The organism is Kaistia hirudinis (assembly GCF_014196455.1).
GTDB lineage: Bacteria > Pseudomonadota > Alphaproteobacteria > Rhizobiales > Kaistiaceae > Kaistia > Kaistia hirudinis.
This window is the reverse complement of sequence record NZ_JACIDS010000003.1, coordinates 1-226,738: the sequence shown is the minus strand read 5'-3', so window position 1 is coordinate 226,738 and position 226,738 is coordinate 1. Positions and strand designations below refer to the sequence as shown.

Here is a 226,738-nt window from a genome sequence, read left to right as displayed (position 1 = left end):
CCCCGCCGCCCCGGCCACGCCCGTGACCATCTCGCCCTCGCACCGATCCTGAGGACCCCAACGCATGCATATCGACGCCAACGGTCTCGACGATTTCCCCGGCACGCTCGACAAGGGCGGACCGCGCGTCGGGCTGCGCGAGAGGATGCTCGCCGGTCTCGCCAGGCGGATCACGGCGGGCACGCTGACGGTGGTGACGCCGACGGGCCGGCGCATCACGGCGCGCGGAACGACGCCGGGCCCCGAGGCGACGCTGGTCCTGCATCGCTGGCGCGCGCTGCGCCGTCTCGCCACGGGCGGCGGCGTCGCGTTCTCCGATGCCTATATCGCGGGCGACTGGTCGAGTCCGGACCTGCCCGCCTTCATCGAGCTCGCGGCGCGCAACCTGCCTTCCCTCTCGGCGCGGATCGCTGCTCTGCCGCCGATCCGGCTGTGGAATCGGCTGCGCCATGCGCTCAGAACCAACTCCAAGGCGGGCAGCCGGCGCAACATCGCCTTCCACTATGATCTCGGCAATGATTTCTACCGCGCCTGGCTCGACGAGAGCATGTCCTATTCATCCGCCATCTATTCCCGTCCCGCCATGACGCTGGAGGCGGCGCAGCAGGAGAAGCTCGCGCGCATCGCCGCAATGCTGGATGCGACGGAAGGGGACCGCGTGCTTGAGATCGGCTGCGGCTGGGGCGCGCTCGCCGCCTCGCTCGGCCGGCGCGGTCTGGACGTGACGGGGATCACCCTCTCCAAAGAGCAGCTCGCCTATGCGCAGGCGATGATCGGCGCGGAGCCGGCACTGGCGGAGCGCGTCGATCTTCGCCTCCAGGATTATCGCGACGTCAACGAGCGCTACGATCGCGTCGTCTCGATCGAGATGCTGGAAGCCGTGGGCGAAGCCTATTGGCCGACCTATTTCGAGCGGCTCCGCGCCAGCCTCAGGGAAGGCGGCACGGCCGTGCTCCAGGTGATCACCATCGCCGACGACCGCTTCGAGCACTACCGGCGCCACACCGACTTCATCCAGCGCCACATCTTTCCCGGCGGCATGCTGCCGACCAAGGCGCATATCACCGATCACGCCAGCCGCGCGGGTCTCAAACTGGTCGAACGCCAATGCTTCGGCCTGGGCTATGCCCACACCCTCGCCGCATGGCGCGAACGCTTCGTCGCCGCCGAAGCTCAGATGGAGAAGCTCGGCTTCGACGCGAATTTCCGACGGCTCTGGACGTATTATCTCAGCTATTGCGAAGGCGGCTTCCGCGCCGGCGCAATCGACGTCGGGCTCTACAAGCTTCAGGGCTGACGAAGCGCTGTTCGAGCGCCCTCTGCTCAGTCGGTCGCGCCACCGCTATCGGCGGGGACAGCGCCGGCGTCGACCCGATCTCGCGTCCAGTATCGATCGCGAATGGGGTTAGTCGTAGCTGGTCCGTGGGCCTACCCCTCAAGGAAGTGGCCGAGCGGGTTGAGGGGCTTGATGCCGTCGCAGACGATCTTGGTGATGGCGAGCATCGGGACCGCCAGAATGGCGCCCGGGACGCCCCACATCCAGAACCAGAAGATCAGGGAGATGATCACCAGCACGGGATTAAGGGTGAACCGCCGCGCCAGCAGGATCGGAGTGACCATTTCGCCTTCGATGAGGTGGATCAGGAAATAGAGTCCGGCGGGCAAGAGCGCCTGCCAGAGCTGATCCATCGTCAACAGCCCGGCCAGCAGGAAGAGACCGACGCCGGCGAAGGGGCCCATGATGGGCACGTAGTTCAGAAGAAATGCGACACCGCCCCAGAGGATCGGATCGCCAAGCCCGCAGGCCCACATGGCTAGGCCGGTCGCGACGCCAACCCCGGCATTCATCAGCGTGATGGTGACCAGATAGGCGGAGACATTCTCCTCGACCTGCTGCGACAGCTCCACCACGCGGCGCTTGTCGCGGAAGCTCGGGACGATCTCGACCATCCGGCGCAGGAACGTGTCGCCCGAGATCAGCAGAAAGAAGAGGATCAGCAGCATCTCGAAGAAGCCGCTCGCGAAATGCTGCGTTCCCTTGAGCAGCAGTTCCGACGTGGTCGGCCCCGCGGCGGCGACCGCGGCGCCGTCGCCATCGAATTGATGTAGGAATGTCTGCAGCGTCTGGATCGGGCGGCTGAGAAAGCGAAGCCGCTCCTCGAGCTTGGCGATGCCACCCGGCAGCTTGGCTGCCCAGGCCGCCGCGGGCCCCGACATGGCGGCGCCCACCGCCACGATGACGGCGAAGATCGAGATGATCAGCAGCAGCGCCGAGAGGCTGCGCGGGATGCGGAGCTTTTCGAGGAACCGCATGCCCGGCTGCAGCAAGAGCTTCAGCACGAGGGCCAGCACGATCGGGAGAATGATGTCGGCAGCCAGATAGGCGACGACCAGGACTGCGATGACGAGAAGGCAGACCAGCACGAGCAGCTTCAGATCCGACGTCAGCGGCCCCCTTTCCCCGGCGAGATCAGGCGGTTCCAGAGGGACCGTTTCGGCGGCAGGGACTTCAAACTTGATGAGCGGATCTGACATCTCAGCCTGCAGGCAAGGCGCGTCCGGCGGGAGCCATGCGCACGACGACGCTTCTCAACGACGAACGCAGCATTTCGATCCGCATGATCGCAGAATCTTCGTTTCCGCCACACCGCTCGTCGGATGCGAAAGACTCATTGTGCACTGCAGCAACGAAAGGGGCGACCATGCGTTTAACCGGCAGCATCGGCGCATCCGCCGTTGGCACAAGGAGACGTCATGCGGAAGCTCTCGGACACCCTCGCGCGGCTTTCCGCTTTGCGGTCGGTCCATCATCAGGCGGCAGCGCCGGGAATTGTCGATCGCCTCGCCGATCTGACCGGTTTCGGAACCAATCCCGGCGCCCTGCGCGCCCGGACCTATGTGCCGCCTCAGCTGCCACGTCATGCGCCGCTGGTCGTCGTGCTGCATGGCTGCACGCAGTCCGCCGCCGCCTATGACCATGGCTCCGGCTGGTCGACGCTGGCCGACGCGCAGGGCTTCGCCCTGCTGTTCCCCGAACAGACGCGGTCCAACAACACCAATCTCTGCTTCAACTGGTTCGAGCCGGCGGATACGGGGCGCGGATCGGGCGAGGCGCTGTCGATCCGGCAGATGATCGCGAGAATGGTCGAAGATCACGGCATCGACGAGGAGCGGATCTTTATCACCGGCCTCTCCGCTGGCGGCGCCATGACATCGGTGATGCTCGCGACCTATCCCGAACTCTTTGCCGGCGGCGCCATCATCGCCGGTTTGCCCTATGACGTCGCGGCGACCGTGCCGGAGGCGTTCGACCGCATGCGCGGTCATGGCGGTCCTTCGGGCCCAGAGCTCGCGCAGCGGGTGCTGGACGCCTCAGATCATGCCGGTCCGTGGCCGACGGTCTCCGTCTGGCATGGCAATGCCGACCAGACCGTGAGCGTCGCCAATGCCGATGCGATCCTGGAGCAGTGGCGCGGCGTGCACGGTTTGCCGGCTCATTCGAGCGAGACGAGCTTGGTGGATGGCCATATGCGGCGACGCTGGGGCGATCGGCTGGAGCTCTACCTCATCAGCGGCATGGGCCATGGCACGCCGCTGCAGACGAGGGGCGGCGACGGGCTCGGTCATGCCGGACCCTTCATGCTGGATCAGGGGATTTCCTCGACGCGGCACATCGCCCGGTCCTGGTCCATCGTGGCCGCTTCCGATACGGCCGTTGCGCGCGCCAATGACGATCGCCCGCTCGAAGCGAGCGAGTTCGTGCATTCGACGGAAATGCCGCCGGCCGCCGAGCGGTTCGAACCGCGGCCGCAGCGCCCGGCGACACCGTCCGGCGCCAGCACCGATCCGATCCGGTCCGTGATCGAGACAGCGCTGCGGCAGGCCGGTCTGATGAAGTAGCTCATGAGCCGGCGCGCACTTGGGGGTGGAACCAATCCCCGACCACCCGGTTGACTGGCACGAGGGCGCGCCATCGACACATGTCGGCCGCTATAGACCCTGACCCCCATTGAAGGAAGAAATCCATGGCTGACAAAGACCTGAAGGCTTTGCTCGTGCACACGATCAAGGATGTCTATTTCGCCGAGCACGCCATCCTGAAGGCATTGCCCAAGATGGCTGCCGCCGCGACCTCGCCCAAGCTCAAGGCCGCGTTCGAAACCCATCTCACCCAGACCGAAGGCCAGGTGAAGCGGCTCGACGCCGTGTTCAAGTCTCTGGGCGTCAAGGCGGAATCGGTTCCGTGCGAAGCGATCAAGGGCATTCTGAAGGAAGGCGACGAGGTCGCGGCGGAATTCAAGGGCAACAGCGCCCTCGATGCCGGGCTCGTGGCGGCGGCGCAGGCCGTGGAGCACTATGAGATCGCCCGCTATGGCGCCTTGCAGGCCTGGGCCAACGAACTCGGCCTCAACGACGTCGCGAAGCTCCTCGGCGAGACGCTCGACGAGGAAGAGAAGACCGATCGTCTCCTGACGGATCTCGCGCTGGCTTCCGTGAACGAAGCTGCTGCCTGACATCGGGCGTGCGTCCGTCGTTCCACGCGAACGGCGGATGCTCCATGCCGGCTTCCCGCGGGCTTGCCTCGCCGGGCTCTTCCCTGGCCGCGGGATGCGGCGATCCAGATCGAACCTCCGGGAGTTTCACCATGGCTGATCGCAAGGACAAGGCACCGGGGCGCGAGGGACCGGACGCAGCGGCGCTGCGCGGGAATGGCGGGGAACTGCATCAGACCGAGGCAGCGCCCGAGCGGCGGCTGACGACCAATCACGGCGTTCCCATCGGCGACAACCAGAACTCGCTCAAGGGCGGCGCGCGCGGACCGAGCCTCCTGGAGGATTTCATCCTCCGCGAGAAGATCCAGCATTTCGATCACGAGCGGATCCCGGAGCGCATCGTTCATGCGCGGGGATCGGCGGCGCACGGCTTCTTCGAGCTGACGCAGTCGCTCGACGGGTTCACACGCGCCAAAATCCTCACCGAGGTCGGCGAAAAGACGGAGGTCTTCGTCCGCTTTTCGACCGTCGCCGGCGGCGCCGGATCCGTCGATACGCCGCGGGACGTGCGCGGCTTCGCGGTCAAGTTCTATACGAAGGAGGGCAATTGGGACCTCGTCGGCAACGACATCCCGGTGTTCTTCATCCAGGATGCGATCAAGTTTCCCGATCTCATTCACGCCGTGAAGATGGAGGCCGACCGCGGCTATCCGCAGGCGGCGAGCGCACATGACACGTTCTGGGATCTCATCGGCCTGATGCCGGAATCGACCCACATGGTTATGTGGGCGATGTCGGATCGCGGCATTCCGCGCTCCCTGCGCATGATCGAAGGCTTCGGCGTCAATACGTTCCGCCTGCTGAACGACCGCGACGAGGCCGTCTTCGTCAAGTTCCACTGGCGGCCGAAGCTCGGCCTCCAATCGACCTGCTGGGACGAGGCGGTGAAGATCGCCGGAGCCGATCCGGACTATCATCGCCGCGACCTGTATGAGGCCATCGCGGCGGGCGATTTTCCCGAATGGGAATTCGGCGTCCAGATCGTGACGGCCGAAGAGGCCGACGCGCTGCCGTTCGATATTCTCGATGCGACCAAGCTGATCCCGGAAGAGCTGGTCCCGATCCGCTTCATCGGGCGCCTGGTGCTCGACCGCAACCCGGACAATTTCTTCGCCGAGACAGAACAGGTCGCCTTCCTGCCGACCAACATGCCGCCGGGCATCGACGTGTCCGAAGATCCCCTGCTGCAGGGCAGGCTGTTCTCCTATCAGGACACGCAGCTCTCGCGGCTCGGCACCGTGAATTTCCATCAGCTTCCGATCAACCGGGCCAAGGGCTGCCCATTCCAGAACTTCCAGCGCGACGGCCACATGCAGACTGCGGTTCCGACCGGCCGCGCCAATTACGAGCCCAACAGCCTGGCGAGCGAGGGCGAGATCGGCGGACCGCGCGAGGATCCGGCTGGCGGCTTCCGCACCTTCGGGCTGGCGCTGGACGGCCCCAAGACGCGGCTGCGGCCGGAGAGCTTCGCCGATCATTATTCGCAGGCGCGGATGTTCTATCGGTCGCAGACCGCGATCGAACAGGCGCATATCGCCAGCGCCATCGTCTTTGAACTGTCGAAGGTGACGCTCGCTGCGGTGCGGCTGCGGATGATCGCCAATCTGCGCAATGTCGACGAGGATCTGGCGACACGGGTCGCCAAGGGGCTGAATGTCGAGCTCCCTGAGGCGTCGGAACCTGCCGCTCCGCCGCAGGATATGGCGCCCTCGCCGGCGCTGCGCATCATCGGCAAATACCCGCCCTCGCTGAAGGGGAGGACTGTGGCGATCCTGGTGACCGATGGTGCCGACGGCGCCATTGTCGAGGAGGTCCGCCACGCCGTCGAATCGGCCGGCGGTTCCGTGAAGATCGTCGCGCCCCGGATCGGCGGCGTCACGCTCGCAAATGGCGCGCTGCTGCCCGCCGATGGCCAGCTCGCGGGCTCGCCCTCGGTCCTCTTCGACGCGGTCGCACTGATCGTCTCGGAGAGCGGCTGCGCCGAACTCGTAAAGGACAGCGCGGCGGTCGATTTCGTGCAGGACGCCTTCGTGCATCTCAAGGCGATCGGCCATGTTCCCGCGGCAGCCGCGCTGCTCGACAAGGCCGGCGTCACTGCGGACGAGCTGATCCTCGATGTGACGAAATCCGGCAAGGACTTCGCCACGGCAGCAGCGACCCGGCAATGGGACCGCGAACCTCAGGTGCGCAGTCTGGCCTGAGACGTTCCCTGATCGCGGATACCCGGCCGCGATCGGGATCTTCCGGATGCGCGACGGCCGCGGCGGTCTGCGCACACCCGGCTTCGGTAGCACGAGGCGCCTAGGGGATCAGGCCGTCGCTGCGCAGTTGCGCGAAAAGGTCGGTGAACGAGAGCTCGGTCGTCTGGAAGACCGTGAACCCCGCGCGCCGGCTCTTGCTCATGTCGGTCATGACCTCGAGCGGGCGGGAGAGGTCGAGATCCGTGTGCCAGGGCGAGGCGAGACGGTCGAAGCGGAATTCCTTGAGCTTGTGGCGCGCCGCGATTCGCTCCCAGATCTCCGCGCCGTCGGCGAGTTCCGCCTCGAGCGGATGGATTTCGCCGTCGAAGCCCGCCCACTCGACGCCGAACCAAGCGGCGAGGCGCGGCCAGAGCCAGCTCCAGCGGAAATAGTCGCCATTGACGACGTTGAAGGCCTCGTTCTGCGCCGCGATCGAACCGGTGGCCCAGACCAGATGTTTGGCGAGGACGCGGGCGTCGGTGACGTCGCTCAGCCCCTCCCATTGCGCCCGCGATCCGGGCCAGCGGAACGGCCGGCCTGTCTCCCTGCAGATCGAGGCATAGACCGCGAGCGTCGTTCCCATGTTCATCGCATTGCCGACCGCCTTGCCGATGACCGTATGGGGGCGCTGGATCGTCCAGGTGAAGCCGTCACGCGCGGCTGCGGCGAACACGGCGTCCTCCTGGGCATAGTAGAAATTGGGGAGATCGAGGCGCGGCTGCTCCTCGCGCAGCGGCGTCTCCGGCTTGAGACCTGAACTCACATAGGCGTCGAACGGCCCGAGATAGTGCTTCAGGCCGGTTACGAGATCGACGTGGCGAACGCTGCGCTTGGGCGCCAGCGCATCGAGCACGTGGCGCACCATCGCGCTGTTCGCGGCGATGTTCTCCGCCTCCGTGGCACGGCGCGTCCATGTCGTGAAGAAGACATGGGTCGGCGCGATCGTCTCCAGCGCAGCTTCGACGCTGGTGGCGTCCAGAAGGTTCGCCCCTACGGGGATGACGCCATCGCCCATGTCCGCCGCGCTCCGGGACAGGCCATAGACCTGCCAGCCGCCGCGAATCAGCTCGCGCGCCGTGTGGCCGCCCGTGATCCCGCTGGCACCGACGACAAGTGCTCGTCCCTGCATGTCTTCCTCCATCCCGCCGTTCGCATGAGAAGCACAGGTTATCGACTGCGACGCCCCGGCTGCGAATGCAGCATAGGCGAGGCGGACGGCCCGGCGAGGCCGCGGCTTGACCAGAATGAGAATTCTTCGCCGGCAATCGCGACGGGAGAAATGTCCATCCTGAAAATTCTACCGATTGCCTGCGAGCCATCGCACCCGGACACTCGGGTGGCGGAGCCGCATCGTCGAGGGGTGCCGGCTGCCGCACCATCCAGACACAGTGCTTTCGGATGGCAGACGTCGGGAGGAGACAGGCATTGAACAAGATCGAATTGCTGGCGGCCTATTGGACGATCGCCGGCGACCGCATTCCCATGGGCCCCACGGAAGTCAGTCCGTTCTCGCTGCGCGAACGCGCCGAGGCCGCGGCGGAGGCCGGATATAAGGGGCTGGGCCTCGTCTATCAGGACATTGAGGCCAACAAGGCCCTGATGGGCCTCGACGGCATCCGCCAGATCCTCGACGACAACGGCCTGCCCCATGTGGAAGTCGAGTTCCTGGGCGACTGGTTCGAGGCTGGCGAGAAGAAACGCGCATCCGACAAGGTCCGCGGCGATCTGCTCGAGGCGGCCGCGGTCCTCGGCGCGCGCGACGTGAAGATCGCACCACAGATGTGGTCGGAGACCATCGACATTGCGCACTATGCCGCGGCGTTCGCGGATGTCTGCGACGCGGCCGCCGCGATCGGCACCAATGTGGCGATCGAGGTCCTGCCCTTCACCAATATACGCGACCTGAAGACGGCGCGGGCCGTCGTGGAAGGCGCAGGACGCGCCAATGGCGGCTTGTGCATCGACATCTGGCATATGGAGCGCGGCGGCATCGACTTCGGCGAAGTCGCCGCTCTGCCGGTGGGCTATCTGAAGTCGGTCGAGCTGAACGATGCCAGGGCGGAGATCGTGCCGGGCGGCCTCTGGGAGGACACGATCAACGAACGGGTCCTGTGCGGCGAGGGTTCCTTCGACGTGCGCGGCTTCATCAAGGCGATCCAGGCCACCGGCTTCGACGATTTCTGGTCGGTCGAGCTGCTCGGGCGCGAGCATCGCCTGCTGCCACTGCGCGAGCAGGCCAAGCGGTCGTTCGATACGACCATGGCGATGTTCGAGCCGGCTGCCTAAAGACAATTCAACGAGGGAGGACAAGATGGAAACAGGACTGGCCGGCAAGACGGTCGTCATCACCGGCTCGGCGATGGGGATCGGGCGCGCGACGGCGCTTGCCTTTGCGCGTGAGGGCGCCCGCGTGGCGTTGGTCGATCGCGACGGCGACGCCTGCGAGGGTGTCGCCGGAGAGATCCGGAGCCTCGGCAGCGAGGCGAGCATCGGGCTTGGCGACCTCAGCACCGATGCGGGTGTCAGGACGGCGATCACCGCCGCGCTCAAGCCCTTCGGCGGCGCGCCGGACGTACTGGTCAACAATGTCGGATCGGGCGCCGTTCGTACCTTCGACGAGCTGACCGACGAGGACTGGGACAAGACGCTCCAGCTCAATTTCATGAGCTATGTCCGCGCCACCCGCCTGCTGCTGCCGGCGATGCGCGAGCGCGGCGGGGCGATCATCAACAATGCGTCCGACCTCGCGCGCCAGCCCGAACCGGTTCCCGTCGACTACAGCGCGTCGAAGGCGGCGGTTCTCGCACTCACCAAGGGTCTGGCCCGGGCCGAGGCGCCCAAGATCCGCGTCAACGCGGTCGCGCCAGGACCGATCTGGACGCCCTTCTGGTCGAAGCCGGGCGGCTTCGCGGAGACGATGGGCAAGTTCCACAAGATGCCGCCCAAGGAGGCGGTGGAGCATGAGATGAGCCTTCGGCAACTGCCGCTCGCACGCCTCGGCGAGCCGGAGGAGGTGGCGAATGTCGTCGTCTTCCTCGCCTCCGATCGGGCATCCTTCGTCACGGCAGCCGTCTGGGGCGTGGACGGCGGCTCGATCCGCAGCATCATCTGAACCAGCGGCCACAACCGCTGATGGACCCGCCGCTTCGTCAGGCGGCGGGCCTTTCTTCGGGACAGCCATTCAGAGCGCCCGGCGAGGCGCAAAGTCTCATATTGAGCATCATGCGCGTTGAATGAGGGGCGCAGGACCGAAAAACTCTGCCCATCGGCGCATGAGGAAAGACGCCGGTAAGGGAGGAACATCATGAAGAAGCTCTCGGGCATCTCGGCCCGTCATATCGCCATGGCTGCCTGCGCGGCTACCATGCTCGCCTCGGGCGGCGCCCTCGCCGCCGATGCGCCGAAGCTCGGCTATTCCGCGCCCTTCCTGACCGATCCCTTCCAGGCGATCATGGCCAACCAGACACTGGCCGCGGCCAAGGCAGCCGGTATGGAGACGCTTCCGGCGACCAACGCCAATGGCGATGCCGCCAAGCAAGCCTCCGACGTGCGCAACCTCATTTCCGCCGGCGCCAACGTCCTCATCATCAACCCCACCGACAGCCAGGCCATCGCGCCCGTCCTCGCGCTCGCCGAGGAGAAGAAGGTACCGGCCGTGCTCATCGACATCGCGCCCGCCAAGGGCAAGGCGGCGATGATCGTCCGGGCCGACAACAAGGGCATCGGCGCGAAGGCCTGCGAGGCCGTCGGCGCGGCCATCGGCGGCAAGGGCAAGGTGCTGTCGCTGATGGGCGACCAAGCGACGACCAATGGGCGCGACCGCACGACCGGCTTCAACGAATGCATGAAGGCCAAATTCCCCGCGGTCGAGATCATCGAGAAGCCGACGAACTGGAAGGCCGACCGGGCCACATCCGCCGCGCAGACCGTCGTCACGACGACCCCCGACCTCGCCGCGATCTACATGCAGAGCGACTCTGTGATGCTCGCCGGCGTGCTCAATGTCCTGAAGTCATCCGGCAAGCTGACCAAGGTCGGCGAGCCGAACCACATCTTCCTCGCCACGGTCGATGGAACGCCCTACGCGCTCGAGCAGATTCGCGATGGCCTGCTCGACGTGGCCGTCGCGCAGCCGCTCGACCTCTACGCCCGTTACGGCACCGCCTATGCCAAGGCCGCGCTGGAGGGCAAGACCTTCTCGGCCGGCCCGACGGACCATGGTAGCGAGATCGTGACGGTCGGCGACAACCTGATGGACTATCTGCCGGCGACGGTCGTGACCAAGGACAATGCCAGCGATCCGAACCTCTGGGGCAACCAGGCCGCGAAATAGGCCCGGCGCGGAGGGGCCGACGGCCCCTCCTAACCACCGACCCGAATAGCCAGGTATCGCCATGACAGCCATCGCCCCCGGTTTTGCCGCCGAGGCCCACGGCGTCGTGAAGCGCTTCGGACCGATCGAGGTGCTGCACGGCGTCGATATCGCCATCCCCGTGGGGGATGCGCGCGCCATCGTCGGCCGCAACGGCGCCGGCAAGTCGACCCTGGTCAGTCTGCTGACCGGAATTCACAGTCCGAACGCGGGCGAGATTCGCCTCGCCGGCCAGCCTGCGCCGGCGCAGGGCGATCGCCGCGCCTGGCGCGAGCGCGTCGCTTGCGTGTATCAGCGCTGGATGGTGATCCCCCATCTGACCGTCGCGGAAAACCTGCTGCTCAACAACCAGCCCGCACGGGCCGGCCTGGTCAGCTGGCGCAGCGTTCGCGACCGCGCCATGGCGGCGCTGGCGGATTGGGAGCTCGATGTTTCACCCGATCTCGAAGCCTGGCGGCTGACCGTCGAGCAGCGCCAGATCGTCGAGATCGCGCGTGCCCTGCTCCAGGGCAGCCGGTTCATCATCCTTGACGAACCGACCGCCGAGCTCGAGCGCAAGGAAGTCAACCGCCTGTTCGATCGCATCCGCGCCCTGCAGGATGCCGGCGTCACCTTCCTCTACATCTCCCATCATCTCGAAGAGATCTACGAGATCTGCCGCACCGTCACGGTGATGCGCGACGGCGATGTGGTCGCCGATGCGCCGCTGGACGAGCTGCCGCGTGACGCGCTCGTCGCCGCGATGGTCGGGCCCGGCGTCGCGACCGGCCGTCGCCAGTCCCGTCCCGTATCCGACGCGCCCGTGAAGACAGGCCTGGAGATCCGCGACCTCGCCCTCGGCGACGACATCGAGGGGTTCAACCTCTCGGTTGCGGCCGGCGAATGTGTCGGGCTTGCCGGCCTCGCCGGTTCGGGCAAGGACCGCATCGCCGAAGCGGTTGCCGGCCTCGCGGTCCCGAAAGCCGGAACGATCTCGATCTTCGGCCAGCCGGCCCCGCTCGGCAGCGTTGCCGCGATGCGTGCGGCCGGCGTCGGCTATGTCGCGCGGGATCGCCATGTCCGCGGCCTGTTTCCGCAAATGTCCGTCGGCGAGAACCTTGTGACGACGATCCTGGAGCGGCTCGGCCGGCTCGGGCTGATCTCGTCGGCGAAGCAGGCCGCTACGGTCAACGACCAGATACGCACCCTCGGCATCGTCGCGACCTCGGGAGAGCAGCGGATCAGCGAGCTTTCGGGCGGCAACCAGCAGAAGGCGATGGTCGGACGGGCACTCGCCTCGAGCCCGCGCGTCCTGGTGCTCGACGCACCGACGCAAGGCGTCGACGTCGCCTCCAAGGAAGCGCTCTACGGCATCATAGACGCTGCGAAGGCGCGCGGCATGGCGGTCCTGCTCGTCTCTGACGATCTCGACGAATTGTCGATCTGCGACCGCGTCGCCGTCATCTTCCGCGGTCGCATCACACGAAGCTTCGCAAGAGACTGGAAGGAACACGACATGGTCGCGGCCATTGAGGGATTGTACTGAACATGTCCAGCGTCTCCCAGAACACCGCCCCCATGCGCCGTTCGTCCTTTGCTTCGCGGATGAAGCTGCGCGATCTCGTTCTGATCCCGGTCATCGGCCTGGTGATGATCATCGGCAGCTTCGTGAGCCCGTCCTTCCTGTTGCCGGAGAACCTGCTCAACGTTCTCCAGCAATCGTCCGAGCTCTCGATCCTGGTCATCGCGCAGTCGCTGATCCTCATCTGCGGCAAGTTCGACCTGTCGCTCGAATCGACCGTCGGCCTCGCGCCCATGCTCGCCGCCTGGCTGATGATCTCGGACACGTCGATCGGCGGCTCGGGCATCGGCATCAACGGCTATGCCGGCATCGGCGTGGCGCTGCTGACCGGCCTCGTAGTCGGCCTGATCAACGGGCTCCTCGTCGTCAAGCTGCGCCTCAACGCCTTCATCACCACGCTGGCGATGCTCATCCTGCTGCGCGGCATGACGCTGGGCATCACCAATGGCCAGACGCTGTTCGACCTGCCGGAGCCGTTCCTCTATCTCGGCACGGCCAAGTGGGCGGGCGTCCCGGCGTCGATCTGGATCGCCGGCGTCCTGTTCCTGCTGTTCGGTCTCTTCATGCGCTACCACCGCACCGGCCGCGCGATCTATGCGATCGGCGGCAATGCCGAGGCGGCGCGCGTAGCCGGCATCCCAGTCGAGCGGATCACGATCGGCGTCTTCGTGGTCGGCAGCCTGCTCGCCGCGCTGGCCGGACTCCTCCTGACGGGGCGGATCGCGTCCGTCATGGCCGGCCAGGGCCAGAACATGATCTTCTACGTCTTCGCGGCGGCGGTCATCGGCGGGATCAGCCTCAATGGCGGCCAGGGCCGCATGATCGGGGCGCTCACCGGCGTGCTGCTGCTCGGCCTGCTGCAGAACGTCCTGACGCTCTCCTCGGTCGCGGCGTTCTGGATCGACGCCTGCTATGGCGCGATCATCCTGCTCGCCCTCATCGTGACGCGCCTCACCGGCGACGCGCCGCAGAACTGAGCGGCCTCGCAGACAAGCCATCGAGAAGGAACCCTCCATGTCCACGACACCGACCTTCGCGCTCACGCTGCCCCGCACCGTCGTGGTGACGGGCGCCGCATCGGGCCTCGGTCATGAGCTGTGCCGGATCCTGCTCGCATGCGGCGTCGAGACCATCGGCGTCGACCGCGCCCCGGCGCTCGAAGAGCTGCGCCAGGACAATCGCTACGCCCACGTCACCGGCAGCGTCTCCGACCCGGCAACCTGGGAGGAGGTCAACGCGCTGATCGATCGCTCGGGTTCGCAATCAATCGGCCTCGTCACGGCGGCCGCCATCCTCGACGTCGGCTCGATCCTCGAAACGAGCAGCGAGATGCTCATGCGCACGCTCGAGGTGAACGTCGTCGGCACCGCCCTGGCGATCAAGTCGCTGCTCCCGCGAATGATCGACAATGGCGGCGGCCCGATCGTCGCCATCGGCTCCGTCTCCGGCTCTTTCGGTGAACAGCAGCTCGCGGCCTATTCGTCGTCCAAGGCGGCAGTGCGGGGCCTCGCCCGGACGATCGCGATGGACCATGCGCGCCAGGGCATCCGCGTCAACGTGCTGAGCCCCGGCCCCATGATGGCCGGCCTCTTCAAGCGGCATCTCGAATCCGCCGCCGACAGCGCCAAGTTCCTCGCGACGCGAGCGAATCGCCAGCCGGCCGGCCATATCCTCGATCCGGCGGAGGTCGCGCAGGCTGCGGTCTTCCTGCTATCGGGACAGTCGAGCGCGTTCATCGGCGCCGATCTGATGGCGGATGGCGGGCTCTCCACGAGCTTCGACTTCCGTACCGGCGCCGAAGGCACCTCCATCGGCTGAACCGGCCGGCCGAAGGCACATAAGAAAAGGGCCCGACGCTGTCGGGCCCTTTTTTCATTGATGGCGGGAGGGATGGCCGCCGGCGGTCAGTCCTCGAGGCCGGCCAGCTCGGCGAGTTCCCTCACCAGGACGAAGAAGTCGCGCTCGCCATGGCCGCGGAGATAGGCGGCTTCGAATTGCTGGCGGATCTGCGCGGTCAGGGGCAGCGGCGCATGGTGCGCCCGGCCGACATCGAGTGCGATGTCGAAATCCTTCATCATCTGCGACAGCTCGAAGGCGGGATCGTAGCGGCCCTCAAGGATCATGGCGCGCTTGTACTCGATCAGCGGCGACGTCACCGCGCTCTTGCCAAACACATCGAGGGCGTCGGCAAGGCTGATACCGCCTCGCCGCGACAGGGTGAGCGCCTCGGCGAGCAGCGCCGACGTGGCGCCGACCATGGCGTTGAGCGCCAGCTTCATGAAGCGGGCCTGCTCGTCGGCCCCGAGATAGAACCGCGTCCGCGTGAAGGCCTCGAACAAGGGCAGCAGCCGATCGTACGTATCCCGCGGTCCCGACACCATGACGGTGAGCGCGCCCGCTGCCGCCGTTGCCGTGGAACCTGATACCGGCGCGCGCAGATAGGAGACGCCGCCCGCCGCCATCTGCTCGGCGACACGCGCGGAGGCCTCGGGGGAGACGGTGCTGGTGTCGATATAGACCTGCCCCGCCCGAACGTGGCGGGCGAGCCCGGCTTCCCCCAGCACCGTCTGAAGCAGCGCTGGGTCGTCTGGAATGGCGGAGATGATCACGTCGCTCGCCGCCGCCAACGCCGCCATGTCCCCGACATGCGCGTATCCGGCCGCCTCGGCGCGCGCGGCACCAGCGCTGTGCCTGGCAAGGACGGTCACACTGTTCCCTGCCTCCGCGATCCGCTTCGACATCGGAAGGCCCATCTTGCCCAGCCCGATCCATCCGATTCTCATGGTCTCTCCTTCATCGACAGGCGGCCGCCGTCAGATGTTGATTGCCTCGCCATAGGCGTCGAGCACGCTCTCCTTCATCATTTCCGACAGTGTCGGATGCGGGAAGATCGTGTGCATCAGTTCCTGTTCCGTCGTCTCGAGGTTCATGGCGACGACGAAGCCGTTAATCAGCTCTGTGACTTCCGCACCGACCAGATGCGCCCCGAGCAGCTTGCCCGTGCCGGCGTCGAACACCGTCTTGACGAAACCCTGGTCCTCCCCGAGCGCAATCGCCTTGCCGTTGCCGGCAAACGGAAAGCGGCCGACGCGCACCGCATGTCCGGCCTCGCGCGCCCTGGCCTCGGTGAGACCGACCGATGCGACCTGCGGTGCGCCATAGGTGCAGCCGGGGATCTGCGTGCGGTCCAGCGGCTCGATAGCCGCCTTACCGGCGATGGCTTCGACGCAGAGCACACCCTCGTGCTCCGCCTTGTGAGCGAGCATCGGCGCGCCGGCGACGTCGCCGATCGCATAGATCCCGGCGACATTCGTGCGGCCGAAGCCATCCACCGTGATCGTGCCGCGCTCGACCGCGACGCCAAGCGCCTCGAGCCCCAGCCCTTCGACATTGCCGGTGACGCCGACCGCCGAGATCACCCGCTCGGCCGTGATGCGCTCCATCGTGCCATCGCCGCGTTCGACATCCGCGGTGACACCCTCGGGTCCGCGTTCGATGCGCACGACCTTCGCGCCGAGACGAAAGCGGATGCCGCGCTTCTCGAATTGTTTTTGCGCGAATGCGGCGACGTCCGCGTCCTCGACCGGCAGGATCCGGGGCAGAACCTCGACGACGGTCACCTCCGTCCCCAGGGAGCGATAGAAACTTGCGAACTCGATTCCGATCGCGCCCGAGCCGATGACGAGCAGTGACTTGGGCAGGCTCGGCGGAACCATCGCCTCGAAATAGCTCCAGACGCGATCACCATCGACCTCGATACCCGGCAGGCTGCGCGGCCGGGCGCCCGTCGCGACGATGATGTGCTTCGCCTGGTAGCGGCCGGGACCAAGTGCACCCTGGGGCAGCGGCGCCTGCGGCTGCCGCGCGGGGCGTGCGGACGCAACGACGGCGATCTCGCCCGGCCGATCGGCGGTCGGCGCACGCACCAGACTACCCTCGCCCCAGATGACATCGACCTTGTTCTTGCGCAGGAGAAAGCCAACGCCGCTGTTCATCCGCTCGGCGATCCGCCGCGAACGCGCGACCATGGCCGCGAGATCGGGCGCCGCCGGTCCGGGCAGCGCGACGCCGAAGGTCTCGGCATGGCCGATGAAATCCATCAGCTCGGCTGAGCGCAGCAGGGCCTTGGTCGGGATGCAGCCCCAGTTGGAGCAGATGCCGGCAAGATGCTCCCGCTCGACGACGGCCGTGCGGAGGCCGAGCTGCGCGGCGCGGATGGCCGCGACATAGCCGCCCGGCCCGCTGCCGATGATGACGATATCGTACATGGACGCTCCGGACGGACGCTAGGTGGTCTGTGCCTGCGGATCGATCGGCTTGTTGCGGCGGGCCCGTTCCCGTGCGGCGAAGGTACGGGAGCCGACACGCTCCAGCAGCTCGATCATCTCCTTGAGCTCGTCGCCAGTGACGCCCTGCGTGATGAACACGATCTTCGTGCGGCGATCCTCGTCGGGCCAGCGATCGAGCCAGACCATGGTGTGCAGGAGATGCTGAGCGCCCTGGATGACGGCCGGCTGGCCCGGCTCCTCGGCGATATTGACCAGCCCCTTCACCCGCAGCAGACCCGGCCCGAGATTCTGGCTGATGCCGTCGAGGAGGAACTGGAGTTCGTCCCGCGACAGCGGCTTCTCGCGCATCAGCACGAAGCTCTCGATGCCGCGCCGCTCCAGATGGAAATGCGGGGGATGATCGTGATCCTCGTCATGATCATGATCGTGGTGGTGGTGGTGGTGGTGGTGGTGGTGGTGATCATGATCATGATGCTCACCGTGTTCGCGGCTCTCCGCCGCGAGACGCTGATAGGCAGGGAGTTTCAGCCATGGCCGCGGGTCTGCCGCCGTGTCACCGGCATCGAACCCTTTGGCCGTCAGCAGTTCCGCGACTCGTTTCGGCGTCGGCATCGGGTCAGCGACGGCCACCTCTGTCGCCGGATTGAGCTTTGCGATGTCGCGCCGAATCGCCGCCTCGGCATCGGGCTCCGTCGAGAGGTCGAGCTTGGTGATGAGCACATGGTCGGCGAAAGCCACCTGGCGCACCGCCTCATCATGCTTCTCGACCGTCGAACGCCAATTGACGGCGTCGACCAGCGTCACCACCGAGGCGACGCGGTAGAGGCCGTCGAGCGTCGGCTCCGACAGGAAGGCCTGCAGGACCGGCCCCGGCTCCGCGAGCCCGGAGCTCTCGATCACGACATGGCCGAAGTCGGGTATCCGGCCAGCCGCCCGATCATGATAGAGCCCGTTGAGGGTTCCCACGAGATCGCTGCGGACCGTGCAGCACAGACAGCCATTCTCGAGCACCAGCACCTGATCGCTGCTCGACGTCACGAGCTGGTGGTCGAGGCCTACCTCGCCGAACTCGTTCACCACCACGACCGTTCGCGCCATCTCCGGGGCGCGCAGCGCCGCGTTGATCAACGTCGTCTTGCCGCTGCCCAGGAATCCGGTGACGAACGTCACCGGAATCCGTCCGGCGTCGCGGCGCCGGGCGGGCCGCCTCGCTGCTGTCGCCATGGGGCGCTCCGTCTGGTTCTGGCGCATCACGGGATGCGCCGGCCGGCGTCAGAAGACCTCGCAGCCGGGAAGGCCGCAGGAGATCAGGCGATCCGATGGGAAGTTGGTGATGATCTCGCAGCCGTCCTTGGTGACGACCACCTCTTCCTCGATGCGCGCCGCGCCGGTGCCGTCCTCGGCGCCCTTCCAGGTTTCGAGCGCGAAGACCATGCCCTCGCGCAGCGGCGTATTCTGGCCGCGGAAGCGCTTGGAGAAGATCGGGCGCTCCCAGAGCGACAGGCCGACGCCATGCCCGTACTGGAGCAGGAACGCCTCGGCCTCGTCGCGATAGCCGAACTCCTGCGCATCGGGCCAGACCGCGGCCACTTCATCGGGCGTAATGCCCGGTCGGATCATGTCGATCGAGGCGCTGATCCATTTCGACGCCGTCTCATAGGCGTCGATCTGGTGCTTGTTCGGTTCGCCGCAGATGAAGGTCCGATAATAGCAGGTCCGGTAGCCATTGTAGGAATGCATAATGTCCAGGAAGATCATGTCGCCCGGCTGGATCATCCGGTCGGAAAACGTGTGCGAATGGGGCCGGCCGCGCTGGCCCGAGACCGAGTTCACGCACTCGACGCGCTCCGATCCCATGCGAAACAGCCGGTCATTGGCGATGGCGACCAGCTCGTTCTCCTTGGTGCCCGGGCGGATCGCCCGCGCAATGTCGACATAGGTGGCATCGACCATCGCCGCCGCCATCTTGAGCAGCTCGATCTCGTCCAGCGTCTTGATCTCGCGCGCATCGAGCAGAGCCTGCTGACCGTCGACCACCTCGATGCCCTCGGCCTCGAGCGCGCGCAGCATGCCGAGCTCCATCAGGTCGATGCCGAGCGGCTCTTTTTCGATGCCGTAGTGCACCAGCGCCTTCTTGATCTGGCGTGCGAAGTCCCGCTGCACGTTCATATGCGGCGGAATGGCGCCCTGCATCGTGGTGATCGGCGCCGCGACGTTATCGGCGATCCAGGGCGACGAAATGCGCTTTGCCGGCGGTGCCGGATCCCACAGGAACGGCGAGCCTTCGACCGGACAAAGCGCATAGCGCATGAACTTGTCGCGCGCCCACTCGCCGATATGCGTCGCCGTGACATAGCGGATATTGTCGAAGTTGAAGCACAGCACGGCGCCGAGACCGGCATGGCGGATCGCCTGCTGCGCCCGCGCGAGCCGCTCTTTCGACAGACGACTGTAATCGACGCCCTGTTCCCAGTCTTTTGCCATCTGGCCCCAGGCGGCCGTGGAATGGGGACTATTGTACTTCATGAACTGCGGCTCCTCGACCGTTTCCTCGTCTCGGGATTTGTTCGTTATTGCGCCTCAGGCGAATTCAGCAGCCCAGTCACGCTGCTCGATGATCGCCTTGAAGCGGGAAAGGAAAGCGGCCGAATAGCCGCCGTCGAAGGCGCGGTGATCGAAGCTCTGTCCCACCATGCCGATCAGGCGCGGCGCGATGAACGGGCCTTCCTTCGTCTCCACGACGGCCGGACGCAGGCGGATCGCATCGGCCGACAGGATCGCCACCTGCGGCGCATTGATGATCGGCGCGGTGAAGCTCGTTCCGAACGCACCATTGTTTGTGATCGAATAGGTGCCCCCGGTGAAATCCTCGCCGGTCAGCTTCCCGGCCCTCGCCTTTTCGATCTGGCGGCCGATCGCCCTCGCGAGACCCGGCAGCGTCAGATCCCCCGCGCCCCGCACGACGGGCACCACGAGCCCGTTATGTGCGAGATCGACCGCGATGCCGAGATTGACCTCGGCCGACAATACAAGGTGCTCGCCGCCGAACTGGGCGTTGATCTGCGGAAACTCCTTGAGCGCGATGCAGCTCGCCCGCGCAATGAACGGCAGATAAGTCAGCGCGAAGCCGCTCTCCGCCTTGAACGCGGCCTTACGCACGGCCCTCACCGCCTCGACGGCCGTGAAATCCACGTCGATCGCCTGGAAGACATGCGGAATGCTCTGCCAGTTCTGGGCGAGGCGCTCGCCGGTGCGGCGGCGGATGGTGTTCAGCGTGAAGATCTCGCCGACGAGCGTCGGTGCGGGAGGCGCGGGGGGCCGCTGCGGCGCGGAGACCGGCGCCGCGGGCGGAGGATTGTCGGCGCGCCGCGGGGCGGCAAGCGCATCGCGCACGTCACGTTCCGAGATGCGCGCCCCGCCACGTGCCGCGACGACCCGCGCGATCGCCTCGGCATCGAGGCCGTTCTGCGCGATCAGGCGACGCGCAAGCGGCGTGGCCCGGAGGCCGAGCGGTGCCTCGGCTCGGCCATAGGATTCGGTCGGCGTCGCGACCTCCTCGAAGGGCGACCGCGGCGCAGCGCCATTCGGCAAGGCCTTGTCCGCGCGCACAGCGGGCGCGGATGGGGCAACCTTCGCGGCCCCGCCGATCACTGCGACCACGGCGCCCACCTTGGCGACATCGCCGGCCTTGACGCGGACGTCGCCGAGTCGGCCCGCCGCGATGGCCTGGACCTCCATCGTGACCTTGTCGGTCTCGACCTCGAACAGGCTGTCACCCTCGCGGACTTCGTCGCCCTCGTTCTTGAACCAGCTCAGAATCTTGCCCTCGGCGACCGTCTCGCCGAGTTGCGGCATCAGGACGTCAGTGCTCATCGCCGCGCCCCGTTCATGACCCGGGCGATCCGCTCGACGATGCGCGGCGCGCTCGGCAGGGCCAGATCTTCGAGATGATCGGCGGCCGGGAGCGGAATGTGCGGCGTGGTGATGCGCACGATCGGCCCGTCGAGATCCCAGAAAGCCTCGTCGGCCACGATCGAGGCGATCTCGGCGCCCCAGCCGCACAGCCGCGGATTCTCCTCGACGGTGAACAGGCGGCCTGTCCGCGCCACCGAATTCAGGATTGTCTGGGTGTCGAGCGGCACGAGCGAGCGTACGTCGATCACTTCGCAATCGATTCCGTGCTCGCTGGCCAGCGTCTCCGCCGCTGCAAGCGCGCGTGGAACCATCAGAGCTAGCGCTAGGATCGTGGCGTCCCGTCCAGGTCGGAGGATCTTCGCCGTTCCCAGCGTGTCGACGATCTCCCCGTCCGGGACCTCGCTCTTGGTCGCGTAGAGCGACTTGTGCTCGTGGAAGATCACCGGGTTGTCGTCGCGCACGGCGGCGGCCATGAGGCCGACCACGTCGACGGGCGACGACGGCGCCACGACCTTGAGACCGGGGATCATCATCGTCCAGTTCTCGATCGACTGCGAATGCTGCGCACCGAAGCGCGCCCCGCCGCCGTTGCCGGTCCGCACCACGAGGGGACAGCCGAGCTGGCCGTTCGTCATGTAGCGCAGCTTCGGGAACTCATTGGCGATGTAGTCGAAGCAGACCGCTGCGAAATCAGCGAACATGATCTCGGCGATCGGCCGGAGCCCCGTCATCGCGGCGCCCATGGCCGCGCCGAGGATGGCCTGTTCCGAGATCGGCGTGTCGCGGACGCGCAGCGGACCGAAACGATCCACGAGGCCGACGGTTGCCTTGAACACGCCGCCCGCGCGGGCGACGTCCTCGCCCAGGAACACGACATTGCTGTCGCGCTCCATCTCCTGCGCGATCCCTCGGGCAACGGCGTCGCGATAGGTCAGTTCCGCCATGCCCATCCTCCATCGGCGTATACGTCGGTCGTCAGCAGTTCGGCCGGCGCGGGCGGGGAGGCCTTGCAGACCTCGGTTGCCTCATCGACCTTGCGCTTGCTCTCCTCCTCGATCGCCCTGATCCGGGCCTCCGGCACGCCGAACTCGGCAAGCCGCGTGCGATAGATCTTGATCGGATCCTTCTCCAGCCAGCGCTCGAGCTCGCCCGGCGGCCTGTATTTCGCCGGGTCGGCGCGCGAATGGCCGGAATGACGGTAGGTCATGCATTCGATCATGCTCGGACCGCCGCCGCTGCGCGCCTTGGCGAAGGCCGCCTGGGCCGTTCGATAGACGACGTCCGCGTCGTTGCCGTCGATGACGATCCGCTCCAGGCCATAGGCCGAGGCCCGGTCAGCGGCGGGATGCTCGACGGCGGTGATCTCCGACGTCAGCGTGTACTCCATGTAGAGGTTGTTCTCGCAGACGAAGACGACCGGCAGCTTCCAGATCGCGGCGAAATTCAGCGCCTCGTGGAACGCGCCGATATTGGTGGTGCCGTCGCCGAAGAAGCAGACCGACACATCATCCTGGCCGAGGTACTGAGCCCGCCAGGCTGCACCGCAGGCGATCGGCAGATGCGCGCCGATGATGGCATAGGACCCCATCACGCCGTGCTCGACGGAGGTCAGATGCATCGAGCCACCCTTGCCGCGCATCAGACCGTTGTCGCGTAGCATCAGCTCGCCGAGAACCTTCTCCATCGGCACGCCGCGCGCCAGGGTGTGGGCATGACCGCGATAGGTGCAGAAGGATTTGTCCCCCGGCTGCATAGCCATCGCCATGCCCGCCGCAATCGCCTCCTGGCCCAGCGAAAGATGGCTGGTGCCCTTGATCATGTTCTGAAAAAACAGATCGTTCGCTCTCTTCTCGCAATCACGGATTTCTACCTGAAGACGGAAGAGTTCCTGCCGGATATCGGGGCTGATATCATCGTTCTTTAGAGCGGTCTCACCGTCTCTATCTTTCTTGCTGGTCATTTGTGCGTGTCCATCCCTCAGGACGGAACCATGCCAAATGGGCTTTGGCCGCACACATGCCAATTTTCTCAGAATGATCAACTTCGCCCGGACGCAACCGCCTTCGCGCACGGCCGGAACGGATGCAGTGGGAGGCCATCGGCCTTCCTGTGTGCCTCACGGCATTCTCATATTGATAATTTCCTGGATTCTGACACCTTGCCCGCGATGCTAGTTTTGCCACGCGATGGGGAGGAACATCGCGCTCCCGCCGGCTGTTGCGCCGGTGGATGTCGTCGTGCTGTTGGAGGAGCAGCAGGGTGGCAAGTGCGCGTGAAATGTGGTCCGGTTCGCCCGGCGCCATCCCATCATTTTCAGGCTTGTTGACAGCGACGGAGTGATTCCGGCGCCTCCGCCTATCTTCGTGCGCTCGAAACCCGATCGGTACCGCGTTCAATGGCTCCGTTTCAGAGGGCCAGAGGGAGGAAGCCATGAAAGACCGAATGAGGATAGCGCTAGCCCGGCTTCAGTCGGCCCTGCCGTTCCGATCTCACCCGGTGGTCGGCGATCTGCGCCGCCGCATGCAGGCGGACGCCAAGCGCTGAGACTCTGTTCGATCGGATGACCGGCGGCACTCGCCGGCCCAGACCGCCAAGTCCTGGGAGGAAGACAACGTGCTGGACCTTCGAGCGGCGGATCATGCCACGGACCGCATGACCGACTACGAGTTGCTCCGGATCATCAATTTCCTGGAGCGCATTCGGACACCCTATGACGAGCGCCTCGGGAGCGCCGACCCGGACCCGATCTGGAACATCGTTCTCTATCTGATGAAGTGCCACCTGCGCGGCGATCCCGTCACGATGTCGTCGCTCGCCTCGATCTCGCAGATCCCCTTCGCCAGCGCCATGCGCCGGATCCATCGTCTGATCGACGATGGCGACATCGAGCAGTACCAGCGCAGCGCCGGCGCCAAGGCGTTCTATCTCGCGCCGAGCCGGCGGCTGAAGTCCGACTTCGTTGCCTATGCGATGAAGGTCAAGGTCCTGCTCGCGGAGACCTTCGGCCTAGGCTCGGGCAGCGCCAATGCCGACGACTATTATTTCGGCGGCGCCTATATGGCCGATCAGGTCATCCCGCCGCTCAAGATCATGGAAACGCGGCTTTCACCCTCGCAGGATCTCCGGTTCCTGCTCAATGAGGACAATTATTTCGAATCCATGCGGAACATGTGGTCCGACTTCCGCAGCAAGCTGGCCTCGCGCAAGAACTTCCACCTCCTCTCGCTGCCGGACCTGCACGAGGAGCTGATCCGCAATGCCAAGCGCAAGGAGAGCGAATACGACGTTCTCTGCGTCAACATCCCCTGGCTCGGCGAGATGGTCGAACGCGGCATCGTCCAGCCGCTCGACGGCTATCTGGCCGACAGCGGGATCAACCCGCTCGACTTCCATCCCAATATCTGGTCGACCGGCCATTGGGGCTGCAGCCAGTATGGCGTGCCGATCTACAGCACGATCGAAACGCTCGCGATCCGCAAGGACCTCTTCCAGGCGCACGATCTTCACGCGCCGACGTCCTTCGACAAGGTGATCGACGCCGCGCGGCAGCTGCACAACCCTCGCCGCGGCATGCAGGGCATCGTCTGGAACGCCGCCAAGGGCATGCCGATCGCCCATTCCTTCATGTTCTTCATGGGCAGTTGCGGCGCGCCGGTGCTGAACGTCCCGATGTTCCGCGTCTCGTTCGACTACAGCAAGATGTCGGGCGAGATGTACCGGCCACTGGTGATGAGCGAGCAGGGCCTGCAGACGCTCGACTATATGCGCCGCCTGCTGACGGTTTCGCCGCCCGACATCCTCGTCATGGACTGGAACCGGGCCCTCGACTGCTTCATGCTCGGCCGCTCCGCCATGATCTATTGCTGGACCATGCGCGCGTCGCGCTTCGAGTACGACATCAAGTCGGTCGTGAAGCGCAAGGTCGAGTATCTGCCCCATCCGCACGGCCCGGGCGGTCCCTCGATCGGGCCGATCGGCGGCTTCCTGCTCGCCATACCGGCAGGCCTTTCGCCGGAACGCTCGAAACTCGCCTTCGAGGCGATCTCGTGGATGGCCTCGCCGGCAGCGATGAAGGAGCACGTGAAGAACGGCATCCCGGTCGCGCCGCGCTTCAGCGTCACGGCCGACCCGGAGGCGGCGGCCACCACGCCGATCGTCCGCTTCGTCGATCGCCTCGCCAAGCAGAACCGGCTGCATGGCTGGCATCGGCCACCGATCCCGGAATACGCGCTGGTCGAGCACATATTGGGCGAGGAGATATTCGCCGCGCTCAATGGAGAGCTCACTGACCGGGAAGCGCTGGAGCGCAGCCAGAACCGGATCGACAAGGTGATGCGTGCAGCCGGCCGCTACTGACCCCGCGACGCGCAATCCCATGGCGGTGCCGGCAGACGTCGGCGTCGCGGATCTGTTTCAGGCGCTCAGCCGGCGATCCCGCCGATACAGACATATTTGGTATCGAGGTAGTCCTCGATGCCCTGCCGACCGCCTTCGCGGCCGAGGCCGGATTGCTTCATCCCGCCGAACGGCGCCTCGACCGTCGTCACGAGCCCTTCATTGACTCCGACGATGCCGCATTTCAGCCCCTCCATCACGCGGACGGCCCGACCGAGGTCACTCGTGTAGAAATAGCTCGCCAGGCCGAACTCGGTCGCATTGGCAAGCGCGATCGCCTCGGCCTCCGTCTCGAACCGGTAGACGGGCGCCAACGGCCCGAAGATCTCCTCATCGGTGAAACGCATAGCCGGCGTAGCACCTTTGATCACCGTCGGCTCGAAGAAGCAGCCGCCCAGCGCATGGCGCCGGCCGCCCGAGACCACCTCGGCGCCCTTGGCGACGGCGTCTGCGATCAGCGCCTCGACCTTGACGACCGCCGCCTCGTCGATCAACGGACCCTGCTGGGTGCCAGCTTCGAGGCCCGATCCGACGCGGAGGACGGCGACCGCCGCGGCAAGCCGCTCGACGAAGCGATCGTGGATGCCCGACTGGACGAGGAAGCGATTGGTGCAGACGCAGGTCTGTCCGGAATTGCGGAACTTCGATGCGATCGCGCCTTCGACTGCGCGGTCGAGATCGGCATCGTCAAAAACGATGAACGGCGCATTGCCACCAAGCTCCATCGACACCTTCTTGACGCTCGGCGCCGCCTTCGCGATGAGCAGCCGGCCGATTTCCGTCGAGCCGGTGAAGGTGATCTTGCTGACGAGCGGATTGGCGCAAATCTCGTCGCCGATCTCCGCCGCCGACCCCGTCACGATGTTGACGACGCCCGGCGGCAGGCCGACATCCTGGCAGAGCACGCCCCAGGCGAGCCCGGAATAGGGCGTCTGCGAGGCCGGCTTCACCACCGTCGTGCAGCCGGCGGCCAGCGCGGGACCGAGCTTGCGCGCCAGCATGGACGAGGGGAAATTCCACGGCGTGATGGCCGCGACGACGCCGACCGGCTCGCGCGTCACCAGGATACGGCGCGACGCCCAGGGCGAGGGAACGATATCGCCATAGGCGCGCCGCCCCTCTTCCGCGAACCAGAGGATATAGCTCGCGGACATGCCGATCTCGCCGCGTGCCTCGGCGAGCGACTTGCCCTGCTCGATCGTCAGCAGTTCGGCCAGCGATTCCCGATTGTCCATGATCGCGTCGTGCAGGGCGCGCAGCAGCGCATGGCGATCGAGGGCGGATGTGGCGCGCCAGGCCGGGAAGGCGGCGTGGGCTGCCTCGATCGCCCGCCGCGTCTCGGCCATGCCCGATCGCGGCACGGTGCCGATCACCGCGCCTGTCGCCGGATTGGTGACGTCGATGGTGCCGCCGTGGTCGGCGCCGACCCATTCGCCACCGATCAGGTTGGCTTGGCGCATGAAATGGCTGATGTCGTGCAGCATGTCCTGATCCCGCTTTGTCGGCTGGTGAGGGTGGCGCGGGGCCGGCGGCCCGGCTCCGCGATCGCTCCCGATGCGGGGACAATGGCAAAGCGCCGCGCGGGCGCGCGGCGCGAACATTCTCAAAATGGCAGTGCGATCAGGTCGCGAAGGCGTCCGGCAAGCCAAGCGCCTCGACGATCCGCCGGCCAGACGACGCGAGATCCTCTCGAATGCACGGGGCGTCGTCGCGGAGGAGCCTGCCATCCCGTTTCAAGAAGCGGCCGCCGATGAGGACGCTTTCCACATTGCCGATCCCGGCCTGCATGATCACCGTCGAATAGGGATCATGCACCGGCCACATGTTCCAGGCCGTGGCATCGAGGATCGTGATGTCGGCCTGCTTGCGCGGGGTCAACGAGCCGATGCGGTCGTCGAGGCCGAGCATGCGTGCGCCTTCGATCGTGATCCAGCGCAGCGCGTCGCGCGTGGTCACGCTGGGGGACTGCGGTATCGAGCCGGTCGCCAAACGGCTCGCCGCATTGTCCAATCCGCGCTGGCAGCCGATCGCCATCCGGCCGACGGTGAACATGTCGGCCGACACCAGGGATTCGATGTCGACGCCGAATGTCGGCTGCCCGCCTGCCGCGATCACGCGGCCGGTGATCGGCCAGCCATGGCCCTGCGTCAGCTCATTCTCGGGCGCGACCGTAAACGAAACCCCCGCCGCAACGAAGCGCGCGATCTGCTCGTCGGAGAGATCATTGCCATGCACGATGTTGAGGCCAGGCCCCACGAGGCCGCGCGCCTCGAGGATCTCCCAGCCGCCCGGCGTCTTCGGGGCGCCGCCGCCCTGGTGCATCGAGGCGACCAAGCCGAACTCCCGCGCCAGGCGGAAATCGGCGTCCGCAACGTCGAGAGTCGAATAGTGCGGGCCGAGGATGGCGAGCCCGAGCGTGACGAGTTGGCCGCGGCTTGTGAAGCGGGTCGCGAGGAGCCGCTCGATCTCGTGGCGCGGATGCGGAACTTCCGAAAAATGCGGCTGGCCAGGCTTGGGATCGGGCTTGGGCGAGCCATGCAGGAACACCGAACGGATGCCGCTCTCGAAAAGGGCCGAAACCGCGGCGTCGGTGTGGTCCGGCGTCGGGTTGTTGTGACACCAGTCGCCGAGCGTGGTCGTGCCGGCATTGATCTGGCCGAGCGCTCCGGCGAGTGTCGCGATGTGAATGTCCTCCGGCGTGAACGCCGTCGCGAGCCCGCGATGCACCCAGCGAAAATATTCGAGCAGCGTCATGTTCGACGTCAGCCCGCGCAATCCCGTCTGCCATGTATGCATGTGGACGTTGACGAGGCCGGGAATGACGATGCGGCCGCGGCCGTCGACGATCTCGGCGTCGTCGACCACGAGGCCCGGACCGACATCGGCGATCCGATCGCCGACGATCAGGACGTCGGCATCGCGGAATGCGCCGATGCGGTCGTCCATTGTGAGAACGATCGCATTCCGGATCAGGATTCGCCGCGTCGCGGTCATGGCGCGTCGACGCCGGCGGCCGTCAGCGTGAAATCGAAGTCTAGGCGACGATCGGGGCGACGGTCGAGGGGCGCCGGAAGCTCCTCGTCATCACGCACCGGATCAATGTCGCGGACCAGCGATTGCCGGGTGCCGAAGACGGCGTCGCTGTCGACCAGCGGATCGTGCGCGAAGAAGATCTCCGTCACGATCGGCTGGTAGCCTTCGGCCCTGACGATGAAATGGAAATGGCCGGGGCGCCACGGCGTGCGTTCCGCCAGCCGCACGACGGCTCCGACCGGTCCATCCATCGGGATCGTATAGGCGGCCGGCTCGACCGTCGTGAAGGCATAGCGGCCTGCCGCGTCGCAAAGTTGCTTGCAGCGCAGATTGGCGTCGTCCTGGTCGGGATCCTGCGTCGCATAGGCGCCCGTCGCATTGGTCTGCCACATGTCGATGACGGCGCCGGGGATCGGCCCCCCTGCCGTGTCGCGCACCACACCGGTGACGAGCACGACGTCGCCCGCATTGTCCTTCACGAGGTCCGCGCCGAACGGGACATAGGGGCTGTCGTCCGAATAGAAGGGGCCGAGCACGGAGCCGACCGTCGCGCCGGGGATGGCGTTTCGCAGATCGACCAGCGAAGTCACCCCGAACACATCCGACAGCAGCGCGAACTCGTTGCGCTGGCTGTCGCTGATCTGGCCGCACCGCCAGAGAAAATCGACCGCCGCGAGCCACTCGGCATGGGTGGGATGGACGTCGTCGATGAAGGCGTGCAGGTGATGCGTGAGGCGTTGCAGGACTTGGCGCGCACGGGCGTCGGGCGCATTCGCCCAGGACGCCATGACGGCCTGCGTGATCGTGTCGGCGGTGATGTCGCGCATGGTTCCTCCCTACGGTCTCAGGATGCGCGCGGCACGGCGGCCGAGTCCTCGGCGACGATCGGGTTGCGCAGGATGCCGATCCGCTCGATCTCGACCTCGACGTCGTCGCCCGGCCGCATCCAGAGCGGCGGATTGCGTGCATGGCCGACGCCCTGTGGCGTGCCCATGGCGATCATGTCGCCAGGCTCCAGCGTCATGAACTCGGAAATGATCGCGATCGCGCGCGGCACGGAAACCAGCATGTCGGCGGTATTCGCGTCCTGAACGGTGGTGCCGTTCAACCGACAGCGTATGGCAAGACCCGAGGCGCCCGCAGGAAGCTCATCCGCCGTCACCACCACTGGCCCGATCGCGCCGGTGCCGTCGAAATTCTTGCCGGGCGTCCATTGATGCGTCTTGCGCTGGAAGTCGCGGATGGAAGCATCGTTGAAGCAGGCATATCCGAAGACATGGCGCAGCGCGTCGGCTTCGGCGATGCGGCGGCCGCCCTGCCCGACGATGACCAGCAGCTCCGCCTCGAAGTCGAGCTTCTCCGACACAGCGGGCGCCACGATCGGCGCGCCGGCGGCCAGCAGCGACGTCGCCGTGCGCAGGAACAGCGCCGGGTAATCCGGCACGGCATAGCCGCCTTCGAGGGCGTGATCGCGATAATTGAGCCCGAGGCAGACGATCTTGCCCGGCCGCGCGAAGGGCTGCGCGAACCGCGCCGATTCAAGGGGCCGCCAGTCCGCCTCGGCGAGGCTCACGCGGCGACGCATCGCCTCCTCGGCGCCGGGGGACACAAGGACCGCACGAAGATCGGCGAAGTCGGGACCGAGGATCGCGAAGCGGCCGCCATCCACCACCGCGAGGCGCCGTTCGCCCTCCTCCAGCACCACCGAATAGCGCATACACCTTCTCCCGATGGCGTCGGCGGAGATCGCCCAAGCGCCGCAGACCGAAAATATCGATATTTCATATCCTCACAATCGATCCTCGATCTTTTCTCAGTCTGGGAAAATCCAAGCCGGGAAGCGCCGTGCCGTCCCCTACTCTCCGCGTGAAACAAGCCCGTCATTGGCGGGCCGGCGCATGGACGGCGCCGCCAGGATCGGGAGGACTTCGCCATGCTGTTCGCAATCCATGCCCTTGACGGCACCGAAGGCCTCGCGCGGCGCAAGACCGCCCAGCAGCCTCACTCGGAACATCTGAAGAAGGCCGGAGACTATGGGGTTCGCATGGTCATGGCCGGCCCACTGGTCGAGGACGACGGGACGACGATGAAGGGAAGCCTGCTGATCGTCGACGCCGACGATCGCGGCGCCGTCGAAGCCTTCAACCGTGATGATCCCTATCACGCGGCCGGCGTCTGGGAGGTCGTGACGATCACGGCGTTCCAGAAGCGGCAGGGCTGAATCCGGCGTGATCCGAAGGAGAACGGCGATGCGCGTTGCAGTGGCGGGCCTCGGCTGGTGGGGCAAGCAGATCATCGGCGCACTGGCGAAGAGCCGGTCTTTCGACGTCGTCTGGGGTATCGATCCGGCCCCGGCGCCGGACGCGATGGCCTTCCTGGCCGGGCTCGGCATTCCGCACGCCTTCGAACTCGGCGTGGTGCTCGCAGATCCGACTGTCGACGGCGTCATCCTCGCCACGCCGCACAGGCTGCATGAAGAGCAATGCCTCGCCGTTCTCGCCGCCGGCAAGGAGCTGTTCTGCGAGAAGCCGCTCACCATGACGGCAGCCGGCGCGACGCGGGTGCTGGACGCCTGCGCCTGCGCCGGGAAGGTGCTCGGCGTCGGTCATGAGCGGCGCTACGAGCCGGCCTACGAGATGATGAAGCAACTCCTCGATGACGGAGCGCTGGGGACGCCGCTGCTCTTCGAGGCGAACATCAGCCACGACCTCTTCCGTTCGATCGACCCGGCGAACTGGCGGCTCGATCCCCGCCATGCGCCGGCCGGCATGATGACGGCGACCGGAATCCACCAGACGGACCTCTGCGTCGCGCTGCTCGGCTCGCCGGTGGAGGTCCGCGCGCAGACAGCGAGCCTCGTGTTCGCGCCGCCGGCGACGGACTTCGTCTCGGCGGCGCTCGCCTTCCGCTCCGGTGCACGGGCGAATATCACCCTGCTGTCCAGCGTGCCCTATTACGGCCGGACAACGCTCTTCGGCGACCGGGCCTGGGTCGAGGTGGTCAGCGAAGGCAATGTAGACCAAGGCAAGCCGACCATCGTCACACTCTGCCGGGGAACGGGCCGGCCGCGCGAGGTGGGGGTGTTCGAGCCGACCGACACGGTCACGGCCAATTTCGAGGCCTGGGCCGACGCCGTTACCGGCAGGAGACCCTATCGCTTCACACCGGACGAACTGCTCGGCAACATCCAGATCTTCGAGGCGATCGTCGCATCGGCGGCCGAGGGAGGTCGGCCGATCGGCCTCGCGTGATCCGGGGAGCCGATGCTGGGTTCCGACGAATCAACCCGTCCGGAACTCGGTCGGACGGCCATGCGGCGTGGGGCGCTCCGCGTCGCATCGGGACGAAATATCGATTGTATTCGCTTGAACTCCCGATCAACGAAAATATAACGTGGTCAGCCCCGGCATGCCGGCCGGGTTGCCACCGACGGAACTGTGTTGACCGACACATCCCTCTCCGATGCCCCGTCCAGTCCGCCCGCCCGAAGCACGCTGGCCAGCACGGTCTACTGGCAGCTTCGCGACGATCTGCTGCACGGTGCGCTCGAACCCAACAGCAAGGTTCGGGTCGAATGGGCCGTGGCGCATTACGGCGCCGGTGCCTCGCCCGTGCGCGAGGCGATGAACCGTCTCGCCTCGGAAGGACTGCTCGAACGCCACGACCAGCGCGGCTTTTTCGTCATGCCCGTCTCGGCCGACGAGCTGATGGAGCTGACGCGCACGCGGTGCTGGCTCGAGGAGAAAGCGCTGCGCGAATCGATCGCCAATCGCACGCGTCGCTGGGAGGAGGAGATCGTCGTCGCGCTCCACTGGCTGTCGCGCACGCAGCGCTATCTCGCGGCCGGACAGGCCAATCCCGAATGGGAGCGGCTGCATCGCGTTTTTCATGGCGCGCTGATCGCCGCCTGCCGGTCGCGATGGCTGATCGGCTTCTGCGAGCAACTCGCCGACCAGGCACGGCGCTATCGCCATATCGCGCGGGCGGGCGGGCGGAGCGACCGGGACGAACTCGCCGAGCACCGCGACATCGCCACCAAGGCACTGGAGGGCGACGCGGACGGTGCCGTCGATGCGCTCCTCCGCCACTATCGCCTGACCAGCGAATTGTCGCTGCAGGCGCTCCGCTCACGGGAAATGCCGGACGCACGGCCGCGACGCAACCGCGGTCCGGCCTGAACGCCGCCTGGCGCCGCTCAGCCGGCGGTGCTGCCGCCGTCGACGAACAGGATCTGCCCGGTGACGAAATCCGAAGCCCGGCCGGCGAGATAGATCGCGGTGCCGACCAATTCCTCGGGCTCCGCAGGCCGGTTGAACGGGATGCGCGACATGAAGAGATCGCGCACCTCCGGGTTCTTGAGGATGAAATCGGCGAGCGGCGTACGGATGACCGACGGCGCGATGCAATTGACGTTGATGCGGTGCTGAGCCCATTCGGTGGCGAGTTGCCGGGTCAGCAGGTGCACGGCGCCTTTGCTGGTGCCGTAGCTCACATAGCCGAGCGGGTGACCGACCAGGCCGCGCACCGAGCCGATCGTGATGATCTTGCCACCGCCACCGCGGGCGATCATGTCGCGCGCAACCGCCTGGGCCGGCAGGAAGGTACCCTTCACATTGATCGCCATGATGCGATCGAACTCCTCCGGATCGAGATCGACCGCCGCCGTGCGGCGTGCAAAACCCGCGGCGGTGAAGAGGATATCGATCTTGCCGAGGGAACGGATCGCCGCGGCGACCGCCTCGCCGACGCTGCCCGCATCGGTCACGTCCGCCGGGACGCCGATGACCGTTCCCTTGCCGGCAAGGCGCTGAACGGCGGCGTCGACCCGCCAGGCGTCGATGTCCGAAATGGCGACCGCAGCGCCGGCGGCCAGATAGGCCTCGGCCACCGCCGCACCGAGCCCGCCGCCGCCACCGGTGATGAAGGCCGTCTTGCCGCTCAAGTCGAACTGCGCCGCGATATTCATTCCGGTAATCCTCCATCCGGCATCCTGGCTTTTAGCGATCATAATTGCGGCATGGTCGTTCTATCGATATTTTATGTTCATATTGGCTCTTCGCCGGTCGAGGCGCCTGACGGGCCTCGCGCAGCGGACCATCCCGGATGAATCGCGCCCTCTCCCTCGCCGAGCTTCTGCAGGGCGTCGCGGACCGCGGGCGCCGCATGATCGGCCGCGTCCGTGGCGGCGACGGGATCGCCGCCGGGCTGACGATGCAGCAGCTGTGTGAAAGGCTGGTCTCGAGCCGCGGCGAGGTGTCCGGCGTTGCCTATGCCGGCGCGATCATCACGCGCTGGCGCCAGTCCGACGCGGCGGCGCGGCTCGCATTTCTGGACATGCTGCTCGCGCGGTTCGGCAGCGATCATGCACAGGTCGCGGCGGCGATCGATGCCTATGCGCGCGATCCGAGCGACATGTCGGCTTCCCTGCTGCACGCGGCGACCGAGCCGGCGCGCCAGGACCTCTTTCGCCGGATCAATCTCGCGCCGGGCGGCGTCGAGACGTTGGTGCGGATGCGCGAGGACCTGCTCCCACGGCTGGCGCTGCGCCCCGATCTCGCCGTGGTCGACCGCGACTTCATCCACCTGCTGTCGTCCTGGTTCAATCGCGGCTTCCTGACGCTGCGCCGCATCGACTGGAGCACGCCGGCCAGCATTCTCGAGAAGATCATCCGCGACGAGGCGGTGCACGAGATCCACAACTGGGATGATCTGAGACGGCGCCTGCAACCGGAGGACCGCTGTTGCTACGCCTTCTTCCACCCGCAACTGCCCGAAGAGCCGCTGATCTTCGTCGAAGTAGCGCTGACGCGCGGCATTCCCTCCACGATCGCGGAACTCCTGCGCGAAGAGCGGCCGGTGCTTCCGGCCGAGGAGGCGACGACCGCGGTCTTCTATTCGATATCGAACTGCCAGCGCGGTCTCAGGGGGATCTCCTTCGGCAATTTCCTGATCAAGCAGGTCGTCGAGGATCTGCACCGGGATCTTCCAGGCCTCGTCGATTTCATGACCCTTTCGCCCGTGCCCGGCTTCGCCGCGTGGGTCGGCGGCGATAGCGCGGACGTCGAGGGCGCGAAGGAGGCGCGGGCTATCGCCACCACGCCCGGCTGGATCGACGACGAGGCGGCCTGTGCGCGCATGGAGGCGCTCATGCCCGCTCTCGCGGCACGGTATTTCCTTCTCGCGCGGGACGATGGCGGGCGCGTGATCGATCCCGTCGCCCGCTTCCACCTCGGCAATGGCGCGCAGCTCGAGCGCATCAATCCGCTCGGCGACCGCTCGCCCCGGGGGATCGGCACGGCGCTCGGCCTGATGGTCAATTACCGCTATCGGCCCGAAGATATCGAGACGAACCACGAGCGCTATTTCGCCAGTCATGAGGTGGTCGCCGTACCATCGATCCGCAGCCTTCTGCCGCGGACGGGCGCAAAGCGGCCACGGCTGCCATCGGCAAGGCGCGGCGCAAAGTCCGAGCACAAAGAATAAAGCGGAGGAACATCGTCATGGGCAATCACCTGTTCGACGCCATACGCGCGCGCAGTCCGGCGCCCGAACGCCTGCTCATGGAGACCGACGACGGCCGCCGCATCAGCTATGGCGCGGCATTCGATAGCGCCGCCCGCATCGCGGCGACGCTGGTCGCGCTCGGCGTGGAGCTCGGCGATCGCGTCGCGGTTCAGGTCGAGAAGGGCCCTGAGGCGATCCTGCTCTATCTCGCCTGCATCCGGACCGGCGCGGTGTTCCTGCCGCTCAACACCGCCTATACGACGGCCGAGCTCGACTATTTCTTCACCGATGCGGAGCCGCGCCTCGTCATTGTCGATCCCGCGCGCGCCGAAGCCATCGAGCCCCTTGCGCGCAAGGTCGGCGCGCGTCTCGAAACGCTCGGCGCCGACGGCGATGGAAGCCTGCTCGCCAAGGCGGGGACGCAGACGGGCGAGGTGGCTGTCGCCCCGCGCGGGGCCGATGATCTCGCAGCGATCCTCTACACCTCGGGCACGACGGGCCGCTCGAAAGGCGCCATGCTCACGCATGGCAATCTCGTCTCCAACGCACTGGCCCTCGTCGAAGCCTGGCGCTTCACCGCCGACGACGTGCTAATTCACGCGCTGCCGATTTTCCACACGCATGGCCTCTTCGTCGCGACGCATGTCGTGCTGTTCTCTGGCGGCTCGATGCTGTTCGAACGCAAGTTCGATCCGAAGCGCATCATCGCCGCGCTGCCGCGCGCGACCGCGCTGATGGGCGTGCCGACCTTCTATGTCCGCCTGCTGCAGCATCCCGAACTCGATCGGGAGCGGGCGCGGTCGATCCGTCTCTTTGTGTCCGGGTCGGCACCGCTGCTCGCGGAGACCCACGCCGTCTGGCGCGAGCGGACGGGCCACGCCATCCTCGAACGCTACGGCATGACCGAGACCAACATGAATACCTCCAACCCCTATGACGGCGAGCGGCGCGCCGGCACGGTCGGCTTCGCGCTGCCCGGGACCGAGGTCCGGATCACTGAGCCAGAGGGCGGGCGTCCACTCGGTCCGGGCAAGATCGGGATGATCGAGGTGCGCGGGCCGAACGTGTTCAGCGGCTATTGGCGCATGCCGGAGAAGACGGCGGCGGAGTTCCGGCCGGACGGCTTCTTCATCACCGGCGATCTCGGCCTGATCGATGCCGACGGCTATGTGCAGATCGTCGGCCGCGGCAAGGATCTCATCATCGCCGGCGGCTACAACATCTATCCCAAGGAGATCGAGAGCGAGATCGACGCGCTGCCCGGCGTCGTCGAGAGTGCCGTCATCGGCGTGCCGCATCCCGATCTCGGCGAGGGCGTGGTCGCCGTGGTGGTGCGCGACGGCCGGAACGATGTCTCGGCCGAAGCGATCCTTGGGGCGCTGACGGAGCGGCTCGCCCGCTTCAAGCTGCCGCGCCATATCGACTTCGTCGACGAACTGCCGCGCAACACCATGGGCAAGGTGCAGAAGAACGTGCTGCGCGACCGTTACCGGTCCGTGTTCGCCAATCCCGCCGGATAGGGCCGGCGACTGGGTCGGCAGCCCGGCCGCTCAGGCGGCGGGCTTCTGCCGGCCGGGGAAGAGCCACGGGCGGGTGGAGGGATGGCAGGGCATGGTGCGCGGCGCATAAGGCGCCTCGGCGCCCAGTTCCTCCGCGGCATGCCAGGCGAAGCGCGGGTCCCACATGGCGCCGCGCGCCATGCAGACGAGATCGGCCCGTCCGTCCGCGATGATCGCCTCGGCCTGCTGTGCCGTCCCGATGAGCCCCACCGCCATCGTCGCGATGCCCGCCTCGTTTCGGATCTTCTCGGCGAAAGGAACCTGGTAGCCGGCGGCGATCGGGATCTGCTGGCGCGGATCGAGCGCCGCGCTGGACGCATCGACATAGTCGCAACCGAGCGCCTTCAGTTCGCGAGCGAAGACAACCGACTCCTCGGGCGTCCAGCCACCCTCGACCCAGTCGGTGGCGGAGATGCGGACGCCCATCGGCTTCTCGTCCGGCCAGACGGCGCGCACGGCCGAGAAGATCTCCAGCGGCAGGCGCATGCGGTTCTCGAGACTGCCGCCATAGCGGTCCGTGCGCACATTGGACAACGGGGACAGGAACTGGTGCAGCAGATAGCCGTGCCCCGCATGGAGCTCGACGAGATCATAGCCGATCCGATCCGCCCGCTCGGCCGCAGCCACATAGGACCGCGTTAGCGCCTCGATCTCGTCGAGATCCAGCGCATGCGGCACGTGCCAGCCATCGCCGAAAGGCAGTGCCGACGGCGCGACGGTCTGCCAGGCGCCCTCCTCCGCCTTCAGCGGGCGCCCGCCGAGCGCCGGCGGCAAGGTCGATCCCTTGCGGCCGGCATGGCTCAGCTGGATGCCATGACGGGCGACACCATACTGGCGGCAGAACTCGATGACGCGCTTCATCGCCGCCTCGTTGGCGTCGCTGCACATCGTCGCGCATTTGAGCGTGATGCGCCCTTCCGGCGTGACATGCGTCGCCTCGGTCATGACGAGACCGCCGGAGCCGCCGAGCGAAAACTGGCCGAGATGCATGAGATGCCAGTCGTTCGCTGTGCCGTCCGTCGAATTGTACTGGCACATCGGCGATACGACGATGCGGTTGGGCAAGGTCAGCCCGCGCAGCGTGATCGGCGAGAAGAGGGCGCTCGACATCGATATCAACTCCGTGATGGTTCAGGATCCGGGGGGACCATCCCTGCCGCCCCCCGCCGCATCGACGAGATCGGCCACGTGCCGCGCGATCGCGAGGCTCGCGGTCAGGCCGGGACTCTCGATTCCGAAGAGATTGACGATCGGCCCGGCGCCATGGTCGGCCGGTCCCTCGATGCGGAAATCGGCCGCCACTTCGCCGGGGCCGGAGATCTTCGGCCGGATGCCCGCATAGCCGGGCTGCAGCGAGGCCTCGTCCAAGGCCGGCCAGTAGCGGCGGATTTCGGCCGCGAAGAGCGCGCCGCGCGCCGGATCGACGGAATAGTCGATCGTGTCGATCCATTCGACATCCGGACCGAAACGGGCGCTGCCGGCCAGATCGAGCGTCAGATGGATGCCGAGCCCGCCCTCGACCGGCATCGGATAGACGAGCCGGGAGAAGGGCGACCGGCCGGAAAGCGTGAAATAGTGGCCCCGCGCGAGATAGGCCGGCGGAACGCGCTCCGCCGGCAGATCGTCGATCCGCCGCGCGAGCGCCGGTGCATCGAGCCCGGCCGCATTGATGAAGAACCCCGCCTCGAGGTCGAAGCCCTCGCCATCGGCCCCACGCGTCGTCACCGTGACGCCGTCGCGGCGCGTGGCGACGCGCTCGACACTCGTGCGCAGCGCCATCACCGCGCCCCCGGCCTCGGCGTCGCCCTGCAGCGCCAGCATCAGGCTGTGCACATCGACGATTCCCGTCGATGGCGACAGCAGCGCGGCGACGCAGTGCAGTTCCGGCTCGAGCGCGAGCGCCTCCGCCTGCGTCAGGGGCACGAGGTCATCGACGCCGCTGCTCTGCGCATTGTCCCGGATCGCGTCGAGACGGCCGGCCTGCGCCGCTTCGACGGCCACCAGCAGCTTGCCGACCCGCCGATGCGGGACGCCTCGCGCGACGCAATAGTCGTAGAGCAGGTCGCGGCCCTCGATGCAGAAGCGGGCCTTCAGACTGCCCGGCGGATAATAGAGGCCGGCATGGATCACTTCTGAATTGCGCGCGCTGATGCCGGTCCCGACATGCTCCTCCTTCTCGACGACCAGCACCGCATGGCCGCGCTCGGCGAGCGCCTTGGCGATCGCAAGCCCCACCACACCCGCGCCGGCGATGACGCAGTCGAAATCGCTCATTGCTCACATGGCTCCAGTTCGGCCGTCCCGCCGGCGCTGGTGGGGACGACGCTCGCGTTCGAAAGGCCGGCCTCGCTGCTCTAGCAGCGAGGCCGGCCTGGGGAGAAGCCGGAGAGACGGCAGTCCCCTCACGCCGGGAGGTCGGCGGCCTCGGCTTCGCTCCCCGCACCGCCAGGCGGGAGGAAGCTGGCGGCGAAGGCAAGAGCGCGGATCGGCTCCTCGCCGATCGGACGGATCGAATGAACGACATTGGGCGGAATGTGGATCAGGTCGCCGGGCGCCACCTCGCGCTTCTCGGCTCCGATCTGCATCAGCCCGCGCCCCCTGAGGACGTAGTAGAACTCATGCGTGTCATGCCGGTGCGGCTCCAGATGGGCGCCGACAGCGATCTCGAACTCGGCGACGTATTCGAGATAGGAGCCCTGCGTCTCCGCCCGCATGGCCTCCTTGGGCACCATGAAATAGGTGTGGCAGGTTCCGCCATGCTCGATCGTCGGCTCGACGCGGGCGTTCATGATGTTCATGCGATCCTCCTGCACACTCACTGGGCCAGATAGCCGCCGTCGACGACGAGTTCGGAGCCGGTGACGAACGAGGATTCGTCGCTGGCGAGAAAGAGGCAGGCCTGTGCCACCTCGCGTGGCGAGCCCATCCGTCCCATTGGCGTCTGGGCGATGATTCCGGCATTCATCGCGTCCGACTGCGCCTCGACCAGTGGCGTGCGGATGAGCCCCGGATGCACCGAATTCACACGGATATTTTCCGCCGCATGGGTGACGGCCGCATTCTTTGTCATGTTGCGCACGCCACCCTTGGCGGCGTTGTAGGCAGCGGCGCCGGCCACGCCGACATTGCCCCAGATCGAGCAGAAATTGACGATCGAGCCCTTGCCGGCCGACTGCATGGCCGGAATCACGGCCTTCATGCCGAGGAAGCTGCCGGTCAAATTGACGCCGACGACCTCGTTCCAGGCATCGAGCGGCGTATCGAGCACCGGTCCATAGGCCTTGACGATGCCGGCATTGTTGACCAGCACGTCGAGATGCCCCTGCTCGGCGAGGACGCGGTCGACCGCTGCCGCCCAGTCGCTCTCGCGGGTCACGTCGAGGCTGAGCGGTACGATGCCGGCCGCCGACGCAACCGGCCTGACGTCACCGGCATAGACGGTGGCGCCTTCCTCGGCGAACAGCTCCGCGACCGCACGGCCGATGCCCTGGGCCGCCCCGCTCACCAACACGATTTTTCCAGAAAGCCTCGCCACTCTTCCCTCCCTGACCGTGGCCTCCGCCGCGGCTTGGCTGCCGCGTTCCTTTGCTCGAAAGACTAGCCCGGTCAGGCGGTTCGGCCGGCCCAAAGATCCTCAGTCTGAGAATTCGCACCGGCCGTGATCACTTGGGGAGGGCAAGGCTCGGGCAGACGCGTCGCCGCGCCGGGATATGCCTTGGAAAAGCGGGCCACGCCTGCGCGCGGCCCGCCGGATTCACCAGATCATCTGGCCGCCGGAGACGTTGGCCGCGCTGGCCGTGATATTGCGCGCCCGGTCCGACGCCAGGAACGCGACGGCCTCGCCGATGTCCTCCGGCGTCTGCGGCCGCTTGAACGGGATGCCGCCGACGAACTCTTCCCAGGCTTCTTCCCGGCTGATCTTCTTGTTCTCGGAAAGCTGCTCGAGCAGCGGATCCCAGAGCGGCGTACGAACGACGCCGGGGCAGACCGCGTTCACATTGATGTTGTGCGGCGCGAGCTCCTTGGCCATCGATTCCGTCAGGCCGATGACCGCAAATTTCGACGCACAGTAATGCGCGAAGAACGGGATCGCCTCCTTGCCGACCATCGACGAGATGTTGACGATCTTGCCGTATTTGCGCTCGATCATATGCGGCACGAAGGCCCGGCAGCTCAGGAAGACGCCCTTGGCGTTGACGTCGTTGACCCGGTCCCACTCCTCTGCCGTCAGCTCGGCGAAGGGCACGCTCTTCGAGACGCCGGCATTCGTCACGAGGATGTCGACCTTGCCGAACGCGGCGATCGACGCCTCGGCGATGGAGCGGGTCGATTCCCAGGAAGTGACGTCGTGCTGCAGGACCACGACCTTGCGGCCCGTCTTGCGGATCAGCTCCGCCGTTTCCTCAGCGCCCGACGTCTCGCGGTCGGTCAGCACCAGATCCGCGCCGTGCTTCGCCAGCACCGTGGCAATCCCTGCGCCGATGCCGCGCCCCGCGCCCGTGACGACCGCGACCTTGCTTTCAAGTTCCATTTCTTCCTCCTTGCTATGCTCCCGGCGCCGGCGGCCGGCCATCCTCTTCCGCGCACGCCGTCACACCTCGCGGCCACACCGGACCCGCCCGCGACATTTCAGTTTGCCGTCTCATATTCTCGCCTGGCCATGGCCCCTTTTTGGCCTGCGGGCATCGCCGCCGGCGCGCGCACGCTCCGACAGGGATCCTTCAGGCGCGGGCGGTCACCATCGTCATCAGACGGATATGCGGCTCCGCCGCGAAGAGGTCGCCGGCGCGGCTGGCGAACTCCTTGAGATAGGGCATCTCCATGTGCCGGTCCCAGGTGGGGCGATCCACCCAGTTCTCGTAGAAGGTGAATTCGGCCGGGTTCGCGTCGTCCTGATGCAGGTCATAGTCGACGCAGCCCGGCTCCGCCCGGGTCTGGTCGACCAGCGTCAGCAGGAACGCCTTCGTCTCTTCGATCTTGTCGGGCTTCGCGACGAGATGCGCGATGACCGTCAATTGCCGCGACATGGTTCACTCCCTTTGGTTCGAATGGGCGGCCGAGCCGCGGCCGGCTCAGTTGCCGCTCGAGGTCAGCGTCACCTTGATGCACTGCGTCGCGTCCTTGCCGAGGGCAAAGGCTTCGACGGCATCCTCCAGTGCGAAGCTGTGCGTCTGGATCGGCGACAGATCGATGCCCGTCCGCTGCAGGAAGCGGATGGCGGCCGGCCAGACGCCCGGAGAACCGATACAGCCGCGGACCACGAGATTGCGGATCTGGATCTTGCCGAGCTCGACCGGGATCTTGCGGCCGATGCTGATGCCGACCATCGAGACGCGGCCTTCCTCGCGGGCGAATTCGAAGACATTGGCGAGCGAGGCGTCATGGCCCGAGGCCTCGACGACCAGATCGGCGCCCTTGCCGCCGGTCAGTTCCATGACCTGCGCCACCGCATCGGCTGTCGGATCGACCACCGCGTCGGCTCCGAGCTTCAGCGCGACCTCGCGCCGTTTCGCCAGCGGGTCGACCACGATGACGCGCGCGCCCATTCCGATGGCGGCCGCTGCCGAGACCAGGCCGATCGTGCCGCCGCCGGACACGACGACGGTCTCGCTCGCATTGGTTCCGCCGGAGCGGAGCACGGCATAGAAGCCGCAGGTGAAGGGCTCGATCAGCGAGGCGCGGCGGTCGTCGACCTCGTCTGGCAGCTTGTGCAGCCAGGCAGGATTGACGCCGAAATACTCCTGGTCGGCGCCGTCCATCGAGAAGCCGAAATGATGCAGCCGCTCCGGCGTGCGCACCACGCATTCGCCGACGACGCGATCGCCGACCTTGAAGTCGCGCACGGCGCTGCCGACCTCGACGACCTCACCACACCATTCATGACCGGGCGTGACCGGATAGGAAATCGGAATGATGTAGCGGCCGGCCAGAAGCTCATAGTCGGAATGGCAGATGCCGACAGTGCGCGTTTTGACCAGCACCTGCTGCGGCGAGATCTCCGGCATCGGCTTGTCGACGATGACCGGCTTGTCCGGGGTTTCGAATACGAGCGCACGCATTATTTTGCTTCCTTCCCTGTCCGGGTTCCCGGCGATCCCGAAGGCCGAAGTCGGAACCGGTCCTCATCGGCAACGCTCGCCGGACTGCCTCATCCTGAACCGCTGCCCACCGGCCGGGGGCATCCCGTTACGGCACGGCGACGACGTCGCCGCTGCGCGCCGACAGCACGATCGCCTCGAGCAGCGCGATATTGTTGATCAGTTCCTCGCCGGTGATCGGATAGGCCGCGGTGCCGCGGACGGCCCGCGCGAAGGCGACCAGATTGTCGCGCACAGGCTCCGCCGGGCCGATCTCGCTGACGGTGATCTCCGTCCCCGTGAAGGCCCGCGTCACGACCCAGCCGGCCGGAGCCTCGACATGAGCCTTGTCGCGCACGTCGATCCAGCCCTTTGTTCCGAAGACCGCGAAGCGCGAGATGAACGGAGTTGCAAGCGTCGCCGAGACATAGGCGGTGCCGCCATTCCTGAAGCGGATATGGGCGCTCAGCGTATCGCCCTGGGCGAAATCCGAGGCGAGCGACTCGCAGGCGACGCGGACATTGCTCGCCGCCCCCATCAGCTTCACGGACAGATCGGTGAGGTGGATGCCCGTGGCGGTCATGCCAGCCGCCGGCGCTTGGGTCGCATCGAGCCGCCAGTTCGAGCGATCGAGCGCGAGGAACCGATCGTGGCTGAAATTCGCCTCGATCTGCAGAATGCGGCCGAGGCGCCCGCTCGCGGCATCGTCCAGCAGAGCAGCGAGCGGTGGCTCGAAGCGGCGTTCATGGCCCATGCCGAGGACGAGCCCGGCCTCGCGGCAGAGCGTGACGGCGCGTTCCGCGCCGACGCGGGTCATGGCGAGCGGCTTCTCGCAGAAGACATGCTTGCCGGCCGCGACCGCCGCCTCGATCTGCGCGCCGTGCAGCCTGTGCGGCGTCGCGAGGATCACCGCCTCGACATCGCTGCGGGCGAGTGCGGCGTCATAGTCGGTCAGGAGATCCAGCCCGTGTTCGGCCGCGAAGGCGACGCCATTCGGATCCGGCTCGACCGCGCAGACGATGTTCAAGTCCGCGTCCGCGCCCCTTAGCACCGACACCATCTTGCGGCCCCACCAGCCGAGGCCGACCAAGGCGACGCGCACGGGACCCTGCGAAGCTGAATTCACGTTGCTCTCCGGAAGTTTGAGGCCGCGGGCCGCAGCCGGCCCGCGCCGGTCAGCTCGAATATCCGAGGTCGGCCATCAGAAGCTGGCCGGTGATGCCGCTCGCCGCGTCGGAGGCGAGGAAGGCGACGGCATTGGCGATCTCGGCGGGCTGCAGCAGCCGCCGCGCCGGGATGTCGTTCATCCAGGCGGCCATGACGCTCGGCTGCGCGACACCCACCTTCTTCAGCATCTCGGTCTCGGTGTAGCCAGGGCCGACCGCGTTCACGCGGACATTGTGCGGCGCCCATTCGACGCCGACCACCCGGCACAGATGCGCGACGCCCGCCTTGGAGACGTCGTAGCCCGCATGCAGCTCCGGCCTGACCGCCCTGACGCCCGCGATCGACGAGATCGCCACGATCGCGCCGCTGCGGCGCTCGACCATGCGCTTGCCGAAGGCACGCACGCAGTAGAAGACGCCGTCGAGATTGATCGCGAGGCAGCGCTTCCAATCGGCGTCGGAGTGCTCCTCGGTCGAGCTCTCATAGGAAATGCCGGCATTGGCCACGAGGATGTCGATCGCGCCGAACTCCGCATTGAGATCGGCGGCTGCCTGCTCGACGGCTGCGCTGTCGGTCACGTCGAGCTTGATACCCTTGGCCTTGAAACCCTTCGCCGCCCACTCGGCGGCCGCCTCGAACACGCGGTCCGTCTGGTCCGCCAGCACCACGCCAGCACCGAGGCCGGCCAGCCGCTCGATGATCGCGCTTCCGATACCGCCGGCGGCGCCGGTGACCAGCGCCGTCTTCCCCGTCAGCGCGTAGTTCTGGAATGCTCCGTCAGCCATGTCGTCCTCCCTTTATCGTTATGAATCCGCCGTCATCGTCGCGAGCGGCGGTGGGTCTCCGTCTTGAAGGTCTTCCGGGCGGGAGACGACGTCCGTCTCGCGCCAAGGACCGCTCTAGACCGTGACCAGGATCTTCAAATGCTTGCCGGCCTTGTCGAGCAGCGCCTCGAAGCCGTCGCGCACGACGTCCTCCGCGGCGATGCTCGCCGTCACCACCTTTTCGAGCGGCAGCAGTCCGGCCTCGACCATGCGGATGATGCGCGGCCAGATTTGCACCGGGTAACACCAGGTCGCCTCGACGGTGATGTCCTTCAGCGCCCACAGCATCGCGTCGATGCTGGCCGGCTTGAGGTGCAGGCCGGTCTGGACGACCTTGCCCTGGCTGCGCACCGCCTTGACGCAGGCATTGAGGCTCGCCTCGAGGCCGACGCATTCGAGGGCAACGTCGACGCCGACCCCCTCCTCCGTATGGTCGCGGATGATCTGTTCGAGATCGTCCTTGGTCGGGTCGATCGCGATGATGCCCGGCACCAGTTCCTTCGCCTTGGCGAGGCGGTTCGGATTGGGCTCGCTGACGAAGATCGTCGCCGCGCCGGCCGCGCGGACGGCGAGCAGCGTGAGCGCGCCGATCGGACCCGCCCCCGAAACGAGCACGGTGGAGCCGGACTGGACGCCCCCACGATCGACGCCATAGATCGCGACCGCGGCGGGCTCGATCATGGCCGCCTGGATATCGGAAACTCCGGCCGGCACCGGAACGACATTGTAGTCGTTCACCACTGCGAGTTCGCCCATGCCGCCCCAGGCCCAGGAGAGGCCGATGCAGCCCATCTTCGGGCTCAGATGATAGAGCCCACGCCGGCCGTAATAGTCGTTGCGCGGCGAGACGAGCGGCTGGATCGAGACCCGATCGCCTGCCTTCACATTGACGACATCGGCCCCGGTATCGACCACCACCGCGCTGAACTCATGGCCGAGGATCTGGGGGTTGGTCGCGCCGGTGTAGACATGCGGGGTCACCGGCGTAACGATCGGCCCGGCGATATATTCGTGCAGATCCGTGCCGCAGATGCCGGTGATGATCGGCTTGATAAGAACCTGGCCCGGTGCGAGCGGTGCGGAGGGCGCAGCGACATCCTCGACCCTGATGTCGCGCCGGCCATGGAAACGGACTGCCTTCACGGGCGATACTCCCTGACGATCGATCTCACTGTGTCGTGTAGCCGCCGTCGACGACGAGGCTCGCGCCGGTAACGAAGCGGGCCTCTTCCGAGGCGAGGAACAGCACGCAATTCGCGACATCCACCGGCTCGCCAAGCCGCAGCGGATGCTTCTCCTTCATCATGTCGAGATAGGCCTGCTTGCCCTTGGGGTAGGTCTCCGCGCACTTCATGAAGATCTCGGTCATCGTCGAGCCGGGATGCACGGCGTTCACGCGGATGCCGTAGGGCGCGTAGCACATCGCGTCGGTCTTGCTCATCATCAGCGTCGCGCCCTTGGTCGCGTGATAGGGCGGGACGTCGTCATTGCCGATCAGGCCGTAGATCGACGAGAAGTTCACGATCGAGCCGCTGCGCTGCTCCATCATCGGCCTGACGGCGTATTTGGTGCAGAGGAACGTGCCCTTGACGTTCACGTCGAAGACGCGATCCCATTCCTCGACCGTGACCTCATGGGCGAATTTGTTGACGCCGGTGATGGCGGCGTTGTTCACGAGAATATCGAGCCGCCCCCATTTGGCGGTCACAGCCGCGACGGCGGCCTCGACCTCGCGCTCGCTGGTGATGTCGACCTTGCTGAAGCTCGCGACGTCGCCGTCCCGGTTGAGCTCCGCGGCCAGCGCCTCGCCGTCGTCCACGAGCACGTCGAAGATCGCGACGCGAGCGCCTTCCTCGACGAAACGGCGCACCGTCGCCGCGCCGATCCCGCGCGCGCCGCCCGTCACGATGGCGATCTTGTCCTGAAGCCGACCCATTCTGATCCTCCCTTGCAATTTCTCGTGTCGCCGGCGCGCCGAGTGCACGGCCGGCTGGCCGGCGCCTCAGCGCGAGCGGCGGACGTAGAACGCCGCGGCGACCACGATGACGACACCCTTGATGATGATCTGCAGCTGGACGGGCAATCCGAACAGCAGCACGGCGTTGAAGACGACGACCAGAACCGCCGCGCCGAGCAGTCCCCCAACGATGCCGCCGCGCCCGCCCGACAGCGATATGCCGCCCATCACCGCGGCGACGATCGAATCGAGTTCGAACCCGCGCCCGACCCAGTTGTCGACGATGCCGACATAGCCGGAGAGGACGAGGCCGGCGATCGCCGCCATCGCGCCCGAGATGACATAGCCGATGATGGTGACGCGGTCGGCGTTGATGCCGAGGAGCCGCGCGGTCGTCGGATTGCCACCGGTGATGTAGACCTCGCGGCCGAAGCGCGAGCGGGCGAGCAGCAGGCCGAACACCACCGCGAGCACGATCAGCACGAGAATGTTGTAGGGGATGCCGTTCCAGGTAGCGGAGCCGATCGCACGGAACAGCGGCGGCACATTGCCCGACGGCGCGCCCTGCGTATAGGCGAAGCGGAAGCCCTGTAGCACGATCATGGTCGCAAGCGTCGCCAGGAAGGGCGAGACACTCCGCTTGGTGACCAGCAGCCCGTTCACGATGCCCGTCGCGACGCCGATGCCGACGGCGACGAGCAGGATCGGCAGCACGTCGCCATTCTGGCCCGAGAAGCTGGTTGCGATCACGGCCGAGGTCGCCATGACGGAGGAGACCGAGAGGTCGAGGCCGCGCAGGATGATCACATAGGCCTGCCCGATGACGACGATGCCGAGCGGCGCCACTTGCAGCAGCATATTCGAGATGTTGCTGCCGGAGAGGAAGGCCGGGGACACGAGGCCCGAGATGACGATCAGCAGGATCAGGAACACCGGCAGGGCGAGATGCGAGAAGCGGCTCGTCAGCGAGCGCTTCGGCTCGGTGGCGGCGGCGGGCTTGCTCTGAACGAGGTCCACCATCAGATCCTCTTCTTCTTCTCGACATAGATCGACACGGCGGCGATCACGATCAGGCCCTGGGCGATCAGCTGGTAGTGCGTGGAGACGTCCATAAAGTTCAGCACGTTGTTCAGAAGCGAGATCAGGTAGACGCCGAGAAGCGTGCCGAGGACGCCGCCCTTGCCGCCGGTCAGCATCGTGCCGCCGACCACGACGGGCGTGATCGAGGCGAGCGTGTAGTTGAGGCCGGTATAGGGCTGGCCGACGCCGAAGCGAGCCACGAGATAGAGGGCGGTCAGCGCGCAGCAGACGCCGGAGAACGCGTAGACGAACAGGATGACGCGCGCCCGGGGAAGGCCCATCAGCTTGGCGCCCTCGTCATCGTCGCCGACGGCATAGATGTAGCGGCCGAGCCGGGCATAGCGCAGGAAGCCGGCAACCAGCGCGAACAGGACGAGCACGACGATCGCCCCGATCGGAATGCCGAACAGCTTGCCATAGGCGACGAAGGTGAAGCCGGGCGGCACCTTGCCGGCGGGGCCGAGCGAATAGAGCAGGACCACGCCCTGCAGCACCGCGCCCATGCCGAGGGTGACGATGAGCGGATGGATGCGGAGCGTGATGACGAGCAGACCGTTCAGCCCGCCGATCACCATGCCGAGCAGGACGACGCCGACGGCCACCGGCAGGATCATCGCCGCATTGCCCGCGATCAGGCCGGATGTCAGCGTCGACAGAAGGCTGATCATCGACCCGACCGACAGATCGATGCCGCCGGTAAGGATCGTCAGAGTCTGGCCGAGGCTGACGAGGGCCAGGCCCGTCGACTGCTCGACGATGTTGAGAAGGTTGGTCGGCGTGCGGAAGCGATCGGACAGGAAGGCGCCGAACACGAGCAACACGACGAGCAGGCCGATCACGACCACGACGCCCCGATTGCGGCCGACGCGCGCCCTGAGGCGGGGATAAGCGATGGTGCTCATGGATGCGATCCTGCAGCGCTCGGGTGCTGGGTGGCGAGCCTCATGATCGCCGCCTCGTTGATGGCCGCGCCCGCGAGTTCGCCGCTGACGACGCCCTCGCGCATGACGACGACGCGATCGGCCATTCCTACGACCTCCGGAAGCTCGGAGCTGATCATGAGCAACGCGATGCCGTCGTCCGCGAGCTGACGCATGATGCGGTAGATCTCGGTCTTGGCGCCGACATCGACGCCGCGCGTCGGCTCGTCGAGGACCAGTACCTTGCGGCTCGTCCGCGCCCAGCGCGCCACGATGACCTTCTGCTGGTTGCCGCCCGACATGGTGGCGACCGGGGTCGACGGGCCGCGGCAGGCGATGCGGTATTTCTCGATCTCCTCGCGTGCGATCTGGTTCTCGCGCCGCCGATCGATCACGCCCCTGCGCGTCACCGCATCGAGGTCAGCCGCCGTCACATTGGCGGCCACGTCGAGCAGCATGGCCAGGCCCTGACCCTTGCGGTCCTCGGTCACGAAGCCCATGCCTCTGCGGATCGACTGGGCGGGGCTGAGCATCCCGACCTGCTCGCCATCGATCCAAACGGTACCACTCGAGGCGGGCAGGCCGCCGAAGATCGCCATAGCGAATTCGGTTCGGCCTGCACCAACCATGCCCGCGAGCGCGGTGATCTCGCCGGCGCGCAGCTCGAGGCTGGCATTGCGCACGCGTCCCGCGACCGAGACATTCTCGGCCTTGAGCGTGACCTTGCCGCCGCCCGTGCCGCGCTTCGGCGGGAAGATGTCCTTCAGATCGCGGCCGACCATCAGGGAGATCAGCCGTTCGCGGTTGACGTCGCCGATGTCGGTCGTCGCGACATGCGCGCCGTCCTTGAACACCGTCACGCGGTCCGCGATCTGGAAGATCTCCTCGAGCCGGTGCGAGACATAGACGATGGCGACGCCTTCGGCCTTGAGTGCGGCGAGCCGCGCGAACAGAAGATCGGCCTCACGGCCGGAGATGACGGCGGTCGGCTCGTCGAGAATGAGCAGCTTGACCTTGTGGACCAGGGCCTTGGAAATCTCGACCATCTGCTGATCCGCGACGGTCAGCTCCGAGACGATCTTGTCCGGATCGATCGCGACGCCGAGACGCTGCAGCAGGTCGGCGGCGTCGCGACGGGTCCGATCATGGTCGATCAGGCCGAAGCGTCCGCGCCGCTCATGACCGAGGAAGATGTTCTCGGCCACCGTGAGATGCGGGAAGAGCACGAATTCCTGGTAGATGACATGGATACCGGCGGCCTTGGCATCGGCCGGGCCGCTCCAGCTCACGACCTTGCCGTCGAACGCGATCTCGCCCGCGTCCGGCTGCAAGGCCCCCGCGATGATCTTGATCGTGGTCGATTTCCCGGCGCCGTTCTCGCCGACCAGCGCGTGAATCTCGCCGGCGCGGACATCGAAATTGATACCAGAGAGGGCCTGCACGCCGGCAAAGCCCTTCGAGATGCCTGTGAGCTTCAGCATCGTCTCTCACTCTCCCTGCAAGGATGTCCGGGCAGGCCCGGACATCCGAAGTCGGAATCCGCAGGGTACTATTGCGGGAAGTCGATCTTGAAGGTCTTGGGATCGTAGCCCGGGCCCATGCCGCCGGTGATCAGCATGTCCGGCGCACCGTCGGGAACGACCATGTCGGTCAGGCGCAGCTGCGTCTCGATCGACGGCGTGTTGTCGCCCTCGCTGACGGCGATCTGGGAATTGATCGTGTAGATGCAGGGAACCGGAGCGCCGTGCAGGACCTGCAGGGCCACCTCGACCGAGGTTCCGCCCATCGCCGGCGGATAGCCGACCTCAAGCATCGGAACCTTGTGCTGGATCGCCATCTGCAGCGGCCCGTTCACGTCAGACGTGGTGTGCGGCGGGATTTCGCCGTCCTTGTAGCCAGCCTCGATGAAGGCCTCGATCGAGCCGGGCGTCTGCAGGCCGTGGGCCGACCAGACCGCGTCGATCGACTTGCCATACTTGGCGATCATCGCCTGCATGACCTGCTTGCCCTTGACCGGCGACCAGTCCGAATAGACCGTCTCCAGCACCTTGATGTCCGGATACTGCGCGAAGACCTCGCGTGCGGGCTTCTCGCGGTTCTCGGAGGGGCTCGAGCCGGCCTGGCCGGCCAGCATGATCACATTGCCCTTGCCGTGCAGCTTTTCCGCGATCCACTGCGCGAACAGGCGGCCCATCATGGCGTCGGATGCCGTCACGAAGGTCACGAAGTTGTCCGAGGCGATGCGCCGGTCGACCATCACGACCGGAATGCCCTGGGCCATCGCCTGCGAGACGGCCGGATCGAGCGCCTGCTGCGTATTCGCGCTGACGATGAGCAGGTCGACGCCGCGGGAGATCAGGTCCTGGATATCGGCGACCTGCTTGGCATCGTCATGACCGGCATCGGTGATGATCAGCTTCTTGATCTCGTCCTTATGCTCGGCAGCCGCCTTCTCGAGCGAATGCAGCATCACCACGCGCCAGGAATCGCCGAGGCCGGCATTCGAGAAGCCGATCGTGTAGGGACCGTCCTTCTTGTACTGCGAGGTATCCTTGAAGCACACTTCGGTGTCAGGATTGTACAGATACGTCCGCGGCGCGCCTGTATAGAATTTCGAATCCTGAGCAAATGCCGGCACTGCGGCGACGGTGAGTCCCGCCATCCCGACAAATAGTGCCGCAATCTTACTTATTCTGATCATCGTTGTCTCCTCCCATGCATCATCTATAGACGACATGCACCAGTTTACAGGACCACGAACACGACAATGACGATTGCCGCGGTCGATATTCCTGAGCTTAACTAAGCCTCTGAAGCCTTTTCCCCTCCCGAGGGTGTATCGAATAGTTACAGGTCTGTCGGGGGGTGCAAACTGCAGAATTTGTCATTCTGAGAATGCGGGTCGGGCCAGCCGAGAGCGAGGCGCGGCGCATGACATAGGCGCAGCGGCCGGCACGCGCATCCTGCGGCGCGGCGCGATCACGTCGCGATCCATGAGGGGATCTTTCGACCTTGCGGGAGGGGCCGGGCCGCTCGCCCGCCGGCCGGCCTGCACGGCTGGCGGGGCGGCGCGCGAGCGCGCCGCTCAGTGCGCGGCGCGGTCCTTCGCCGGCATCAGGAGCCGGGCGGCCAGGATGCAGAGCAGGATGGTGAACATCAGCACCAGCGCGACGAGCGCGTTGATGTCCGGCGAGAAGCCGAGGCGCATCATCGCCCAGAGCCGGACCGGGAGCGTGCTGGTCGTCCCGGTGACGAGGATGGTGATCATCGTCTCGTCGAAGGACAGGGCGAAGGCGAGCACGGCGCCGCCGGCCATGGCGCCGGCGATGTTCGGCAGGATGACGCGCCAGAAGGTCTGCCAGCGGCTCGCGCCGAGATCGAGCGACGCCTCGACCAGGGTCTTGCTGAGGCTGCGGAGGCGCGTCAGCACCGTCCGGTAGACGATGGCGAGGACGAAGACCGTATGCCCGATCACGACCGTGACCAGCGAGCGCGGAAACTCGACCTCGCGGAAGAAGATCAGCAGCGCGAGGCCGGTGATGATCGGCGGCATCAGGAAGGGCAGGAAGACCAGGAACTGCAGCAGCGCGGCGCCCGCACCGCGACCATTGTGATAGAGCGCCAGCAGCGTGCCGATCGAGACCGAGAGCACCACGGTCGAGAAGCCGACGATCATCGTCGCCCGGAGCGCCGAGAGAATGTCGTCGTTCTGCGCGAGCGCGACATAGGCGGCGAAGGTCGGGCTCGACCAGTCGGCCTGGCCATGGGTGACGGTGAAGAAGGAGGAGAGAATCGGCACCAGCAGCGGGCAATAGAGGACGATGCCGACCAGCGCCGTAACCAGCGCGAGGAAGAGACTCGCAGGACGCAGCGAGGCCGTCATCGCGCCGCCTCCTGCTGGCCGAAGCGTTCCCCGACCAGGATCGCCAGGATAACGACGATGGCGAGGACGATCGACAGCGCCGCGCCGAACGGCCAGTTAAAGGCCGCGCCGAACTGGCTGTAGATGATCCGGCTGAAGGTGAAGCTGCTCGTGCCGCCCACCATCTGCGGCGTCAGGAAGTCGCCGATCGCCAGCACGAAGACGAAGCTCGCCGCCGACGCCACGCCCGGCAGGCTGAGCGGCAGCGTGACGCGCAGGAAGGTCTGCGTGCCGGTCGCGCCGAGATCATAGGACGCCTGCAGGAGATTGCCCGGGATGCGCTCCAGCGACAGGAAGATCGGCAGGATCGCGAAGGGGATGAGCAGCAGCGTGAGCGCCAGCAGCACGGCGTTCAGGTTGAACACGAACAGCGAGGACGGCTTGTCGATGATGCCGAGCGTCATCAAGGCGGCGTTGAGAAAGCCGTTCTGCCCGAGGATCGAGCGGATCGCGTAGATCTTGATGACATAGCTCATGAGCAGCGGCACGAGCATCAGGAGCAGCAGCGTGTAGCGCCAGCGGCCTCTGAGCGAGGCCAGGAAATAGGCGACGGGATAACCGACCACCACGCAGATCACCGCCACCGAAACGCACAGGATGCAGGTGGTGACGAGCACGGGAATGAAGACGGGATCGGTGAAGAAGCGGCCGTAATTGGCGAGCGTCGGCGTATAGACCATCGTGCCGTGGTCGACGCTGAAGAATGAATAGACGACGAAGATCGCCAGCGGGACCACGATGAGGACAACCGGCAGCGCGAAGGCGAGCCCCGCGAGCAGGAGGCCGCGCGGCGTCAGCGACGGCCTCATGCGAGCACCAGATGCGATTGCGCCGGGCTGAAGCCGAGCGCCAGCGTCTCGCCCTCGCCGAGCGCGATGCCCTCGACCTGGCTGGCGAGGCGCAGGCGGAGGCGGACATCGCCCGGAGTCGTCGCGACATGGGCGATCGTCGCCGCGCCATGGAAGCTGATCTCGGACAGCGTACCGGAGAACCGGTTGACGTCGTCCTCGACCGCCGGTCGCAGCGCCTCCGGCCGGAACGCGGCGAAGGCGGCCGTTCCTTCGGGCGCCTGCATCAGGGCCGTATCGCCGCCGGTCGAACAGACGAGGCGGCCGAGCGCGGTGTCGATCGCCCGCAGATCGCCATCCACCGCGCCGAGCGTGCCGGGCACGAGGTTGTTGTCACCGAAGAAGCGGGCGACGAAGGGGCAGTTCGGGCGATAATAAAGCGTGTGCGGCGTGCCGATCTGGCGGATATAGCCGCCCTCCATGACGCAGATCCGGTCACCGAGGGCGATCGCTTCTTCCTGGTCATGCGTCACGAACAGGAAGGTCGTACGGATCTCGCGCTGGATCGACTTCAGGAATTCCTGCATCTGCCGCCGCAGCATCAGATCGAGCGCCGCCAGCGGCTCGTCGAGCAGGACGAGGCGCGGCTCGCAGATCAGGGCGCGGGCGAGCGCCACGCGCTGTCGCTGCCCGCCGGAAAGCTGCGCCGGCTGACGATTGGCGAATGCGCCGAGCTGCACGAGGTCGAGCGCTTCGGCGACCTTCTTGCCGATCTCGGCCTTCGGGCGGCCGCGCACCGAGAGCCCATAGCCGACATTGGCGGCGACGCTCATATGCGGGAAGAGCGCATAGTCCTGAAACACCGTGTTGAACGGTCGCCGATTGATCGGCACGGCGCTGATGTCGCGTCCGTCGAGATAGATCGCGCCGGACGAGACGCTTTCGAGCCCGCCGATGAGGCGCAGCACCGTGGTCTTGCCGGAGCCTGAAGGCCCAAGCACGGCCAGGAACTCGCCATCGCGGATCGAGAGGTCGACCCCGTGCAGGACCGGGACCTGACCATAGGATTTCGATACGGAACGGAGCGCAAGCAGCTCGCGGGACTCGGACATCGGCGGTTCCGGTGTGGTGACAGAGGCTGGCGGGACCCGGGCTCGACCAGGACAGAGCCCGGGTCCCCAGGATCCGGGGCAAGCCCGGATCCCTTGCACGTCAGGCGAAGGTGGCGACGGGGATCAGGGCGCGGCCTTGATCTCGTTCCACATGTCCGAACGCTTCAGCGGGTCCTCGACATTCTCGAGCCAGACGATCTTGTCGTCGCCGCCGGCATTGGCCGTCGCGACCGCCGTATTGCCGAAGCCCGTGCGCTCGGAAAGCTGCGCGCCGACCTTCTTCGAGATCATGAAGTTGATCCACTTCTCGGCGGCGGACTTGTCCTTGGCGCCCTTGGAGATCGCCCAGGTGTCGAGCCAGGCGAGCGCGCCTTCCTTCGGATTGATGTAGGCGACATGGGCGCCCGCATCCTTCATCGCCTTCATCTGCTGCTGGCCGTAATTCGCCCAGATCAGCGCGACGTCGTTGTTCTTATAGATCTGCAGCGCCTCGTCGGCGGTGGTGTAGAACGAGAGGACGTTGTGCTTGTAATCGATCAGCTTCTGCTTGACCGCGTCCATCTGCTCGGGCGTCAGGTGGAAGGGATCGGGATAGCCGAGCACGAGCGCGGTGAAGGAGAAATTGTGCTCGCCATTGTCATAGGCGAGCACCTTGCCCTGATAGGCCGGGTCCCACAGGATCGCCATCGAGGTCGGCGGGGTCTTCACCTTGTCGGTGTCGTAGATCAGGCCGATCGAATCGAACGCGAACGGAATGCCATAGACCTTGCCGTCCTTCTCGACGCCGCCAACCTTGGACAGATCGCGGAAGCGCGGCAGCACGTCCTTCTGGTTCGGCAGCGCCGCGAGATCGATCGGGTCGACCAGATCGGCGGCGATATAGCGCTGGAGCTGGGCCGTGTTGATGGCGAAGACGTCGAAGTCCTTGCCTTCGCTGCCCTTCATCTTGGCCCAGATCTCGTCGTCGCTGCCGATGAAGACGACATCGGCATCAATGCCGGTCTCGGCCTTGAAATCGGCCACCCAATCCTTGTCGGCATAGCCGTCCCAGGCCATGACGCGCAGCGTCTCGGCGGACGCCGCCGATGCGAGCAGGGTGAGCGCGAGGCCCGCGCCCGCTAATCCCGTAAAGAGTCGCTTGAGTGCCATTGCTGTTCCCTTGGTTCCGGGGTGGTGCTGATTTCTTGTTTTTCTTGTCGTTGTCGTCGCGGTCTCCGGCGCGCCTAGACCCAGCCGCCGTCGACGATGAATTGCTGGCTCGAACACATCAGGCTGTCGTCCGAGGCCAGGAAGAGCGCCATGCGCGCGATATCGGCCGGCTGCAGCCGGTCGGGGAGGCACTGGCGCTCCGCGATCTGCTTTTCGCCGGCCGGCGTCAGCCAGAGCTTCACCTGCCGCTCGGTCATGACCCAGCCGGGCGCCATGCAGTTGACGCGGATGCGCTCGGGACCGAATTCGCGGGCGAGCGCCCGCGTCAGGCCCCAGACCGCCGCCTTGGCCGTGACATAGGCGGGGCAATCCGGATCGCCGACCATCCAGGTGATCGAGCCGAAATTGATGATCGAACCGCCGCCGAGCGCCTTCATGTAGGGGCGCACGGTCTGGGCCGCGAAGAACTGATGCCGGAGGTTGACCGCCATGCGGTCGTCCCAATAGGCCGTCGTTACATCCTCGGTCTGGTGGCGGTCGTCATTGCCGGCATTGTTGCAGAGCACGCCGATCGGGCCGTTGTGCTCCGCGGCCGTCGCGACGGCGGCCTTGAGCGCCTCGACATCGCGAAGGTCGCAGGGGACGAACAGCGGCGCCGGATCGCCGGCCGCCGCAATGTCCTCGACCAGACGCCGCGAGGGCGCCTCGGCTATATCGACGAAGGCGACGCGGCTGCCCTGCGCGCAGAAATGGCGCACGAGGCTTTCGCCGATGCCGCTGCCGCCACCGGTGATGAAGACGCTGCGCCCCTTGAGGCTCGGATAGGCGGCGAAGCGCGGAGCGGTCTCGCTCATCTCTCGTCCCCCCTCTCAGTGCGAATGCCGCGGGATACCGGCATCGCGGCGCCCGACGAGGAAGTCGAAATCGCAGCCCTTGTCGGCCTGCAGCACGCGCTCGACATAGAGGCTCGCATAGCCGCCTTCGGGCGCTGCCGGCGGCGTCCAGGCCGCCCGCCTTGCGGCGAGCTCCTCCTCCGACACGAGCAGTTCGAGCCGGCGCGCCGGAACGTCGAGCTCGATCATGTCGCCGTCGCGCACCAGCGCCAGCGGTCCGCCGGCCGCCGCCTCGGGGGCGACATGCAGGACCACGGTGCCATAGGCCGTGCCGCTCATGCGCGCATCGGAGATGCGCACCATGTCGGAGACGCCTTCCTTCAGCAGCTTGGCGGGAAGCGGCATGTTGCCGACCTCGGCCATGCCCGGATAGCCGCGCGGGCCGCAATTCTTGAGCACCATCACGGAGCCCGCGTCGATATCGAGGTTCGGATCGTCGATGCGCGCGTAATAATGCTCGATATTCTCGAACACGACCGCCTTGCCGCGGTGCTGCATCAGTTCCGGCGTCGCGGCGGACGGCTTGATCACCGCGCCGTCGGGGGCGAGATTGCCGCGCAGCACGGCGATGCCGCCCTCCGGCGTCAGAGCCTTGTCGAGCGGGCGGATCACCTCTTCATTGTAGTTCGGCGCCTCGCGCACGATCTCGCCGACGCTGCGGCCGGCCACCGTGACGGCGCCGGCATGGAGCAGCCCGGCATCATCGAGCGCCGCCATCACGGCGCGGAGACCGCCGGCGTAATAGAAGTCCTCCATCAGGAAGCGTCCCGACGGCATCAGGTCGACAATGGTCGGAATGCCCCGGCCGAGGCGATCCCAGTCGTCAAGCGACAGATCGACGCCGACGCGCCGGGCGATCGCGATCAGATGCAGCACGGCATTGGTCGAGCCGCCGATCGCGCCATTGACGCGGATCGCGTTCTCGAACGCCTCGCGCGTCAGCACGTCGGCGACCTTCACGTCTTCCTTCACCAGATCGACGATGCGCATGCCGGAGAGATGCGCGATCAGCCCGCGCCGCGCATCGACCGCCGGAATGGCGGCATTGTCGGGCAGCGCCACGCCGAGCGCCTCGACCATCGACGCCATGGTCGAGGCGGTGCCCATCGTCATGCAGCTGCCGGCGGAGCGGCTCTGGCCCTGCTCGGCCGAGAGGAAGTCCTTGACCGACATGCGGCCCGCCTTCACCTCTTCGGCGAATTTCCAGACATGCGTGCCCGAGCCGATGTCCTGGCCACGGAACTTGCCGTTCAGCATCGGACCGCCCGAGACGACGATGGTCGGCAGGTTCGCCGACGCGGCGCCCATCAGCAGCGAGGGCGTGGTCTTGTCGCAGCCGGCGAGCAGCACGACGCCGTCGATCGGGTTGGCGCGGATCGATTCCTCGACATCCATCGAGGCGAGGTTGCGGAACAGCATCGCCGTCGGGCGCATATTGCTCTCGCCCAGCGACATGACCGGGAATTCGAGCGGATAGCCGCCGGCCTCGTAGACGCCCTGCTTGACGCGCTCCGCGATGCCGCGCAGATGCGCGTTGCAGGGGGTCAGCTCGGACCAGGTATTGCAGATGCCGATGACCGGCCGTCCGTCGAACAGATGATCGGGCGGGCCCTGGTTGCGCATCCAGCTGCGGTGCATGAAGGCATTCTTGCCTTCGCCACCGAACCAGGCCGTGGAGCGCAGCGGGCGCTTCTTCTCGGTCATTCCTTGATCTCCCTGCCGCCGCGGCGGCGATTGCGACCTTCCACCACGCGGCGGACATCCTGTTCCGCGCCCTCGAGGAGCACGATCATGGCCTGCTGGGCGCCCAACGGATCGCGGGCCGCGATCCGGTTCGCCACCTCGCGATGCAGCGGCATGGACGGCTCCTGGCCGTCCGGACTGTCGATCGAGAGGCGAAAGCTCATGACGAGCGCCGTCTCGATCAGCGCAGCGAGCGAGCTGATCAGCTCGTTGCCGGTCATGCGCAGGATCGTCTGGTGGAACACGAGATCGGGCTTGGCGAAGAGCTCGCCGTCATGGACGACCGCCTCCATCTCCGTGAGAGCCGCCTCGAGCACGGCGATTTCCTCAGCGCTCGCGCGCGTCGCGGCGAGCGAGGCGGCCATCGGCTCGATCGCCCGGCGCAGTTCGAACAGCGCGCGCACATCCTCCGTGCCGATGGCGCCCGCATAGCGCCAGGACAGGACGTCGGGATCGAGGAAATTCCATTCGGAGCGGGCGCGCACGCGGGTGCCCGTCTTTGGTCGCGACTCGACCAGACCCTTGCCGGCCAAGACCTTGATCGCCTCGCGCAGCACTGAGCGGCTTATGCCCAGCGTCGGATCGCTGGCGTTCGGCAGCAATTCGCCCGGCGGGATCCGGCCCTGCACGATCCAGGCGCCGATCCGCTCGACCGCAGCGGCATGGAGGCCGCCGAAGGCGTGACCGGAGCCTGCTACCGGCAAGGGGGCCGACTCTGCTTGCGACATCGGATCCGATTATTCCTATTATTCATATTAATCAGACTTGAGAGCCTATACGCGGAATGCGCCGCCTGTCCAGCGGGGAGATGAGCGCACGAAAGCAGGCGTGCAGGGCGCCCGAAGCCGCGCGCATGCACGCCCGCGCCCCGCCGAAATCGGCGGGCTGCAGCGATGAAAAGGGTCCTCAGGATGGGAAGCGGCGTCGCGGCCGCCCACGATGGGCGGCGCGTTCTCCGGCGGGCCGGCGGCAGAACGAACTACGGCCGCGGACGAAGGTACCGCGGCGGCATCGTCACATGCGGCGGCCAGCCCCGGGCCTTGGGTTCGGGGTCGAGGTGCGGGCCTTGCCCGGTCAGGCGGGGATGGCCCGCCTGAGGCCGAGGCCGACGCCGATCCAGCTCGCGCCGGCGAAGACGAGGTCGACACCGAGGAAGATGCCGAGCGTCCACAGCGACGAGACGGGCCAGTGCAGCAGGATGATGCCGCCGAGCAGCAGCGTGATCACACCGGACAGCACGACGCCGCCCCAGGGCGTGCCCTGCTTCATGGTGAAGCCGAGGAAAATGCGCACGAGACCGGAGATGACGAGCACCACCCCGAGGAGAAGGGTCAGCCCGGCGGCGGTGAGCAGCGGGTTCTGGAAGACGAGAAAGCCGCCGACGATGTAGAGGATGCCGAGCGACAGCCAGAACAGGAACCAGCCCCAGGCCTTGACCTGGAAGGCGTTGATCACTTCGGCGACGCCGGCCACGATCATCATGATCCCGACGACGAAGACGCTCACCACCGTGGCGCTGACGATGCTGCCGAGCGCGATGGCGCCCGCGATCACATAGACGACGCCGAGGGCGACGATCCAGCCCCACTTGCCGCGCAAGGGCGCCAGCCCGGGAAACGTCCCGCGGCCCAGGCCCGATATCGTATCCGACATGGTGATCTCCCCGTCTGTGAAAGCCGCTCCCCGCGCGGCGAACCGATCGCGCACGCCACGGCGTGCGTCACGGCGAACCGACGGCCGGGCGCGTCGGCAGGATCGACCGCCGCACGCGCTCCGCGCCACAATCATAGCAGACCTTCATGCAGCTTCCGCCGCCTTGATGCGGATCAAGGGCTAACGCGCGTCATCGCACGCTAAGGGGCTATTCGCGCAGATAGCGCCCATTCGCCCAGCCGGAAATGCCGGAACCGCCGGGGATTTCGACCAGGCACCAGCGCGACGATTCGACGAGGCGGCAGCTGCGATTGGCGAGGCGGGTGCCATTCGGCACGCTCGCCACGAGCGGGGCGTTCGCGGCGGGCTTGGTGCGGATATTGAGGAGATCGCCCGCCGGCACGCCGACGACCCGCCATTCATCCGGTCCGCCCATCAGGCCGTCGGCGAAGTCGTTCTTCGGCGGCGGCAGCACGGCGATCGGTGCGCCCCCCTTGATCCGCACGGCGAGGCTGTAGTCGGCGCGCTCGCCGCGCCGGGCGGCATTGCGCATCAGGCCGACGCTGATGACATAGTCGCCGCCCCGGTCGAGCCGGCCGGAGAAGCGCGTGCCCGAGACGGAGCCGATGAAGACGGCCTCGTCGCCGAAGGGCGGCGTCACGTTGAAGGTCGCGGAGCGATTATTCGTCGAGAGGGTGACCGTCATGGTCTGGCCGGCCCGCGCGCCTACGACATAGTCGCGGACCTGATAGCCGACGACGCGCCCCTTCACCGTGGCCGCATTCGCGCCAGGCGCGAACTGGATCCGCGAGCGCGCCGGCTGCTCGCCGGCCGCGGCGAGGGACGGCGCCAGCGCGAGCGCCGACAGAACGATCAGGACATATCTCAGCATCGCTCGATCCCTCCTGGGCGCCGGGCGGGCGGGGAAGCCGGGCGCATTGGAATAGTCTGACGCCACAGTCGCCCTGTCCCGCGCGGATCACAAGCCCCCCCCCCTCGGCTTGCGCCGCCTCACCCGGATCGGCCCGGCGCGCCGCCCGCCCGCAGCGTCCGAAACTGCGCGAGCTGTGAAAGCTGGAGCACCAGCTGTGCCTGGCGGTTGATGCCGAGCTTGCGGAAGACGCGCTTCAGAACGATGCGCGCGGTCCCTTCGGTGATGCCGAGACGGCCGGCGACGTCGCGGATCTCCATGCCGCCGCCGACGAGCGCGGCAAGCCGCGCCTCGCCGAGCGAGAGATCGAAGATGTCGCGAATCACCGCGGGGTCGATCATGTCCCGCCGCTCGACGGGGGTGGCGAAGAGGAGCGTCGTCGCGCTGTCCCTGACCGTGAGCAGGCCGCGGGCGGCATCCGTCATGGGCATCGCCCATACGGCGAGCCGGCTGCCATCCGCTCCGCTGATCACGCAGGAGCGGGGAGAGGCCCGCACGTCGCCGCCGCTGCCCTCGTCCAGCAATGCCCGGAACGAGGCCCGTTCCGTCGCTTCGCGCGGCACGATGCGGCCCTCGCCGGGCAGGAAATAATCGGCGAAGCGGGCGAGGCCGGACGCATTGGCGAAGGCGATCCCCCCGGCGTCGTCCAGCGCATAGATGCAGGCATCCATCGAATCGACCGCAGTCGTAAGCGCCGCCTCGCTCGCCTCGAGATGGGTGATGCGAAGGGAGATCCGCAGCGACTGCTCGACATGGCGGCTGATGAGGCTCAGCAGGTTCATGTCGTTGCGATCGAAGAAGCCTTTCGCCTTTGCGCGCGGCACCGAGAGGCCGACCAGCATGTCGAGGTCGGGCAGCATGACGGCCGACATCAGGCAGCCGAAACCGACCCGCTCGAAGAAATCGACATAGATCGGATGCGTCTCGATCTCGTCCGGCGTGGCGACGGTCAGATCGCTGAAGACATCGCCGTCGGCAAGGTTCTGCGCGATCGCGCGCTGGGCATGCAGGTCGTGCCGCCACCAGCCCTCGGCCTGATAGATCTCCACCGCCGGGCGGAGTTCGTCGCAGGTGATGAAATCCGCCTGCGCATCGCCGCTGTAGAAGATGACGACGGCGCCGTCGGCATCGAAGATCCGGCCGATACGCGACAGGGCCACCGGCCAATGATCGGAATCGAGCGCGGCCTCATAGACGGCGTGCAACGCCTCGCTGAAGGATGGGAGAGCCAGCCTGTCCAAATTCACGCCCCCAATCCGCTGCGCCATTGATCGGTCCGGGCGCCACCAGCCGGCAACCATCCCGCGAGATCGATAATATACCATATGGGATATTGAGCACATATATTCAATCTGCAATTGTCATCAACAATGTCTATTTAATTTTCCAGCAACAGTACGGCGCGATCTGGCATCTGATTTATCTGATATTGCGATAAATCGATGGATATTGGAGCGCTTCAATCGATGAACGATCCGCATTTGCTGCTTTGCTCTGGCGATGCGTGGGCGCACGCGAGATGACCATCCTTCCGACGATCTGAACTTTGAACTCGCAAAAAGGGGGCGCTGATGACGACGGCCATCATCGAAGATCATCCGGAGAAAATCCGCTTTCCGCTCATGGAAGAGCGAGTCGTCGGGTTCCTGCTCGCCTTCATGGCCGGCCTGATGAACGCCTGGACGCTCTATCACGCGCAGACCTTCGCCACGGTTCAGTCCGGCAACGTCCTCCAGAGCGGCTATCGCCTCGTGCAGGGCGACTGGTCCGCCTTCATCTTCGCCTTCGGCTCCGTCATCGCCTTCGGCCTGGGCTCGGCGCTGTGCGGCGTTCTGATGACCAATCGGCTGCGGCACGGGCAGATCTTCACGCCGGTCGTGCTCTGGTTCGAGTGCATCGCGCTGCTCGCCCTCGCCATCGCCTCGCGGCTCGATCTGGTCGACCCGCATGTCGTCGCCTATGGCGTCAGCTTCGTCGCCGGAACGCAGGGCAATGCCTTCCACAAGGATCACGGCATGCTCTACGGCAATGTGGCCGTGACTTTCGTCGTCCAGATGGCGTTCAATTTCCTGGCACAGAGCTTCTTCAAGAAGACGGGCATCAATGGCGAGCCGAACCTCATGTGGGCCGGCGTCTTCTTCTCGGTGCTGCTCGGCTTCGCGGCCGGCGGGGCGATCGGCTTCTATATCGACATGCGGGTCATCGACCACGCCTCGCTCTTCCTCGCTGCGGCCATCGCGGTCTGGCTCGCGCTCCGCGCCAAGGCCCAACCCAAGGCGGCCGATCCGACTTCGGGCGGTACGATCGCTTGAGCCTCCGGACCATGCCGAGGCAGGCCGCCGACGGGCGCACGCGCCCGTCATGCGTTTGCGGAAAGCCGCCGGCCGCCGATCGGCTATCGTCTTCTGCGGGCGGGCGTCGCGATCGAGGCCCGGCCGGCGCCGCTGCTTCCCGCCCTGGTTCCGGCGCGCACTTCACACAATCTCAATATCGACCCAATCAAATCCAGTTCCGTTCAGCAGAGAAAAGAGAGGGAGCTTTCGATGGCTGACCTGCCGCAACCCATCGTGGGAACGAGGGGCGCCGACATTGTCGGGCCGCGCAATCCGGAGGTCGAGGCGCAGAACCCCGACATTCTGATTCCGCCGTTGACCGATCATGGAGGCATCCAGAACCTCAAGTTCCCGTTCGCGATGGCCCATAACCGTCTCGAGGACGGCGGCTGGGCGCGCGAGGTCACGCAGCGCGAGCTCGGCGCGCTGAAGGAACTCGCCATCGTCGACATGCGCCTGCCCGCGGGCGTGGTGCGCGAGATGCATTGGCACAAGGAAGCCGAATGGGCCTATGTGCTGAAGGGCCGGGTCCGCTTCTATCTGATCGATGATCAGCGCCAGACCCTGGTCGAGGACCTCGAGCCGGGCGATCTCTGGCTCGCACCGGCCGGCTTCCCGCACGCGATCCAGGGCCTCGAAGAGGGCACCGAATTCGTGCTCGTCTTCAATGACGGCAATTTCTCCGAGAACCAGACGCTTCTGGTCACCGAACTCTTCGCCCATACCCCGCGCGAGGTGCTGGCCAAGAATTTCGGCGTGCCGGTCAGCGCCTTCGACGGCATCCCGGCGCATGAGAAGTACATCTTCCGTCAGCCCGTGCCGCCGCCGATCGATGAGGTGCGCCGCGACCTCGGTGCCGTGACCTTCACCGACAAATATGTCTTCCGCGCCTCCAAGCTGGCGCCGACCCGCTATCCCGGCGGCGCCACCACCGTGGTCGATTCGCGGAACTTCCCCGTCACCAATCTCGCGGCCCTGTTCATCGATCTCGAGCCCGGCGGCATGCGCGAGATCCACTGGCATCCCGATGCCGACGAGATCCAGTATTATATCAGCGGCAAGGCGCGCATGACCGTGTTCGACGCGGTCGACAATGCCCGCACATTCGACTTCGTGGCCGGCGATGTCGGCTATGTGCCGAAGACGCTCGCCCACTACATCGAGAACACCGGCGACGAGCCCGTGCGGGTCCTGAACGTGTTCCACACCGGCGAATATCGCGATGTCTCGCTCAACAACTGGCTGGCCCTGACGCCGAAACATCTGGTTCAGGGGCATCTCGATGTCGGCGATCCGCTGATGTCCTCGCTCCGCGCCACGCGCCAGCCGGTCGTCAAGGGCTGATCCGAGGGCGGCGATAAGCCGGCTGACCATCGCCGCGGGGCCGTATCCCCGCGGCCGTATGGCGGGCTTCCAAAGGCATCGGGCAGAGACGGCCCGGTGCAATTCCTGGTCGACACGGCGTCGTTGCCGGCTATGCTGTCACGGATGGTGCCAGCAATCCCCCCACCCGACGCCGCCCATCAGCGCGAGGACCGAGCGCTTCTTTTCGCGCACGATCCTCGACGCCCGGATCCCGATCCGATGCGGCCGACGGATCCAGATCCGTCGATCCGAACATGACAGCAAGACGAGCCGAGATGACGAGCGAGCCGCCCCATGAACAACCCGGCGCCTGGCTGCGCGAGCTGGCGCGGCTGAAGCCGGCCCCCTGGGAATGGGGCCGCGCGATCCGGTCCGCGCTCTGCATCGCCCTGCCCTGGGCCGCCGGTATCGCCTTCGACGCGATGATGGTCGGCATGTGGGTGTCCCTGGGCGCGCTGATGGCCGCGGCCGGCGAACCGGGCGGCTCCTATCACACTAAGCTGCGCCAGGTTCTCGGCGCCACGCTCATCGGCGCCTCGGGCTTCCTCGCCGGCTATCTCGATCCGCTGCCGCTCGCCGCCATCGTCGTGATCATGACCGCTGCCGGCTTTGCCGCCGGCATCCTCAGCTTCTATGGCGCCATCCTGTCGATCGGCACGATGCAGGCGCTCCTGCTCGCCTCGATCGCCATCGGCGTGCCGACGATCGCGTCGTTCTGGCAGGCCGCGCTGCTCTTCTTCGCCGGCGCCCTCATCTATGCCGCGGCCCTGGCGGTGGAAGCGCTGATCGTCGGCAGCGGGCAGCGGCGGGCGCTGATCGCCAGCCTGCTGCGCGCGCTCGCCGCCTTCGCGCGGCGCCGGAGCGGCGGTCCGGACGGGTCGCCCGCCGTGCTGCCCGTCGGCGCGCCGGAAGCGGCGTCGGCACGCCAGGCGGTGACCAGCCAGATCGCGGCGCTCTGCGCCCATATGCTCTCCCTCCGCTCGGGCAGCACCGGCCCCAGCCGGGAGGCCGACCGGCTCGCGGCGGTCGTGCACGGCGCCGACGTCACCTTTGCCGCCATCCTGTCGGCCTCGGACGCCGGGGTCCTCGCCGCCGCCGCCGAGCAGCTCGACGCCGCGGCGAACGCGCTCGGCCAGGGCGCGAAACTGCCGCCGATGCCGCAGGGCGGCGCGCCGGACGCGCTTTTCCGCGCGCTGGGCGGGCTGTTCAGCGCGATCGACGACGACATCGACGCCATCATCACGCCCACCCCGCACGGGGCCGGGGCGCCGCCGCGCGAGGGGACCCGCGCCGGGCGGCTGCGGATCGCCATCGACCGCCTCGCCCCCGGCGGCGATGCGGTGCGCACCGCGATCAAGCTGGCGCTCTGCATGGGTCTCGCCTATTCGACGCGCTATGTGAACGACGCCAATCACTGGTTCTGGGTCCCGCTCACCGTCAGCCTCGTCATGAAGCCGGATCTCGGTTCGATCTTCGCGCGCGCCGTGCTGCGCAGCGTCGGCACGGTCGGCGGCGCGGCCATTGCCGTGCTGGTGCTCGGCCTGCTGGCGAAGGGGCCGGTGCTGGTGGTCGTGATGGCGCTCCTCGCCGGCCTGCTGCCCTGGTCGATGCGGCGCTCCTATGCCCTGCAAGCGCTGGTGCTGACGCCGCTGGTGCTGGTGCTGGTCGACCTGCTGACGCCCGGACCGGTCAATATCGATTTCGGCCTGCAGCGCGTCGCCGATACGGTCGTTGCCGGCATCATCGTGCTGATCTTCGGCTACTTCATCTGGCCGCGGACGCATGGACGCGCGCTCGCCATCAGCTTTCGCGCGGCGAAGCACGAGATCGCGACCTATCTGCGCGCCATCGCCGACGGCGAGCCGGGCCCGCAGCTCTCCGGGCAGCGCCGCGCCGCCTATGGTAGCCTCGCCGACATGCGCGCACGGCTCCAGATCTCGCTCATGGAGCCGCCGCCGGCCTGCGACGAGGCTGCTTCCTGGTTCCCCCTGATCGCTGCGGCCGAGCGCATCTGCGATCGCGTCACCGCCTATTCCGCCCGCGCCGAAGGCCCGCCGACGCCGGCCGACGCCGCAACATTGCGGGAGCTGGCCGCCTATATCGCGGCGCGACCCGACGATAGGCCCGGGCTGCTGCCGCCGCGCCGCGCCGGCGCGGATGCCGCGCTCATGACCCTCTTCGACGGCGTCGTCGACGAGCTGGCGCATATGGTGCGCCTGCGCGAAAGCGGCCATCTGCCCGAGGCGCCGCACCCGGCCGGCCGGATGACGACGGGACTTCCCGCGGCATGAGGCATGAGGCGGGGGGCGGACAGCGACAAGGCCGCGCCGTTCGTGCGACAGAAGGCGGCGGAGGTCGGGCCTCGACGTCCGCAGCGCGGACGCAGGGATCGGGGAGAGCGGATGTGAAGGCACCGGAGGGCGCGCGGGAGAGCCGTAAGGATGACGCGGTCTTCTACGTCGCCGCGACGCTGGTCGGCGCCATCACGGGCGTGATCGGGACGGCGCTGCATCTGGGCGTCGACAAGGCGCTCGCCTGGCCGCAATGGCTGCGCGCGCAGGTCAGTCTCGACGAGCCGCTCTTCCTGCTCCTGACCGGAACGATCAGCGCCGTGCTCGTGATCATCTCGGTGTGGATCGTCCGCCGCTTCGCGCCGGAGGCCGGCGGCTCCGGCGTCCAGGAGATCGAGGGCGCCATGCAGGGGCTCCGGCAGGTGCGCTGGCGGCGCATCCTGCCGGTGAAGTTCTTCGGCGGCCTCCTGGCGCTCTCATCGGGCCTGGTGATCGGCCGCGAGGGTCCGACGATCCATATGGGCGCATCGATTGCGCAAGCAGCGGCGGAACGGCTGAAGCTCGCGACGCGGCAGAGCCGCGGCCTGCTCGCGGCCGGCGCGGCGGCGGGCCTCGCCGCCGCCTTCAGTGCGCCGCTCGCCTCGATCCTGCTGATCATCGAGGAGACGCGGCGCGAGTTCCCCTATTCGCTTCGCTCCTATACCGGCGTGATGCTCGCCTCGGTCGCGAGCGGCATCGTCACGCAGGCGATCGCCGGCAGCCGGCCCTTCATGGCGATGGACGTGCCGCAGATGCCGCTCACGACCATGCCGCTCTTCGCCCTGCTCGGCATCGCCCTCGGCTTCGTCGGCGTCGCCTTCAACCGCTGCCTGATCCGCGCGATGGACCTCTCGCTCGCTATCGGCAAGCGCTCGTCTTTCTATCTCATCCCGGCCGTGGTCGGCTTCCTGATCGGCGCGCTGCTCGTGCTGCAGCCGGACGCGACCATGGGCGGCGAGACGCTGGCCGTCTCGCTGGCGCGTGAGAACCCGGCCCTCGCGATCGTGGCGCTCATCGTCGTCGCACGCTTCGTGATGACCATGGCGAGCTATTCGACCGGCGTGCCGGGCGGCATCTTCGCGCCGATCCTGGCGCTGGCCGCCGCCTTCGGCCTGCTGTTCGGCCTCTGCCTCGAGCTCGTCGCGCCGCTTCCGGCCGGCGCGCAGGCCGCGCTGGTGGTCGCCGCAATGGGCGGCCTCTTCTCCGCGACGATCCGCGCCCCGCTCGTCGGCGTCGTGCTGATCGCGGAGTTGACGGGCGCCTATACGATGCTGCTGCCGACGCTCATCACCTGCCTGTTCGCGAATTTCATCGCCGACTGGCTCGGCGGCCGGCCGATCTACGAAGTCCTCCTCGAACGCACGCTCCGCCTCGCCGGCCAACCGGTACCCCCACCCGAATCGGACGGCTCAGGCCAGCAGATCGGCGGCTGGGACCAAAGGTGAACGGCGGGGGGCAAGGCTAGCGCGGCACGAAATAGCGTGTCGCGCCGTCCAGCTGGCCGCGCAACTTTGGCGCCGAGCTTCGGGATCTGGTAGTTGAGGCCACCCCATCCTCCGATGGACCGGCGATCTAGCCTATAGCAAGCCGCCACGGGCCGAATAGAACGATCCTGCGGTGACGGGCCGCCGGGCCAGCGTAGACCTTGGCGGCCCACTCGCTAGTCAGCCGGATCTACGTCCGTGCGCAGCTTGCTCGATGACCTTGGCGACCGCCTTCGGGCTTGAGACGTAGATCGCGTGGCTGCCCGGCGCTTCCGACACCACGGCGCCGGCACGTTCCGCCATGGCGCGCTGCGCCGGCGGCGGGATCATCTTGTCGTCGGCGGCGACAAGGTACCAACTCGGCTTCGCCTTCCACGCGGGCTCGGTCACCTTGCCGTCGAGCGCGGCGACGCCCCACGGCGCCTGCGAGTTCGCCATGAAAGTGGCGAGGTCGGGACGGACGTCGGCGGCGAAGGCGGCGGCGAACTTGGCCTTGTCGAGGAACAGGAAGCCGTCGACGGCCGGCGGCACCGGCGCTCCCGGCGGCGGATTGGCGATCAGGCTCGAGACGGATTCCCCGGCGTCGGGCGCGAAGGCGGCGATATAGACGACCGCCGCCACCTTCGGATCCGTACCGGCCTCCGATACGACGACGCCGCTCCTGCCCTAGTAACCCCCAGCATGGGCTTTCGCTTAGGCAATGCCCGCTTGGGCCTCCTTGATTTTTTGGGCTCGCCCCCCGGGGTCACCGTCACGGTACCGCCGAGCTGAATGCGTCGGATCAATCAGACCCGGTCCGTCCAAACGTCAGGGAAGCGGCGCGGTCGGATCGATAATCCTGTTCGCCCTCAAGTCGGACCAGAACGCGGACGACAACACCTCGGCTAGGGCGGCTTCGTCCTCGGCGATCCGGGAGGGCTTGCTTGCGCCCGGAATGACGGCCGCAACGGCCGGATGAGCAAGCGCGAACTGCAGGCCGGCGGCCTTCATCGAGATCCCGTGGCGCGCGGCGATGGCCTTGATGCGGGCGACTTTCTCCAGAATGGCCGGCGAAGCGGGCGCATATTCGAAGTTCGGACCGCCGACCAGCGCGCCTGAGCTGTAGGGACCGCCCACCACCAGTTCGAGACCGGCCGGTATGAGAGCCGGCATGACGCGCTGCAGCGCCCGTTCGTGGTCGAGCAGCGAGTAGCGCCCGGCCAGCAGAAATCCGTCCGGTCGCGGCTCGTCCAGCGCCATGATCAGCTCGATTGGTTCCACCTTGTTGACGCCGAGCCCCCAGCCCTTGATCACGCCCTCGTCGCGCAGCCTGTCCAACGCCCGGAAGGCGCCCTTGCGCGCCGCCTCGAAGACGGAAAGCCATTCATCGCCGTAGAAGTCCTGCGCCACATCGTGGACGAACACGATCTCGATGTGGTCGGTGCCGAGCCGGACGAGGCTCTGTTCGATGGATCTGAGCGTCGCATCGGCGGAGTAGTCGTTCACGACGCGGTTGGGGCGGCCATGGGCGAAGACGCCGCCCTTCTCGCCGAAGTCGCGGCTGGCTGTGGTCTCGATCTCGTCGAGGATGAGCCGCCCGACTTTCGTGCTGATGACGAAATCCGTGCGCGGCCGCCCGGCGAGCGCAGCGCCCAGGCGGAGTTCGGCGAGCCCGGCGCCGTAGAAGGGCGCCGTGTCGAAATAGCGGATGCCGGCGTCCCAGGCGGCATCGACGGTCTCCCGTGCCTCGTCTTCCGGTATGGCGCGGAACATGTTGCCGAGCGGCGCCGTGCCGAAACCGAGCCGACCCTTGATGATGTGCCTCAGTGCCAATTGCTTCTCCGTCAGTCGCCAGCTGTTGTTGCTGGATCGTTCCTCGGCAGGACGTGATAGCGCAGGTGAACGATATCCCTTGCCACTGGCGTCGCCGCAATCAGGGCGAGGCCCCTGGCGCCGAGAGGGTTGCCGTCGAGCGTCGTCGGCCTGTCGGGCTCTCCGTCCGCGATCGGAAGAACGAGCAGGCTGATTTCGTCGACGAGGTCCGCGCCGAGGAAGGCGCCATTGGTCGCTCCGCCGCCTTCAAGCAGAAGCCGCTCGATGCCGAACTCGGCCCTCAAGGCGCGGATGGCGTAGACGAGGTCAAGTTCGGCGGCCCCGGCGAAGAGATAGGATATGCCGTCGCGCTGCAGTTCCGCGAGGTGATCATCATCGACCGCCCGCGTGAGAATGGCGATGACGGCATCGCCATTGACGCGGTCGCGGTTGAGATGAAGCCTTCCCGAGCGGTCGAGGCAGACGGCATAGGGTCCCATCCCGGCCGCCGGCGCCTTCCAAGTCTGCCGCGGATAGAGTCGGTCAGTCGATGCTGAGCGTGGCGCGCCCTGCGAAAACTCAGCCATGGTGCGCCGGCCGACCAGCCAGGCGTCGGCGTCGAGCTCCCGATGCACCGCTTCGTAGACTTCCTCCCTGTCGGCAGATGCCGGCCAGCCTTCCGGCGTGATGCGACCGTCGATGCTGGACATCATGTGCAGGATCACGCGCGGTCTCATGGCTGGCTCCCGTCGGGCATGGTGGTCGAAGGGGCGGCAATCCCGGCATGTCGCGGCCCGTGACCATGCGACAGCGGAGTTCGCTCTTCCGGCGCGGCGCGCTCTCCCCTTGTGAACACCGCGATGAACAGCATCAGGCCGAGCCCGGTCAGCACGAAGCCGGCCCAGACTGACGAAAGCAACCCCCAGCCTGCGCCGATCGTGATGCCACCAGCCCAGGCTCCGAGTGCGTTGGCGACGTTGAGCGAGGCAAGGTTCATCGCTCCCATCAGGGATTGCGACTCCGGCGCCAGGGCCATCATCCTGACCTGGATGGTCGGTATCGCCGCCATGAGGGTGGCGCCGACAAACGGCAGCGAGACGACGAGTATCCACATGTTCGCGCCCCAGAGACCGAGCACGGCGAGCACCATCATCGCAGCACCATAGCCGGCGACGATGCCGCGGGACGGGTGGGCGTCCGCCAACCTGCCGCCATAGACATTGCCCGCCGCCATGCCGATACCGAACAGCGCCAGCGCAACGGGAACGACGCCGGCGGGCAGCATCGCGAGATCGGTCACCAGAGGGCCGATGAAGGTGTAGACGGCAAAGATACTGGAGATGCCGAGCGCGGTCGTCGCCATCATCAGCCAGACCCGGCCGTTCCAAAGGCCGCTCAGCTCATCGCGGACTGAGGCCCCGTCGAGCTCCCGCGTGCGCGGCACGAACAGCCAGAGGGCGAGGAACGAGACCAGGCCGAGCGCGCCGATGGAGAGATAGGCGCCGCGCCAGCCCACTGTCTGCCCGAGAAGCGTCGCCAGTGGCGAGCCGAAGATCGTGGCGAGCGTCAGCCCCGACATCACGACGGCGAAGGCGCGGCCCGCATGGGACGCGCCGACGACATGGGCGGCGACGACGGCGCCGGCTCCGAAATAAGCGCCCTGGGGCAGCCCTGTCAGGAAGCGGGCCGCGGCGAGCAGGCCGATGCTGCCGGCAAAGGCCGAAAGCAGGTTTCCGGCGACGAAGATGCCGATCAGCAGCAGGAGCAGCGTCCGCCTGTTGAGACGTGCTGCAGCGAGGGTCAGCGCCGGCGCGCCGATGACGACGCCAAGCGCATAGAAGGTGATGGCGTGAGTGCCGGTCGGCACATCGACGCCGAGCGCGGGCGAGAAGATCTGGATGATCCCCATGCTGGCGAATTCGGTCGTGCCGATGCAGAACGTGCCGAGCGCCAGAGCGAAGAGCGTCGCCCGTCCGTGACTTTCCGGGCTCCTCACCGCCCCTGCCGGCGTCGCGTCATGCAAGCTGGTCATCGCAATCCCTTCGAAGGCTCCAGGCATGCGGAAAAGGCTGCGGTCCGGCCGGGCGGCACGACGGGAGGGAGGCTCCCGTCGTGCTGGCCGGAAGGGCGGACCGCGCACCCGAGGTCCGCGCTGCCCCGCACGGTCAGCGGCTGACAGGCTCAGGGCGCCTCGGTGGCCGCCGCGATGATCGCATCGGCGACCACCTGCGGCTGCGACAGCATGGCGACATGGCTCGCCGCGGCATGGGTCGTCGTCGCGTGCATGGCGTCGGCGAAGATCTTCTGCAGCGGCGGCGGGATGATCTGGTCGTTGTCGGCGATGACATACCAGCTCGGCTTCTTCGACCAGGCTGGCTCCGTCACCTTGCCGTCGAAGGCGCCCGAGAAGAGCGGCGCTTGCGTCGCGGCAAGCAGAGCCGCGGCCTCCGGCGTGACGTCGGGAGCAAAGTATTTCGCCATGCCTGGCGCCGACCAGGTCAGCCAGCCCGTGGCGTCGGCATGCAGTTCCCCCTGCCACGGCGGCGGTTCAGGCGCGGCCGCGACGATCGCATTCACCGATTGCCCCGCTGCCGGCGCGAAAGCGGCGACGTAGACGAGCGCCCGCACCTTGTCGCTGTTGCCGGCCTCGGTGATGACCACACCGCCATAGGAATGGCCGACGAGCACGACATCGCCGGGCTGGTCGGCGATCACGCGGCGGGTTGCCGCCACGTCGGCCTCGAAGGACGAGGAAGGGTTGTGGACGGCAACGACATGAAGGCCCTGCTTCTGAAGCAGCGGAATAACCTCGGACCAGCTGGAGCCGTTCGCCCAGGCTCCGTGTACGAGTACGATCGAGGGCGTATCGGCGGCGACCGCCGCGGAAACCATACTCGCCGTGCCGACAGCGGCGGCGATGACAACCGACTTGATGGGCATCGAAGTCCTTCCTTTCGCTTGTTCTCGTTGCTGGTCGACGCTGCGGCGGAGACGCAGTCCCGCCGCCAGTCCTTCGCCGGCAAAATTCCGAAGTTCTTCTGCAGCGGACGTCCAGCGGGAGTGGTGTTGCCGGGGCGTCGACCACAGCATCCTGACAAGGAGGCTGGACCGGTTATTTGCGAAACTTGCCCTTGTCGCCCACGAAGTTGCGGTGTTGCTTCTGGCGCCAACGCCATCTTCCGGTGCAGCACGACGCCCGACCGGCCTCATCACGATGCCTCGCTCCGGGCGAAATGACCGCGCTATCGCGACAGCCAGCCGATCGCGTCTGCATGCAGGCTGTGGATGAACAGCTGCTTATCGGTCTCGGTGGCGCCCGTCGTCTCCGGATAGGCGCCGCTCGGATCCTGCAGGTCCTCGACGACTCGGCCGCTCTCGTCGATTGCGAAGACATGCCCGTATGGCTGGCCTAACGGCAGCATCGATCGCGGCAGACGCAACAGGACTTCGCGGAGGAGGGGCTTGTCGGCGAGGGAATCGGCTGCCGGATTGCGCGGCCTGAACAGACCGACCCAGATGCGGCCGTCGCGGCCGCGCATCAGATTGTCCGGATAGCCAGGCAGATTGTCGACAAGCACCGCGGCCTGGGGCGATCCACTGCCGACATCGAGGTCGTCGGCGGCGACATCGATTTTCCAGATGCGGTAGCGGCCGGTCTCGTTGACGAAGAGGCTCCGTTCGTCGGTCGAGAGGGCGATGCCATTGGCAAAAGAGAGCCCATGCACGACGATGCGCGTCCTCCGGCTCTTCGGATCGTAGGCGAGGACGCGGCCTGTCGCGGACTGTTCCAGCACATCGAGAACGCTTGCCTGGAGGGTACTGCCCCAGGCGGCTGGCGCAAAGCGCGTTGAGGAATCCGTGAAGTAGATCATGCCGTCCTTCGCCACGACGACCGAGTTGGCATAGCCGATCGGGTCATCCGCGCCGACGCGGTTCGTGAGCAGCGAGATCTCGCCGGTGGGCGTGATCGCGAGCAGGCCCGACATCGCGTCAGCCGCGATCATTCGTCCGTCGGCGTCGAAGGCGAAACCGAGCACCCTGCCGCCCGTCCTGGCGAAGACGCGCTGGTCGCTGCCGTCTGGACGCATGCGGATGATCGCGCCGCTCGTCATGGCGGCATAGACGTCGCCATCCGGTCCGATCGCGATGTGCTCGGGGCCAAACTGTCCGGCGACCTCGATCCTGCGGAGGCCCGAGAGGCGCGTATTCGGCGCATGCGGACCGACATAACCCGGCGGCACTGGCGCGGACCATGCGACGGCCCGGATTGGAACCGGCCAGAAACAGAGATAGAGCGCGACGGTCAGGATCACGACCAGAACGGCGACGCCGAGACGGATAAATGATTTTCGCAAAGCTGACCTCATGCGGCGGTGGCGCGTAACGATGTTCGGGATAGGTCCCTCTGGCCGGATCGGCTCTGGAGGTTCGACGCATCGTAGAAGCCGCTATGGCGGCCCGATCGCCGGATCTTGCCGTTTATCCGGCAGATCCTGCTCTTTCAGCCCGCGGCGGAAAAAAGGCTCAGCGCCTGAGCAGCCGGCGGTAGTCCCGCGGTGTGCATCCGGTAAACCGGCTGAAGGTGCGGGAGAAGTTGGCTTGAGAGCCGAAGCCGGTATCGAGTGCGATCTCCACCATCGAGATCTGCCCTTCCGCGATGAGTCGCTTCGCGACCTCGATGCGGCGGGCGAGAAGATACTGGTGCGGCGAAAGTCCGGTTGCCTCGCGGAAGAGGCGGGAGAAATGAAACGGGCTGAGACAGGCCTCTGCCGCCAGCTCGGCGAGCGAGAGCGTCTCGGAGAGGCGAGACTGGATCAGGTCCAACACCCGCTGAAGGCGCCGTTTGTCTAGGGAGGGAGACCGCGCGGCCGGTCGCCAGCGATCGATCGTGTAGTGGCCTAACAGATGGGCGGTGAGCGCGGCGCTGAGGCCGTCCGCGACGAACTTCCTGGTCGGGCCTGTCTCACACGCAATAAGTTGGAGAAGGGCCTCGCCGATCCGGCTCAGCATGGGGTCGGAGAAGCCGCCCGCACAGGCGAGCTCAGCCTTCGAGGGATCGAGGCCATGGTCGATCAGGGCGCTGTCTCCGAGCAGCCTCGCCGGCAGGAACAGGAGCAGGCATTCGAGGGCATCACCAAGTTCAAGGTGGGTCTCGTTGCTTCCCGCCGGAAGCAGCCAGGCCCTGCCGGGAAGCGCCAGTCCCTCTTGCCACTTTCCGTCAGCGCAACGGCGCACGAGCGATTTGCCGGAGAGGATCAAGGCGAGCTCGGTGCATTCCGGCCGCACGCAGTTTTGAACGCCGGATCCGAACCTGTGATGCGCGACATGAATCGACTCTCCCTCCGACGCACCGCCAATGAACGCGCTGGACTGGTCGGTTCGGTCCGCTTGAGCTGCGAGAGGCATACGATCACCGGCTCGGGTTGAAGGCCGGATCAATCTCGCGCTGTTATCGTCCCCGAGCGAGTTAAACTCGGTTAAACGGTGCCGCGATGAAGCAGGTGCCGGTCGGTGTGCTAGATTGGCGTTGGGCTGTGGGGCGACAGCAGCAATGGTAGAAATCTCGGAAGCGCTTGCGGGTCGGTCTTATGCGTTCGGCTCGTTCGAGCTCGTGCCGGACCGCCAGTTGCTGCTGCGCAACGGCGTGCCGGTCCGGCTCGGCGGCCGCGCCCTCGATATCCTCACCGTTCTCGTCGAGCACGCCGGCGAGGTGGTCGGCAAGCGTGACCTCATCGCCCGTGTCTGGCCGGACACCTTCGTCGAGGAGGGCAACTTAAAGGTCAACATGAACGCGCTGCGCCGCGCGCTGGACGCAGGCGACGGGAATCTGACCTGCATCGCCACAGTGGTGGGTCGGGGGTACCGGTTTGTGCTTCCGGTCACAGTCTCGACGCCGCCTGAGGCCGGCGACGTGCCGCCATTGCGCCGAGACAACAATCTGCCGACGGCGACAACGCGCATCATCGGACGGAGCGACGCCATAGAGGCGGTCAAGCGAGATCTAGCCGAAGTCCGCCTGGTCTCCATCGTCGGCGCTGGCGGGATCGGAAAGACCACTTTGGCGCTCGCTATTGCCAACCAAGTAGTTGGCGAGCGTCGCGATGGGGTTTGGCTTGTGGATCTTGCCGCGCTGACTGATCCGGACCTCGTTCCCAATGCCATCGCCGCGGCGATCGGTTTGGCGGTGCATTCGGCGAACATGCTCGCCGCTCTCTGCGACGCACTCCGCGGAAAGTCGATGCTGATCCTTGTCGACAGCTGCGAGCATGTCATCGAGGGGGTCGCGACCTGCGTCGACCGACTGCTCGCCGAGACGGCCGAGGTCACGATCCTTGCCACCAGCAGGGAGCCGCTTCGCGTGCGTGGTGAAAGGGTTCGCCGGTTGCCCGGCCTGGCCGTGCCAGCCGACGCGTCGTCGATCAGCGCGCGAGAAGCGCTCGTCTATCCTGCGATCGAACTTTTCGTCGACCGTGCCAGCGAGGCCCGGCCGGACTTCGAGTTGCGCGATGTCGAAGCACCGATGATCGCCACGCTCTGTCGACAGCTTGACGGGCTCGCTCTAGCGATCGAACTCGCCGCAACCCGTGTCGATGGGCTTGGTGTGGCCGGTCTGCTCGATCAGATCAGCGATCGCTTCCGACTGCTTGAGAATCGAAGAGGCGGCCCCGAGCGACATCGCACTTTGCTGGCGACGATAGATTGGAGCTACGATCTCCTTGGTCAAGCCGAGCGGCTGATCATGCTGCGGCTTGCGGTCTTCGCGGCCGGCTTCGACCTGGAAGCGGCGGTCACGGTCGTCGGCGATAATAGGGTCCCACGGTCCGCGGTCGTCCAGGGTCTTGCCGATCTGGTTTCCAAATCGTTGCTCTCGGCCGAAATTGCCGATGATGGGATGCACTATCGCCTGCTCGATTCCATGCGAGCCTATGCAATGGAAAAGCTGAGCGGAAGCGGCGAGCTGAACGAGATGCGGCGCCGTCACATTGGGCATTGCATCGCCTGGCTTGCCGAAGCGAAGTACGATGCCGAACGCCTGCCGCGCAACATGTGGCTCGCCCGCTACAGCGGCAGAATCGACGATGTACGGAGTGCGCTGGCCTGGGCCTTCACCGACCAGGCGGCGGCATCGTTGGCTGTCCGATTGACGGTGGCCGCCATTCCCTTTGGCAAGCAGGTCTCACTCATCGAGGAGTGCCGAACAGCCGTCGAAACGGCGCTGCAGGATCGCTTTGCGCCCCATCGCAGCGAACGGGACGATCTGATCTTGAACCTTGCCCTCGGCGCGACATTGCTGCATTCACGCGGCCCTCTCGCCGAGGTGAAGGCGTCGCTGACCCGCGCGCTGCGCCTGGCAGATGATCTGGCGGACACCGATCTACAACTTGAATGCCTGCGTGGTCTCTCGGAATACGAGCTGTGGACCGGCGATTCCCGCGCTGCCATCGCGGTTGCCAATTCCATCCGGAGCCTCGAAGTCAAGGGAGAGAAGGCAGCGGCTGGCGATGCAGACGCGCAGACCGGCTCGGCATTGTCGTGGCTCGGCGCGCTCGGGGCCGCGCGCCACAGGCTCGAGGGCATCGTCCATCGGCCCGTTTTGGGTGACCCGCGCGGGGAAAGCGATCGCTTCCAGTTCGATCAAAGGTTGACTGCAACGGGTGCGCTGGCGACCGTCATGTGGTTGCAGGGCTACGCCGATCAGGCAGTGGAAACGGCGAAGCGTCAGCTCCGCGACGCGGAAGCCTCCCACTATGCGGTCTCGCTCTGCTGCGCGCTCCTGCACGGCTCGCTGATCATCGCGATGTATGTCCGCGACTATGCCGCTGCCGCCCGGCATCTTGAGCGCGGGCTTGCCCACGCGTCGACGCACGGCCTCTCGATCTGGCGAAACATGGGCTTCTGCGCGGGTGGAAGGTTGACGCTCTACACTGGACAGCCCTTCGATCTCGCCAGCTATCGCGAAGCGCTCGCCGAGATTCGCAAGGGCGGCTTTCGCATGCGCTATCCCAATTATCTCACCAATTATGGAGAGGCGCTCGCTCGGGCCGGCGACGTCGCAGGTGGGCTCGCCGCAATCGACGAGGCGATCGCATTGTGCCGTGAAAACGGTCAAGTGGTTGGCATTCCCGAGATCCTGCGCATCAAGGGCAATGTCATCCGCTTTGAGGAGCCTTCGCGCGTCGAAGGGGCGGCCGAGTGCTACCGCGAGGCGATCCAACTCGCCCGGCGCGACCATGCCCTCGGCTGGGAGTTGCGGAGCGCCATAAGCCTCGTGAAGTTGGCGCGCCAGCTTGGTGGCGACAACGATGCCGAGGCCATGCTGGAGACGGCCTATGGCAGATTCACCGAAGGCTTCGGGACCGGCGACCTGCGCCGTGCGCGCGCGCTGATCGAAACGCGCCGCGGCAACTGACCGTCAGGGCGGGTCGCCAGCCCGCAAGGCCGCGAAGCCCCGGCGAACCGGGGGGACGATGATCAGGAGCGCCGCGAGCGACGCCGCGAGCGCGACGGCAGCCATCGCCGTCTGCAGGCTGAGGCTTCCGGGGAAGCGTGTCGTCAGCAGGGGCACCAGCGTCGGTCCGAGGCCGATCCCGACCAGCGCCGTGACAGTGAGAGAAAGCGCGATCGTCGTCGCCCGCATCTCGTTCGGCACGCTTTCCTGCATGACGACATGCCCGATGACGTAGCCGGAAATGGACCCCAGAGCCCAGGCAGCGAACGCAAGCGCGAGCTGCGCCGGCGTTGCGGCGAAGAAGGTCGCGATCGCGGCGGCCGATGTCACAGTGTAGCTGCCGAGAAGAAGCACGACGCGCGTCGCCACGCCGTGGCGGCGTGCGAGCCAGTCGGAAAGGCCCCCTCCCGCCAGCGAGGCGATGACGCCGCTCGTCGTGATCGAGACGGCGACGAGACTGCCGGCTTGAAGAGGCGAGAGGGCGTAAGAGCGCTGAAGCAGCGTTGGCAGCCAGGAGACCAGGGCATAGTCTCCAATCCCGAGGGCCCCCTTGACCAGCGCCACGCGCAGCACGGCGCCGTTTTCCGCCAGCCATCGCTGAAGGACCTCTTGGATGGGAATGAGGTCCTGACGATGCCGCCGCAGCGGCTCGACGATCATGAGCAGCAGCGGCAGTAGCACGAATCCCGGCGTGCCGACGAAGACGAACATCTGGCGCCAAGGCGGAAGCGCGCCGACGAGCGGCAGGGGATCGAACAAGCCCGCCGCGCTCCACCGAAGCAGAATGCCGCCGGCGAACAGGGCGACGCCCGTGCCGAATGTCGCTCCGAGCGAGAAAATGCCAAGAGCGATCCCGCGGCGGCGAGGCGGGAAGGCATTGATGATGAGCGACGATGCCGAGGGAATGAGTGTCGCCTCGCCGAGCCCAACGCCGACGCGCGCGGCAAAGAAAGTCCAGAAATCGGCGGCGAGCCCGCAGGCGATCGTCGCCGCCGACCAGAGCACAACGCCGCCGGCGATCAGGTTGCGCCGGTTGGCACGATCGGCCAGCCGGCCGCATGGTAGGCCGGCGAGCGCAAAGATCACCGCGAAGCCGGCGCCCTGCAGCAGGCTAATCTCGAGATCGGACAGGCTCAGCTCGCGTCTGATCGGATCGACCACAAGATTGATGACGAGGCGATCGGAGAACGAAAGAAGAAGCGCAAGACACAGGATGACGACAGCATACCAAGCCGTAGCCGATGTGCGGTCATCCACTTCACCCGGCTCCGTCATCGCTCGCTCATCATTCGGGCACCAAGTGCAGTCGTCGCGTCGCCTTGCGAGATTCGCACGAACGGCTCGGTCGGGACAAGCAATGCGAGGAAGCGCAGCGCAGGGGCCGAAAAGCAAATCTGAGCAAACAGAGCGCAGGAGTGGCAAAGACCCGAAGTGATCTCTCGGCCATGCTTCCAGTCGCGACGCCGGTCCTTCACGCGACAGTCAGCTATCGGCCTGCCGTGAAGCCGCGCCTCGCGCCCGTCCCATGACCACGGCAGGAGAGCGCCATGCTACACGCCACCAAGTCCGCGCGTCGTCGCGGATTTCAGATCCACGCGTTCGTATTCGTCCCGTCGATCATATTTCTCGCCGTTCTCAACTTCATTCTCGGCGCGCCCTATTGGTTCGAATGGCCACTGCTCGGATGGAGTCTAGGTCTCTTGACCCACTGGTGGTTCGCCCTCGGCCCCGGATCATTGCAAACCGATTGACGCTCGGGGCGCGGCGTCAGCGTTGTTCCACGACAATTATCCGGACGACTTACGACCGCGGTAGCGCTCGCCGGCATGGGCCTTGGCACAGGCAATGACGGCGCGCTGAGCTTCCTTGATCGCCTCGGACTGCGCCTGGGATGCCCCAAAACACGCGGGTAGCGCTGTCGTCGGCCCTGCCCTGGCACAGACGATAGCCTCCTCTCATGCCTTCGCCGTGCTGCAACAACATGCGAGGCGTGACAGGCACCAAGAGCGGTTTCTATCGATGTCAGGCGCATTCGCCGACTTGCGTTGCCAGGCCCTAAATCAGCCGTCTAACTGGCCGTCGGGGCAAGGCTGATACCTGCAGCGCCCTCGACAATCTCGCCGCGGCGCAGCATCTCTTCAGCGATCGGCTCGATAGCAGGGCGGAATTCCGGTCCCGTCCGTTGAAATCCGAAGAGAAATGCGACGGCGCGAGCTATTTCGTTCCAAGGCAAGGCTCCGTTCTCGTCTAGTACCGTCCGAATCGCTGCTGAGATTTCGATTGGAGCCAACATGCTTGCCTTGCGCAAACTCAGCGGCGCTCGCGAGCGGTTTCGCAGGGGAACGTCGACGAGTTGGGTAGTCGTGCACCAGAACTCATCCTTCGCGAGGATTTCGCGATTCACGGATTTGAGATGGCGAAGAGCTGTTGACACGCTGGCCGCAATTCGGGACCCGGCCTTCTGCTTTCCGAACAGGCCAGCCAGCCGGCGCGCTACCTCCTCCTGATGTATGGGGCCTTCGATTTCGATGATCCGCTGCAGAATGGGCGCAAGTTCGCGAATCGAAACTTCATGGGGCTCCTGACCAAAAGGGATCGGGAAGTCGGCCAGCACATATTCTGGCAATTGCCGTCCGCTTGAGGGCGCGGGCTTGACGTCCTCGCCCGGCTCCTCCTCCACGACATAAGGCTCAGGCTCTGGATCGGCGGGCTCCACAGGCCGATGGGGGACATGATTCACCGCGTCCCGCAGTGCGGTCTGCAATCGCCTGACCTCGTCGCTCCGTCTATGAAACCAGTCGGTGCTCCATACGCGATGGAAGCGCCAACCGAGCTCCTCCAACACCTCTTGGCGGAGCCGATCTCGCTCCCGCGCCCAAACGGCGGAATGATAGGTAGCGCCATCGCACTCGATCGCCAGCATATACTGGCCTAATCTCTCCGGATGGTGCACCGCCATATCGATCTTGAAGCCAGCTGAGCCGACCTGAAGATCTACGGCATGGCCCATCGCTCGGACCACGTCGGCGACGGCGACCTCGAACTCGGAATCCGGGTCGGCCCCAAGCGCCCTCGGCTCGGCGAGGACGCCGGTCTCACCGTATTGCAGGAAACGCTTGAACACCCGGGCGCCAACGCTTCGGCTTCGGGCGAGGTCGATGTCGCCGGATTGGAACGAAACAAACACCTCTGTCCGATACCGCGCCCGCGTGAACAGCACGTTCAGGCGTCGCTCGCCACCCTCCGTCGAAATGGGTCCAAAGGCCATGCTGTCAAGCCGGCTGCCAGCGGTCCTCGGTCCGTAGCCAACGGAGATGTAGATCACATCGCGTTCGTCGCCCTGGACATTTTCGATGTTCTTTACGAAGAACTCCTCATCCCGGCCTTCGCGCATAAAGGCGTCGAGATCGGCGTCGGTCTGCCGCAGCTTGTCCAGCCAATAAGTCACCTGATCCCGCTGTGTCGTCGAGAACGTGACGACGCCGAGCGAGCGACCGGGAAAGATCCGAGCATGAGCAGCGACGGCTTGGGCGATGGCTTCCGCCTCGATGGGATTGTTCCGTTTGCCTCCACGATCATAGGCCCCCATTACTCGGCGAACCGCCAGGCCATCTGTTTCCCGAGACATCGAGGGCGAGGGAAAGAGAACAAGCTCCCCCTTGTAGAACTCGTCGTTCGAGACCTCGATGAGCGAAGCGTGTCGAGAACGATAGTGCCATTTCAGCATCTTCGAGTTGAGGCCGCGTGCGTCGCAAAGCTTCAGAATGCTTTCGAGCTCCGCGGCGGCCGTCAAAGGCGGCGCCGGATTCTCGTCTTCGTCATCAGGCGGCTCATCCTCGTCATTGGAAACCACTTTGTCGAAGAACGAGGTGGGCGGTAGCTGCTCCTTGTCCCCCACCACAACGATCTGCTTCGACCGCGCGATTGCACCGAATGCGTCCTCGGGCCGGATCTGCGAAGCTTCGTCAATGACTAGGAGGTCGAATTCGAGCCGGTTCGGCGGCAGGAACTGGGCGACGGAGATCGGACTCATCAGAAAGACGGGCTTGATCTGCTGGATGACGGCCCCTGCCTCGCTCATCAGCCTGCGGATCGGCTTGTGGGCTCGTCGCTTGCCGATTTCGCCGCGCACGATGCCCATGGCGCCCATGCCGCCGCGAGGAATCGACGCGACGTGATTGCCGCGGATCATCCGGGCCGTCGCCCGTCGCCTCGCGGTCTCCAGCGCCTTGAACGAGGCGACCATTTCGGCTTTTTCCTCGGCGGTAAGCTGCGTCGCCCAACTCTCACCGGCAGCAAACTGACGATAGAGCGCCTCGGCATGAAGGTAGCGCACCGTGTCGGATGCCTGCTCGGGCAGGAGGTACCCGGCGGAGACGGCGTCGGCAATTGAGGAGCCCGAAAGGGCTCGCAGGGCTGCGTCGGCCGTGTCGAGTTGCGACCACTCCTCAAGGCGGTCGATCTGGTCGAGCCAAATCTGAGCCTTTTGGCTCAGCAGATCGAAGGGGACGTCCGGAAGTTTTCCGTGGCTGAAGACAGTCTCGACATCGACGGCAAGCTGGCGGGCGATGTCCTCCATCAGCCTCATCGCGGTCTGGCCGAGACTTTCGACATGCCCGCTCAGCGCCAGAAGCTGTTGCGGCTCATTCTGTCTCAGTTGTACGGCCGCGCTCGGATTTAGTTCAACCGCCAGTGACAGCAAGCGGCTTACCCAGTCCGCCGCTTCGGACATAGACTCGAAATCGGTGTCCTCGTCCCGCCAGTGCGGCCCAAACCAGGCGGCTCCCGTCTGCTTCAGCTCGGCAAGGCGCCTTCCTGCCTGCTGCAGATCGACCAATTGACTATAGAGCGCGACCCGGTCGGGTTGCGATTTGGGCAAGGAGCCGGTCAGAAGTGAGCTCAGCTCAGCCGAACCGGACCTGTATTCGCCGCTGAGACGCCCGAGCAGGCTGTGTCCGGCTGCCAGCCGCTGGCGCAGATGGTCGATTGGCGCAGCGAGCGCCGGACCGATAAAGAGTGGTCCGGCAGAAGCTCGCTGGCGCTGAAATGCGCGGCCTGCTTCGATCAGCGCCCGAGCCTGTGCACTGCCGCCCTGTGCCGCGAAGATGGCGGCGAAGGGGGCTGCCAGCGGCGATAGAGCAGCGATATGGCGAACCACTGCGGAAAGACCTTCGGCAGATATCTGGCTCGGATCGGCGCGGCTTCCGACGCTCCGACCGGCCAGCTGCGTCATGTCACGCGCCTTTCCAAGCGCATTGACCAGATTTTCGAGCTTGGGGAGCAGCCTTTGAATGTCCGTTGGCAAAAGCTTGGTATTACCGACACCGTAGAACGGATGGGCGAGCCGGGGCCCGGCCTTCTCGGTCAACTTCGCTAGCGCGCCGACCGCCTGAAGCACGGCGTCACGGTCTTGCCTTGACCAGTTTGCAATCCCCTCCACCTCGATGTCGGGCGGCGTCAAATTCGTTTCGCTCAGCCCGATCAGGGTCGACAGGACCTGATATGGCGTAAACCCCGTCTCGCCGATCGGCTGGTGCATTACGGCCGCGACCTTGTTCAGACGGTCGCGGAGTTGTGTCAGTTCCGCCGTGTCGAGACCGTTCGCAGGGAACGCCGACGAAGCTTCGAGGGTGCGCTCCAGCTCCGCGAGGACCTGCTTCTTGTTGGCCGAACGGGAATGGAGTTCAAGGCAGATATCCTGGACTCCGGCCTTCTTCAGCCGGTCATGCACGACGTTGAGAGCCGCCATCTTCTCCGCGACGAACAGCACGCGTTTCCCGTCGTGCGCGGCGGCAGCAATAATGTTGGTGATCGTCTGGCTTTTGCCGGTGCCGGGCGGGCCCTGCACGATGAGGTTGCGACCTTTGCGTACGGTCTCGATGACAAGGGTCTGCGAGGCGTCGGCATCAACGATCTGGACCAGATCCGCTGGCGCGAAAAGGCTGTCCAACCGACTGTCATCGGGAAAATCCTCCGCCTCCGCTTCAAAGCCTTCCTGCAGGAGACCTGCGACAATCGGGTGATCGAGAATTCCCCCTTCAGACCAGTTTTCCGGTTCGAGATCCTTCACCATCAATAGCTTGGCAAAGGAAAAGAACCCGAGCTGCATTCCGTCCGGTTCTATGGTCCAGCGCGGCTTGGGACTAACGGCGTCGGCGACGGACGCGAAATAGTCGCTCGGCGACCAGTCGTCGCTTTCAGGAATTTCCGGCAGGCGAATGTTGAATTCATCCTGAAGCCGGCGCTTCAGCGGCTCATTTGTCAGAAGATCTTCCTCGCGGGCGACAACCTCGTACAGCGAGGTCCGCGGGTTCCGCACGAGACTGACCGGTAGCAGAACGAGCGGCGCTTCCCGGATGACGTCTGACGCCTCATCCTCGTACCAGCGCAGAAAGCCTAGGGCCATGTAAAGGGCATTGATGCCCTGTTCCTCTTCCAGCGTCTTGGCTTCGCGTGCCAGGCCGAGGAGCCTTTTGTGCAGCTTGTCAGGGCCCAGCCGGGTCTGCAGCAATTGATCCGTGTAGCGTTCCGGGTCGATCTCGCCGGCCCAACGCCGGGTGAGCACCGGCTCGTCCCTAGCGGTCGACTCGATCGCGCTCGGATCGGCGGAAAACCGCATCGGCTTGGCGCTGCGAAGCAAAATGTGGAACGTATCGTCGGATCGCTCGTCGAAGATATCGATCGACTTGCCCCGTTTCCCGAAGCGCGCGGCGTGGACCAGCCGGTTCCGAGTTCCCGTCTCGATCAGTCGCTGGCGGACATCAGCCAGAAGACGGGCGAGCCGACCGTCTCGTGCTGGGCGCTCTTCCCGCTTAGCTGGCTCCCGCATCGCGAAGTTCCTATCTCGGCACGAAATAGCGTGTCGCGCCGTCCGATTGTCCCGTGCGGGCGGCGCCGGTCGCGACCAGCGTTTCCAGCACCTGCTCGACCCGCGCCTTGCGCTTGGAACTGGTGCGGCCGTCAAAGGCAGCAGCAATCGCGTCGGGCAGCGCCGGCGCCGGGGCGCGGGCGAGCACGTCGCGCACGATGCGGATCTGCTCGAAGGCGTCGGACGGCCATTTGGGCGCGCCCGCGCGCTCGACGATCGCGAGCTCCGCCTCGACCTGCTCGCCCTCGGGCCTGGCGACCTTGGAACCGAGCTTCGGGATCTGGTAGTCGGGCCTGAGCCAGCGCACCAGTCCGCGCGCCTCCTCGGCCGCGCGCTCGCGATTGAGCGCGACGAGGCGGGTCAGAAGCTCCTCCTCCGCCGCTTCCTGCTCCGGCTTCTTGTGCGGGCTCGGCGTCGTCGCGCCGGGCTTGCCGACCAGGGCCGGCGCGAGGTCGGACCAGCCATAGGCCTCGAACACCGCGCGGTCGATGTCGTCGTGGATCTCCTTCAGCACCGAGACGAGCCCGGCCTCATGGATCGCCCGTTCCTTTTCGTCGAGCGGCGGCACATCGGCGCCATCCTCCAGTTCGCGCAGCCGCTCCAGCACATTGTACATGCCGGTCATGGTGAGAAAATCATGCTCCGCGAGCCGCGCCTTGCGGAAGGCATCGAGCCGTTCGCCGAGGGTGTCGAGCCGGGCGAGCAAGGCGGGCGGGAGGTCGGAGAAGGCTGGAAAGGGGAAAGTGTTGAAGACGACACTGTTCTGATATCGGGGGTCATTTCCAGCGCCCATCCTGCCGCCTAGTCGAATAGACCAATGACCATGCGATCTCGCATGCAGACAGGAGAACACATGCCAATCAGCAATAGCAATCGCTATAACTGAACCATCTATCAGGACATCGGGCCACGGTTGAGAGACGAAATACCTGTGCTTGGATACTTCAACGGTTACAAAGTATCGCTTGATTCCGAGAAGCGCCGACCTCATTTCGGGTCGCGGTTCTTCAAACATCCACCAACGATCACGATAAGAAGCGCGGCGGACCTCATCTTTATGAGGTTTTACGTGAGTTAAGAGATACTGATGAATATCGGGGTATTGAGTAGCGACCTCATCATGTCCTAGGCCAAACAGATCGACAACCAGTGCGGCACTCGCTCCGTCTTTTATCTGATCCCCGCCAATATATCGCCTTATGATTGAATCATCGCGATATCGATTTGGAAAAATAGAGTCGTACGGAGGGGAAATTTGAAAGTCATCATGACCAAGTTTACACCCTTGATAGGAAGTATCACAGTTCGATTGCAGTGACTTTGCCTGCGTTACATCGACGCCAATCCGGAAGTCGGCATGGATCAATCCGATTTTCTCGGATAGTTGCACCTCCGGTGGCTCATCCCGCTTGGTCCGCCGTTCGGTCAGCACTTGAACCAGCCGGCCCTGTTCGCCGAATCGCGTGCCAACGCTGAACGCAACCCGCACCGCCGCAGCATTGGCGCTATCGATCCACGGATGATTTGGGACAGCAAATGAGAGTGTTGTGTCTTTCTGATTCAAGAAATTCACAATGACGGGACGATGGATACCTGCGTCAAGGTCTTCGTCGTTACGAACCCAAATCCTCGCGCTTCGCCGCTGCTGACAAGATCGGCGGCTCTTGCCCACCAGTAGGTAACCAGATCGAGCGAGTTTGGAAGATTTGGATAGGCCTTGAAAAGGGCATCGACGTATCCAGAACCAAGGCGCCGTCGCAGCAACTTGTTGCCAACAAACGGCGGATTACCAACTATGAATTCCGCATCGGGCCACTTCGCCGGTCGTGGGTTTCGATAGCTGTAGGTTTCAATTTGGGCTGTCTGGTCGGGGACCAATTTCCGGGTAGTTGGGTGGATCTTGTGTGTGACGCCGTCCCAGACTGTAACCGGTCGCCCTCTATCATCAAGGACAAGGCTCTTCTTTTCCGACGCGAGGATCGCGTCCTGATGGCGGATCGTGCCATAGGCGTGCAGCACCGGCTCTGAAATGGCGGCAAGGCCCATGGTCCTGAGCTGCCATTTCAGATAGCCGATCCACAGCACCAGATCGGCGATCGGCACGGCGCGCGGATTGAGCTCCAGGCCGTAGAACTGGCGGGGATTGACCGTCTCACCCTCCATGGCGAGGCGGCCCTGCTGTTCGCCGAGTTGCTCGATCTCCTCCAGCACCTCGCCTTCGAGCTTCTTCATCAACTCCAGCGCGACATAGAGGAAATTGCCGGTGCCACAGGCCGGGTCGAGCACGCGGATCGTGCAGAGCCGGTGATGGAAATCCTTCGCCGCCGCGAGCGCCTCGTCGTTTTTCCCCTCCTGCCTGAGGTCGACGACATGCGCCTGCACCGCGGTCCAGTCGGCGCGGAGCGGCTCGATGATCGTCGGCACCACCAGCCGCTCGACATAGGCGCGCGGCGTATAATGCGCGCCGAGCTTGGAACGCTCGCGCGGATCGAGCGCGCGTTCGAGCAGCGTGCCGAAGATCGCCGGCTCGACGTCCGACCAGTCCTGCCGTGCGGCGACATAAAGCTCGTGAATATCCTCCGCCGCGAGCGGCAGCGCCCGCCGCGTCTTGAACAGCGAGCCGTTGAACCGGCGCAGGCTCAGCATCATGCGCGGCTCGTACCCACCCTCGTCCATGGTCCGCCACAGGCTTTCGAGCGCCAGCGGGAAGGTGCTGGGACGGGCGTGCAGTTCCTTCAGCAGCTCCGCGAAGCCGGCCTTGGGCAGCAGCCCGACATCCTCGGCGAACATGGTGAACAGGCAACGCATCAGAAATTCCGCGACGTCGCGCGGGTCGTGCCGTCCTTCGAGGTTCTTGGCGATCCGCGCGAGGCGCGCCGCGATATCGCGCGTCACCTCGGCCGAGCGCTTGGCCGGATCGAGGCCGAGCGGATCGGTCCAGATCGCGCGGAGCCGCGCCTGGATGGCAGGATCGCGAAGGTCGTCCATCGAAATGCGATAGGACTGGCGATCCGGGAAATGGGCGTAGTTCTTCCCCTGCCCCGAAAAGTCCGCATAGAGCTCAATGACGTTGCCGACATCGAGCACGATGAGGAAGGGCGGATAGCCGTGCTCGACAGGCAAGGCGCGGGCGTAATTCTCGGCTTGGCCGCGGGCCTCCAGCATGGCGCGGTCCCAGCCGCGCGTGCCGCGCCGCGCGGTGCCGTGCTTGATCTGGGTCGCATCCTCGGGCAGCAGCGCCAGCTGATCGCCGGAGATCTTCACGCGATGGGCGATGCTGGACTGCTTCGATTCGAGCACGAAGCAGCCGCGCTTGTAGAGATCGATTCGGCCGGTCGTCGTCGAGCCGTCCGGATGCTTGAACTGCACCCGCCGCTCGAAGACGTAATCGTTGAAATGGTTCTGCGCGGTGCTGAATTCGGGCGGTTCGAGGCCGAGCGCCTTGCAGAGCCGCTCGACGAACACCTGCGTGTTGGCGATCTCCGATCCGCCCGACGCCTTGACGCGGGCAATCAGTTCTTCAAGCGCTGGTGTATCGATCGTCAAGGCCTACCCCCGCGACAGCTTAGATCGACTTGCATCGCGCCGTCCAGCCGCCACCCGCGCCCATGGATCCCCATCCCCGACACGCGAAGCCCAAAACGACATCGGACCCCGCAGGGTCCGATTTCGAAGCATTTCCGCCGATTTTCGGGAAGTGCTGACCATCTCAGGTAAATGAGATGGTGCCCAGAAGAGGACTCGAACCTCCACGACTTGCGTCACACGGACCTGAACCGTGCGCGTCTACCAATTCCGCCATCTGGGCTTGGGGCGGATGCTTAAGGGGCGTTTGGCGGCTTGTCAATCGCCGCTGTTGCGCTTTCCCGCCTTCAGAGTGGATAGCCGTTCTGGCGCGCGAGATCGAGCAACGAGACGGCTGGGCGGGGGCCGACATGGGTGATGACTTCGGCGGCGACGAGCGAGCCGAGCGCGGCGCAGCGCGTCAGCTCGAGGCCGCGGGCATGGCCGTAGAGGAAGCCGGAGGCATAGAGGTCGCCCGCGCCGGTCGTGTCGACGACGTGCTCGACCTCGGTCGCCGGCACCTGCTCGATGCCGTCCGGCGTCACCACGAAGGAGCCTTCGGAGCCAACCGTGACGGCGGCGAGGCGGCATTCGGAGCGCAGCGCCTCGAGCGCAGCGCCGAAGGAAGAGGTCTCGTAGAACGACTTGAGCTCGCCGTCATTGGCGAAGAGCAGGTCGATCGTGCCGTCGCGCAGCAGGCGGCCGAAATCGGCGCGGAAGCGATCGACGCAGAACGCGTCCGAGAGCGTCAGCGACACCTTGCGCCCGGCCTTGTGGGCGATCGACGCCGCCTTGTAGAAGGCGTCGCGCGCGCTCGGCGCATCCCAGAGGAAGCCTTCGAAATAGGTGATCTTGGTGTCGGCGACGAGCGCCTCGTCGATGTCCTCCGGCCCGAGCGCGTGGCAGGCGCCGAGATAGGTGTTCATCGTCCGCTCGCCGTCCGGCGTGATGAAGATCATCGAGCGCGCGGTCGGCAGCGTGCCGGCCGGGAGCGGCGCGACGTCGAAACGGGCGCCGATCGCGCGCATGTCGTGGCGATAGACGGCGCCGAGCTCGTCGTCGGCGACCTTGCCGACATAGGCGCAGGCGCCGCCGAGCGAGGCGATGCCGGCGATGGTGTTGCCGGCCGAGCCGCCCGAGGCCTCGATCGCCGGGCCCATCGCCTCGTAGAGCCGCTTCGATTCCGTCATGTCGACCAGCCGCATCGAACCCTTGTTCAGCTTCTGCTCGACGATGAAATCGTCTTCCGCACGCGCCAGGATATCGACGATCGCGTTGCCGATGCCGAGAACGTCGAGGCGGGCTTCAGTCATGGATGGATCCTGGAAATGGGGTCGAGGCGGGCCGGCTCTGCGGCTTGACGGGTCGGTCGCGGACTATACAGGCGGTGCTTTGCCGCGCAACAGCCGCGAAGCCCCGGCAACCCTTGCGCGGAAGGGACACGATGCCCAATTTGCGCGAGGCCGGCGGCCGGGCGCCGGCACGAGACCCGGCAGGAGACGATGCATGCTGCAGGCCGCCACCCTCGCGCTCAGCGAAATCCTGACGCCGCCCTTCCGCGCGGTGCTGTGGAAGTCGCTCGGGCTGACCCTGGCCCTGCTGGCGCTCGCCTGGCTCGGCCTGCAGGCGCTGGTGACGCATTTCGTCACCGTGCCGGATTATCCCTGGCTCGCCACCTCGGTCGCGATCGTCTCGGGCTTCGGCTTCATCGTCGGCCTCGGCTTCCTGGTGGCGCCGGTCTCCGCGCTGATGGCCGGGCTTTTCTCCGATGACATTTCCGCCCTCGTCGAGGCCAAGCATTATCCGCAGGATCCGCCGGGCCGCGGGCTGTCCTTCGGCGCCAGCCTCCTCGGCACGCTCGGCTTCACGGCGACGGTGATCGCGGTCAACATCGTCTGCCTCGCGCTGCTGCTCGTCCCCGGCGTCAATCTCGTCGCCTTCTTCATCGGCAATGGCTATCTGCTCGGGCGGGAGTTCTTCGAGGCGGCGGCGGCGCGCTTTCGCGGCGTCGAAGGCGCGCGGGCGCTGCGCCGGGAAAACAGCCTCACCGTGCTCCTCGCCGGCTTCGTGATCGCGCTGTTTCTGGCGATCCCGATCGTCAACCTGCTGACGCCGCTGTTCGCCACGGCGTTCATGACGCATCTCAACAAGCGCCTCACCGGCTCGCGCCCGGTGGACGTGGCGGCACCCTGAGGGCAGAGTGCCGCGATCCGCCTCCCGGACGGCCGGGAGGGCGCATCACCGGACCCGTCCATGCTGACCGACCTGCTGCTCGCCATCGTGCATCACCTGCTCGTCTTCATCCTGTTCGCGATCCTTGCGGTCGAGCTCGTCTGGATGAAGCGCGAGCTGACGCGCGAGGGCCTGCCCCGTCTCGCCCGGCTCGACATGATCTTCGGGATCGTCGCCGGCCTCGTGCTCGTCGCCGGCTTTGCGCGCGTCTTCTACGGCGCCAAGGGCTACGAGTATTATTTCGCGAGCCATTCGTTCTGGACGAAGATCGCCGCCTTCGTGGCGATCGCCCTCCTGTCGATCTATCCGACGCTCAAGATCATCGCCTGGAGCCGGCGCGCGAAGCGCGAGCCCCATTTCGTGCCGCCGGCGGCGGAGATCAGGCGCGCCCGCTTCGTCATGCATATCGAGGCGACGATCTTCCTTCTGATCCCGATCTTCGCCGCGGCCATGGCGCGCGGTTATTGAGGCTGGCGGGCCTCGATCTGGCGGCCCGCGGGACGACGCTCGGGAGAAGGCCGGACGACGGCCCCGGGGGGCCTATAGGGGACGTCGTCCGGTTTCGACAGTCTCCTGACGGAGCCTGCGAAGGGCCAACCGGCGGCCGGGTGTTTCCGGCGCCGGTGGTTGGTTTCGCGCCGCGCGGCGAGGCCGGGACGACCTGCCGGGCGGGGCGATCGACGCCTATTGCGCGCCGCCGCCCGCCGCCGTGACGGTCTCCATCACGCGGTTGAGGCTGAAGCTGCCCGGCTTCTGGCGCGGCGGGAATTCCTTGAAGGATTGCAGCCACTGGCCGACATAGGCCGCCGCCGGCGCGATCATGAACATGTGCTCCATGTACCAGCGCTGATAGCCCATGGCGTTCTCGTCCTCGGCGCGCTCGAAGGGGTCCATGCGCAGATTGGTCAGCAGCGGGGCGCGAAGCTCCTTGAACGGGTCCTGCCAGACGCGGAGGCCGACGGCGTCCTGCTCGAGGAAGGTCGCCTTCCAATCGCCGTAGCGCAGCGCCGCGACGGAGCCGTCATCGGTCCAGTAGATGAACTCCTTGCGCGGCCAGGTGCCCTCGCCCTTGAGCGCCGGGGCGAGATCATAGCCGTCAAGATGGACCTTGTAGGTCCGCTTGCCGATCGTGTCGCCCTTGAGCAGCTTCGCCTTCACGTCCGGCGCGCCGGCTGCCGCGAGCAGGGTCGGCAGCATGTCCTCATGCGCGCCGATCTCGTTGACCACCGTGCCGGGCTTCACGACGCCGGGCCAGCGGATCAGCGCCGGGACGCGGTAGCCGCCTTCCCAATTGGTGTTCTTCTCGCCGCGGAACATGGTCGTGCCGCCATCGGGCCAGGTGAAGGTCTCGGCGCCATTGTCGGTCGAGTACATGACGATCGTGTCGTCCTCGATGCCGAGCGTCTTCAATTCGTCCAGCAGCTCGCCGACCATGGCGTCGTGCTCGACCATGCCGTCGGCGTAGATGCCGAGCCCGGTCTTGCCCTGCGACCCCGGCTTCAGATGCGTGAAGACATGCATGCGGGTCGAGTTCCACCACACGAAGAACGGCTTGCCGTCCTCATGCGATTTCTTCATGAAGCCGATGGCCGCCTTGGTGACCTCCTCGTCGACCGTCTCCATGCGCGCGCGCGTCAGCGGACCGGTATCCTCGATCTTCTGCGTCCCGTCCGGCTGCGCCCAGGCATGGATCACGCCGCGCGGGCCGAACTTCGCCTTGAAGGCGGGGGCCTTGGGATAGTCGACGTTCTCCGGCTCTTCCTCGGCATTGAGGTGATAGAGATTGCCGAAGAACTCGTCGAAGCCATGCACCGTCGGCAGCATCTCGTCGCGGTCGCCGAGGTGGTTCTTGCCGAACTGGCCGGTGGCATAGCCGAGCGGCTTCAAGAGCGTCGCGATGGTCGGGTCCTCGGCGCGCATGCCCTCCGGCGTGCCGGGCAATCCGACCTTGGTCAGGCCGGTGCGGATCGGCGACTGGCCGGTGATGAAGGCGGCGCGGCCGGCGGTGCAGCTCTGCTGGCCGTACCAATCGGTGAAGAGCGCGCCTTCCTTCGCGACGCGGTCTATATTGGGCGTACGATAGCCCATCATGCCGTTGTTATAGGCGCTGATGTTGAAGCCGCCGATATCGTCGCCCCAGATGACGAGGATGTTCGGCTTCTTGACCGGCTCCGCGGCGTGCGCCGGCGCCCCGGCAAGCACCGCCACGCCGAGCGCGACGGCGACGGCCGTCCCTCTCCAATACCCCACCATAACGTCCTCCCTCTCGGTCCCGGCGCTTGTCAGGGCCGGTCTTACGATTATGATTTGCTATCGGAGTTCAGCCGTCAAATACCCGAAATGGTATCGTTTGATAGAGTCTTGTTATCGTGCATTCCGTTCGTCATCTTGAAATGTTATCGGCGCTCGCCGAGCATCGGCATTTCGGCCGTGCCGCCAGCGCGCTCGGCGTATCGCAGCCGGCGCTCACCCGCAGCCTGAAGCATCTGGAAGAAAATCTGGGCGTCACGCTGTTCGACCGCGAGGGCGTGACCCCGACGGTTTTCGGCCGCATCGTGCTGGAGCGCGGCGGCGCGATCATCGGCGGCTTCACCGACATGATCCGCGAAATCACGCTCGCCAAGGGGCTCGAGATCGGCGAGCTGCGCGTCGTCGCGGGACCCTATCCCTCGCAGATCTCCGGTCACCGCGCCATTGGCCGTCTCGCCGCGCGCCATCCGGGCCTCTCGGTGCGGCTGCACATCGTCAACTGGACAGCCGCGGCAGAGGCGGTGCTGTCCGGCGAGGCAGACATCGCGCTGGCGGAAGTGTCCGAGGCGGAACGCCATGGCGATCTCGCGGTGGAGCCGATTGCCGCCACGCCGATGCAGTTCTTCTGCGCGCCGGATCATCCGCTGGCCGGCGGGATGCCGACCATCGACCATCTCATCCTGTATCCCTGGGTGGGGCCTTCGGCGCCGGGCCGCATGAGCGGTGCCCTGCCGAAGACGGAGGGCGCCTTCGGCAGCTACGACAGGAACAGCGACCGCTTCCTGCCGCGGATCCTGGTGGAGACCTTCTCCGCCGCCCGCGATATCGTGCTCGCCGACAAGGCAGCGCTCGGCGTCGCTCCGCCTTTTCTCGTCGAGGCCGATATCGCCGCAGGCCGATGCGCGCTGCTGCCGACACTTCTGCCGTGGCTGCGCCTCAATTACGGCTTCATCACCCGGCGCGGCCGTTCCGCCTCGCCCGCGATGCTGGCCTTCATGGCGAGCGTGCGCGCGATCGAAGCGGAGACCGTCATGCGCTGAGGGGAACCTCAGCCGCCCTTGGCGAGGAACTTCTGGAACACAAAGCCGCGCTTGTCGCCGGCGACCACTTCGCACCAGCCCTTGCAGGCGACGATGGTGACGTTCTCGCCGGCCTTGAGCAGGCCGATGACGGGCGCGCCATTGTCGGGATTGCTGCGCAGCTTGACGCCGCTCGTGATGCGCGCGTCGCCGGTCTTCGGCGCGCCGGCCTTGAGCGCGGCGGGAGCCGGTTCGGGTTCGGCGAGCGCCAGCTTCTGCGGCGGCGCCTCGTTGGCGGGGAGCGCATCCTGAGTTGGGGGCGCATCCGCGACGGCCGGCGGCGGCGCGGCATCGGCGGCGGGCGGGGCGAAGAGCAGATCGCTCTTGGCGAGAGCCGCCGTGCCGGCATTCGCGGCGGCGCCGGTATCGCTTGCAGCCGCAACCAAGGCCGCATCGCGGGCGCCCGGATCGGCCGCGGCGCGCATGGGCGTTGCCTCGGCAGCGGGCGATGCGCGCTCCTCGGTCTTGGCGACGGCGGGGCTGGCGGTCGCCGTGTCGGACACGGGCGTGGCCGCGTTCCCGTCCGGCGCCGATGCGAGGCTGGCGACGCGTTCCGGGCCGGGATCGTCATGCGCGGTGACGGATTGCACGGTCACGAAGGCGCCGCCGCCGGCCAGCGCCACGAGCGTCGCGCCGACGATCAGGCTGCTCTGGACGCGCCGGCCGCGCTCGACCGAACGCTGCTCAGACCGGCTGCCGCGCGGCGCCGCATCGGCGGCCGTGGCGAGTGGGGCGGAAGGTCGGAGCGGCGGGCGCTCTTCTTCGGCGGTGGCTTCCTCGGGCTGTGACGGTTTGGGGACGGGCTGGCGGATGCTCGCCATCAGGCGCTGCAGCGCTTCGCCGTCGAGCGTCTCCTCGTCCTCCGGCTCGGCCGGCGTCTCGGCTCGGAACGGCGCGGGGCGGAGCTCGTCAGCGGGATCGTTCTGCATCATGGTCGCGACATGATCGAGATCGGCCATCAGTGCCGCCTCGAGCTCGCTGACAAGGTCCTCGATGTCGATCGTGCGGCCTGGTTCCGGCGGCGCGGCGGGCGGCTCTTCCGCGCTGGCCGGCCTTGCTGCGGCGAAGGGATTGCCGGCGTCGCCTCGCACCGATCGCTGCGGCTTGCCCAAGTATTCCGGCGTTTCATCGCGCTCTACGAACTTGACGGAGTGTTTCATGAGATTGCTCTCTACTTTGACTGAACCCGAATGCCCCGCCGCCGCCACTGTATTCGCGTGATGATCTCCGATTAATGATTTCGAAAGCACTGTAATATCGCGAAGGACGCGAAGTCACCCGATCGAGCAACCACGCCGCTCCGTTTCCGGAACGTGGGCGTTATGCACACGAAATGCGGCAAGACTTTGCCAACCATAGCCGTCAGGCCAAGTGGACGGGCACCGATAGACCCTATGCTTTTGAAATCTTTGGGCTCATCCGCGTCGCGGAATCAGCGTGCGGCGCGTGAAGAGATAGACCGGGACGCCCGAGATCAGCACGAGCAGCGCCGCGAAAGGCGCCGCCGCCGCATAGGCGCCGTCATTGGTGTGCGACCAGACCTCGGTCGCGAGCGTCGAAACGCCGGTGGGCGCGAGGATCAGCGTCGCGGTGAGCTCGCGCATCAGTTCGAGCGCCACGAGGGCGAGCGCCGCGCCGAGGCCGGGCGCCAAAGCGGGCAGCGTGACGCTGGCGAAGGCCTTGAGCGGGCCGCGCCCGAGCGTGCGGGCGACCTCCTCCAGTTCGCGCGGCACCAGTTCGGCGGAGGCGCGGATCGCCGACTGGGCGAGCGGCAGAAAGAGGATGGCATAGGCCGCGAACAGCACCCAGGCCGTCTGGTAGAGCGGCGGAAACAGGCGGATCGCGAAATAGACCAGAGCGAGCGCGACGACGAGGCCGGGCAGGCCGTGCACGACATAGGGCAGGCGGTCGGCGATCCGCGCGAAGATACCGCCGCTCTTCAGCGCCAGCAGGACGAGCGGCAGCGCGACGATCGTGGTGACCAGCGTGCCGGCGATGGCGAGCGAGATCGAGCCGCCGAGCGCCGGGCCGAGCGTGTCGAGCCCGCGCCCGGCCGAGAGACCGACCAGCAGCCAATAGCCGAGCCGGCCGAAGGGGATGCCGAGCGAGAGGATGGTGAGCGCAACGAGGCCGAGGATCGCCGGGAAGGCGTAGCGGCCGAGCGGCACGAGCGCGCGCTGGCGCGCCGTGTTGCGGCCGACCTTGGAAACGCGGTGGCCGTGGCGCAGGCGGATCTCGGCGAGCACGACGGGAAGGCAGAGCAGCATCAGCAGCGCCGAGAGCACCGCCGCCGTCGCATTGTCGAACTGCAGCTCATATTGCTGGAAGATCGCCGTCGTCAGCGTCTGCACACGCAGCAGCGCCAGCGCGCCGAATTCCGACAGCATATGCGCCGCGACCAGCAGCGCCCCGCCGCCGAGCGCCGGCAGCGCACGCGGCACGACGACCGCGAGGAAGGTGTAGCGCGGGCTGCGGCCAAGCGAGCGCGAGACCTCTTCCATCGCCGGATCCATCGAGCGGAGCGCCGCGGCGACCGGGAGATAGATCAGCGGGAAGCTCTCCAGCGTCAGGATCAGCACCGCGCCGGTGAGGCCCTGGAACTCGGACCCCATCGATTTCCACGCGAAGCTCGCGACGAAGGCCGGCATGGCGAGCGGCAGCGACAGCGCCACGCGCCAGATCGCGCGGCCGGGCAGGTCGCAGCGCTCCGTCAGCCAGGCGCCGGCAAAACCGATGATCGCCGACAGGACGGTGACCGAGACGGTGAGGACCGTGGTGTTCCAGAACAGCAGCGCCGTGCGCGGCCGCGCCAGTTCGGCGGCGATCGCGTACCAGCCGGCATTCCACGAGCGCAGCACGACATAGATGATCGGCAGCAGGATGAGGATCGTCGGGATCGCCGCGGCGAGGACGAGCAGGGACGACGGCCGCCCGCGGCGGCGCGTCGACGGCAGCCTGATGCGGCCGGCTCCTGCTTCGAGATCGCCGAGTGCGTCGCTCAAGCGAGGCCCGCCTCCCGGAGAAGGGTGAGCGCCTCCTCGGCGTCGCCGAGCTGGTCGGGCGTCACGGGGGCGGGATCGAGCTTGTCGAAGGGCGTCAGCGGGAAGGGCGAGACGATGCCGGGACGCAGCGGATATTCCGCGATCGCGTCGACGATCGCCTGCTGGCCTTCGGCACTGACCATGAAGGCGACAAAGCTCTGCGCCGCCTCGGCGTTCTTCGCGGATTTGAGCACGCCAGCGCCGGAGACGGTGACCAGCGTGCCCGGATCGCCGCGGCCGATATTGTAGATCGCCGAATTCATGTCGGCCGCGCCGATCTCGCGGGCGAGCGCGTACCAATAGTAATTGTTGCTGAGCGCGATCGGCAGATCGCCGCCCTCGACCGCCTCCACGGCGGCGGAATCGGAATTATAGGTCTCGCCGTAATCCCGCAGGCCCTTGAGCCAGGCGAGCGCGGTATCGCGCCCCTTCAGGATCGCGATCGCCATGATCTGCTGCTGGAACGCGCCGCTGTTCGGCGCGAAGGCGACCTTGCCCTTCCAGCTCTCGGCCGCGAAATCGAGCACAGAGGCGGGCAGCGCCGCCTCCTCGATCATCGACTTGTTATAGACGATGACGCGGCAGCGCGCCGTGGCGCCGATCCAGCTGCCGTCCTTCGCCGACCATTCCGCGCCCACCTGCTTCAGCGTGTCGGGAAGAAGCGGCGCCAGCAGGCCCTTTCTCGCGGTCGCGACCAGCGAGGGGCTTTCCTCCGACCAGAACACGTCGGCAGGCGAATTCGCGCCCTCTTCCACGATCTGGCTGGCGAGCTGGGCGCTGTTGCCGTGGCGGATTGCGACCTCGATGCCGGTCGCCTTGGTGAAGGCCGCGACGAGCGCCTCGACCGGCGGCCGGTGCTGGCCGTTGTAAAGCGCGATGCGCCCGCCCGCGGCGCGGGCAGGCCGGATCATGCCGGGCAGGAGAGCCAGTCCACCGGCACCGGAAAGCTGGATGAACCGGCGCCGCGTGACGTCATACATTGGAATAACTCTATGTCATTGCTGACGATTGTCGGGCGAACCAATCGATTCGTCCCCCTCCTGTCAATATAGGGTTGCGCCATCGGCGCTTTGAGGGAGCGCAAATCGTCGCGGGGGACACGGAAGGTGGCGGGGCGGAGGGGCGGTTAGCGCTGCCGTCCCTCGGAGCGGCGGATGGGGAAGAGCACTATCCCTCCACCCTCCCCCTTGCGGGGACGGCCGGGGTGGGGGTGGCAGGATGCGGCGGTCGCATCAAGGTGATCGCCGGCATCCGTCATCCAGCTCGCAGTCAACGCCGCCCACCCTCACACTGGCCCTCCCCGCAAGGGGGAGGGAGCGCGGTACGCCCTATGCCTCGGTGCTTGTTGCTCCGCTGCGCCCTCGATGAAGCCGCCATATCCGACCGACGCTCCCTTAACCCGCCCCTGGAGGGCGGGTCGAAAACGCGAGAGCGTTTTCGGGGCGGGGGCGCGATGGACGGGAGGGGTGCCTTCCTCGCCGGCCGTGCACTTTTCCACGGGGAGCAAGAACGCTTCGGCTGCCGCCGAAGCTACCCCCGCCCCGAAAGTGCTGCGCACTTTCGACCCGCCCTCCAGGGGCGGGTTGGATCCTTGGCCCCCGTCGACCGACGGCGACCACCGGCGCGCCCTCACGCCCTGATGCGCGTTCCGGCCGGGTCGTAGAGCGGGTCGAGATGGGCGGTCGCGGCGACGCGTTCGCCGGCGACTTCGAGCTCATAGGTTCCCGACAGCACGAAGTCGCGGTCGACGCCTTCCGCGCGGCGGACATAGCCATAGCCGATCGGCTTGCCGACCGTGTAGCCATAGCCGCCCGAGGCGAGCCAGCCGACGCGGACTCCGTTCCGATAGATCGTCTCGCGCCCGAGCAGGACGATATCCGGGTCCTCCGTCGTGAAGGCGGCGAGAAGGCGCGGCAGCGGCGCCGCGGCCTGTGCCTCGATCGCGGCGCGGCCGAGGAAGGGGATGTCCTTCTTCAGTTTCACGAACATGCCGAGCCCGGCGACGAGCGGCGAATGGTCGGGGCCGATCTCCGCGCCCCAGGCGCGATAGCCTTTTTCGAGCCGCAGCGATTCGATCGCGCGATAGCCGGCGAGCCGGAGGCCGAGCGGCCGGCCCGCCGCGATCAGCGAGTCATAGAGCGTCAGCGCGAATTCGCTCGGCACATGCAGCTCCCAGCCGAGTTCGCCGACATAGGTGACGCGGAGCGCGAGGACGGGGCAGCCGGCGACGGAAAGGCGGCGGGCGCGGCCGAACGGGAAGGCGGCGTTGGAGATATCGTCGCGCGTCAGCTTTTCGAGGATGTCGCGCGCCTTCGGCCCCATCAGAACGAGCACCGCGTTCTGCGACGTCACGTCGGTGAGGCGCGCATCGAGGCCCTCCGGGATGTTCGACGCGATCCAGTGGAAATCATGCGTCGCGAAGCCGGTGCCGGTCACGACGTAATAGCGGTCGGCGGCGAGGCGGGCGACGGTCAGGTCGGCCTCGATGCCGCCGCGCGCGTTCAGCATCTGCGTATAGACGAGATGGCCGACGGGCTTCGCCACGTCATTGGCGGCGATCCAGGAGAGCGCCTTCTCCGCGTCGGGGCCGGTGAGTTCGAACTTCGCGAAGGAGCTCTGGTCGAACAGCACGGCCGCCTCGCGCGCCGCGGCGTGCTCGCGGCCGATCGCGGCGAACCAGTTTTGCCTTCCATAGGTGTAGTGGTCCTCCGGCATTTCGCCGGCGGCGCGGTCCGCGAACCAGTTGGCGCGCTCGAAGCCGAGCTTCTCGCCGAAGCAGGCGCCCTCCGCCGTGAGGCGATCATAGAGCGGCGAGCGGCGCAGCGGCCGGCCGGTCTCGAACTCCTCGAATGGCCAGGCCATGGTGTAATGGCGCGCATAGGCCTCGAGCGTCCGGGTGCGGATCCAGGCGAGGTCGTGATGATTGCGGCCGAACCGGCGGATATCGACCGGCCAGAGGTCGAAGGGCGGCGCGCCTTTCGCCACCCATTCGGCGAGCGCCATGCCGGCGCCGCCGCCGGACGCGATGCCGAAGGCGTTGAAGCCGGCGCCGACGAAGATGTTCTTCACCTCGGGCGCCTCGCCGAGGATGAAATTGCCGTCCGGCGTGAAGCTCTCCGGCCCGTTGATGAACTGGCGCACGCCGACATCGCCGAGCCCCGGCACGCGGCCGAGCGCCTGCTCGAACAGCGGCTCGAAATGGTCGAGATCGTTCTCGAGCAGCTGGAACGCGAAATCAGCCGGCAAAGGATCGACGTCCCAAAGCTTCGGGTTCGGCTCATAGCCGCCCATGACCAGGCCGCCGACCTCCTCCTTCCAATAGGTGAGCCGATCGGGATCGCGCAGAGTCGGCAGGTCCGGCGTGACGCCCGGCACCTTCTCGGTGATGAGATACTGGTGCTGGACCGAGACGAGGGGGATGTTGACGCCGGCCATGCGGCCGATCTCGCGCGACCATTGGCCGGCGCAGATGGCGAGCTTGCCGCAGGCGACGGTGCCCTGGTCGGTCTCGACGGCCGTGACGCGGCCATCCTCGACGCGGATGCCGGTGACGCGCACGCCCTCGCGGATCGTGACGCCCTTCATCCGCGCGCCCTTGGCGAGCGCGGCGGCGATATCGGAGGGATTGGCCTGGCCGTCGGTCGGCAGGAAGGCCGCGCCGACGACGTCGTCGACCTGCATGATCGGCCACAGATCCTGCGCTTCCTTCGGCGAGAGCAGCTCCATGTCCAGCCCGAAGGAGCGCGCCGTGGTCGCCTGGCGCTTCACCTCGGTCCAGCGCTCGCCATTGCAGGCGAGGCGGAGGCCACCATTGCGCTTCCAGCCCGTCGCCTGCCCCGTCTCGGCTTCGAGGCGATCATAGAGCGCGACGGAATAGCCGAGCAGCTGCGTGATGTTGGCGGAGGTGCGCAATTGCCCGACGAGGCCGGCCGCATGCCAGGTCGAGCCGGAGGTGAGCTGGCCGCGCTCGAGCAGCAGCACCTCGCTCTCGCCCATCGCCGCGAGATGATAGGCGAGCGAGCAGCCGACAATGCCGCCGCCGATGACGACGATGCGGGCTTCCTGCGGAAGTTCGGTCATTTTGGGGGATGCCTCAGCGATCCAGCGCGTCGAAGGTGGCGAGCGCCGCCTCGAACCGACGGAGATTTTCCTGCGTATAGGCCGCATAGTCGAAGGCGAGCGGCGAATGGATCTCGGAGACCATGCTCCACATGCTCTCGCGGAGCAGCGAGGCCGCGGTCATGGCGGCCGCCTTGCGGCGGAGCTGATCGTCGACGGGCCGCTCGAAATAGAGCTCCAGCAGATGCTCGCCCTCGGCCGCCGAGAAGGAATTGTTCGAGGCAAGGCCGCCGAGATCGAAGAGCGGGGAATTGAAGCCCGCATAGTCCCAGTCGACCAGCCAGAGCCGCGTGCCGTCGTCGATGAAATTGGCGGCGAGGAGATCATTGTGGCCGAAGACGAGCTGGATCGGCCCGACCGCCGTCTCCAGCCGGTCGGCGGCGTCGAGCAGGCGCACCAGCATCGGCAGGTAATGGCTCTCGCCGTCTTCCAGCGTGTGGGTGTAGTCGCGGATGACCTGGAACGGCCAGAACATCGGCGCCGGACCGCGGAAGAAGCGGGGAATGTCGCGATGGGCGTGGCGGACGAGGCGCACGAGGCGATCGAGGTTGCGCGGATCGCGCACCGCCTCCGGCGTCAGCGTCGTGCCCTCGACGAAGTCCATGACCAGCGCGCCGGGCTCATGGTGGTAGACGATCGGCGAAATGCCGGCCGCCGCCGCGGCCTGGCTGGCGGCGAGCTCGATCGCGCGCACGATGCCATGCTCGGGAATGTCGCCGCCGACGCGCACGACATAGCGGCGCCCGTCGTCGCTGACGACGAAATTGGTGTTGGTGAGGCCGCCCGGCAGCGGCTCGGGGTCGACGGGACCGCTCCAGCAGCGCAGGCCGGCAGCGAATGCCTTCGGGTCGGGAGGCAGCATCATGGGCGGTCGATCCGGATCCTCGCAGCCGGAAATTTCCGCCGCGTCTCCAGTCAATCCGGTGTTTTGGGGGGATGCAAGGGGGATCGGAGAGGTCGGTGCGGAGAGGGGCTGCCCGGGGGTCTTCGGTTGATCCCCTCTCCGTCCGATTCCCGCTGGCTACGCAAAACCAGATGCCAGCTTGGCATCCTGTTTCGCAAGTCGCTTGCCAGGCGCAGACTGGCATTTGGCATCAAGATATCGGTGTTCGCAGCTCGCAAAACACCAGATCTCGTTATTCTTTACGGTTGATTCACGATCCCTGCATTGCAATCTGCAAGTCGCGTTGCAGACTGCGAGAGCTGGCCTGCGGGACCTGGCCTATTCGGCGGCGAGCCGCTCGGCCATGCCAGCCTCGGCGCGGGGCAGCGCCAGCCACAGATCGAGGAAGGCGTCGAGGAAGGCCAGGCTCTGCACGTCATAGAGCGCGCGGCCTTCGAGATGATGATGGCGCGGCTGCGCGCCCGGCAGGCCGAAGCGCTCGGCGCCGCGCGTCGTCCAGCGATGCATCATGGCGAGCGTCAGCTCGATGTGGAACTGGAAGGCGAAGGCCGAAGGGCCGTAGCGAAAGGCCTGGTTGGCGAAGAGATCGCCGGTGGCGAGATGTTCCGCGCCGGCCGGAAGGTCGAAGCCCTCGCTGTGCCATTGATAGACCATCTGCGGCCAGGTGCAGAGGCGGCTCCCCGCCTCCGTCGGACGGAGCGGGTAATAGCCGATCTCGACCAGGCCGTCGTCGCGCCGGGCGACCGGGGCGCCGAGATGGCGGGCGAGCATCTGCGCGCCGAGGCAGATCCCGAGCAGCGGCGCCTGCTCGGCAAGCGGCACGGACAGCCAGTCGATCTCGCTGCGCACATAATCGTCGCCATCATTGGCGCTCATCGGTCCGCCGAACACGACGGCGCCGGCATGATGGGCGAGCGTCGCGGGCAGCGGATCGCCGAAGCGCGGGCGGCGAATATCAAGCGGATGGCCCCGCGCCGCGAGCCGCTGACCCACGCGACCGGGGGTCGAGTGCTCCTGGTGAAGGACGATCAGGACGGGCGGCTTCATGGGATGGTGCGCGGGTGAGAAAACTGAACCGAATCGCTAACGCAAGATTCGGGCCGAAAGCGGGCGCCCGCGGACCCGCGGCCTAGGTGCCGTTCGTGATCTCGTTGCGGGCGGCGCGTTTCAGGCGGATGCGATCGCGGCTCGAAAGGCCCAGCAGATCGGCGACGCGCCAGATGACATTGTCCTCGAATTCGTGCAGTTCGCCGTCGCGATAGACGAGATCCCACATCATCGCGACGATCTGCTCGCGCTCCGCCTCGTCGAGGCGCTCTTTCAGCAGGCTGGTGAAGCGATAGAGATCGACCGCCTCGTTGTCGGCGATTTCCGCGTCGCGGACGAGCTCATGGGTCGCCTCGTCGTCGAGCCCATAGAGCGAGGCGAGCAGGTCGTGCATCCGCTCCCTCTCGCGTTCGTCCACCGTGCCGTCGATGGCGACCACGTGATAGAGCAGCGCCGCGGCGGCGAGACGATGATCATCCTCGCGAAACGGCTGCTTCGTGGCGTTGCCCGAGAAATCGGCAAGAAAGTTCCTGATCGCCTTGAGCATGTGGGGTCTCCGGAGGAACCGTCGAGGCGGCCAAGAGGGACGCGCGCCCGGCGGCGGCTGAAAAAACCGACCGCACAAAAAGAAACCGCCGGCGAAGGCCGGCGGTGTATCTAAACTTAAAGCGAATAACCTGATGCCAGAACTAAAATCTGTTCCGGCCCACAAATGTTCAGCACAACTAGGCGTACGACAACTGTGAGTACATTTCTAAGTGACGCCCGTCAGGGACGCTTGCGAATCCCCCGGACAGCCCAAAGATTAACGCCAGACGGGAATCGATGCAAGAGGGAAGGATTTGGAAACGAACCGGCACGGGGCGCCGGTTCGCATATCGGTGTTGGCGAGGGAATCAGCGACGCCGCGCCTGACCGCCGCGGAACGGAGGCCTGGCCGAGGGCGGCGCGGAGCTGTCGCCCTTGTGCCGGAAGACCAGCCGAGCACGATCGAGATCGTATGGCGTCATCTCGACCGTGACGCGGTCACCCGCCAGAGTCTTGATTCGGTTCTTCTTCATCCGGCCCGCCGTGTAGGCGACGACCACATGCCCGTTCTCGAGTTCCACACGAAACTTCGCGTCGGGCAGCACCTCGACGACGGTTCCCTCGAATTCGAGCGCTTCTTCCTTCGCCATGGGATTCCTCAGGAGACCTTCAGGTTCGTCGCGGAGGTCTTGCCGCGGCGATCCGTCTCGAGCTCGTAGGAGATCTTGGCGCCGTCACGCAGCGTCGAAAGACCAGCGCGCTCAACGGCGCTGATGTGAACGAACACGTCCTGTCCGCCCTGATCGGGCTGGATGAAACCGTAGCCCTTGGTCGCATTGAACCACTTAACCGTACCCGTCGCCATGGAAATCTCCTTCAGTCTGGCGGTAGAGAACTTTGCTAACGACGATCTCGTCGTCAAGCGGCGCGGCGGCGTTGTTGACCTCGCCACCGGTTTTTCTTGCTCTTTTGTTGCATCGGCTGGCCTTCCCGGGCCGAAAACTCGCCGCGAACCGCCTCCTTGGCGGGACGTTGCGTCGGAACGGGGGGCCTGAAATTCGTCGCGACTTCCGGGATCGGACGGCGAATCAGCCGTTCGATCGCCTTCAGGCGCGCAGTTTCGCCAGCGTCGAAGAGAGAGTAGGCCATGCCACTACGCCCGGCTCTGGCCGTCCGTCCAATACGATGGACATAGGCCTCCGGTTCGTCCGGCAGGTCGAAGTTTACGACATGGGTAACATCGGCCACGTCGATGCCGCGTGCCGCGATGTCTGTCGCTACGAGAACCCGAAGGGTCCCGTCCTTGAAGCCCTCGAGCGCCTTTTGACGGGCGCCCTGGGACTTGTTCCCATGCAGGGCGAGCGTTTCGACGCCCGCCTTCTGCAAATGCTGCGCGACGCGGTCGGCGCCGTGCTTGGTGCGCGTGAAGACGATCACGCGCTCCATCGCCGCGTCGGACAAGAGATCCACCAGGAAGTGGCGCTTGTCGCCGGCGGCGACGCGATAGAGCTTCTGCTCGATCTTCTCGACCGTGATGACCTCGGGGGTCACCTCGACGCGGATCGGATCCTTGAGCAGGCGGCGCGAGAGCTGGGCCACTTCCGTCGGCATGGTAGCCGAGAAGAGCAGCGTCTGCCGCTCGGTCGGAAGCAGCGCAACGATCTTCATCACGTCGCGGACGAAGCCCATGTCGAGCATGCGGTCGGCTTCGTCGAGGACGAGATGCGTCACGCTGTCGAGACGCACGGCCTTGGCCTGGACATGGTCCAGCAGGCGGCCGGGCGTGGCGACGAGGACGTCGACGCCCTTCTCGAGCGCGCGGATCTGCGGCTGATGGCCGACGCCGCCGAAGACGAGGGCATGGCGCACGCCGAGGAACTTCGCGAACTTGCGAAACTCCGCGTCGATCTGGATGGCGAGCTCACGCGTCGGGGCGAGAACGAGCGCACCGACGCTCTTGGGCGCGAGCCCCTCTGCGCGGCGCGAAAGAATCTGGAGAATCGGGAGGCCGAAAGCGGCCGTCTTGCCAGTTCCGGTCTGCGCGATGCCGAGCATGTCACGGCCTTCGAGCAGCGCCGGTATAGCCTGGCGCTGAATTGGCGTCGGCACGGTCATGCCGGCTGCGGCAAGAGCACGCAGCAGCGGTTCGGCGAGGGCCAAATCCGCGAAATTATGAGTCGAATTCAAGCAGAGAGCCTAGTTCCACAAGCGCCTGTCGGCAGCTCGTTTTCAAAAGTCGTGACCCACGCGCGAAGGAGTCAGAGGACGTTTCGTGTCCCACCTAATCCTGGCGGGGTCAAACCGCGGCCATTCTCCGCGGTGCAGCGCGATCACGATGATCGTCAGTGCACTATATGCCGCTTCCCGTGAGAGAAATCAAATGAAAACTCGGCCATGAAACAAGCGTGATCGGCGCGCGGGTCCAGATCGCCGCTCATGCCCAAATATTGTCCGACGGGACAATTGTACAGGCCTCAAATCTGTGCAGACTGCGCGTTCCGCGACAGTACCCGTGTCATGTCGACCGTTCCTCATCCCTATCGACCCTTTTCGGGGCGCAAGCGCCTGTCCGGCCGCATGGCCGGCATCGGGCTGATGCTGCTCGGCATCTTCCTGTTCTCGGCCAATGATGCGCTCGGCAAGTGGCTGGTCGACACCTATTCCGTCGGCGCCGTGCTGCTGTTCCGGTCGCTCGCGGCGCTGGTGCTGCTGCTGCCGATGATCTGGCGCGACCGCGGCTTTCGCGAACTGGTCCATCCGCCGCGGCCCGGCCTCCAATTGCTGCGCATCGTCTTCGCGACCACCGAGGTGGCGTTCTTCTACGCCTCGGTGCGCCATCTGCCGCTTGCCGATGTCATGACCTTCTATCTCGCGGCGCCGATCTTCGTCGCCGCCCTCTCGGCGAGCCTGCTCAAGGAGCGAATCGACGCACGGCGCTGGATCGCGATCTTCGTCGGCTTCGTCGGCGTCGTCATCGTGCTCAAGCCGTCGACGGCGAGCTTCTCCTGGCCGGCGTTGATCGCCATGACCGGCAGCTTCCTGTTTTCGCTGGTGATGATCATCACGCGGCAGCTGCGCGGCACACGCGACACCACGCTCGTCACCTATACGACGCTCGCCGCCTGTCTCGTCGGCGCGGCGCTGGTGCCCTTCGGCTGGCTGACGCCGACGCTCGCCGATTTCGGGCTGCTGTCGCTGCTCGGCGTGGTCGCCATGCTCGCGAGCCTTGCCGTGAATCGCTCGCTGAAGCTCGCCCCCGCCTCCGTGGTCGTTCCCTATCAATACACCATGCTGCTCTGGGCGATCGTGTTTGGCCTGATCTTCTTCGGCGACAAGCCGGACGCGCAGGTGCTGATCGGCGCGGCGATCGTCATGATCTCCGGCATTTATGTCCTGATCCGCGAGCATCGTCAGGCCGGGAGCGGCGAGACCCTCGCCGAAGAGGTCGGCTCGACGATGAATGCGCAGCCCTGAGCAATCCGATCAGCCGACGAAAACGGCATAGATGATCGCGAAGGCGACCACGACGCCGAGAATGCCGAAACCCAGGACATAGCGCAGGCGATGCGGCGCAACGGCCTGCCGCGCCTCGGTGGTGCTGAGGGCCTCGACCCGCTCGCCCGTCCTGCTGTCGATCCGTTCCGCCATGGCATGCTCCTCTGACCTGTCGAGGAGACAACGCCCGGCTGCGCCGATGGCTCCCTCAGCGCCGGCCGTCGTCCGGCCGATCGCGCTCGACGACGACATAGTCGGTCTCGATCGTGACGCCGCTGGCGTCAGCGCGATGGGGGTTAGCCGGCCGCTCGGACGCCTCCGAGGCGGCTGCGGCAGCCGCAGCGGCGGCGGCCGGATCGACCATGCCGGCGCGGCGGAACAGCGCGGCGATGATGCGGCGGCGGAAGAGATAGGCGACGACCGCGATCGGAACCAGGATCAGCAGCAGGCTCAACGACAGGACGAGCGCCACGCCGACGATGACGAGGCCGACCACGCCGGCTGCCGCAAGCCGCAGCTTGTCCATGAGGCCGGGCCGGCGCTGCGGTCCGGAGATGAAATAAGCGCGATACATCGTCATCCGTTCGATCCTTCTCTCCGCAGAGCGATGTGGCGATCCGCCGGCCCCGCCGCAAGGACCGGCCGCCTCGCGCGCATCCGAATCCGCCGATCCACCGATTTGCGACGCGCGGCGGTCGACAAACCGCCGCATGAGGGCCAAGTTTCCGCCGACTCTCACATCCTCGGACGGGAACAACGATGCGCAGGATCCTCGTCATCGGCATCGGCGCGGGCAATCCCGATTATGTGACCGTGCAGGCGATCGATGCAATGAACCGCGCCGATGTCTTCTTCCTGCCCGATAAAGGCAGCGAGAAGGCGGGGCTGCGTGCGCTGCGGCTCGAGATCCTCGAGCGCTTCGTCCGCAATCCGACGCCGCGGCTGGTCGATATCGCCGTGCCGAGCCGGGCGAAGAGCGAACGCTATCTCGACGATGTCGACGCCTGGCACGGCGCGCTCGCCGCCGCCTATCGCGCGGCGATCGAGGCCGCGCTCCCCGAGGGCGGTACGGGCGCCCTGCTCGTCTGGGGCGATCCGGCGCTCTATGACAGCATGATCCGCCTCGTCGAGCGGATCGAGGCGGGCGGCCTCGCGCTCGCCTGCGAGGTCATCCCCGGCATTTCCAGCGTGCAGGCGCTGGCCGCCGGTCATCGCATCGCGCTCAACCGTATCGGCGCGCCGGTATTGCTCACCACGGGCCGGCGCGTCGCCCAAGCGACGCCGGAGGAGGATTTCGTCGTCCTGCTCGACGGGGAGGAGACCTTCGCGCGGGCCGAACTCGCCGAGCACGAGGTCTGGTGGGGTGCCTATCTCGGCACGCCGGACGAGGTTCTCGTCACAGGCCGGGCCGGCGACGTGGCCGCGGAGATCAGCGCCTTGCGCAAGAGACTACGCGCCGCGAAGGGCTGGATCATGGACACCTATCTCGCCCGCCGCCACCGGCCTGACTAGCTTCCGGCCGGCTGCGATTTCGATCGGACTTGACGGCGCCCAAATAACGTGGGTAAATTTCCCACATCGCGAGCGAATCATGTATGGCTGCGTTTTTGGCCGATCCGCTCCGGAAACCAGACCCGTCGGTAGCCCCACCGGCGCGGTTTGGAGCGGGCGCCCTGGGTCGTCTGATCCAGAAGGCACAGGGCGCCCGCTTCGCTTGCCGTTCCGTCGGCCTCAGTCGCGCACCTCGACCACCGCCTCGATCTCGACCGTCATGCCGCCGGGCAGCGAGCCCATGCCGACCGACGAGCGCGCATGGCGACCCTTCTCGCCGAACACCTCGACGAAGAGATCCGAGCAGCCATTGATTACCGCCGGCATGTCGCCGAAATCCGGCGTGCAGTTGACCATGCCGAGCACCTTGCCGATACGCACGACGCGGTCGAGATCGCCGAGCGCCAGCTTCATCGCGCCGATCAGATAGAGCCCTGTCAGCCGCGCGTGCCGGTAGCCTTCCTCGATGCTGATCTCGCGGCCAAGCTTGCCCTTGGCATTCTCGCCGGTCTCCAGCAGCGGCCCCTGGCCGCAGAGAAAGAGCAGATTGCCCATCTGCACGGCCGGCAGATAGGTGCCGACGGGCTGCGGGACGGTTGGCAGGACGATGCCGAGCTCGGCAAGGCGCTGTTCGATGAGCATGCGGATTTTCCATTGGACAGGGCGACGCGACAAGATTGCCCGCGATCGCGACGCGGGGCCAGAGGCGAGCTCAAGCCACGACCGTCTTCCCCTCCCAGCGGCAGATGTCGTTGACGATGCAGGCCGCGCAGTCGGGCTTGCGTGCCTTGCAGACATAGCGACCGTGCAGGATCAGCCAGTGATGCGCGTGCAGGCGGTAGTGCTTCGGCACGACCTTCTCGAGGCCGGCCTCCACCGCTTCCACCGTCTTGCCGGGCGCGAGGCCGGTGCGGTTCGAGACGCGGAAGATGTGGGTGTCGACAGCGATGGTCGGCTGGCCGAAGGCGATGTTGAGCACGACATTCGCCGTCTTGCGCCCGACGCCCGGCAGCGCCTCCAGCGCCTCGCGATCCGCCGGCACTTCGCCGCCATGGCGGACGATCAGCAGCTGCGACAGCGCATAGACGTTCTTCGCCTTGTTACGGAAGAGGCCGATCGTCTTGATGAAATCGCGGATCCGATCCTCGCCGAGCGCCACCATCTTTTCCGGCGTGTCGGCGATCGCGAACAGCGGCCGCGTCGCCTTGTTGACGCCGGCATCGGTCGCCTGCGCCGACAGCACGACGGCGACCAGCAGCGTGAACGGATTGACGCTTTCGAGCTCGCCTTTCGGCTCCGGTTCGCGGGCCTCGAAGCGGGCGAAAAATGTCTCGATCTCGGCCTTCGAAAGCCGGCTCGCGCGGGACCGTGCGGTCTTCGGCGGCGGGACGGCGGCGCGCGATCGAGGCTGTGCTTTCGACATTTGCGATCTATACTTTGGCCTCATGACCGACCGCAATCCGGAGGCGCCGCCGGAGGTGCTGTTCTCCGCGGTGCTCAAGCCCTATCGCTCGCTCTCGCCGCGCGGCTTTGCGCTGCTCCTGATGTTCGTCGCCGCGACCTGCTTCGCCGGCGGGCTCCTGTTCTGGTCGCAGGGCTACTGGCCGATCACCGCCTTCTTCGGCCTCGACATCCTCGCGGTGCAGTTCGCCTTCCGCATGAACTATCGCTCCGGCCGCGCCATGGAGATCGTCGAGATCACGCCGGACACGCTGACCGTGCGCCGCATCGCGCCCGACGGGAAGCAGCAGGATTTCGCCTTCAATCCCTATTGGGCGCGCTTCGAGGTCGACCGCCATCCCGAATGGGGCGTCACGCGCATGGCGCTGACCTCGCATGGCAGGCAGCTGCCGATCGGCACCTTCCTCGGGCCGGATGATCGCGACAGCTTCGCCAAGGCGTTCCAGGACGCGCTCGCCCGCGCCCGCGCCATGCCGGATCACGGCTAAGCGCCGCCGCCGTCACAGGAGACGAACGGCGAGCGTCGCGACCAGCACGTTCATCAGCCCGACCAGGACCATGACGAGGCCGGCGACCGCGCCCTCGGTCTCGCCGATCTGGCTGGCGCGGGCCGTGCCGGCGCCATGCGCGCCGATGCCGAACAGCGCCCCCCGGGCCATGGCCGAAGCGATCGGCAGCCGCGCGAGGATCAGATCGCCCAGCACCGCCCCGGCGACGCCCGTGATGATCACGAAGATCGCCGTCAGATCCGGCAGCCCGCCAATATCGCCGGAGACGGCCAGCGCGAAGGGCGTGCTGATCGAGCGCGGCAACAGGCTGAGGCGCATCGCCCCGTCGATCCCGACCAGCGTCGCGAGGCCCCAGCTCGTCGCGATCGCCGTGAAGCTGCCGACGATCATGCCGACGAGCAGGACCGGCCAATGCCGGCGGATCAGCGCGCGCTGCTCATAGATCGGGAGGGCGAAGGCGACCGTCGCCGGGCCGAGCAGCAGCGCAAGCCATCCCGTGCCATCGATATAGTCGCGATAGCTCGCATGGAGGCCCAGCAGCAGCGCGCCGAGCAGCACGGGCGTCACGAGCAGCGGCATCAGCCACCAGCGCGGCCAGCGGCGATAGATGCGCTTGGCGCCGGCATAGAGCGCGATCGTCGCGACCGACCAGGCCAGCGCATGGGCGGCGGGCTCAGCGAGAAGCAATGGCATCGCGGACATGGGCCGCCCTCCAGCGGAAGCAGCGATCGACGGCGAGCGCCGTTGCGATCATCACGGCGGCCGTGCTCGCCAGGATCACGAACAGGATCTTGAGCCCCGTGAACCCCAGCAATTCGCGGTGGTCGACGACGGCGAGCGCCACCGGAATGAAGAAAAGCAGCATATCGGCGAGCAGCCATTCCGCGCCGCGACGGACGCTGCCGGTCTCGAGCCGGTGCGTGGCGAGCAGCACGAGCATCAGCGCCAGCCCGATCACGCCGCCGGGCAGCGGAATGCCGAGAACACGCACCAGCGTCTCGCCGGCGAGCCAGAAGCCGACGACGAGCGCGGCTTGGAGCAGGCGGCTCTTGCCAAGCAGCGCGGACAGGGAGCGGGAGAGGCGCATCGCGGGAAACCTTTCGACCCCCGCAATCTAGGGCGCGGTGCAGCATGATGATAATGAATTGATTGCATGCTCATCATGCCATTATGGAATGGTCATGGAATTCCGTCCGCTCCGCGCCTTTGTCGAGGTGGTCCGCCAGGGAGGCTTCTCCCAGGCGGCGAAGACGCTGTTCGCCACGCAGCCGACCGTCAGCAAGGCGGTGAAACAGCTGGAGGAGGAGATCGGCCTGCCGCTGCTCGACCGCATCGGCCATCGCGCGACGCTCACCGCGGCGGGGGAGGTGGTTTATCGGCGCGGAGTCAAGCTGCTCGCCGAGCGCGACGATTTGCTGGCCGAACTCGCCGAGATCCGCGGGCTGAAACGCGGCGTGCTGCGGCTCGGCCTGCCGCCGGTCGGCAGTTCCGTGCTGTTCGCGCCGCTCTTCGCGCTCTATGCCCGGCGCTATCCGGGCATCGAGGTGCGCCTCGTCGAACATGGCTCCGACCAACTCGAGGAGAGCCTTCGCGCCGGCGACATCGATTTCGCCGGCATGCTGGTCCCCACCGCCGAGGAATTCGACTATGCGGTCATGCGGCACGAGCCGCTGGTCGCGCTGCTGCCGGCCGCCCATCCCCTAGCTGGGCGAGAGAGCATTTCACTCGCGGCGCTTCGCGATACGCCGTTCATCTCGTTCGAGGCCGGCTTCAGCCTGCACCGGATCATCCTCGAGGCGAGCCGCCGCGCCGGCTTCGAGCCGGACATCGTCGCGCGGACGAGCCAGATCGATTTCATGGTGGAACTGGTCGGCGCCGGCCTCGGCGCCGCCTTCCTGCCGCGCATCGTCGCCGAACAGCGCCGCAACCCGGCGCTCCGCCTCGTGCCGCTCGACGAGCCGGGCACCGAATGGATCATGACCATGGCCTGGCGCCGCGGCGCCTATCTCTCCGCGGCAGCCCAGGCCTGGCTGGCGCTGGTCAAGGAGACGCGGGGCGCGTGAGGGGCCAGCATCCGGAAGGATGCGGGAATGGCGGTCACGCGCGATTTGCCCTTTCACCTCTCCCTGAGGGAGAGGTCGGCGCGTAGCGCCGGGAGAGGGTTTACGGCCTCTCCGGAGAGTTCCCTAAACCCTCTCCCGCCGGCCTGCGGCCGTCGACGAAACGCCCGGCCTCCACCCTCCCCCTTGCGGGGAGGGCCGGGGTGGGGGTCGCGGGATGGAACCGTCGCGGCAAGAAGTAGCGCCGGCGTCCGTCATCGACGTCACGGCGAGCGCCGACGACCCCCACCCTGACCCTCCCCGCAAGGGGGAGGGAATCCGCTCCTCCCTATGCCTTGGCGTGGCGGCGGATTGCTGGCGCAGTGGTCGCAAGAGTGAGGTCCGTCCAAATACCTAGGTACACTTCGGCGGTTGCCGAAGTTCACACCCGCCGAAGGCCTTTCGGCCCCGCAAGGAAAGCTTGGGACGCTGGATTGGAGTGCCGCCACCCATCAAACGCTCCGCCCTGCCCTCTCCCCCCTTGTGGGGGAGAGTTGGAGAGGGGGGCAGCCGGGCATGGAGCGCCGACCCATTCCGGCTGAACGCGGTGATGCCGGCGCGGCGGATGGGCCGCCCCCCTCCCGGCCTCCCCCACAAGGGGGGAGGAGAAGAGGCGCCCTTCGGCCGGCTGCCGCGCCATCAATGAAACGCCCAGCCTCCGCCCTCCCCCTTGCGGGGAGGGCCGCGGTGGGGGTCGCGGGATGGAACCGTCGCGGCAAGAAAAAGCGCTGGCGTCCGTCATCGACGTCACGGCGAGCGCCGGCCACCCCCACCCTGACCCTCCCCGCAAGGGGGAGGGAATCGCGCTCCTCCCTATGCCGTGGCAGCGGTCGCGATGGGGCCAGGTCGCTGGGTGCGCTCCTAGCGACACGGCACCCCAAACGCAAAAGGCCCCGACGCTTGCGCGCCGGGGCCTTTCTATTCCGAATTGACGCCGGAGCTTACTCGGCGGCGGTTTCCGCCTTCGGCTCCTTGATCTCCTCGCCGGTCGTCTGGTCGACGACCTTCATGGAGAGGCGGACCTTGCCGCGCTCGTCGAAGCCGAGCAGCTTGACCCAGACCTTGTCGCCTTCCTTGACCACGTCCTGCGTCTTGGCGACGCGCTGGTTGGAAAGCTGCGAGATGTGGACGAGGCCGTCCTTGGCGCCGAAGAAGTTCACGAAGGCGCCGAAATCGACGGCCTTCACGACGGTGCCCTGATAGATGGCGCCGACTTCCGGCTCCGCGGCGATGCCCTTGATCCAGTTCAGCGCGGCGGTGATCGCCTTGCCGTCCGAGGAGGCGACCTTGACGGTGCCGTCGTCGGAGATGTCGATCTTGGCGCCGGTCTTCTCCACGATCTCGCGGATGACCTTGCCGCCCGAACCGATCACTTCGCGGATCTTGTCGGTCGGGATCTGGATGACCTCGATGCGCGGAGCATGCTCGCCGAGCGACGGGCGGGCGGCAGTGAGCGCCTTCGCCATCTCGCCGAGGATGTGGGCGCGACCGCCCTTCGCCTGGTCGAGGGCGACCTTCATGATCTCCTCGGTGATGCCGGCGATCTTGATGTCCATCTGCAGCGAGGTCACGCCCTCGCTGGTGCCGGCCACCTTGAAGTCCATGTCGCCGAGGTGATCCTCGTCGCCGAGAATGTCGGAGAGAACCGCATAGCGGTCACCCTCGAGGATCAGGCCCATGGCGATGCCCGCCACCGGACGCTTCAGCGGAACGCCGGCGTCCATCAGCGAGAGCGACGAGCCGCAGACCGTCGCCATCGAGGACGAGCCGTTCGACTCGGTGATCTCGGAGACGACGCGGATCGTGTAGGGGAACTCGTGGTGCTTCGGCAGGACCGGGCGAACGGCGCGCCAGGCGAGCTTGCCATGGCCGATCTCGCGACGGCCGGGCGAGCCCATGCGGCCGGTCTCGCCGACCGAATAGGGCGGGAAGTTGTAATGCAGCAGGAAGGTTTCCTTGTAGGTGCCTTCCAGCGCGTCGATGAACTGCTCGTCGTCACCGGTGCCGAGCGTCGCGACCACGAGGGCCTGCGTCTCGCCGCGGGTGAAGAGGGCCGAGCCGTGCGTGCGCGGCAGGATGCCGACCTCGGAGACGATCGGGCGGACCGTGACGAGGTCACGGCCGTCGATGCGGCTCTTGGTGTCGAGGATGTTCCAGCGGACGATCTTCGCCTGCAGTTCCTTGAAGACGGCGCCGATCTTCTCCTTGTCGAAGCGCGGCTCCTGGCCTTCCGGGAAGAAGTGCGCCAGCACCTTCGCCTTGACGGCGTCGACGGCGGCATAGCGCTCCTGCTTGACGGTGTTCTTGTAGGCGGCGCGCAGCTCGTCCTCCGCAATGCCGAGCATCTCGGTCTCGATAGCCGACAGATCAGCCGGCTCGAACTCGCGCGGCTCCTTGGCGGCGCGCTCGGCGAGCTGGATGATCGCGTCGATCACCGGCTGGAAGCCCTTGTGGCCGAACATGACGGCGCCGAGCATCGTCTCCTCGGAGAGCTCCTGCGCCTCCGACTCGACCATCAGCACCGCGTCGCCCGTACCGGCGACCACGAGGTCGAGCTTGGAATTCTCGCCCTGCTCAAGCAGCGGGTTGAGGACGTATTCGCCCTCGATCAGGCCGACGCGGGCCGCGCCGACCGGGCCCATGAAGGGCACGCCGGAGAGCGTCAGCGCCGCGGAGGCGGCGACCATGGCGACGATGTCCGGATCGTTCTCGAGGTCATGCGAGAGAACGGTGGCGATGACCTGCGTCTCGCAGCGATAGCCGTTCGGGAACAGCGGGCGGATCGGGCGGTCGATCAGGCGGGAGACCAGCGTCTCCTTCTCGGTCGGACGGCCTTCGCGCTTGAAATAGCCGCCGGGGATCTTGCCGGCCGCAAACGTCTTCTCCTGATAGTTCACCGTCAGGGGGAAGAAGTCGATGCCGGCCTTCGGCGACTTCGCCGAGACGACGGTGGCGAGGACCGAGGTCTCGCCATAGGTGGCGAGAACGGCGCCGTCGGCCTGACGGGCGACCTTGCCGGTTTCGAGCACGAGGGGGCGGCCGCCCCACTCGATTTCGACGCGCTGGATATCGAACATGGCAGTTCCTTGCCTAAGGCGGGGCGCCTCGGAAGAGCCATGGGCAAGATGACGGGACGCTCTCGATCGTCCTGCGAGAGAGCGTCCTGCGATCCTGCCATGGCTCGGGCGTTGTCCGCGAGCCGTTTCGCGCGGCAGCCCCATGCCGCCGCGCCGTGCTTCCTGGATCGCCAGGCGTCGCGCTGGACGCAGGATTGGCGATCCCTCTTTCGTGTCATGGCACCGGATCGATCCGGAAACCGGAGGCCGCTTTCCGGCCCGATGCCATGGCGTCGTTCGGGCGCGGGCTTGCGCCCGCCCCGCTCAGCGACGCAGGCCGAGGCGCTCGATGAGCGACTTGTAGCGCGCCTCGTCGACCTTCTTGACGTAGTCGAGGAGGCTGCGGCGCTGGCTGACCAGCTTCAGAAGGCCGCGGCGGGAGTGATTGTCCTTGCCGTGCGTCTTGAAGTGCTCGGTCAGGTTGGCGATCCGCTCGGAAAGAACGGCGACCTGAACCTCCGGCGAACCCGTATCGTTCGCACCGGTGGCGTATTCCTTGATCAGTTCCTGCTTGCGAGCAGCCGTGATCGACATCGGGTATCCTTTCTGTTCAGAGAATGCCGGACGCCTTCTCGGCGCCCATTGCCGCGCGGGCGTCGATCGCCCGAGCGGTGCCGCCTGCCGCGATCGGCCAGTGCCGGGATGTCGTCCAGCACGGTCGAGGCGGAAACGGCAAAACCCCGGACCGCCGCGCGGCCGTCCGGGAGCGGGCGACATATGCCCGATCTTTGGCTGGAAGACCAGACAAAACTTCAGTCGGCCCGGGCGGCTTCCGGCGGGAAGACGCGGGAGGGCTTGAACTCGCCGCGCTCGATCTCGCCGATCGCGATCAGCGTTCCGCGACAGGTCGCGAAGCACAGATCGCCATTGGCGGCCTCCGGGCGACCGCGGACGATGAAGCCCTGCCCGTTGCGGAGGCGCCCCGCCTCGCTGTCGGTGACGCGGAGCTCGGCAAGCTCGGACAGCGCCGCCTCGACAGGCGCCAGAAGCGGTTCGAGCGCCTCCGGACCCTCCGCCTCGGCGCGCGAGCGCAGTTCGTCGAGCTTCACCATCGCCTCTTCGCCGAACGGGCCGACGAGCAGGCGGCGGAGCGCCACGACATGGCCCCGCGTTCCGAGCGCACGGCCCAAATCGCGTGCAATTGCACGGACATAGGTGCCCTTGCCGCATTCGGCCTCGAAGCTCGCGGTGTTCGCATCTGGCATGGCGACGAGGTCGAGCCTGTGGATCTCGACCGGCCGCGCCGCGAGCTCGACCACCTCGCCCTCGCGCGCCAAATCATAGGCGCGGTCGCCCTCGACCTTGATCGCCGAGAAGGCGGGCGGAACCTGGAGGATCTCGCCGGTGAAATCGCCGAGCGCCGCCTCGATCGCCTCGCGATCGGGTCTGAGCTCCGACGTCGCGACAACGGCGCCCTCGGCGTCGTCGGTCGTGGTCTCTTCGCCCCAACGTACTGAAAAGGCGTAGATTTTCCGCCCGTCCATCACATAGGGCACGGTCTTGGTCGCCTCGCCGAGCGCGATCGGCAGCATGCCGGTCGCCAGCGGATCGAGCGTGCCGGCATGGCCAGCCTTCTGCGCGCCGAACAGGCGGCGGACCACCGAGACGGCCTGGGTGGACGTCATGCCGAGCGGCTTGTCGAGGATCAGCCAGCCGGAAACCGGCCGGCCCTTCTTGCGGCGTTGGCCCATGGGTTCGGTCAGCCTTGAATGGAATCAGTCTTCGTCGGTGTCTGCAGCGCCGGGCGTCGTCACATCCCGTCGGATCACCGGATCCGAACGCAGCAGGGCATCAATCCGCGAGCCCTCCTCGAAGGAGGTGTCGACGCGGAACCTGAGGTCCGGCGCGAATTTCATGTTGATGCGGTGCGCGACCTCGCCGCGCAGGAAGCGGCGGTGCTGGTCGAGCGCCTCGACCACGGCCGCAGCGTCATGGCCGCCGAGCGGCATGACGTAGCAGGTCGCGATCTTGAGGTCGGGCGAGAGCCTGACCTCGGGGACCGTGACGATCACGCCCTCGAGTGCCGGCTCGCGCAATTCGCCCCGTGCCAGGATTTCCGCCATGGCATGACGCACGAGCTCGCCCACGCGCAGCTGTCGCTGGCCGGGCGTGCCGATCTTCTTTCCGTTGGAGGCCGTTCTCGCCATGAAACCTTCGGCGGTCGCTCGTTAGAGCGACCGCTTGATCTCCTCGACGCGGTAGCACTCGATGACATCGCCTGCGCGCATGTCCTCGTACTTCTCGAAGGCCATGCCGCACTCCTGGCCGGCGGGCACTTCCTTGACCTCGTCCTTGAAGCGCTTGAGCGTCGACAGCTTGCCCTCGTGGATCACGACATTGTCGCGGATCAGGCGGACATTGGCGCCACGCTCGACCGTGCCGTCGGTAACGCGGCAGCCGGCGACCTTGCCGATCTTCGAGATGTGGAAGATCTCGAGGATCTCGGCATTGCCGAGCATGGTCTCGCGCCGCTCCGGCGTCAGCAGGCCGGACATCGCCGCCTTCACGTCGTCCACGAGGTCGTAGATGACGTTGTAATAGCGGATCTCGATGCCGTCGCGGTCAGCCACGTCGCGCGCCTGCTTGTTGGCGCGGACGTTGAAGGCCAGGATCGCGGCGTTCGACGCGGCGGCCAGCGTCACGTCGGACTCGGTGATGCCACCGACGCCCGAATGCAGGATGCGGGCGACGACCTCGTCGGTGCCGAGCGCGTCCAGCGCGCCGATAATCGCCTCGACGGAGCCCTGCACGTCGCCCTTGACGACGATCGGGAACTCCTTGAGCCCGGCGCTCTGGCGCTGGCTCATCATCTCGGCGAGCGAACCGCGGGCGCTGGTCTGGCGAGCGACGGCGCGCTCGCGCTTCTGGCGGGCACGGTAATCGGCGATCTCGCGGGCACGGGCCTCGTTCTCGACAACCGCGAAGCGGTCACCCGCCTCCGGCGCCGACTGGAAGCCGAGCACCTCGACGGGCATCGAAGGCGGTGCCTCCGAGACCGTCTTGCCGATATCGTTGACGAGCGCGCGGACGCGGCCCCACTCCGAGCCGGCGACGACGATGTCGCCCGGATGCAGCGTGCCGCCCTGGACGAGAACCGTCGCGACCGGGCCGCGGCCCTTGTCGAGCTTGGCCTCAATGACGACGCCATCGGCGACGCGGCGCGGATCGGCCTTGAGATCGAGCACCTCGGACTGCAGCAGGATCGTCTCGAGCAGCTTGTCGAGATTGAGCCCGGTCTTGGCCGAAACCTCGACGTCGAGCACCTCGCCGCCCATGGTCTCGACGAACACCTCGTGCTGCAGCAGTTCCGTGCGGACACGCTGCGGATCGGCGTCCGGCTTGTCGATCTTGTTGATCGCCACGATGATCGGCACCTTGGCGGCGCGGGCGTGGTGGATCGCCTCGATCGTCTGCGGCATGACGCCGTCATCGGCCGCGACAACCAGCACGACAATGTCCGTCACCTTGGCGCCGCGCTGGCGCATCGCGGTGAAGGCCGCGTGGCCGGGCGTGTCGATGAAGGTGATCTTCTGGCCGGCCTGCTCGACCTGATAGGCGCCGATATGCTGCGTGATGCCGCCGGCCTCGCCGGAAACGACGCTGGTCTTGCGGATCGCGTCGAGCAGCGAGGTCTTACCGTGATCGACATGGCCCATGATCGTGACGACGGGCGGACGCTGCTCCAGATCGGACGCCGCGTCGGCATGGTCGAACAGACCCTCCTCGACGTCGGACTCTGCCACGCGGCGAACCGTATGGCCGAGATCCTCGGCGATGAGCTGCGCCATGTCGGCGTCGATGACGTCGGTCGCCTTGAGCAGCTGACCCTGCTTCATCAGGAACTTGATGACGTCGACGGCGCGCTCCGACATGCGGTTGGCAAGATCGCCGATCGTGATCGTCTCGGGCAGGATCACCTCGCGCGAGATCTTCTCGCGCGGACCCTGCGCCATCTGGCGGGCACGTTCACGCTCGCGACGACGGCGGACCGAGGCGAGCGAACGCTCGCGCTCCGAATCGTCGAGCGCGTTGGACAGGGTCAGACGACCGCGCGGCTTGGCGTCGTCCTTCTTGACCGGCTTGGTGTCGACCGTCTTCGGGCGCTTGGATGCGGCCGTGCGCGGACCACCGCGATCCTCCTCGTCGTCGGCGCGGCCCGAGGGACGGGCGGCGGCAGACGGCGCGGCGGTGCGGCTCGCCGGCTTCTCGGAGGCATTCGGATCGCGCTGCGTCGGAGCCGGACGGGCCGTCTGGCCGGCAGAGGACTGCGGACGCGACGACTCGTTCTCGCCGAGACGACGGCGAGCGGCTTCTTCGCTCTTCTCGCGAACGACAGCCTCGGCCTGGCGGCGAGCATCTTCCTCGGCCTGGCGCTTGGCGGCTTCCTCACGCTCCTTGGCGAGACGGATCTCTTCCTCGGCGCGGCGCTTGGCTTCTTCCTCGGCGCGGCGACGCTCTTCGGCATCGCGGACGCGGGCGTCGGCAAGCGCCTTGGCGCGCGCATCGAGCTCGTCGGTCGAAAGCTGACGCAGCACCATGCCGCCGCGCGGCTGCTGGCGAGGCGGCGGAGCAGCCGGCGTCGGGCGAACCTGCGTCGACTGGATGGTGCGCGTCTGCGCAGGCGGAGCGCCGGCGGGGCGCTGCGACGCCGGAGCGGACGTGCTCTGCTGTGCCGCGGCCGGAGCACCTTCGCTCTTGCCCGGTATCACGACGCGCTTCTTCTTCTCCACGACGACGGTATTGGTCCGCCCGTGTGAGAAGCTCTGCCGCACGGTCCCGCGCTCGAGGTCACGGCCCTTGAGGCTCAGCGTCTTCTTCGCGCCGCCAAGATCCTTGTCGCCGCTATTGCTCGTATCGTTCATTCGGTCTCTTCAGTCCTGCGGGGTCCTGCGCCGCTAGGGGCGCGTTCGTCTCGGGCACTTCCGGCGTATCAGTCTTCGGATTGCTGTCGCCAATGCCAACAAGCCCGTCTTCTCCTCGAAAACGGGCGAGCGCGGCGACACGCTCCAATGCATTTTCGCTCGCCCAGCCCGCGAGCAGTGCTGCATGTATCACATTTGCCCTGCCTAATGCCAAATCCAATTGCCCCGACGTGAAGATTCGGATGGTTGGAACCGCATCTGGCCTGCCGAAGCGTCGCCGGAGCGCCGCTTCAATCTTCGTCCGGCCGTCGTCACCGGCCTCTTCTGCCTGCACGATCGCCACGACGCGTTCCCGTGCAATCGCCTGTTCGACTTTCGCGAAGCCGGCGATGATCTCGCCGGCCTTGCGCGCGAAGGACAGCGCCTGCAGCGCGCCGGCTTCGAGCAACCTGTCAACCCGATCGGCGAGACCGGGCTCGACTTCGGCGGCCGCCTTGAAGCCGCGGCCGAATACCTTCTTGCGCTCCGCGGCCGCGACGATCTCGCGCCGCGCCGTAACCCATACGCCCCGTCCCGGAAGACGGCGCCGCAGATCCGGCACGACCTTGCCCTCGGGGTCGAGCACGAAGCGGATCATCCCGTCCGCCGGCATGGCGAGACGCGAGACGACGCAGCTTCGGATCAGGGGCTCGGTCCGTCGGGGCAAGCAATCCTCCGCGCAGCGGATCGCGAGTCCTAGGACTCGCTCTCCTCATTCACCTCTTCGGCGGCTTCTTCCGCAATTTCCTGCGCCGCCTCTTCCTCGGTGATCCAGCCGACGCGGACGCGTGCGGCCATGATCATCGCCTCGGCGTCGGCGCGGGTGACGCCGAACTTGTCCAGGAGACCCGGATGGCGCTTGGTCTCGCCTTCGCCGCGCTCCGCCCAGCCGACGAGATCGTCGGGGACGCTGCCGGCGAAGTCTTCCATCGTCTTGACGCCATCCTTGCCGAGCTCGACCAGCATGGCGGTCGTCATGCCCGGGAGCTCGCGAAGCTCGTCGGACACGCCGAGCTTCTGGCGCTCCGCATCGTGCTCGGCCTCGAGCTTTTCGAGGAAGTCGCGGGCGCGCTGCTGCAGCTCGGCCGCCGTCTCCTCGTCGAAGCCCTCGATCGAGGCAAGCTCCTCGGAATCGACGAAGGCGATTTCCTCGAGCGAGGCAAAGCCTTCCGAAGCGAGCAGCTGGCCGACGACCTCGTCGGCGTCGAGCGCCTCGTTGAAGAGCGCGGAACGCTCCTGGAATTCCTTCTGGCGGCGCTCGGATTCTTCCTGTTCGGTCAGGATGTCGATGTCCCAGCCCGTCAGCTGCGACGCCAGGCGGACATTCTGGCCACGACGGCCGATCGCAAGCGACAATTGGTCATCGGGGACGACAACTTCAATACGCTCGGCATCCTCGTCGAGGACGACCTTGGCCACCTCCGCCGGCTGCAGCGCATTGACGATGAACGTCGCCTGGTCGGTCGACCAGGGAATGATGTCGATCTTCTCGCCCTGCAGCTCATTGACCACCGCCTGGACGCGGCTGCCGCGCATGCCGACGCAGGCGCCGACCGGGTCGATCGACGAGTCGCGCGAGATGACGGCCATCTTGGCGCGCGAGCCGGGGTCGCGGGCGACCGCCTTCACCTCGATCACGCCGTCATAGATTTCCGGCACTTCCTGCGCGAACAGCTTGGCCATGAACTGCGGATGGGTGCGCGAGAGGAAGATCTGCGGACCGCGCTGCTCGCGGCGCACGTCATACACATAGGAGCGGATGCGGTCGCCATAGCGGAAGACTTCGCGCGGGATCAGCTCGTCACGACGGATGATGCCTTCGCCGCGGCCGAGATCGACGATGACATTGCCATATTCGACGCGCTTGACCTGACCGTTGACGATCTCGCCGATGCGATCCTTGTATTCTTCGTACTGGCGGTCACGCTCAGCTTCGCGAACCTTCTGGACGATGACCTGCTTGGCCGACTGGGCGGCGATGCGGCCGAAATCCATCGGCGGCAGGGGCTCGGCGATATAGTCGCCGACGCGGGCGGCCGGGTTCTGGTCGGTCGCCAGTTCAAGCGCGATCTCGGTCGCCGGATTCTCGACCTGATCGACGACCTGCAGCAGGCGCTGCAGACGAATCTCGCCGGTCTTGGGATTGATCTCGGCGCGGACATCCGTCTCGGAACCGTAACGCGAGCGGGCGGCCTTCTGGATCGCATCTTCCATCGCCGCGATGACGATCTGGCGATCGATCACCTTCTCGCGGGCGACTGCATCGGCGATCTGCAAGAGTTCCAGCCGGTTGGCGCTGACTGCCATCGTCCTGTCTCCACTCTACTCTTTCGCGAACGTCCCGCCTCAGGCGTCGGACGACTCGTCGGTTAAGTCTTCATCGTCGAGACCAGCCGCCGCCCGTGCGGCCTTGGCCTGGCGAAGCGTGTCCTCGATCAGCGCGTCGGTCAGGACGAGCTTGGCCTCGCCGATCGCGGAAAGCGGCAGGCGGAACCGATCCGTCGCGCCCTCCGGTACATCGTCGACCTTCAGGGCGACGTCATCACCCTCAAGCCCGAGCACCGTCCCGCGAAAGCGGCGGCGCCCCTCGACCGGCACGGTGAGCTCGATCTTGGCGACATGACCCGCCCAGCGCTCGAAATCGGACCGGCGCACAAGCGGACGGTCGATGCCGGGCGAGGAGACCTCGAGGTGATAGGCCTCGGAGATCGGATCCTCGACATCAAGCGCCGGCGAGAGATCGCGGCTGATCGCCTCGCAATCCGACACGGACATGGTGCCGTCGGGGCGCTCGGCCATGATCTGCAGGGTCAGACCGTTGCGGCGCGACGTCTTCACGCGCACCAGACGGTAGCCGAGACCCTCGACGACGGGCTCGGCGATCGCCGCGACACGGGCGTCGACACCCGATTCCACGATGATGCGGGCTTCGCTATCGGGATTGCTATCGGCCAAGCCGCGTTCCTTCCGACCTTGCGATCGGCGTAGGCCTAGGGGAGCGGACCCCGGCGGACCCACTCTCCAACGAACCGATCGTTTGAGATGAATGAGAGGCGTATAGGCCCAGTCGGGGGGAAATGCAAGCGAGGCGAATTCTGTGGACGCGGGCGGCGCTGCGGCCCGTTGTGATCCCGGTCACTGGTCCGCCACAGAATTTATTCTATGGTCCGCCTGCTTCGTAACGATTCGCAAAGCATCCAAGAACTAGAACGTCCCCACCGGCCCTCCTTCGAGTTGCGTATCCGATGCAATCCGTCCTCATCCGCTTCGTCGCGTTCGTGGTCCTCTCCGTGGCCGGCAGCTCAATCCTCGCCCTGCCCTATCTGATCGCGAACTGACGCGCCGCGTCTGGCGCCAACGCGTGATCAGAGCCTGCGAAAGGTGAGATAAGTGCCGGTCCGCCCCTCGCGGATGGCCTTCGCCTCATAGCGCGTCCCAGGCCAGCCCGGAAACGGCGTCCGCCAGTCGTCGGCGTCGCGCGCGAGCCATTCGAAATCCGGATGGTCGCGAAGGTGCAGCAGCGTCCAATCCACATAGCTGTCGATGTCGGAGGCGAAGCGGAACGGCGCGCCGGGCTTCAGGACGCGCGCAAAGCGATCGAGATTCTTCGCCGAGACGAAGCGGCGCTTGAAGTGGCGCTGCTTCGGCCAGGGATCGGGATAGAGCAGATCGATACCGGAAAGGCTCGCCGGCGGCAGCCAGTCGAGAAGCTCGGCGGCATCGCGCGCGAACAGGCGGACATTGCGCAGATCCAGCGCCTCGATCTCGGCCGCCGCACGGGCGAGGCCGTTCACGAAGGGCTCGACGCCGATCCGTCCGATCCCTGGCGCTTCCTGCGCCCGATGGATCAGATGCTCGCCGCCGCCGAAACCGATCTCCAGGACGACGGTCTCGACGGGCGATGCGAACAGGGCCTCGAGCGGGACCGGCGGCTGATAATCGAGATCGATCTCAAGTCGAGTCAGGACGCGGTCGAGCGTCTCGGCGCGACCGGCCCGCAAGGTATGGCCCTTGCGGCGCCCGAAGAAGGAATCGCGCCGCTTGCCAGGAGGAAGCTCGCTCACAGCGCCTTGCGCAGCGCGTCCGCGAGGTCGGTCCGCTCCCAGGAGAAGCCGCCATCGGCCTCGGCCGGGCGACCGAAATGGCCATAGGCGGAGGTGCGCGCATAAATCGGGCGGTTCAGCGAGAGGTGCTCGCGGATGCCACGCGGCGACAGGTCCATGACGTCGGCGAGCAGCTTCTCGAGCCGGGCCTCCTCGACCTGGCCGGTGCCATGCAGGTCGACATAGATCGACAGCGGCTGCGACACGCCGATGGCATAGGAGAGCTGGATCGTGCAGCGGCCGGCAAGGCCCGCGGCCACGACGTTCTTGGCGAGGTAGCGCGCGGCATAAGCAGCCGAACGGTCGACCTTGGTCGGGTCCTTGCCCGAGAAGGCGCCGCCGCCATGCGGTGCGGCACCGCCATAGGTGTCGACGATGATCTTGCGGCCGGTGAGGCCGGCGTCGCCGTCGGGACCGCCGATGACGAACTTGCCGGTCGGATTGACGTGCCAGATCGTCGAGGGCGAGATCCAGCCTTCCGGCAGCGCCTCGCGGATATAAGGCTCCACGATGGAGCGCACGTCATGCGAGGAGAGGTTCTCGTCGAGGTGCTGGGTGGACAGCACAATCTGCGTCACCTCGACCGGCTGGCCATTCTCGTAGCGGACCGTGACCTGGCTCTTGGCGTCGGGGCCGAGGGCACCGGTCTCGCCGCTGCGACGGGCCTCGGACAGGCGCTTCAGGATGCGGTGGGCGTAGAAGATCGGCGCCGGCATCAGCTCCGGCGTCTCGGAGCAGGCATAGCCGAACATGATGCCCTGGTCGCCGGCACCCTCGTCCTTGTTGCCGGTCGAATCGACACCGACGGCGATGTCGACAGACTGGGCATGCAGGTGCACGTCGACCGCCGCGTTCTCCCAATGGAAGCCGCTCTGCTGATAGCCGATGTCCTTGATCGCCAGCCGTGCCGTATGGGCAACGAGATCGCGCGTGATCGTGGCGGGACCGCGCGTCTCGCCGGCGATCACGACCCGGTTGGTCGTCGCCAGCGTCTCGCAAGCGACGCGCAGATGAGCCGGATCCCAGCCCTGCTCCGGTCCGATGCGGAAGAAGGCGTCGACGATCTCGTCGGATATTCTGTCGCAGACCTTGTCCGGATGACCTTCGGAAACCGACTCGCTGGTGAACAGATAGGACGTCCTGGACACTTGGAAATGACCCCGCAGAAAATCTCAGCTGGGTCAAGCGCCCGAGCTTCCGACGAACGCTTTTAACCCGATGAGTTCACCCGTCAAGCGAGATCAAGCCCGTTTCCGCAACAGCACGGCAAAGCGCAAGGCTGTTCCAGCCGGGAGCGTCCCGGCAGAAGCCTTCTGCCCTTGGTCAGGCGTTTCTCGAGATCGGGAAGCGATCAGTCCTCGGCTTCTTCGCCGGCGATCGAACGCACCAGCTCGACAACGCGCCGGCGCAGCTTCGCGTCCTTGATGCGGACGAACGCCTTGTTGAGCTGCAAGCCCTCGGCGCTGGCGAGGAAATCCGTCACGAAGGCGGCGGGACGCGACTCCGCAAAGCCGGGCTCAGTCGCGGCACCCGGGGCATCCTCGAAGAAGAACGAGACCGGGACTTCGAGGACGGAGGCGATATGCTGCAGCCTGCTGGCACCGATCCGGTTCGTGCCCTTCTCGTATTTCTGGATCTGCTGGAAGGTGATGCCGAGGCTCTCGCCAAGTTTTTCCTGGCTCATCCCCTGCATCATGCGCCGAAGCCGCACGCGGCTTCCAACATGAATGTCGATCGGATTGGGCTGCTTCTTATTGACCATCTAGGGCTAACCTCTGAAAACTAGACGCACATGAATCGGCGTGCTGGCGAAACAGTTCCCCGCCGCCGACTATACGCCTAACCGAATGGCCCGGAGCCTTTTGAGCCCGGAACCTTAAGCCCCACGGGGGGCAAAATGCGGCGCATCTCAGATCGTGTCAATTGCGACGTTTAGTTCTAGTGAAATTACCAGTAGCGGCCGCACCCAAAAACAACAGAGCCAAACCGAAATAGATCGTATCACCAAAGCGTGAGTAGATAGTCGGCGCGGTCGCTTGCGGGAGCGGCCCATCTACCACGCCAGCGACGTTTACACCCTTCTGCGCCAGGATCCGGCCATAGGGGTCCACGATGGCTGAAACCCCGGAATTGGCGGCACGGGCCAGCGGCAGCCCCTCCTCCACGGCGCGGACGACGGCTTGCTGGAGATGCTGACGCGGGCCCGGCGTATCGCCGAACCAGGCATCATTGGTGACGTTTACAAGCCAGGCCGGCCGATCGACCCGATCGGTCGCGGCACCGGGAAAGATGATCTCGTAACAGATCAGGGCGCCGAACGACGGTGCATTGGGCAGCGCGATCGTGCGCAGGCGTCGGCCGGGGTCGAACCCGCCCGGCAGCGCTACCATCTGGCGCAGACCGATTCGCCTGAACCATGTCTCGAACGGCAGATACTCGCCGAACGGCACCAGATGCACCTTGTCATAGGCATCGAGGATCGCGCCGTCATCGCCGATGACATAGAGGCTGTTGAAGACGCGGGCGCCGAAAGGCTCGCTGGCATCAGGCTCCGCGCGCACCGCGCCGGTCAGGAGGGTCGTGCCGGGCGGCAGCAGCGCGCCGATCGCGGCGAGCGCATTGGGACGATCCGTCAGATAGAAGGGGAACGCGGTCTCCGGCCAGACGAGGACGGTGAAGGGCGGCTTGCCACCCTCGGTCATGCCGGTCGCACTGAGCCCGAGATAGCGGGCCATGACCTCGTCGCCGCGATCGGGCGACCATTTCTCGTCCTGCGGAATCACCGGCTGCACGAGGCGGAGGTTCACGCCGTCGACAAAGCCCCCTTCGGCGCGCGCAAGCCGCAGGGCGCCGAAGCCGGCATCGGCCGCGAACAGGACGAGGATCGCGACGAAGACGATGCGGTCGCCGCGCCGCGCATGGGCCGTCGGCCCGAAGATGAGCACCGGCGCCGCAAAGACGAGGATGGCGAGCAGCGTCACGCCCCAAAGCCCGATCAGGGACGCGATCTGCATCAGCAAGGGTGCCGGCATCAGCGTGTAGCCGAGCGCATTCCAGGGAAATCCGGTCAACACATGGCCGCGCAGCCATTCGGCGAGGCTCAGCGCCACGGCGAGCACGAGGAGGCGGGGCCATCCCTCGGGCCAGAAGCAGCGCGCTGCCGCCGTGGCGACGCCCCAGAACAGCGCGAGGCCAGCGGGGAGCATCAGCACCGCGAGGGGCATGAGCCAGAGCAGGGCGCCGGCATCGGCGAAGAAGGCGACGCCGATCCACCAGAGGCCGCCGAGGAAATAGCCGAAGCCGAAGCTCCAGCCGACGAGGAAGGGTGCGGCGAGGCGCGCGCCAAGGCCAGCACCCGGCGCGGGAATACAGCCATCGAGCAGCCAGACCAGAACCGGCATGGTCAGCCAGAGGACCGGAAGCCAGCCGAGCGGGGCAAGCGCGAGCGCCGACAGCGCGCCGGCACCGCCCGCGAGCGCCAGCCGCCGCCAGCCCCAGCTCAGCAGGGCGAAGCGCCCGAAGGCGAGCGCGGCTCGCCCCGGTGCGGACCGGTGCGGCATGAGCGGATCCTCGAATCGGTCAGGCGGTCACGTTTCGCGTCAGGGATGAGCGAGCCGCCGCAAGCGGTCAAGCCGCGGCGGCGTCGCGCCGGCGCACGCGCAGCCGCTTCACGCGACGGCGATCGGAATCGAGGATCTCGAATTCGAGGCCACCGGGAATGTCGACCCGCTCGCCCGGCAAGGGGATGCGCCCGAGCAGCGTGAAGACGAGACCACCGACCGTATCGACGTCGTCATGCTCGGAGCCGAGATCGAGTCGGGTCCCGATCGCGGTCTCGAACTCGTCGAGGTCGGCGCGCGCGTCGGCGAGGAAGCTGCCATCCGCCTCGCGCACGATCTGCGGCGCCTCTTCCTCGTCGTGCTCGTCCTCGATCTCGCCAAACACGATCTCGACGACATCCTCGAGCGAAACCAGCCCGTCCGTGCCGCCATATTCGTCGATGACCACCGCCATCTGGACGCGATTGGCCTGCATGGTCGACAGCATGGTCGCCGCATGCATGGAGGCCGGCACGAAGAGAACGCGGCGCACGAGATCGGCGTCGGCGAGCTTCACGGTCAGGTCGACGCGGGAAAGATCCAGCGCGCCATCGGCCAGCGCCTCCGACATGATGTGGCCCATCAGGTCCTTGATGTGGACCATGCCGATCGGATCATCGAGCGACTCGCGATAGACCGGCATGCGCGAATGGCCGGATTCGCGGAACGCCTTCAGCGCCTCGCCGAGCGTGGTGTCGACCTCGATCGCCAGGATATCCGCCCGCGGCACCATCACGTCGTCGACGCGGACCTCGCGCAGATGCAGGATATTGCGCAGCATGCGCCGCTCTTCGTCGGAGAAGGCGTCCTCGGCCCCCTCGCCCGCGAGCGCATCCTCGATATTGGCCCGCAGCGACGCCGCAGGCTTCAGGCCGACCACCTGACGCAGGCGGTCGAGCCAGCTTTCGGGACTTCTTTCCGCCTCCCGTTCCGGGGCGGAGCTCTGGCTACTCTGGGGTTCCGGGTTCGCTTCGGCGCCCGAGCCGGGCGTGTCAGTGTCGGTCATCGTCCTGTCAATCTAGTGGTGCGCGCCGCCGTCGAGCTCAGCTCCGGCATAGGGATCTGCAACGCCGAGGCGGCCAAGAATCTTGGTTTCCAGCGCTTCCATGCGTTCGGCCTCTGCGTCCTCGATGTGATCATGACCGAAGAGGTGAAGCAAGCCGTGCACAACCAAGTGGGTGAGGTGGTGCTCGAAGGGAAGGTCTTCCTGCTCCGCTTCGGCCGAAACGGTCTCCTGCGCCAGCACGATATCGCCGAGCAGCGGCCCGAACCGGTCGCGGCCCGGCGGCGTGCCGGGGAAGGAGAGAACATTGGTCGGCCGGTCCTTCTCGCGATAATGCGCGTTGAGCGCGCGCACATGATCATCGTCCGTGAAGACGACCGAGAGCTCGGAGCCCTCGACGAAGCGCAGCCCGCCGACCGCGATGCTCGCCTCGACGGCGTCCGCGACCAGCTTGGCGAGTTCCGAATTGGCCGGCCAGGTGCCGGCCTCGACCAGCACGTCGACGGCGATCGGCAGTTCGGCCGTCATGCCTCTTCCCCCTGGCCTCCGCGATGCGGCGCCGATGGCAGCCGCGACACCGCATCATAGGCGCGGACAATGCGCCCGACGAGCGGATGGCGCACCACGTCGACATCGCTGAAGCGGATCTGCACGATGCCGGGAACGTCGCGGAGAATGTCGACCGCCTCGGCGAGGCCGGAAACCTGGCCGTTCGGCAGGTCGACCTGGCTCGGATCGCCCGTGATGATCATGCGCGATCCCTCGCCGATACGCGTCAGGAACATCTTCATCTGCATCGAGGTCGTATTCTGCGCCTCGTCCAGGATCACGACGGCATTGGCGAGCGTACGGCCGCGCATGAAGGCGAGCGGCGCCACCTCGATCATGCCGGAGGTGAGCCCGCGCTCGACCTTGTCGGCGGGCATCATGTCGTAGAGCGCGTCATAGAGCGGCCGCAGATAGGGGTCGACCTTCTCCTTCATGTCGCCCGGCAGGAAGCCGAGACGCTCGCCCGCCTCGACGGCCGGACGCGACAGGATGAGCCGCGAGACATCGCCGCGCTCGATCAGCGCCGCGGCATAGGCGACGGCGAGATAGGTCTTGCCCGTGCCGGCCGGCCCGATGCCGAACACCATTTCCGAGCGATCCATCGCCCGGATATAGGCGTCCTGCGCCGGGTTGCGGGCCATGATGGTGCGGCGGCGGGTCGAGATCTGCGCCATGGCGAGGCGGCCGCGCGGCTCAAAGCTCGGCAGGCTCAACTGCTCATCGGCCGTCTCGGCCATGCGGAGCGCGCCTTCGACATCGCCCGGCCCGATCTCGTGGCCCTGCTGCAGGCGGATATAGAGAAGGTCGAGCGCGAGACGCGCCTGGGCACAGGCCTCCGGCCGGCCGCGGATGGTGAGCTGGTTGCCGCGGGCAACCGCTTCAATGCCCAGCTTCTGCTCGAGAATCGCGAGGTTCTGGTCGAACTGGCCGAACAACTCGCTCGCCAGGCGATTATCGTCGAAGCCGATCACGACATGGGCGATGTCAGAGGCATGCGACATGTCCGATACGCGTCCGCCGCGGGTCGGGCGATGCGGTGTCGAGGAGCGTGCGTTCACGTCGCCATCTCCGGCAGGGGGGTTGCGCGCGGGGCCGGGACGGCCTCGATGCGGGCGCCGAACAGCGAATTCGTGCCGAGGCCCGAGATCGCCACGCGGCCGATGCGGCCGATCCAGGATGGATCGCCGTCAAGCTGGACGGCCTGGAGATAGGGCGAGCGCCCCATGATCTGGCCGGGGCGGCGGCCGGCTCGCTCGAACAGCACGTCCATATGGGTTCCGACCTTTGACTGGTTGAAGGCGGTCTGCTGGGCTGCAATGAGAGCTTGAAGGCGATAGAGGCGTTCGCTCGCGACGGCGTCGGACACCTGCGTGCCGAGGCCGGCGGCCGGCGTGCCCGGCCGGGGGCTATACTTGAACGAGTAGGCCGCGGCGTAGCCGACGCGCTCGACGAGACGCATCGTCGCCTCGAAATCCGCGTCGCTCTCGCCGGGAAAGCCGACGATGAAGTCGCCGGACATCGCGATGTCCGGCCGCACGTCGCGGATGCGGTCGACGAGGCGGAGATAATCATCGGCGCGATGGCGCCGGTTCATGGCCGCGAGAATGGCGTCGGAGCCCGATTGCACCGGAAGGTGGAGATAGGGCATCAGCGCCGGCAGGTCGCGATGGACCGCGATCAGCGCATCGTCCATGTCGCGCGGATGGCTGGTGGTATAGCGCAGCCGCGCGAGGCCGGGGATCTCCGCGAGGCGGTAGAGCAGCTGGCCGAGGCCCCACTCGCTGCCATCCGGACCGGCGCCGTGCCAGGCATTGACGTTCTGGCCGAGCAGCGTCACCTCGCGCACGCCCGCTTCCACCAGTCGCTCGGCTTCCTCGACGATCCGCGCGACGGGGCGCGAGACCTCGGCACCGCGCGTATAGGGCACGACGCAGAAGGTGCAGAACTTGTCGCAGCCTTCCTGGATCGTCAGGAAGGCGGTCACGCCGCGGCTCTGCGTGCGTTCGCGCGCGGCGGCCGGCAGGCGCTCGAACTTCTCGGCGATCGCGAACTCGGTCTCGACCGGACGCTTGCCGCGCGCGACATCGGCCAGAAGCGCGGGCAGATGCTGGTAGGATTGCGGCCCGACGACGAGGTCGACCACCGGCGCACGCCGGGCAATCTCGTCGCCCTCGGCCTGCGCGACGCAGCCGGCGACGCCCACGACGACGCGCCGCCCTTCCCGCGCAGCCGCCTCCTTCAGCACGCGAACGCGACCGAGTTCGGAATAAACCTTCTCGGCGGCCTTCTCGCGGATGTGGCAGGTGTTCAGGAGAACGAGATCGGCGTCTTCGACATGATCGGTCGGCTCGTAGCCTTCGATCGCCAGTGCGTCCGTCATACGATCGGAATCGTAGACGTTCATCTGGCAGCCATAGGTCTTGATGAAGACGCGCTTCGTGTTCGGCGTTCCGGTCATCGGTCCCCGGGTTGAATGGCCAGCGGCGGAGGAGCCCGCTGTTTCCCGACCTTTCCTAGCCGCTTTCGGCTCCCGTGAGAATAGGCGCGCGACGCGGCCCCCGCGCCGCGCGTGCCGCACGCACCATGCGGCGCACCTCCGCCTCGGCCGCGGCGGTGACCGTCTTGCGGTCGGCATCGGGCCCGAAGGGGATCGGCGTGCCGAAGACGACGACCGCATCGATCGCGCCGACACCGATCAGGCCGAGGAGATGCGGGGCGAGGTCCATGTCGCCATGCCAGGCGACATCCGACATGCGGAGCCGGCCGATCGGAATACCCTGCAGCGCCGTATAGACGATCGCGACCGGCTGGACGACCGCCGAAGCCTCTGCGCCAGCCACCTCCTGCGCGGCCCCAACGAGCGCACTGCGGAATGGCAGCACGGAGATCCCGTCATCGGTCGTCCCCTCCGCGAAGAGCACCATCGTGTCGCCTGCGCGCAGGCGACCCGCGATCGCCTCGGTCGAGGCCGAGGTCATCGCGCGCCGCGTGCGGTCGACGAAAACGCTGCGTTGCAGCCGCGCCAGCCATTTGACCACCGGCCAGGTGCCGACCTCGCTCTTGGCAATGAAGGACACCGGCAATGCCGAGCCGAGCGTGACGATATCGAGCCAGGAGACGTGATTCGAGACGATCATCAGCGGCCGCTTGGCGGAGGGCTCGCCCTGCATCGTGACCTTGAGGCCGAGGCAGAAGGCCGCGACCCGCTGCCACGCCATCGGCACGCGCGCCGCCAGCGCCGGGAAGAAGCGGATCGCTATGAGCTGGACCGGCAAAAGGACGAGCGTCGTGATCGCCAGGACGATCAGAACGATGCCGACGCGGAGCCGGGCCATCAAGTCTCCTTCTTGTCCGGGTCGTTCTTGTCCATGTCGTTCCTGCCCGGCTCGGTCTTGGCCCGGTCGGCGAGCGGGACGCAGTAGAGTTCCAGGCGATGATCGACGAGGCGGAAGCCGAGCCGCTGGGCGATCATGTCCTGCAGGGCCTCGATCTCTTCGCTGCGGAACTCGATCACTTCGCCCGAGCGGAGATCGATCAGATGATCGTGATGCTCCTCAGAGACGGTCTCGTAACGGCTGCGGCCGTCGCGGAAATCGTGACGCTCGATGATGCCGGCGTCCTCGAACAGCTTCACGGTGCGATAGACGGTCGAGATCGAGATGCGCGCATCGATCGCGAAGGCGCGCCGATAGACCTCCTCGACATCGGGGTGGTCCGTCGCCTCGTCGAGCACCCGCGCAATGATGCGACGCTGCTCTGTCATGCGCATGCCCTTGGCGGCACACGCCTCCTCAAGCGTCGGTATCGGCGTATTGTCGCTCATCCCGCCCGTCCTTCGGCTGCCGGCAAGGTGACAGCCGCTTAGTGAAGTTGCAACCGCAAGACAAGGGCCGTGCTCTGACGACCCTCGGCATCGCGATAGTATCCCTTGCGCCGGCCGACCTCGACGAAGCCGAGGCGCCGATAAAGCGCCAGCGCCGGCGGATTCTGCTCGTCCACCTCGAGGAAGATGTCGGCGACTCGCTCCGCATAATAGCGCCGCAGGAGCTCCTCCATCAGCCGGCGGCCATAGCCGCGGCCCCGGCGAAGCTGCGACACGGCGACCGTCAAGACCTCCGCCTCGCCGGCCGCGTTGCGGGCCATGACGAAACCGAGCACGCGGCGCCAGCCGAACACCGATTCGCGCCGCAACACGATGCACTGGACCATGTCGTCGGCGAGCAGCGATTCGAACTCGTCCACACTCCAGCCACGGCCGAAGGACTCGGCGTGAATGGCGGCGAGCGCCTCGATGTCGGACGCATCCCGCACCTGGTCGAAGAAGATCCGCGGCCGCGGCAGAAGCTCGATCATCGCCGCGCGATCCCGCCCTTGAACGGCGCAGCGTCCGGCGGCTTGCCATAGACCGGGGCCGGCGGATGGGATGCGGGATCGAGGCTGGCGCCGAAGGCGAGGAGAGCCGTCACGGAGGGCGCCGCGCGCAGATGCAGCGGCGCGAAATCCGCGCCGAGCAGCGCGGCGCCCGCGCCTGCAACGTCGCAACCAAGCTCCCGCGCCCGGGCGGTAAAGGCCTCAGCCGAGGCGACCATCAGCGGTTCGAGCGATTCGGCATCGGCCGAGAACAGCTGCCCGAAGAGCTCGTCGGCGCGCGCGGGAATGAGGGCGAGGATGAGGCGGGGCGGCCCGCCGGCCTCGCGCCGGAGCGTCGCGGCGAGGAAGGCATGCGCCGCCAGCGTCGAGACGCCGACCACGGGAACGCCGGCCGCAAGGCCGAGGCCGCGCGCGGCGGCGATGCCGACGCGCAGGCCCGTGAAGGAGCCCGGCCCTGTCGTCACCACGATGCGATCCAGATCATGGGCGGTCCGGCCGGCCTCGCCCAGCATCGCCGCGACAGCCGGCATCAGCACCTCGGCATGGCCGCGGCCGATCGCCTGCTCGCGATGCCAGACATCGGAGCCGTCGGAGATCGCAACGGAGCAGTTTTCGAGCGCGGTATCGATAGCCAGCACAATCATGCCGAGGCCATAGCCGGCCGGCAGGGCGCTGTCGAGATCAGCCGACCGACTGGACCTCGCGAACCTCGGGCACGAAATGGCGGAGGAGGTTCTGGATACCGTGCTTCAGCGTCGCCGTGGACGACGGGCAACCCGCGCAGGAGCCGCGCATGTTGAGATAGACGATGCCGTCGCGGAAGCCCTGGAAGGTGATGTCGCCGCCATCCTGCGCCACCGCGGGGCGGACGCGGGTCTCGATCAGCTCCTTGATCGTCTCGACGATTTCGCCATCGGCTTCGTCGAAGAACTCGCCCTCATGCGCGGAGAGATCGGACGAGGCCATCACCGGAACGCCGGCGACGAAATGCTCCATGATCGCGCCGAGCAGGGCGGGCTTCAGGTGCTGCCATTCGCCGTCGCTCTTGGTCACGGAGATGAAGTCGTGGCCAAGGAAAACGCCCGAGACGCCGGAGACCGCGAACAGCCGCTCGGCCAGCGGCGAGCGGCCGGCCTCGGCCGAATCGCGGAATTCCGCCGTGCTGTCGGGAAGCACGGGGCGGCCGGGGAGGAACTTGAGCGTCGACGGATTGGGTGTCGCTTCGGTCTGGATGAACATTTGGGCCTCACGTCACCTTGGAATTCTTCGAAACCACAATGTGATGGATCAATCGCCCCGCTTCAAGGCCAGGTCCGCAAACAGGCTGGGTCGATGCCTGTCACGGGAACGTTATAGTCCAGGCCTATCGGGATGGTCTCTCGCCACCACGGGGACATTCTCACCATGAAGATCACGCTGCTCGCTACCAGCGCGCTCGTTGCGCTCTCGCTACCCGCTCTCGCCGATCCGATCAAGCTCAGCTCCGCGCAGGTCACCCCCGCCGGGGACACGCTGGCCAAGGGCCTGGCCCAGGTGCCGGTCGCCGAGGGCGCCTTCAAGCTCGAGAACCCGTCAAAATATCTCGGCTATTACGGCTATGCCAAGGACGGCCCGCTCGTCCCGGCCAAGGGCGCCGTTCCCTCCAAGGACCACCTGGTCGAGGCGACCAAGACCGAGCCCGACAAGAACACCTATCTCGTGCTCGAGGGCACGACCGGCCCGGCCAAGGGCGTCAAGTACGGCACGCATTTCCTGTTCCAGGGCCATGAGAACGGCCCGAAGGACGAGAACGGCGTCTCGCGCGGCGGGCTGACCCGCATCAATCTCGACGCGCCGAAGTCGCACCGCGTCACGCTGATGGCCGACACCGATGTCGACGGCAAGCCGCTGCCGCTCATCGACGGCTCCGCCTGGGATCCCTTCGCCAAGGTGCTGCTGCTGACCTCCGAGGAAGGCGCGGATGGCGGCGTGTGGACCGCGACGGTCGATTTCCCGTCCAAGGTCGTCGACATCTCGGCTTTCACCGGCCGCGCCGCCTATGAGGGCGTCGAAGTCGACAGCGACGGCGCGCTCTGGCTGGTCGAGGACGCCGGCGGCAAGGGCGGCCCGAAGACCAAGAACGCCAAGCAGCCGAACTCCTTCGTCTATCGCTTCGTGCCGAAGGACAAGACGAACCTCGCGCTCGGCGGCAAGCTGCAGGTTCTGCAGGTGCTCGACGCGCAGTCGCAGCCGATCGTCTTCAACAAGGACAATATCGACGGCGACATCCTCTCGCCGAACCAGAAGACCCTCTACACCTATGGCAACGAGCTGCCGGCGAAGTGGGTCACCATCCGCGACAGCGACGAGCATCCGGCCGAGGCCTTCGACGCGAATGATCTCGCCAAGAAGGCGGGCGGCACGCCGTTCAAGCGCCCCGAGAACGGCCAGTTCCGTCCGGGAACGAGCTTCAAGGAGTTCTATTTCACGGCGACCGGCGACACCAACGCCAAGACCGAGGCCGGCGTCGATTTCGGTGGGTTCGGCGGCGTGTTCAAGATCGCGCAGTCGAAGAAGAACCCCGACAAGGCCACCGTCGCGCTCATCTATCGCGGCGATGCCACCCGCACGGGCTTCGACAATCTGTCCTTCCTCAACGACACGCAGCTGCTCGTCGTCGAGGATGCCGGCGACAAGCTGCACATGCAGCGCAACGCCTTCGATTCCGGCTATATCGTCGACGTGACGGCGGACTACGCCAAGGCGAGCACGCCCGATCCGGTCCGCTTCCTGAGCCAGGGCCGCGACGACATGGCGACCATCGACGAGGCGCTGGCCTCGGCCGAAGGCTTCCAGAACGACGGCGACAACGAGATCACCGGTATCCACGTCTCCAATGGCGACCCGACGGTCGAGGGCCTGATCGGCACGGCCGTCCCGACGCCGTTCGAGAATGGCTGGCGCGTGTTCTATACCCGCCAGCACGGCCGCAACATCACCTTCGAGATCGTCCAGGACGAGACCGGCGCGAAGAAGAAGTAAGGCGCATCCGCCACCGGCTTCTCAAGCGAAGGGCGCCTCCGGCGCCCTTCGTCGTTTGGGTCAGGCGATCGCGGCGATGTCCTCGTCGGTCAGGGCGCCCGGCACGATCGTTATCGGAACCGGGAAGGTGCCTGCGAGGCGGCCGGCGATCGACTGGACCAGCGGACCCGGACCTTCCTTGTCCATGCCGGCGGCCAGAACGAGGATCGCGATGTCCTCATCCTCGCCGATGAGCGCGGCGATCTGCTCGCCCGGCGTGCCCTCGCGGACCACGAGCTCGGGCTCGACCGAGCCATGGCGCCGCGCGAGATCGGCGAAGCGGGCGAGCGTCGCCTCGGCTTCCTCGCTCGCTTCGGCGCGCATGATGCTCTCGACGCCGAGCCAATGCTGGAAGCCGGACGGCTCGATGACATAGAGGAGGGCGAGCGCGCCGCTGGTGCGCTCCGCGCGGCGCGCCGCATAGACGACGGCCCGCGAGCATTCGGGGCTGTCATCGATCAGCGCCAGGAATTTGCGCCTGTGGCCCGCCTCGGTGCTTCTGCGCTTCAGCATGATGCGATGCTGCCACCCGGCGCGTCGGCCCGCAAGGCGAAGGGCCGCATCAGTTGCGCCGAATGAAGCCGACCACGTCCTTGACGCCGTCCATGACGGGACGCGCGATCGCCTCGGCGCGCGCGGCGCCGGCGGCGAGGATGGCGTCGATATGGCCGGGGTCCTGCATCAGGCGGCGCATCTCCTCGCCGATCGGGCCGAGGCGCGACACGGCGAGCTCGCCGAGCGCCGGCTTGAACTCGGAGAACTGGCGGCCGCCGAACGTGTCGAGCACCTGCTGCTTGGTGGTGCCCGCCAGCGCCGCATAGATGCCGACCAGATTATCCGCCTCGGGCCGCCCCTTGAGGCCGTCGACCTCCGAGGGGAGAGCGTCGGCATCCGTCTTGGCCTTGCGGATCTTCTGCGCGATCGCATCGGCATCGTCGGTCAGGTTGATGCGCGAATAGTCGGACGGATCCGACTTCGACATCTTCTTGGTGCCGTCGCGCAGCGACATGATGCGCGTCGCCGGCCCCGTGATCAGCGGCTCGGTGATGGGGAAATAGGCATCGCCGAAGCCATGCGCAGCGATCGATTCCGAGAAGTCGTTGTTGAACTTCTGGGCGATGTCGCGCGTCAGCTCGAGATGCTGCTTCTGATCCTCGCCGACCGGAACATGCGTCGCCTTGTAGGCGAGGATGTCGGCCGCCATCAGGCTGGGATAGGCGAGGAGGCCGAGCGAGGCGTTCTCCTTGTCCTTGCCGGCCTTGTCCTTGAACTGCGTCATCCGGTTCATCCAGCCGATGCGGGCGACGCAGTTGAACACCCAGGCGAGCTCGGCATGGACCGAGACCTGGCTCTGGTTGAAGACGATGTGCTTCACGGGATCGATGCCGGAGGCGACGAAGGCGGCGGTCACCTCGCGGATCTGGCGCGAGAGCTCGCGCGGATCCTGCCAGACCGTGATCGCATGCATGTCGACGACGCAATAGATGCAGTCATGGCTCTCCTGCAGCGCGACGAAATTGACGATCGCGCCGAGATAATTGCCGAGATGCAGATTGCCCGAGGGCTGGACGCCCGAGAAGACGCGCGGCTGGAAGTCGGTCATGGAGAAATCCCGTTTTGCGCGCGCCTTATCGCGCGCCGCACGGCCATGCGCAAGCGTCAGCCGCGGCGACCGCGGAGGCTCCGCGCGAGCGCGCCGAAATCGACGACGCCAGTGACCCGGCAGAGCAGCGCATAGACGGCCAGCCCACCGATGCAGATCGCGGCCAGCGCCGCCGCTGCGGGAAGGCTGCGCCCCGATCGCAGCCAGGGATCCGCGACGAGCGCGCCGGCGTGGATCGCCGCCCCCATGACGAGCGCGGCGCCGATCACCAGCGGCAGCGCGCGCAGCAAGCGGCGGTCGGCGGCCAACTGGCCACGCCGCACGAGGATCACGCCGAGCAGGGCCGCGTTGACGGCCGCGGCGCCGGAGGTCGCGAGCGCGATGCCGAGCTCCTGCATGGAGGCGAACAGAAGGATCGAGCCGGCCGTATTGATCACGACGCCGATCGCGGCCACCCACATCGGCGTCTTCGTGTCCTCGCGGGCGAAGAAGCAGGGCGAGAATACCTTGATCAGCACGAAGGCCGGCAGGCCGAGCGCGAAGCCGGCAAGCGTGCGCGCGGTCGCGGCCGTATCGGCCGCGTCGAACACGCCGCGCTCATAGATGACCCGCACGATCGGCTCGGCCAGCACGACGAGGCCGATGGCGGCGGGGAGCGTCAGCGCCATGGCGAATTCGAGGCTGCGGTTCTGCACATCGGCTGCCTCGTCGAACCGGCCGGCACGCAAATGCCGCGACAGCTCCGGCAGGACGACGACGGCGATGGTCGCGCCGACAATGCCAAGCGGCAGCTGGTAGAGGCGATCGGCATAACCGAGGACCGCGATCGCGCCCGGCGCGAAGGATGCGATGATCGTGCCGATGACGATGTTGATCTGCGTGACGCCGCCGCCGACGATGCCGGGCACGGCGAGGGCGACGAGACGGCGGACGCCTGCCGTCAGGCGCGGCCACAGCAGCGGCAGCGCGATGCCGGCCCGCCGCGTCGCCGCGATGACGAGGCCGAGCTGCGCGAGACCGCCGAGCAGCGTCGCGCCGGAGAGCAGCAAGCCGGCCTGTTCAGTGTTTTCGAGACCGTTGAGCAGCACATAGGCGAGCGCGGCGACCAGGACGACGTTCAGGAGCGCCGGCGCGATGGCGGCGGCAAGGAAGCGGCCATGGCCGTTCAGCACGCCGCTATAGAAGGCAAGCAGCGAGATCAGCGCGAGATAGGGCAGGGCGATCCGCGTCAGCAGCACCGCGAGCGCGAACTTCGCCGGATCCGCCGCGAAGCCGGGCGCGATCACGGCGATGAGCTGCGCCATGAAGATCTCGCCGATGATGGTCACGATCAGCAGGGTCAGCGCCAGCACGGCCAATACTTCGCCGGCAAAATTATGCGCGCTTGCTTCCCCCTGCTCTTCGAGGCTGCGGGCGAAGAGCGGGATGAAAGCCGCCGTGAAGGCCCCCTCGGCGAAGAGCCGGCGAAAGAGATTGGGCAGGCGGAAGGCGACGAGGAAGGCGTCAGCGACGGGGCCCGTGCCGAGCGCCGCCGCCATGAACATGTCGCGCACGAAGCCGATCAGGCGGCTCGACATCGTCGAGCTGGCGACCGTCGCAAAGTTGCGCGCCAGCGACATCGGCCTCAGCCGGTCCGGCGGACGGATGTCTTCTCCGCGGCCGCCTCGCCCTCGAAGGCCTGCTGCAGGCGCCGGCGGATATTCGCTTCGCGGGCGGCGTTGGTGACCTTCCGGCCCATCAGATCGGTGACGTAGAACACGTCGACGGCCCGCTCGCCGAAGGTCGCGACATGCGCCGAGGCGATGTTCAGGTTCAGATCCGAGATCGAGCGCGTCAGGTCGAACAGGAGGCCGGGACGGTCGAGGCCGGACGCCTCGATCACGGTGAACTGGTTCGACCAGGAATTGTCGATCAGGATCTGCGTCTTGACCGTGAACGCCTTGATCTTGGCCCGCGGCTTGGCCTTCTTGGCGATCGCCTCCGGCAGGGCCACGGTGCCCGAGAGCGCGTCCTCGATGAGGGTGCTGACCTTCTTGCCGCGCCGCAGCTCTTCCTCGTCGGACTCAAGCTCGCGCTGCAGCACGATCGTGTCGAGCGCCCTTCCGTCGCCGGTCGTAAAGATCTGCGCGTCGACGATGTTGCCGCCTGCGGCGGTGCAGGCGCCGGCGATCAGCGAGAGCAGGCGCGGATGGTCGGGCGCGAAGACCGTGATCTCGGTGACGCCCTCGAAGGCGCGCACCGCGACGGAGGTCGCGAGCGTCCGTCCCTCGGCATCGGCGGCGCGCAGGAGCTCCGCATGGGCGATCTTGCGCGGGAGATCGACGCGCAGCCAATAGGCCGGATAGTGCCGCTCCAGATAGGCCTCGCGCTCGGCGGCAGGCCAGTTCTCCAGCGCCTGGGCGAGTTCCGCCCGCGCGGCTGCGACGCGCTTGTCGCGCGAGATCTGGCTGTGGCCGCCGGTCAGGAGCGGTTCCGTCTCGTAATAGAGCGTGCGCAGCAGCTGCCCCTTCCAGGCGTTCCACACGCCGGGGCCGACCGCGGAGATATCGGCGATCGTCAGGATGAGCAGCATCTTGAGACGTTCGAGGCTCTGCACCACGGCGGCGAAGTCCTGGATCGTCTTGCGGTCGCCGAGATCGCGCGACTGCGCGACCATGCTCATGACGAGGTGGTTCTCGACAAGCCAGGCCACGGTCTCGGTCTGCGCCGGCGACAGGCCGAGCCGCGGCCCGAGCTTCCGCGCCACACGGGCGCCGCCGATCGAATGATCTTCTGGCCGGCCCTTGGCGATGTCGTGCAGCAGCATCGCGACATAGAGCACGACGCGATCCTGGATATTCGGGATCAGGCTGTTGGCCAGCGGATGATCCTGGGCGCGCTCGCCGCGCTCGATCGAGGCGAGGACGCCGATGGAGCGGATGAGATGCTCGTCGACCGTATAGTGATGATACATGTTGAACTGCATCATCGCGACGACCTTGCCGAAATCCGGCACGAAGCGGCCGAGCACGCCGGCCTCATTCATCCGGCGCAGCACGATTTCCGGCTGGTTGTGCGAGGCGAGCAGTTCCAGGAACAGCTTGTTGGCCGTCGGATCCTCGCGCAGCTTGCCGTCGATGCGCTTCAGCGAACGCGTCGCCGCCTTCATCAGGTCGGGATGGAAGGCGAGGTTGTGCTTGTCGGCGAGGTGGAAGAGGCGGATCAGATTGACCGGATCGCGCTCGAAGACGTCCGGTTTCGCCATGTTGATGCGGTCATGATCGACGACGAAATCCGTCGATCCGGGGATCTTCTTGACGCGGCGGCGCGGCGCGAAGCCGAAGAAGCGGTTCAGCCCCGGCGTCGCCTTGGCGTGCTCCTCCTCCAGCGCGGCGCAGAAGATGAGCGTCAGGTCGCCCACGTCCTTCGCCACGAGGAAGTAATGCTTCATGAAGCGCTCGACATCCTTGAGCCCCGGATGCGAGGTGTAGCCGAGGCGGACCGCCATCTCGCGCTGGAGATCGAAGGAGAGCCGCTCCTCGGCGCGTCCGGTCAGGAAGTGCAGGTGGCAGCGCACCGACCACAGGAACTCCTCGCTCTTCCTGAACAGAGCGAGCTCCGAGCGCGAGAAGACGCCAGCCTCGACCAGCGCATCACCTGAACGGACGCGATAGAAGTATTTCGCGATCCAGAACAGCGTGTGCAGGTCGCGGAGCCCGCCCTTGCCTTCCTTGACGTTCGGCTCGACGACATAGCGCGAGGCGCCCTGGCGGCGATGCCGCTCGTCGCGCTCGGCGAGCTTGGCCGCGATGAAGGCCGGACCCGTGTTCTTCACCACCTGCTCGTCGAAGCGCTGGGTGAGCTGGGCGAAAAGCTTCTCGTCGCCCCACAGGAACCGCGCTTCGAGGATCGCCGTGCGGATCGTCATGTCGCCGCCGGACAGGCGGATGCACTCATCGACATTACGCGTCGCGTGGCCGACCTTCAGCCCGAGATCCCAGAGCATGTAGAGCACGAACTCGACCACGCTCTCGCCCCAGGGCGTCTGCTTGTAGGGGAGCAGGAAGAGGAGATCGATGTCGGACCCCGGCGCCAGCATGCTGCGGCCATAGCCGCCGACGGCGACGAGGGCCATGCGCTCGGCCGAGGAGGGGTTCTGCGCGGGATAGACGTGGCGGACGGCGAGGTGGAAGATCGCGCCGATCAGTTCGTCGACCATGTCGGACAGGCGACGGGCGCAGACGCTGCCCTTGCCGCCGGCGAGCAGATCCTGCTCCGCGCGCTGCCGGCCCTTGCGCATGACGTCCTTGAGGCGCGCCAGCACGGCGCCGCGCAGCTTGGACTTGTCGGTATGGGTGGCGATCGTCTCGAGCTCGGCCGCGAGTTCGTCGCGGTCGACCAGAGCGGAGTCGGAACGGATCATCGGTCAGGCGATATCCACATTGGCAAATGTGGGGGCGAACTTAGTGGTTGTCGGCCTCCAAGCATAGGCCCGCCGACACCGAAGACGACGCCTTCAGCCGCGCGCACCCTTGGGCGGTTGCCCGGCTCGCAGCGTCTTCAGCCGATAGAGCGCTTCGAGCGCCTCGCGCGGCGTCAGATCGTCCGGCGCGATGGCGTCGAGCGCGACGCCGAGCGGATCCTCGGCCGGCGCCGCAGCGGCGGAGGAACCCGCCGCCGGCTTCGCCAGTGCCGCCGCGAACAGCGGCAGATCGTCGATCAGCGTGGCGGCCGGCGTGCGGCGATCGGATTCCTCGAGCCGCGAGAGCACGTCGCGGGCCCGCGCGACGACCGAAGGCGGCAATCCCGCCAGCTTGGCGACCTGGATGCCATAGGAGCGGTCGGCGGCACCGGCGACGATCTCGTGCAGGAAGACGACGTCGCCCTCCCATTCCTTGACCCGCACCGTGACATTGTCGAGCCGCGGCAGGCGCTGCGAGAGCGCGGTGAGCTCGTGATAATGCGTGGCGAAGAGGCCGCGCGAACGATTGACGGCGTGGAGATGCTCGATCGCCGCCCAGGCGATGGAGAGGCCGTCGAAGGTTGCCGTGCCGCGTCCGATCTCGTCGAGGATGACGAGGGAGCGCGCGCTCGCCTGGTTGAGGATCGACGCCGTCTCGACCATCTCGACCATGAAGGTCGACCGGCCCCGCGCGAGGTCGTCGGCGGCGCCGACGCGGCTGAACAGGCGGTCGACCACACCGATATGGGCCGATCGCGCCGGCACATAGGACCCGGCCTGGGCGAGGACCGCGATCAGCGCGTTCTGGCGCAGGAAGGTCGATTTGCCCGCCATGTTCGGGCCGGTGACGAGCCAGATCCGCCCGGCCTCCGCTTCCGCGGAGCCGAGGCGGCAATCATTGGCGACGAAGGGATCCGCGTGCTGCGCCTTCAGGGCCTGCTCGACCACCGGATGGCGGCCGGCCTCGATCTCGAAGGCGAGCGAGCGGTCGATCGCGGGCCGGCTCCAGCCTTCGCTGTCCGCCAGTTCGGCGAGCGCCGCGGCGAGATCGAGTACGGCGAGCGCTTCGGCGGCGCGGCGGATCGGCTCCGCCTCCGCGGCGACATCGGCGAGCAGCGCGTCGAAGATCGCGGATTCCATGGCGAGCGCCCGGTCGCCGGCTGAGGCGATGCGCGCCTCGAGTTCCGCCAGTTCCGTGGTCACGAAGCGCATTGCGCCGGCCATGGTCTGGCGATGGATGTAGCGGCCGGCGAAATCCGCGCCGAGCAGCCGCTCGCCATGTTGCTGCGGTACCTCGATGAAATAGCCGAGCACGTTGTTGTGCCGGATCTTGAGCGCGCGGATATCGGTCTCGGCGGCATAGCCGCCCTGCAGGCCGGCGATCACCTGCCGGCTCTCGTCGCGCAAGGCCCGCGTCGCGTCGAGCTCGCCGTCGAAGCCGGCGCGCACGAAGCCGCCGTCCCGCCGCAGCAGCGGCAGTTCGTCGTCCAGCGCGGCGGCGATCCGTCCGGCGAGCACCGCCGGCGCCGCCGCGAGGTCGGCCGCAACCGCCAGAATCTCGTCGGGCAGGGTCGATGCGGACCGCTCCAGAAACGCGGCGAGGCTGCGCGCCGCTGCGAGGCCGGCGCCGATCGCCGCGAGATCGCGTGGGCCGCCGCGGTTGAGCATCAGACGCGACAGCGCGCGCGTCAGGTCAGGCCCCGAGGCGAGCATGGCGCGGACCTTTGCGCGGGCCGGGCCGAGGTCGAGCATGAAGTCGATCGAATCGAGGCGCCGGCCGATCGCGTCCGGATCGGTCGAGGGGCTCGAAAGCCGGCCGGCCAGCAGGCGGGAGCCGGCGCCCGTGACGGTGCGGTCGATCGCGGCGAGCAGGCTGCCTCGCCGCTCGCCGGCAAGTGTGCGAACGAGTTCGAGATTGGCCCGCGTCGCCGCGTCGATGAGCATGACGTCGCCGTCGCTTTCGCGCAGCGGCCTCGCCAGCGGCGGACGCTCGCCGATCTGCGTCTTTTCGACATAGGCGAGGACGGCCGACGCGGCCTGGAGCTCGACGCGCGAGAAGGCGCCGAGACCGTCGATCGTGCCGAGGCCGAAATAGGCGGCGAGGCGGCCGGCGGCTGTCGCTCCGTCGAAGAAGGCGGCGGGAAGCGGTGTTGCGCCGGCGGGCAGGGCCCGCACGAGATCGCGCATGGTCTCGTCCGCGAAGAGCGAATCCGGGACGAGCAGCTCGCGCGGATCGACACGCGCCAGATCCGCCGAAAGGCGCGCGGCATCCGTCTCGGCGACGCGGAACTCGCCGGTCGAGATGTCGACCCAGGCGAGCGCCAGGCGGTCCGCGCCATGGTCGCCCGTGCCGCGCGAGCGGGCGAGGGCCGCGAGATAATTGCTGCGCCCCGCGTCGAGCAGCGTCTCCTCGGTGATGGTGCCCGGCGTCACCAGGCGCACGACATCGCGGCGCACGACCGAACGGCCGCCGCGCTTCTTCGCCTCGGCGGGATCCTCGGTCTGCTCGCAGACGGCGACGCGATGGCCGAGCGCGATCAGCTTCTGCAGATAGTCATTGGCGGCATGCACCGGCACGCCGCACATCGGGATGTCCTCGCCGAGATGCTTGCCGCGCTTGGTCAGCGTGATGCCAAGCGCGCGCGAGGCGGTCTCGGCGTCATCGAAGAACAGCTCGTAGAAATCGCCCATCCGGTAGAACAGCAGGCAGTCCGGATTGGCGGTCTTGATCTCGATATACTGCTCCATCATCGGCGTCGGGCGGGCCGATGGCGGCGGGCTCTCGTTGGCGGGATCCTTCATGGCGCGGACGGTATCAAATCGCGAAAGCTGTTTCACCGCCCGCGCATCAATCTCACGCCTTGAGATCACAGGAACCGGTGCTATCGTCGCGCTTCGCGACAAAGACGGCCGCAAGAGCCGCCTTGCCTTCCGGAAACGCCTCAGACCGAGCCCCAGATGAACGACACCCCGAAACCGAGCCGGAGCGGCGCTGCCGTGACGGACCAGGATGCGCTCGACTTTCACTCCCGTGGACGTCCCGGCAAGCTGGAGATCACGCCGACCAAGCCGATGGCGACGCAGCGCGACCTCTCGCTCGCCTATTCGCCCGGCGTCGCCGTCCCGGTGAAGGCCATCGCCGCCGATCCGAGCCTCGCCTTCGACTACACTACCCGCGGCAATCTCGTGGCGGTCATCTCGAACGGCACCGCCATTCTCGGCCTCGGCAATCTCGGTCCGCTCGCCTCCAAGCCGGTGATGGAAGGCAAGGCCGTCCTGTTCAAGCGCTTCGCCGACGTCGATTCGATCGATCTCGAGATCGACACGGAGGACGTCGACGCCTTCGTGAATTCGGTCCGCTATCTCGGACCGTCCTTCGGCGGCATCAATCTGGAAGACATCAAGGCGCCGGACTGCTTCGTCATAGAAAGCCGCCTGCGCGAACTGATGGACATCCCGGTCTTCCATGACGACCAGCACGGCACCGCGATCATCGCCGTCGCTGGCATGATCAACGCGCTGCATCTGACCGGGCGCGACATCAAGACGACGCGCCTCGTCTGCAACGGCGCCGGCGCGGCCGGCATTGCCTGCATCGAACTCGTCAAGGCGATGGGCATGCCGAGCGAGAACGTGCTGCTCTGCGACACCAAGGGCGTCGTCTACCAGGGCCGCACCGAGGGCATGAACCAGTGGAAGTCGGCGCATGCGACGCCGACCGACGCCCGCACGCTCGAAGAGGCGATGAAGGGTGCCGACATCTTTTTCGGCGTCTCGGCCAAGGGTGCGCTCACGGGCGAGATGGTCCGCTCCATGGCGCCGCGGCCGATCATCTTCGCCATGGCCAATCCCGATCCCGAGATCACGCCGGAGGAAGTGGCCGAGGTCCGCGACGACGCGATCATGGCGACGGGCCGCTCGGACTATCCGAACCAGGTCAACAACGTCCTCGGCTTCCCCTATATCTTCCGCGGCGCGCTCGACGTGCGCGCGCGCACCATCAACGAGCCGATGAAGATCGCGGCGGCCAAGGCCCTCGCCGAACTCGCGCGCGAGGATGTGCCCGACGAGGTCGCGGCCGCCTATCAGGGCGTCCGTCCCCGGTTCGGGCCGCAATACATCATCCCGGTCCCGTTCGACCCGCGCCTCCTTTCGGAGATCCCGGCGGCCGTCGCGCAGGCCGCAATGGATTCCGGCGTCGCCGGCAAGCCCATTCCCGACATGGCGGCCTACAAGCTGCAGCTCTCGGCACGTCGCGACCCGATCGTCGGCACGCTGGCGCGGATCTATGAGCGCGTGCGGCGCAACCCGAAGCGGGTCGTGTTCGCCGAAGGCGAGGAGGAGCAGGTCATCCGCGCGGCGGCGAGCTTCGCGGCGCAGAAGCTCGGCACGGCGATCCTGATCGGCCGCGAGGACATCGTCCGCGACACGGCCGCTCAGGCCGGCATCGAGATCCGCGACGGGATCGAGATCCACAATGCGCGGCTTTCGAAGCGCAATCCGGACTACATCGACAATCTCTATGCCCGCCTGCAGCGCCAGGGCTACCTGCTGCGCGACTGCCAGCGGCTGATCAACACGGACCGCAATTATTTCGGCGCCACCATGGTGGCGCTCGGCGATGCGGACGCCATGGTCACCGGCGTGACGCGCAACTATTCGACCGTGCTGACGGATGTCCGCCGCGTGATCGACACGCGGCCGGGCCACCGGGTGATCGGCGTTTCGATCGTCCTGGTGCGCGGCCGCACCGTCGTCGTCGCGGACACCGCCGTGCACGACATGCCGTCGGGCGAGGAACTGGCTGATATCGCGGAAGAGGCCGCCGGCTTCGCGCGGCGCCTCGGCTATGAGCCGCGCGTCGCCATGCTCGCCTATTCGACCTTCGGCCAGCCCGAAGGCGAGCGCTCGCGCCACGTCCGCGAAGCCGTGCAGATTCTTGACCGCCGCCGGGTGGATTTCGAGTTCGACGGCGAGATGGCGGCTGATGTCGCGCTGAATCCCAAGGCGATGGCCGCCTATCCGTTCTGCCGGCTGTCGGGTCCGGCCACCGTGCTCGTGATGCCGGCGTTCCACTCCGCCTCCATCTCAACCAAGATGATGCAGGAGCTGGGCGGCGCGACGGTGATCGGCCCGCTGCTCGTCGGTCTCGACAAACCGGTGCAGATCCTGTCGCTCGGCGCGCGCGATAGCGACATTGTCAACATGGCGGCTCTGGCGGCGTTCAACGTCGGTTGATAAGGTCCGCCGCGTCGTTCGGATGGATCATCAGCCGGACGATGCGGACCTTGCCTGAGCGGTTGTAGATCGGCCGTGCCCCGGAACGGGGCATGGCCGCATCGAAACCATGATCACCATGTCGATACGACGGGACCCTTCGTGCCGAAAGTCTATGACTGCTTCACGTTCTTCAATGAGCTCGACATTCTCGAGCTCCGCCTGAACGAACTCGATCCGGTCGTCGACCATTTCGTCCTCTGCGAATCGCCCTATACGTTCCGCGGCAAGCCGAAGCCTCTGCATTTCAAGGAAAACCGCGACCGCTTCGCGCGGTTCCTGCCCAAGATCGTCCATATCGTGGTCGACGACATGCCGCTCGGCGGTCGCGAGACCTCGCGCGACTATTTCAAGAAGGAGCGCTTCCAGCGCGACGCCATCGGCCGGGGGTTGCGCGATGCCGCGGCCGACGATTTCGTCATCCTCTGCGACGTCGACGAGATTCCGCGCGCCGGCGTGATCGAGCAGATACGGCGCGAGCAGCGCATGCAGATCTATGCGCTGCACATGCGGTTTTACGTCTACTTCCTCAATGTGCGCTTCAATCTGCCGTGGGATAAGCCGCGCGTCGCCCGGTTCGGCGACATCCGCAGGATCCAGTCCCTGCGTTCCGGCGGGCCGAGCTGGCGCCCTAAGCAGCGCGATCCGCTGCCCGTCCTGCGCCAGTGGAAGCGCATGGTCTTCGGCATGAGGCCGCGGCCCTGGGTCGAGATCCCCGAGGCCGGCTGGCACTTCACCTCGATGAACGGCCCGGCCTCGGTCAATACCAAGATGAACGCCTATTCGCATGTCCGCCCTGAGCTCGGCAGCGAGGCGCATATCCTGAATTCCATGCGGCACGCCCTCGAGACCTCGCTCGGCGGCGGCGACCCGTCGTCGTTCTGGCTCGATCCCATCGAGGACCTGCCGGCCTTCGTGCAGGAAAACCGGGTCCGGTTCGCCGATCTTCTGGCCTCTCCCGAGATCCTCGAACGGTATCGGGCGCTCGCCGAGGCTTAGGCCAGGCGCTCGAAAGCGTCAGCGCCGGCTGGACTTTCTGATCGTCCGACTTTCCCATATTCTTCCTGTCCCGATCCGTCGAGGAAATCGATCAGGGAGGACATGACGATGGCCGAACCCGGCACGTTCTACTGGAACGAACTGTTGACCCGCGATGCCCTACGGGCGAAGGACTTCTACTCCAAAACGCTCGGCTGGACCTTCGACACGATGCCGATGGGCGAGCTCGGCGACTATCATATCGCCAAGGTCGGCGAGACGATGGTCGGCGGCATCATGGCCATGCCGGGTGGACCGGACTTCGAGGGCGTTCCGGACAACTGGTTCACCTATATCGCCGTCGACGATCTCACCAAGCGCCTCGCGCTGCTGCGTGAAAACGGCGGCACCGTGCTCCGCGAGCCGTTCGATGTGCCGGGCGTCGGCAGCATCGCGATCATCGCGATCCCCGGCGGCGCCTCGCAGGGCTGGATGGTTCCCGTCCCGATGTGAGGGATCGCCTCAGAGGGCTGCGGACGCGATACGCCTGACGCCGGCCGCGTCCATGGCCGCGCTCGCGGCCGCGAGCGAATTGTTGGTGTCGATGGCCCGGCAGGCGTCCTCGATCACGAAGGTCTCGAAGCCGTGGATGCGGGCATCCTGGGCCGACCAGGACACGCAGAAATCGGTTGCGAGACCAACGACATAGACGCGCTCGATGCCGCGCTCGAACAGATAGCCCGTCAGGCCGGTCGGCGTCTTGCGGTCGGCTTCGAAGAAGGATGAATAGCTGTCCGTGTGGGCGTGATAGCCCTTGCGGATGATCATCTGCGCATGCGGGATGTCGAGGCCGTCGGCGAGCGCCGCGCCGAACGAGCCCTGCACGCAATGATCCGGCCATAGCACCTGCGGACCATAGCGCAGGTCGATCACGTCGAAGGGCGAACGGCCCGGATGCGACGAGGCGAAGGAAATGTGATGGGCGGGATGCCAGTCCTGCGTGATCACGACATTCTTGAAGCGGCGGGCGAGGTCGTTGACGAGCGGGATGATGGCATGCCCGTCAGCCACGGCGAGCGCGCCGCCCGGCAGGAAGTCGTTCTGGATGTCCGTAACGATCAGCACGCTGGTCGAATCCATCGATCGGCAGTCCTCTCCTGTTTCAACAGCGATAAGCCCCTTGGGGTTCGCCGCGTCAAGGCGCGGGCGTCACCCGGCGGAGCGTCAGATTGATCCTGCCCCCGCCCGGAAGCAGGGTCGACGTGCCCGGATAGATGCGGTCGACGCCGTGATAGGCAAGCCGCGCCGCGCCGCCGAGCACCACGATGTCGCCGGACGAGAGGCGGAGCGAGCGCGTCCGGTCAGCCCGGGCAAGGCCGCCCAAGCGGAACAGGCAGGTGTCGCCGAGCGACACCGACACGACGGGGGCGGCGAACTCGTCTTCATCCTCGTCGCGGTGCAGGCCGAGCTTGGCGTCCGCATCATAGAGGTTCACGAGACAGGCCTCGGGCGGATGGGGAAAATCCGCGACCGCGCGCCACAGGTCCATGAGGGCCTGCGGCATCGGCGGCCAGGGCCGGCCCGTCTCCGGATGGACGCTCTGGTAGCGATAGCCGGCGCGATCGGAGACCCAGCCGAGGGCGCCGCAATTGGTCATGCGGACGGAGAAGGGCTTGCCGGTCCGCGGCATTTGCGGCCGGTAGGGCGGCGCGGCCTCGACAACGGCGCGGATATCGGCAAGGAGAGCCTCCTGCGCCGGTCGGTCGAGCCGGCCGGGCAGGATGCGAAAGCCCTCGGGTGGCTGGTCGAAATGATGCTTCATGGGCGTGCCGGCGCGCGCGAAACCCGTCCGCGCGCCGCTCAAATCCTTCAATCCGCCGCCTTGCGGCCGTTTCGGCATATTCTTATATACGCCGGGAAACGTGGCGGGGCTCCTTGCGGGCGTCGCACGAACTCAAATTTGTCCATGGGGGCCGTCCGGCATGACCGGATCGGCGGAGGCCTCTGAGAGGGTCCGCCCGGCCCGCCGAAAAGGAGAGAGATATGACAAAGGTCATCGGTATCGACCTCGGAACGACGAATTCCTGCGTCGCCGTGATGGACGGCAAGACGCCGAAGGTCATCGAGAACGCCGAGGGCGCGCGCACGACGCCGTCGATGGTCGCGTTTACCGATTCGGGCGAAAAGCTCGTCGGCCAGCCGGCCAAGCGCCAGGCGGTGACCAATCCGGAGAACACCTTCTTTGCGGTGAAGCGCCTGATCGGCCGCCGCTATGACGACCCGATGGTCGAGAAGGACAAGCATCTCGTCCCCTACAAGATCGTCAAGGGTCCGAACGGCGATGCATGGGTCGAGGTGGATGGCGAGAAATATTCGCCGGCCCAGATTTCGGCCTTCATCCTGATGAAGATGAAGGAGACCGCCGAAGCCTTCCTCGGCACCACCGTCGACCAGGCGGTGATCACGGTTCCCGCCTATTTCAACGACGCCCAGCGCCAGGCGACCAAGGATGCCGGCAAGATCGCTGGCCTCGAGGTGCTGCGCATCATCAACGAGCCGACGGCCGCGGCGCTCGCCTATGGCCTCGAGAAGAACGAAGGCAAGACGATCGCGGTCTATGACCTCGGCGGCGGCACGTTCGACATCTCGATCCTTGAGATCGGCGACGGCGTGTTCGAGGTGAAGTCGACGAACGGCGACACGTTCCTCGGCGGCGAAGACTTCGACATGCGCCTCGTCAACTATTTGGCCGACGAGTTCAAGCGCGAGCAGGGCATTGACCTCCGCGGTGACAAGCTCGCGCTGCAGCGCCTGAAGGAAGCGGCCGAGAAGGCGAAGATCGAGCTCTCCTCCTCGCAGCAGACCGAGATCAACCTCCCCTTCATCACCGCCGACGCCAAGGGCCCGAAGCACCTTGCGATCAAGCTGACGCGCTCGAAGTTCGAGACCCTGGTCGATGATCTCGTCCAGCGCACCGTGGCGCCCTGCAAGGCGGCGCTCAAGGATGCCGGCCTGACCGCCGGCGAGATCGACGAGGTGGTCCTGGTCGGCGGCATGACCCGCATGCCGAAGATCCAGGAGATCGTGAAGCAGTTCTTCGGCAAGGAGCCGCACAAGGGCGTCAATCCGGACGAGGTCGTCGCCATGGGCGCCGCGATCCAGGCCGGCGTGCTGCAGGGCGACGTCAAGGACGTGCTGCTGCTCGACGTGACGCCGCTCTCGCTCGGCATCGAGACGCTCGGCGGCGTGTTCACGCGCCTGATCGAACGCAACACCACGATCCCGACCAAGAAGAGCCAGGTCTTCTCGACCGCCGAGGACAGCCAGTCCGCCGTGACGATCCGCGTCTTCCAGGGCGAGCGCGAAATGGCTGCCGACAACAAGCTGCTCGGCCAGTTCGACCTTGTCGGACTGCCGCCGGCCCCGCGCGGCGTGCCGCAGATCGAGGTCACCTTTGACATCGATGCGAACGGCATTGTGCAGGTGTCGGCCAAGGACAAGGGCACCGGCAAGGAGCAGCAGATCCGCATCCAGGCCTCGGGTGGCCTGTCGGACGCCGACATCGAGAAGATGGTCAAGGACGCCGAGGCGCATGCCGCCGAGGACAAGAAGCGCCGCGAGGTCGTCGAGGCGAAGAACCAGGGCGAGGCCCTCGTTCATTCGACCGAGAAGTCGCTCGCCGAATACGGCACGAAGATCTCGGCCGCCGACAAGAGCGCCATCGAAGCCGCGATCGCGGATCTGAAGAGCGCGCTCGAAGGGGACGACGCCGAGGCGATCAGCCAGAAGGCGAACGTCCTCGCGCAGGCGTCGATGAAGCTCGGCGAGGCGATGTATGCCGCCTCGCAGGAAGGCGAAGGCGCCGCCGAGGCGGCGGGCAAGGATGACGTGGTCGACGCCGACTTCGAGGAAGTCGACGACGACAAGAAGAAATCGGCGTAAGGATCACGCCGTGACTGACCGGAACCCGGCGCGGCGACGCGCCGGGTTTCCTCTATGATGCGACGGCTTTTGCAGCCCCGGATTTCCAACCCGATACCACCGAGAGTTCCGCCGGATGGCCAAGGTCGACTACTATGAAATTCTCGGCGTGGCCCGCGATACCGACGAGAAGGGCCTGAAGGTCGCCTTCCGCAAGCTCGCCATGCAGTTCCACCCGGATCGCAATCCGGGCGATCACACGGCCGAGGCCAAGTTTAAGGAAATCAACGAAGCCTACGAGACGCTGCGCGATCCGCAGAAGCGCGCCGCCTATGACCGCTTCGGCCATGCCGCCTTCGAGCAGGGCGGGCCGGGCGCGCACGGCTTCTCAGGCGATTTCGCCTCGTCCATGTCCGATATCTTCGACGACATCTTCGGCGAGTTCATGGGCGGGCGGCGCGGACAGCGTCCCAGCGGCGGCGGTGGCCGCGAGCGCGGGGCGGACCTGCGCTACAACATGGAGATCACGCTCGAGGAGGCCTATGCCGGCAAGACGGCCGAGGTGCGCGTCCCGACCAAGATCGCCTGCGACGCCTGCTCCGGCACGGGCGCCAAGCCCGGCTCGCATCCCAAGGTCTGCACCACCTGCGACGGCCATGGCCGCGTGCGCGCCGCGCAGGGCTTCTTCTCGATCGAGCGGACCTGCCCGACCTGCGGCGGGCGCGGCGAGATCATCACCGACCCCTGCGAGAAATGCGCCGGCTCCGGCCGCGTGACGCAGGAGCGCACGCTTCAGGTCAGCATCCCCGCGGGCATCGAGGACGGCACGCGCATCCGCCTGTCCAGCGAGGGCGAAGCGGGCCTGCGCGGCGGACCGGCCGGCGATCTCTACCTTTTCCTCTCGGTGAAGCCGCACAGCCTGTTCCAGCGCGAGGGCGCCGACATCTTCTGCCGCGTGCCGATCTCGATCACGACGGCGGCGCTCGGCGGCCAGTTCGACGTCCCGACGGTCGACGGCGGCAAGACGCGGGTGAAGGTCCCCGAGGGCACGCAGACCGGCAAGCAGTTCCGTCTCAAGAGCAAGGGCATGCCCGTGCTGCGCTCGAAGGAGATGGGCGACATGTACATCCAGGTTGTCGTCGAGACGCCGAGCAAGCTGTCGCGCCGCCAGCGCGAGTTGCTCGAGGAGTTCGAGCAGGTCTCGTCGGAAGAGAACAATCCCGAATCGGCCGGCTTCTTCGCGCGCATCCGCGACTTCTTCGGCGGTGCGTGAGCTCCCTTCGTCACAGGATTGCCTTGAAGGACGGATGATAGTTGGTGGGGAACATGCTGCAGGGGGCGTGATGTCGTCGATCGAGAAGCGCAAGCTGAAAGCCTTGGTGGCCGATGAGGTCCGCTTCCTTCGAAGCTGGATGGGACGGCCGCTCACGACAGGTGCCGTCAGCCCGTCCGGCAAGGCCCTGACCAAGCTGATGGCGAGCTTCGTCGATCCCGGTGACAAGCTGCCCGTGGTCGAACTCGGGCCCGGCACCGGCGTCGTCACCCAGGCCCTGCTGGAGCGCGGTGTCGCACCGGGCCGCATCATCTCGATCGAGTTCAATCCCGAATTCTGCACGCTGCTGCAGCGGCGCTTCCCCGGCGTGCGGATCGTCGAGGGCGACGCCTATGGCTTCTCGACGACGCTCAAGGGTTGGGTGGACGGCCCGGTATCGGCCGTCGTCTCCAGCCTGCCGCTGTTCACGCGCCCGCCCGAAATGCGGCGCAAGCTCATCGTCGATGCGCTGGATCGCATGCCGGCCGGCCGGCCGTTCATCCAGTTTTCCTATGCGCTGGTGCCCCCCGTGCCGGCGGAGACCGGTCGCTTCAGCGTCGAGCACACCAATTGGGTGGTGATGAACCTGCCGCCTGCCCGCGTGTGGATCTACCGCAAGACGGCCTGACCGGACGCATGCCGATCGTCAGGCTGTTGACATCGCCAGATGCCCCCTGATCGCCACGCATAGCCGGATGACCGTGTGAAAAGCGCGCGCCCCGGCCTTTTGCCGACGCGTCGGGCCTGATAGAGCATCGTCCGACAGGAGCCACGATGCAGCCGCCGCGCATTCTCGTCTTCGCAGGTTCGACGGCGCCGGATGCGCCCGCGACCCTGCTTGCTGCGGCGTTCATGCGCGAGCTGGCCTTTCTCGATGCCGAGCCGACGCGGATCGCGCTCGCCGACTACCCCTTGCCGCTCTTCGACGCCGATGCGTCATCTGCCCAGCCGCCCAACGCCCTGCGCCTCCGCGAACTCGTCCGTTCGCACCACGCGGTGTTCGTGGTGAGCCCCAGCCGCTCGGGATCGATGCCGCCATTGCTGCACAATCTCCTCGAATGGCTCGGACCGCGCGAGGAGCCGCGCCGCGGACCGCCGCCGCTCTTTGCCGCCGCTGCGATCGCGGATGACGACTGGAGCGCGGGCGCCGCCCTCGCCGGGCTCACCGGCCATCTGACGCGCGGCCTCTGCGCGACCCTCGTCGGCGGCGGCCTCGCCGTCGGACGGGGTGGACGCGCCTTCGACGCCAAGGGCGGGTTGGATGATCCCAGGCTCGCCGCCGCCCTGACACGGCTCGCGCGCGATCTCGTCGCCGCGAGCCGCGAACGCACCAACAACCCCTGAAGCCATTCGACCGGGAGACACCATGGCCCTCTTCGACATGCGCGACCGCCTGATCGTCGGTCTGGACCTGCCCACCATCGAGGCGGCCGACGACATGGTGGACACGCTCGGCGACACCGTGACCTTCTACAAGGTCGGGCTGCAGCTCACCTTTGCCGGCGGGATCGACTTCGCGCGACGCCTTCTCGATCGCGGCAAGAAGGTCTTCCTCGACGTCAAGCTGCTCGACATCGACAATACGGTCGAGCACGCGGTCGAGAACATCGCCAAGCTCGGCATGACCTTCTGCACCATCCACGCCTATCCGAAGGCCATGCGCGCCGCCGTCGCGGGCAAGGGCACGAGCGATCTGCGCCTGCTCGCCGTCACGGTCCTCACCTCCATGGACGAGGCCGACCTCGCGGCGGCCGGCTATGCGGGCACGATCGGCGAGCTGGTCTCCCGCCGGGCGGCGGATGCGCGCGCCGCCGGCATGGACGGCATCGTCTGCTCGCCGAGCGAGGCGGCGGCGATGCGGGCCGTCGTCGGCGCCGGCATGGCGATCGTGACGCCGGGGATCCGGCCGGGCGGCACCCCGGTCGGCGACCAGAAGCGCATCGCGACCCCGACGGCCGCGATCCGCGCCGGGGCGGACCATCTCGTCATCGGACGTCCGATTCTGGAAGCGGCTGACCCCAAAGCCGCGGCTCACGCGATCCAGAAGGAGATCGCGCGCGCCCTTTCAACCTGACGGCCTTTCCGCGGTCGTCCTCACCCTGCTATATCCCTCCCACAAGAGAGGATGACACATGAGCGATATGGGCCTCGTCGTCGTGGGCGCGGCCGGCCGCATGGGCCGGACGCTGATCCGCATCGTTGCGGAGAGCGAGGGCGTTCGTCTCGTCGGCGCGATCGAGCGCGAAGGCGCTGCCGAGCTCGGCCAGGATGCCGGAACGCTGGCCGGCCTGCCGCCGCTCGGTGTCGCCGTCTCCGACGACCCGCTCACGGTCTTCGCCCGTGCCGAAGGCGTGCTCGACTTCACCGTTCCGGCGGCGACCGTCGGCTTCGCCGAAATCGCGGCGCAGGCCCGCATCGTGCACGTCATCGGCACCACGGGCCTCTCGGCCGACCAGGAAGCCGCCATCGATGCCGCCGCGCGCCATGCGGTGGTCGTCAAGTCCGGCAATATGAGCCTCGGCGTCAACCTGCTCGCGGGCCTCGTCCGCCAGGCGGCACGGGCGCTCGACGCGGATTTCGACATCGAGATCCTCGAGATGCATCATCGCCACAAGATCGACGCGCCGTCCGGCACCGCCCTGCTGCTCGGGCAGGCGGCCGCCGAGGGGCGCGAGATCACCCTCGCCGACCATTCCGTGCGCGTGCGCGACGGCCATACCGGCGCAAGGCCGCGCGGGACGATCGGCTTCGCGACGCTTCGCGGCGGCTCGGTCGCCGGTGACCATTCCGTGCTCTTCGCCGGCGAGGGCGAGACGATCACCCTCTCCCATCATGCGTCCGACCGCGCGATCTTTGCCCGCGGCGCCGTCAAGGCCGCGCGCTGGGCCGCCGGGCGCAAGCCCGGCCGCTACTCCATGGCCGACGTCCTCGGCCTCGCCTGAAACCCCACCCTCGATCCAGGAAGAACCCGCATGGACCGCCTCCTCGTTCTCGTGCGCCACGGCCAGAGCGACTGGAACCTGAAGAACCTCTTCACCGGCTGGCGCGATCCGGACCTGACGCCGGTCGGCGTCGAGGAGGCGAAGAATGCCGGCAAGCGGCTGAAGGCGCTGGACCTCTCCTTCGGCATCGCCTTCACCTCCGCCCTCACCCGCGCGCAGCACACGCTGAAGCTGATCCTCGACGAGGTCGGCCAGCCGGACCTCCAGACGATCCGCGACCAGGCGCTGAACGAGCGGGACTATGGCGACCTCTCGGGCCTCAACAAGGACGATGCCCGCGCAAAGTGGGGCGAGGAGCAGGTGCATATCTGGCGCCGCTCCTACGACATCGCCCCGCCCGGCGGCGAATCGCTCAAGGATACCGGCGCGCGCGTGTGGCCCTATTATCTCTTCAACATCCTGCCGCCGGTGATGCGCGGCGAGAAGGTGCTGGTCGCCGCGCATGGCAATTCGCTGCGCGCGCTGATCATGGCGCTCGAAGGCCTCACGCCCGAAGAGATCCTGCAGCGCGAGCTCGAGACGGGCGTCCCGATCGTCTATCGCCTGAACGCCGACACCACCGTCGCGGAGAAGCGCGTCCTCAAGGGATAGAAGTCCGCCATTCTTCCAGGACATCGGCGTCGGATTCCGCGTCGATGCGGGCCTGCTTCTCGGCGAGCGCCATGGCCGGCGCCAGCCGTCCGAGCGCCCAGACTGCCGCGCCGCGGACCAGCGGCGACGGGTCGTCGAGGCCGGCGAGCGCCGCGGCCACGAGTGCGCGATCCTGTGAATTGCCGATCGCGATCAGGACGTTGCGCACGAAGCGGTTGCGGCCGATGCGCTTGATCGGCGAGCCGGCGAAGCGGGCACGGAAGGCCGCGTCGTCGAGCGCGGCGAGTTCGGCGAGCGGCGGCGCCACGAGATCGGGCCGCGCCCTGAGCTTCATCTCCGCCGCACTTTGCGCGAACTTGTTCCACGGACAGGCGGCGAGGCAATCGTCGCAGCCATAGATCCGGTTGACCATGGCCGCGCGGAATTCGCGCGGAATCGGGCCGGCATGCTCGATCGTCAGATACGAGATGCAGCGGCGCGCATCGAGGCGATAAGGCGCCGGGAAGGCATCCGTCGGGCAGGCGTCGAGACAGGCGCGGCAGGACCCGCAATGGTCGCGCTCCGCTTCGTCCGGCGGCAGGTCGAGCACCGTGAAGATCGAGCCGAGGAAGAGCCAGGAGCCGAAGCGGCGCGATACCAGATTGGTGTGCTTGCCCTGCCAGCCGAGCCCCGCTGCCGCCGCGAGCGGCTTCTCCATCACCGGCGCCGTGTCGACGAACACCTTCACCTCGGCCCCGGTCCGCGCCGCGAGGCGGCCCGCGACCAGCTTGAGCTTGCCCTTGATGACGTCGTGATAGTCGCGGTTCCGCGCATAGACAGAGATCGCGCCGCGATCGCGCCGTTCCAGCAGCGCGCGCGGATCCTCGTCGGGGCCGTAATTCATGGCCAGCATGACGACGCTGCGCACCTCAGGCCACAGATGGCGTGGATCGCCGCGGCGCGCCTCGTGCTCGGCCATCCAGGCCATAGTGCCGTGATGGCCGTCGGCGAGGAAACGGCGGAGCCGGTCCGCCGCATGGGGAATCGAATCGGCGCGCGCCACGCGGATGTCGTCGAAACCCTCGGCGCGCGCGTCAGCGACGAGGCGACTTTTCTCGGCGGCGAGATCGTCCGCGGTCAGAAGTCGAGGTCGGCGTAGTGGGTCGAGGCCGGCACGCCCCGGAGCGTGTCCGTCAGCAGCGAGCGGAAGGACGGGCGCGACTTGATGCGGGCGTACCACGCCTTCGCCGTCTCGTCCGCGTCCCATGGCACCTCACCGAGATAGTCGATGCAGGAGATCTCGGCGGCAGCCGCGAAGTCGGCGAGCGTCAGCTCGCGCCCGGCAAGCCAGTTCCGCCGGCTGGCGAGATATCCGATGTATTGGAGATGATAGCGGATATTCGCCCGCGCCGCGCGGATCGCGGCGGGATCCGGCGAGGTCTTGCCCTCGGCCGGCGTCATGCGGCGCTTATAGATCTTCTCGGTGACCAGATAGTCCGTCACCTCGCCATGCAGCTTGCGCGAGAACCATTCGACGAGCCGGCGCACTTCCGCCCGGTCGGCCGCGTGCTCGGGCATCAGGCGAACCTCGCCCATGCGCGCGCCCTTGGTCTCGACCAGATATTCGGCGACGACGGCGCCGCCCGAGACGACGGCCTCGTTGTCGTCGACGAAGATCGGCAGCGTGCCGGCCGGGTTCATCAGGAGCAGCGCCGGGTCGCGGACCCAGGGCTTTTCCTCGATGAAATCGGCGGTTTCGTCGTATTCGGCGAGGACGAGACGCACGAATCGAGAGGCGGCGGAAAAGGGATGGTGATGAAGCTGAGCCATATTCGCCGGCAAGGTGGGGAGAAATCGCAGCGATTTTGCGGCGGTTCGTCCAATTGCCAGCGCCGCATCGCGGCCCGCATATAGTCTTCGATCGCGACGGCGATCAAGCGCGATTCGCGGCTTCTCGCCTGCGACGATATCCCCACGGGAGAAATCATGGATACCCAGAGCCTCTTGGATGCGCTGGTGCTCGGCCTCATTGAGGGGCTGACCGAGTTCATTCCCGTCTCATCGACGGGCCACCTTCTCCTGATCGGCCATTTCCTCGGCTTCGAAAGCCCCGGTCGCGCTTTCGAGGTGCTGATCCAGCTCGGCGCGATCCTGGCGCTGCTCACCGTCTATTTCGGCCGCATCATCAGCATCATCCGCGATTTCCCGTCCGATCCGGCGACACGGCGCTTCGTCTATGGCGTGCTGATCGCCTTCCTCCCGGCCGTGGTCATCGGCGTCGCCGCGCATGGCTTCATCAAGCAGGTGCTGTTCGAGAGCCCCATGCTCGTCTGCATCATGCTGATTCTCGGCGGCTTCGTGCTGCTGATCGTCGACCGGCTCGACCTCAACCCGCGCTATCATGACGCGACGCGCTTTCCGCTCACGGTGTATCTGGGCATCGGTCTCGCCCAGTGCCTCGCCATGGTTCCCGGCGTCTCGCGCTCGGGCTCGACCGTGGTGGCGGCGATGATGTTCGGCAGCGACAAGCGCTCGGCAGCGGAATTCTCGTTCTTCCTGGCGCTGCCGACGATGACCGGCGCCTTCGCCTACGACCTCTACAAGAACCGCGACGCGATCACGGGGGCCGCCGCGCTCGACATCACGGTCGGCTTCATCGCTGCCTTCATCACGGCGGTCTTCGTCGTGCGCCACCTGCTCGACTTCGTCAGCCGTCGCGGCTTCGCGCCCTTCGCCTATTGGCGGATCGTGGTCGGCGGTGTCGGCCTCGCCGCGGTCCTCACCTTCGGGTGAGGACCACCACCCCCTCGCGAAACGGTCAGCTCGAACGCTTGTGCTCGAACTGGCCGTGCGGCTTGAAGCGCACGAGATAGGACGGCAACACGGCCGACATGCTCGTCGGGACGATGCCGACGCCTTCCAGCGTGCGGCCATCCTGGCGGGCGGCGTCGGAGACGATGTTGTCGACCTCGAGCAGACGGACCTGATCGACCGTCAGCGGGGCGCCGGGGAGGATCTGGAGGACCGAGGCCAGCGCGCGCGCCAGGCCGAAGGGCAGCGGCATCAGGGCGCGCGAACGCTCGATTTCCGCCAGCAGGAGTTCCATGCAGGCGCGGAACGACTTCACTTCGGGTCCGCCCAGCTCATAGGCCCGGCCGCCCGCGACCGCGCCGGAAACGGAGCGCGCAATCGCCTCGGCGACATCGCCGACGAAGACCGGCTGCAGCTTGGTGTGGCCGCCGCCGATCAGCGGCAGAACGGGCGAGGCGAGCGCCATCTCGGCGAAGCGATTGAAGAAGCGATCCTCGGGGCCGAACACGATCGAGGGGCGCAGCACGACGGCGCCGGGCACCGTCTCGAGCACCCGCGCCTCACCCTCCGCCTTGGTGCGGGCATAGGCGACCGGGGAACCCTTGTCGGCGCCGATGGCCGAGACATGGACCAGACGCTCGATGCCGGCGGCGCGCGTCGCCTCGGCGACGGCATGGGCGCCGAAGGCCTGCACGGCGCCAAAGGTCTGGCGGCCGCCTTCGTTCAGGATGCCGACGAGGTTCACGACCGCATCCGCATCCTCGACCGCGCGGTCGATCGACCAGCGATAGCGCAGATTGGCCTGGACCGGCATGATCTGGCCGACCGTGCCGAGCGGCTGCAGATGGCCGGCGAGATCGGGCCGGCGGACCGCGACACGCACGCGCCAGCCGTGCCGCGCCAGCGCGCGCACCGTATGGCGGCCGATGAATCCGGACCCGCCGAAGACCGTGACCAGCTTTCCGCGATGCGTCGTCATGACCGTCTCCGTTCGTTCAAGGCGTTCTTATCGGCTCAATCCCGCGCTGTGAAGACGGCAGGCGGTCGCGCCTCCATGGCATTTCAGCGGATCAGGCGGCCGACCAGCTTCGCCGTATAGTCCACCATCGGCACGATGCGGGCATAGTTGAGCCGCGTCGGGCCGATGACGCCGAGCACGCCGACCACGCGCCGGTTCGTATCGCGATAGGGCGAGACCACCAGCGAGGAGCCGGAGAGCGAGAAGAGCTTGTTTTCCGAGCCGATGAAGATGCGCACGCCCTCGCCGTCTTCGGCGTCGCCGAGGAGGCGGATCAGCTCCTTCTGCGTCTCGATGTCGTCGAACAGCAGGCGGATGCGCTCCAGATCCTCCGCCGCGCGCACATCTTCGAGCAGATTGGCCTGGCCGCGCACGATCAGCGTGTCCGGCCGCCCGGCCGCCGCATCGGCCCAGCTCGCAAGGCCCGCATCGACGAGCGCCGCCGTCAGCTGGTCGAGTTCGGCCCGCGCTTCGCTCTGGCGCATCAGCAATTCGGCGCGCGCTTCCGAGAGTGTGCGCCCGCGCAGATGATTGTTCAGATAGTTCGCGGCCTCGACGAGGGTCGACTGGGTGACACCCGGATCGAGATCGATCAGGCGGTTTTCGACTGAGCCGTCGTCGCCGACCAGCACCACCAAAGCGCGGGTCGGCTCGAGGCGCACGAATTCGATATGCTTCAGCGGCTCGTCGGCCTTGGTCGCCAGCACGACGCCGGCGCCGCGCGACAGGCCCGACAGCATGCGGCTCGCATCGGCCAGCACGTCGTCGGTGCTGCGGGCCATCCCGCCGGCCACGACGCGCGTCTCGATATCGCGGCGCTCGTCCTCGGTGAGGTCGCCGACCTCGAGCATGGAATCGACGAAGAGCCTCAGGCCGCTCTCGGTCGGCAGACGTCCCGCCGAGACATGCGGCGAATAAATGAGGCCGAGATTTTCGAGATCCGACATGACGTTGCGGATCGACGCGGGCGACAGCGCCATCGGCAGGATGCGCGAAAGATTGCGCGAGCCGAGCGGTTCGCCATTGTCGAGATAGCTGTCGACGATGCGCCGGAATATCTCCCGCGAGCGCCGGTCGAGCTGCGCCAGGGTCGAGGCCGTCTTCTCAAGGTTTGAACGTTCGCCAGCCAAATCCGGTCAATCCTCGCTGAATTGCCTTCACACTCCTGATAAGTGTCGATTTCCGCGCCCGCTTCAAGCGGACCTTTGCGTCCGGGCGCATCGGCGGCTACAAGCGGCAAACCAATCCGCCAAGGAAAACGCATGCGACCTTCGAAACGCGCCCCCGACGCCCTGCGCGTCGTCTCGCTCGAGCGGGGCATCGCAAAACACGCCGAGGGCTCCTGCCTGGTCAAGTTCGGCGACACCCACGTCCTGTGCACCGCCAGTCTCGAAGAGAAGCCGCCGTCCTGGCTCCGCGGCACTGGCAAGGGCTGGGTCACCGCCGAATATGGCATGCTGCCGCGCTCGACCGGCGAGCGGATGCGGCGCGAATCGAGCGCCGGCAAGCAGTCGGGCCGCACGCTGGAGATCCAGCGCCTCATCGGCCGGTCGCTGCGCGCCGTGGTCGATCTGGTCCATCTCGGCGAAAAGCAGATCACCATCGATTGCGACGTGCTGCAGGCCGATGGCGGCACGCGGACGGCTTCGGTGACGGGCGGCTTCATCGCGCTGCACGAATGCCTGACCTGGATGAAGTCGCGCGACATGGTCGGCCCGAAGGTCATCCGCGACCACGTCGCCGCCGTTTCCGTCGGCATCTATCGCGGCAAGCCGGTGCTCGACCTCGACTATGCCGAGGATTCGGAAGCCGAGACGGACGCCAATTTCGTGATGACCGGCTCGGGCGGCATCGTCGAGATCCAGGGCACGGCCGAGGGCAAGCCCTTCGACGAGGCGGAACTTACGGCCATGCTCGCGCTGGCGCGCCAGGGCATCGGCGAGTTGATCGAGATGCAGAGGGCCGTTCTGGGCTGAGATGACCATGACGCACCGCCTCAAGCCGGGTGACACGCTTGTCGTCGCCAGCCACAACAAGGGCAAGCTTCGCGAATTCGCCGATCTCCTCGGCCCGTTCGGGCTGAAGACGGTCTCGGCCGGGGAGCTCGGCCTGCCCGAGCCGCCCGAAACCGGGACGACCTTCGAGGAGAATGCCGCGATCAAGGCGCTCGCGGCGGCCACGGCTTCGGGCTTCGCGGCGCTTTCCGACGATTCCGGGCTCTGCGTCGATGCGATCGGCGGCGACCCCGGCGTCTATTCGGCCGATTGGGCGGCGCCCGACAAGGATTTCGCGCGCGCCATGCGCAATGTCGAGGAGAAGCTGCAGCAGGCCGGCGCCACCACGGCAGAGGCGCGGACCGGCCGCTTCGTCGCCGTGCTCTGCCTCGCTTTTCCTGACGGCACGACGCGCTATTATCGCGGCGAGATCGAGGGCACGATGGTCTGGCCGCCGCGCGGAACGCTCGGCTTCGGCTATGATCCCATGTTCCTGCCCGAAGGCCATGAGCGGACATTCGGCGAGATGGCGGCGGAAGAGAAGCATGGCTGGTCGGCCGGACGGACCGATGCCCTGTCGCATCGCGCCCGCGCCTTCGCCCTGTTTGCCGCATCCGAACTAGGAGACTGACCGTCTTGGCGCAACCGCGCGATCCCGGCTTCGGCGTCTATGTCCATTGGCCCTTCTGCCTGGCCAAATGCCCCTATTGCGACTTCAACTCGCATGTCCGCCATCAGGGGGTCGATGAGGCACGCTTCGCGGCCGCGCTCGCGACCGAGATCCGCACCATGGCCGAGAAGGTTCCCGGTCGCCGCGTCGGGTCGATCTTCCTCGGCGGCGGCACGCCGTCGCTGATGGCGCCCGCGACCGTCGGCGCCGTACTGGATGCCATCGCCGGGGCCTGGGAAATCGCGCCGGACGCCGAGGTGACGCTGGAGGCGAACCCGACCAGTGTCGAGGCCGAGCGCTTCCGCGGCTATCGCGCCGCCGGCGTCAACCGCGTTTCGCTCGGCGTCCAGGCGCTAAATGATCGCGACCTCAAGGCGCTCGGACGCATGCACAGCGTCGAGGACGCGCTGCGCGCGGTCGAGATCGCCCGGAGCACCTTTCCCCGCATCTCGTTCGACCTGATCTATGCCCGGCCCGGCCAGACGCCGCAGGCCTGGGCGGCCGAGCTCGAGTCCGCGCTGGCCCGCGCCTCCGACCACATGTCGCTCTACCAGCTCACCATCGAGCCGGGCACGATGTTCGAGACGCTCTACAATGCTGGCAAGCTGGCGATCCCCGATGAGGACACCGCAGCGACGCTGTTCGAGCTGACGCAGGAGATCTGCGACAAGCACGGACGCCCGGCCTATGAAATTTCCAACCATGCCGTGCCGGGCGGGGAATGCCGGCACAATCTGCTCTACTGGCGCTATGGCGAATATGTCGGCGTCGGTCCGGGCGCGCATGGCCGCCTCGTCATGGACGGACGGCGCCACGCCACGGCGGCAACGCGCGAACCCGAGAAATGGCTCGCCCGCGTCGAATCCTGGGGCGACGGCATCGATACCGACGACGTGCTAACGCCGGAAGAGTCGGGCGACGAATTGCTGCTGATGGGCCTTCGCCTCACCGAGGGCATCGATCTCGCCCGCTATCGCGCGATCGCCGGCCGTCCGCTCGATCGCCATCGCCTGTCCGATCTGATCCATCACGGCATGGTCGAGGAGATCGACACCGACCGCGTCCGCGCGACGCGCGCCGGCTCCTTCGTGCTCGACGCCGTCGTGGCCGATCTCGCCGCCTGAGCGGCGCGTCTCACATGGTACGGGAGAAGGTCCGCGGCGCCGGATCGATCTGCGTCGCCGTGCCCGTGCCGACCTCATAGACCGCGAGACCGCGCTGGTTGATGCCATCCGGCAGGAAGCGGAAGGCGCCGTCGACGCCGAGGAAGCCGTTCGGATTGGCGATCGTCTGGGCCGTGAACGCCTGCTGGCCATAGCGCGCCGCAAGGCCCGCCGCGAGGCTCACCGCATCATAGCCGAGCGAGGCCGTGCGCACGGGGGGTGCGCCGAAGGCCGCCTGATAGCGCGCGGCGAAGGCGCTGTAGGCGGCCCGGTCGGGGCCCGGATACCAGGCGCCGCGCAGCGCCGGTTCGGCGAGGATGCGCGGATCGTCCCACTGGCCGGAGCCGAGGATCTGGATATCGCCCTGGCGGATATTCTTCGAGGCGAGATACTGGGCGAGGAACGGCGCGGCATCGCCCGCATCCGGCAGCAGCAGCGTATCCGCCTCCTTGCGCTGCAGCACGGGCAGGATCGCCTCGGCCTGAACCTGCATCGATACGCGGTCGAGCTGGTAGCGCTGGATCGTGATGACGCGGCTGTTGCTGGCGCTCGCATATTTCTGCAGCGCCGCCTCGACGACGGTGCCATAGCCATTGGCCGGCAGCAGCGCGGCGATGGCGTGGCGGCCGCGCATGCCGGCGAAGGAGACGATGCGCTCGACATCGCTCTGCGGCAGGAAGCTCAGGAGATAGACGCCGCGTTCGGCGACGCTGGTATCGGTCGAGAACGCAATGATCGGCACGCCGGCCGGCCGCGCGACTCCCGCTGCCGCGCTGACCGATGGCGCGAAGAGCGGGCCGAGGATCAGCCGCGCACCCTCCTGGATCGCCTCGCCGGCGGCCGCTCGCGCGCCTTCCGGCGTGCCGCGATCGTCCTTGATCAGGATCTGCAGGTCGGCGCCCTTGAATTCGCGCAGCGCGAGGTCGGCGGCGTTCCTGAGGCCGGTCGCAATCGCACCGGCATTGCCGTTGGCGGAAGCGGGAATGATCAGCGCGATGCGGACGGAGCCGGAGCCGAGCGTCTGGCCGGCGGCGGGGGTCGCGAGCGCGTTGGCCGCCGGCGTTTCGCCCGAACTCGTCATTGGCGACGTGCAGGCGGAAAGGAGGCTCGACCAGGCGATCGTGCCGAGCACGGTCCGCCGCGAGAGACCCTTCGTCCGATCCGACCCGTCACGCACCAATTCGCTCTCCAGCCGTCCACCAACCACAGCGGTAGCCATAACGCCGGCTTCTCGGCTATTCAGTGACGGAAAGCGAGCAAAATCCGTGATTTCACCAATTCTGTCACCCCGCAGCCACACCGGACCGGCGCGATGAGCGCGCGCCCCACCGAACCCGCCGGGCATGGCAGCTTCTCGATCGACGGCCACACCCTGCCGGCGCCCGCGCTGGCGCCGGGGCTTTACGTGGTCTCGACCCCGATCGGCAATCTGAAGGACATCACGATCCGCGCCCTCGGAACGCTAGCCGCTGCCGATCTCGTCGCCTGCGAGGATACGCGCGTCACCGCCGTACTGACCCGCCACTACGGCATCCGCGCGCCGCTCATCGCCTATCACGAGCACAATGCCGAGCAGCAGCGCCCGCGCATCCTCGCGGCGCTCGCCGAGGGCAAGGTCGTGGCGCTCGTCAGCGATGCCGGCACGCCGCTCGTCTCCGATCCCGGCTTCCGCCTGGTCGGCGCGGCCGTCGAGGCGGGCCATGCGGTCTACCCAATCCCCGGCGCCTCGGCCCTCCTCGCCGCCCTCGTGCCGGCGGGCCTGCCGACGGACGCCTTCCTCTTCGCCGGCTTCCTGCCGAACCGGACCGCGGGACGGCGGAAGCGCCTCACCGCGCTCGCCGCCGTGCCGGCGACGCTGGTGTTCTACGAATCGCCGCACAGAATCGCCGAATCGCTCGCCGACATGGCCGCGGTCCTGGGCGACGCACGCCCAGCCGCCGTCGCGCGAGAACTCACCAAGACGTTCGAGACCGTCCGGCGCGGCACGCTGGCCGAACTGGCCGCCGCCTTCGGCGAAGGGCCCGATCCGCGCGGGGAGATCGTCATCCTCGTCGGCCCGCCGCTCGAAACCGAGCCCGACGCGGCCGATGTCGACGAGCGGCTGATCGCCCTCCTCGCCGAGCATCCGGTCAAGGAGGCCGCGCGGCTCGCGGCGGAGGCCACGGGCCTCGCCAAGCGCGATCTCTATCAGCGGGCGCTCGAACTCAAGGCCGGCGACGGCGATGGCCCGTGACCGGCGCGCCGCCGAACGGCACGGCCGGTCGGCCGAGGCGATCGCCACGCTCTATCTCCGTCTCAAGGGCTACCGGCTGATCGCGCGCCGCTTCAAGACGCCGGTCGGCGAGATCGACCTCGTCATGCGGCGCGGCGGTCTGCTTGCCTTCATCGAGGTCAAGGCCCGCAGACGCCGCGAGGAAGCCATCGAGGCGGTTTCGCCGACGGCGCGGCGACGCATCCTCCGGGCGGCGGAATGGTTTCTCGCCACGCGGCCCGAGGCGGCGGCGATGACGATCCGCTTCGATGTAGTGGCGCTCGCGCCCGGCCGGCTGCCCTATCATCTCAAGGATGCCTTCGCGCTCGACCGCTGAAGCATCCGGGGATTGCCTTCCGCACGCCCGGCACGACATAAGGCTAGCGTCGGGGCCCTCGCCCCGGCCGATCGATCGAGAGGGTTGCCATGGCGCTCAGCGTCGCCGTCCAGATGGACCATATCGCCAGCATCAACATCAAGGGCGACTCCACCTTCGCGCTCATGCTGGAAGCCCAGCGCCGCGGGCATCGGCTCTACCATTATACGCCGGAGCGGCTGTCCCTGCGCGACGGACGGGTCGAGGCGCGGCTCGAAAGCGTCCAGGTCCGCGACGTGCCGGGCGATCATTTCTCGCTCGGCGACACGGAACGGACGGATCTCGCGAAGTTCGACGTCGTGCTGCTGCGCCAGGATCCGCCCTTCGACATGGGCTACATCACGACGACCCATCTCCTCGAACGCATTCATCCCAAGACGCTCGTCGTCAACGACCCGGCGCAGGTGCGCAATGCGCCGGAGAAGATCTTCGTCACCGAATTCCCGGAGCTGATGCCGCCGACGCTGATCTCGCGCGATCCCGAGGAAATCCGGTTGTTCCGCCAGGAACATGGCGACATCATCATCAAGCCGCTCTACGGCAATGGTGGCGCCGGCGTCTTCCGCCTCTCGGAAGGCGACCAGAACCTCGCCTCGCTGCTCGAGATCTTCGCCGCCGCGTATCGCGCGCAGCCCTATGTCATCCAGCGCTACCTCCCCGCCGTGCGGGCCGGCGACAAGCGCATCATCCTTGTGGACGGAGTCGCGGTCGGTGCCATCAACCGCGTCCCGGCGGATGGCGAATCCCGCTCGAACATGCATGTCGGCGGCCGTCCCGAGCCGATCGAACTGACGCGGCGCGATCGCGAGATCTGCGAGGCGATCGGACCGGCGCTCCGGGCGCGCGGCTTCCTCTTCGTCGGCATCGACGTCATCGGCGATCACCTCACCGAGATCAACGTCACCTCGCCCACCGGCATCCGCGAGGTCAAACGCTTCGGCGGCGCCGATATCGCCGCGCTGGTCTGGGATGCGATCGAAGCCAAAAGGTGAACGGAATTCAACCGCCTACAACCGGATAGCAACCGGCGCGTGATTTTGTTCCCGTCCTGTTCTTGTCAGATGCACTGATCTCGCTTAGGCTTCCTTCAAATGGGGGCTGACGCATGGTTGCGCATGTGACGACGGTTTCGTTCCAGGGGATCGAGGCGGTTCCCGTGGATGTGCAGGTCCAGGTCGTGCCGGGCCTGCCGAGCTTCATCATCGTCGGCTTGCCGGATAAAACCGTGGCGGAGAGCCGTGAGCGCGTCCGTTCCGCGCTGCATGCATCGGGCCTCGCTCTGCCGCCGAAGCGCGTGATCGTCAATCTCGCCCCGGCGGATCTGCCCAAGGAAGGCAGCCATTACGACCTGCCGATCGCGCTGGCTCTGATGGCCGCGCTCGGCGCGCCGCCGGGCGACCGGCTCAAGGATTACGTGGTTCTCGGCGAGCTCGCGCTCGACGGCACGATCGCGAGCGTCGCCGGCGTGCTGCCCGCCGCGATCGGGGCCAATGCGCTCGGCCGTGGGCTGATCTGCCCGTCATCGGCCGGGCCGGAAGCGGCCTGGGCCGGCGGCGACCTCGACATCGTCGCACCGCGGAGCCTCATCGCCGTCGCCAATCATTTCAAGGGCACGCAGATGATCACGCGACCGGTCGCCGCGCTGATGGGCGAGCCGCCGCTCCTGCCGGACCTTGCCGATGTGAAGGGCCAGGAACTCGCCAAGCGCGCGCTCGAAATCGCGGCCGCCGGCGGACACAGCCTGCTGATGACCGGCCCGCCCGGCGCAGGCAAGTCGATGCTGGCGAGCCGCCTGCCCTCGATCCTGCCGCCGCTCTCGCCGCGCGAGCTGCTCGAAGTCTCGATGGTCGCCTCGATCGGCGGCGAATTGTCCGGCGGACGCCTGACGGACCGGCGTCCCTATCGCTCGCCGCATCATTCCGCTTCCATGGCGGCGATGGTCGGCGGCGGGCTGCGGGTGCGGCCCGGCGAAGTGTCGCTCGCGCATCACGGCGTGCTGTTTCTCGACGAATTGCCGGAATTCTCGCCGCAGGTGCTCGATTCGCTCCGCCAGCCGCTGGAGAGCGGCGAGGCGATCATTGCCCGGGCCAATCATCGCGTGACCTATCCGGCGCGTTTCCAGCTCGTGGCGGCCATGAACCCCTGCCGCTGCGGTCTTGCGGGGGAGCCCGGCCATGCCTGCCGTCGCGGCCCGCGCTGCGCGTCCGACTATCAGGAACGGCTCTCCGGCCCGTTCCTCGACCGCATCGATCTGCGCATCGAAGTGCCGGCCGTGACCGCGAGCGACCTGATCCAGCCGGGCCGCTCGGAGGCGAGCGCCGCGGTGGCCGCGCGCGTCGCCCGCGCGCGGGAGATCCAGGCCGAGCGCTACGCCGAACTGGCGGCCGGCACGATCATCGACACCAATGCCCGCTGTCCCTCCGCCCTGATGGAGGAGATCGCAGAGACCGATGCCGGCGGCCGAGCGCTGCTCGGCGAGGCCGCGGAGCGGATGAAGCTCTCGGCGCGCGGCTATCACCGCGTGCTCAAGGTGGCGCGGACGATCGCCGATCTCGACGGATCGCAGACGGTCGGCCGCATGCATCTCGCCGAGGCCCTCGCCTATCGCAGCACGGGCGAGCGGCTGCTGGCGGCGGCCTGACCAAGGGCGCGCAGACAACGCGCGCCCGCGCCGCATCAAGCATTCAGCAATCAGATGCTGCGAAGCTGCTCCTGTCGGCCGGGGGGCGGTCGGCCTCATCGGAGCGCCTGCGACCTTCATGTCCGCCGATCCGGCCCGTATCGCCACAGATCCCGTCCGGCAGGAAGACGAGCGCCGCCGCACGCCACGTTCCGCGACGCTGCGTCCTTCTTCGCCGGCGTCCGGGCGGCGCGGCCTCGCCGCCATTCTGGCGCTGCTCGCAGCCGCGACCGCCGCGCTCGCCGCCGCACTGGCGGTGCTCGAGCCCGACCGCGCCGCGCTCTTCCTGCTGGTCGCGACGCTCGTTCTCGCCTTGCTCGCCGCCCTCGCCCTCGGCCTGCGGCTCCACGCCGAGCGCCGCGAGGCGGCGGCGCTCGCGGCCCGGCTCGAGGCGCTCGAAGACGAGAACTGGGAGCTGGAGGAGGCGCGTGCCGGCGTTCCGACCGGCGGCGTCGCTTCGGGCTTCGAGCCGGCCCTTTCGATCGCGACCGTCAGCCATGAGCTGCGCGCGCCGCTGCACGGCATGCACGGCCTCGCCGATCTGCTGGCCGAGACCGAGCTTTCTGCGGAGCAGCGCTCCTATGTCGAGGCGCTCGGCCAGTCGACCGCGGCGCTGGAGCGCGTCGTCGACGACCTGCTCGATGCCTCGCGCATCGCGGCGGGGCATTTCTCGCTCGACCCTTCGGCCTGCGATATCGGGACGCTCCTTGAACAGGTCGCCGAGCTGATGGCGCCGCGAGCCTTCGCCAAGGGCCTCTCGCTGTCGACGCAGACGACCGGCGCCCTGCCGCGGGTGGATGCCGATGCCGGTCGTCTGCGTCAGGTCCTCGTCAATCTCGTCGCCAATGCCGCGGCCTTCTCCGACCAGGGCGGCATCGTGATCTCGGCCGAACGGGTCGCCGAGACGACCGATCGCCTTGAGCTGCGCATCGCCGTCTCCGATAGCGGCCGCGGCGTCGACCCGGGCGATCAGGCGCGGATCTTCGGCCCGTTCGAACGCGGCACGGATGGGGGTGGCGCCGGGTTGGGCCTCGCGATTTCGGGCCGGATCGTCGAGCATATGGGCTCGCAGCTCGTGCTGTCGCCGCGTGCCGGCGGCGGCTCGGTCTTCTCGTTCACCCTGGGCCTGCCGATCGTCGCCCGGCCGGCGGACAGCCTTGGCCCGGACCTCACCGGCCGGAGGCTGCTGCTCGCCGCCCGCTCGGAGCCCGAGGCCGACGCGCTGGCCGGCACCATTGTCGATGCCGGCGGCGAGGTCACGACGACCAGCACCCAAACGCGCATCGACGGGCTGCTTGCGTCGGCGGCGGCAGCCCGCCAGCCCTTCGATGCGCTCCTGGTCGACATTGACGGTCTTGCCGACGCCGAGGCGGCGCCGAAGCGCCTGCGGACCGCCGCAGGCGGCGCCATCGGCCTCGTCGCACTGATCGAGCCCGCGGGACGCCCGCGCCTCGCGGACCTCCGCCAGGCCGGCTTCGACGCCTATCTCGTCCGGCCGGTGCGCCGCGCGTCGTTGCTGCGGGTCGTCGCGGCGCTCACGGATCATCGCGGCGGCTTCGTGATCGACCCGGCCGATCGCGAAGAGACCCCCGCCTCGCATGTCAGGCAGCGGCTCCGCGCGCTCGTCGTCGAGGACGATCCCGTCAGCGCGCTCCTGATCCGCGCCGTGCTGGAGCGTCTCGGCCACGCGGTCACCGAGGCCTCTGACCGCGCGACGGCGCATGCGGCGCTCGCGGCGCGCGGCGCCGATCTCGTGCTGGTCGACATGAAGCTCGGCAGCGAGAGCGGCGCGGCGCTGATCGGCGAACTTCGCGGCGCGCAGCGCGGCGGGCCGCAGCCTTGGATCCTCGCCATGAGCGCCGACAAGGACCTCGCCGACCGGGCCCTTTCATGCGGCGCCGACCGCGCGATCACCAAGCCGGTCACGCCTGATTCGCTCCGCCACGCGCTGGCGGATCTCGCCGGATCGGACGGGCAGGCGGATTCGCTTCGTCACCAAACTGTATGAATTGCATGATTAAACTACCCCGGATCACGATTTGCTTCGCCCCTGTCGGGTGGGGTGATCGCGGACGGAGGATCATGTTATGGTCAAGGCTGCGGATCGACAGGGTGCCGTGCGGACGCTGGCCGTGCCCGCGCCCATCGCCGCGCTGCCGGGGCTTTCCCGCCGCATGCTTGACGGGTTGAGGCTGACCATGCCGAAGGGACTTCGAACCGCGCCGGCGATACCCGAGCCGCTCGGCCGGCTCGGCTCGCTTGAGGTGCGGCTCGCCCATTCGCCGCGCGAGGTGAAGCGCGCCCAGAAGCTGCGCTTCAAGGTCTTCTATGAGGAAATGTCGGCGATCGCCGATGTGCAGACGCAGATGACCCGGCGCGACCGCGATGCGTTCGACGCGATCTGCGACCATCTGCTCGTCATCGACCACGACACGCGGACCAAGTCGGGCGACCCGGCGATCGTCGGCACCTATCGCCTGCTCCGCCAGGACGTCGCGGCGCGCCATTCCGGCTTCTATACCGCGAGCGAGTTCGATGTCGGCCCGCTGATCGGCCGGCATTCCGGCCTCAAATTCCTGGAGCTCGGCCGCTCCTGCGTGCTGCCGCCCTATCGCACCAAGCGCACGGTCGAGCTGCTGTGGCACGGCATCTGGAGCTATGTCCGCAGCCACGGGCTCGACGTCATGGTGGGCTGTGCCTCGCTGGAGGGCACCGATCCGGACCGCCTGGCGCTGCCGCTCTCGTTCCTGCATCACAACTGCCGCGCACCCGAGGCGTGGCAGGTTACCGCCCTGCCCGGCCGCAGCGTGGCCATGGACCGCCTGCCGCCGGAGGCGATCGACACAAAGGCGGCGCTTCACGCCCTGCCGCCGCTGATCAAGGGCTATCTGCGCCTCGGCGCCTATATCGGCGACGGCGCCGTCATCGACCGCCAGTTCGGAACGACCGACGTGATGATCGTGCTGCCGGTCTCGGCGATCAATGCGCGCTATGTGAACCACTACGGCGTCGACGCCACGCGCTACGCCGCGTGAGACGTTACGCCGGCTGAGGATCAGGCGGGCGGCGGGTTGCGGCCCGGCCGCGAGCGATAGCCGGGGAGCGTCCAGCCGAAGGCCAGCGCGCCGGCGCGGATCGCGAAGGCGGCGAAGGTGCCGGCAAGTGCCGCGGGCCAGAAGGGCACGCCCCAGCGTTCGGCGATGACGAAGAGCGCCGCGCCGACCAATGTCGCCGTCACATAGATTTCCTTGCGCAGCAGCACGGACGGCTCTCCGGCGACGATGTCGCGGATGATGCCGCCGAACGAGGCCGTCATGATGCCCATGACGATCGCCCCCGTCGGGCTCGCCCCGGCCTTGAGCGCCTGCGCCGCACCCATCACGCAATAGCCGGAGATGCCGACGGCGTCGGCCCAGAGGATCAGCCGGTAGCGATATTCGACGAAGGGCGCGAGGAAATAGACGCCGATTCCGGTGACGAGGCAGACCAGGATCGGCTCCGGCGAACGGATCCAGAAGACGGGGGTTTCGCCCAGGAGGACGTCCCGCAGCGTTCCCCCGCCGACACCGGTGATGGCGGCGAAGAAGATGAAGCCGACAATATCGAGCTCGCGGCGCGAGGCCGCGAGCGCGCCGGTCAGCGCGAAGACGAAGACGCCGACACTGCCAAGGACCTGAAGAAGGCTGAGCCCCAGGTCCACGTTGCGTCAGGCGGATTGTTCGGCGTCGGAATCGGCCGACTTGTCGGCCTTGGCGGCTTTCGCCGGACCCTTGGCGACGCCGACCATGGCCGGACGCAGCACGCGCTCGCCGATGACATAGCCCGGCTGCATGACCTGGACGACGATCCCGGCGGCGTGATCCGCCGTCGGCACTTCGAAGATCGCCTGATGCAGGTTGGGATCGAACTTCTGGCCGACCGGCTCGATCTTCTTGACGCCGTGCTTTTCCAGCGAATTGTGCAGCTCGCGCTCGGTCATCTCGACGCCTTCGATCAGCGTCCCGAGCGCCTCGCTGGTCTTGCGGGCGTCGTCGGGAACGGCCTGGATCGCGCGCTCGAGATTGTCGGCGGCGGTCAGCATCTCGCGCGCGAAGGCGGCGATCGCATATTGCCGGGTCTCGGCGACCTGGCGCTCGGTGCGGCGGCGGAGATTCTCCATCTCGGCCATGGTGCGCAGGACGCGGTCCTTGAGCTCGGTAGCCTCGGCCTCGAGCGCCGCGATGCGCGCGTTCGCTTCGCCGGCGACCTCACCCTCGACCGGTGTCGAGCCGGCCGCGGCGGGCGTCTCGGAGCCGGACGGGGTTCTGGTATCGTTGGACATCGCGAATTCTCGCTTTCTCAAGTTGCAGTTTGAGCCCGATATCAGGATTCCGGCGCCGAAAATCAAGCGCGCGCGGCGTTCAGAGCACGATGACGCCCTGGTGGCGCGCTTCCGTGTCGGGCTCGACATGGATCAGCACCTCGGCCCCCTCGACGGCACGCTGCAGGGCCGCTTCGAGACGGTCGCAGATCTCGTGCGCGGCCGATACCGTGATCGCACCCGGCACGACCAGATGGAACTCGATGAAGGTCGCGCGGCCGGCATGACGGGTGCGGAGGTCGTGCACCTCGAGGGCGCCTTCAGCCTCGGCCGAGATGATGGAGCGGATCTCCTGCTCCACCTGCTTCGAAACCGCCTCGTCGAGCAGCCCGCTGACCGAATCGCGCACGACGCGCCAGCCGGACCAGAGGATATTGCCGGCAACGAGAACGGCGACCAGCGAATCGAGCGCCGCCCAGCCGGTGGCGACGACGAGCAGCAGGCCGACCAGCACGCCGAGCGACGAGATGACGTCGCTGGTCAGGTGCCAGGCCTCGGCTATGAAGGCCGGCGACCGGCGGCGACGGCCGAAGCGGAACAGGAACATCGCCCAGGCGCCGTTGATCACGGTCGCGACCGAGTTCACCGCGAGGCCGGAGATCGCATTCTCGGGCTGGTGCCCCGCCTGATAGGCAATCCAGGCCTCGCGCAGGATCAGAAGCGCCGCGAGGATGATGAGCACGCCCTCGAGCACGGCGGAGAAATACTCGGCCTTGTGGTGGCCGAACTGGTGGTCGCTGTCGGCGGGCTTGCGGCTGACCTGGATCGCCCAGAAGGCGGTGAGCGCCGTCACCAGATTGACGATGCTCTCCAGCGCGTCCGAATAGAGCGCGACGCTGCCCGTCATCAGATAGGCGGTATATTTGATGCCCATCACGATCAGGGCGATCACGATGGATGAGAAAGCGACCGCCGTGGTCCTGTCGATCCATTTCGGCATGGCAAACTCCCGGCGGCATGTCGGCTGTGGGGCGCCCTTAGCATCCGACCGGAAGGCGTTCAACGCCTATCTTCGCAACTGCGAACGAGTAGCGGGTATGACGCTCAGAGCTTGCGCAGCGCGACTTCCTCGACGCGGTGATCCTCGCCCTTGCGCAGGATGAGATCGGCCCGCGGGCGCGTCGGCAGGATGTTGTCCCGGAGGTTCACCAGATTGATCCGCGTCCACAGCCGCTCGGCGATCTCGATCGCCTCCACTTCGCCGATGAGGGCGTAGCGATGGAAATAGGAGTTCGGATCGCGGAACGCCGTCTCGCGGAGGCGCAGGAAGCGGGCGACATACCAGCGATGGATGTCGGCCTCGTCGGCGTCGATATAGATCGAGAAATCGAAGAAGTCAGAGACGAACGGCACAGCGCGGCCGTCGCGCGGCAGCCGCGGCGTCTGCAGCACGTTCAGCCCCTCGACGATGAGGATGTCCGGCCGGTCGATCGTGACCCGCTCGCCCGGCACGATGTCATAGACGAGGTGCGAATAGACCGGGGCGGAAACCTTGTCGGAACCCGCCTTGATGTCCGACAGGAAGGAAAGCAGCGCGGGCAGGTCGTAGCTCTCGGGAAAGCCCTTGCGCTCCATCAGGCCCTCGCCCTGCAGCACGGCATTGGGATAGAGGAAGCCGTCCGTGGTGATGAGCTCGACCTTCGGCGTGTTGTTCCAGCGCCCGAGCAGCGCCTTCAGGATACGGGCGGTGGTCGACTTGCCGACCGCCACCGAACCACCGATGCCGATGATGAAGGGCGTCTTGCCATCGCGATCGCCGAGGAAGGTGCGCGTCGCCGTATAGAGTTCCTGGGTCGCCGCGACGTAGAGGTTGAGCAGGCGCGACAGCGACAGGTAGATCGTCACGACGTCGTCGAGTGAGACCGGGTCGTTGAGGCTTCGCAGCCGCGCCAGATCGGCCTCGTCGAGCGTCAGCGGCGTGTCGGCACGCAGATTGGCCCATTCCTCGCGCTCGAAGACGCGATGGGGGGCGTGTTCCGGCCTGAGGATCCAGTCCATGCTTCCTCCCGGGTCGGCGGATCACTCCGCCGGCCGCGATGCCTTTTCCTCGAGCCCGGTCTGCCCCGTGCGGCGCGCCAGTTCCGCGAACACGGCGTCGAAGGCGACGCCGCGCGATTCGAGCAGGACGGCGAGGTGATAGAGCACGTCGGCCGTCTCCGAGACGAGCGCGTCGCGGTCGCCCTCCACCGCGGCGATCACCGCCTCGACGGCCTCCTCGCCGAACTTCTTGGCGATGCGAGCGGGGCCCTTGGCCATCAGCTTGGCGGTGTAAGACGACGCATCGTCCGAATAAGCGCGGCGCTTCACGATGGCCGCGAGGTCGTCGAGCGAGAATTCCGACACGAAATGCCTCTCAACCGTCGAGCCGAACGGGGATGCCGGCAGCCATCATATGCTCCTTGACCTCCCGGATCGTAAAGTCGCCGAAATGGAACACCGAGGCGGCAAGCACGGCGCTGGCATGACCCTCGCGCACGCCCGCAACGAAATGGCCGGGATTTCCGACGCCGCCCGACGCAACCACGGGCACCGGCACGGCATCGGCGATCGCCCGGGTCAGGCCGAGATCGAAGCCGTCGCGCGTCCCGTCGCGGTCCATGGAGGTGAGCAGGATTTCGCCGGCGCCGAGCGCGGCGACCTCGATCGCATATTCGACCGCGTCGATGCCGGTCGGCTTGCGGCCGCCATGGGTGAAGATCTCCCAGCGATCCGCCGTGGCGCCATCCTGGCCGCGCCGGCGCGTCTGCTTGGCGTCGATCGCGACCACGATCGCCTGCGCGCCGAACTTTTCCGCGGCGCGGGCGACGATCCGCCGATCGGCCACGGCGGCGCTGTTGATCGAAACCTTGTCGGCGCCAGCCAGCATCAGCGCCCGCACATCCTCGACGGTGCGCACGCCGCCGCCGACGGTCACCGGCATGAAGCAGGCCTCGGCCGTGCGCGCGACCACATCGAGGATCGTGCCGCGGGCCTCGTGGCTCGCCGTGATGTCGAGAAAGCAAAGCTCGTCGGCACCGGCCTCGTCATAGGCCTTCGCCGCCTCGACCGGATCGCCGGCATCGACGAGATCGACGAACTGCACGCCCTTGACGACACGGCCATCCTTGACGTCGAGGCAGGGAATGACGCGGGTCTTGAGCATCAGTTCAGCGCCTCCCGCGCGGCGCGGATGAGCTTCAGCGCCTCTGTGGCATCGAGCCGACCGTCATAGAGGGCGCGGCCCGAGATCGCGCCTTCGAGGATGCGGCAGTCCGGCTCGAGCAGGCGGCGGACGTCGTCGAGCGAGGCGAGGCCGCCCGAGGCGATCACCGGGATCTGCACGGCGCGGGCGAGCGCCAGGGTCGATTCGATATTGAGGCCCTTCAGCACGCCGTCGCGGTCGATGTCGGTATAGACGATGGCAGCGACGCCGGCGTCCTCGAAGCGACGCGCGAGCTCGATCGTGGTCAGTTCCGAGGTCTCGGCCCAGCCCTCGACGGCGACGCGGCCGCCGCGGGCGTCGATGCCGACCACGATGCGGCCCGGATGGGCGCGGCAGGCCTCACGCACCAGATCCGGATCGCGCAGCGCGATCGTGCCGAGGATGACGCGGCGAATGCCCTTCCCGAGCCAAGTCTCGATGCCGGCGAGATCGCGGATGCCGCCGCCGAGCTGGACCGGCATTTTGACGCTCGCCAGGATCGCCTCGACGGCCGCGCCGTTCACGGGACGGCCGGCGAAGGCGCCGTTCAGATCGACGACGTGGAGATATTCGAAGCCCTCGGCCTCGAAGGCGCGGGCCTGCGCGGCCGGATCGGCGTTGAAGACCGTCGCCTCGTTCATGTCGCCGAGCTTCAGGCGGACGCAGGCGCCATCCTTCAGGTCGATGGCGGGGAAGAGGATCATCAGGGCTTCCACTTCAGGAAGTTGGCGAGGAGCGCAATGCCGAGCTTCTGGCTCTTCTCGGGATGGAACTGCGTGCCCGCGAGATTGTCGGTAGCGACGATCGCCGTGACCGGGCCGCCATAATCGGCGGTGGCGACGACATCGGACGGAGCCTCGGGATAGAGCTGGTAGCCATGCAGGAAATAGGCGTGCCAGCCTTCCGGCCCGAGCGGGATCGCATCGAGGATCGGATGGGTGTTGGCGACGTCGAGCGTGTTCCAGCCCATATGCGGCACCTTGAGCGCCGGATCGGACGGGCGGACGGGGCGGACCTCGCCGGCGATGCGGGCGAGCCCGGCCGTGATGCCGTATTCGATGCCGCGCGTCGCCAGCAGCTGCATGCCGACGCAGATGCCGAGGAACGGCCGGCCCCGCGCATCGACCGCCTCGCCGATCGCCTCGATCATACCGGGAACGGCGTCGAGATGCTGGCGGCAATCGGCGAAGGCGCCATCGCCGGGCAGCACGATGTGATCGGCCTTCGCGACCACAGCCGGTTCGGAGGTGACGACGACAGGGCCATCCGCGCCGGTCAGCCGGCCGGCAAGCTCCAGCGCCTTCTTCACCGAGTGCAGGTTGCCCGCACCATAGTCGATGACGGCGATCGTCATGATGCTGTCCCCGGCGTCGGGAAGAGCCCGACCACGGCGGGTGCGGGCAGGAGCGGCTGCGTCCGCAACGGCGGCAGCGGGGGCGGGGTCACCGTCTTCTCGGCGCGGCCGGCGAAGAAGCGGATATCGGCCACCGCGCGCGACGACGCCTCGACGACGCCGACGAAATCATAGCCGGCAAGGCCAAGCGACCAGCGGCGCAGATCATTGCCCTCGAAACCGAGCAGCAGCGGCACGGCGAGGCTGATCGCCCAGGAGAACGGCAGCAGGAACGGTGCAGCCGGCGGCCAGCCGATCATGTCGAGCGCGTTCTCGCGTCCGAGCCAGGCAGCAGCAGCCAAGGCGATGATCGCAAACGCCAGCACGATCCACATGCGGCGATAGATCAGCCAGAGAAAGGGGATCAGCAGGCCGGGCCAACAAAAGCCCTCCTTGACGAAAACGAAGCGGGTTTCGTCGCGCCCCCGCGCGCGTTTGGCGGGGGGCGGAGCGTGCACGGTATAGATCGTCATGACGGCCCTATTCGCCCAGCCGGCCCTTGGTCGAGGGGACGCGGCCTTCCTGTCGCGGATCGATCGCCATCGCGGCGCGCAGCGTGCGGGCCAGCGCCTTGAAGCAGGTCTCGGCGATGTGATGATTGTTCTCGCCGTAGAGGTTCTCGATATGCAGCGTCACCGCAGCGTTCTGCGCGAAGGCCTGGAAGAACTCCTTGAACAGCTCCGTATCGAAATCGCCGACCTTGGGCCGCGTGAACGCGACCTTGAAGACGAGATAGGGCCGTCCCGACACGTCCACGGCGCAGCGGGTCATCGCCTCGTCCATGACGAGGTGCGTATCGGCGTAGCGCGTGATGCCGCGATAGTCGCCCATCGCCTGGCGGAAGGCGAGGCCGATGGCGATGCCGACATCCTCGACCGTGTGGTGCTGGTCGATGTGGAGGTCGCCCTTGGCGCGGACCGTCAGGTCGATCAGGCCGTGGCGCGCGAGCTGGTCGAGCATATGGTCGAAGAAGCCGATGCCCGTCGCGATATCCGCGCGGCCGGTCCCGTCGAGGTCGAGGGTCACCTCGATCTCGGTCTCCTTCGTCTTGCGCTCGATCGTCGCGCTGCGCATCACCCATGTCCTTCTGGCCGAAACAGGCGGCTTTTAGCAGGCGAAGCCGCGCAAAGCCACAGTCACGAGCAAGGCTTTGCATTGTTCGGCACCCGTCCTACATAAGGCTCTCTAACAGATGAGGGGTCGCCGCGGGGCCATTCCGGACCAAGGCGGCCCGCCGGAAAGCTCTCATGACAGATTCTTCTCTCCACGACCCCTATGGCCCCTGGCATGGCACGACCATCATCACCGTGCGCAAGGGCGGCAAGGTGGTCATCGCCGGCGACGGCCAGGTTTCGCTCGGCCAGACGGTCATCAAGCACAATGCCCGCAAGGTGCGCCCGCTCGGCAAGGGCGGCGTGATCGCCGGTTTCGCCGGCTCGACCGCGGATGCCTTCACGCTTTTCGAGCGGCTCGAGGGCAAGCTCGAACAATACCCCGGCCAGCTCACCCGCGCTTGCGTCGAGCTCGCCAAGGACTGGCGCACCGACCGCTATCTGCGCCGTCTCGAGGCGATGATGCTCGTCGCCGACAAGACGACCAGCCTCGTCCTCACCGGAACCGGCGACGTGCTGGAGCCGGAGGGCGGCGTGATGGGCATCGGCTCGGGCGGCAATTATGCCCTCGCGGCGGCCCGTGCGCTCATGGACACCGAACAGAGCGCCGAGCAGATCGCCCGCAAGGCGATGGCGATTGCTGCCGATATCTGCGTCTACACCAACACCAGCGTCACGCTCGAACAGCTCGATGCAGCCTGAGCCGGAAGGCGACGGCAGCATCTTCGACCCACGCGTTTTGTCCGGCGTCCCGCGCTCTGCCTGAGGCGGGACACCGAGGACGGATCAGAGCCCCATGACCAATTTTTCTCCCCGCGAGATCGTCTCCGAACTCGACCGCTTCATCATCGGCCAGCACGACGCCAAGCGCGCCGTCGCCATCGCGCTGCGCAACCGCTGGCGCCGCCAGCAGCTCGAAGGGCCGATGCGCGAGGAGGTCCTGCCGAAGAACATCCTGATGATCGGGCCGACCGGCGTCGGCAAGACGGAGATTTCGCGCCGCCTCGCCAAGCTTGCCGGCGCGCCGTTCCTCAAGGTCGAGGCCACCAAGTTCACCGAGGTCGGTTATGTCGGCCGCGATGTGGAGCAGATCGTGCGCGACCTCGTCGAGGTCGGCATCGCGCTGACGCGCGAGAAGAAGCGCAAGGACGTCGAGGCCAAGGCCGAGCTCTCGGCCGAGGAGCGCGTGCTGACGGCGCTGGTCGGCGAATCCGCCTCGCCTGCGACGCGCGAAAGCTTCCGCAAGAAGCTGCGCGCCGGCGAGCTGGACGACAAGGAAATCGAGATCGAGGTGCGCGATCCCTCGGGCGGCATGCCGCAATTCGAGGTTCCGGGGATGCCCGGCGCCTCGATCGGCGTCATGAACATCGGCGACATGCTCGGCAAGGCCTTCGGCGGCAAGACCAAGACGCGCCGCGTCACGGTGCGCGATTCGCACAAGGTCCTGATCGACGAGGAATCCGACAAGCTGCTCGACAATGAACAGCTGACCGCCGAGGCGATCTCGGTCGTCGAGAATGACGGCATCGTCTTCATCGACGAGATCGACAAGATCTGCGGCCGCGAGGGCCGTTCGGGCGATGTCTCGCGCGAGGGCGTGCAGCGCGACCTGCTGCCGCTGATCGAGGGCACGACGGTCGCGACCAAGCACGGGCCGGTGAAGACGGATCACATTCTGTTCATCGCCTCGGGCGCGTTCCACGTCGCCAAGCCGTCCGACCTGCTGCCGGAGCTGCAGGGCCGCCTGCCGATCCGCGTCGAGCTTTCGGCGCTGACCCAGTCGGATTTCCGCCGCATCCTGACCGAGACCGAAGCCAGCCTCATCAAGCAGTATGTCGTGCTGATGGCGACCGAGGGCGTCACGCTCGAGATCACCGAGGATGCGATCGATTCGATCGCCCGCATCGCGGTCGAGGTCAACGGCTCGATCGAGAACATCGGCGCGCGCCGTCTGCAGACCGTGATGGAGCGGATCCTCGACGAAATCTCGTTCTCCGCGCCCGATCGTTCGGGCGAGACGGTGACGATCGACGCCGCCTATATCGAGAAGCATATCGGCGATCTCGCGCGCAACGTCGACCTGTCGCGTTACATCCTCTGACGTCACGCGGCATACATTGCCGCCTTTCTGCCATCGATCAGCGGATGCTATAAGGCGCTCCGGCCCGAACCGGCGCTCCGGTTCTCCCTGCCACGATCGACCGGCGGACCCCTCGATGCTGCAGTTCCTTCGCGCACCCATCGCCGCGCTGCTTGTTGCGGCCCTTGCGACGCCCGCCTTCGCGGCCGTCCCGGTTCCCGAGGGCAATCGCTCCAAGACGCAGCCTTCGATCGACATGAGCTCGATCAAGCGCGCCGGCATGACGAAAGAATCCTTCGAGCAGAAATACAGCCAGATCTACGGCCTGCTGAAGCGCGACAAGGGGTTGATTCGCTCGATCAAGAAGTCGGCCGCCCGCTATGGCATCGACCCGATCCACATGATCGGAGCGATCGTCGGCGAGCACACCTACAATGTCGGCGCGTTCGACAGCGCGCAGGGCTATTACGTCAAGGCGCTGTCCTATCTCGGCACCAAGGACCTCACCTTCGGCTTTGGCGGCAAGACGATCGACCAGTTCCTGGCGCAGCCCGAATTCGACCAGTGCGACAAGGCCACCAACAATTACGACCTGTGGACCTGCCGCGAGGACGTCTATGACGCGTCGTTCCGCGGCAAGACGGTCGACGGCATCTCCTATCCGCGCGACCGCTTCTCGAAGGTCTTCTTCCAGCCGCTCTTCGCCGGCCAGACCTTCGGCCTCGGCCAGATCAACCCGCTGACGGCTTTGACGGTCACCGATATCGTCCACCGGACCAGCGGGCTGCCGCTGCTGACCGCCGACCAGGCGCCGCAGGTCTATCAGGCGATCATGGATCCGGACATGTCGCTGGACTACATGGCCGCGATCATCAAGCTGTCGATCGACGTCTATCGCGACACGGCCGGCGTCGACATCTCGGACAATCCCGGCGTCACGGCGACGCTCTACAATGTCGGGGACGTCAAGGTCCGGGCGCGGGCACTCGCCCAGGCGCGCAAGCGCAACAAGAATGCCTGGCCGGAAGAGAATTATTACGGCTGGCTGGTCAACGCGCGCGAGGCGGAGCTCCGCGCGCTGCTCTGAGACCGCGCCTCATTCCGGACAACGCTGCAGCACCGAACCCGTGCCATCGCCGATCGGGTCCCAGTGCAGCGTGTCGTCGAGGACCGTGAATCGGTAATCGTGCGAGCTGTCATCGCTTCCCGGCCCACCCATCGGATCCTGGCATTCGAGATGCACGATCCATGAGCCGCCATCCGGCGTGAAACTGGCCGTGGGGCAGAAGAAGTCGCCCCAATAGGCGGCCCCGGCCTCGACCTGCGTCAGCGGGGGAACCGTCTTCGATGCGCAATCCTTGAGATCGTCTGCCCAGAGGCCGACATACGGCTCCGCAGCGATGGCGGGCACCGTGCCGATCGCCAGCATCAGGGCCATACACCTCAAGCGGCGGCCGGCATCGCGCAGCGGCATGTCCATGGGAGACCTCGCCTGTCATGCGGTTCGACGTTGAATTGTGCGCCCGGCAGGCCTTTCCCGCAATGGGCGATCGCTCAGCCAGTCAGCCGCTGCGGCGGGCCGATGCCAGCACCGCCAGCAGGTCGCGCAGGTCCTGAGGCTCCAGGGAGCGGATGTCGCGGGCGAGGCGATTGGCGAGTTCGGTCGCTTCGGGTTCGAGCCCCGCGGTATCCACGGTGACGCGCGGATGGGAGAGGGCAGCGAGTTGCTGCAGTTCCTCTGCCTCGTCCCAGATGATGTTGAAGAAGGTGATCACCCGCTGGACCATCATCCAGGTGGGCGGCCCGCGCCGGCCATGCTCGAGCGCCGACAGATAGCTCGGCGTGACGCGGAGCGCCGCCGCCATCGCCTTCAGCGTCACGCCGCGCGCCTCGCGCAGCTCGCGCAGACGACGGCCAAAGGGCGTCATGCCCGCCCCCGCGTGTCACCGCCGCGACCAGATTTACGGATCCGCACATAGAGCGCGCCGCCGCCGCCATGGGCGCGATGCGCCTCCTCGAAGCCGACGACGACCGATCGGAGGCCCGGCTCCGAGAGCCAGTGCGGGACGCGGCGGCGCAGCACGCCCCGCTCCTCAATGAAATCATCGGGGTTGCCGCCCGGCCTGCCCTTGCCGGTGATCACCAGCACGACGCGGGCGCCAGCCGCCTGCTGGTCGCGCAGGAAGCGATGCAGCCGCTCATGGGCGGCGAGCTGGTTCATGCCATGGAGATCGATGCGGGCGTCGATCTCGATCACGCCACGGACGAGTCGGGTGATGGTGCGCCGCTCGATCGGATGCAGCGGGGGATGCGGAGCCTTTGCGCTCGGCCGCGCCGGCCCCTTGTCTGTGGGCGTCGAAAGTGGCGCCGGCTCGCTCGCCGCGACGACCACCGGCTCCGGCGGCGGGGGTTCGGCCGGGGCGTCTTCTGGCCTGAGCGGCGCAACAGTCCGGGCTACGCTTTCCCATAGGGCGCGTTCCTCGCCGGAGAGGCCGCGCCGGCGACGCGTCACGACGCGACCCGCGGCACGAACACGACGAAGCGCCCCTTGGCGGCCATGCGGCCGGCGACGCGGCCCGCCTCGTCGCCCGATCCGAAGAAGATGTCGCCCCGCGCCGGGCCAATGATGGCGGAGCCGGTGTCCTGCGCGATCAGGAGACGGTGGAACGGGCCACCCCCCTCAGCCTCCGGCAGGCTCGTCTCGATCCAGACCGGGCTATGGAAGGTGTACAGCGTCCGGTCGACGGCGAGGCTGCGGCCGGTGCTGAGCGGCACCTTCGCGGCCGCGATTGGTCCGAGCGCGGCATCCTCGACCGCCGCCTCGCGAAAGAAGATATAGGACCGGTTGGTCCACATCGCCGACTGGGCGGCCTCGGAGTCCGCTGCGAGTGCCGCGCGGATGGTCTGCATGGAGACATTGCCCCGCTGCAAGACGCCCCGCTCCAGCAGGACGCGGCCGACCGGCGTGTAGTCATGCCCGGACTTGGCGGCATAGGTCACCCGCAGCAGGGACCCATCCCCAAGGCGGAGCCGGGCCGCGCCCTGGATATGAATGAAGAACGCGTCGACCGGATCCGCCAGCCAGGCGATTTCGAGGTCGCGCCGGTCGAGCGCGCCCCGCTCGATCTCGCCGCGATCAAAAAAGGGCTCGACGCCGGCCTCGATGCGACGGGCGAAACGCATTCCGGCCGGGAGGTTCGCCGGCGGGTCGACTTCGTCCACCTCGACGAGTTCGGGCGGCGGGCGCAGCAGCGGAATAGTGAAGCCCGGCTCACGCTCCAATCGGGCTTCGACTTCCGGCTCGTAATAGCCGGTGAAGAAGCCGTCGGCGCCGACGCGGTGCGGCACGAAATTCTCTTCGAAGAAGGCGCGCGCGCGCTCAGCGCCGGGACGCTCGGGAAGGGCGAGTGCCTTGCGCGCGACAGCTGAGAGCGCCGCGCCGTCTACACCGAGCGCCCTGGTCTTCGGTGCCTCGGCGGCGGCGCGGACCGCGCTCCGGCGAAAGGCGGCGAAGGCCGCTTCATGATCGTCTTCCGACCAGCCGTCGAGCTCGTGGAATTCCGCCGCGTGCAGTTCGGCTGTCGCCATGATGGGGGTGGCTCACTCGACCGTTTCGGTCGCGACGAGCGCCCAGTTCGGATCACGCGAGGTGACGTCGCGCGCAAAGGTCCAGATATCCGTCACGTCGGCGACCGCGATGGGATCGCCATCGACGACCTCGCCGCCCTTGTCCCGCGTTACAGAGACCAGCTTCGAGCCGAAGCGTACGGTGACCTGCGCCGTGCGGTCCTTGAGCACGGCTTCGACGATCTCCGCCTTGTCGATGCCGACGAAATTGAACTCGACGGTCTCCCCGCGGCGCTCGCGCTCGTCGATCGCGCCGGCGAAGCCGTCATAGACGTCGCGGCCGAGCAGCGGCTTCAGCGCCTTGCGGTCGCCGCGGGCGAAGGCCGTGATGATGATTTCATAGGCCGAGCGCGCGCCATCCAGGAACTGCCGGGGATCGAAGCTCGCATCGGCGAGCAGAATACTCGCAAGACCTGCAGCCGCCGGGGAATCGGCCGGGACGACGGCGGTGATGCGCTCGTCGGTCGCGGCGCCGGCTGCCGGGCTCGCCGCGCCCTCGGGGCGCGGCAGCGCGACGACATTGTCGTTCTCCGCGCCGCTGGACGCCGGCTTCACGTCGATCACCTCGCCTTCAGCGGGCTTGTCGTCGGCCGTGCGGGCCTTGCGGCGGGCGAAGGGATCGAAGGGGGGACGTTCCGTGCCCGTGCGCTGACCCAGCACGCTGCGGAGCTTGAAGAAGATCACGACAGCGAGGACGAGGAATATCAGCGTGTAGATATCAACGAAACCGTTCATGCCGATGGTGTCCTGTCCCGGTTGGATTGGGCCGCGAGACCCTGGATCGCATGACCTTTCCTCTATTTGGTCATGCTTGGCGGTCGATCCAAGGGCGTCGCGGCACGCGCATCAACCCTCAAGCCCGATCAGGGGCCGTGCTGTCAAGGCGCAGCCTCGCCGGGGGCCCCGTGCCGCGCTTGTATCGGACAGGCGGAAGTGTTAGCCCACGCGCGAAACCGACCGCCTTTCAGACAAGGTCGATAACACCGACAGGAGCGCGAGCCCATGGCCGACACTACTCTAGACGGCGCGCAGCCGAACCTGACGGTCCTCATCCAGTATGTGAAGGACCAGTCGTTCGAGAATCCGGCGGCACCGCGCTCGCTCGGGCCGCGCAACGCCGCTCCGAACATCAATATCGGCATCAATGTCACGGCCAATCCCCTCGACGAGGAGGATTTCGAGATCGAGCTGCGTCTCGAGGGCCGCGCCCTGGCCGGCGAGCAGGTGCTGTTCGTCGCCGAGCTCGTCTATGCCGGCGTCTTCCGCGTCTCGAACGTACCGAAGGAAAACCTGCCGCCGCTGCTCATGATCGAGTGCCCGCGGCTGCTGTTCCCGTTCGCGCGCCAGATCCTCGCCGACATGACGCGCAATGGCGGCTTCCCGCCGCTGCTGATCGATCCGGTCGACTTCACCGCGCTCTATCGCCAGCGCCTGATGGAGTTCGCGCAGACGCAGGGCGTGCGCCCGAGCTGATCAATCGGAAGGCGGCGCCGCATAGCGGCTCCAGATCGCTTCCTTGATCTTCCCCACGAAAGCCTCGTGGGCTTTGAATTCCTCCTCGCTCCCGCGCGGGGCGAGGGGTTCGGGTCTCCTGCCGACGACCCCGCGGACCGGCGCCGACGGCCCGGCATCGACGACCGGCTTCTCCTCGACCGCGACCAGGACGAGGCCCGGCTGGCGTCCACCGATCAGCTCGAGATAGACCTCCGCCAGCAGCTCCGCGTCGAGCAGGCCGCCATGCAGCGTGCGCTTCGACGTGTCGATGCCATAGCGGGCGCAGAGCGCATCGAGCGAGTTCGGGCCGTTCGGATGCTTGCGGCGCGCCAGAACGAGCGTATCGATCACCCGGTCCGGCGGAATCGGCGGCCGGGAGAGCCGCCCCAGTTCGGCATTGAGGAAGGCGACGTCGAAGCTCGCATTGTGGGCGATCATCGTCGCGCCCTCGATGAAGGCGGCGAATTCGTCGGCCACATCGGCGAAGAGCGGCTTGTCGGCGAGGAACTCGTCGGAAAGCCCGTGGACGCGAAACGCCTCCACCGGCATCGTCCGCTCCGGATTGAGATAGACGTGATAGTTCCGCCCGGTCGGCAAATGGTTGAAGAGTTCCACGCAGCCGATTTCGACCAGCCGGTCGCCCTTCAGCGGCTCGAGCCCCGTCGTTTCCGTATCGAACACGATCTCGCGCATCAAAGCTCCGTCTCGTCGCCGGTTTCCGCGGCAGGATGCGCCGCCTGGATCCCCGGTTCAACCAACCCGGTCCGTCATCCCCGGAAGGATCGCGCCGCCGCCACGGGCGCAAGCGCGCGCAGGATGTCCGCCGCCTGCCGGTCTGCGCATTCCATCGCCCCGCTCGTATCGACGACGAAGTGCGCGCGCCGGCGCTTCTCCGCATCGGGCATCTGGCGGGCGAGAATCTGTTCGAATTTCGCGACCGTCATGCCGGGCCGCGCCAGCACGCGCTCGCGCTGGATATCCGTCGGTGCGGACGCAACCACGACGACATCGACGCGCTGCTCGCCGCCGGTCTCCAACAGGAGCGGAATATCCAGGACGGCGAAGCTCCGTCCGGCGGCCCGCGCACGACCGAGCCAGGCGGCCTGCTCGGCGCGAACAAGCGGATGCACGATGGCCTCGATCTCGGCCAAGGCCTCGGGCCGGCGCGCGATCTCGGCGGACAGCGCCACGCGATCGACGAACCCCTCGCGCACGGCATCAGGGAAGGCTGCACCGACTGGCGCAACCGCAGCGCCGCGATAGAGACGGTGCACCAGCGCATCCGCATCGAGCAGCGCCGCGCCGCGGGCCGCGAAGAAGCGGCCGAGCGTCGACTTGCCCATGCCGATCGACCCGGTCAGGCCGATCACGATCACGGCGCGGCCTCGACGATTCCCATATCGGCCAGGACGAGACGGCGCAGTTCCGGCGTGACCTCCGGGCGAACGCCGAACCAGTATTCGAAACCGGGCGCCGCCTGATGCAGCAGCATGCCGAGCCCGTCGACCGTCTGGAGACCGCGCGCCCGGGCGAGTGCCAGCAGCGGCGTCTCGAGCGGCACATAGACGATGTCGGTCACGAGAAGGTCGTCGCGTGCCCGTTCGAGGTCGATGACGAGCGGCGGCTCGCCCTGCATGCCGAGCGAGGTGGTGTTGACCAGGAGTGCGGCTTCGGGGAGAAGCGCCGGCAATTGGTCCCAGCCGGCCGGCCGCACGACGCTGCCGAAGCGCTCGGCGAGCGCCTCGGCGCGGGCGAGCGTGCGGTTGACGACATGGATCGGGGCGAAGCCGCGCTGCTTCAGCGCCCAGATCACGGCCCGCGACGCACCGCCCGCGCCGAGCACGATGGCCGGCCCGCTGCGCGCGCTGAAATCAGGCGAGCTCTGGTCGAGATTGGCGATGAAGCCCGGCGCATCTGTATTGGCGCCGACCAGCTGGCCATTCTCGACGAACAGCGTGTTGACGGCGCCGAGCGCGCTCGCGACGGCATCCGTCCGATCCACCGCGGCGAAGGCGACTTCCTTATGCGGCACCGTCACATTGGCGCCCACGAACGGTCCGCGCGCGAAATTGGCGAAGAAGGCCTCCGCTTCCTCTGGCGGCACGGCGTGCTGGACATAGTCGCCGGCCAGGCCGTGACGGGCGAGCCAGTGACGGTGGATGATCGGGGAGCGGGAATGGCGGATCGGCCAGCCGACGACGCAGGCGGTGGGGATCGTTGGATCGGACATGCGGCGGTTCAACTTTCGAGGGCGCCGAGCTCGCGGAGCGCTTCGAGCAGCGGCAGCATGGGCAGGCCGAGAATGGCGAAATAGTCGCCATCGATCGCCTGGAAGAGGCGGATGCCGACCCCTTCGATGTGGTAGGCGCCGACCGAATGCAGAACATCCTCTCCGGCCGCATCCAGATAACGCTCGATTGCCGCGTCCGAAAGGGGCCGCATGGTCAGCGACACCGTCGCGATGAGCCGCCGCGCAATGCCGTCGCCGAAGCCGATCGACACGGCCGAGTGCAGGTGATGGGTACGGCCGGCGAGACGGCGGAGATGCTGCGCGGCCTCGGCACGGCTCGTGGGTTTCACGAAGCGCTCGCCCTCGAGGTCCAGCACCTGATCCGATCCGATGACGATGTCATCGGGACGAAACGGCATCACGGCGAGCGCCTTCGCATCGGCCAGCGCGATCGCAAGATCACGCGGGCTCGCGCCGCCGGCCAGGATGAGGTTTTCCATCGCGCGCTCGTCGACATGCGGCGCCACGGCCTCGAAGACGAGACCGGCATTGGCGAGCAGCGCCCGGCGGGTGCCGGACGAGGAAGCAAGGACGATCATCAGCCGAGAGCCTCCCGAATGCGGCTCGGATCCCCCTGCCGCAACGACAGGATCGCCGTTGCCGTCTCCTCGATCGAGCGACGCGTGACATCGATGACGGGCCAGCCATTGCGCGCGCAGATCTTCCGCGTCGAAGCGACCTCATTGGCCACGGCCGCGCGGTCGACATAGATGTCGTCGCCGGGAACCGACGAGAAGGCGAGCAGCCGGTTTTCGCGCAGCTGGATGATGCGGTCGGGCGTCGCGATCAGGCCAACGATCAGCGGACGCTTCGCCTCCGCCAGTTGCGCCGGCAGCGGCACGCCCGGCACGATGGGGATATTGGCCGTGCGATAGCCACGATTGGCGAGATAGATGCTGGTCGGCGTCTTCGACGTGCGGCTGACGCCGATGATGACGATCTCCGCGAGATCGAGTTCCTCGGGGAACTGCCCGTCATCATGCATCATGGCGAAGGTCAGCGCCTCGATGCGACGGAAATATTCGCCGTCCAGCGCATGCTGGGCGCCGGCCCGGCCCTCGCTCGAAGCACCGAGATAGGATTGGAACAGCTGCAGCACGGGACCGAGGACGGAGACGCAGGGCACGGCGATTTCGCGGCAGCCCGCCTCGAGCGGTTCGGCAATCGTCCGGTCGACCAGCGTGAACAGCACGATGCCGGGTTCGCGCTCGACATCCTGGAGAATGCGCTCGACCTGCTTGGGCGCGCGGGTCATCGCGTGCAGATGCTCGACGACCACGACGCCGGGATATTGCGCCGCGGCGGCGCGCGCCACGGTCAGCAGCGTTTCGCCGGTCGCATCCGAGACCAGGTGCAGGTGAAGATGGCGCGCTTCGTTCTTCACAGTTTTCCCGCCCGCCTGTGGATGGACCGGGACGAAATCGGCCCGTTTCCCCGCAGGACCCGAATGTCCCCGATCACGGCAAAAGGATCAACAGGCAGTGAGGCTGGGGACGCGATCATCCCGCTTAGACTGGAATCGCGAATTGCGATCAGCCTGCCCAATTTCTTAACGAGTTCTTAACAGGGAGGTCGAGATCGTTCGAATTTTAATGATCGGGCAAGACTCGATGGGAGTCAGAGGGATGCGGCTCGCCGTCCAGCGACTTTCCACAAGCCGGGTTCGAGAGGCCGGATTCCGGCGTTAACAGCTCTGCGTCAGTGGCACTCATTGTGGATGGATCGGAATGACGCTAATCCCCCGTCTAAAAGAAGAAGCAATCTAAGATTCACTTCCCTTTTGGCAGGTGAGTGTGCATCCCGAAAACGGTCTCGGCCCTTCCCCAGCGCTGCTTCGCGTCCTCGACGGCGAACGGCTTTCGACGCCTCCGATCTGGCTCATGCGCCAGGCAGGACGCTATCTTCCGGAGTATCGGGCAGCGCGGGCGAAGGCCGGCTCATTTCTCGATCTCTGTTTCGCGCCTGAACTCGCCACCGAGGTGACGCTGCAGCCGATCCGTCGCTTCGGCTTCGATGCGGCGATCCTCTTCTCGGACATTCTCGTGATCCCGAGGGCTTTGGGCCGTGACGTGCGCTTCGTCGAGGGCGAAGGACCGCGCCTCGATCCGATCGATCCGGCCGGCATCGCCGATGTCGCCGCCCGGAGCCGGGAAAGCGGGCTCGTGGTGCAGGAACTCGCTGCGGTGATCGAGACGGTTCGCCGCGTGCGGGCCGAACTGAAGCGCGAGACCGCGCTGATCGGCTTCTGCGGTGCGCCCTGGACCGTGGCGACCTACATGGTCGCGGGGCAGGGCACGAGCGATCAGGCCCCGGCCCGACTGAAGGCGCTGTCCGATCCGGAGGGGTTCGCCGTCCTGATCGAGGCGGTCGTTGTCGCGTCGATCGATTATCTCGTAGCCCAGCTCGAAGCCGGGGCCGATGCGGTACAGATCTTCGACAGCTGGTCGGGCGTGTTGGGGCCGGAGGCATTCCGGCGCTGGTCGCAGGAACCGGCGGCGCGGATCACGGCCGGCGTGCGGGCGCGTGTTACCGGCGCGCGGATCATCGGCTTCCCCAAGGGCGCCGACCGCGGCATCGCCGCCTATGCGGCGGCCACGGAGGTGAATGCGGTCGGGCTGGACTGGAGTGTCGGACTCGGCACGATCCGCCGCGAGACCGAAGACCGGATCGTGCTGCAGGGCAATCTCGATCCGATGGCCCTGGTGGCCGGCGGCGCGGCGCTCGATGCCGGCGTCGAGACGATCCTGTCCGACATGGAAGGCGGCCGGCATATCTTCAATCTCGGCCACGGCATCGTGCCGCAGACGCCGATCGCGCATGTCGAGCAACTCATCCGCCGCGTGCGCGGATAGGAGGGCGGATGGCCTATTACGACTGGATCAAGGCGCTGCACATCATCGCGGTGATCGCGTGGATGGCGGGCCTGTTCTATCTGCCGCGGCTCTTCGTCTACCACACACGGGCCAAGCCGGGCTCTGAGATGGCGCAGACCTTCGAGGTGATGGAAGCCAAGCTGCTGCGTATCATCATGAATCCCGCCATGATCGTGACCTGGCTGGCCGGTCTTGCGCTCGCCCGTCTCGGCGGCTGGGAGGCGCAGCCCTGGTTCATGGCGAAGTTCGCCCTTGTCGTGCTGATGAGCGGTTTCCATATGTGGCTTGCAGGGCGTCGGCGCGACTTTGCGGCCGGCCGCAATCGCATCTCGGAGCGGGGTTATCGCCTCGCCAACGAGATCCCGACCCTGCTGATGATCGCCATCGTGATCCTCGTGGTGGTAAAGCCTTTCTGAAATGTAAGGTCACGTTTCGTGATCGGGTGCTTGCCGAGCCGCGTTCGAGCGACTATGGTGCGGCATCTTATCGAAGCAGACGGATGCGGGTGGACCTGCCAGGGTCATTCCACGCATCACGCGGGCAGCCCTTGAAGCTGCGACCGGTTCAAGTTCTGCGCAATCCTCCATGACCGATTCTGTGTCTTTGAATCCAAGCGAGATTCGCCAAACCCATGCGTGAAATGAGACTGCAGGACCTCAAGGCCAAGTCCCCGACGGAGCTTCTTGCCTTCGCCGAGGAGCTCGAGGTCGAGAATGCGAGCACGCTGCGCAAGCAGGAGCTGATGTTCGCGATCCTGAAGCAGCTGGCCGCCAGCGACGTCGAGATCGTCGGTCAGGGCGTGGTCGAAGTGCTGCAGGATGGATTCGGTTTCCTGCGTTCGCCCGATGCGAACTATCTGGCCGGACCGGACGACATCTACGTGTCGCCCTCGCAGATCCGCCGCTTCTCGCTCCGGACCGGCGACACGGTCGAGGGCTATATCCGGAGCCCCAAGGACGGCGAGCGCTATTTCGCCCTCCTCAAGGTCAACACGATCAATTTCGAAGACCCGGAGAAGGCGCGCCACAAGGTACACTTCGACAATCTGACGCCGCTCTACCCGAACGAGCGGTTCAAGATGGAACTCGAGGTTCCGACCGGCAAGGACATGACGCCGCGGATCATCGATCTGGTGGCGCCGCTCGGCAAGGGCCAGCGCGCCCTCGTGACCGCGCCGCCGCGCACCGGCAAGACCGTGTTCCTGCAGAACATCGCGTCGTCGATCGCGCATAACCATCCCGAGTGCTACCTGATCGTGCTGCTCATCGACGAGCGGCCCGAGGAAGTCACCGACATGCAGCGTTCGGTGAAGGGCGAGGTCATCTCCTCGACCTTCGACGAGCCGGCCACCCGCCACGTCGCCGTCGCCGAAATGGTCATCGAGAAGGCCAAGCGCCTCGTCGAACATGGCCGCGACGTCGTCATCCTGCTCGATTCGATCACGCGCCTCGGCCGTGCCTACAACACCGTCGTGCCGTCCTCCGGCAAGGTGCTGACCGGCGGTGTCGACGCCAACGCCCTGCAGCGCCCGAAGCGCTTCTTCGGTGCCGCGCGCAATATCGAGGAAGGCGGCTCGCTGACCATCATCGCCACGGCGCTCATCGATACGGGCAGCCGCATGGACGAGGTGATCTTCGAAGAGTTCAAGGGCACGGGTAACTCGGAAATCATTCTCGACCGCAAGGTCGCGGACAAGCGCGTCTTCCCGGCGATCGACATCACCCGGTCGGGCACGCGCAAGGAGGAGCTGCTCGTTCCGTCCGACGTCCTCAAGAAGATGTATGTCCTGCGCCGCATCCTCATGCCGATGGGCACCGTCGATGCGATCGAGTTCCTGCTCGACAAGCTGAAGCAGACCAAGAGCAATGCGGACTTCTTCGACCAGATGAACACCTGATCGCGGCGCGCGGTCGCCTCATTCCACGAGGAGGAACCGCGCGAGTTCGTCGGCGTCCTGGATCGGCAGCGAGCAGGCGCCTTCGCGACAGACATAGGCGGTCGGCCGACCGCCGATCGCCGTCCGGCCATGCGCCGGATGGTCGGGCGACAGGCTGTGGCCGTCGCTCCGGATGTCGAGCGTGAGGTCGGAGCGCCAGTTGCGCGCGACGACATCGGCAAGCGGCGCCGCGCTCGCGGAATCGGGCGCCACGATGACCACGCTGCGCACAGTCAGGCGGAGATCGAGCGCGGCGAGCAGGCTTGCCGCACCGAAGGCGTTGGCCGCGATCATGCCGGCTGCCGAGCTCAGGATCGCATCGGCGCGCTCGCGAAACCGCTCCTCACCCGTCAATGACCAGAGCTGGATATAGGCGTTCGCGGCGAGGCCATGCGCATTCGGCGTCGCATCGTCATGCCGGTCGCGCCGCCGCTGGATGAGAACCTCCGCATCGTCGGCCGTGAAATAGTAGCCGCCATCGCCGGTGGCGTGGTGACGCTCCAGCAGATCCAGCAGCCGCTCAGCCTCGGCGAGATAGGCCGCGTCCTGGCTGGCACGATGAAGCGCCAGTGCCGCGGTCGCCAGCGCCGCGAGGTCGGAGGAGAAGGCGGGACCGATATGCCGGCCGGCGCGATGCGCATGCATCGGGCGACCGTCGACCGAGAGAACTGTACCGATACCGGCGAAAGCGCGGCGCGCGCGTTCGAGCCAGTCGGGCCGGTTCAGGCGGAACGACGCCGCTGCGAGGCCCGTGATGGCGAAGGCATTCCAGTCGGCCAGCTGCTTGTCGTCGAGACCCGGCCGCGGCCGGCGATCGCGCGCGACGCGGAGCATCTCCAGAATATGGCGACGGCGGGTCTCGTCCGCCGGCGTGAGTGGCGGGTGGGGTCGCAGCCGGTTCGGGATCGATTCGCCGTCCCAATTGCCCTCGGCCGTGATGTCGTAGAGCGTCGCGATGAAGCCGGCATCGGCTGCGGTCAGCAGGGAGTCGAGTTCCGGCCGCTGCCACACATAATAGGCACCCTCGCGCCCATCGGAATCGGCGTCGAGGCTGGCGGCGAACAGGCCGTTATCCAGCGGCATCTCGCGCTCGAGCCAGGCGATGGTGGTTTCGATTCGGTCCTGGAACGGATGCTCTGGCGCCGCGGGGGATCCGGCGAGCGCGAGGCGTTCGAGCAGGAGGCCATTGTCCGAAAGCATCTTCTCGAAATGCGGTGCCAGCCAGCGCTCATCCGTCGAATAGCGCGCGAGGCCGCCGCCGATATGGTCGTAGATGCCGCCATCGGTCAGGCCGCGCAGCGTCGCCTGCACGGCGCCGGCGAGATCGTCACGGCCGGTTCGCTCTGCGCTCCGTGCGAGGAAGTCCAGGAGCGGGAAGTTCGGGAATTTGGGCGCGCCGCGCGTGCCGCCGCGATCGGGATCCATCACACCGAGCAGGGCGTCGGCCGCCTGGTCGAGCAGGTCGACGTCGAGACGGGCGGTCACCTCGCGGCGCGGCGGTGCGGAGAGATGCGCGGTCAGGCGGGCGGCCTGATCGGCGACGCTCTCGCGTTCGTTCGCATAGACCTCCGCGACGCGGCGCATGACGTCGACGAAGGACGGGCGTCCATAGCGCGCCGCCTTCGGGAAATAGGTGCCGCCCCAGATCGGCTTTCCTTCCGGCGTCAGGAACATCGTCAGCGGCCAGCCGCCCGGCTCGCCGATCGCGTGCAGCGCCGCCATATAGATCTGGTCGAGGTCCGGCCGTTCCTCGCGATCGACCTTGATGTTGACGAAGAGAGCGTTCATGACCTCCGCTGTGGCGGGATCCTCGAACGACTCGTGCGCCATGACATGGCACCAGTGGCACGCCGCATAGCCGATCGACAGCAGGATCGGCCGATCCAGCCGCTGCGCCTCGGCGAGCGATTCAGCGTTCCAGGCGCGCCAGTGCACCGGGTTGTCACGGTGCTGCAGAAGATAGGGGCTGGTCTCATGGGACAGGAGATTTTGGGACACCGGCCTCTCGCAGCTTGGGATCGACGCGCGGACAGCATAGCGGAGGCGGAGCCCCCGTCGAGCGGCGATACGGTCTTCGCCTTGTCGAGCGGCCAGCCGCCGGCCGGCGTCGCGGTGATCCGGGCGAGCGGTCCCGGCGTTCGATTCGGACTCGAAACATTGCTCGGTCGCATTCCGGAGCCGCGCCACGCTACTTTGGCGACGCTTCGCACTGCCGATGGCGAGCCACTCGATCGCGCACTGGTGTTGTTCTTTCCGGCGCCGGCGAGCTTCACCGGCGAGGATGTCTGCGAGCTTCATGTGCATGGCGGACGCGCCGTCGTCGCGGCCGTGCTGCGGGCTTTGGGCGAGCTGCCGGGATTTCGCCCGGCGGAACCCGGCGCGTTCACCCGGCGCGCTTTCGTCAATGGCCGCGCGGATCTGACCGAGGTCGAGGGCATTGCCGATCTCGTCGCGGCCGAGACGGAGATGCAGCGTCGGTTGGCGATCGGTCAGGCTGGAGGTGGGCTGCGGCGGCTCGCCGAGACTTGGCGGACCCGACTCGTCGAGGCCCGCGCCTTTCTCGAGGCGGAACTCGATTTCAGTGACGAGGATGACGTCCCCGAGACGCTGGCGAACCTGTCTGACGCGATCGCGGACAGCGTCGCGAGGGAGATCGAAGCCCATCTGGGTGACGCCGCCTTTGCCGAGCGCGTGCGGTCGGGCTTCGAGGTAGTCCTGCTGGGCGCACCCAATGTTGGCAAGTCCAGCCTTCTCAACGCGCTGGCGAAACGCGAGGTCGCCATCGTCACGGCCGAGGCCGGCACGACGCGCGACACGATCGAAGTGCGGATGGATCTCGACGGTTATGCGGTGACGCTCGTCGACACCGCCGGGCTGCGCGAGACGGACAATCTGATCGAGCGCGAGGGCGTGCGACGGGCACGTGCCCGCGGCGAGGCGGCGGATCTGGTGCTGCTGCTGTCGGACGGCGATGAGGGTTCACGCTTTGCATTGCCCGACACCAGCGCCTCGGTATTGCGTGTCCGGTCTAAGGCCGACCTCAACGCGATCGATTCGGATCCGAACCGATGGGATGTGGCGATCTCGGCGCCGACGGGGCAGGGACTGGACGCGCTGCGGCAGGCGATCGCAGCCTCGCTCGGCCTCAGGCGCGCGGGTCCCGATCCGCTGGTGACACGGGAGCGGCAGCGCATCGAGTTGGAGCAAGCCTGTACTGCGCTCCGGGCTGCTTCCACGGAATCTGTGATCGAGCTGAAGGCGGAGCGGCTGCGTCAGGCGGGCGACGCCATCGGCCGGCTTACCGGACGCATCGACGTCGATGATTGGCTCGACGTGATCTTTCGGGAATTCTGCATCGGGAAATAGCCGAATCGTTTCGGGTGTTTCACGTGGAACAGGTCTTTGACGGACGGCGTCCGGATCGGTACAGCGAAGCGCGCGGCGGACGCGCAGACAAGATGTTTGGGAAGAAGATGACGTCCTTCGATGTGGTGGTCATTGGCGGTGGGCATGCCGGCTGCGAGGCGGCGGCAGGGGCTGCCCGCATGGGCGCGGCGGTGGCGCTGTTGACGCATCAGCACGCGACCATCGGCGTGATGTCCTGCAATCCGGCCATTGGCGGACTCGGCAAGGGTCATCTCGTCCGCGAGATCGACGCGCTCGATGGGCTGATGGGCCGCGTGGCCGACGCGGCCGGGATTCAGTTCCGCCTGCTCAACCGACGCAAGGGGCCAGCGGTGCGTGGACCGCGCGCGCAGGCCGATCGCAAGCTTTATCGCGAGGCGATGCAGACCGCGATCGCCGAGACCTCCGGACTGACGGTCGTCGAAGGCGAGGCCCACGATATCGACATTGTCGACGGGGCGGTCAATGCAGTCGTGCTGGCCGATGGACGGGTCCTTCGTTGCTCCGCGGTGGTGATTACGACTGGCACCTTCCTGCGCGGCCTGATCCATATTGGCGAAACCAAGATTCCGGCGGGGCGCGTCGGCGAGCAGCCGGCGCTCGGCCTCTCCGTGACGCTGGAGCGGGCGGGCTTCCGCCTGGCGCGTCTTAAGACGGGAACACCGCCGCGACTGGATGGTCGCACGATCGACTGGGCGTCGCTCGATCGCCAGCCCGGTGACGAGGAGCCCGAGCCGTTCTCGATGCTCACCGCGGCGATCACGCGCCCGCAGGTCGATTGCTTCATCACGCGGACGACGGCGGAGACCCATCGCGTCATCCGCGAGAACCTCGCGCGCTCGCCCATGTATTCCGGCCAGATCGAAAGCCGGGGACCGCGCTATTGCCCGAGCATCGAGGACAAGGTGGTCCGCTTCGGTGAACGCGATGGGCATCAGATCTTCCTCGAGCCGGAAGGGCTCGACGATCCGACGATCTATCCCAATGGCATCTCGACGTCGTTGCCGGAGGATGTGCAGCGCGCGCTGGTTGCTTCCATCCCTGGGCTCGAGAAGGCGGCGATTCTCCGGCCGGGCTATGCGATCGAGTATGACCATGTCGATCCGCGCGAATTGCGGGCGACGCTTGAGACCAAGCGCGTTGCCGGTCTTTTCCTCGCCGGGCAGATCAATGGCACGACCGGGTATGAGGAGGCGGCGGCCCAGGGTCTGGTTGCCGGTCTCAATGCGGCGCGTCGGGCGGGCGGCGCCGATGGCGTCACCTTTGCGCGGTCCGACAGCTATATCGGCGTGATGATCGACGACCTCGTCACGCGCGGCGTGTCGGAGCCCTATCGGATGTTCACCTCGCGCGCCGAATACCGGCTGTCGCTGCGGGCCGACAATGCCGATCAGCGCCTGACCGACTGGGGCGATGCGCTGGGGCTCATCGGCACTGAGCGTCGGCAGCGTTTCGGCGAGAAGAAGGCTCAGCTCGCGCAGGCGGCGGATCTCTATCGTGGCGTGGCGCTGACGCCGACCGAAGCGGCCCGCCGCGGGCTCGCTGTCAATCAGGACGGCGTCCGGCGCTCTGCCTTCGATCTGCTCGCCTATCCCGATGTGACGCCCGCGCGGCTCGCCCTGATCTGGCCGGAGCTCGGTGCGTTCCCGCAAGCCATCCTGGCGCAGATCGAATCGGACGCGAAATACGCCGTCTATCTCGACCGCCAGCGGCACGACATCGATTCGGTGCGGCGCGACGAAGGCGTCACACTGCCGGACGATCTCGACTTCGCCGGCATGGACGGCCTGTCGAACGAATTGAAGCTGCGCCTCAGCACGGTTCGTCCCACCACGCTCGGCCAAGCCGCGCGGATCGAGGGCATGACACCGGCCGCTCTGGCGCTCATTCTGGCGCGGACACGACGGCCGGGGCGGCGCACTGAGTCGCCAACGGGCGCGGCGTCGCTTGCCCAGAGCGCTGCGCTCGCAGCGGATGCGAGCGGATCGCCGTCGGGCGTTGGTGTCGAGCGGGGTGCGGCATGAGCGACGATTCGACGGCCGTCAGCCGCATCCTGCCTGTTTCACGTGAAACACTGGCGCGCCTCGAAGCCTATGTCGCACTGCTGCGCCGCTGGCAGCCGGCCCAGAATCTGGTGTCGCCGAAGACGCTCGGTGAGGTCTGGCAGCGGCACATAGCCGATTCGGCGCAACTGGTCGCCCAGTTCCCGAACGTCCTGCGCTGGGTCGACCTCGGGTCCGGGGCTGGCCTGCCTGGGATGATCACGGCCATTCTGCTGACAGGACGCGAGGGTGCGGTCGTCCATCTCGTCGAGAGCAATCAGCGCAAATGCGCCTTTCTGCGCAGCGTCATTCGCGAGACGGGGGCGCCGGCGACCGTCCATGAGGGGCGGATCGAATCGGTACTGAAACAATGGCGGGAACCGGTCGATTACATCAGCGCACGCGCGCTGGCCTCGCTCACTGATCTGCTCGACCTCGCCGAGCCGCTCTTCGCCGCCGGCACGCGGGCCGCCTTTCATAAAGGTGGAGATTTCGATGCGGAACTGGCGGAAGCCTCTAAATCTTGGTCGCTCGATCTGGTAAGACACAAGAGCATGATCGATCGCGACAGCACGATCGTGGAGATCCTCGGGGCGAAGCGGCTTTCGTCCCGCTGAGCGCATTGGAAGAGGCCTCCGATGACCCTGAGCGAGAGCTACGCGACGCCCTCATTGCTGCCCGCGCATCCGCGTGTGATCGCGCTGGCGAACCAGAAGGGTGGCGTCGGCAAGACCACGACGGCGATCAATCTCGGCACGGCGCTGGCTGCGATCGGCGAGGAGGTGCTGATCGTCGATCTGGATCCACAAGGCAACGCATCCACCGGCCTCGGCATCGACCGCAAGAGCCGTCTGCGCTCGACCTATGATCTGATGGTCGGCGACTCCGTGCTGTCCGAGATCGTCGTCGAGACGGCCGTGCCGCGCCTGTCCGTCGCCCCGTCGACCATGGACCTGCTCGGCGTCGAGCTCGAGATTGCCAGCCGCTCGGATCGAGCGTTCCGCCTGCGCCGGGCGATTGCCAGCCATATGCAGCGCGCGGAATCGATTCGTGGCCGAAACTATACGTATGTTCTGGTCGATTGCCCGCCATCGCTGAACCTGCTCACCATCAACGCGCTGTCGGCGTCGCATTCGATCCTGGTGCCGTTGCAATGCGAATTTTTCGCGCTCGAGGGTCTCAGCCAGTTGCTGGCGACGGTGGAGCAGGTGCGTCAGGCACTCAATCCGGAGCTGTCGATCCACGGCATCGTGATGACCATGTTCGACAGCCGCAACAATCTCGCCGGCCAGGTCGTGGCCGATGTGCGCGCGCATATGGGCGAGGCGGTCTACGAGACCATCATTCCGCGCAATGTCCGCATTTCGGAAGCGCCGTCGCATGGAAAGCCGGTGCTGCTCTACGATTTCAAATCGACGGGGAGCCAGGCCTATTTGCGGCTCGCGTCGGAGATCATCCAGCGCGAGAAGCGGCTGCGTGCCGCCTGAGGACGCGTCCAGTTCGGGAGATCGAAGATGAGCGAAGACGGATCGCGCCGGCGGCTCGGCCGCGGACTCGCCGCCCTGATCGGGGATGTCGACACGGAAGCGGTGGTGAGCGAGCGGGCGCGTTCGTCGCGCCGCGTGCCGACGGCCTTCCTGCGGCCCAATCCGCGCAATCCGCGCCGGTCCTTCGGCGAGGAGGACCTCGCCGATCTCACCGCGTCGGTCCGCGAAAAGGGCATCGTGCAGCCGATCCTGGTCCGGCAGGTGCCGGCCGGCAGCGACAGCTTCGAGATCATCGCGGGCGAGCGGCGCTGGCGCGCGGCGCAGCGTGCGGGCCTGCACGACGTGCCGGTCATCATCAACAATGTCTCCGATCAGGAAGCGCTCGAGCTCGCGATCATCGAGAATGTCCAGCGCAGCGATTTGAACCCACTGGAGGAGGCGCTCGGCTATCAGCAGCTGATCGACGAGTTCGCCTATAGCCAGACCGCGCTCGCCGATGTGATCGGCAAGAGCCGGCCGCATGTCGCCAATACGCTGCGGCTGCTGAAGCTGCCCGAAAGCGTTAAGGACTACCTCCGCGACGGCAAGCTGACGGCCGGCCATGCGCGGGCGCTGGTCACGGTCGAGGATCCGGCCGCCGTCGCGGCGCGCATCGTCGAGGGCGGGCTGACCGTCCGCGACGCCGAGGCGCTGACGCAGCAGGAGAAGGAGCCGAAGCGCGGCGCCGCCAAGCCGAAGGCGGACAAGGACGCGAACACGCGGGCGTTGGAGCGTCTGCTGTCGGATACGCTCGGGCTGCTGGTCACGATCGATCACCGCCGCGACGGCTCGGGCACGCTCAAGATCGGCTATTCGACGCTGGAACAGCTTGATGCGGTCTGCCGCCTGCTGAAGCGCGACTGAGCTTTTGGCGGCTCAGCCCCGGCGGCTGGACTCCATCTCCGCCTCGGGCGGCTCCCAGCCGAAGACGCTGCGCCCGCCATAATCATGCGAGCGGCGGCGCTCCTCGCCGACGAATTCCTGGAAGGACGGGCCGCCGACCTGGCCCTCCAGGCGTCGCGCCTCCCGATCAAGTCGCCGGATCGCGTCCAGCTTCTCATCATTGCCGAGGCGCGCAGCGGTGACGGCGGATTTCAGCACGGTGATCGTCTGGTCGAGCACGCGGGTCGGCACGGGATAGGGGTGGCGGTCCTTGCCGCCATGGGCGAGCGAGAAGCGCGCCGGATCGGCGAAGCGGCAGGGCGTGCCATGCACGATCTCGGCAACGAGCGCGAGCGAGCGTACGGTGCGCGCGCCGACGCCGGGCACCAGAAGCAATTCGGAAAAATCGGTTGGACCCTGCTCGGCTGCGGCGGCCAGCGCCCCGTGCAGGCGGCGCATCATGACGTCCTTCGGCCTGACGTCGTGATGGGCGGGCATGACGAGATGCGGCAGGAACGGAGCGTCCGGCGCGGCGGCGGGCGCTTTGGCGGGCTGCAGGGCGGTCGCCTCGTTCACGATGCCGTCCGGCCCGAGATCCGTCAGCAGGTCGAGTTGCGCCTTGCGGGCCGGGGCCGCGCGATGGTCGGCAAGGTTCACGATCGTGCCGCAGCTGCGCCCGTCGATCGCGGCATGCGGCGCGTCGACGAAGCTCGTCAGCCCTTCGGAGAGCCAGTGATAGCGCCGCGCCAGGCGGCTGTCGCCGTTCATGCCCTGCTGGACGACGACCCATTTGCCGTCGTCGGTGACGATGAAGCCGTGCAGATAGAGATCGAAGCCATCCTGAACCGCGGCACTGTCGACCTTGGCGACAAGCCGCGAGGCGCGCGCCAGCGCGGCGCCGTCGAGGCCGACGCGCTCGCCAATCGCCATGAGTTCGCCCGGCGTCGCGCGCGAATGGGTGCCGCGGCCGCCGCAGACATGCAGGCCGAGCTCGCCCGAAAGCGGTGTCAGCCCGCGCTTCAGCGCGCCGATGACGCTGGTGGTGATGCCCGATGAGTGCCAGTCCATGCCCATGACGGCGCCGAAGGACTGGAACCAGAAGGGATGGGCGAGGCGGCGAAGGAACTCGTCGCGGCCATAATGCTGGCAAATCGCTTCGGCGATGACGGCGCCGAGCCGCGTCATACGCTGGCCGAGCCATGCGGGAACCCGCCCGCCATGCAGCGGCAGATCGGCGCTGCCCGCGCGCTTCGCCATGATGTCGCTCCGGAACAAAGAACGAACGATTTCTATCATGCCGATCGCCGCCAAGAAAGCGTGACGCTGGCGCGAGGCTGGTCGGCTTCTAGGTGGGACGAATAGGCGAATACACGCATCGGACGATGACAGAGCGCCCCGTCTGGATCATCCTATGGCCGATTGTCGTCGGCGGACTGCGTCGGCGGCGATCCGATGGCAAAAGCCACGCAGATAACGCCTGCTCGGGAGAACGCCCATGCCGCCGGTTTCGTCCGCATCCTCCAGCCGTATCCGACGATCATCGCCCTGTCTCTGAAGCTCGGCATCCGCTGGGCAGCCATCATGGGGCGCGAAGCGGTGGGCTCGTAGCATGGTCCGGCTGATCGATGTGGCGCGTCTTGCCGGTGTGTCGACCGCGACCGTGTCCTATGTCCTGAACGGCACGCGGCCGATCTCCGACGATGTGTCGGAGCGGGTTCGCCGCGCCGCGAGCGAGCTCGGCTATCGCCCGAACCGGATCGCCCAGGCGCTTCGAACCGGCTCGACCCATACGCTCGGCCTGATCGTGCCGGATCTTTCCAATCCCTGGTTCGCGGAGGTCGTGCGCGAGGTCACGCTCGCGGCGCAGAAGGAGGGCTATCTCGTCCTGGTTGCGGATACGGTCGACAATGCGGAGCAGGAGCGCGAGCTGCTCGCCAAGATCGCCGCGCATAATCTCGACGGCATCTTCCTGATCCCGGTCGGCACCGCCATCGCCGCGCCGCCGCGCCTGCCGATGGTCGTCCTCGACCGCGCCGTCGAGGGCTTCGATGTCGTCTGTTCCGATCATATCGAGGGCGGACGGCAGCAGGCGGGGATCGTCCGCGCCGCGGGGCGCCGCCGCGTGCTGCTGCTCTCAGGCCCTGCGATCAGCTCGGCCGAAGAGCGGCGGAGTGGCTTCCTCGAGGCCATCGGCGGTGATGTCGCGGTCACGGAGCGCCGGATCCCCTTCAGCCGCGAACTGCCCGCGGAAGCATCCGCGGCGCTGGTGGCCGGGGATTTCGATGCGGTGGTCTGCGCCGACGATCTGATCGCGCTCGCCGTCATGGAGTTGCTGCATGGCGCGGGGCGCCGCATTCCCGGCGAGGTGCTGGTCGTCGGCTATGACGATATCAGCTGGGTCGCGCTGGTCACTGGCGGGCTCGCGACCATTCGCCAGTCGCCGGCGCGGCTCGCGGCCGAGGCGGTCGCGCGCATGCTGGCCCGCGTCCGCGATCCGGGCGCTCCGGTTGAGACGCTGCGCCTCCCCGTCGAGGCGCAGGTTCGCGCGGCCGGCGCGGTCGCCCGAAGCCGAAGGCCGCCGCGCACCACGCCCTGAGCGGCGGGTCGCCTAGGCGGAAGCCCGCGCGTCGATTGCGGCAAGCGGCAGCGAGCGGGCGCGCGCGAGGTCGGACAGGATCAGCTCATGTTCCGCCGCGTTGATCCCGATGCGCGGGGTCTGAAGCGCGGGATCGCGGGCCGCGAGGTGGTCGAACACGATGGCGAGCCCCGCCCGCCGGGCAACTGCCTCGAGCAGGATCAGGCCACGGCGGACGTGATAGGTGCTCGACACCAGCTGGGCATGCCGCACGCCGAGCCGCGCCAGGATCGGGACGGACAGCAGCGCATTGCCGACCGTGTCCTCGGCCAGCGGTTCGAGATGCAGCCGGTCGGCTGAGATCCCTTCCTCCGCCAGCCCGCCCGCCATCGCCTCTGCCTCGCTGCGCGGTGTGCCGAGCGGGCCGCCGGTGAGCACGATCGGCGCCTCCGGATGGGCAGCGGCGAGCGTATGCGCCACGGCGAGACGCTGCAGCAGGCGCGGCCTCATGCTGCCGTCCGGCTCGAGCTGGTGGCCGAACACGATGATCGCGGCGCGGTCCGGCAGGGGCGACGGCACGGTGCCCGTCTCGTGCTCGATGACCTCGAGCGCGAGAATTCGATCGACGTAAGAGTCTGACATCATTGCGATTGATGATCCGCGCAGTTGCCCTTCGCCGGGCCGGTGGACAGAGGGATCGCGGCGCGCACCAGGCCTCGCCGCAGGACGCCGGGAACCTCATTCCATCGCGGCATGGCCGCAAGGGAAATATTTCAATTCCATTTGCAAAAATAAATCGAACTGTAATCGGCCTGTCATCTGCCGCGCCTACCTGACCCCACCGACGCGATCTCAGCCGGCCCTCCGGCCGTGCCCAACGCAGGAGACGACCCGTGACTCGCAGCCTCAGAGTGCTCCTTCTGGCGGGAGTGACCCTCGCCGCCATGGCCGCGTCGGCAAGCGCCGACATGAAGCCGGTCGGCACCGACAGCTTCAACATGAAGCATCTCGATTTCGACGCCGCGACGCTGACGCGCGAAAATTTCTACGATGTGCTGGTTCCGGTCGCGAAGCAGGAAGGAGAGGTCAATCTCTACTCCTTCGCCGCGTCCTTCCCCGTGTTCTGGAAGGAGGCCGTGATCCCCGGCTTCGAGAAGAAATACGGAATCCGCGTCAATTTCTACGACGTGAAGGAAGACGTCGCGAAGCAGCAGCTGATCGCCGTGCACCAGGCGGATCAGGATTCGCCGGCCGACGCCTATTTCGCGCCCGGACCGACCCCGGCCGAGACGCGCAATACGCCGATCATCGCCAATCTGCCGCTCGCCGACGTCCTCCCCGAGGCGAAGAACTTCGACGAGACGCTGCTCCACGTGTCGTTCGGCTTCGACCATGGCGGCACCTTCATGCCGCTGCACCGCGACCAGACCGGCATGGGTTACAACAGCGCGCTCATGAAGCCCGAGGAGGTCCCGGCCGACTTCCCGGCACTGCTCGCCTATGCCAAGGCTCATCCCAAGCAGGTCGCGATCACCTCGCCGCTCAAGGGCGGCTCAGGCGAGAATTTCCTCTATGCGCTCGCCCAGAGCATGCTGACCGGCGAATGCCACGACAAGCTCGCGAGCGATTTCGGCTGGGATGACGCCGCCGCCGCCGAATGGGTCAAGACGAGCGGCTGCTTCACGCCGGTCTGGGCGTATCTGCGCGAGCTCACGCCGCTGGTCGAGGTCACCAACGGCAATGCCGACACGCAGAACCTGATCGCCAACAACGCGGCGACGATCGGCACCGTCTGGGAGGACTACGCCTACACCTTCGTGCAGGACAAGCAGCTCCCCGAGACCTATCGCATCACGCTGCTCGCCAACGGCCAGGACGGCGGCGGCGACGGCATCTTCGTGGTCCGCAACGCGGTCCATCCGGCGGCCGCCATGCTGCTGATCGACTATGCGATGAGCTACGAGCCGCAGTTCTGGAAGATGAAGAACATGGCCTCGCGCACGGCGCGCAAGGACATCGCCATCACCGATGCGATCGACGCGAAGAACGCGCAGTTCCTCGTGCCTGAGGCGATCTACCGCAAATATGCCATCGGCTACCCGACCGTCCCCGTCATGACGGCGATGCGCGACGCCTATGTGGCTGAGATCGTTTCGAAGATGTGATCGGAAGAACCGGATCGGATGACATCGATGGCCCATCTGCGCATTGCAGGCCTGACGAAGTCCTTCGCGGACGCCGTCGCGCTCCATCCGACCGATCTCGACGTCGAGCAGGGTGAGTTCATCACCCTGCTCGGACCCTCGGGCTGTGGCAAGTCGACCTTCCTGCGCATGCTGATGGGCATCGCGGCGCCGAGCGGCGGCGCGATCTGGCTCGCCGGCGCGCGGATCGACGCGATGCCGCCGGAGAAGCGGAACATCGCAATGGTGTTCCAGTCCTACGCGCTGTTCCCGCACCTCTCGGTGCTCGGCAACCTCGCCTTCGGCTTGAAGATGAAGAAGGTGCCGAAGGCCGAGCAGGAGCGCCGCATCGCGCATGCGGTGCGGATCTGCAATCTCGGCCCCTATGTCGCGCGCATGCCGCGCCAGCTCTCCGGCGGGCAGCAGCAGCGCGTCGCGCTGGCGCGCGCGATCGTCATGGAGCCCGACCTGCTGCTCTTCGACGAACCGCTGTCCAATCTCGACGCCAAGCTGCGTGAGACGCTGCGCGAGGAACTGCTGACGCTGCACCGGCGCGTCGGCGGCACCTCGATCTATGTGACGCATGACCAGGACGAGGCGATGTCGATGTCCGACCGCATCGTCGTCATGAATGAAGGTCGCGTCGTCGAGACCGGAACGCCGTTCGATCTCTACCGCGCGCCGAGGAGCCGGTTCACCGCCCGCTTCCTCGGCCGCACCACGCTGGTCGACGCACTGGCCGGAAAGGGCATGGCCCGGCTGCCCTGGGGGCAGATGATGCCGATCGATTCCGCCGCATCGGGCCCGGTCGCGCTGTCGATCCGGCCCGAGGATCTCGATCCCGCCCTCGATCCGGACGGCGCCGGCGTCGTGACGGGGTTCCAGTTCCTCGGCTCGGCGGTGTTCTACCATGTGCTGGCCGGCGACATTCGGCTGACGGCGAGCGCGCCGGCCCGCGAGGCGCCCATCCCCGCGGGCAGCCGCGTGGCGCTGATCTCCCGGGCGCCGCTGCATGTCCTCGACGACAGCGCGGGCGCCGCGTCATGACGGGTGGCCGGCGATGAAGGGCGATCAGCCGAACGGGCGGACGATCGCGCTGCTGCTGCTGCCCGGCGTCGGGCTGCTGGCGCTGCTCTTCGGCATTCCGCTGGTCTCGGGCATCTTCGGCTCGTTCGGGCTCGGCATGGGTGCGGGCCGCAATGCCGGTCCGACTCTCGCGAGCTATGCCAAGGTGTTTGGCGATCCGCGCTATCTCGCGGGCCTGCGCACCACGCTCTATTACGGCGCGATGGCGGTCCTGGTGGATCTCGTCGTGGCCATTCCGCTCGCGCTGGCGCTCGGCCGGTCTTTCGTCGGCCGCAAGCTGTTCAACGGCCTCTACAAGATCCCGCTTGCCGTGCCCGGCATCGTCGTCGCCTTCGCGATGCTCACGCTGCTCGAGCAGGGCGGGTTCCTGAGCCGCGTGCTGCATCTGGTCGGGCTGTCGCTGCCCCGCCTGGTGCGGGACCCCTGGGGCATCGGCGTCATCGCGGCCATGGCCTGGAAGGATATCCCGTTCATGACGCTGATCATCGTCGGCAGCTTCGCCGCCGTGCCGGAGGAGCTGCTGCATGCCGCGCGGGCCTTCGGCGCCTCGCCGCTCCGCGCGTTCCTCAAGGTCCGCCTGCCGCTCGCCATGCCCGGCATCACGGCGGCGATCCTGCTCTCCTTCATCCGCTCGACCGGATCCTTCGTGATCCCCGACGTGCTCGGCGCGAGCTATCCGCTGCCTCTGTCGGTCCTCATGTACCAGGCGTTCCGCGACTCGAACTGGCCGCTCGTCTATGCGATCGGCACGGTGCTGATGCTCGCTTCCTTCCTGATCCTGCTGTCCTATTATTTCCTGACCGCGCGCATCGTCGCGCCAGCCGGGGGCGGAGGCCGATAGATGGCCCGTTCCAGCCGCATTCCCTTCTCGACCGACGATTCGCTCTGGCTGGCGATCGGGCTCTACAGCGCCCTGGTGCTCGTCATCGGCGTGCCGCTCGCCATGATCGTGCTGTGGTCCTTCGCCGATGGCTGGTTTCCCCCGGCGCTGATCCCGACGGCCTTCACGCTCGAACACTGGCGGCAGATCGTCGAGGATCGCGGCCTCGCCGAGGCGACGCTGCGCTCGATCCTGATCGCGACGACCGTCACCGCGCTCTCGGGCGTCATCGCCCTGCCGACCGCCTGGGCGATGGCGCGCTTTCCCTTTCGCATGAAGCGGGCGGTCGAGATGTTCGTGCTCGCGCCGCTGATCGTGCCGGGGCTGGTGGTGGCGGTCGGCGTCGGGCAGCTCTTCCTGTCGCTGCGGCTCGCCTATACCGTGCCGGGCGTGATCCTGGTCCAGCTCATCGGCACGCTGCCGCTGATGATCCGCCTGCTCTCCGCCTCGCTCGGCACGATCCCGGAGGATCTCCTGCTCGCAGCGCGCGCGCTCGGCGCCTCGCCGCTTCGCGCCATGCTCGCCGTCGTCCTGCCGCTGTCGGTCCCGACGCTTGTCGCGGGCGGGCTGCTGACGTTCGTCGAAAGCTTCCAGGAATTCGACATGTCGTTCATCGTCGGCGCGCCGCTCGTCGAGACGCTGCCGGTCCGCCTGTTCTTCTATCTCGACGGGTCGGGCATCCGCTTCACCAGCGCGGCCGTGGTCAGCCTGATCCTGCTGGCCCCGGTGCTGATCGTGTTCGTGCTCGCCGGACGGATCATGCGCGACGACGTCATGGCGTCGGGCATGGGGAAGCTTTGAGGAAAACTATCGCTTGAGGCGATAGCCGGTGCGGAAGATCCAGAAGACGATTGCCATGCAGGCGAGCATGAAGGCGAGCGTCATGCCGAGGCTCACGCCGACATGGATGTCGGAGGCGCCGAAGAAGCTCCAGCGGAAGCCGCTCACCAGATAGACGACGGGATTGAACAGCGTGACCGTCCGCCAGAAGGGCGGCAGCATGTCGATCGAATAGAAGGAGCCGCCGAGGAAGGTCAGCGGCGTCACGATCAGGAGCGGGATCAGCTGCAGCTTCTCGAAATTGTCGGCCCAGATGCCGATGATGAAGCCGAACAGCGAGAAGGTGATCGCGGTCAGCAGCATGAAGCCGATCATCCAGAACGGGTGATCGATCCGCAGATCGACGAAGAAGGCCGCCGTCGCGAGCGTGATCAGCGCCAGCATGGTCGATTTCGTCGCTGCCGCCCCGACATAGGCAATCACCGTTTCGAGCGGCGAGACCGGCGCGGAGAGCAGCTCGTAGATCGTGCCGACGAAGCGCGGGAAATAGATGCCGAAGGAGGCGTTCGAGATGCTCTGCGTCAGAAGGCCGAGCATGATCAGCCCCGGCACGATGAAGGCGCCGTACGAGACGCCGGCGATCTCGTTCATGTGCGAGCCGATCGCCGATCCGAAGACGACGAAATAGAGAGAGGTCGAGACGACCGGCGCCACGATGCTCTGCAGCAGCGTGCGGCCCGTGCGCGCCATCTCGAAGCGATAGATCGCGGCGATCGCGTGGATGTTCATCACTTGCCCCGCACCAGGCCGACGAAAATGTCCTCGAGCGAGCTTTCCTCGGTCTTGAGGTCGCGGACCTGGACGCCTGCGGCCGGCAGCTCGCGCAGCAGATCGCCCACGCGGGACGGTCCGCCATCATAGGCGAAGGTGAGCGTCGTCCCGTCTTCCGAGCGCTCCAGCCCGAAGGCCGCGAGCGCGGGCGGCACGGCGGCCACGGGCTCGGCGAGTTCGAGGATCAGATGCTTGCGGCCGAGCTTCTGCATCAGCGCGCGCTTCTCCTCGACGAGGATCAGCTCGCCGCGCTGGATGACGCCGATCCGGTCGGCCATCTCCTCGGCTTCCTCGAGATAATGCGTCGTGAGGATGATGGTGACGCCCTTGTCGCGGAGACCCCGCACGACGCGCCACATGTCGTGGCGCAGCTCGACATCGACGCCCGCCGTCGGCTCGTCGAGGAACAGCATTCGCGGCTCGTGCGACAGCGCCTTGGCGATCAGCACGCGGCGCTTCATCCCGCCCGAGAGCGTGATGATCTTGTTGTCCTTCTTGTCCCAGAGCGAGAGGTCCCTGAGGATCTGCTCGATACGGGCTGGATCGCGCGGCTTGCCGAACAGGCCGCGGCTGAACGAGACGGTGGCGAACACGGTCTCGAACGCGTCGGTGGTCAGCTCCTGCGGTACAAGGCCGACCAGCGCGCGCGCCGCGCGATAGTCGTGGAGGATGTCGTGCCCGCCGATGGTGGCGCTGCCGCCGGTCGGCCGCACCAGCCCGCAGACGATGCTGATCAGCGTCGTCTTGCCGGCGCCGTTCGGCCCGAGCAGCGCGAAGATCTCCCCCGGCGCGATGTCCAGCGAGACGTCCTTCAGCGCCGAGAAGCCCGACGCATAGGTCTTGGAAAGATTCCGGATGGAGAGCATGGGCGGCATGGCTGTGTAGATAGGCGATATCAGGGGGCGGTACCAGTGCAGGCCGGCGAGGACTTTCGAACTGCGTCCTCGGCCCGTCCGATCTCGCGCGCGGGTCCCCGCGAGACATCTCGTTTCAAATTCCGCCGATGGAGCAATGGTTCGAAACAGTTCGGCGAAAGGCGGCAAAGGACCCATGATAGGAGGGCAGTGACATCCGGAGTTCGACGATGAAGACGATGCGATCTGTCCTGGCACCCCTGATTCTCCTGGCGGCAGGCCTTGCCGGCTGTTCCGGCGGCAACGAGACCGCCTCGGCGAGCGGCCAGATGCCCGGGGCCGGCAATCCCGTCGTCGAGGTCGGCGTGCTGACGCTGAAGAAGCAGGCCGTGCCGATCATGGTCGAAGTCGCCGGACGCACCAGCGCGCTTGAGACCGCGGATATCCGCCCGCAGGTCGACGGCATCATCAAGCGGCGCGTGTTCACCGAAGGCTCGGCCGTGAAGGTCGGCGACCTACTCTACGAGATCGATCCGTCGAGCTATCAGGCGACCTATGATGCCGCGGCGGCGGCGCTGGAGAAGGCCGAGGCCGCGGTGCCGAGCGCGCAGGCCAAGGTCGACCGGTACAATCAGCTCGTCGGCGCCAATTCGGTGACGGGGCAGAACCTCGACGACGCCAAGGCCGCGCTGGCGCAGGCCAATGCCGATGTCGCCGCGGCCAGGGCGAGCGTCGAGCAGGCGCAGATCAACCTCACCCATACCAAGGTGACGGCGCCGATCGACGGGCTGATCGGCACGTCGTCGGTGACGGCCGGCGCGCTGGTGACGGCGAACCAGACGACGCCGCTGGCGACGATCCGCCAGATCAACCCGATCAATGTGGACCTCAGCGATTCGAGCGTGAACCTGCTGCGCATTCGCGGCATGCTCGACAGCGGCCGCCTCAAGCGGACCGACGGGCCGCCCAAGATCACGCTGATCCTCGAGGACGGGAGCGTCTATCCGAAGACGGGAACGCTCGAATCGACGGATGCCGCCGTCAGCCAGACGACCGGCACCTTCTCAATCCGCTCGCGCTTCCCCAATGACGACCGCACCTTGCTGCCGGGCATGTATGTCCGCGCTCGCATCGATGTCGGAACGGATGAGAGCGGCTTCCTGGTGCCGCAGCGCGCGATCGACCGCAATGCCAAGGGCGCGGCGACGGCAAAGTTCGTGACGGCCGACAACAAGGTCGAGACCCGCATCCTCAACACCGTCCAGGCCGTCGGCAATGACTGGCTCGTCGATGAGGGCATTGCTGAGGGCGACCGGCTGATCGTCGATGGACTGCAGAAGGCCCGCGACGGCGCCAGCGTCACGCCGGTCGCGGTGACGCTGGATGCGAACGGCGTCGTGGTCGAGGACAAGGCGGCACCCGCGACCGCCGATCCGGCAGCGACCACGCCTGCCGCTACCAAGTGAGGATCGGACGATGGCGAACTTCTTCATAGATCGGCCGATCTTCGCGTGGGTGCTGGCGATCGTCGTGATGCTGGGCGGCGCGCTCGGCGTCTACACGCTGCCGATCGCGCAATATCCCGAGATCGCGCCTGTCACCGTGCGCGTCTCGGCGAGCTATCCAGGTGCAAGCGCCGAGACCGTCGAGAATTCGGTCACCAAGGTGATCGAGCAGGGCATGACCGGGCTCGAAAACCTGACCTATATGTCGGCGTCGAGCTCCTCCGACGGGAGGTCCTCGATCCAGCTGACCTTTGCGAGCGGGGTCGATTCCGACATCGCCCAGGTCCAGGTGCAGAACAAGCTGCAGCTGGTCGAATCGCAGCTGCCCGATGCGGTCGTCAATCAGGGCATCACGGTCACCAAGTCGACATCGTCGATCCTGATGGTCGGCGCCCTCGTCTCGACCGACGGCTCGATGAGTTCGTCCGATCTCGGCGACTATTTCTCCTCGACCTTCGAGGATTCGATCAAGCGGGTCGAAGGCGTCGGCGACGTCAATGTCTTCGGGTCGGGCTATGCCATGCGCATCTGGCTCGATCCCGCCAAGCTCGCCAAGTACCAGCTGATGCCCGGCGACGTGTCGAACGCGATCACGGTGCAGAACCGCCAGATCTCGGCCGGCCAGCTCGGCGCCCTGCCGAGCCCCGACGGCCAGCAGCTCAATGTGACGGTCACGGCGCAGAGCCAGCTGCAGACGCCGGAGGAGTTCCGCCGCATCATTCTGAAGACGACACCGGACGGGTCGATCGTGCGGCTCGGCGATGTCGCGCGGGTCGAGATCGGGTCCGAGAGCTATACGACGACGTCGCGCTATGACGGCCTGCCGGCCGCCGGCTTCGGCATCAATCTCGCGACGGGCGCGAACGCCCTCAACACGGCGGCGGGCGTCAAGGCGACGATGAACACGCTGAGCGCCGGCCTGCCATCCAACATCCAGATCGTCTATCCCTACGACACGACGCCCTTCGTGCAATTATCGATCGAGAAAGTGTTCGAGACGCTCGCCGAGGCGATCGTGCTCGTCTTCCTCGTGATGTACGTCTTCCTGCAGAATTTTCGCGCGACGCTCATCCCGACGATCGCCGTGCCCGTCGTGCTGCTCGGCACGTTCGGCGTCCTCGCCTTCTTCGGCTATTCGATCAACACGCTGACGATGTTCGCTATGGTGCTGGCGATCGGCCTCCTCGTCGACGATGCGATCGTGGTGGTCGAGAATGTCGAGCGCCTGATGGCCGACGAGGGGCTGTCGCCGCGCGATGCGACGCGTAAATCCATGGGCGAGATCACCGGCGCCCTCGTCGGCATCGCGCTGGTGCTGTCGGCCGTGTTCCTGCCGATGGCGTTCTTCTCGGGATCGGTCGGCGTCATCTATCGCCAGTTCTCCGTGACGATCGTCTCGGCGATGGTGCTGTCCGTCCTCGTCGCCATCGTGCTCACGCCGGCGCTCTGCGCCACGATGCTGCGGCCGACCGGCCATGGCGCGCGGCGCGGCTTCTTCGGCTGGTTCAACCGCAATTTCGAGCGCACGGCGGACAGCTATCAGCGCGGCGTCGGCGGCGTCATCCGGCGGCCGAAGCGCTATCTCGCGGCCTATGCCCTGATCCTCGCCGGCGTCTATGGCCTGTTCACGGTCCTGCCGAGCTCGTTCCTGCCGGAGGAAGACCAGGGCGTGCTGATGACGTCGATCACGCTGCCGCCCGGCGCCACCGAAGCGCGGACGCTGGCCGTGGTGAAGCAGGTCGAGGCCTATTTCGAGCAGAACGAAAAGGCCAATGTCGACAGCGTCTTTGCCGCGATCGGCTTCGGCTTCAACGGCAATGGCCAGAATTCCGCCATGGCCTTCGTGAAGCTCAAGGACTACAGCGAGCGCAAGGGCAAGGACCAGTCGGCGCAGGCGATCGCCGGACGCGCCATGGTGGCCTTCTCGAAGATCCGCGATGCGCAGGTCTTCGCGCTCTCGCCGCCGGCGCTGCCCAATCTCGGCCAGTCGAACGGCTTCGAGATGTATCTCCAGGATACCGGCGGGGCCGGGCAGGAGAAGCTCAAGGCGGCGCGTGACCAACTGCTGGCGTCTGCTGCAGCCAATCCCAATCTCGCGGGCGTCCGCCAGGGCGGGCAGGAGGACCAGGCGCAGTTCAAGATCGACATCGACCAGGGCAAGGCCGGCGCGCTCGGCGTGGCGCTGTCCGACATCAACACGACGCTGTCGGTCGCCTTCGCCGGCTCCTACGTCAACGACTTCATCGACCGCGGCAAGGTGAAGCCGGTCTGGGTCCAGGCCGACGCGCCCTATCGCGCGGGGCCGGAGAGCCTCCAATCCTGGTATGTGCGCAATGCGTCCGGCGAGATGGTGCCGTTCTCCGGCGTCGCCAGCGCCAGTTGGGGGCGGGGGTCGCCGAAGCTCGACCGCTACAACGGCATTTCGGCGGTCGATATCCAGGGCTCGGCTGCGCAGGGCGTCTCCTCGGGCACGGCGATGGACGAGATGCTGAAGCTCGTCGCCGAATTGCCGGACGGATTCACGGCGGCCTGGACGGGCCTCTCCTATCAGGAGCAGCTTTCCGGCAACCAGGCGCTGGCGCTCTATGCGATCTCGATCCTGGTGGTCTTCCTGTCGCTCGCCGCGCTCTATGAGAGCTGGTCGATCCCGTTCTCGGTCATGCTGGCGGTGCCGATCGGCGTCCTCGGCGCTTTGGTGGCGGCAAAGCTGTTCGGGCAGTCGAACGACGTCTATTTCAAGGTCGGCCTGCTGACGACGATCGGCCTCGCGGCCAAGAACGCGATCCTGATCGTGGAATTCGCGCGGGATCAGCAGGCGGCGGGACGGGAACTGGTCACGGCGACGCTGACCGCCGCGCGCCAGCGGCTCCGCCCCATCCTGATGACCTCGTTCGCGTTCATCCTCGGCGTGCTGCCGCTCGCCATCGCGACGGGCGCTGGGTCGGGCGCGCAGAATGCGGTCGGCATCGGCGTGATGGGCGGCATGTTCGCGGCGACGTTCATCGGCATCTTCTTCGTGCCGATGTTCTATGTCGTCGTGCGCCGCTTCTCGGACAGGCTTGCCAATCGCGCGAAGAAGACCGCGGTGCCCGCGGTCGAGAGCTGAGGCCGGTGGGCAGGCGCTGAATGAGAGGCGACGGGCTTTATGAGCCCGTCACGATGCGCCGCAGCGCCTCGTTGATGCGGTCCTGCCAGCCGGGACCGTCGGCCTGGAAATGCTCGAGTATGTCGCTGTCGATCCTGAGCGTGACCTGCTCGCGGCCCGGCGGGAGCGGACGCTCTTTCGGGGCTTCCGGCTGCTTCTTGGCGAAGACGGCCTCGGCGGCCTTGAAGGGATCTCTGGGGCGTGTGGCCATGTCGGTCTCGCTCGTGTTGCGGATGATGGGCCCTCAAACGCCAAGGACAGCCGGCCGGGCGGCCGACTGTCCCTGAAGTCGTTGTGGGCATCCCGGAAAAACACACGGATACGCGCCCACGAACAAAGGTTTAGCGGCATTCTCTTGAAAATTGGTTAAACGTGTCGGTGATCGTAATCGGCGAGGCGCGCGCTTCGAAGGACGGTCATCGCCGGGCTCTATTTCGCCGGCGCCGTGTCCCATTGTGCGCCCTTGGACGAGCCGAACGACGTGCCGAACTTTACGAAGCCGCCGACCTTCACGCAGGTCGTGCCACCGGCCACGGCGACGAAACCGGGCCCGAAGGCGGAGCAGACCTGGTTGTCGATCGAATCGGCCTGCTTCGGCGCGGCGCCGGGCGCGGGTGCGGCATCGGCCGGCGGATCGGCGATCCACTTTCCCGCCGCATCGAAGGTCCCCTGCGCCGCCGCCGGCACGGCGAGCGCCGCCAGCAGCAGCGCGGCCATGATCGGCAATGTCGGATGAAGGAGGGTCATGCGCGGCTCCGGACGGCGGATGGGAAGGGCTAGCACGGCGCCGGCCCTTCCGCCACCGCGCCGGCTTCACGCTTCGGTGGCTGCCGGCTCGCCAGTCTCGGCCGTGCCGTCCTTGCGCTTCGGCACGCCCGGTCCGCGCAGCGCCACATAGATCGCGGGGATCACCAGCACGGTGAGCGCGGTCGAGGAGGCGAGGCCGAACAGCAGCGAGATCGCGAGGCCCTGGAAGATCGGGTCGGTCAGGATCACCGCGGCGCCGATCATCGCCGCCAGCGCGGTGAGCAGGATCGGCTTGAAGCGGATCGCGCCGGCCTCGATCAGCACGTCGATGCGCGGCCGCTCCGCCGTCTGGGCGTGGCGGATGAAGTCGATCAGCAGGATCGAGTTGCGCACGATGATGCCGGCCAGCGCGATGAAGCCGATCATCGACGTCGCCGAGAACGGCGCGCCGAACAGCCAATGGCCGATCATGATGCCGATGAAGGTCAGCGGGATCGGCGTCAGCACGACCAGCGGCAGGCGGAACGAGCCGAACTGCGCGACGACAAGGATGTAGATGCCGAGAATGGCGATGCCGAAGGCGGCGCCCATGTCGCGGAACGTCACCCAGGTCACCTCCCACTCGCCGTCCCACAGCAGCGTCGGATGGGATTCGTCATCCGGCTGGCCGTGCAGCGCGACGACCGGCTTCGGCAGATTGCCCCAGTCGGCGGCGTCGATCGCGTCGGAGACGGCCATCATCCCGTAGACCGGCGCCTCGAACGCGCCGGCGAGTTCGGCCGTGACCATTTCCGCCGGCCTTCCATTGTGGCGGAAGATCGGGAAGGACGCCGGCTCGCGGGTGACAGTCACCACGTCGCCGAGTTCGACCACGCCGCGCCCGCCGGGCAGGGCATTGGCCGGAACCGGCACGGTCAGGCCGCGCTCGTCGACCACGCCGTCGCTCTTCGAGAGCGCGATGCGGATCGGGATCGGCTGGCGGCCACCGCCGCGATGCGAATAGCCGACGACCTGGCCGCCATAGAGCGCGCTGATCGTGTCATAGGCGTCGCTCTGCTCGACCTGGTAGAATTCGAGATTGTCCTGGTCGATCGCCATGCGCACGCGCGTCGGCTGGGTGTGGAAGGAATCGTCCACGTCGACGATGAAGGGAACGCTCCGGAAGATTTCCTCGACCTTGGTCGCGACGGCGCGGCGGGTCTGCGCATCCGGGCCATAGATCTCAGCGAGCAGCGTCCCGAGCACCGGCGGTCCCGGCGGCGGCTCGACGACCTTGATCCGCGTTCCCTCAGGGAAGGGAAGGTCCTTGATCCGCTCGCGCAGTTCCAGCGCGATGGCGTGGCTCTCGCGGTCGCGATCGCCCTTCGGCGTCAGGTTGACGACGAGGTCGCCCTGGTTGGGCGCCGAGCGCAGATTGTAGTGGCGGACCAGGCCATTGAAGTTGAACGGCGAGGCGGTGCCGGCATAGCTCTGGAACGAGATGATCTCCGGCACCGGGCCGAGCCGGTCGGCGATCTGCTGCAGCACGCGGTTGGTCGCCTCGACAGACGCGCCGGGCGGCAGGTCGACGATGACCTGCAGCTCCGCCTTGTTGTCGAAGGGCAGCAGTTTGACCGTAACGTGCTTGGTGTAGATCAGCCCCAGCGAGGCGATGGTCGCCGCGCCGACGACCAGCAGGAAGACCCAGGAGCGCGTGCGCGAGACCAGGATCGGCCGGGCGACGGCGGTGTAGGCCCGTCCGAGCCAGCCGCCATGCGCCGCCTCATGCTCCCCATGGCCGTGCGCGGCATGTCCTTTGCCGCCTAAGCGAAGCATCAGCCAGGGCGTCAGGATGACCGCGACGAAGAAGGAGAACAGCATCGCGGCAGAGGCATTGGCCGGGATCGGACTCATATACGGGCCCATCATGCCGGAGACGAACAGCATGGGCAGCAGCGCGGCGATGACGGTGAGCGTCGCGACGATGGTCGGGTTGCCGACCTCCGCCACGGCCTCGATCGCCGCCTGCCGGCGCGGGCGCCCGTCCTTCATCGCCCAGTGTCGTGCGATGTTCTCGATCACGACGATGGCGTCGTCGACGAGGATGCCGATGGAAAAGATGAGCGCGAACAAGCTGACGCGGTTGAGCGTGTAGCCCATGATGCGCGCGGCGAAGAGCGTCAGCAGGATCGTCGTCGGGATGACGATGGCGACGACGATCGCCTCGCGCCAGCCGATCGCGATCGCGACCAGCACGACGATCGAGACGGTGGCGAGCCCCAGATGGAAGAGCAGCTCGTTCGCCTTCTCATTGGCGGTCTCGCCATAGTTCCGCGTGATCGTCATCTCGACGTCCTGCGGGAAGATCTGGCCGCGCACCTGCTCGAGCCGCTCGGTGACCTTCTCCGCGATGACGACGGCGTTGGTGCCGGGGCGCTTGGCGATGGCGAGCGAGACGGCGGGCGCGCGTTCGAGGCCCCCATCGCCCTTGCGGATCTCGGTGACGCGGGATTCGTTCGGCTCAGTCGCGAGCACGACATTGGCGACGTCGCGGACATAGACCGGGCGGCCGTCGCGTGCGGTGATGAAGAGATTGCCGATATCGGTCAGCGTCTGCAGCGTCTGCCCGGCGACGAGTGTGCGCTGTTCGCCATCGTCGCGCACCCGCCCGACCTGGAAGGAACGGTTGGCGCCGGCGACCTTGGCCTGAAGCTGGCCGAGCGTGATGCCGTAGAGCGAGAGCTTTTCGGGATCCGGCTCGACGCGGATCTCCTCTCCCTGTTCGCCGCTGATATAGGTGAGGCCGATATCGGGGAGCTTCGCGACCTCGACCTGCAGCTCGCGCGCAAGCCGCGTCAGCCCGTTCTCGGTCCAGCGATCGGCGGCCCCCTTGGCCGGCGTGAGCGTGACGACGACGATCGCGACATCGTCGATACCGCGCCCGACGATCAGCGGCTCCGGAATGCCGACCGGGATGCGGTCCATATTGGCGCGAATCTTTTCGTGCACGCGCAGGATCGCGTCATCGGAATTGGTGCCGACCAGGAAGCGGGCCGTCAGCAGGACGCCGTCATCGTCGGTCTGCGAATAGACATGCTCGACGCCGTCTATGCCCTTGACGATCGTCTCGAGCGGCTCGGTGACCAGCTTCTCCGCATCGTCGGCCTTGAGGCCGTTGGCGGAGACGTGGATGTCCACCATGGGAACGGAGATTTGCGGCTCCTCCTCGCGCGGCAGCGTGATGAGGGCGACGATGCCGAGCGCGAAGGCGGCGAGCAGGAAGAGGGGCGTCAGCGGCGAACCGATGAAGGTCCGCGTCAGATTGCCAGCGATGCCGAGTTTCATTGCGCGTCTTCCGGCAGGAGGATCCGGTCGCCGTCGCGAAGCCCGGTCAGGACCTCGACGAGCGGCTTGCCATCGGCCTCGAAGGTCGAGCCGAGAATGACGGCGACATCGAGCGGGCCATCGGCGCCGGCGATGCGGACATAGTCGACGCCGTGGCGGGTGATGATGGCCTCTGCCGGAACGCCGATCGCATCGTGGCTGCCGACCGGAATCCAGACCAGCGTGCGCTCATTGACGAAGAAATCGCCGATGCCGTCGACATCGACATCCGCGATGACACGACCGTCGACGATCTCGGGATAGACCTTCACGATCCGCCCCGGCCGCGCCGCGTCGACGCCGCCGCTCGCGCTCGTGCTCATGCCGCGCCGGCCGACCAGAACGGTGCTCTCGGTGCGGATCTGCGTCGCATGACGCTCGGGCAGCGACAGGCGGAGGTAGTATTTGCCGGTGGCGATTCGCCCGACGGTCTCGCCGGCGAGGATCACCGAGCCGAGCGTCACCGGCACCGACAGCACGCGGCCGGTCGCAGGTGCGAGCACCGAGCCCTCGCTCGACTGCTGCTCGATTACGGCGCGGTCGGCCTCGGCGGCCGTGACCTGGTTGACCGCGACGTCGTAATTCATCTTCGCCTGGTCGACATTGGCCTGGCTGACCACGCCGCGTCCCAGCAATTGCTGCGCGCGGTCGAGCGCCAGCTTGGCATTGTCGAGTTGCGAATTGAGCTGCTTGATCCGCGCGTCGGCGGCGTCGCGCTGGAGGGCCAGCTTCTCGTCGACGACCTCGGCGATCACCTCGCCCTCCTTCACCTCCTGGCCTTCCTGGATCGCGATGGAGCGGATGGTGCCGCCGATGCGGGCGCGCGCCGGCACGACATTGCTGCTCTCGACCTGGCCGAACACCGCCTTAAGCTCGGGGATGGTGACGGATTTCGCCGTGAACTCCCCGGCGAAGGCCGGCAAGGCGAGGAGGGCGGCGAGGGCTAGACCGGAGAGGAGAGACGTCGGTCGGATCATGGCTCTGACAGTGCTTTCGCGGAAAGGGAGTGCGGACGCGGCCGGGGGATGCCGCGTCCGCACGGCCGGCCCAGGCTCAGGAAAAGACCTTGCCGGGCTGGACGCCGAGTTTCTTGAAGACCATCGCCGCTGGGCAGAAGCCGGTGACGGAGGCCTGCATCAGGTTGAGCCCGACAAAGGCAGTGAGCCAGAGCCAGTAGGGCGAAACCCAGGTGGCGAGCGCCAGCGACAGGAGAACCATGAAGCCGGCGAACATCATGACGGAACGATCGATGCTCATGTGAAGAATCCTTCAGATCTGGAAACGGGGATTATTTTCCGGGAGCTTCGTCCAGGTGGATTTCCTTCAGCTTCTTGATGCCGAGGACGTCGAGGACGAGGTTTTCGTAGAAGGTGTCGCTCTGGCCGAGGCGGACCTTGCGCAGGAAATACTTCTCGAAGCCAATCTTGGCCGCGTGAACCCATTTGCCCTGCGAGGCCCAGTTCACATTGCGCGGCGGAATCTGCGGCTGCGCCACGAAGGCGATGCCCTGATCGCCGAAATCCGCGAGGCAGACCGCGTTCCAGGTCGCGACGGCCCTCGGCTCCGCGCCGTCGAGCAGGGCGCGGACGTTCTGCGCGGTCGCCGTGACCATGGATTCGATCATGAAGCCGGTCTTGGGCACGCCGACCGCGAGCGGGGTCTTGCCCACCGGCGGGATCGCGACGCAGACGCCGACCGAGAAGATGTTCGGGAAGGCGGCATTGCGTTGGTGGCGGTCGATCTGCACGAAACCGCGCGGATTGCTCAGCCCCTCGATGCCGGCGACGGCCGGAACGCCGCGGAAGGCCGGCAGCAGCATGGAGAAGGCGAAAGGAAGTTCATGCGCGGCCTTGAGGGAGCCGTCCTCATTGACCTCTTCGACGGCCATGCGGCCCTCGTCGACGCGGGCCACGCGGGCATTGGTGATCCATTTGATGTGACGCTCGCGCATCGCCGATTCGAGCAGGCCCTTGGTATCGCCCACCCCGTCGAGCCCGAGATGGCCGACATAGGGCTCCGGCGTGACGAAGGTCATGGGCACGCGGTCGCGCACCTTGGCCCGCCGCAGCGCGGTGTCGAGGATGAAGGCGAACTCATACGCGGGGCCGTAGCAGGAGGCGCCCTGCACCGCGCCGATGACCACGGGTCCCGGCGCCTTCACAAGCGCCTCATAGGCCTCGCGGGCCTTTTCGGCATGGTCGATGGTGCAGACGGACTGGGTGTGGCCGTTGGGGCCGAGGCCGGGCACCTCGTCAAAGGCGAGGTCGGGTCCCGTCGCGATGATGAGATAGTCGTAGTCGAGGGATCTGCCGTCGTTGAGCTCGATCCGGTTTTCGGACGGATGGATGCGCTTCGCGCCTTCCGGCCGCAGCGTGATGCCGCGCTTCGCAAAGACGCCTTCGAGATCGACGCTGATATCCTCCCGCTCGCGCCATCCCACGGCGACCCACGGGTTGGATGGAACGAAGGTGTAGGTGCTGCCGAGATTGACCACGGTCAGGCGATCCTCCGCCCGCACCGCGGCCTTCATCTCATAAGCCATGATCACGCCGCCGAGACCGGCGCCCAGAACCACGATATGTGCCATCGCAAACTCCTCCCGAGGCCTTGCGCCGTGGCGAGCCGCCCCATGCGGCATGGCACGCGATCAGCCCGAAGATGCCGGCGCTGGTGTCTGGCTCCTTGCGCGAAAATCCCGCGATGCCATCTTGTGACGGACGAGCAGCCCAGCTCCGACCTCAGGCTTGCACATAACATTCAAAAGTTCTAAATTCAATATCATGAATGTAGAAGATCTGATCCCGGCTTCAGAGCGCGCTGCCGATCTGATGCGGAGCCTCTCCCATCCCCAGCGGCTGCTGGCGCTGTGCGCGCTGGGCGGCGAGGAAAAATCCGTCGCGGAACTGCGGCAGGAGCTCGGCATCGATCAGGTGCCGATGTCACAGCAGCTGATGCGGCTCCGGGCCGACGGGCTGGTGGAATCCCGGCGCGAGGGGACGACCGTCTATTACCGGATCACGCGTCCCGAGGTGGTGACGGTGGTCGAGGCCCTGCATGCGGCTTTCTGCCGGCCGGGCTCGGCCGATGCCTGCGAGGTGCCGCAGGAGGCTCAGGGCGCCGCGGACGGTTCGATGCGATAGAGCGAGAACCGCTCCACGACGACATCGCCGTAGCGCTGCTCGGCGGTGCCGAGCGGCTCGACCGTCGGGAACACCTTTTTGAGCTGTGGGCCGATGTCCCCGCGCGAGACCACGAGGCCCGTGCCGGTGAGGTTCTCCGGGCGCGGCTCGGCGAGCATGCGATAGCGTTCGGGCTCATTGCCCTGTGCGACCGGGATGCCGGTCAGGAGCATCGAGAGTTCGGCATTGAGCTGATAGTCGAAGGTCAGCACATAGCGCGCGCCGATCGCGCCGGCTTTCGCGCGGACCGAGGCGGCAAGCGCGTCCCAGCCGCGTGTGGTCCGCAGGATCGGCTCCTTGCGGCCGAACGCCGTCGTGGGGCCGATCACGACATAGATCGAGCCGATGACGGCGAGGGCGAGCGCCAGCGGCAGGGCGGCGCGCGAGACGAAGGCGCGGACCCGTCCGGCGGTCGGTGCGAAGGCTGCGGCGGCCGTGATGGCGAGGGCGGGATAGAGGAAGCCCGGCCAATTGCCCTCGACCCGGGCCCGGAGCGCGTGAAACGCGAAATAGGCTGAGGGCACGAGGATCAGCGCGAGCAGCAGGCGCCGCGCGGCGGCGCTCCGATAGGCTCCGGCCGCCAGGGGCAGCAGGCCGAGAATGCCGAGCGCGAAGATGAGGGGCGTGGCGAGGCCGATCTGCGCGCCGATCAGTTCGGCCAGAAAGCGCGGCGCGAACGGCGCCTCCCGTGCGACGCGGCCGCCCTGCTTGAGGAAGGTCGCCCAGCCATGGCTGGCGTTCCAGAGGATGTTGGGCGCGAAGACCGCGAAAAGCGCCACGAGCGCCAGCCAGGGCTTCGGCGTCAGGAGCTGGCGGCGCCAGGCGGGGATGATCAGCACGGCGATCGAGAAACCGGCGGCGAGCAGCGCGGCGGAGTATTTCGCCTCGAAGGCGAGGCCCGTCGCGGCGCCCATGAGCAGCCAGTCGCCGAGGCGGTCACGAACCGTCAGACGGGCGGCGCAATAGACCATGGCAGCGGAGAACAGCACGAGCGGCGCGTCGGGCGTCGCGACCGTCATGCCGAAATAGCCGATCAGCGTGACGTTGAAGAAGAGCGCGGCCAGCGGCGCGCGGTCTTCGTCGCCGAGGAGGATGGCGGCGGCGCGCCAGACGAAGAAGCTTGCCGGCAGCGCCGCGAGCGCGCATGCGAAGCGCACGCCCAAGGGCGTCTCGCCGAAGAGCAGCGTTCCAGCGCGGATGAAGAAGGCGATCAGCGGCGGATGGTCGAAATATCCGGCCGAAAGGCTGCGCGCCCAGAGCGCGTAATAGGCCTCGTCCGGAGCGAGCGGCGTCAATCCGGCGATGAACAGACGGCCGATCGCCAGCGCGGCAATCAGCGCCAGCGCGATGCGTCGTCCGGGCAACGACGCGCCGTCGGGGCTCACGCGCGGCTTTTCCATACGAGCGAGGCGCTGAGGAGGTAGTTCCAGACGGCGCCGACGATGGAGCCCGCGACGCCTGCGGCCCACCATGTGGCGGTCTCGTGGAACACCCAGCTGGCCGC

Annotated in this window: 204 protein-coding genes, 1 tRNA gene and 1 pseudogene (1 of these 206 cut by a window edge); 72 read left to right on the top strand and 134 right to left on the bottom strand. The window is 67.0% G+C overall.

Translation table 11 applies throughout. The features are described from left to right. Both GGR25_RS11090 and GGR25_RS11085 read left to right on the top strand, forming a co-directional pair. Positions 1-52, top strand: partial view of a DUF1365 domain-containing protein gene (locus GGR25_RS11090; RefSeq protein WP_183398860.1) — the final stretch only. It extends 734 nt beyond the left edge of the window; the window shows 52 of its 786 coding nt (coding positions 735-786); its start codon lies off the left edge, out of view; it ends in the stop codon at positions 50-52. Positions 53-64: 12 nt separating this feature from the next. Further along, complete coding sequence (locus GGR25_RS11085; RefSeq protein WP_183398859.1) at positions 65-1,297, top strand: SAM-dependent methyltransferase; 1,233 nt, start codon at positions 65-67, stop codon at positions 1,295-1,297. 131 nt (positions 1,298-1,428) lie between these two features. Here the strand turns inward: GGR25_RS11085 and GGR25_RS11080 are convergent, their stop codons facing one another. Continuing rightward, the gene (locus tag GGR25_RS11080; protein ID WP_183398858.1) at positions 1,429-2,535 is read right to left on the bottom strand and encodes an AI-2E family transporter; all 1,107 of its coding nucleotides are present in this window, start codon (positions 2,533-2,535) and stop codon (positions 1,429-1,431) included. Positions 2,536-2,754: 219 nt separating this feature from the next. Between GGR25_RS11080 and GGR25_RS11075 the strand changes: the two genes are divergently transcribed. The 3 genes from GGR25_RS11075 (at position 2,755) to GGR25_RS11065 (ending at position 6,754) form a co-directional block, all read left to right on the top strand. Then, positions 2,755-3,900: an extracellular catalytic domain type 1 short-chain-length polyhydroxyalkanoate depolymerase gene (locus GGR25_RS11075; RefSeq protein WP_183398857.1), complete on the top strand. Its 1,146-nt coding sequence runs from the start codon at positions 2,755-2,757 to the stop codon at positions 3,898-3,900. Positions 3,901-4,025: 125 nt separating this feature from the next. Then, a complete protein-coding gene (locus tag GGR25_RS11070; protein ID WP_183398856.1) occupies positions 4,026-4,514 on the top strand; it encodes a YciE/YciF ferroxidase family protein in 489 nt (162 codons plus the stop codon). A gap of 131 nt (positions 4,515-4,645) precedes the next feature. Continuing rightward, a complete protein-coding gene (locus tag GGR25_RS11065) occupies positions 4,646-6,754 on the top strand; it encodes a catalase (RefSeq protein WP_210299909.1) in 2,109 nt (702 codons plus the stop codon). A 100-nt stretch (positions 6,755-6,854) separates the two neighbouring features. Here the strand turns inward: GGR25_RS11065 and GGR25_RS11060 are convergent, their stop codons facing one another. Next, positions 6,855-7,922 (bottom strand): SDR family oxidoreductase, encoded by a 1,068-nt coding sequence (locus tag GGR25_RS11060; RefSeq protein ID WP_183398854.1) that lies wholly within the window; start codon positions 7,920-7,922, stop codon positions 6,855-6,857. A 296-nt stretch (positions 7,923-8,218) separates the two neighbouring features. Between GGR25_RS11060 and GGR25_RS11055 the strand changes: the two genes are divergently transcribed. The 6 genes from GGR25_RS11055 to GGR25_RS11030 all read left to right on the top strand — a co-directional run bounded on the left by GGR25_RS11055 (position 8,219) and on the right by GGR25_RS11030 (position 14,544). Further along, positions 8,219-9,079, top strand: a complete 861-nt coding sequence (locus GGR25_RS11055; protein ID WP_183398853.1) for a sugar phosphate isomerase/epimerase family protein — start codon at positions 8,219-8,221, stop codon at positions 9,077-9,079. A 25-nt stretch (positions 9,080-9,104) separates the two neighbouring features. Next, a complete protein-coding gene (locus tag GGR25_RS11050) occupies positions 9,105-9,905 on the top strand; it encodes an SDR family NAD(P)-dependent oxidoreductase (protein WP_183398852.1) in 801 nt (266 codons plus the stop codon). Positions 9,906-10,097: 192 nt separating this feature from the next. After that, positions 10,098-11,126: a sugar ABC transporter substrate-binding protein gene (locus tag GGR25_RS11045; RefSeq protein ID WP_183398851.1), complete on the top strand. Its 1,029-nt coding sequence runs from the start codon at positions 10,098-10,100 to the stop codon at positions 11,124-11,126. A gap of 61 nt (positions 11,127-11,187) precedes the next feature. Further along, on the top strand, positions 11,188-12,690 hold the full coding sequence (locus tag GGR25_RS11040; protein ID WP_183398850.1) for a sugar ABC transporter ATP-binding protein: 1,503 nt from the start codon (positions 11,188-11,190) through the stop codon (positions 12,688-12,690). A 2-nt stretch (positions 12,691-12,692) separates the two neighbouring features. Beyond that, a complete protein-coding gene (locus tag GGR25_RS11035) occupies positions 12,693-13,703 on the top strand; it encodes an ABC transporter permease (protein ID WP_183398849.1) in 1,011 nt (336 codons plus the stop codon). 37 nt (positions 13,704-13,740) lie between these two features. Further along, on the top strand, positions 13,741-14,544 hold the full coding sequence (locus tag GGR25_RS11030) for an SDR family NAD(P)-dependent oxidoreductase (protein ID WP_183398848.1): 804 nt from the start codon (positions 13,741-13,743) through the stop codon (positions 14,542-14,544). A gap of 86 nt (positions 14,545-14,630) precedes the next feature. Here the strand turns inward: GGR25_RS11030 and GGR25_RS11025 are convergent, their stop codons facing one another. Genes GGR25_RS11025 through GGR25_RS10995 form a run of 7 tightly spaced genes read right to left on the bottom strand, consistent with a single transcriptional unit; the run spans position 14,631 to position 22,971 of the window. Then, on the bottom strand, positions 14,631-15,509 hold the full coding sequence (locus GGR25_RS11025; protein WP_183398847.1) for an NAD(P)-dependent oxidoreductase: 879 nt from the start codon (positions 15,507-15,509) through the stop codon (positions 14,631-14,633). Between the two features lie 30 nt (positions 15,510-15,539). Next, positions 15,540-16,994, bottom strand: a complete 1,455-nt coding sequence (lpdA, locus tag GGR25_RS11020; RefSeq protein ID WP_183398846.1) for a dihydrolipoyl dehydrogenase — start codon at positions 16,992-16,994, stop codon at positions 15,540-15,542. 18 nt (positions 16,995-17,012) lie between these two features. Further along, positions 17,013-18,239 (bottom strand): CobW family GTP-binding protein, encoded by a 1,227-nt coding sequence (locus tag GGR25_RS11015; RefSeq protein WP_183398845.1) that lies wholly within the window; start codon positions 18,237-18,239, stop codon positions 17,013-17,015. Between the two features lie 48 nt (positions 18,240-18,287). Continuing rightward, positions 18,288-19,541 carry a M24 family metallopeptidase gene (locus tag GGR25_RS11010; RefSeq protein WP_183398844.1) on the bottom strand — a complete coding sequence of 418 codons (1,254 nt, stop codon included), beginning with the start codon at positions 19,539-19,541 and terminating at the stop codon, positions 18,288-18,290. A 54-nt stretch (positions 19,542-19,595) separates the two neighbouring features. Continuing rightward, positions 19,596-20,888: a dihydrolipoamide acetyltransferase family protein gene (locus GGR25_RS11005; protein WP_183398843.1), complete on the bottom strand. Its 1,293-nt coding sequence runs from the start codon at positions 20,886-20,888 to the stop codon at positions 19,596-19,598. Then, positions 20,885-21,874, bottom strand: a complete 990-nt coding sequence (locus GGR25_RS11000) for an alpha-ketoacid dehydrogenase subunit beta (RefSeq protein WP_183398842.1) — start codon at positions 21,872-21,874, stop codon at positions 20,885-20,887. The genes GGR25_RS11005 and GGR25_RS11000 overlap by 4 nt, the downstream gene beginning before the upstream one ends. Beyond that, positions 21,862-22,971: a thiamine pyrophosphate-dependent dehydrogenase E1 component subunit alpha gene (locus GGR25_RS10995; protein WP_246409572.1), complete on the bottom strand. Its 1,110-nt coding sequence runs from the start codon at positions 22,969-22,971 to the stop codon at positions 21,862-21,864. Before GGR25_RS10995 ends, GGR25_RS11000 begins: the two co-directional genes overlap by 13 nt. Before the next feature lie 572 nt (positions 22,972-23,543). Here GGR25_RS10995 and GGR25_RS10990 point away from each other — a divergent pair. Beyond that, on the top strand, positions 23,544-25,286 hold the full coding sequence (locus GGR25_RS10990; RefSeq protein WP_183398841.1) for an extracellular solute-binding protein: 1,743 nt from the start codon (positions 23,544-23,546) through the stop codon (positions 25,284-25,286). Positions 25,287-25,351: 65 nt separating this feature from the next. On the opposite strand, the gene GGR25_RS10985 is transcribed toward GGR25_RS10990, so the two are convergent. The 4 genes from GGR25_RS10985 to GGR25_RS10970 all read right to left on the bottom strand — a co-directional run bounded on the left by GGR25_RS10985 (position 25,352) and on the right by GGR25_RS10970 (position 30,075). Further along, positions 25,352-26,809 carry an NAD-dependent succinate-semialdehyde dehydrogenase gene (locus GGR25_RS10985; protein WP_183398840.1) on the bottom strand — a complete coding sequence of 486 codons (1,458 nt, stop codon included), beginning with the start codon at positions 26,807-26,809 and terminating at the stop codon, positions 25,352-25,354. Between the two features lie 136 nt (positions 26,810-26,945). Further along, positions 26,946-28,319, bottom strand: a complete 1,374-nt coding sequence (locus GGR25_RS10980; RefSeq protein ID WP_183398839.1) for an amidohydrolase family protein — start codon at positions 28,317-28,319, stop codon at positions 26,946-26,948. Further along, positions 28,316-29,185: a dioxygenase family protein gene (locus tag GGR25_RS10975; protein ID WP_183398838.1), complete on the bottom strand. Its 870-nt coding sequence runs from the start codon at positions 29,183-29,185 to the stop codon at positions 28,316-28,318. Before GGR25_RS10975 ends, GGR25_RS10980 begins: the two co-directional genes overlap by 4 nt. A 17-nt stretch (positions 29,186-29,202) precedes the next feature. Then, the gene (locus GGR25_RS10970) at positions 29,203-30,075 is read right to left on the bottom strand and encodes a fumarylacetoacetate hydrolase family protein (RefSeq protein ID WP_183398837.1); all 873 of its coding nucleotides are present in this window, start codon (positions 30,073-30,075) and stop codon (positions 29,203-29,205) included. 216 nt (positions 30,076-30,291) lie between these two features. On the opposite strand from GGR25_RS10970, the gene GGR25_RS10965 reads away from it, so the two are divergent. From GGR25_RS10965 to GGR25_RS10955, 3 genes are all read left to right on the top strand, one after another. Next, on the top strand, positions 30,292-30,579 hold the full coding sequence (locus GGR25_RS10965; RefSeq protein ID WP_183398836.1) for a YciI family protein: 288 nt from the start codon (positions 30,292-30,294) through the stop codon (positions 30,577-30,579). Between the two features lie 28 nt (positions 30,580-30,607). Next, positions 30,608-31,609 carry a Gfo/Idh/MocA family protein gene (locus GGR25_RS10960; protein WP_183398835.1) on the top strand — a complete coding sequence of 334 codons (1,002 nt, stop codon included), beginning with the start codon at positions 30,608-30,610 and terminating at the stop codon, positions 31,607-31,609. Positions 31,610-31,798: 189 nt separating this feature from the next. Further along, positions 31,799-32,536 carry a GntR family transcriptional regulator gene (locus GGR25_RS10955; protein ID WP_183398834.1) on the top strand — a complete coding sequence of 246 codons (738 nt, stop codon included), beginning with the start codon at positions 31,799-31,801 and terminating at the stop codon, positions 32,534-32,536. Between the two features lie 17 nt (positions 32,537-32,553). Here GGR25_RS10955 and GGR25_RS10950 read toward each other — a convergent pair whose 3' ends face one another. Continuing rightward, the gene (locus GGR25_RS10950; protein WP_183398833.1) at positions 32,554-33,324 is read right to left on the bottom strand and encodes an SDR family NAD(P)-dependent oxidoreductase; all 771 of its coding nucleotides are present in this window, start codon (positions 33,322-33,324) and stop codon (positions 32,554-32,556) included. A gap of 137 nt (positions 33,325-33,461) precedes the next feature. Here GGR25_RS10950 and GGR25_RS10945 point away from each other — a divergent pair, with 137 nt between their 5' ends. Further along, a complete protein-coding gene (locus GGR25_RS10945; RefSeq protein ID WP_183398832.1) occupies positions 33,462-34,841 on the top strand; it encodes a malonyl-CoA decarboxylase in 1,380 nt (459 codons plus the stop codon). A 17-nt stretch (positions 34,842-34,858) separates the two neighbouring features. Further along, on the top strand, positions 34,859-36,382 hold the full coding sequence (locus GGR25_RS10940; protein WP_183398831.1) for a malonate--CoA ligase: 1,524 nt from the start codon (positions 34,859-34,861) through the stop codon (positions 36,380-36,382). A gap of 30 nt (positions 36,383-36,412) precedes the next feature. Here GGR25_RS10940 and GGR25_RS10935 read toward each other — a convergent pair whose 3' ends face one another. The 25 genes from GGR25_RS10935 to GGR25_RS10815 all read right to left on the bottom strand — a co-directional run bounded on the left by GGR25_RS10935 (position 36,413) and on the right by GGR25_RS10815 (position 61,884). Beyond that, a complete protein-coding gene (locus tag GGR25_RS10935) occupies positions 36,413-37,531 on the bottom strand; it encodes an NADH:flavin oxidoreductase/NADH oxidase (RefSeq protein ID WP_183398830.1) in 1,119 nt (372 codons plus the stop codon). A gap of 21 nt (positions 37,532-37,552) precedes the next feature. After that, positions 37,553-38,695 carry an NAD(P)/FAD-dependent oxidoreductase gene (locus GGR25_RS10930; RefSeq protein WP_183398829.1) on the bottom strand — a complete coding sequence of 381 codons (1,143 nt, stop codon included), beginning with the start codon at positions 38,693-38,695 and terminating at the stop codon, positions 37,553-37,555. Positions 38,696-38,823: 128 nt separating this feature from the next. Continuing rightward, positions 38,824-39,219, bottom strand: a complete 396-nt coding sequence (locus tag GGR25_RS10925) for a cupin domain-containing protein (RefSeq protein ID WP_183398828.1) — start codon at positions 39,217-39,219, stop codon at positions 38,824-38,826. 17 nt (positions 39,220-39,236) lie between these two features. Next, a complete protein-coding gene (locus tag GGR25_RS10920; protein WP_183398827.1) occupies positions 39,237-39,956 on the bottom strand; it encodes a glucose 1-dehydrogenase in 720 nt (239 codons plus the stop codon). 219 nt (positions 39,957-40,175) lie between these two features. Next, positions 40,176-40,952: an SDR family NAD(P)-dependent oxidoreductase gene (locus GGR25_RS10915; protein ID WP_183398826.1), complete on the bottom strand. Its 777-nt coding sequence runs from the start codon at positions 40,950-40,952 to the stop codon at positions 40,176-40,178. Between the two features lie 190 nt (positions 40,953-41,142). Next, positions 41,143-41,448: a putative quinol monooxygenase gene (locus GGR25_RS10910; RefSeq protein WP_183398825.1), complete on the bottom strand. Its 306-nt coding sequence runs from the start codon at positions 41,446-41,448 to the stop codon at positions 41,143-41,145. Between the two features lie 45 nt (positions 41,449-41,493). Continuing rightward, positions 41,494-42,480, bottom strand: coding sequence for a zinc-dependent alcohol dehydrogenase (locus GGR25_RS10905; RefSeq protein WP_183398824.1), 987 nt, complete (start codon positions 42,478-42,480; stop codon positions 41,494-41,496). A gap of 127 nt (positions 42,481-42,607) precedes the next feature. Further along, positions 42,608-43,624 carry a Gfo/Idh/MocA family protein gene (locus GGR25_RS10900; protein ID WP_343068027.1) on the bottom strand — a complete coding sequence of 339 codons (1,017 nt, stop codon included), beginning with the start codon at positions 43,622-43,624 and terminating at the stop codon, positions 42,608-42,610. A 49-nt stretch (positions 43,625-43,673) separates the two neighbouring features. Further along, positions 43,674-44,450, bottom strand: a complete 777-nt coding sequence (locus tag GGR25_RS10895) for an SDR family NAD(P)-dependent oxidoreductase (protein ID WP_183398823.1) — start codon at positions 44,448-44,450, stop codon at positions 43,674-43,676. A 114-nt stretch (positions 44,451-44,564) separates the two neighbouring features. Further along, positions 44,565-45,632: a zinc-binding dehydrogenase gene (locus GGR25_RS10890; protein WP_183398822.1), complete on the bottom strand. Its 1,068-nt coding sequence runs from the start codon at positions 45,630-45,632 to the stop codon at positions 44,565-44,567. 25 nt (positions 45,633-45,657) lie between these two features. Next, the gene (locus GGR25_RS10885) at positions 45,658-46,425 is read right to left on the bottom strand and encodes an SDR family NAD(P)-dependent oxidoreductase (RefSeq protein ID WP_183398821.1); all 768 of its coding nucleotides are present in this window, start codon (positions 46,423-46,425) and stop codon (positions 45,658-45,660) included. Positions 46,426-46,491: 66 nt separating this feature from the next. Further along, positions 46,492-47,466 carry an ABC transporter permease gene (locus tag GGR25_RS10880; RefSeq protein ID WP_183398820.1) on the bottom strand — a complete coding sequence of 325 codons (975 nt, stop codon included), beginning with the start codon at positions 47,464-47,466 and terminating at the stop codon, positions 46,492-46,494. Further along, on the bottom strand, positions 47,466-48,428 hold the full coding sequence (locus GGR25_RS10875) for an ABC transporter permease (RefSeq protein ID WP_183398819.1): 963 nt from the start codon (positions 48,426-48,428) through the stop codon (positions 47,466-47,468). Before GGR25_RS10875 ends, GGR25_RS10880 begins: the two co-directional genes overlap by 1 nt. Beyond that, positions 48,425-49,927, bottom strand: coding sequence for a sugar ABC transporter ATP-binding protein (locus GGR25_RS10870; RefSeq protein WP_183398818.1), 1,503 nt, complete (start codon positions 49,925-49,927; stop codon positions 48,425-48,427). The genes GGR25_RS10875 and GGR25_RS10870 overlap by 4 nt, the downstream gene beginning before the upstream one ends. Positions 49,928-49,995: 68 nt before the next feature. Beyond that, a complete protein-coding gene (locus GGR25_RS10865) occupies positions 49,996-51,147 on the bottom strand; it encodes an ABC transporter substrate-binding protein (protein WP_183398817.1) in 1,152 nt (383 codons plus the stop codon). A 384-nt stretch (positions 51,148-51,531) separates the two neighbouring features. Continuing rightward, a complete protein-coding gene (locus GGR25_RS10860; RefSeq protein WP_183398816.1) occupies positions 51,532-52,329 on the bottom strand; it encodes an ABC transporter permease in 798 nt (265 codons plus the stop codon). Further along, positions 52,326-53,177, bottom strand: a complete 852-nt coding sequence (locus GGR25_RS10855) for an ABC transporter permease (RefSeq protein WP_183398815.1) — start codon at positions 53,175-53,177, stop codon at positions 52,326-52,328. Before GGR25_RS10855 ends, GGR25_RS10860 begins: the two co-directional genes overlap by 4 nt. Continuing rightward, a complete protein-coding gene (locus GGR25_RS10850) occupies positions 53,174-54,268 on the bottom strand; it encodes an ABC transporter ATP-binding protein (RefSeq protein ID WP_183398814.1) in 1,095 nt (364 codons plus the stop codon). Before GGR25_RS10850 ends, GGR25_RS10855 begins: the two co-directional genes overlap by 4 nt. 123 nt (positions 54,269-54,391) lie before the next feature. Beyond that, on the bottom strand, positions 54,392-55,417 hold the full coding sequence (locus GGR25_RS10845; protein ID WP_183398813.1) for an ABC transporter substrate-binding protein: 1,026 nt from the start codon (positions 55,415-55,417) through the stop codon (positions 54,392-54,394). A gap of 74 nt (positions 55,418-55,491) precedes the next feature. After that, a complete protein-coding gene (locus GGR25_RS10840; RefSeq protein ID WP_183398812.1) occupies positions 55,492-56,271 on the bottom strand; it encodes an SDR family NAD(P)-dependent oxidoreductase in 780 nt (259 codons plus the stop codon). A 15-nt stretch (positions 56,272-56,286) separates the two neighbouring features. Beyond that, entirely contained in the window at positions 56,287-58,014 is a 1,728-nt protein-coding gene (locus tag GGR25_RS10835) for an IlvD/Edd family dehydratase (protein WP_183398811.1), read from the bottom strand. Next, on the bottom strand, positions 58,011-58,757 hold the full coding sequence (locus GGR25_RS10830) for a FadR/GntR family transcriptional regulator (RefSeq protein ID WP_246409566.1): 747 nt from the start codon (positions 58,755-58,757) through the stop codon (positions 58,011-58,013). Before GGR25_RS10830 ends, GGR25_RS10835 begins: the two co-directional genes overlap by 4 nt. A gap of 370 nt (positions 58,758-59,127) precedes the next feature. Then, complete coding sequence (locus GGR25_RS10825; protein ID WP_183398809.1) at positions 59,128-59,706, bottom strand: HdeD family acid-resistance protein; 579 nt, start codon at positions 59,704-59,706, stop codon at positions 59,128-59,130. Positions 59,707-59,914: 208 nt separating this feature from the next. Beyond that, positions 59,915-60,598: an SH3 domain-containing protein gene (locus tag GGR25_RS10820; RefSeq protein WP_183398808.1), complete on the bottom strand. Its 684-nt coding sequence runs from the start codon at positions 60,596-60,598 to the stop codon at positions 59,915-59,917. Between the two features lie 119 nt (positions 60,599-60,717). Continuing rightward, a complete protein-coding gene (locus GGR25_RS10815; RefSeq protein ID WP_183398807.1) occupies positions 60,718-61,884 on the bottom strand; it encodes a helix-turn-helix transcriptional regulator in 1,167 nt (388 codons plus the stop codon). 324 nt (positions 61,885-62,208) lie between these two features. Here GGR25_RS10815 and GGR25_RS10810 point away from each other — a divergent pair, with 324 nt between their 5' ends. The 4 genes from GGR25_RS10810 (at position 62,209) to clcA (ending at position 68,110) form a co-directional block, all read left to right on the top strand. Next, positions 62,209-62,949 carry a YoaK family protein gene (locus tag GGR25_RS10810; RefSeq protein WP_183398806.1) on the top strand — a complete coding sequence of 247 codons (741 nt, stop codon included), beginning with the start codon at positions 62,209-62,211 and terminating at the stop codon, positions 62,947-62,949. Positions 62,950-63,180: 231 nt separating this feature from the next. Further along, entirely contained in the window at positions 63,181-64,314 is a 1,134-nt protein-coding gene (locus GGR25_RS10805) for a cupin domain-containing protein (RefSeq protein ID WP_183398805.1), read from the top strand. Positions 64,315-64,589: 275 nt separating this feature from the next. After that, positions 64,590-66,626 carry an FUSC family protein gene (locus tag GGR25_RS10800; protein ID WP_183398804.1) on the top strand — a complete coding sequence of 679 codons (2,037 nt, stop codon included), beginning with the start codon at positions 64,590-64,592 and terminating at the stop codon, positions 66,624-66,626. 113 nt (positions 66,627-66,739) lie between these two features. Continuing rightward, positions 66,740-68,110, top strand: a complete 1,371-nt coding sequence (gene clcA, locus GGR25_RS10795; RefSeq protein ID WP_343068026.1) for a H(+)/Cl(-) exchange transporter ClcA — start codon at positions 66,740-66,742, stop codon at positions 68,108-68,110. Positions 68,111-68,329: 219 nt separating this feature from the next. Here the strand turns inward: clcA and GGR25_RS10790 are convergent. From GGR25_RS10790 to GGR25_RS10760, 7 genes and pseudogenes are all read right to left on the bottom strand, one after another. Then, a pseudogene (locus tag GGR25_RS10790) lies at positions 68,330-68,806 on the bottom strand (alpha/beta hydrolase); the annotation flags it as partial. Between the two features lie 150 nt (positions 68,807-68,956). Beyond that, positions 68,957-69,961, bottom strand: coding sequence for an aldo/keto reductase (locus tag GGR25_RS10785; protein WP_183398802.1), 1,005 nt, complete (start codon positions 69,959-69,961; stop codon positions 68,957-68,959). 11 nt (positions 69,962-69,972) lie between these two features. Next, a complete protein-coding gene (locus GGR25_RS10780; protein WP_183398801.1) occupies positions 69,973-70,677 on the bottom strand; it encodes a dihydrofolate reductase family protein in 705 nt (234 codons plus the stop codon). Then, positions 70,674-71,972, bottom strand: coding sequence for an MFS transporter (locus GGR25_RS10775; RefSeq protein ID WP_183398800.1), 1,299 nt, complete (start codon positions 71,970-71,972; stop codon positions 70,674-70,676). Before GGR25_RS10775 ends, GGR25_RS10780 begins: the two co-directional genes overlap by 4 nt. Positions 71,973-72,121: 149 nt before the next feature. Further along, a complete protein-coding gene (locus GGR25_RS10770; protein ID WP_183398799.1) occupies positions 72,122-72,880 on the bottom strand; it encodes an alpha/beta fold hydrolase in 759 nt (252 codons plus the stop codon). Positions 72,881-73,182: 302 nt separating this feature from the next. Continuing rightward, complete coding sequence (locus tag GGR25_RS10765) at positions 73,183-74,295, bottom strand: SMP-30/gluconolactonase/LRE family protein (protein WP_210299907.1); 1,113 nt, start codon at positions 74,293-74,295, stop codon at positions 73,183-73,185. A gap of 169 nt (positions 74,296-74,464) precedes the next feature. Next, positions 74,465-75,199, bottom strand: coding sequence for a helix-turn-helix domain-containing protein (locus GGR25_RS10760; protein ID WP_246409562.1), 735 nt, complete (start codon positions 75,197-75,199; stop codon positions 74,465-74,467). A 292-nt stretch (positions 75,200-75,491) separates the two neighbouring features. Between GGR25_RS10760 and GGR25_RS10755 the strand changes: the two genes are divergently transcribed. After that, positions 75,492-78,350: an ATP-binding protein gene (locus tag GGR25_RS10755; protein ID WP_183398796.1), complete on the top strand. Its 2,859-nt coding sequence runs from the start codon at positions 75,492-75,494 to the stop codon at positions 78,348-78,350. A 3-nt stretch (positions 78,351-78,353) separates the two neighbouring features. Here GGR25_RS10755 and GGR25_RS10750 read toward each other — a convergent pair whose 3' ends face one another. After that, positions 78,354-79,664: an MFS transporter gene (locus tag GGR25_RS10750; RefSeq protein ID WP_183398795.1), complete on the bottom strand. Its 1,311-nt coding sequence runs from the start codon at positions 79,662-79,664 to the stop codon at positions 78,354-78,356. 272 nt (positions 79,665-79,936) lie between these two features. Here GGR25_RS10750 and GGR25_RS10745 point away from each other — a divergent pair, with 272 nt between their 5' ends. Continuing rightward, a complete protein-coding gene (locus tag GGR25_RS10745; RefSeq protein ID WP_183398794.1) occupies positions 79,937-80,140 on the top strand; it encodes a 2TM domain-containing protein in 204 nt (67 codons plus the stop codon). Positions 80,141-80,457: 317 nt separating this feature from the next. On the opposite strand, the gene GGR25_RS10740 is transcribed toward GGR25_RS10745, so the two are convergent. The 5 genes from GGR25_RS10740 to GGR25_RS10725 form a co-directional block, all read right to left on the bottom strand. Next, complete coding sequence (locus GGR25_RS10740) at positions 80,458-85,218, bottom strand: DUF3320 domain-containing protein (protein ID WP_183398793.1); 4,761 nt, start codon at positions 85,216-85,218, stop codon at positions 80,458-80,460. A gap of 10 nt (positions 85,219-85,228) precedes the next feature. Further along, positions 85,229-86,647: a type IIL restriction-modification enzyme MmeI gene (locus GGR25_RS25005; RefSeq protein WP_343068071.1), complete on the bottom strand. Its 1,419-nt coding sequence runs from the start codon at positions 86,645-86,647 to the stop codon at positions 85,229-85,231. A 179-nt stretch (positions 86,648-86,826) separates the two neighbouring features. Beyond that, on the bottom strand, positions 86,827-88,803 hold the full coding sequence (locus GGR25_RS24715; protein ID WP_246409556.1) for a DNA methyltransferase: 1,977 nt from the start codon (positions 88,801-88,803) through the stop codon (positions 86,827-86,829). A 177-nt stretch (positions 88,804-88,980) separates the two neighbouring features. Beyond that, a tRNA-Leu gene (locus GGR25_RS10730) sits at positions 88,981-89,065 on the bottom strand. Between the two features lie 64 nt (positions 89,066-89,129). After that, positions 89,130-90,134 carry an adenosine kinase gene (locus tag GGR25_RS10725; protein WP_183398792.1) on the bottom strand — a complete coding sequence of 335 codons (1,005 nt, stop codon included), beginning with the start codon at positions 90,132-90,134 and terminating at the stop codon, positions 89,130-89,132. A 193-nt stretch (positions 90,135-90,327) separates the two neighbouring features. Here GGR25_RS10725 and GGR25_RS10720 point away from each other — a divergent pair, with 193 nt between their 5' ends. Both GGR25_RS10720 and GGR25_RS10715 read left to right on the top strand, forming a co-directional pair. Then, on the top strand, positions 90,328-91,014 hold the full coding sequence (locus GGR25_RS10720) for a sulfate transporter family protein (RefSeq protein WP_183398791.1): 687 nt from the start codon (positions 90,328-90,330) through the stop codon (positions 91,012-91,014). A 60-nt stretch (positions 91,015-91,074) separates the two neighbouring features. Next, entirely contained in the window at positions 91,075-91,521 is a 447-nt protein-coding gene (locus GGR25_RS10715) for a DUF2214 family protein (RefSeq protein WP_183398790.1), read from the top strand. A gap of 216 nt (positions 91,522-91,737) precedes the next feature. On the opposite strand, the gene GGR25_RS10710 is transcribed toward GGR25_RS10715, so the two are convergent. Further along, positions 91,738-93,306 carry an arylsulfatase gene (locus tag GGR25_RS10710; RefSeq protein ID WP_183398789.1) on the bottom strand — a complete coding sequence of 523 codons (1,569 nt, stop codon included), beginning with the start codon at positions 93,304-93,306 and terminating at the stop codon, positions 91,738-91,740. Between the two features lie 140 nt (positions 93,307-93,446). Between GGR25_RS10710 and GGR25_RS10705 the strand changes: the two genes are divergently transcribed. Further along, a complete protein-coding gene (locus GGR25_RS10705) occupies positions 93,447-94,343 on the top strand; it encodes a LysR family transcriptional regulator (protein ID WP_183398788.1) in 897 nt (298 codons plus the stop codon). An 8-nt stretch (positions 94,344-94,351) separates the two neighbouring features. Here GGR25_RS10705 and GGR25_RS10700 read toward each other — a convergent pair whose 3' ends face one another. From GGR25_RS10700 to GGR25_RS10655, 10 genes are all read right to left on the bottom strand, one after another. Further along, the gene (locus tag GGR25_RS10700) at positions 94,352-95,542 is read right to left on the bottom strand and encodes an SH3 domain-containing protein (RefSeq protein WP_183398787.1); all 1,191 of its coding nucleotides are present in this window, start codon (positions 95,540-95,542) and stop codon (positions 94,352-94,354) included. Between the two features lie 255 nt (positions 95,543-95,797). After that, a complete protein-coding gene (locus GGR25_RS10695) occupies positions 95,798-97,384 on the bottom strand; it encodes an ABC transporter permease (protein ID WP_183398786.1) in 1,587 nt (528 codons plus the stop codon). Next, positions 97,381-98,403 (bottom strand): extracellular solute-binding protein, encoded by a 1,023-nt coding sequence (locus GGR25_RS10690; RefSeq protein ID WP_183398785.1) that lies wholly within the window; start codon positions 98,401-98,403, stop codon positions 97,381-97,383. Before GGR25_RS10690 ends, GGR25_RS10695 begins: the two co-directional genes overlap by 4 nt. A gap of 649 nt (positions 98,404-99,052) precedes the next feature. Further along, entirely contained in the window at positions 99,053-101,503 is a 2,451-nt protein-coding gene (locus GGR25_RS10685; protein WP_183398784.1) for a GcvT family protein, read from the bottom strand. A gap of 13 nt (positions 101,504-101,516) precedes the next feature. Beyond that, positions 101,517-102,401, bottom strand: a complete 885-nt coding sequence (locus tag GGR25_RS10680; protein WP_183399544.1) for a choline/ethanolamine kinase family protein — start codon at positions 102,399-102,401, stop codon at positions 101,517-101,519. Between the two features lie 363 nt (positions 102,402-102,764). Next, positions 102,765-103,493 carry a glutamine amidotransferase gene (locus GGR25_RS10675; protein ID WP_183398783.1) on the bottom strand — a complete coding sequence of 243 codons (729 nt, stop codon included), beginning with the start codon at positions 103,491-103,493 and terminating at the stop codon, positions 102,765-102,767. 82 nt (positions 103,494-103,575) lie between these two features. Beyond that, positions 103,576-104,040 (bottom strand): tellurite resistance TerB family protein, encoded by a 465-nt coding sequence (locus GGR25_RS10670; protein WP_183398782.1) that lies wholly within the window; start codon positions 104,038-104,040, stop codon positions 103,576-103,578. A gap of 349 nt (positions 104,041-104,389) precedes the next feature. After that, positions 104,390-104,671, bottom strand: coding sequence for a translation initiation factor IF-1 (gene infA / locus GGR25_RS10665; protein ID WP_183398781.1), 282 nt, complete (start codon positions 104,669-104,671; stop codon positions 104,390-104,392). Between the two features lie 8 nt (positions 104,672-104,679). Continuing rightward, on the bottom strand, positions 104,680-104,886 hold the full coding sequence (locus GGR25_RS10660) for a cold-shock protein (RefSeq protein ID WP_073053266.1): 207 nt from the start codon (positions 104,884-104,886) through the stop codon (positions 104,680-104,682). Positions 104,887-104,939: 53 nt separating this feature from the next. Then, on the bottom strand, positions 104,940-106,076 hold the full coding sequence (locus GGR25_RS10655) for a DEAD/DEAH box helicase (protein ID WP_246409690.1): 1,137 nt from the start codon (positions 106,074-106,076) through the stop codon (positions 104,940-104,942). 462 nt (positions 106,077-106,538) lie between these two features. Between GGR25_RS10655 and GGR25_RS10650 the strand changes: the two genes are divergently transcribed. After that, complete coding sequence (locus tag GGR25_RS10650; RefSeq protein WP_246409553.1) at positions 106,539-107,495, top strand: DMT family transporter; 957 nt, start codon at positions 106,539-106,541, stop codon at positions 107,493-107,495. Positions 107,496-107,504: 9 nt separating this feature from the next. Here GGR25_RS10650 and GGR25_RS10645 read toward each other — a convergent pair whose 3' ends face one another. Together GGR25_RS10645 and GGR25_RS10640 are read right to left on the bottom strand one after the other, a co-directional pair. After that, a complete protein-coding gene (locus GGR25_RS10645; protein WP_183398780.1) occupies positions 107,505-107,669 on the bottom strand; it encodes a hypothetical protein in 165 nt (54 codons plus the stop codon). A 55-nt stretch (positions 107,670-107,724) separates the two neighbouring features. Further along, positions 107,725-108,096 carry a hypothetical protein gene (locus GGR25_RS10640; RefSeq protein ID WP_183398779.1) on the bottom strand — a complete coding sequence of 124 codons (372 nt, stop codon included), beginning with the start codon at positions 108,094-108,096 and terminating at the stop codon, positions 107,725-107,727. 179 nt (positions 108,097-108,275) lie between these two features. Between GGR25_RS10640 and cobF the strand changes: the two genes are divergently transcribed. Further along, on the top strand, positions 108,276-109,028 hold the full coding sequence (gene cobF, locus GGR25_RS10635; RefSeq protein ID WP_183398778.1) for a precorrin-6A synthase (deacetylating): 753 nt from the start codon (positions 108,276-108,278) through the stop codon (positions 109,026-109,028). A 219-nt stretch (positions 109,029-109,247) separates the two neighbouring features. Here cobF and GGR25_RS10630 read toward each other — a convergent pair whose 3' ends face one another. Beyond that, positions 109,248-109,709: a RidA family protein gene (locus tag GGR25_RS10630; RefSeq protein WP_183398777.1), complete on the bottom strand. Its 462-nt coding sequence runs from the start codon at positions 109,707-109,709 to the stop codon at positions 109,248-109,250. 70 nt (positions 109,710-109,779) lie between these two features. Further along, positions 109,780-110,490, bottom strand: coding sequence for an endonuclease III (gene nth / locus GGR25_RS10625; RefSeq protein ID WP_183398776.1), 711 nt, complete (start codon positions 110,488-110,490; stop codon positions 109,780-109,782). A 22-nt stretch (positions 110,491-110,512) separates the two neighbouring features. Here nth and GGR25_RS10620 point away from each other — a divergent pair, with 22 nt between their 5' ends. Continuing rightward, positions 110,513-111,016 (top strand): DUF2244 domain-containing protein, encoded by a 504-nt coding sequence (locus tag GGR25_RS10620; protein WP_183398775.1) that lies wholly within the window; start codon positions 110,513-110,515, stop codon positions 111,014-111,016. Between the two features lie 12 nt (positions 111,017-111,028). On the opposite strand, the gene GGR25_RS10615 is transcribed toward GGR25_RS10620, so the two are convergent. Both GGR25_RS10615 and GGR25_RS10610 read right to left on the bottom strand, forming a co-directional pair. Then, a complete protein-coding gene (locus GGR25_RS10615; protein ID WP_183399541.1) occupies positions 111,029-111,730 on the bottom strand; it encodes an LrgB family protein in 702 nt (233 codons plus the stop codon). Beyond that, a complete protein-coding gene (locus tag GGR25_RS10610; RefSeq protein ID WP_183398774.1) occupies positions 111,711-112,124 on the bottom strand; it encodes a CidA/LrgA family protein in 414 nt (137 codons plus the stop codon). The genes GGR25_RS10615 and GGR25_RS10610 overlap by 20 nt, the downstream gene beginning before the upstream one ends. Before the next feature lie 94 nt (positions 112,125-112,218). Between GGR25_RS10610 and GGR25_RS10605 the strand changes: the two genes are divergently transcribed. Further along, positions 112,219-113,100 (top strand): LysR family transcriptional regulator, encoded by an 882-nt coding sequence (locus GGR25_RS10605; RefSeq protein WP_183398773.1) that lies wholly within the window; start codon positions 112,219-112,221, stop codon positions 113,098-113,100. A 977-nt stretch (positions 113,101-114,077) separates the two neighbouring features. On the opposite strand, the gene pnp is transcribed toward GGR25_RS10605, so the two are convergent. From pnp to GGR25_RS10500, 21 genes are all read right to left on the bottom strand, one after another. After that, entirely contained in the window at positions 114,078-116,213 is a 2,136-nt protein-coding gene (pnp, locus tag GGR25_RS10600) for a polyribonucleotide nucleotidyltransferase (RefSeq protein ID WP_183398772.1), read from the bottom strand. Between the two features lie 303 nt (positions 116,214-116,516). Further along, positions 116,517-116,786: a 30S ribosomal protein S15 gene (gene rpsO / locus GGR25_RS10595; RefSeq protein WP_183398771.1), complete on the bottom strand. Its 270-nt coding sequence runs from the start codon at positions 116,784-116,786 to the stop codon at positions 116,517-116,519. Positions 116,787-117,004: 218 nt separating this feature from the next. After that, complete coding sequence (gene truB / locus GGR25_RS10590) at positions 117,005-117,943, bottom strand: tRNA pseudouridine(55) synthase TruB (RefSeq protein ID WP_380146592.1); 939 nt, start codon at positions 117,941-117,943, stop codon at positions 117,005-117,007. 24 nt (positions 117,944-117,967) lie between these two features. Beyond that, a complete protein-coding gene (rbfA, locus tag GGR25_RS10585) occupies positions 117,968-118,399 on the bottom strand; it encodes a 30S ribosome-binding factor RbfA (protein ID WP_183398770.1) in 432 nt (143 codons plus the stop codon). Between the two features lie 21 nt (positions 118,400-118,420). After that, positions 118,421-121,114: a translation initiation factor IF-2 gene (gene infB, locus GGR25_RS10580; RefSeq protein ID WP_183398769.1), complete on the bottom strand. Its 2,694-nt coding sequence runs from the start codon at positions 121,112-121,114 to the stop codon at positions 118,421-118,423. After that, positions 121,095-121,820 (bottom strand): RNA-binding protein, encoded by a 726-nt coding sequence (locus GGR25_RS10575; protein ID WP_183398768.1) that lies wholly within the window; start codon positions 121,818-121,820, stop codon positions 121,095-121,097. The genes infB and GGR25_RS10575 overlap by 20 nt, the downstream gene beginning before the upstream one ends. A 29-nt stretch (positions 121,821-121,849) precedes the next feature. Beyond that, a complete protein-coding gene (gene nusA / locus GGR25_RS10570; protein ID WP_183398767.1) occupies positions 121,850-123,460 on the bottom strand; it encodes a transcription termination factor NusA in 1,611 nt (536 codons plus the stop codon). A 39-nt stretch (positions 123,461-123,499) separates the two neighbouring features. Then, the gene (gene rimP, locus GGR25_RS10565; protein ID WP_183398766.1) at positions 123,500-124,108 is read right to left on the bottom strand and encodes a ribosome maturation factor RimP; all 609 of its coding nucleotides are present in this window, start codon (positions 124,106-124,108) and stop codon (positions 123,500-123,502) included. Positions 124,109-124,518: 410 nt separating this feature from the next. Next, positions 124,519-125,217 (bottom strand): tRNA (guanosine(46)-N7)-methyltransferase TrmB, encoded by a 699-nt coding sequence (gene trmB / locus GGR25_RS10560; RefSeq protein WP_183398765.1) that lies wholly within the window; start codon positions 125,215-125,217, stop codon positions 124,519-124,521. Continuing rightward, positions 125,214-126,404, bottom strand: a complete 1,191-nt coding sequence (metK, locus tag GGR25_RS10555; protein WP_183398764.1) for a methionine adenosyltransferase — start codon at positions 126,402-126,404, stop codon at positions 125,214-125,216. Before metK ends, trmB begins: the two co-directional genes overlap by 4 nt. A 203-nt stretch (positions 126,405-126,607) precedes the next feature. Beyond that, the gene (locus GGR25_RS10550) at positions 126,608-127,018 is read right to left on the bottom strand and encodes a helix-turn-helix domain-containing protein (protein WP_183398763.1); all 411 of its coding nucleotides are present in this window, start codon (positions 127,016-127,018) and stop codon (positions 126,608-126,610) included. Between the two features lie 157 nt (positions 127,019-127,175). Beyond that, positions 127,176-128,816, bottom strand: coding sequence for an apolipoprotein N-acyltransferase (gene lnt / locus GGR25_RS10545; protein WP_183398762.1), 1,641 nt, complete (start codon positions 128,814-128,816; stop codon positions 127,176-127,178). A 67-nt stretch (positions 128,817-128,883) separates the two neighbouring features. After that, the gene (locus tag GGR25_RS10540) at positions 128,884-129,861 is read right to left on the bottom strand and encodes a hemolysin family protein (protein WP_183398761.1); all 978 of its coding nucleotides are present in this window, start codon (positions 129,859-129,861) and stop codon (positions 128,884-128,886) included. 12 nt (positions 129,862-129,873) lie between these two features. After that, on the bottom strand, positions 129,874-130,386 hold the full coding sequence (ybeY, locus tag GGR25_RS10535) for an rRNA maturation RNase YbeY (RefSeq protein WP_183398760.1): 513 nt from the start codon (positions 130,384-130,386) through the stop codon (positions 129,874-129,876). Further along, positions 130,383-131,408: a PhoH family protein gene (locus tag GGR25_RS10530; RefSeq protein WP_183399539.1), complete on the bottom strand. Its 1,026-nt coding sequence runs from the start codon at positions 131,406-131,408 to the stop codon at positions 130,383-130,385. The genes ybeY and GGR25_RS10530 overlap by 4 nt, the downstream gene beginning before the upstream one ends. A gap of 53 nt (positions 131,409-131,461) precedes the next feature. Then, positions 131,462-132,865 carry a tRNA (N6-isopentenyl adenosine(37)-C2)-methylthiotransferase MiaB gene (miaB, locus tag GGR25_RS10525; RefSeq protein ID WP_183398759.1) on the bottom strand — a complete coding sequence of 468 codons (1,404 nt, stop codon included), beginning with the start codon at positions 132,863-132,865 and terminating at the stop codon, positions 131,462-131,464. A gap of 55 nt (positions 132,866-132,920) precedes the next feature. Then, complete coding sequence (gene olsA, locus GGR25_RS10520) at positions 132,921-133,742, bottom strand: lyso-ornithine lipid O-acyltransferase (protein WP_183398758.1); 822 nt, start codon at positions 133,740-133,742, stop codon at positions 132,921-132,923. Continuing rightward, the gene (locus tag GGR25_RS10515) at positions 133,742-134,230 is read right to left on the bottom strand and encodes a Fur family transcriptional regulator (RefSeq protein ID WP_183398757.1); all 489 of its coding nucleotides are present in this window, start codon (positions 134,228-134,230) and stop codon (positions 133,742-133,744) included. The genes olsA and GGR25_RS10515 overlap by 1 nt, the downstream gene beginning before the upstream one ends. A gap of 38 nt (positions 134,231-134,268) precedes the next feature. Further along, the gene (locus GGR25_RS10510; RefSeq protein WP_183398756.1) at positions 134,269-134,760 is read right to left on the bottom strand and encodes a GNAT family N-acetyltransferase; all 492 of its coding nucleotides are present in this window, start codon (positions 134,758-134,760) and stop codon (positions 134,269-134,271) included. Then, positions 134,757-135,422: a tRNA (adenosine(37)-N6)-threonylcarbamoyltransferase complex dimerization subunit type 1 TsaB gene (gene tsaB / locus GGR25_RS10505; protein WP_183398755.1), complete on the bottom strand. Its 666-nt coding sequence runs from the start codon at positions 135,420-135,422 to the stop codon at positions 134,757-134,759. Before tsaB ends, GGR25_RS10510 begins: the two co-directional genes overlap by 4 nt. A 37-nt stretch (positions 135,423-135,459) precedes the next feature. Next, positions 135,460-136,017, bottom strand: coding sequence for a NifU family protein (locus tag GGR25_RS10500; protein WP_183398754.1), 558 nt, complete (start codon positions 136,015-136,017; stop codon positions 135,460-135,462). 165 nt (positions 136,018-136,182) lie between these two features. On the opposite strand from GGR25_RS10500, the gene GGR25_RS10495 reads away from it, so the two are divergent. After that, positions 136,183-137,799, top strand: coding sequence for an alkaline phosphatase PhoX (locus GGR25_RS10495; protein WP_183398753.1), 1,617 nt, complete (start codon positions 136,183-136,185; stop codon positions 137,797-137,799). 60 nt (positions 137,800-137,859) lie between these two features. Here GGR25_RS10495 and GGR25_RS10490 read toward each other — a convergent pair whose 3' ends face one another. From GGR25_RS10490 to mutS, 5 genes are all read right to left on the bottom strand, one after another. Continuing rightward, positions 137,860-138,354 (bottom strand): universal stress protein, encoded by a 495-nt coding sequence (locus GGR25_RS10490; protein ID WP_183399538.1) that lies wholly within the window; start codon positions 138,352-138,354, stop codon positions 137,860-137,862. Between the two features lie 46 nt (positions 138,355-138,400). Next, positions 138,401-139,441 carry a tryptophan--tRNA ligase gene (gene trpS, locus GGR25_RS10485; RefSeq protein WP_183398752.1) on the bottom strand — a complete coding sequence of 347 codons (1,041 nt, stop codon included), beginning with the start codon at positions 139,439-139,441 and terminating at the stop codon, positions 138,401-138,403. Positions 139,442-139,497: 56 nt separating this feature from the next. Then, positions 139,498-141,060, bottom strand: a complete 1,563-nt coding sequence (gene murJ, locus GGR25_RS10480) for a murein biosynthesis integral membrane protein MurJ (RefSeq protein WP_183398751.1) — start codon at positions 141,058-141,060, stop codon at positions 139,498-139,500. A gap of 5 nt (positions 141,061-141,065) precedes the next feature. After that, the gene (locus GGR25_RS10475; protein ID WP_183398750.1) at positions 141,066-143,843 is read right to left on the bottom strand and encodes a [protein-PII] uridylyltransferase; all 2,778 of its coding nucleotides are present in this window, start codon (positions 143,841-143,843) and stop codon (positions 141,066-141,068) included. 93 nt (positions 143,844-143,936) lie between these two features. Then, positions 143,937-146,684 (bottom strand): DNA mismatch repair protein MutS, encoded by a 2,748-nt coding sequence (gene mutS / locus GGR25_RS10470; protein ID WP_246409547.1) that lies wholly within the window; start codon positions 146,682-146,684, stop codon positions 143,937-143,939. Between the two features lie 156 nt (positions 146,685-146,840). Here mutS and GGR25_RS10465 point away from each other — a divergent pair, with 156 nt between their 5' ends. From GGR25_RS10465 to GGR25_RS10455, 3 genes are all read left to right on the top strand, one after another. Then, a complete protein-coding gene (locus GGR25_RS10465; RefSeq protein ID WP_183398749.1) occupies positions 146,841-149,120 on the top strand; it encodes an NADP-dependent malic enzyme in 2,280 nt (759 codons plus the stop codon). Positions 149,121-149,261: 141 nt separating this feature from the next. After that, on the top strand, positions 149,262-150,158 hold the full coding sequence (locus GGR25_RS10460) for a glycosyltransferase family 17 protein (RefSeq protein WP_183398748.1): 897 nt from the start codon (positions 149,262-149,264) through the stop codon (positions 150,156-150,158). Positions 150,159-150,260: 102 nt separating this feature from the next. Then, positions 150,261-150,650: a VOC family protein gene (locus tag GGR25_RS10455; protein ID WP_246409544.1), complete on the top strand. Its 390-nt coding sequence runs from the start codon at positions 150,261-150,263 to the stop codon at positions 150,648-150,650. 9 nt (positions 150,651-150,659) lie between these two features. Here GGR25_RS10455 and pncA read toward each other — a convergent pair whose 3' ends face one another. Then, positions 150,660-151,277: a bifunctional nicotinamidase/pyrazinamidase gene (pncA, locus tag GGR25_RS10450; RefSeq protein ID WP_183398747.1), complete on the bottom strand. Its 618-nt coding sequence runs from the start codon at positions 151,275-151,277 to the stop codon at positions 150,660-150,662. Positions 151,278-151,332: 55 nt separating this feature from the next. Then, positions 151,333-151,959 carry an alpha-ketoglutarate-dependent dioxygenase AlkB family protein gene (locus GGR25_RS10445; protein ID WP_183399535.1) on the bottom strand — a complete coding sequence of 209 codons (627 nt, stop codon included), beginning with the start codon at positions 151,957-151,959 and terminating at the stop codon, positions 151,333-151,335. 221 nt (positions 151,960-152,180) lie between these two features. Here GGR25_RS10445 and dnaK point away from each other — a divergent pair, with 221 nt between their 5' ends. From dnaK to GGR25_RS10410, 7 genes are all read left to right on the top strand, one after another. Beyond that, a complete protein-coding gene (gene dnaK / locus GGR25_RS10440; RefSeq protein WP_183398746.1) occupies positions 152,181-154,079 on the top strand; it encodes a molecular chaperone DnaK in 1,899 nt (632 codons plus the stop codon). A gap of 115 nt (positions 154,080-154,194) precedes the next feature. After that, complete coding sequence (gene dnaJ, locus GGR25_RS10435) at positions 154,195-155,331, top strand: molecular chaperone DnaJ (RefSeq protein WP_183398745.1); 1,137 nt, start codon at positions 154,195-154,197, stop codon at positions 155,329-155,331. 70 nt (positions 155,332-155,401) lie between these two features. Beyond that, complete coding sequence (locus tag GGR25_RS10430) at positions 155,402-155,998, top strand: class I SAM-dependent methyltransferase (protein WP_183398744.1); 597 nt, start codon at positions 155,402-155,404, stop codon at positions 155,996-155,998. Positions 155,999-156,144: 146 nt separating this feature from the next. After that, entirely contained in the window at positions 156,145-156,714 is a 570-nt protein-coding gene (locus GGR25_RS10425; protein ID WP_183398743.1) for an NADPH-dependent FMN reductase, read from the top strand. A 22-nt stretch (positions 156,715-156,736) separates the two neighbouring features. After that, positions 156,737-157,444 (top strand): orotidine-5'-phosphate decarboxylase, encoded by a 708-nt coding sequence (pyrF, locus tag GGR25_RS10420; RefSeq protein ID WP_183398742.1) that lies wholly within the window; start codon positions 156,737-156,739, stop codon positions 157,442-157,444. Positions 157,445-157,502: 58 nt separating this feature from the next. Beyond that, the gene (gene dapB, locus GGR25_RS10415) at positions 157,503-158,312 is read left to right on the top strand and encodes a 4-hydroxy-tetrahydrodipicolinate reductase (RefSeq protein ID WP_183398741.1); all 810 of its coding nucleotides are present in this window, start codon (positions 157,503-157,505) and stop codon (positions 158,310-158,312) included. 30 nt (positions 158,313-158,342) lie between these two features. Continuing rightward, complete coding sequence (locus tag GGR25_RS10410; protein ID WP_183398740.1) at positions 158,343-158,963, top strand: 2,3-bisphosphoglycerate-dependent phosphoglycerate mutase; 621 nt, start codon at positions 158,343-158,345, stop codon at positions 158,961-158,963. Here the strand turns inward: GGR25_RS10410 and queG are convergent. Then, entirely contained in the window at positions 158,953-160,182 is a 1,230-nt protein-coding gene (gene queG, locus GGR25_RS10405; protein ID WP_343068022.1) for a tRNA epoxyqueuosine(34) reductase QueG, read from the bottom strand. The genes GGR25_RS10410 and queG overlap by 11 nt on opposite strands. After that, a complete protein-coding gene (locus tag GGR25_RS24710; protein WP_246409541.1) occupies positions 160,080-160,772 on the bottom strand; it encodes a glutathione S-transferase family protein in 693 nt (230 codons plus the stop codon). The genes queG and GGR25_RS24710 overlap by 103 nt, the downstream gene beginning before the upstream one ends. Before the next feature lie 156 nt (positions 160,773-160,928). On the opposite strand from GGR25_RS24710, the gene GGR25_RS10400 reads away from it, so the two are divergent. After that, positions 160,929-161,735: an undecaprenyl-diphosphate phosphatase gene (locus tag GGR25_RS10400; RefSeq protein WP_183398738.1), complete on the top strand. Its 807-nt coding sequence runs from the start codon at positions 160,929-160,931 to the stop codon at positions 161,733-161,735. A 25-nt stretch (positions 161,736-161,760) separates the two neighbouring features. Here the strand turns inward: GGR25_RS10400 and GGR25_RS10395 are convergent, their stop codons facing one another. Both GGR25_RS10395 and hrcA read right to left on the bottom strand, forming a co-directional pair. Beyond that, positions 161,761-162,732, bottom strand: coding sequence for a complex I NDUFA9 subunit family protein (locus GGR25_RS10395; RefSeq protein WP_183398737.1), 972 nt, complete (start codon positions 162,730-162,732; stop codon positions 161,761-161,763). 83 nt (positions 162,733-162,815) lie between these two features. Next, positions 162,816-163,901: a heat-inducible transcriptional repressor HrcA gene (hrcA, locus tag GGR25_RS10390; RefSeq protein ID WP_183398736.1), complete on the bottom strand. Its 1,086-nt coding sequence runs from the start codon at positions 163,899-163,901 to the stop codon at positions 162,816-162,818. 132 nt (positions 163,902-164,033) lie between these two features. Between hrcA and rph the strand changes: the two genes are divergently transcribed. Genes rph through hemW form a run of 3 tightly spaced genes read left to right on the top strand, consistent with a single transcriptional unit; the run spans position 164,034 to position 166,559 of the window. Then, positions 164,034-164,747: a ribonuclease PH gene (rph, locus tag GGR25_RS10385; protein WP_183398735.1), complete on the top strand. Its 714-nt coding sequence runs from the start codon at positions 164,034-164,036 to the stop codon at positions 164,745-164,747. A 7-nt stretch (positions 164,748-164,754) separates the two neighbouring features. Further along, entirely contained in the window at positions 164,755-165,396 is a 642-nt protein-coding gene (locus tag GGR25_RS10380; protein ID WP_183398734.1) for a non-canonical purine NTP pyrophosphatase, read from the top strand. Between the two features lie 5 nt (positions 165,397-165,401). After that, a complete protein-coding gene (hemW, locus tag GGR25_RS10375; RefSeq protein ID WP_246409538.1) occupies positions 165,402-166,559 on the top strand; it encodes a radical SAM family heme chaperone HemW in 1,158 nt (385 codons plus the stop codon). A gap of 10 nt (positions 166,560-166,569) precedes the next feature. Here hemW and GGR25_RS10370 read toward each other — a convergent pair whose 3' ends face one another. Beyond that, positions 166,570-167,817, bottom strand: a complete 1,248-nt coding sequence (locus GGR25_RS10370; protein ID WP_183398733.1) for a penicillin-binding protein activator — start codon at positions 167,815-167,817, stop codon at positions 166,570-166,572. A gap of 93 nt (positions 167,818-167,910) precedes the next feature. Here GGR25_RS10370 and rsmI point away from each other — a divergent pair, with 93 nt between their 5' ends. The 6 genes from rsmI to olsB all read left to right on the top strand — a co-directional run bounded on the left by rsmI (position 167,911) and on the right by olsB (position 174,940). After that, on the top strand, positions 167,911-168,831 hold the full coding sequence (gene rsmI / locus GGR25_RS10365) for a 16S rRNA (cytidine(1402)-2'-O)-methyltransferase (RefSeq protein WP_183398732.1): 921 nt from the start codon (positions 167,911-167,913) through the stop codon (positions 168,829-168,831). Continuing rightward, positions 168,821-169,186 carry a YraN family protein gene (locus GGR25_RS10360; protein ID WP_183398731.1) on the top strand — a complete coding sequence of 122 codons (366 nt, stop codon included), beginning with the start codon at positions 168,821-168,823 and terminating at the stop codon, positions 169,184-169,186. The genes rsmI and GGR25_RS10360 overlap by 11 nt, the downstream gene beginning before the upstream one ends. 89 nt (positions 169,187-169,275) lie before the next feature. Beyond that, positions 169,276-170,217 carry a glutathione synthase gene (gene gshB, locus GGR25_RS10355; protein WP_183398730.1) on the top strand — a complete coding sequence of 314 codons (942 nt, stop codon included), beginning with the start codon at positions 169,276-169,278 and terminating at the stop codon, positions 170,215-170,217. Between the two features lie 113 nt (positions 170,218-170,330). Then, a complete protein-coding gene (locus GGR25_RS10350; protein ID WP_183398729.1) occupies positions 170,331-171,866 on the top strand; it encodes a YifB family Mg chelatase-like AAA ATPase in 1,536 nt (511 codons plus the stop codon). A gap of 118 nt (positions 171,867-171,984) precedes the next feature. After that, a complete protein-coding gene (locus tag GGR25_RS10345; protein WP_183398728.1) occupies positions 171,985-173,913 on the top strand; it encodes an ATP-binding response regulator in 1,929 nt (642 codons plus the stop codon). A 166-nt stretch (positions 173,914-174,079) separates the two neighbouring features. Then, entirely contained in the window at positions 174,080-174,940 is an 861-nt protein-coding gene (olsB, locus tag GGR25_RS10340) for a l-ornithine N(alpha)-acyltransferase (RefSeq protein ID WP_380146882.1), read from the top strand. Between the two features lie 20 nt (positions 174,941-174,960). Here the strand turns inward: olsB and GGR25_RS10335 are convergent, their stop codons facing one another. From GGR25_RS10335 to hisB, 10 genes are all read right to left on the bottom strand, one after another. Then, the gene (locus tag GGR25_RS10335; protein ID WP_343068020.1) at positions 174,961-175,605 is read right to left on the bottom strand and encodes a trimeric intracellular cation channel family protein; all 645 of its coding nucleotides are present in this window, start codon (positions 175,603-175,605) and stop codon (positions 174,961-174,963) included. A 6-nt stretch (positions 175,606-175,611) separates the two neighbouring features. Further along, on the bottom strand, positions 175,612-176,226 hold the full coding sequence (gene grpE / locus GGR25_RS10330; RefSeq protein ID WP_183398726.1) for a nucleotide exchange factor GrpE: 615 nt from the start codon (positions 176,224-176,226) through the stop codon (positions 175,612-175,614). 79 nt (positions 176,227-176,305) lie between these two features. Continuing rightward, entirely contained in the window at positions 176,306-177,205 is a 900-nt protein-coding gene (locus GGR25_RS10325) for a cation diffusion facilitator family transporter (RefSeq protein ID WP_183398725.1), read from the bottom strand. Positions 177,206-177,309: 104 nt separating this feature from the next. After that, positions 177,310-178,263: a type I pantothenate kinase gene (gene coaA / locus GGR25_RS10320; RefSeq protein WP_183398724.1), complete on the bottom strand. Its 954-nt coding sequence runs from the start codon at positions 178,261-178,263 to the stop codon at positions 177,310-177,312. Positions 178,264-178,284: 21 nt separating this feature from the next. Further along, positions 178,285-178,608 (bottom strand): phosphoribosyl-ATP diphosphatase, encoded by a 324-nt coding sequence (locus GGR25_RS10315; RefSeq protein ID WP_183398723.1) that lies wholly within the window; start codon positions 178,606-178,608, stop codon positions 178,285-178,287. A gap of 10 nt (positions 178,609-178,618) precedes the next feature. Next, the gene (gene hisF, locus GGR25_RS10310; RefSeq protein WP_183398722.1) at positions 178,619-179,407 is read right to left on the bottom strand and encodes an imidazole glycerol phosphate synthase subunit HisF; all 789 of its coding nucleotides are present in this window, start codon (positions 179,405-179,407) and stop codon (positions 178,619-178,621) included. Continuing rightward, positions 179,407-180,150: a 1-(5-phosphoribosyl)-5-[(5-phosphoribosylamino)methylideneamino]imidazole-4-carboxamide isomerase gene (gene hisA / locus GGR25_RS10305; RefSeq protein ID WP_183398721.1), complete on the bottom strand. Its 744-nt coding sequence runs from the start codon at positions 180,148-180,150 to the stop codon at positions 179,407-179,409. The genes hisF and hisA overlap by 1 nt, the downstream gene beginning before the upstream one ends. After that, positions 180,150-180,800 carry an imidazole glycerol phosphate synthase subunit HisH gene (gene hisH, locus GGR25_RS10300; RefSeq protein ID WP_183398720.1) on the bottom strand — a complete coding sequence of 217 codons (651 nt, stop codon included), beginning with the start codon at positions 180,798-180,800 and terminating at the stop codon, positions 180,150-180,152. The genes hisA and hisH overlap by 1 nt, the downstream gene beginning before the upstream one ends. After that, entirely contained in the window at positions 180,797-181,312 is a 516-nt protein-coding gene (locus GGR25_RS10295; RefSeq protein ID WP_183398719.1) for a DUF2628 domain-containing protein, read from the bottom strand. Before GGR25_RS10295 ends, hisH begins: the two co-directional genes overlap by 4 nt. Before the next feature lie 7 nt (positions 181,313-181,319). After that, positions 181,320-181,913: an imidazoleglycerol-phosphate dehydratase HisB gene (hisB, locus tag GGR25_RS10290; RefSeq protein WP_183398718.1), complete on the bottom strand. Its 594-nt coding sequence runs from the start codon at positions 181,911-181,913 to the stop codon at positions 181,320-181,322. 173 nt (positions 181,914-182,086) lie between these two features. Between hisB and hslV the strand changes: the two genes are divergently transcribed. The 3 genes from hslV (at position 182,087) to GGR25_RS10275 (ending at position 185,118) form a co-directional block, all read left to right on the top strand. Continuing rightward, entirely contained in the window at positions 182,087-182,653 is a 567-nt protein-coding gene (gene hslV / locus GGR25_RS10285; protein WP_183398717.1) for an ATP-dependent protease subunit HslV, read from the top strand. A gap of 94 nt (positions 182,654-182,747) precedes the next feature. Next, positions 182,748-184,052 (top strand): ATP-dependent protease ATPase subunit HslU, encoded by a 1,305-nt coding sequence (hslU, locus tag GGR25_RS10280; RefSeq protein WP_183398716.1) that lies wholly within the window; start codon positions 182,748-182,750, stop codon positions 184,050-184,052. Positions 184,053-184,167: 115 nt separating this feature from the next. Then, on the top strand, positions 184,168-185,118 hold the full coding sequence (locus GGR25_RS10275) for a DUF1402 family protein (protein WP_183398715.1): 951 nt from the start codon (positions 184,168-184,170) through the stop codon (positions 185,116-185,118). Between the two features lie 9 nt (positions 185,119-185,127). Here the strand turns inward: GGR25_RS10275 and GGR25_RS10270 are convergent, their stop codons facing one another. The 5 genes from GGR25_RS10270 to GGR25_RS10250 form a co-directional block, all read right to left on the bottom strand. After that, complete coding sequence (locus GGR25_RS10270) at positions 185,128-185,511, bottom strand: hypothetical protein (RefSeq protein WP_183398714.1); 384 nt, start codon at positions 185,509-185,511, stop codon at positions 185,128-185,130. Positions 185,512-185,593: 82 nt separating this feature from the next. Continuing rightward, positions 185,594-185,959, bottom strand: coding sequence for a helix-turn-helix domain-containing protein (locus GGR25_RS10265; RefSeq protein WP_183398713.1), 366 nt, complete (start codon positions 185,957-185,959; stop codon positions 185,594-185,596). Beyond that, on the bottom strand, positions 185,956-186,543 hold the full coding sequence (locus tag GGR25_RS10260) for a Smr/MutS family protein (RefSeq protein ID WP_183398712.1): 588 nt from the start codon (positions 186,541-186,543) through the stop codon (positions 185,956-185,958). Before GGR25_RS10260 ends, GGR25_RS10265 begins: the two co-directional genes overlap by 4 nt. Next, entirely contained in the window at positions 186,540-187,619 is a 1,080-nt protein-coding gene (mltA, locus tag GGR25_RS10255) for a murein transglycosylase A (RefSeq protein ID WP_183398711.1), read from the bottom strand. The genes GGR25_RS10260 and mltA overlap by 4 nt, the downstream gene beginning before the upstream one ends. Before the next feature lie 12 nt (positions 187,620-187,631). Beyond that, positions 187,632-188,393, bottom strand: a complete 762-nt coding sequence (locus tag GGR25_RS10250; RefSeq protein ID WP_183398710.1) for a Tim44/TimA family putative adaptor protein — start codon at positions 188,391-188,393, stop codon at positions 187,632-187,634. 267 nt (positions 188,394-188,660) lie between these two features. Here GGR25_RS10250 and secB point away from each other — a divergent pair, with 267 nt between their 5' ends. After that, the gene (gene secB, locus GGR25_RS10245; RefSeq protein WP_183398709.1) at positions 188,661-189,131 is read left to right on the top strand and encodes a protein-export chaperone SecB; all 471 of its coding nucleotides are present in this window, start codon (positions 188,661-188,663) and stop codon (positions 189,129-189,131) included. Here secB and dnaQ read toward each other — a convergent pair whose 3' ends face one another. From dnaQ to GGR25_RS10220, 5 genes are all read right to left on the bottom strand, one after another. Further along, the gene (gene dnaQ / locus GGR25_RS10240) at positions 189,132-189,845 is read right to left on the bottom strand and encodes a DNA polymerase III subunit epsilon (protein WP_183398708.1); all 714 of its coding nucleotides are present in this window, start codon (positions 189,843-189,845) and stop codon (positions 189,132-189,134) included. A 74-nt stretch (positions 189,846-189,919) separates the two neighbouring features. Beyond that, a complete protein-coding gene (coaE, locus tag GGR25_RS10235) occupies positions 189,920-190,528 on the bottom strand; it encodes a dephospho-CoA kinase (RefSeq protein ID WP_183398707.1) in 609 nt (202 codons plus the stop codon). Continuing rightward, entirely contained in the window at positions 190,525-191,382 is an 858-nt protein-coding gene (locus GGR25_RS10230; RefSeq protein ID WP_183398706.1) for a shikimate dehydrogenase, read from the bottom strand. The genes coaE and GGR25_RS10230 overlap by 4 nt, the downstream gene beginning before the upstream one ends. An 8-nt stretch (positions 191,383-191,390) precedes the next feature. After that, a complete protein-coding gene (locus GGR25_RS10225) occupies positions 191,391-191,981 on the bottom strand; it encodes a Maf family protein (protein WP_183398705.1) in 591 nt (196 codons plus the stop codon). Next, positions 191,981-192,826, bottom strand: coding sequence for a pyruvate, phosphate dikinase/phosphoenolpyruvate synthase regulator (locus tag GGR25_RS10220; protein WP_183398704.1), 846 nt, complete (start codon positions 192,824-192,826; stop codon positions 191,981-191,983). The genes GGR25_RS10225 and GGR25_RS10220 overlap by 1 nt, the downstream gene beginning before the upstream one ends. A gap of 445 nt (positions 192,827-193,271) precedes the next feature. On the opposite strand from GGR25_RS10220, the gene hemE reads away from it, so the two are divergent. The 3 genes from hemE (at position 193,272) to rho (ending at position 196,212) form a co-directional block, all read left to right on the top strand. Further along, positions 193,272-194,294: a uroporphyrinogen decarboxylase gene (hemE, locus tag GGR25_RS10215; RefSeq protein ID WP_183399532.1), complete on the top strand. Its 1,023-nt coding sequence runs from the start codon at positions 193,272-193,274 to the stop codon at positions 194,292-194,294. Between the two features lie 8 nt (positions 194,295-194,302). Next, a complete protein-coding gene (hemJ, locus tag GGR25_RS10210) occupies positions 194,303-194,731 on the top strand; it encodes a protoporphyrinogen oxidase HemJ (RefSeq protein WP_183398703.1) in 429 nt (142 codons plus the stop codon). Between the two features lie 215 nt (positions 194,732-194,946). Then, positions 194,947-196,212 (top strand): transcription termination factor Rho, encoded by a 1,266-nt coding sequence (gene rho / locus GGR25_RS10205; RefSeq protein WP_183398702.1) that lies wholly within the window; start codon positions 194,947-194,949, stop codon positions 196,210-196,212. 18 nt (positions 196,213-196,230) lie between these two features. On the opposite strand, the gene GGR25_RS10200 is transcribed toward rho, so the two are convergent. Then, positions 196,231-198,186 carry a thioredoxin domain-containing protein gene (locus tag GGR25_RS10200; protein WP_343068070.1) on the bottom strand — a complete coding sequence of 652 codons (1,956 nt, stop codon included), beginning with the start codon at positions 198,184-198,186 and terminating at the stop codon, positions 196,231-196,233. A gap of 99 nt (positions 198,187-198,285) precedes the next feature. Here GGR25_RS10200 and mnmE point away from each other — a divergent pair, with 99 nt between their 5' ends. From mnmE to GGR25_RS10175, 5 genes are all read left to right on the top strand, one after another. Then, complete coding sequence (gene mnmE / locus GGR25_RS10195; protein ID WP_343068069.1) at positions 198,286-199,617, top strand: tRNA uridine-5-carboxymethylaminomethyl(34) synthesis GTPase MnmE; 1,332 nt, start codon at positions 198,286-198,288, stop codon at positions 199,615-199,617. A gap of 107 nt (positions 199,618-199,724) precedes the next feature. Next, positions 199,725-201,680: a tRNA uridine-5-carboxymethylaminomethyl(34) synthesis enzyme MnmG gene (mnmG, locus tag GGR25_RS10190; protein ID WP_183398699.1), complete on the top strand. Its 1,956-nt coding sequence runs from the start codon at positions 199,725-199,727 to the stop codon at positions 201,678-201,680. Further along, positions 201,677-202,315, top strand: coding sequence for a 16S rRNA (guanine(527)-N(7))-methyltransferase RsmG (gene rsmG / locus GGR25_RS10185; protein ID WP_183398698.1), 639 nt, complete (start codon positions 201,677-201,679; stop codon positions 202,313-202,315). The genes mnmG and rsmG overlap by 4 nt, the downstream gene beginning before the upstream one ends. A 21-nt stretch (positions 202,316-202,336) precedes the next feature. Continuing rightward, positions 202,337-203,185 carry a ParA family protein gene (locus GGR25_RS10180; RefSeq protein WP_183398697.1) on the top strand — a complete coding sequence of 283 codons (849 nt, stop codon included), beginning with the start codon at positions 202,337-202,339 and terminating at the stop codon, positions 203,183-203,185. A gap of 27 nt (positions 203,186-203,212) precedes the next feature. Then, the gene (locus tag GGR25_RS10175) at positions 203,213-204,088 is read left to right on the top strand and encodes a ParB/RepB/Spo0J family partition protein (protein ID WP_183398696.1); all 876 of its coding nucleotides are present in this window, start codon (positions 203,213-203,215) and stop codon (positions 204,086-204,088) included. Between the two features lie 12 nt (positions 204,089-204,100). Here the strand turns inward: GGR25_RS10175 and GGR25_RS10170 are convergent, their stop codons facing one another. Continuing rightward, positions 204,101-205,363: a DUF763 domain-containing protein gene (locus GGR25_RS10170; protein WP_183398695.1), complete on the bottom strand. Its 1,263-nt coding sequence runs from the start codon at positions 205,361-205,363 to the stop codon at positions 204,101-204,103. Positions 205,364-205,558: 195 nt separating this feature from the next. Between GGR25_RS10170 and GGR25_RS10165 the strand changes: the two genes are divergently transcribed. Then, complete coding sequence (locus GGR25_RS10165) at positions 205,559-205,714, top strand: hypothetical protein (RefSeq protein WP_183398694.1); 156 nt, start codon at positions 205,559-205,561, stop codon at positions 205,712-205,714. Between the two features lies 1 nt (position 205,715). Beyond that, positions 205,716-206,702 (top strand): LacI family DNA-binding transcriptional regulator, encoded by a 987-nt coding sequence (locus GGR25_RS10160; protein ID WP_183398693.1) that lies wholly within the window; start codon positions 205,716-205,718, stop codon positions 206,700-206,702. Between the two features lie 12 nt (positions 206,703-206,714). Here GGR25_RS10160 and GGR25_RS10155 read toward each other — a convergent pair whose 3' ends face one another. Beyond that, on the bottom strand, positions 206,715-207,326 hold the full coding sequence (locus tag GGR25_RS10155) for a YdcF family protein (RefSeq protein WP_183398692.1): 612 nt from the start codon (positions 207,324-207,326) through the stop codon (positions 206,715-206,717). Positions 207,327-207,574: 248 nt separating this feature from the next. Here GGR25_RS10155 and GGR25_RS10150 point away from each other — a divergent pair, with 248 nt between their 5' ends. The 4 genes from GGR25_RS10150 to GGR25_RS10135 are packed head-to-tail and all read left to right on the top strand — an operon-like array spanning position 207,575 to position 211,631. Continuing rightward, the gene (locus GGR25_RS10150; RefSeq protein ID WP_183398691.1) at positions 207,575-208,846 is read left to right on the top strand and encodes an extracellular solute-binding protein; all 1,272 of its coding nucleotides are present in this window, start codon (positions 207,575-207,577) and stop codon (positions 208,844-208,846) included. A 27-nt stretch (positions 208,847-208,873) separates the two neighbouring features. Next, positions 208,874-209,911: an ABC transporter ATP-binding protein gene (locus GGR25_RS10145; protein WP_183399531.1), complete on the top strand. Its 1,038-nt coding sequence runs from the start codon at positions 208,874-208,876 to the stop codon at positions 209,909-209,911. Positions 209,912-209,924: 13 nt separating this feature from the next. Further along, the gene (locus GGR25_RS10140) at positions 209,925-210,791 is read left to right on the top strand and encodes an ABC transporter permease (protein ID WP_183398690.1); all 867 of its coding nucleotides are present in this window, start codon (positions 209,925-209,927) and stop codon (positions 210,789-210,791) included. Beyond that, on the top strand, positions 210,792-211,631 hold the full coding sequence (locus tag GGR25_RS10135; RefSeq protein ID WP_183398689.1) for an ABC transporter permease: 840 nt from the start codon (positions 210,792-210,794) through the stop codon (positions 211,629-211,631). Positions 211,632-211,637: 6 nt separating this feature from the next. Here GGR25_RS10135 and GGR25_RS10130 read toward each other — a convergent pair whose 3' ends face one another. Together GGR25_RS10130 and GGR25_RS10125 are read right to left on the bottom strand one after the other, a co-directional pair. Then, complete coding sequence (locus GGR25_RS10130) at positions 211,638-212,399, bottom strand: ABC transporter permease (protein ID WP_183398688.1); 762 nt, start codon at positions 212,397-212,399, stop codon at positions 211,638-211,640. Then, a complete protein-coding gene (locus tag GGR25_RS10125) occupies positions 212,399-213,316 on the bottom strand; it encodes an ABC transporter ATP-binding protein (protein WP_183398687.1) in 918 nt (305 codons plus the stop codon). The genes GGR25_RS10130 and GGR25_RS10125 overlap by 1 nt, the downstream gene beginning before the upstream one ends. Positions 213,317-213,525: 209 nt before the next feature. On the opposite strand from GGR25_RS10125, the gene GGR25_RS10120 reads away from it, so the two are divergent. Then, a complete protein-coding gene (locus tag GGR25_RS10120; protein WP_183398686.1) occupies positions 213,526-214,761 on the top strand; it encodes an efflux RND transporter periplasmic adaptor subunit in 1,236 nt (411 codons plus the stop codon). Between the two features lie 10 nt (positions 214,762-214,771). Beyond that, positions 214,772-217,906, top strand: a complete 3,135-nt coding sequence (locus tag GGR25_RS10115; RefSeq protein ID WP_183398685.1) for an efflux RND transporter permease subunit — start codon at positions 214,772-214,774, stop codon at positions 217,904-217,906. 37 nt (positions 217,907-217,943) lie between these two features. On the opposite strand, the gene GGR25_RS10110 is transcribed toward GGR25_RS10115, so the two are convergent. From GGR25_RS10110 to GGR25_RS10085, 6 genes are all read right to left on the bottom strand, one after another. Beyond that, positions 217,944-218,156, bottom strand: coding sequence for a BrnA antitoxin family protein (locus tag GGR25_RS10110; protein WP_183398684.1), 213 nt, complete (start codon positions 218,154-218,156; stop codon positions 217,944-217,946). 218 nt (positions 218,157-218,374) lie between these two features. Beyond that, positions 218,375-218,692, bottom strand: coding sequence for a porin (locus GGR25_RS10105; RefSeq protein WP_246409532.1), 318 nt, complete (start codon positions 218,690-218,692; stop codon positions 218,375-218,377). 66 nt (positions 218,693-218,758) lie between these two features. Continuing rightward, positions 218,759-222,016 carry an efflux RND transporter permease subunit gene (locus tag GGR25_RS10100; RefSeq protein WP_183398683.1) on the bottom strand — a complete coding sequence of 1,086 codons (3,258 nt, stop codon included), beginning with the start codon at positions 222,014-222,016 and terminating at the stop codon, positions 218,759-218,761. Beyond that, on the bottom strand, positions 222,013-223,032 hold the full coding sequence (locus GGR25_RS10095; protein ID WP_183398682.1) for an efflux RND transporter periplasmic adaptor subunit: 1,020 nt from the start codon (positions 223,030-223,032) through the stop codon (positions 222,013-222,015). The genes GGR25_RS10100 and GGR25_RS10095 overlap by 4 nt, the downstream gene beginning before the upstream one ends. Before the next feature lie 76 nt (positions 223,033-223,108). Next, the gene (locus GGR25_RS10090; protein ID WP_183398681.1) at positions 223,109-223,312 is read right to left on the bottom strand and encodes a YgaP family membrane protein; all 204 of its coding nucleotides are present in this window, start codon (positions 223,310-223,312) and stop codon (positions 223,109-223,111) included. Between the two features lie 31 nt (positions 223,313-223,343). Continuing rightward, positions 223,344-224,642, bottom strand: a complete 1,299-nt coding sequence (locus GGR25_RS10085) for an NAD(P)/FAD-dependent oxidoreductase (protein WP_183398680.1) — start codon at positions 224,640-224,642, stop codon at positions 223,344-223,346. A 193-nt stretch (positions 224,643-224,835) separates the two neighbouring features. Between GGR25_RS10085 and GGR25_RS10080 the strand changes: the two genes are divergently transcribed. Further along, a complete protein-coding gene (locus GGR25_RS10080) occupies positions 224,836-225,195 on the top strand; it encodes an ArsR/SmtB family transcription factor (protein ID WP_183398679.1) in 360 nt (119 codons plus the stop codon). Here GGR25_RS10080 and GGR25_RS10075 read toward each other — a convergent pair. Further along, complete coding sequence (locus GGR25_RS10075; protein WP_343068018.1) at positions 225,165-226,619, bottom strand: glycosyltransferase family 39 protein; 1,455 nt, start codon at positions 226,617-226,619, stop codon at positions 225,165-225,167. The genes GGR25_RS10080 and GGR25_RS10075 overlap by 31 nt on opposite strands. Between the last annotated feature and the right edge of the window lie 119 nt (positions 226,620-226,738).

What these genes read in the sequence shown, in the direction of transcription:
- GGR25_RS11085 (WP_183398859.1), top strand. Translation starts at nt 65, where the DNA reads ATGCATATCGACGCCAACGGTCTCGACGATTTCCCCGGCACGCTCGAC.
- GGR25_RS11080 (WP_183398858.1), bottom strand. Translation starts at nt 2,535, where the DNA reads ATGTCAGATCCGCTCATCAAGTTTGAAGTCCCTGCCGCCGAAACGGTC.
- GGR25_RS11075 (WP_183398857.1), top strand. Translation starts at nt 2,755, where the DNA reads ATGCGGAAGCTCTCGGACACCCTCGCGCGGCTTTCCGCTTTGCGGTCG.
- GGR25_RS11070 (WP_183398856.1), top strand. Translation starts at nt 4,026, where the DNA reads ATGGCTGACAAAGACCTGAAGGCTTTGCTCGTGCACACGATCAAGGAT.
- GGR25_RS11065 (WP_210299909.1), top strand. Translation starts at nt 4,646, where the DNA reads ATGGCTGATCGCAAGGACAAGGCACCGGGGCGCGAGGGACCGGACGCA.
- GGR25_RS11060 (WP_183398854.1), bottom strand. Translation starts at nt 7,922, where the DNA reads ATGCAGGGACGAGCACTTGTCGTCGGTGCCAGCGGGATCACGGGCGGC.
- GGR25_RS11050 (WP_183398852.1), top strand. Translation starts at nt 9,105, where the DNA reads ATGGAAACAGGACTGGCCGGCAAGACGGTCGTCATCACCGGCTCGGCG.
- GGR25_RS11045 (WP_183398851.1), top strand. Translation starts at nt 10,098, where the DNA reads ATGAAGAAGCTCTCGGGCATCTCGGCCCGTCATATCGCCATGGCTGCC.
- GGR25_RS11040 (WP_183398850.1), top strand. Translation starts at nt 11,188, where the DNA reads ATGACAGCCATCGCCCCCGGTTTTGCCGCCGAGGCCCACGGCGTCGTG.
- GGR25_RS11035 (WP_183398849.1), top strand. Translation starts at nt 12,693, where the DNA reads ATGTCCAGCGTCTCCCAGAACACCGCCCCCATGCGCCGTTCGTCCTTT.
- GGR25_RS11030 (WP_183398848.1), top strand. Translation starts at nt 13,741, where the DNA reads ATGTCCACGACACCGACCTTCGCGCTCACGCTGCCCCGCACCGTCGTG.
- GGR25_RS11025 (WP_183398847.1), bottom strand. Translation starts at nt 15,509, where the DNA reads ATGAGAATCGGATGGATCGGGCTGGGCAAGATGGGCCTTCCGATGTCG.
- lpdA (WP_183398846.1), bottom strand. Translation starts at nt 16,994, where the DNA reads ATGTACGATATCGTCATCATCGGCAGCGGGCCGGGCGGCTATGTCGCG.
- GGR25_RS11015 (WP_183398845.1), bottom strand. Translation starts at nt 18,239, where the DNA reads ATGGCGACAGCAGCGAGGCGGCCCGCCCGGCGCCGCGACGCCGGACGG.
- GGR25_RS11010 (WP_183398844.1), bottom strand. Translation starts at nt 19,541, where the DNA reads ATGAAGTACAATAGTCCCCATTCCACGGCCGCCTGGGGCCAGATGGCA.
- GGR25_RS11005 (WP_183398843.1), bottom strand. Translation starts at nt 20,888, where the DNA reads ATGAGCACTGACGTCCTGATGCCGCAACTCGGCGAGACGGTCGCCGAG.
- GGR25_RS11000 (WP_183398842.1), bottom strand. Translation starts at nt 21,874, where the DNA reads ATGGCGGAACTGACCTATCGCGACGCCGTTGCCCGAGGGATCGCGCAG.
- GGR25_RS10985 (WP_183398840.1), bottom strand. Translation starts at nt 26,809, where the DNA reads ATGCTGCACGACATCAGCCATTTCATGCGCCAAGCCAACCTGATCGGT.
- GGR25_RS10980 (WP_183398839.1), bottom strand. Translation starts at nt 28,319, where the DNA reads ATGACCGCGACGCGGCGAATCCTGATCCGGAATGCGATCGTTCTCACA.
- GGR25_RS10975 (WP_183398838.1), bottom strand. Translation starts at nt 29,185, where the DNA reads ATGCGCGACATCACCGCCGACACGATCACGCAGGCCGTCATGGCGTCC.
- GGR25_RS10970 (WP_183398837.1), bottom strand. Translation starts at nt 30,075, where the DNA reads ATGCGCTATTCGGTGGTGCTGGAGGAGGGCGAACGGCGCCTCGCGGTG.
- GGR25_RS10965 (WP_183398836.1), top strand. Translation starts at nt 30,292, where the DNA reads ATGCTGTTCGCAATCCATGCCCTTGACGGCACCGAAGGCCTCGCGCGG.
- GGR25_RS10960 (WP_183398835.1), top strand. Translation starts at nt 30,608, where the DNA reads ATGCGCGTTGCAGTGGCGGGCCTCGGCTGGTGGGGCAAGCAGATCATC.
- GGR25_RS10950 (WP_183398833.1), bottom strand. Translation starts at nt 33,324, where the DNA reads ATGAATATCGCGGCGCAGTTCGACTTGAGCGGCAAGACGGCCTTCATC.
- GGR25_RS10945 (WP_183398832.1), top strand. Translation starts at nt 33,462, where the DNA reads ATGAATCGCGCCCTCTCCCTCGCCGAGCTTCTGCAGGGCGTCGCGGAC.
- GGR25_RS10940 (WP_183398831.1), top strand. Translation starts at nt 34,859, where the DNA reads ATGGGCAATCACCTGTTCGACGCCATACGCGCGCGCAGTCCGGCGCCC.
- GGR25_RS10935 (WP_183398830.1), bottom strand. Translation starts at nt 37,531, where the DNA reads ATGTCGAGCGCCCTCTTCTCGCCGATCACGCTGCGCGGGCTGACCTTG.
- GGR25_RS10930 (WP_183398829.1), bottom strand. Translation starts at nt 38,695, where the DNA reads ATGAGCGATTTCGACTGCGTCATCGCCGGCGCGGGTGTGGTGGGGCTT.
- GGR25_RS10925 (WP_183398828.1), bottom strand. Translation starts at nt 39,219, where the DNA reads ATGAACATCATGAACGCCCGCGTCGAGCCGACGATCGAGCATGGCGGA.
- GGR25_RS10915 (WP_183398826.1), bottom strand. Translation starts at nt 40,952, where the DNA reads ATGGAACTTGAAAGCAAGGTCGCGGTCGTCACGGGCGCGGGGCGCGGC.
- GGR25_RS10910 (WP_183398825.1), bottom strand. Translation starts at nt 41,448, where the DNA reads ATGTCGCGGCAATTGACGGTCATCGCGCATCTCGTCGCGAAGCCCGAC.
- GGR25_RS10905 (WP_183398824.1), bottom strand. Translation starts at nt 42,480, where the DNA reads ATGCGTGCGCTCGTATTCGAAACCCCGGACAAGCCGGTCATCGTCGAC.
- GGR25_RS10895 (WP_183398823.1), bottom strand. Translation starts at nt 44,450, where the DNA reads ATGGCTGACGGAGCATTCCAGAACTACGCGCTGACGGGGAAGACGGCG.
- GGR25_RS10885 (WP_183398821.1), bottom strand. Translation starts at nt 46,425, where the DNA reads ATGGGTCGGCTTCAGGACAAGATCGCCATCGTGACGGGCGGCGCGCGC.
- GGR25_RS10880 (WP_183398820.1), bottom strand. Translation starts at nt 47,466, where the DNA reads ATGGTGGACCTCGTTCAGAGCAAGCCCGCCGCCGCCACCGAGCCGAAG.
- GGR25_RS10875 (WP_183398819.1), bottom strand. Translation starts at nt 48,428, where the DNA reads ATGAGCACCATCGCTTATCCCCGCCTCAGGGCGCGCGTCGGCCGCAAT.
- GGR25_RS10870 (WP_183398818.1), bottom strand. Translation starts at nt 49,927, where the DNA reads ATGCTGAAGCTCACAGGCATCTCGAAGGGCTTTGCCGGCGTGCAGGCC.
- GGR25_RS10865 (WP_183398817.1), bottom strand. Translation starts at nt 51,147, where the DNA reads ATGATCAGAATAAGTAAGATTGCGGCACTATTTGTCGGGATGGCGGGA.
- GGR25_RS10860 (WP_183398816.1), bottom strand. Translation starts at nt 52,329, where the DNA reads ATGACGGCCTCGCTGCGTCCTGCGAGTCTCTTCCTCGCGCTGGTTACG.
- GGR25_RS10855 (WP_183398815.1), bottom strand. Translation starts at nt 53,177, where the DNA reads ATGAGGCCGTCGCTGACGCCGCGCGGCCTCCTGCTCGCGGGGCTCGCC.
- GGR25_RS10850 (WP_183398814.1), bottom strand. Translation starts at nt 54,268, where the DNA reads ATGTCCGAGTCCCGCGAGCTGCTTGCGCTCCGTTCCGTATCGAAATCC.
- GGR25_RS10845 (WP_183398813.1), bottom strand. Translation starts at nt 55,417, where the DNA reads ATGGCACTCAAGCGACTCTTTACGGGATTAGCGGGCGCGGGCCTCGCG.
- GGR25_RS10840 (WP_183398812.1), bottom strand. Translation starts at nt 56,271, where the DNA reads ATGAGCGAGACCGCTCCGCGCTTCGCCGCCTATCCGAGCCTCAAGGGG.
- GGR25_RS10835 (WP_183398811.1), bottom strand. Translation starts at nt 58,014, where the DNA reads ATGACCGAGAAGAAGCGCCCGCTGCGCTCCACGGCCTGGTTCGGTGGC.
- GGR25_RS10825 (WP_183398809.1), bottom strand. Translation starts at nt 59,706, where the DNA reads ATGTCGGATACGATATCGGGCCTGGGCCGCGGGACGTTTCCCGGGCTG.
- GGR25_RS10820 (WP_183398808.1), bottom strand. Translation starts at nt 60,598, where the DNA reads ATGCTGAGATATGTCCTGATCGTTCTGTCGGCGCTCGCGCTGGCGCCG.
- GGR25_RS10810 (WP_183398806.1), top strand. Translation starts at nt 62,209, where the DNA reads ATGACGACGGCCATCATCGAAGATCATCCGGAGAAAATCCGCTTTCCG.
- GGR25_RS10805 (WP_183398805.1), top strand. Translation starts at nt 63,181, where the DNA reads ATGGCTGACCTGCCGCAACCCATCGTGGGAACGAGGGGCGCCGACATT.
- GGR25_RS10800 (WP_183398804.1), top strand. Translation starts at nt 64,590, where the DNA reads ATGACAGCAAGACGAGCCGAGATGACGAGCGAGCCGCCCCATGAACAA.
- GGR25_RS10780 (WP_183398801.1), bottom strand. Translation starts at nt 70,677, where the DNA reads ATGAGACCGCGCGTGATCCTGCACATGATGTCCAGCATCGACGGTCGC.
- GGR25_RS10775 (WP_183398800.1), bottom strand. Translation starts at nt 71,972, where the DNA reads ATGACCAGCTTGCATGACGCGACGCCGGCAGGGGCGGTGAGGAGCCCG.
- GGR25_RS10770 (WP_183398799.1), bottom strand. Translation starts at nt 72,880, where the DNA reads ATGCCCATCAAGTCGGTTGTCATCGCCGCCGCTGTCGGCACGGCGAGT.
- GGR25_RS10755 (WP_183398796.1), top strand. Translation starts at nt 75,492, where the DNA reads ATGGTAGAAATCTCGGAAGCGCTTGCGGGTCGGTCTTATGCGTTCGGC.
- GGR25_RS10750 (WP_183398795.1), bottom strand. Translation starts at nt 79,664, where the DNA reads ATGACGGAGCCGGGTGAAGTGGATGACCGCACATCGGCTACGGCTTGG.
- GGR25_RS10745 (WP_183398794.1), top strand. Translation starts at nt 79,937, where the DNA reads ATGCTACACGCCACCAAGTCCGCGCGTCGTCGCGGATTTCAGATCCAC.
- GGR25_RS10740 (WP_183398793.1), bottom strand. Translation starts at nt 85,218, where the DNA reads ATGCGGGAGCCAGCTAAGCGGGAAGAGCGCCCAGCACGAGACGGTCGG.
- GGR25_RS10725 (WP_183398792.1), bottom strand. Translation starts at nt 90,134, where the DNA reads ATGACTGAAGCCCGCCTCGACGTTCTCGGCATCGGCAACGCGATCGTC.
- GGR25_RS10720 (WP_183398791.1), top strand. Translation starts at nt 90,328, where the DNA reads ATGCTGCAGGCCGCCACCCTCGCGCTCAGCGAAATCCTGACGCCGCCC.
- GGR25_RS10715 (WP_183398790.1), top strand. Translation starts at nt 91,075, where the DNA reads ATGCTGACCGACCTGCTGCTCGCCATCGTGCATCACCTGCTCGTCTTC.
- GGR25_RS10710 (WP_183398789.1), bottom strand. Translation starts at nt 93,306, where the DNA reads ATGGTGGGGTATTGGAGAGGGACGGCCGTCGCCGTCGCGCTCGGCGTG.
- GGR25_RS10705 (WP_183398788.1), top strand. Translation starts at nt 93,447, where the DNA reads ATGTTATCGGCGCTCGCCGAGCATCGGCATTTCGGCCGTGCCGCCAGC.
- GGR25_RS10700 (WP_183398787.1), bottom strand. Translation starts at nt 95,542, where the DNA reads ATGAAACACTCCGTCAAGTTCGTAGAGCGCGATGAAACGCCGGAATAC.
- GGR25_RS10690 (WP_183398785.1), bottom strand. Translation starts at nt 98,403, where the DNA reads ATGTATGACGTCACGCGGCGCCGGTTCATCCAGCTTTCCGGTGCCGGT.
- GGR25_RS10685 (WP_183398784.1), bottom strand. Translation starts at nt 101,503, where the DNA reads ATGACCGAACTTCCGCAGGAAGCCCGCATCGTCGTCATCGGCGGCGGC.
- GGR25_RS10675 (WP_183398783.1), bottom strand. Translation starts at nt 103,493, where the DNA reads ATGAAGCCGCCCGTCCTGATCGTCCTTCACCAGGAGCACTCGACCCCC.
- GGR25_RS10670 (WP_183398782.1), bottom strand. Translation starts at nt 104,040, where the DNA reads ATGCTCAAGGCGATCAGGAACTTTCTTGCCGATTTCTCGGGCAACGCC.
- infA (WP_183398781.1), bottom strand. Translation starts at nt 104,671, where the DNA reads ATGGCGAAGGAAGAAGCGCTCGAATTCGAGGGAACCGTCGTCGAGGTG.
- GGR25_RS10660 (WP_073053266.1), bottom strand. Translation starts at nt 104,886, where the DNA reads ATGGCGACGGGTACGGTTAAGTGGTTCAATGCGACCAAGGGCTACGGT.
- GGR25_RS10655 (WP_246409690.1), bottom strand. Translation starts at nt 106,076, where the DNA reads ATGCTCGGCATCGCGCAGACCGGAACTGGCAAGACGGCCGCTTTCGGC.
- GGR25_RS10650 (WP_246409553.1), top strand. Translation starts at nt 106,539, where the DNA reads ATGTCGACCGTTCCTCATCCCTATCGACCCTTTTCGGGGCGCAAGCGC.
- GGR25_RS10645 (WP_183398780.1), bottom strand. Translation starts at nt 107,669, where the DNA reads ATGGCGGAACGGATCGACAGCAGGACGGGCGAGCGGGTCGAGGCCCTC.
- GGR25_RS10640 (WP_183398779.1), bottom strand. Translation starts at nt 108,096, where the DNA reads ATGACGATGTATCGCGCTTATTTCATCTCCGGACCGCAGCGCCGGCCC.
- cobF (WP_183398778.1), top strand. Translation starts at nt 108,276, where the DNA reads ATGCGCAGGATCCTCGTCATCGGCATCGGCGCGGGCAATCCCGATTAT.
- GGR25_RS10630 (WP_183398777.1), bottom strand. Translation starts at nt 109,709, where the DNA reads ATGCTCATCGAACAGCGCCTTGCCGAGCTCGGCATCGTCCTGCCAACC.
- nth (WP_183398776.1), bottom strand. Translation starts at nt 110,490, where the DNA reads ATGTCGAAAGCACAGCCTCGATCGCGCGCCGCCGTCCCGCCGCCGAAG.
- GGR25_RS10620 (WP_183398775.1), top strand. Translation starts at nt 110,513, where the DNA reads ATGACCGACCGCAATCCGGAGGCGCCGCCGGAGGTGCTGTTCTCCGCG.
- GGR25_RS10615 (WP_183399541.1), bottom strand. Translation starts at nt 111,730, where the DNA reads ATGCCATTGCTTCTCGCTGAGCCCGCCGCCCATGCGCTGGCCTGGTCG.
- GGR25_RS10610 (WP_183398774.1), bottom strand. Translation starts at nt 112,124, where the DNA reads ATGCGCCTCTCCCGCTCCCTGTCCGCGCTGCTTGGCAAGAGCCGCCTG.
- GGR25_RS10605 (WP_183398773.1), top strand. Translation starts at nt 112,219, where the DNA reads ATGGAATTCCGTCCGCTCCGCGCCTTTGTCGAGGTGGTCCGCCAGGGA.
- pnp (WP_183398772.1), bottom strand. Translation starts at nt 116,213, where the DNA reads ATGTTCGATATCCAGCGCGTCGAAATCGAGTGGGGCGGCCGCCCCCTC.
- rpsO (WP_183398771.1), bottom strand. Translation starts at nt 116,786, where the DNA reads ATGTCGATCACGGCTGCTCGCAAGCAGGAACTGATCAAGGAATACGCC.
- truB (WP_380146592.1), bottom strand. Translation starts at nt 117,943, where the DNA reads ATGGGCCAACGCCGCAAGAAGGGCCGGCCGGTTTCCGGCTGGCTGATC.
- rbfA (WP_183398770.1), bottom strand. Translation starts at nt 118,399, where the DNA reads ATGGCGAGAACGGCCTCCAACGGAAAGAAGATCGGCACGCCCGGCCAG.
- infB (WP_183398769.1), bottom strand. Translation starts at nt 121,114, where the DNA reads ATGAACGATACGAGCAATAGCGGCGACAAGGATCTTGGCGGCGCGAAG.
- nusA (WP_183398767.1), bottom strand. Translation starts at nt 123,460, where the DNA reads ATGGCAGTCAGCGCCAACCGGCTGGAACTCTTGCAGATCGCCGATGCA.
- GGR25_RS10550 (WP_183398763.1), bottom strand. Translation starts at nt 127,018, where the DNA reads ATGGTCAATAAGAAGCAGCCCAATCCGATCGACATTCATGTTGGAAGC.
- lnt (WP_183398762.1), bottom strand. Translation starts at nt 128,816, where the DNA reads ATGCCGCACCGGTCCGCACCGGGGCGAGCCGCGCTCGCCTTCGGGCGC.
- GGR25_RS10540 (WP_183398761.1), bottom strand. Translation starts at nt 129,861, where the DNA reads ATGACCGACACTGACACGCCCGGCTCGGGCGCCGAAGCGAACCCGGAA.
- ybeY (WP_183398760.1), bottom strand. Translation starts at nt 130,386, where the DNA reads ATGACGGCCGAACTGCCGATCGCCGTCGACGTGCTGGTCGAGGCCGGC.
- GGR25_RS10530 (WP_183399539.1), bottom strand. Translation starts at nt 131,408, where the DNA reads ATGTCGCATGCCTCTGACATCGCCCATGTCGTGATCGGCTTCGACGAT.
- miaB (WP_183398759.1), bottom strand. Translation starts at nt 132,865, where the DNA reads ATGACCGGAACGCCGAACACGAAGCGCGTCTTCATCAAGACCTATGGC.
- olsA (WP_183398758.1), bottom strand. Translation starts at nt 133,742, where the DNA reads ATGGCCCGGCTCCGCGTCGGCATCGTTCTGATCGTCCTGGCGATCACG.
- GGR25_RS10515 (WP_183398757.1), bottom strand. Translation starts at nt 134,230, where the DNA reads ATGAGCGACAATACGCCGATACCGACGCTTGAGGAGGCGTGTGCCGCC.
- GGR25_RS10510 (WP_183398756.1), bottom strand. Translation starts at nt 134,760, where the DNA reads ATGATCGAGCTTCTGCCGCGGCCGCGGATCTTCTTCGACCAGGTGCGG.
- tsaB (WP_183398755.1), bottom strand. Translation starts at nt 135,422, where the DNA reads ATGATTGTGCTGGCTATCGATACCGCGCTCGAAAACTGCTCCGTTGCG.
- GGR25_RS10500 (WP_183398754.1), bottom strand. Translation starts at nt 136,017, where the DNA reads ATGTTCATCCAGACCGAAGCGACACCCAATCCGTCGACGCTCAAGTTC.
- GGR25_RS10495 (WP_183398753.1), top strand. Translation starts at nt 136,183, where the DNA reads ATGAAGATCACGCTGCTCGCTACCAGCGCGCTCGTTGCGCTCTCGCTA.
- trpS (WP_183398752.1), bottom strand. Translation starts at nt 139,441, where the DNA reads ATGACCGACTTCCAGCCGCGCGTCTTCTCGGGCGTCCAGCCCTCGGGC.
- murJ (WP_183398751.1), bottom strand. Translation starts at nt 141,060, where the DNA reads ATGTCGCTGGCGCGCAACTTTGCGACGGTCGCCAGCTCGACGATGTCG.
- GGR25_RS10475 (WP_183398750.1), bottom strand. Translation starts at nt 143,843, where the DNA reads ATGATCCGTTCCGACTCCGCTCTGGTCGACCGCGACGAACTCGCGGCC.
- mutS (WP_246409547.1), bottom strand. Translation starts at nt 146,684, where the DNA reads ATGAAGGATCCCGCCAACGAGAGCCCGCCGCCATCGGCCCGCCCGACG.
- GGR25_RS10465 (WP_183398749.1), top strand. Translation starts at nt 146,841, where the DNA reads ATGAACGACACCCCGAAACCGAGCCGGAGCGGCGCTGCCGTGACGGAC.
- GGR25_RS10455 (WP_246409544.1), top strand. Translation starts at nt 150,261, where the DNA reads ATGACGATGGCCGAACCCGGCACGTTCTACTGGAACGAACTGTTGACC.
- pncA (WP_183398747.1), bottom strand. Translation starts at nt 151,277, where the DNA reads ATGGATTCGACCAGCGTGCTGATCGTTACGGACATCCAGAACGACTTC.
- GGR25_RS10445 (WP_183399535.1), bottom strand. Translation starts at nt 151,959, where the DNA reads ATGAAGCATCATTTCGACCAGCCACCCGAGGGCTTTCGCATCCTGCCC.
- dnaK (WP_183398746.1), top strand. Translation starts at nt 152,181, where the DNA reads ATGACAAAGGTCATCGGTATCGACCTCGGAACGACGAATTCCTGCGTC.
- dnaJ (WP_183398745.1), top strand. Translation starts at nt 154,195, where the DNA reads ATGGCCAAGGTCGACTACTATGAAATTCTCGGCGTGGCCCGCGATACC.
- GGR25_RS10430 (WP_183398744.1), top strand. Translation starts at nt 155,402, where the DNA reads ATGTCGTCGATCGAGAAGCGCAAGCTGAAAGCCTTGGTGGCCGATGAG.
- GGR25_RS10425 (WP_183398743.1), top strand. Translation starts at nt 156,145, where the DNA reads ATGCAGCCGCCGCGCATTCTCGTCTTCGCAGGTTCGACGGCGCCGGAT.
- pyrF (WP_183398742.1), top strand. Translation starts at nt 156,737, where the DNA reads ATGGCCCTCTTCGACATGCGCGACCGCCTGATCGTCGGTCTGGACCTG.
- dapB (WP_183398741.1), top strand. Translation starts at nt 157,503, where the DNA reads ATGAGCGATATGGGCCTCGTCGTCGTGGGCGCGGCCGGCCGCATGGGC.
- GGR25_RS10410 (WP_183398740.1), top strand. Translation starts at nt 158,343, where the DNA reads ATGGACCGCCTCCTCGTTCTCGTGCGCCACGGCCAGAGCGACTGGAAC.
- GGR25_RS24710 (WP_246409541.1), bottom strand. Translation starts at nt 160,772, where the DNA reads ATGGCTCAGCTTCATCACCATCCCTTTTCCGCCGCCTCTCGATTCGTG.
- GGR25_RS10400 (WP_183398738.1), top strand. Translation starts at nt 160,929, where the DNA reads ATGGATACCCAGAGCCTCTTGGATGCGCTGGTGCTCGGCCTCATTGAG.
- GGR25_RS10395 (WP_183398737.1), bottom strand. Translation starts at nt 162,732, where the DNA reads ATGACGACGCATCGCGGAAAGCTGGTCACGGTCTTCGGCGGGTCCGGA.
- rph (WP_183398735.1), top strand. Translation starts at nt 164,034, where the DNA reads ATGCGACCTTCGAAACGCGCCCCCGACGCCCTGCGCGTCGTCTCGCTC.
- GGR25_RS10380 (WP_183398734.1), top strand. Translation starts at nt 164,755, where the DNA reads ATGACGCACCGCCTCAAGCCGGGTGACACGCTTGTCGTCGCCAGCCAC.
- GGR25_RS10370 (WP_183398733.1), bottom strand. Translation starts at nt 167,817, where the DNA reads ATGGCTACCGCTGTGGTTGGTGGACGGCTGGAGAGCGAATTGGTGCGT.
- rsmI (WP_183398732.1), top strand. Translation starts at nt 167,911, where the DNA reads ATGAGCGCGCGCCCCACCGAACCCGCCGGGCATGGCAGCTTCTCGATC.
- GGR25_RS10360 (WP_183398731.1), top strand. Translation starts at nt 168,821, where the DNA reads ATGGCCCGTGACCGGCGCGCCGCCGAACGGCACGGCCGGTCGGCCGAG.
- gshB (WP_183398730.1), top strand. Translation starts at nt 169,276, where the DNA reads ATGGCGCTCAGCGTCGCCGTCCAGATGGACCATATCGCCAGCATCAAC.
- GGR25_RS10350 (WP_183398729.1), top strand. Translation starts at nt 170,331, where the DNA reads ATGGTTGCGCATGTGACGACGGTTTCGTTCCAGGGGATCGAGGCGGTT.
- GGR25_RS10345 (WP_183398728.1), top strand. Translation starts at nt 171,985, where the DNA reads ATGTCCGCCGATCCGGCCCGTATCGCCACAGATCCCGTCCGGCAGGAA.
- olsB (WP_380146882.1), top strand. Translation starts at nt 174,080, where the DNA reads ATGCTTGACGGGTTGAGGCTGACCATGCCGAAGGGACTTCGAACCGCG.
- grpE (WP_183398726.1), bottom strand. Translation starts at nt 176,226, where the DNA reads ATGTCCAACGATACCAGAACCCCGTCCGGCTCCGAGACGCCCGCCGCG.
- GGR25_RS10325 (WP_183398725.1), bottom strand. Translation starts at nt 177,205, where the DNA reads ATGCCGAAATGGATCGACAGGACCACGGCGGTCGCTTTCTCATCCATC.
- coaA (WP_183398724.1), bottom strand. Translation starts at nt 178,263, where the DNA reads ATGGACTGGATCCTCAGGCCGGAACACGCCCCCCATCGCGTCTTCGAG.
- hisF (WP_183398722.1), bottom strand. Translation starts at nt 179,407, where the DNA reads ATGCTCAAGACCCGCGTCATTCCCTGCCTCGACGTCAAGGATGGCCGT.
- hisA (WP_183398721.1), bottom strand. Translation starts at nt 180,150, where the DNA reads ATGATCCTCTTCCCCGCCATCGACCTGAAGGATGGCGCCTGCGTCCGC.
- hisH (WP_183398720.1), bottom strand. Translation starts at nt 180,800, where the DNA reads ATGACGATCGCCGTCATCGACTATGGTGCGGGCAACCTGCACTCGGTG.
- GGR25_RS10295 (WP_183398719.1), bottom strand. Translation starts at nt 181,312, where the DNA reads ATGACGATCTATACCGTGCACGCTCCGCCCCCCGCCAAACGCGCGCGG.
- hisB (WP_183398718.1), bottom strand. Translation starts at nt 181,913, where the DNA reads ATGCGCAGCGCGACGATCGAGCGCAAGACGAAGGAGACCGAGATCGAG.
- hslV (WP_183398717.1), top strand. Translation starts at nt 182,087, where the DNA reads ATGACAGATTCTTCTCTCCACGACCCCTATGGCCCCTGGCATGGCACG.
- hslU (WP_183398716.1), top strand. Translation starts at nt 182,748, where the DNA reads ATGACCAATTTTTCTCCCCGCGAGATCGTCTCCGAACTCGACCGCTTC.
- GGR25_RS10275 (WP_183398715.1), top strand. Translation starts at nt 184,168, where the DNA reads ATGCTGCAGTTCCTTCGCGCACCCATCGCCGCGCTGCTTGTTGCGGCC.
- GGR25_RS10270 (WP_183398714.1), bottom strand. Translation starts at nt 185,511, where the DNA reads ATGGACATGCCGCTGCGCGATGCCGGCCGCCGCTTGAGGTGTATGGCC.
- GGR25_RS10265 (WP_183398713.1), bottom strand. Translation starts at nt 185,959, where the DNA reads ATGACGCCCTTTGGCCGTCGTCTGCGCGAGCTGCGCGAGGCGCGCGGC.
- mltA (WP_183398711.1), bottom strand. Translation starts at nt 187,619, where the DNA reads ATGGCGACAGCCGAACTGCACGCGGCGGAATTCCACGAGCTCGACGGC.
- GGR25_RS10250 (WP_183398710.1), bottom strand. Translation starts at nt 188,393, where the DNA reads ATGAACGGTTTCGTTGATATCTACACGCTGATATTCCTCGTCCTCGCT.
- secB (WP_183398709.1), top strand. Translation starts at nt 188,661, where the DNA reads ATGGCCGACACTACTCTAGACGGCGCGCAGCCGAACCTGACGGTCCTC.
- dnaQ (WP_183398708.1), bottom strand. Translation starts at nt 189,845, where the DNA reads ATGCGCGAGATCGTGTTCGATACGGAAACGACGGGGCTCGAGCCGCTG.
- GGR25_RS10230 (WP_183398706.1), bottom strand. Translation starts at nt 191,382, where the DNA reads ATGTCCGATCCAACGATCCCCACCGCCTGCGTCGTCGGCTGGCCGATC.
- GGR25_RS10225 (WP_183398705.1), bottom strand. Translation starts at nt 191,981, where the DNA reads ATGATCGTCCTTGCTTCCTCGTCCGGCACCCGCCGGGCGCTGCTCGCC.
- hemJ (WP_183398703.1), top strand. Translation starts at nt 194,303, where the DNA reads ATGGCCTATTACGACTGGATCAAGGCGCTGCACATCATCGCGGTGATC.
- rho (WP_183398702.1), top strand. Translation starts at nt 194,947, where the DNA reads ATGCGTGAAATGAGACTGCAGGACCTCAAGGCCAAGTCCCCGACGGAG.
- mnmG (WP_183398699.1), top strand. Translation starts at nt 199,725, where the DNA reads ATGACGTCCTTCGATGTGGTGGTCATTGGCGGTGGGCATGCCGGCTGC.
- rsmG (WP_183398698.1), top strand. Translation starts at nt 201,677, where the DNA reads ATGAGCGACGATTCGACGGCCGTCAGCCGCATCCTGCCTGTTTCACGT.
- GGR25_RS10180 (WP_183398697.1), top strand. Translation starts at nt 202,337, where the DNA reads ATGACCCTGAGCGAGAGCTACGCGACGCCCTCATTGCTGCCCGCGCAT.
- GGR25_RS10175 (WP_183398696.1), top strand. Translation starts at nt 203,213, where the DNA reads ATGAGCGAAGACGGATCGCGCCGGCGGCTCGGCCGCGGACTCGCCGCC.
- GGR25_RS10170 (WP_183398695.1), bottom strand. Translation starts at nt 205,363, where the DNA reads ATGGCGAAGCGCGCGGGCAGCGCCGATCTGCCGCTGCATGGCGGGCGG.
- GGR25_RS10165 (WP_183398694.1), top strand. Translation starts at nt 205,559, where the DNA reads ATGGCAAAAGCCACGCAGATAACGCCTGCTCGGGAGAACGCCCATGCC.
- GGR25_RS10160 (WP_183398693.1), top strand. Translation starts at nt 205,716, where the DNA reads ATGGTCCGGCTGATCGATGTGGCGCGTCTTGCCGGTGTGTCGACCGCG.
- GGR25_RS10155 (WP_183398692.1), bottom strand. Translation starts at nt 207,326, where the DNA reads ATGATGTCAGACTCTTACGTCGATCGAATTCTCGCGCTCGAGGTCATC.
- GGR25_RS10145 (WP_183399531.1), top strand. Translation starts at nt 208,874, where the DNA reads ATGGCCCATCTGCGCATTGCAGGCCTGACGAAGTCCTTCGCGGACGCC.
- GGR25_RS10140 (WP_183398690.1), top strand. Translation starts at nt 209,925, where the DNA reads ATGAAGGGCGATCAGCCGAACGGGCGGACGATCGCGCTGCTGCTGCTG.
- GGR25_RS10135 (WP_183398689.1), top strand. Translation starts at nt 210,792, where the DNA reads ATGGCCCGTTCCAGCCGCATTCCCTTCTCGACCGACGATTCGCTCTGG.
- GGR25_RS10130 (WP_183398688.1), bottom strand. Translation starts at nt 212,399, where the DNA reads ATGAACATCCACGCGATCGCCGCGATCTATCGCTTCGAGATGGCGCGC.
- GGR25_RS10125 (WP_183398687.1), bottom strand. Translation starts at nt 213,316, where the DNA reads ATGCCGCCCATGCTCTCCATCCGGAATCTTTCCAAGACCTATGCGTCG.
- GGR25_RS10120 (WP_183398686.1), top strand. Translation starts at nt 213,526, where the DNA reads ATGAAGACGATGCGATCTGTCCTGGCACCCCTGATTCTCCTGGCGGCA.
- GGR25_RS10115 (WP_183398685.1), top strand. Translation starts at nt 214,772, where the DNA reads ATGGCGAACTTCTTCATAGATCGGCCGATCTTCGCGTGGGTGCTGGCG.
- GGR25_RS10110 (WP_183398684.1), bottom strand. Translation starts at nt 218,156, where the DNA reads ATGGCCACACGCCCCAGAGATCCCTTCAAGGCCGCCGAGGCCGTCTTC.
- GGR25_RS10105 (WP_246409532.1), bottom strand. Translation starts at nt 218,692, where the DNA reads ATGACCCTCCTTCATCCGACATTGCCGATCATGGCCGCGCTGCTGCTG.
- GGR25_RS10100 (WP_183398683.1), bottom strand. Translation starts at nt 222,016, where the DNA reads ATGAAACTCGGCATCGCTGGCAATCTGACGCGGACCTTCATCGGTTCG.
- GGR25_RS10095 (WP_183398682.1), bottom strand. Translation starts at nt 223,032, where the DNA reads ATGATCCGACCGACGTCTCTCCTCTCCGGTCTAGCCCTCGCCGCCCTC.
- GGR25_RS10090 (WP_183398681.1), bottom strand. Translation starts at nt 223,312, where the DNA reads ATGAGCATCGATCGTTCCGTCATGATGTTCGCCGGCTTCATGGTTCTC.
- GGR25_RS10085 (WP_183398680.1), bottom strand. Translation starts at nt 224,642, where the DNA reads ATGGCACATATCGTGGTTCTGGGCGCCGGTCTCGGCGGCGTGATCATG.
- GGR25_RS10080 (WP_183398679.1), top strand. Translation starts at nt 224,836, where the DNA reads ATGAATGTAGAAGATCTGATCCCGGCTTCAGAGCGCGCTGCCGATCTG.